A 224786-nucleotide genomic window follows, 5' to 3' on the forward strand; every position below is an offset into this window, starting at 1 on the left:
GTAGCTGTAGACGTGGTCGACGATCTGGTGCTCCAGGAGGGGTACGAGGCCGAACGCGCCGTCCTCCTCCGCCTGGGTGCGGGCGAGCTTGACGGCGTGCCAGGCGTTGCGGCCGATCTCGGTGTGCTCGGGGAGCTGGGCGAGAGCGGCGTCCACGGTCGTGTCGACGTCGGCGCCACCCAGCGCCGCGGCGATCGCCGCGGCCATGGCGCGGGCGCCGTGCACGCCGTCGCCGTCCTGGGTGTAGCGGGCGTCGAACTCGGCGAGGTCGGCGGCCTGTTCGGGATCGCCCGGATGGGCCAGGGCGAGGACGCAGGCGCGTACGCAGCCTGCGTCGTCGAAGAAGTGGGGGTTGTCGTGGCCGGTGGCGGGTGGGCGCAGGCCCGCGGCGAGGTTGCCGAGGCCCGCGCGCACGGAGATGCGGGCGCGCAGGGGCAGTACCGCGGACTCGACCTCGGGGGCGCGGGCCGCTGCCACGGCGATCTCGCTCGCGAGGGTGTTCCAGGCGAGGTCGAGGGCCGCGCGGACCCGGCGGTCCGGGGACAGTCGGGGATCGAGGGTGCCGTCCGTGGCGCGGAGCAGTGACTCGGCGGTGAAGGCGGCCCATTCGGCGTCGTCGGAGGGGCCGAGGCGGAGGGGTTCCGGGGGCTGGTTGAGCGCGATGGGGACGGGCAGTGTGGTGGTGGCGTTCTGCTCGGCGAAGGTGTCCAGCTCGCGGGTGAGCCTGCGGGTCCACTCGGGCATGCGTGCGGCACGATGTCTTGCGGCCGGCCAACCGGCGGCGTCACCTGCGGCGAGGCCTAGAAGGAGCCCCTCGATGTGCGCCCCGGACGCCACGCTCCGGTGGACGCCGCCTACATTCGCACCCGGCATCGTGGGCTGTGCCCACCCGTTCCGCCTTGCGGAACGCCTGCCCACAGTGGGAGCGGCTGTGTCCACAGCAGGGGTGGATGCGGGGTAAACGGGTGGGTGGGCGGGAGACATCCGCCGCGAAGCGGCGGGCTCGTTCTCGGTCACGAGACCCCCCGGTCAGAAACAAGCAGCTCCGCCACATCCAGTACGTGATGCCCCCGCATCGAGGGGAGGCAGCTCCCCCGCGCAGGGCCGATCGCAGCCGCCCACGCCGACGGAATCGCAGAGGCCCCACACGCCGCCCCGGCCAGCGCCCCAGCAACCGCCGCAGTCGTATCCGCGTCCCGCCCCATGTTGACGGCGGTCAGCACCGCGTCCGGGAAATGGCCGGAGGCCGCCGCGTACGCCCCGAAGGCGAGCGCAACCGCCTCGGGAGCGAGGTCGGTCCAGGGATAGCCGCCGATCACCACCGCGGAGCGGACCGCGCGTTCGCCCCGATGCGCCACCGCCACCGCCCGCCGCAGCGATCGGGACGTCCAGCAGTCCATCGGGATGACGGACAGGGCAGCGGCCACCACGGAGGCCACCGGCGCCCCGACCATCGCCGCCGAAACCCCCGCCGCCACCGCCTGCCCGCCGTAGATGCCCTCGCCGTCATGGCTGACCGAGCCGTCGATCGCCACGAGCCGGGCCGCTTCGGCGGGCCGGCCAGCCGCGAAGACCCCGAACGGGGCGGCCCGCATCGCGAGCCCGTCGCTCCACGCGTGCCGGTGCTGCGCCGAGATGGGCGCCGCGAGGCCACGGCGAAGGTTCTCGAGCGTGCCGCGCTCGCTGAAGCCCGCGCCCCGGAAGGGACCCTCGTCCAGGTCCGCGATCCACTCGTGCCAGGCCGCCTCGACATGCGCGACGGTGAGGGCCGAGCCGTGCCGGGCGAGCAGGAGCCCCGAGAAGATCGCGTACTCGGTGTCGTCCGTGCCCGACGGATGTTCGGCGACGTACCCGGTGATACGTCCCCAGCGGCGGCGGATCTCCGAAGGCTTCATGTTCTCGGCGGGCGCGCCGAGCGCGTCGCCGACCGCGAGACCGAGAAGCGCGCCCCGCGCCCGCTCTCTCAGGCCGGTCGCTCCGATCGGCCCGGTCACTCCTGTCACACCGGTCGTCATGCTGTGCCTCCCTGGTGCCGAGACGTGTGCCTGTATCTCTGCCACGCGACACCCCCGACGCGCGCATCCGCACCGCCGACGTCACCCCTCCGCCTCATGCGATCACCGGTTCGAGAGACCCCCGTTCGTGCCCTCGTAAGGGCAGGTAAGTACGGCCTTCCTTGCTGGCGAGAGCGATTTTTCGCGCGTACTTTCGAGATCGTCCAAGCACTGAGGGGGCCCCACGATGGCGATCATCGAGACCGAAGCGACGCTGCACGAAGCGCACCGCGACAACCACACCCACCGCGACGTGAACGGCGGCTGGCTGCGCCCCGCCGTCTTCGGCGCGATGGACGGCCTGGTGTCCAACCTGGCCCTGATGACCGGTGTCGCGGGTGGATCCGTGGCGCAGCAGACCATCGTCGTCACGGGTCTGGTCGGCCTCGCCGCCGGCGCCTTCTCCATGGCGGCAGGCGAGTACACCTCCGTCGCCTCGCAGCGTGAGCTCGTCCAGGCCGAACTCGACGTGGAACGCAGGGAGTTGCGCAAGCACCCGGCGGACGAGGAGAAGGAGCTCGCCGCCCTTTACGAGTCGCGCGGCGTCGAGCCCGGCCTCGCCCGCGAGGTCGCCAAGCAGCTGTCCAAGGACCCCGAGCAGGCCCTGGAGATCCACGCGCGCGAGGAGCTGGGCATCGACCCCGGCGATCTGCCCTCGCCGACCGTCGCCGCGGTCTCCTCCTTCGGCGCTTTCGCGCTCGGCGCCCTGCTCCCCGTGCTGCCGTACCTGCTCGGTGCGAACACGTTCTGGCCCGCGCTGCTTCTCGCGCTGATCGGGCTCTTCGCCTGCGGTGCCGTTGTGGCGAAGGTGACAGCGCGATCCTGGTGGTTCAGCGGTCTGAGGCAGCTGGTGCTCGGTGGGGCGGCGGCGGGTGTGACGTACGCCCTGGGCAGCTTGTTCGGTAGCGCCGTAGGATGAACTCTTGCAGTCCTATGCGGGACCTTGCATAAGTAGTCGTTACTCGGCGGTTTCGAGTCGTTAACCACCGGGCATGAGGTGAAAGCGCTGCGGGCAATGAGGCTCGCACCGCTCTCGGGCCTACGGCCATGGATCTGTCCGCATAGGCCCCTCTTCTGATCGCTCTCCACACTTATGAGCGGTGTCCACATGGTGGAATGAGTTATCCGCTTTTCGAGAAGCGTTCCATCATGTAACCTGCACGAAATTTCGCCTGGGCCAACGTCGTCCCTCGCTTATTGCATATGCCACGACGACGACGGGAGAGCCAATGCGTACGCACGCCTGGTCGCCCATGGACGGTCGCCCCGCCCCTCAGGGCATGTACGACCCCCGTAACGAGCACGACGCCTGTGGTGTCGGGTTCGTGGCCACCCTCACCGGTGTAGCCAGCCATGAGCTGGTCGAACAGGCGCTGACCGTACTGCGCAATCTCGAACACCGTGGTGCCACCGGCTCCGAGCCCGACTCCGGCGACGGCGCGGGAATCCTGCTCCAGGTGCCGGACGCCTTCCTGCGCGAGGTCGCGGGATTCGCGCTCCCCGAGGCCGGCGCTTACGCCGTCGGCATCGCCTTCCTGCCGGTCGACACCGCGGGCACCACCGACGCCGCCGTCTCGCAGATCGAGACGATCGCCTCGGAGGAAGGCCTGACGGTCCTCGGCTGGCGCGACGTTCCCGTCGCCCCCGAGCTGCTCGGTGCCACCGCCCGCTCGACGATGCCGGTCTTTAGGCAGATCTTCGTGGCCGACGGCGAGAGCTCCGGCATCGCGCTCGACCGCAAGGCCTTCGTGCTGCGCAAGCGCGCCGAGCGTGAGGCAGGGACGTACTTCCCCTCGCTCTCCGCCCGGACCATCGTCTACAAGGGCATGCTGACCACAGGCCAGCTGGAGCCGTTCTTCCCCGACCTGTCCGACCGCCGTTTCGCCACGGCCGTCGCGCTCGTCCACTCGCGCTTCTCCACGAACACGTTCCCGAGCTGGCCGCTCGCGCACCCGTACCGCTTCGTCGCGCACAACGGCGAGATCAACACGGTCAAGGGCAACCGGAACTGGATGCGGGCGCGTGAGTCGCAGCTCGCCTCCGGCCTGTTCGCCTCCGCGGCCGAGAACAGCACCGAGAAGCTCGACCGCGTCTTCCCGATCTGTACGCCGGACGCGTCCGACTCGGCGTCCTTCGACGAGGTGCTCGAACTCCTCCACCTCGGTGGACGTTCGCTTCCGCACAGCGTCCTGATGATGATCCCCGAGGCGTGGGAGAACCACGGCTCGATGGACCCGGCCCGCCGCGCCTTCTACCAGTACCACTCCACGCTGATGGAGCCCTGGGACGGCCCGGCCTGTGTCACCTTCACCGACGGCGTCCAGGTCGGCGCGGTTCTCGACCGCAACGGTCTGCGTCCAGGGCGCTACTGGGTCACCGACGACGGCCTCGTCGTCCTCGGCTCCGAGGTCGGCGTCCTCGACATCGACCCCGCGAAGGTCGTCCGCAAGGGCCGCCTGCAGCCCGGCAAGATGTTCCTCGTCGACACCGCCGAGCACCGCATCGTCGAGGACGACGAGATCAAGGCCGCGCTCGCCCTGGAGAAGCCGTACCAGGAGTGGCTGGAGGCCGGCGAGATCGAGCTCTCCGACCTGCCCGAGCGCGAGCACATCGTGCACACGCACGCCTCCGTCACGCGCCGCCAGCAGACCTTCGGCTACACCGAGGAAGAGCTGCGCGTCATCCTCGCGCCGATGGCCAAGACCGGCGGCGAGCCGCTCGGCTCCATGGGCACGGACACTCCGATCGCGGCACTCTCCGAGCGCCCGCGGCTGATCTTCGACTACTTCACGCAGCTGTTCGCGCAGGTCACCAACCCGCCGCTGGACGCCATCCGTGAAGAGCTCGTCACCTCGCTGCACTCCTCGCTCGGCCCGCAGGGCAACATCCTGGAGCCGACCGCCGCGACCTGTCGCAGCGTCACGCTGCCCTTCCCGGTGATCGACAACGACGAGCTCGCCAAGCTCATCCACATCAACGCCGACGGCGACATGCCCGGCATGACGGCCGCGACCCTCTCCGGTCTCTACCGCGTCAGCGGCGGCGGCGACGCGCTGGCCGCCCGTATCGAGGAGATCTGCTCCGAGGCCGACGCCGCCATAGAGGCCGGCGCCCGCCTGATCGTGCTCTCCGACCGGCACTCCGACGCCGAGCACGCGCCGATCCCCTCGCTCCTTCTCACCGCGGCCGTCCACCACCACCTCATCCGTACGAAGCAGCGCACCCAGGTGGGCCTGCTCGTCGAGGCGGGCGATGTCCGCGAGGTCCACCACGTGGCCCTCCTCATCGGCTACGGCGCCGCGGCCGTCAACCCCTACCTCGCGATGGAGTCCGTCGAGGACCTCGTCCGCGCGGGTACGTTCCTTCAGGCCGACGAAGACGGTGGCGCCGAGCAGGCCATCCGGAACCTGATCTACGGGCTCGGCAAGGGCGTCCTGAAGGTCATGTCCAAGATGGGCATCTCGACCGTCGCCTCCTACCGCGGCGCGCAGGTCTTCGAGGCCGTCGGCCTCCAGGAGAACTTCGTCGCGAAGTACTTCGTCGGCACGACGTCCAAGATCGGCGGAGTCGGCATCGACGTCGTCGCCCAGGAGGTCGCCGCCCGGCACGCCAAGGCGTACCCGGTCTCCGGCGTGGCCTCCGCGCACCGCGCGCTCGACATAGGCGGTGAGTACCAGTGGCGCCGCGAGGGCGAGCCGCACCTCTTCGACCCGGAGACGGTCTTCCGCCTGCAGCACTCCACGCGCAACCGCCGCTACGACATCTTCAAGAAGTACACGGACCGCGTGAACGAGCAGTCCGAGCGCCTGATGACGCTGCGCGGCCTGTTCAACCTGAAGTCGGACCGCCCCTCGATCTCGATCGACGAGGTCGAGTCGGCCGCCGACATCGTCAGGCGGTTCTCGACCGGCGCCATGTCGTACGGCTCGATCTCGCAGGAAGCCCACGAGACCATGGCCATCGCCATGAACCAGCTGGGCGGCAAGTCCAACACCGGTGAGGGCGGCGAGGACGCCGAGCGTCTTTACGACCCGGCGCGCCGCTCGTCCATCAAGCAGGTCGCGTCCGGCCGCTTCGGTGTGACCTCCGAGTACCTGGTCAACGCGGACGACATCCAGATCAAGATGGCGCAGGGCGCCAAGCCCGGCGAGGGCGGCCAGCTGCCCGGCCACAAGGTCTACCCGTGGGTCGCCAAGACGCGTCACTCGACGCCGGGCGTGGGCCTGATCTCCCCGCCGCCGCACCACGACATCTACTCCATCGAGGACCTGGCCCAGCTGATCCACGACCTGAAGAACGCGAACCCGCAGGCGCGGATTCACGTGAAGCTGGTCTCCGAGGTCGGTGTCGGCACGGTCGCCGCGGGTGTCTCCAAGGCGCACGCGGACGTCGTCCTGATCTCCGGACACGACGGAGGTACGGGCGCCTCGCCGCTCACCTCGCTCAAGCACGCGGGCGGTCCCTGGGAGCTCGGCCTCGCCGAGACCCAGCAGACGCTGCTCCTCAACGGCCTGCGCGACCGCATCGTGGTCCAGACGGACGGCCAGCTCAAGACCGGCCGTGACGTCGTCATCGCCGCGCTGCTCGGCGCCGAGGAGTTCGGTTTCGCGACCGCGCCGCTCGTCGTCTCCGGCTGCGTCATGATGCGCGTCTGCCACCTGGACACCTGCCCGGTCGGCATCGCCACGCAGAACCCGGCGCTGCGCGAGCGCTTCTCCGGCAAGGCCGAGTACATCGTCAACTTCTTCGAGTTCATCGCCGAAGAGGTCCGCGAGATCCTGGCCGAGCTCGGCTTCCGCACCATCGAGGAGGCCGTCGGCCACGCCGAGTTCCTCGACACCGAGCGGGCCGTCAACCACTGGAAGGCGCAGGGCCTCGACCTTGAGCCGCTCTTCCACGTGCCCTCCCTTCCCGAGGGCGCGGCGCGCCACCAGACCGCGGTCCAGGACCACGCCCTGGAGAAGGCGCTCGACAACGAGCTGATCAAGCTCGCCGCCGACGCGCTCTCCGCCTCCGGCGCGACCGACGCACAGCCGGTCCGCGCACAGGTCGCGATCCGCAACATCAACCGCACGGTCGGCACCATGCTCGGCCACGAGGTGACGAAGAAGTTCGGTGGCGCGGGCCTGCCCGACGACACCATCGACATCACCTTCACCGGCTCGGCGGGCCAGTCGTTCGGCGCGTTCGTGCCGCGCGGCGTGACCCTCCGTCTGGAGGGCGACGCCAACGACTACGTCGGCAAGGGCCTCTCCGGCGGCCGCGTCATCGTCCGCCCGGACCGCGGCGCCGACCACCTCGCCGAGTACTCGACGATCGCGGGCAACACCATCGCGTACGGCGCCACCGGCGGCGAGCTGTTCCTCCGTGGCCGCACGGGCGAGCGGTTCTGCGTCCGCAACTCCGGTGCGACGGTCGTGTCCGAGGGCGTGGGCGACCACGGCTGCGAGTACATGACCGGTGGCCACGCGGTGGTCCTCGGCGAGACGGGCCGCAACTTCGCGGCCGGTATGTCGGGCGGTATCGCGTACGTCATCGACCTCGACCGGGACAACGTCAACCCCGGCAACGTGGAAGCCGTCGAGGCCCTGGACGACTCCGACAAGAAGTGGCTGCACGACGTCGTGCGCCGCCACCAGGAGGAGACGGGCTCGACCGTCGCCGAGAAGCTGCTCGCCGAGTGGTCCGTTTCGGTGGAGCGCTTCAGCAGGATCATCCCCAGCACGTACAAGGCAGTGCTCGCCGCCAAGGACGCCGCCGAGCGAGACGGTCTCTCCGAGAACGAGATCACCGAGAAGATGATGGAGGCGGCGACCAATGGCTGATCCCAAGGGCTTTTTGAACCATGGCCGTGAGGTCGCGCAGACCCGCCCGGTCGGCGAGCGCGTCCAGGACTGGAACGAGGTCTACGTTCCCGGCTCCCTCCTGCCGATCATCTCCAAGCAGGCGTCGCGCTGCATGGACTGCGGTATCCCGTTCTGTCACCAGGGCTGTCCGCTGGGGAACCTGATCCCCGAGTGGAACGACTTCGCGTACCGCGAGGACTGGTCGGCCGCTTCCGAGCGGCTGCACGCCACGAACAACTTCCCGGAGTTCACCGGGCGCCTCTGCCCGGCGCCCTGCGAGTCGGCGTGCGTGCTCGGCATCAACCAGCCCGCCGTCACCATCAAGAACGTCGAAGTCTCGATCATCGACAAGGCGTGGGACGCGAACGACGTGCTGCCCCAGGCGCCCGACCGCCTCTCCGGCAAGACCGTCGCCGTCATCGGCTCGGGCCCGGCGGGCCTCGCCGCGGCGCAGCAGCTGACGCGGGCGGGCCACACGGTCGCCGTCTACGAGCGCGCCGACCGCATCGGCGGCCTGCTCCGCTACGGCATCCCCGAGTTCAAGATGGAGAAGCGCCACATCAACCGCCGCATCGAGCAGATGCGCGCGGAGGGCACCAAGTTCCGTACGGGCGTGGAGATCGGCCGCGACATCGACGCGAAGAAGCTGCGCAAGCGGTACGACGCGGTGGTCATCGCCGCCGGCGCCACGATCTCCCGCGACCTGCCGGTGCCGGGCCGTGAGCTGAACGGCATCCACTTCGCCATGGAGTACCTGCCGCTCGCCAACAAGGTCCAGGAGGGCGACTTCGTGGCGCCCCCGATCACCGCCGAGGGCAAGCACGTCGTGGTCATCGGCGGCGGCGACACCGGCGCGGACTGCGTGGGCACGGCCCACCGCCAGGGCGCGGCTTCGGTCACGCAGCTGGAGATCATGCCGCGCCCGGGCGAGGACCGGAATCCGAACCAGCCGTGGCCGACCTTCCCGATGCTCTACAAGGTCACCTCCGCGCACGAGGAGGGCGGCGAGCGCGTCTACGCCGTCTCGACGACGCACTTCGAGGGCGACGAGGACGGGAACGTCCAGTTCCTGCACCTCGCAGAGGTCGAGTTCATCGACGGCAAGCTGACCCAGAAGCCGGGCACGGAGCGCAAGATCCCCGCCCAGCTGGTGACCCTTGCCATGGGCTTCACGGGCACGGACCGTGAGAACGGCCTGGTGGACCAGTTCTCCCTGGACCTCGACGAGCGCGGGAACGTCGCGCGCGACGCCGAGTTCCAGACCAACGTGCCCGGCGTCTTCGTCGCCGGTGACGCGGGCCGCGGCCAGTCGCTCATCGTCTGGGCGATCGCCGAGGGGCGCTCGGCCGCGCAGGGCGTGGACCGTTTCCTGACCGGGGCGAGCGATTTGCCGTCCCCGATTCGACCTACGGACCGATCTCTGATGGTCTAGTCCTTCAGCACCACCACAACCCCATATTCGTCCCGTACAACGGCGTACGGAACTGAGCGACGCCCGCCTCGTCCCCGACCGGACCTGGGCGGGCGTCGTGGCGTTCCAGGAGGGTTCAGATGAGGGTGGGGTTGCCGTTTGGGAGCTGTGGTGGGCCGGTGTTGGTGAGGGTGCCGGGGCCGTCCGGTTGACCCGAGATTGGCGGTTACGGGCCGGGCGTCAAGGGCGCTCCTGCGTCGCGTCGGCTGCGCCGATGGCCCTTCGGGCCACCCTTGACTCCCGTCCCTCCACCGCGCGAGGGAAGACATCCGGACGGCCCAGGGGCGGGACTCTCGGGACGGCTACCGGCGGTCTTCGGCTTCACTGCCGGGTGCGGACTGGTTCGTCGGGGGCGCCCCGAGCCGTGAGGAGTGCGCGGTCCGTTGGACCGGGGCACCGGTCTCGTCAAGCGGCTGCCGACCGGATCGTGGAGGGGGAGCCGCCAGGGGACGGGGTGCGGGCGGGTCGGCGGTCCGTGGAGACGGGAGAAGACCGGCGACCGACTGCCCGGCGCGGGGAAGAGGGCCCGGCGGCCGATCGCAGAGCGGATTGCAGGGAAGTCCCACGATTTACGTATCTGAGGGCCCGTACGGCGGGACTTTTCTGCAATCCGCGCGGAGGGGCACGGGCGGGGCACCTACTTTGGCAAAGTTGCGTTCGGGGAGAAGGGGGGCGCGCGGAGTGCGCGATGCGCCTTCCCGGGAAAAGGTCCCGGACCCCCTGCCCCACCCCAGCCACTGATCGGCCAGGCGCCTCCCGCCGACACGGGCTGCCGACACCGCCCCTACCCCGCCCGGTCACGCCAGAAGACCCGGTCCGCAGCCGCTCGACGAAACCCTGACCCATCCCCGGAGCGGGTGCGCCCCCATCCCTGGCGGCCGCCCCCGACGATCCGGTCGCCGGACGCTTGACGAGACCGCCGCCCCTCCCCTGAGCAGCCGCGCGCCTCCCTCACTGAGGGCCGCCCCCAACGAACCAGTCCGCACCCGGCGTCAAAACCGCTCGGCCCGACGGGAGTGGTCGAGAGTCCCGCCCCTGGGCCGTCCGGATGTCTTCCCTCGCCCGGCCCGTAACCGCCAATCTCGGGTCAACCGGACGGCCCCGGCAACCTCACCAACACCGGCCCACCACAGCTCCCCAAACGGCAACCCCACACCCGTAACCCCCGCCCGAGCGCAGTCAGAGAGCCTAAAGCCGTTGCGGGCTGCGCAACACGCGTTGTGCATTGCGCAGCCCGCAATGCTCATTACGGTTCGGCAGCGGGCCCAGATGGGTCTAGACCGCCTGGAGTCCATGTGGCCACAATCACTCCACAACAACGGTCGGCGCAGGAAACAGCTCGAACCCATGAGGGGGCCGGTATGAAGCGACGGGTCATCGCGGCAGGTATCGCCATGACGCTCGGACTGACCGCGACGGCATGCGGCAGCGATGACGGGAGCGACGGTGGCGGCAAGGCCACCGACGGCAAGGGCAAGACCCTCACCGTATGGATCATGGAGGGGACCAACCCCGACGCCAGACCCTTCTTCGCCGAGGCCGGCAAGGCCTTCGAGAAGAAGACCGGCGCCAAGATCCACGTCGAGTACCAGCAGTGGGCCACCGCTCAGAAGAAGTTCACCACCGCCATCGAAGGCGGCGAGGACCAGGTCCCCGACGTGGCCGAGGTCGGTACGACCTGGGTGCCGCAGTTCGCCGAGACCGGCGGCCTCGTCGACGTGACCGACAAGGTGAAAGAGTCCGGACTCAATGACGACCTCGTCGAGGGCCTCGCGGACGCGGGCACGCTGGACGGCAAGCAGTACGGCATGCCCTGGTACGCGGGCGTACGCAGCATCGTCTACCGCAAGGACATCTTCGAGAAGCACAAGCTGAAGGCCCCCACCACCTGGAAGGAGCTCCAGTCCGCGGCGAAGACGCTGAAGGACAAGGAGCCCGGGATGATCCCCTTCCCGGTCGCAGGCGGCGCCGAAATGTTCGCCACACCCTTCATCTGGGGCGCCGGAGGCGAACTCGCCACGGAGTCGGGCGGCACGTGGAAGTCCGGGATCAACTCCCCGGAGGCTGTTAAGGGCATCGAGTTCTACACCGACCTCGCCACCAAGGACAAGGTCTCCCCGGCCAAGGTCAACACCTGGACGGAGAAGGAGGTCGGCGACGCCTGGAACAAGGGCCAGATCTCCATGGCCGTCGGCGGCAACTGGACGCCGAAGGCCATCGTCGAGGCGAACCCGGACCTCAAGGGCAAGCTCGCCGCCGTGCCGATCCCCGGCGAGAACGGCGGCATGAGCAAGTCGTTCCTCGGCGGCTCCTACCTGTCCACGTTCGACACGGACAAGAAGGACCTCGCCTGGGAGTTCGTCAAGATGCTGACCACGGGTGACTTCGCTGCCAAGTGGGCCGAGGACACCAACTACTTCCCGGGTCAGAACTCCGAGCTGAAGAAGATCGAGGCCAAGAAGGACCCGCTGGTCGAGCCCTTCGCCAAGCAGATGCTCGAGGCCGGCGCGACCGTCCCCAAGACCAAGGCGTACGGCGAGATCCAGGCCTCGAAGGTCATCCCCGGCATGGTGCAGTCCATCCTGACCGGGAAGTCCTCCGTCCAGGAGGCGGCGGACAAGGCCGCCAAGGACATGGACGCGATCTTCGCCAAGGACAAGTAGGCGAGGGCGAGTCGGCACCGTGAAAGACACGCTCGTCGGCGGCGGACCGGAGGAAGACACCAAGGGCCGCCGCCCCGCCCCCGCCAACCGACCGGAACACGAAGCAGCCCTCCGTAAGAAGAAGCTGGTCGGCCTTGCCCGGCCGTGGCTGCTCCTCGCGCCCTCCCTCCTGGTCCTCGCGGGCCTGCTGCTCTGGCCGCTGATCCAGGTCGTCAAGCTCTCGATGCAGGACTACGTCGTCAAATTCGGCGGCGGAGTGGGCACGTACACCGGATTCGACCACTACACCGACCTGCTCGGCAGCGGACTCCTGTGGAAGACGGTCCTGCCCAACACGGCGTTCTTCGCGATCGCCTGTGTCGGCCTCACCGTCGCCCTCGGCACTCTCGTCGCCCTGCTGCTCAACCGCCTCGGCCCGGTCTGGCGGCTCATCTGCTCCATCGCGATCCTTGCCGCGTGGGCGATGCCCGCCGTCACAGGGACGTACGTCTGGATCTGGCTCTTCCAGCCGCAGGACGGCATGGTCAGTCAGATCGCGGTATCGATGGGGCTCATCGACCCGGAGACCAGCAACTGGTTCACCGAGCGCGGGCCGTTCTACGCGATCGCGACCCTGAACGTCGTCCACCACGGGTTCCCGTTCGTCGCCATCACCGTCCTCGCGGGCCTGATGACGATCCCCAAGGAGCTCTACGAAGCGGGGGAGCTGGACGGCGCCAACGCCTGGCAGCGGTTCTGGAAGATCACGCTGCCGACGATCAAGCCGGTCTTCCTCGTGGTGACCATCCTCTCCACCATCTGGGACTTCAAGGTCTTCACCCAGATCTATCTGATGCCGGGAGGCGACGGCGCCAACGAAGAGGTCTACAACCTGGGCGTCTTCTCGTACATCCAGGCCTTCGCCAAGAACGACTACGGCACCGGCGCGGCAGCCGCCGTCCTCCTCACCCTGCTGCTCCTCGCCATCACGATCGTCTACATCCGCACGCTGTTCCGGCAGGGGGAGGAGGACCTGTGAGCGCCCGTCGCACCACACTCGCCGCACGCATCGGTCTGCCCGTGGCGGTCGCCGCGCTGCTGCTCTTCACACTCTTCCCCGTGTACTGGATGATCTCCACGGCACTCGACCCGAAGGCGGTCACCCGCGGTTCGGACGTGCTGCCGAGCGGCATCAGCTTCGAGCACTTCACCTACGTGTTCGAGAAGGGCAACTTCGGTACGTATCTGCTGAACTCGGCGCTCGTCGGCTTCGGCACGATCCTGGCCGCCGGGGTGCTCTCGCTCTTCGCGGCGATCGCGGTGGCCCGCTTCAAGTTCAAGTTCCGCACCTCCGTGCTGATCATGGTCCTGATAGTGCAGATGGTGCCGCTCGAGGCACTCGTCATCCCGCTCTTCATCCAGATGCGCGACTACGAGATGCTCAACTCGCTGATCGGCCTGACGATCGTCTACATCGCGCTCTCGCTCCCCTTCGCGATCTGGACCCTGCGCGGGTTCGTCCAGACCGTGCCCAAGGAGGTCGAGGAGGCCGCGTACATCGACGGGGCGTCCTGGTTCCGGATGTTCCGCTCGGTGCTGCTTCCGCTGGTGGCGCCCGGACTCGTCGCGACCTCGATCTTCGCCTTCATCACGGCGTGGAACGAGTTCGTCTTCGCGTACACCTTCATGAAGGGCAGCGACAAGTACACGGCCGCCGTGGGCATTTACCAGTTCTTCGGTGAGAACTCCACGGCCTGGGGCCCGGTCATGGCCAGCTCCACGCTTGTCACCGTGCCAGTGATGATCTTCTTCGTGATCGTCCACCGGAAGCTGGGCTCGGGCCTGGCGGCCGGAGCCGTCAAGGGCTGAGCCCGGCGGGGAGCGTTCAGGGCGGACCGTTTACGGGACCCTGAACGTCTCCCCGTACACCTTCCACGTCAGCGGCGTCTTCAGGCCCAGATTGCCGTCGTAGAGGAACTCCCGCTGCGCCGTGTCCACGCGCGTCGTGTCGCGGTGCGCCTTCTCGGACTTCATCGCCGTGCGGCGGATGTCCAGGAAGATGTCGAGGTACGCCTTCTCCTTGCCGCCCTGCGCGGGCGTGTCCGCCTCCTTCAGGGCCGCCTCGCGCAGGCCGTAGAAGCCGCGCGGTCCGGTGCCCGGGCCGTGCAGGACCATCGCGTCGTAGTAGATGAACTGCCCCAGCGTGCCGAGCCCGTCGAGCTTGGCGAGGCGGACGGCGGGGTCGAAGTAGACGCGGTCGCGCGCGCTGTTCTGGGCCTTGCGGAAGGCGGGCTCGTCGGCCTCCGCCTTCCAGGCCTTGGTGAAGCCGGGGTCGAGCCCCTCGTGCGAGTCCGTGCCGTCGACCTTGCGCAGGGCTGGCAGATAGCGGGCGAGGCCGTTGTCCGGGTGGTCCTTCGTGTATCGCTCGACGAGGGCGAGCAGGTCGTGCGTGCCGGTGCAGAAGCCGATGATCCCGGCGGTGTAGCCGTGGTCGTCGTCGATGTCCTCTATGTAGCCGTACTGCCCGCGCCAGTTCAGCGTGGAGTTCTCCGCGCTGGCTATCAGCTGCTGGGCGAGGTCCTTCTTGGCGGGCGCCGCGAGACCCGGGGGCAGGTCGGCGATCAGCTCGTCGTCGGCTTTGATCTCGGCCGCCGACTTGTCGTCGTCGTAGGGCCGGTGCGTGCCGGGCGCCTGCCGGCCGGCCCCGGAGCCGCCCTTGTCCGAGTCCCCGCCCAGGAAGTAGACGGCGACCGTGGCGACCGGGGCGACGGCGAGAAGAAGGAGGCCTGCACGTTTCATTCGCACAAGATTACGTGCGGTTTTGCGGTAGCGCGCCTTCCGGATCTGAGCGGGTCCGACCGTATCCGGCTCTATTGACTAATAGTCAATATCGCATCAGTCTCTGGAGCCGGACCGGCCATGGGAGGCCCTATGAGCACCGAAGCGCGGGAGCAGCTGAGCAAGGAGCTGCGGGACGAACCACCGGAATCCTTCGGGAAGTTGGCGCCCGAGCAGCTTGCTCTGCTCACCGACGCGCTGAGGCGCGAACGGGAGAGCCGGGCGTCGGGCCTGAACGAGGCCGCCGAGGAGGCGCTGAAGCTCGTGCCCGCACTGGCACGGGGTCCCGTACGCCGCATTCTGTTCCGATAGGGAGGGGCAGGGCCATGGACAAGCTGCGGAGCAGGGCGGAGACCCTGAAGATCGCTCGACTCCTCGACGTCGAGCCGGACGAGCTCGCCTTCCTGGGGACGCTTCCCGTCGAGGACGTACGCCGCTTCCGCGAGAGCTGCGTCGCGGAACTCTTCGACCGTACGCCCGAGATGCTCGACCGGATCGCGTCCGCGACGAAGCTGGTGCCGGCCGGGGTCGCCGCCGCGATCTCGCAGAAGGCGCTGGGCCCGCGGCTCGCCGCCGGGGTCGCGGGGCGCCTCGAACCGGCGCGGGCCGCGGACATCATCGAGAAGCTGCCGGTGCCGTTCACGGCTCAGTCGTGCGGGCATCTCGACCCGCGCCGGATCAAGGGCATCGTCGACCGGCTCGACGAGGGCCTGGTGGTGCGGATCGCGGTGGCGCTCGCCGAGCGGGGCGACTACCTGACGATGGGCCGGTTCGTCGGCCACCTGCGGGACTCCGCGCTGAGCCGGATCCTGCCGCAGGTGGACGACGCCGCCGTCCTGCGGACCGGCTTCACGATCGACGTGCCCGAACGGCTCGGCCAGATCATCGAGTTGATGGGCGCGGAGCGGCTCGCGTCGGTCATCGCGTCGGCGTCGGGGGAGGGGCTGTGGCCACAGGCGCTTGCCGTGGCCGGGATGGTGACGGGGGAGCAGCGGTCCCGCATCGCCTCGCTCGCCGCCGCACGGCCGCCGGAGGAGCTGGATTCCCTGGTCGCGACGGTGAGCGAACAGAACCTGTGGGAGTCGCTGCTGCCGCTGGTGGCCTTGCTGGGGGAGAAGGAGCGACGGGCGGTCGCCGTGCTTCCGTCCCTGCGGGACGCGGGGGTGCTCGGCGGGGTCGTGCGGGCGGTCGTGGCGACCGGGCTGTGGGCGGAGTTCTTGCCGCTGGTGGACGCGCTGCCGGAGGAGTCCCGCAAGATCGTCGCCGCTGCGGCGGGGGCGCTGCCTGTGCCTGACCTGGACGCGCTTGCCCTGGAGGTCGACAAGCGGGATCTGTGGGAGCTGGTGATGCCCCTGATCGAGTTGATGGACGACGAGGCGAAGGTGCGGATCTTTGAGTTGCCGGCGTTTCAGGAGCAGGCGGGGTAGGGGCGGCTGGAGATTCAGCCCGTCCGGCTCTCACCCCGCCGTCGACCCCCCATCCACCGCGAACTCCGCCCCCGTGATGTACGACGACGCCTCCGAGGCAAGGAAGAGAATCAGCTCCCCGACCTCCTCCGGCCGCCCCATCCGGCCGAGCGGCAGATGGGACCAGTCCCGTCCGGCGGAGGCCGTGGAGATCATCGGCGTGTCGATCGCCCCCGGATGCACGGAGTTGACCCGCACCCCGTAGCGCGCCAGGTCCAACGCCGAGGACCGGGTCAGGCCCCGGAGGGCGAACTTCGTGGAGCCGTAGGCCGCATGGCCCGGGATCCCCACGAGCCCGGCCGTGGACGAGACGTTCACGATCGATCCCCCGCCCGCCTCCCGCAGCGCGGGCAGCACCGCCTGGATGCCCAGGAACGGGCCGAGCAGATTGACCCGGATCAGAGCCTCGAAGTTCTCGTACGTCTCGTTCTCCACGGACGCCGTCCGCCACAGCGCGGCATTGTTGACGAGCGCGTCCAGGCGGCCGAAGGCCTCCATCCCGGCCGCCACGGCCGATGACCAGCTCTCCGCCTCCGTGACGTCATGACGTACGAACAGGCCTTGACCGCCCAGGGACTTGGCGACGCCCCGCCCCTCCTCCTCCCGTACGTCCGTGATCACGACCCGTGCCCCGGCCTCCGCGAAAAGCCGCGCCTCGGCCGCTCCCTGACCCCGGCCCGCACCGGTGATCAGTACGACCTTGCCATCGAGCCCGTAAGAGATCACTTCACGCCTCCACCAGCATGTCCCGTACCCTCGGCCCACTGGAACGGGGCGGGAGAACGGAGCGGAACGTGGAACCGGCGATCAGCCTGCGCAAGGTGGAAGAGACGGCGCCCGCCCTTGTCAGCCTCTACAAGTCCGCCGGAGTCAGCCTGCGCAAGCACGGTCTCGAGGGCATGCGCGCCGCCGTCTATCTCGTCGTCGACTACTCCGGCTCCATGCGGTCGTACTACAAGAAGGGCAGCGTCCAGGCCCTCGCCGAGCGCGTGCTCGGCCTGTCCGCGCACCTCGACGACGACGGCATCGTGCCCACCGTCTTCTTCTCCACGGAGGTCGACGCCGTCACGGAGATCTCGCTCGACCGCCACCACGGCAGGATCGACGAGATCGTCGAGGGGCTCGGCCGCATGGGCCTGACCAACTACCACGTGGCGATGGACGCCGTGATCGACCACTACATGGACAGCGGATCCACCGCTCCCGCCCTGGTCGTCTTCCAGACCGACGGCGGCCCCACCAGCAAGAGCGCCGCCGAGCGGTACCTCTGCAAGGCGGCGAACCTCCCGCTCTTCTGGCAGTTCATCGGCTTCGGCCACGAGAAGAGCACGCAGTTCGACTACCTCCGCAAACTCGACGAACTCGCCGTCCCCGCCGCCCGCGTCGTCGACAACGCGGGCTTCTTCCACGCGGGGAAGAAGCCCCACAAGGTCCCGGACGACCATCTGTACGACCAGCTCCTCGGCGAGTTCCCGACCTGGCTCGCGGCGGCGCGGGCGCAGGGCATCGTGACCACGTGACCTCCGCGCCCCGGGGAGCGACTCAGTCGACCATCCGCTCCCGCAGCGCGAGAATCGTCCGCGTATCAAGCCCGAGTCCCTTCCTCAGGTAGCCGTCGAGGCTTCCGTACTTCTCCTTCACCTGGGCGAGCGCCGCCTCCAGATAGCCGGTGCGGACCTCCTGGAGCGGGATCAGCAGATCCGGGTTCTGCATCAGGCCGCTCTGCTTCAGGCCCTCACGCACCTTCGCGTCGTACGCGGCCCGGTAGGTGTTGGACGCCAGGAAGTCGCCCACGACGGTGCGCTCGGGGACGCCGACGGCACGCAGCAGTAGGTAACTGGTCCAGCCCGTACGGTCCTTGCCGGCCGTGCAGTGGTAGAGCAGCGGTGATTTCCTGCCGCCGTGAGCGATGTCGCGCAGGGTCGCCGCGAACTGCGCGCGGTTCGCGGCGTCGGTGACGAAGGTGCGGTAGACGTCGCGCATGAAGGCGTCCGCCTTGCCGTTGCCCAGCATCTCCTCCTGCTTGACCGGGTCCTTGGAGCCGATCGCGGTCATCAGCGTCGTGAAGAGACCGTTGTCGCTGATGACCCGGGACGTCGGGGCGAGCCCGGCGGGCAGCCGGTCGGGTCCGTCGTACTGGACCTCGGCAGGCACCCGGAAGTCGACGACCTTCTTCAGGCCGAGCCCGTCGAGGGTGGCCACGTCGGCGTCGGTGAGCTTGGCCAGGGCGTCGGCGCGGAAGACCTGGCCGTAGCGGACGCGTTCGCCGTCGTAGGTGCGATAACCGCCCACGTCTCTTACGTTGACGGCGCCCTGGAGAGGTATCAGGTGTACGCCGTCGGACGCGGGTGCGGATACGGATACGGATACGGATGTGATGGGGTCGGCGTGGGCGGTCCAGGCGGGCAGGGTGCCCAGAGCGAGCGCGCAGACCGCGGCTCCCACCGCCGTACGTGTACGGGTGATGCGCATCGGGCCGCCTTCCTCGGTAGCGGTCGCCATGGCCACGCGTCGTTCAACCAAGCGATTGTTTGGTTGAAGGTAGCGGGGTGCCCCGACAGGAGGAAGGTGCGTGCGGCAGGTATCTCGGCCCGGCGTCCCGGTGTCCCGGCGCCCCTGCCCGGCGGTGCGGCGAGTGGAGTAAGGGCGGCGGCCTTGTCCCGTGCGGTCAGCGGGGACCCCGAAACAAGGGGTCCCTCGTCCGTGTTAGGCTTATGCGTCGCAGTTTTGGTACCCATGAACTTTATGTGCGCCTGACGGGAATGCTCCGAAGGCGCATTATTGTTTTACTCCGGTCTCTCCGGGATGGGGGTCATTGCAGCGCTTGGAATCCACAATTCCGTGGTTTTCCTTACTCTGCCCCTGTTGAGGAGATTGACATGGCAACCGGTACCGTTAAGTGGTTCAACTCGGAAAAGGGCTTCGGCTTCATCGAGCAGGACGGCGGCGGCCCCGACGTCTTCGCCCACTACTCGAACATCGCGTCCTCGGGCTTCCGTGAGCTCCTCGAGGGCCAGAAGGTTTCCTTCGACGTCACGCAGGGCCAGAAGGGCCTGCAGGCCGAGAACATCGTTCCCGCCTGATCGTCGTAGCACGCGAACCTCATAGCCGGGGCCCGCACCGGATAGGTGCGGGTCCCGGCTTGTGCTGTCACCAGGCCCAGGAAGGCATTTCCGTATGAATCGCTCCGATCGCCCCGCACGTCCTGCCCGCGGGCGCTCCACGAACGCACGCGGAAAGGCCCCGGTGGCCGGCGGCGGCCAGGCGAGGGGCGCCGCGAAGAAGCCCGGCCGCCCCAAGGCGAGGCCGGTGGGGGGCGAATTCGCGCTCCCCGAGAGCATCGAGCCCGCGCTGCCCGCAGTCGAGGCGTTCGCCGACCTGGACATGCCGGAGGCGCTGCTGAAGACGCTCGCCGCACAGGGCGTGACCGAGCCCTTCCCGATCCAGGCAGCCACGCTCCCCAACTCCCTCGCCGGCCGCGACATCCTCGGCCGTGGCCGCACCGGCTCCGGCAAGACCCTCGCCTTCGGCCTCGCGCTCCTGGCCCGCACCGCGGGCCGCCGCGCCGAGCCGCGCTCTCCCCTCGCCCTGGTCCTGGTCCCCACGCGTGAGCTGGCCCAGCAGGTGACGGACGCCCTTACGCCGTACGCCACCTCCGTGAACCTGCGCATGTCGACGGTCGTCGGCGGCCTCTCCATCGCCAAGCAGGCGGGCACGCTCCGCCGCGGCGCCGAGATCATGGTCGCGACCCCCGGGCGTCTGAAGGACCTCATCGAGCGCGGCGACGCCGACCTCTCGCAGGTGCGGACGACCGTCCTCGACGAGGCCGACCAGATGGCCGACATGGGGTTCATGCCGCAGGTCACCGCGCTCCTGAAGCAGGTCGAGCAGGGTGGCCAGACCATGCTGTTCTCCGCCACGCTCGACAAGAACATCGACCGTCTGGTCCGGATGTTCCTGGCGGACCCGGTCGTGCACTCGGTCGACCCGTCCGCGGGCGCCGTGACGACGATGGAGCACCACGTTCTGTACGTGGCGGACGAGACCGACAAGAAGGCCGTGGCCCTGCGCATCGCCGCCCGTGAGGGCCGGGTGATCATGTTCCTGGACACCAAGCGCGCGGTGGACCGCTTCACCAAGCGGCTGCTCGCCAACGGTGTACGGGCGTCCGGGCTGCACGGCGGCCGTTCGCAGCCGCAGCGCAACCGGACCCTGGACCAGTTCAAGACCGGGCAGGTCACCGCGCTCGTCGCCACCAATGTGGCGGCCCGCGGCATCCACGTCGACGATCTCGACCTGGTCGTGAACATCGACCCGCCCACCGACCACAAGGACTACCTCCACCGTGGCGGGCGTACCGCGCGGGCGGGGGAGTCGGGCAGTGTCGTCACGCTCGTCCTGCCGGACGAGAAGCGGGAGATGACGCGCCTGATGTCGGACGCGGAGATCAGCCCGAAGACGGCGCGAGTGAAGTCGACGGACGAGGAGCTCGCCCGCATCACCGGTGCGCGGGAGCCCTCCGGGGTGCCGGTGGTCATCGAGGTTCCCCAGCAGCAGGCTTCGCCGCAGCGTGGTCGGCGCGGGCGTCCCGCCGGGCAGGGCGGGGGCGGCGGTGGCCAGGGTCAGCGTCGGGCCCGGTCCCAGGGGCAGTCGCAGGGTGGCCAGGGTGGTCAGGGGCAGTCCAGGTCCCAGTCCCAGTCCCAGGGTGGCGGTCGCTCTTCCGCCGGTGGCGGCACTGGTGGCGGTCGGCCCTCCGCGGGCGGCGGCGCCGGTGGTGGCCGTGCGCGGCGTGGCGGCGGTGGCGGTCGTCCCAGTGGGGGCGGGGCGCGCCGGGCGGCGTAGTAGAGGTGCGGGTGCCCGGCGGTGGGGTGTTGTGCCCTGCTGCCGGGCCTCTCCCGCCCGATCGCCGCACCTGTCAAAGCTCGAGGGAGCCCTGATGTCGGAGAAGCAGCGTCAGTCCCAACTCCAGCCGCGCGAGCGTCAGTTGCTGCCCATGGTTGGCGACGGTGACCGTGACGGTGAGGGTGGCCGTGACGGTGACGGCGATCGGCAGGAACTGCGGGCCGACTGCGGCAGTTGCTTCGGGCTCTGTTGCGTAGCCCTCACCCTCTCCAAGTCCTCGGACTTCCCCGTCAACAAGGCGGCCGGCACTCCCTGCACCAACCTCCAGCAGGACTTCCGCTGCGGCATCCACCAGAACCTGCGCCAGAAGGGCTTCTCGGGCTGCACGGTCTATGACTGCTTCGGCGCCGGGCAGAAGGTCTCGCAGGTCACCTACGGCGGAACCGACTGGCGGCAGGACCCCGACGCCGCCCGCCAGATGTTCGACGTGTTCCCGGTGATGCGCCAACTCCACGAACTGCTCTGGTACTTGACCGAAGCGCTCGCCCTGCCGCAGGCCCGCCCGATCAGAGCCGAGCTCCAGCACGCGCTGGACGCGACCGAGCAGCTCACCCAGGGCGCCCCCGCAACCGTGGCCGAGACGGACGTGGCCGCACACCGTGAGGACGTCAACGTCCTTCTCCTGCGCACCAGCGAACTCGTGCGCACGGGCGTCCACGAGAAGGACCAGAAGAACCAGAAGAGCCATAAGGACCAGAAGAACCGGAAGAAGAAGGACCGCAGGGGAGCCGACCTGTTCGGGGCCCGCCTCAAGGGTGCCGACCTCCGGGGCGTCACCCTCCGCGGTGCCTGTCTCATCGCCGCGGACCTCCGCGGCGCCGACCTCCGCCAGGCCGACCTGATCGGCGCGGACTTCCGGGACACGGACCTGCGCGGCGCTGACCTGACCGGCAGCCTCTTCCTCACCCAGTCGCAGGTCAACGCGGCGAAGGGCGACGCCGATACGAAACTTCCCCCGTCCCTGACGCGCCCCGCGCACTGGAGTCAGGGAAACCAGGGATAGGGCGGGCGGCCCGCACCTTTACGTGTCGCACTCCAGCACCGTCCGGCACAACGCGCACCGCGCCCGCATCCGCCCCCGGGCAGGCAACCTGATCCGCTGCCGGCAAGTGGGGCAGGGGAACGAGACCCGCAGCGGCTCGGCCCCGCCCGACGAGCGGGAGAACGAGTACGCCCCCGCTCCACCGGAGCCGTGCGTCAGCGCATACCGCCGGTCCTTCGCGTACCGCCGCCGTCCCGTCCACCCCGCGGCCGTCAGCGGTGGCTGCTGCTCGTCGAGGCGGGCCTGCGCGAGCCCCTTCGTATAGGCGGTGTACGCCTGCGCGCTGGTGAACCACGTCTCCGGCGCCTCACCGAAGGCGATGGCCCGCTTGGCGAGTACGTACCCGAACTCCTCCGGCGTCAGATACCCGAGCTTCTGCGACGAGGCGCCGTCCTCCCGATAGGCATCCAGGAGGAGCCATCCCGCGCCCAGATAGGTAGTGGCGGTATCTGTGAGGATCTCGTTGTCGCGCGTGCCGGGGAACGTCAGATCAAGCCGGTGCAGATACACGTGCATGACCTCGTGGGCGAGGGCTGCGCCGATGTCCCTGCGGTGCGTACGGAACCGGTCGTTCAGCTCGATGAAGTACTCGGGCCCGGCGGCGAGTTCGACGTACGCCGCGTGTTCCATCTCGCGGAAGCTGACGATCATGCGGGCGTCCGGGAGGCGGAGGTGCCGCACCATCTCGCGGGCCACCCGCTGCACGCCCAGATGCAGATCCTCCTGGTCGGAGAAGGCGACGTCGGCGGGGGCGATGCTGGTGTCGAAGGTGTGGACGCCGTCGTACGAGAGGCGCTTGTAGAGCGCGGTGATCGCGGAGCGCACCGTCTCCAGGTGGGGGTAGCCGTGCACCACCGGGCCGCCGCCGTCCGCCACGTTCGCCCCCCCCAAGAATGAGACGGCTTGTGTCGTCTCAGCTTGTGTCGAGTTGCCGCGATTCGCCTCAACCTGGTTCCACTGTATGACGCATGTTAGGGCGCGCTCCCTTATCCGGAACCAGCCCGCGCGCGGCCCCTTGGCCGAAAACCGCCCCTTGCTCTATGCGGACACTGATCTCCATAATCCGCAACAACGCATTGGCGGGCTCATGCCATCCTCGTGCTTGCGCGGGGAGGGAGTGGGGCCGCGAACGCGTACAACCCCCCACGAACCCCCCACGAAGGGAAGCCCGTTGAACACCAAGCTGCGTGGAGTCAAGAGAGCCGCCACCCTCGGTGCCATCGCCCTCGCATGTGTCAGTCTCCAGCCCGTCGCCGCCTCCGCGGCCCCGCACCCCGGCCCCACCCCGGGTGAGCGTGTGGTCGGCGGCACCCCCGCCGAGCAGGGTGAATTCCCGTTCATGGTCCGTCTGTCGATGGGCTGTGGCGGCGCGCTGTACGCCAAGGACATCGTGCTGACCGCCGCCCACTGTGTGGACGGCTCGGGCGACAACACGAGCATCACCGCCACCGGTGGTGTCGTGGACCTGGAGAGCTCGGACGCGGTCAGCGTCAAGTCCACGAAGGTCCTCCAGGCGCCGGGTTACGACGGCAAGGGCAAGGACTGGGCGCTCATCAAGCTCGCCAAGCCGATCGACCAGCCCACGCTGAAGATAGCCAAGGACGACAAGCTCAACGAGGGCGACTTCACCATCGCCGGTTGGGGAGCCGACAAGGAGGGTGGCGACCAGCAGCGCTACCTGCTCAAGGCGACGGTTCCGTTCGTGAGCGACGCCGACTGCAAGGCCGCGTACGGCGACGACCTCACGCCCGGCGAGGAGCTCTGCGCCGGCAAGCTGGCGGAGGGCGGCACGGACACCTGCCAGGGTGACTCCGGTGGCCCCATGTTCCGTAAGGACGAGGCCGGAGAGTTCGTCCAGGTCGGCATCGTCAGCTGGGGCAACGGGTGCGCGCGCCCCAAGTTCCCCGGGGTCTACACCGAGGTGTCGACGTTCGCCACTGACATAGAGAAGGCGGCGTCGGGTCTCTGACGCCGCTTGGCTGGACGCGGCCCCGCTCCGGTTGTGGGGCGGGGCCGCGCCGGTATGTCCGTCCTCGCCATCCGCTGGTGGGCGCGTGGATGCTTCGGCTGGGGAGTGCTGCGAACCGTGCTCCGGGCGGAAATACCGACACGTCCCCTCACGTCTCGATGCCGGGCAATCGGGCGGGTGGGTGGGAGAGGCTCGTTCGGCAAGGTGAGACGCGGGGTAATCGGGCGGGTGGGTGGGAGAGGCCTGTTCGGCACCTGCAAGGGACCCGCACTGTTCAGCCCCGGCACGGGCCCCTGCTCAAGCCCCCGGCATAGGGAACCCCGTTAGTCCAAGACCTGCCTCCCCTTTGTCCATGGGCGTGCAAGACCCTCCCGGCGCAGGGTGACCGCACCGAGATCCGTTCCACGGAGGGGTGCCATGCAGCCGTCAGACACGTCAGGGCCGAGCCGCAGAGTCGTAGTCGCCACGGGCGCGCTGGCCGGCGTCGGAGCCGCCGTCGGCCTCGGCGGAACCGCCTCCGCCGCGGCAAGGACAGCCGCGCCGGGCGAAGCCGTCCTCCGCTCCGCCGACCTCGACGTGCGCGTCGCCACCGACTTCCCCCGCGTCGTCTCGTACACGGACCGCGCCACCAAAGCGGTTCTGCACGCCCAGCCGGAGACCGTCGCCACGCTCCTGGTGGACGACAAGACGCACACTCCGAAGGTGACGGCGACCACCGGAGCCAGCCGGGTCGAGTACGTCCTCACCCTCGACGGCGGCACCACCATCACCGTCGAGATCGCCCTCAAGGGGCGCCAGGTGCAGTGGCGCGTGACGGAGATCGACGACACCGATGCCCTGCGCGTCGGCACCCTCCGCATCCCCGGCCTCGCCCTCCTTTCCGTACGCAGCGATCAGCCGGGCGCCGCTCTCCTCGCCGCCAAGATCCAGCTCGACAAGGCCAAGAGCGGGGACACCGAGGTCAAGCTGACCTCGGACACCGCCGCGGAGGCGCCCACCGGATGCGCCTACGCCGTCGTCGCGCACGACGCGCTCGGCGGCGCCGTCGAGACCAACACCGTCTACGACAAGCCCACCACCGAGGCCGGAACCACCTGGGACAACGGCCGCCTCTGGCGGGAGACCGTCAGGAAGAGCGGCTACGTGGAGGCCCGCCTGGCCCCCGGCCAGTGGACGCACCGCGCGGCCACCGCCGCCGTCGGCGACACCGAGCCCCTTCCTTACGCCACCGTCGTCATAACCGGCGACCGCAACGCAGACGGCAAGGTCGACTGGCAGGACGCCGCCATCGCGTTCCGCGACATCATGGTGAAGCCGGTCGGCGCGGACGAGCAGCATCTGCGTGTCGTCCCGCACATCCCTTTCAACTTCGCCTCGCAGGCCACGAACCCGTTCCTCGCGACCCTCGACAACGTCAAGCGGATCCACCTGGCCACCGACGGCCTGCGGCAGTACACGCTGCTCAAGGGGTATCAGTCCGAGGGGCACGACTCCGCGCATCCCGACTACGCGGGCAACTACAACACGCGCGCGGGCGGCTTGGGCGACTTGAACACCCTGGTCAGGGAGGGCAAGAAGTGGAACAGCGACTTCAGCGTGCATGTGAACGCCACGGAGTCCTATCCCGTCGCGAACGCCTTCTCCGAAAAGCTCGTCGACAAGGCCGATGAGCAGTGGGACTGGCTTGATCAGAGCTATCGCATCGATCAGCGCCGTGACTTGGTCTCCGGCGACATCATCAAGCGGTTCGCCGATCTGCGGGACGAAGCCGATGGTGCGCTCAATGCTCTCTACATCGATGTATTCCGTGAGTCGGGGTGGACGTCCGACAGGCTGCAGCGAGCCCTGCGCAAGCAGGGCTGGATCGTCACCAGCGAGTGGGGGCACGGCTTCGAGCGCTCGTCCGTCTGGTCGCACTGGGCGACCGAGACGGATTACGGTCCTGATACGTCGAGGGGTATCAACTCCCGTCTGATCCGTTTCATTCGGAATCATCAGAAGGACGTCTTCGCCGACAAGTGGCCGACGCTTCTGGGTATTGCTCGCATGGGCAATTTCGAGGGGTGGGTCGGAAAGACCGACTGGTCTTATTTCTATGACCTGATCTGGAGCGATTCACTGCCCGCCAAATATCTCCAGGCCTATCCCATCAAGTCCTGGGGCGAGCACGAGATCACCTTCTTCGGAGAGGGCGGAGGGGCCGGAGAAGGCGGGACGGCGGTCTCCGACACGGGAGGCGTCCGTCGGATCGTGACGGACGGTCGTGTCGTCTATGACGGGGGGAGCTATCTGCTTCCCTGGGAGCCCCGCAAGGCCTCCGATCCCGGCAAGCTCTACCACTACAACCCCAAGGGTGGGCAAGGGAGTTGGCAGCTGCCGCGCGGGTGGTCCGGGCTCGGCAAGGTCGCGCTGTACCGGCTCACCGACCAAGGGCGGGTCTTCGTCGCCGATGTTCCGGTGCGGGGCGGCAAGGTGACCCTCGACGCCAAGGCCAAGCAGCCCTACGTCCTCTACCGCAGGCGCGCCGCCGCGCTGCCCGACCCCGGCTGGGGGCAGGCGACCCCGCTGCGCGACCCGGGCTTCAACTCCGGCTCCCTGGACGGCTGGAAGGTCTCAGGACCGGCCTCTGTCGCGCTCAGCGAGCTCGGTGACCACGAACTCGTCATCGGCTCGGGCGGCAAGGCCGCCGTCGGCCAGCGGCTGCGCCGCCTGAAGGCAGGAACGTACGTCGCCTCCGTACAGGTCGAGGTCGGGGAGAAGACCGGCGACGAACGGAAGGCGACCCTGGAGGTGCGCACCGCCGACGGTGTCACCGCCGCCAACTGGACGCGGACCTCCACGGCGGGCAACTACGTGGCGGCCGACCGCAAGCACGGCACCCGCTTCCAGCGGATGTCCGTGCCCTTCACCGTCCCCGAGGGCGGTGGCCCGGCCGAGCTGACGCTCCGGGCCGACGCGGGCCACGCGCGCGTGCGCTTCGACAACGTACGCATCGTCCCCACGCGTGGCAGCGCCCCCGGAGGAGGGCGGCTCGTCTCCGAGGACTTCGAGCAGGTGCCGCAGGGCTGGGGGCCGTTCATGAAGGGCGACGCGGGGGACGTCACCGACCCGCGCACGCACATCGCGCAACGGCACGCCCCGTTCACGCAGCGCGGCTGGAACGGCAAGGCGATCGACGACGTCATCGACGGCGCCCAGTCCCTGAAGTCCCGAGGCGAGAACAAGGGGCTCGTGTACCGCACCGTCCCGCACACCGCCCGCTTCGAGGCGGGCAAGCGCTACCGCGTCACCTTCCGGTACGAGAACGAGAAGGCGGGCCAGTACGCGTGGATCACCGCCGTCGATGAGCCCGCGGCCCGCGAGATCGATCGCAAGGAGCTGCCCGTCGCGACCGAACCCACCGTCCTGACCTACGAGTTCACCGCCCCCGCCAAGGGCGAGGCGTGGGTCGGACTGCGCAAGAGCGGGGACGACGGGACCGCGGAGTTCGTGCTCGACGCCTTCGAGGTGCGCGAGGTCTGACGAGACGTGGGGAAGCCGGAGGGGCTGTGGCTGTTCACAGCCCCTCCGGCGCACTTGCTGCCTACAGGCTCTCCGGCGGGACAGGGGACAGTGAGACTGTCCCCGCCCCCGACCCGTCCGACCCGTCCGCCCCCTCCAGCTCAAGGACCCACACCTCGTTGGCCCCCTCCCGCAGCACAGGCCCGGGAACGTACAGCGACGTCTGCGGGCCCGCAGACCAGTAGCGGCCCACATTGAAGCCGTTCACCCACACGAACCCCCGCGTCCAGGAGGGGAGTTCGATGGTGGCGTCACCGGGTTCGCCGACCTCCACCGTGCCCCGGTACAGGCCGGGGCGGCCCGACGCCGCTTCCCCGGACGCCGGAAGCCCCCGTACGGCCTCCGGAGAGGTGAACGCGTCGAGCCGCAGCCCCCTGGCCGCCACCCCGTGCAGATACTGCCGCTCATGCAGGATCCCACCGGTGACGCCCTTCGCCTCGCCGGTCCGCGGCCCGTAGTTGACCCTCCCCAGGGACTCCACCCACAGCTCCACGCGCGCGTGCCCCGCGACAGGCTCGGCGAGGGCGGGCTCCTCCTCGGTGAGGACGCCCGCCCGCACCCCGTCCACGTACACCACGGCCCGGTCCCGCAGCCCCCGTACACGCAGTGGATACGGTCGGCGCGGGCCCGGCACGGTCAGCGCGTAGTGGACCAGGCCGCGGTCCACATCGAGCTCTTCGAAGGTGGGCGGTACGGCGTATTCCGCCAGGGGGCCGCCGAGCGACTCCAAGACGGTGGACAGCGGCGCCCACTCGGTGAGGTCGACCGATGTGTGTTCTCCGAGCGGGGGCAGCGGTGCGGGCGGCTCGGGCAGCGGGCTCTTCGCGTATGCGGCGAGCACCTCGCGAAAGCGCCAGAACTTCTCGGTGGGGCGCCCGAACTCGTCGATGGGCGCGTCGTAGTCGTACGACGTGACGTCCGGCTCAAGGACGCCGTCGTGCAGCGCGCCACCGCTCCGGTTCGCCCCCGCCCACCCGGCGAAGTTCGTGCCGCCGTGCGCCATGTAGAGGTTGACCGAGCCCCCGCACTCCAGGATCTCGCGCAACGCCTCCGCGGCGTCGGCCGCGTCCCGCACGACATGCTCCGCGCCCCAGTGGTCGAACCAGCCGCACCAGAACTCCATGCACATCAGCGGCCCCTGGGGGCGGTGCCTGCGCAGCGTCCCGAAGGCTGCCCCGGCCTGCGAGCCGAAGTTGACCGTGGCCAGAACGCCGGGCACGGACCCGCCGGTGAGCATGTGGTCCTCGGGGCCGTCGGACGTGAACAGCGGTGCGGTGACGCCCTCGGCGCGCAGCAGTTCCGCGAGGTGGCGCAGGTACACCTGGTCCGAGCCGTAGCTGCCGTACTCGTTCTCCACCTGCACCATGATCACGGGACCGCCCCGGTCGTGCTGGCGCGGGACGACCTCCGTAAGGAGGCGGCCGAACCAGCGGTCCACGTGCCCCAGGTACTCCGCGTCACGGGTACGCGCGCGTGCCCCCACCGCGCCCGTCAGCCAGTGCGGAAGGCCGCCGTTCTCCCACTCGGCGCAGATGTAGGGCCCCGGCCGGACGATCGCCCACAGGCCCGCGTCCCGGGCGGCGTCCAGGAAGCGGCCGAGCGCCTCGACGTCGCTGTACTCCCCGGGGTGCGGCTCGTGCAGGTTCCAGGGGACGTACGTCTCCACGCAGTTGAGCCCCATCGCGCGCAGCATCGCGAGGCGGTGGCCCCACTGTTCCTCGTGCACCCGGAAGTAGTGCACCGCACCGGAGAGCAGCCGCACGGGCCGCCCGTCCAGTTCGAAATCGTCCTCGCCCACCCTGAAGCCGTTCATCGTGTCCCTGTGTCCCTCTCGCTCACGGACTGCTCCGCCACGATCACCCCTGGCGGGAGGCAGGGTCCATGGACAAAGATCGAGGTGGGTTGGACGCAGCGAGCGGGCCGCGGCCCGGACGGAAGGGGCACAAGCGGATGTACCACACCTGGATGCGGTATTTCACGCCGAGCCCGGCCCACCACCGCCTCGGCCTCGCCTGCCTCGGGGTCGGCCTGCAGCACGGCCTCCTGCCGACCGTGGGACCGCGCACCCTCGACCACCACGTGGCCGTCGTCGTGAGCGCAGGCGGCGGCTGGTTCCTCGGGTCCGACGGCAGACGTACGACGGTGACGGCGCCCGCGCTGATCTGGCTCACCCCCGGAGTGCGCCACCACTACGGGCCCGACGCGGAGAGCGGCTGGGACGAGTGCTTCGTCGACTTCACCGGGCCCGCCACGACGACGTACACAGAACTCGGCTTCATCGAACCCGACCGGCCCGTGGTGCCGCTCTCCGACGCGACAGGGGCGCGGGCCGCCGTCGGGCGCATCGCGCGTGCGGCACGGCGCGGCAATCCGCTCCTTGAGGTCGAGACGGGCGCCGCCGTCCACGAACTCCTCGTCGCGCTGCGCAGGGCCCGCGCCGACATCGCCCCCGACGGCGACCCCGTCCTCCAGGCCCTCGCCCGCGACGCCTTCCAGCCACTTTCCGTCGCCGAGCACGCGTCGCGGCACGGCATGACTCCCGCGGAGCTGCGTACGGCGGTGCGCAGGGGCGCAGGATGCAGCCCCAAGGACTACCTCCTCGGCATCCGTCTCGGGCGCGCCAAGGAGCTGCTCGCCGCCACGGAGCTCCCGGTCGCGGCCGTCGCGCGCCGCGTCGGTTACGACGATCCCGCGTACTTCTCGCGGCTGTTCACACGCCGTGTGGGGATGGCGCCGGTCCGCTTCCGCGAGCAGCAGGGACGCGCGGTCCCGGGCGGCTGGTCGCAGCAGATTCCCGACCCCGACCACCCGCCGATTTTGCGCTCTTCCGCCGCCGGGGGCGAAGGAACCACCACGTAGGCTCGTCCACCATGACCACCAGCCACACAAGTGACGCGAACGGCGCCGGCGCCACGGACGAGGCCGTGCGCGCCGAGCTGTCCCGCCTGCGCGACAGCATCGACAACATCGACGCGGCCGTCGTCCACATGCTCGCCGAGCGCTTCAAATGCACCCAGCAGGTCGGCTATCTCAAGGCCAACCACCAGCTCCCGCCCGCCGACCCGGCCCGCGAGGCCCGCCAGATCGCCCGCCTGCGCGAACTCGCGGAGAGCGCCAAGCTGGATCCGGCGTTCGCCGAGAAGCTGCTCAACTTCATCATCGCGGAGGTCATCCGCCACCACGAGACCATCGCCAAGTCGTCCTGACGCGGTCCCGCGGCAGCCGTGTCGGCGGCGGCATCGCCCAGGGCTGAGCCCCGATGTCCGGGCACCCCGCACCGTTGTCAGTGTCATCAGGCAGCATGGACCCATGTCCGTACTGACGCGCGACGAAGCGCAGACCCGAGCCCGGCTCATCGACGTCCACCGGTACACGGTGGAGCTGGACCTGACCCAGGGAGCCGAGACCTTCGACTCCCTTACGGTCATCCGGTTCTCGGCGCTCGGCGAACCCACGGCCACGGTGGACACCTTCGTCGAGCTCAAGCCCGTCGAGCTGCGCTCCGTCACCCTCGACGGCCGGCCGCTCGACCCGAAGGACCTCGTCGAGAACAGGCTCCCGCTCACCGGGCTCACCGCGGGCGAGCACGAACTGCGCGTCGACGCCTCCATGCGGTACTCGCACACCGGCGAGGGCATGCACCGCTTCACCGACCCCACGGACGGCGAGGCGTACACGTACACCCAGCTGTTCATGGAGGACGTGCAGCGCGTCTTCGCCGCCTTCGACCAGCCCGACCTGAAGTCCGTCTTCGAGCTGACCGTCACCGCCCCCAAGGGCTGGACCGTCCTCGCGAACGGCGTGACCGAGCACGTCGGCGACGGGACGTGGCGGGCCGCGCCCACGCCGCTGATCTCGACCTACCTCGTCGCCGTCGCCGCGGGCCCCTGGCACTCGGTCCGCACCGAACACCGCGGACTGCCCTTCGGCATCCACTGCCGCCGCTCCCTGGCGCCCTTCCTGGACGCCGACGCCGACGAGATCCTCGACGTCACGCGCGCGTGCTACGACCGGTACCACGAGAAGTTCGAGGAGCCCTACCCCTTCGACTCGTACGACCAGGCGTTCGTCCCGGAGTTCAACGCCGGAGCGATGGAGAACCCCGGACTCGTCACCTTCCGCGACGAGTTCATCTACCGCTCCGCCGTCACCGAGACCGAGCGGCAGACCCGCGCCATGGTCATCGCCCACGAGATGGCCCACATGTGGTTCGGCGACCTCGTCACCCTCCGGTGGTGGGACGACATCTGGCTGAACGAATCCTTCGCCGAGTACATGGGCTTCCAGACCACCGCCGAAGCCACCCGCTTCAAGGACACCTGGACCGACTTCGGCGTCGCCCGCAAGGCCTGGGGGTACGACGCCGATCAGCGCCCCTCCACCCACCCCGTCGCGCCCGACCCGGACGCCGTGCCCGACACCGCGTCCGCGATGCTCAACTTCGACGGCATCTCGTACGCCAAGGGGGCGTCCGCCCTGCGCCAGCTCGTCGCCTGGCTCGGCGAGAAGGACTTCCTCGCCGGTATCAACACCCACATCGCCCGGCACAAGTTCTCCAACGCCACCCTCGCCGACTTCATCGACTCACTCGCCCACAACACCGACCGTGACGTGCACGGATGGGCCGAGTCCTGGCTGCGCACCACCGGCGTCGACACGCTCACCTCGACGGTCACGCACGACGCCCGCGAGTGGACCCTGGCCGTCGACCGCGACGGCAGCCGCCCCCACCGCATCGCCGTCGGGGTGTACGACCGCGACCTCACCGACACCCAGGGCCTCGTCCTGCGCGAGCGGTACGAGACGGACGTCCCCCACTCCGGGCCCGCCGCCCCCGCGCGCGACGGCGGGCGCCCCGCCCTGATCGTGCCGAACGACCAGGACCTCACGTACACCAAGATCCGCCTCGACGAGGTCTCCATGGAGACGGCCCTGCGCAGCCTCTCCCGGGTCCCCGACGCGCTCACCCGCGCCGTCCTGTGGAACAGCCTGCGCGACATGGTCCGCGACGGAGAACTCGAAGGCACCGCCTACCTGGAGACGGCCCGCGCCCATCTCCCCGACGAGAGGGACCTCGCCCTCGTCCAGGGCGTCCTCGCCTTCGCCACCACGCACGTCGCGGGCCGCTTCGTGCCCCCGGCCCAGCGGCCCTTCGCCCTCACCACGCTCACCGAGCTGTGCCGCGACCTGATCCGGCGCACGGAGGACGGCTCCCACCCCGGGCTCCGGCTCACCGCCGTGCGCGGCTTCATCGACGTGGCGACGCGCCCCGACCCCCTCCAGGAGTGGCTCACCGAGGGCACAGTGCCCGGCGGACCCGAGCTCGACCCCGAGCTGCGCTGGCGCGTCCTGACCCGCCTCGCCGTCCTCGGCGCCGCCGACGAGAGCGCGATCGCCGCCGAACTGGAGCGCGACCCCAGCGCCACCGGCCAGGAAGGCGCGGCCCGCTGCCGGGCCGCACTGCCCGACCCGGAGGCCAAGCGCCGCGCGTGGGAGGCGATGTTCACCTCCGACGACCTCTCGAACTACCTCCTCACCGCCACGGCCCAGGGCTTCTGGCAGCCCGAACAGGCCGATCTCGTACGGGAGTACATCCCCCGCTACTACGAGGACGCGGTCGCCCTCGCGGCCCGGCGCGGCCCCGCCATCGCCGACGTAGCGGGGCGGTGGGCCTTCCCCGCCACCTCGGTGGACGCCGAAACACTCCGCCTGGGCGAACAGTGCCTGAGCGACGCCGACCCGATCCCGGCCCTGCGCCGCAAGCTGGCGGACCAGCTGGACGACCTGGCGAGGGCACTGCGGGTGCAGGAGGCGACGGCTTCCTGAACCCGGCGGCGTGAGGACTAGGTCCGCGGACCTACGCGGACCTGGTCCCAGCCGACGATCCCTGCGGCCCCCGCGTCCCCCTAGGGTCGAAGGTCCAGCCCTAGACACTCAGGAGCCCCTCCCGTGATAGTCGCCACCGGTGCCACCGGAAACGTGGGCCGCGCCCTCGTCACTCAGCTCACCGCCGCACGGACGCCCGTTCGCGCCCTGACCCGCGATCCGCAGCGGGCCCAGCTGCCCCAGGGCGCCGAGGTGGCGCGCTTCGACCCCGCCGCCGAACCGGCCGCTCTCGCCCCACTGTTCGACGGCGCGTCCGCGCTGTTCCTGCACAGGGCTGCCGTCGGCGAGCACACCGACGCGATCCTCGCGGCGGCCCGCAAGGGCGGCGTCCAGCGCGTCGTCGTGCTGTCGTCGGGCATCATCCAGGACGGCGCCGACGAGACCCACCCCATCTACGTCGTCCACGCGGACCTCGAGAAGCGGGTGCGTGAGAGCGGCCTCGACTGGACCTCCCTGCGGCCCAACGCCTTCGCCACGAACTCCCTTCAGTGGGCGGACCAGATCCGCGCGGGCGACACCGTCCGCGGCCCCTTCGCGGGAGCCCTGACCGCGCCGATCCACGAGGCCGACATCGCCGCCGTCGCCGTTCGAGCACTTCTGGACGACGGACACCGGGGCGCCGTCCACCACCTCACCGGGCCGACCGCGGTGTCGACCGACGAGCAGATCCACGCCATCGGCCGGGCACTCGGCCGCGACCTCCGGTTCGACGAGCTGCCGCCGGAGGAAGTGACCGAGGAGATGTTCCCGCACGTCCCCGCGGCGATGCTGCCGGCCCTCCTGAAGTCGTTCGCTGCGGCCGTCGGAGCAGCACCGGAGATCACCACCACGGTGGAGTCGGTGACAGGCACCCCGGCGCGAACGTTCGCGGAGTGGGCACGGGACCACAGGGACGATTTCAGGGCCTGAGCCACGAGCGCCCCGACGGGGGCGCGGGGCTGTGACACACGCAGCCCCGCTGCGTGGGCGCAACCAGCCGCGACGCACCCGCGGACAACAACCGCCCCCCCGCGGGAGCGCCTAGCACTACAGCCCACGCCAACACCCTCTCTCCGCACGGCAGTACCACTTTCGGGTTCGGATCGTCGAGGTCCCCGGGCGCGCCGCCTGCTCGCCAGCCAGGCTGGAGTCCCAGTCCGCGCGCACCCGAAGGACGCCGCCCATGTCTGCCATGAGCACCCCGCCGCCCCTCGCCGGAGGCGCCCACGGACCCGACGCCCTGCGGCCGTTGCTCACCGCCACCCTGGAGGCCCTGCGCACCGGGGCGACCGCACGCGGCGGGCCGCTCCCCGCGGGCGGCCCCGCCGCCGTCGCCGCCCGGGTGCGCGAGGCCGCGGGGGAGGTCCTGCCCGCCAGGGGCGAAGGCGCCGAACCGGCCCTGCGCACGCTGGTCCACGCACTGGCCGAGGGCGCCGCCGACCCCGCGGATGCGCTGTGCGCCGCCCACCTCCACTGCCCGCCGCTCGCACTCGCCGTCGCCGCCGACCTGGCCGCGTCCGCGCTCAACCCCTCCATGGACTCCTGGGACCAGGCCCCCGCCGCCTCGGAGATCGAGACCCTGGTCACGCGCGCCGTCGCCGCGCAGGCCTATGGAACCGGCAGGGGAGACGCCCTCGTCACCACCGGCGGCACCGAGTCCAACCAGCTCGCCCTGCTCCTGGCCCGCGAGCGCACCGCCGCGCACGGCCCCGTCCAGCTCATCGTCGGCGAGAACGCCCACCACTCCCTCGGCCGCGCAGCCTGGCTCCTCGGCATGCCGGAACCGGTCGTCGTCCCCGCGCCCACCGGTGTCCTGGACCCCGCCGCACTCGACGAGGCGCTCTGCGAACTCACCGGGCCGCCAGGATCGTTCCTCGTCACCGCCACCGCGGGCACCACCGACGCCGGACTCATCGACCCCCTCGACCAGATCGCCGACCTCTGCGCACGCCACGGCGCCCGCCTGCACGTCGACGCCGCGTACGGCGGCCCGCTCCTCTTCAGCGACGTACGCAGAGTGCGCCTGCACGGCATGGAGCGCGCCGACAGCGTCACGTTCGACCTGCACAAGCTCGGCTGGCAGCCCGTCGCCGCCGGACTTCTCCTGGTCCGCGACCCGAACGACATCGCGGCACTGGGCCACCACGCCGACTACCTCAACGCGGGCGACGACACCGAAGCGGGCCTCCCCGACCTCCTCGGGCGCTCCCTGCGCACCACGCGCAGGCCCGACGTACTCAAGATCGCCGTCACCCTCAAGGCGCTCGGGCGTACGGGGATCGGCGCACTCGTCGACCGGGTCTGCGCACAGGCGGAGGAGTTCGCCGGGCTCATCACCGCGCACCCCGGCTTCGAGCTCCACGACCAGCCCGTCATCAGCACGGTCCTGTTCCGGCCCGTCGGCGCCGACGACGACCACATCGCGTACGTCCGGCGCGAACTGCTCGGCCAGGGCCGTGCCGTGCTCGGGCGCGCCAGGATCGACGGACGCCGCTGGCTCAAAGCCACCCTGCTCAACCCGCACACCCGGCCCGGCGACCTCGCCGAGCTTCTGAAGCTCGTGGAAGGGACCACCCCCCGATGACCGGCCAGAACGACAAGCCCGCCCCGCCGCTCACCACCCCCGAGGAACCCCGGGACCTGGTCGGCATCGGCATCGGCCCCTTCAACCTCTCCCTCGCCGCCCTCGCCCAGCCCCTGGCCGGACTCGACGCCGCCTTCTACGAGCAGCGGCCAGGATTCCACTGGCACCCGGGGCTCCTCATCGACGGCGCAAGCCTCCAGGTGCCGTTCCTCGCCGACCTGGTGACCCTCGCCGACCCGGCGAGCCCCTGGTCCTTCCTCAGCTACCTCAAGTCCCGCGAGCGGCTCTTCCCCTTCTACTTCGCCGAGCGGTTCCACATCCAGCGCGCCGAGTACGACGCGTACTGCCGCTGGGTCAGCGAGAACCTGCCCGCGCTGCACTTCGGACACCAGGTCGACGCGGTGCGCTGGAACCCCGAACGGGACCTCTTCGAAGTCGACTTCACGCAGCTCGACGCCGAGGGGGAGGCCGAGGCGCTCGGCCGGACGTACACGAAGAACATCGTCGTCGGCGTCGGCACCGCGCCCTACATCCCCGAACCCCTCAAGCCCCTCGCGGACGCCCCCGCCGTCCCCGTGATCCACTCCGCGGACTACCTCCTGCACCGCGACCGGCTGCTCGCCGCCGACCACATCACCGTCATCGGCTCCGGCCAGTCCGGCGCCGAGGTCTTCCTCGACCTGCTCAAGCACCGTCCGGCGGGCGCCGAGAAGATCCACTGGCTCGCCCGCACCGAGGCCTTCGCACCCATGGAGTACTCCAAGCTCGGCCTGGAACACTTCACCCCGGACTACACCCGCTACTTCCACTCCCTGCCCGAGAACGTGCGCGACGGCCTCGTCCCCCACCAGTGGCAGCTCCACAAGGGCATCGACGCCGACACCATCGCCGCCATCCACGACGAGCTCTACCAACGCACCCTGCACGGCGGCTGGCCCGACGCCGTCCTCACCCCGGGCGTCTCCGTGCGCACCGCGGGCCGCGTCGCCACCACCCGCGTGGAACTCCACCTGGAACACCTCCAGCAGGGCACCCGCTCCCGCCTCACCACGGACGCGGTCGTCCTCGCCACCGGCTACCGCGAGCGCCCCCTCGACCAGCTCCTCGCGGGCCTCGACCCCTACATGCGCAGGGACTCATCGGAGCGCCCCCGCATCGACGAGCAGTACCGCCTCGTCCTTGACCCCTCCATCACCGGCGGCGGCGGGAACGTCTACGTCCAGAACGCCGAACGCCACACCCACGGCGTCGGCGCCCCCGACCTCGGCCTCGCCGCCTGGCGCAGCGCCACCATCCTCAACAGCCTGACGGGGACGTCCCCCTACCCCCTCCCGGAGCGCACCGCGTTCACCAGCTTCGGCCTCCAGGAACCGCAGTCCCGCGCTGCCACCGGCCTCATCGGCGAGCAGCGCGGCAACCTCGTACCGCTCAAGAGCTGAGGGGCCGGCGAACCTCAGAACACCGGAGTGCCGTCCCGGGTCAGCTTCCAGTCCACCGACGCGAACGCCGACGGGTCGATCGTGCCCTTCGCCTGGACCCACTGGATGATCGTGTTGCGGATCTCGTCCGAGTTCGCCCACAGCTGCTTGGCGGCGGCCACGTGCGGGAAGTTCCCGCCGCCGCTCGCCCGGTAGTTGTTGACGGCGAGCACGAACTCCGCCTTCGGGTCGATGTCCTTGCCGTCGAAGCTCAGCTTCACGATCCGCGAACCCACGGGCTTGGCGATGTCGATCTCGTACGTCACGCCGTACAGCGCGTCGTAGTTGTAGTCCGGGGTGTTGTCCGCGTTCGTCAGCTTCTCCGGGTCCACCGGGCCCCCGGCCGCCGTCTGCACGTAGTAGCGCGCCGAGTACTCCAGGTACTCCTTGAGCTGCGCACCCGTGATGAGCCGCGCCTCAAGGGTGTTCTCGAACGGGTAGAGCCCCGCCGCGTCCTTGATCGTCACCTCGCCCGCAGGGATCCCCGCCGTACGCGAGAAGCACGAAGCCTGCGAAAGGACGGGCAGCGCCGCGTACTGGCCGCCCGCAAGCGCCCCCTTGACCGTCTCCGCCTGGACATGGCTGATCAGATCGATGATCGCGACATCCTTGTACGGGCCTTCGGCCGTGCTCATCGCCTGTGTCGACGTACCGATGACCTGGTTGACGTACGCGACGACCTTCTTGTGCTCGTCGGCCAGGAGCCCGATGATCTTGCGGTCCTCCTTCGCCGTGTTGGAGTTGAGGACCTTCGCGCCGACCTTCTCCACCGTCCAGCGGCCCTTCTCCCACACCAGGTCGAAGTCGAAGAGCGTCAGGCGCTGGCCCCACTTCAGCGGCTCGGACAGGACGACCTTCTTGCCGGTCTTCTTGTTCTCAACGAAGTACTCGGGGATCTCCGTGTGCGCGTGCCCGACCAGGATCGCGTCGATGCCGGGCACCTGCTCGGCCACCAGACCCGCCGCGTTCTCGATGTACGGGAGCTGGTCACCGTACGAGGAAGTGCCGCTGGAGCCCGAGTGCGCCGAGACGATCACGACGTCCGCGCCCATGGACCGCAGCTTGGGCACCCACTTCGCCGCCTGCTCCTCAAGACCCGGGAACGTCATCTTGCCCTGGACGTTCACCTTGTCCCAGATCGCGATGCCGGGATTGGTCAGGCCGAGCACCGCCACCTTCACGTCGCGGCCGTGCGGGGTGCGCACACGCTTCATGAAGTACGGCGGGAAAGCGGGCCTCTGCGTCTTCGCGTCGAGCGCGTTGGCACCGAGGAGCGGGAATTCGCACTGCTCCTCGAATTTCCGCAGGACCGGAATGCCGTAGTTGAATTCGTGGTTGCCGAGAGCTGCCGCGTCATAACCGATGCGGTTCATCGCCTGCGCCATCGGGTGGACCGGGCCGCGCTTCGCGGTGATCGGGTCGATCTTCGCGTAGTAGTACGAGAGCTGGGTGCCCTGAATGGTGTCGCCCGCGTCGATGAGAAGCGTGTTGCGGCGGCCTCTCTCCTCGCGGATCTCGTTCACGAGGGTGGAGATCTTCGCCAGGCCCACGTCGTTGTGGTCCTTGTCGTCGAACTCCTTGTCCGTGAAGTAGTCCCAGTTGAAGACATTGCCGTGCAGGTCCGTCGTGCCCATGACGGTGAACGAGTACCGCTTCTTCCGCTTGGCGGGCTTCTGGGGCGTGTGCGCCGACGCGGAGGGCGCGGCGGCCACGCCGGCCGCGAGCGCCACACCCGTGGCGGCGGCGGACTTGCCCAGGAACTTCCGGCGGTTCAGCGGCATTTCGTAACTCCCTTGGACCCTAAATCGATCGATGTAACGCGCGTAGATTCTGACCCCGACGGACCCACCGGCAACAGACCCCGCAGGTTTCGATCCGATGACTGTCCGGTGCCGCGTCCCGACGACTGTCCGGTGCCGCCCCCCAGTGCGAGAGTGGCCCCATGGACGAGACCACCCCCGCCGCCGCCCCCTACGGCACTCCCGACGCCCCGCGCCTGGCCGTCAAGGGCGAGGCGCACCTCGAAGTCGACCCCGAGATCGCCCGCATCGGCATCACCGTCAGCGCACGCGGCACCGACCGACGCGACGCCCTGAACGACCTCACGCGCCGCAACGCCACGGTCATCGACCTGGTGAAGACGTACGGCGAATCCGTCGAGAAGCTGGAGACCGGCGCCTTCTCCATCAGCCCCGAACTGACCAAACACGGCCGCGGCGAACGCGTCCGCGCCTACCACGGCCGGGTCCACATCACCGCCGAGCTCACCGACTTCACCGCGCTCGGCGAGCTCACCACACGCCTCGCGGACCTCGAACTGACCCGCGTCGACGGCCCCTACTGGGCCCTGCGTCCCGACTCGCCCACCCACCGCGAGGCCCGTCAGCAGGCGGTCAGGGAAGCGGTGCAGCGGGGCCGCGAGTACGCCGAGGCGCTGGGGACGGGCCTGGCCGCCCTCGTCGAGCTCGCCGACATCGGCGCCGAGAACGCCCAGCCGTTCGGCTACGGCGGCCCGTCACCCGCCATGCGCACCGTCGCGTACGGCGGCGCGCCCGACATGGGCGAGGAAGCCGCACCCCTCGACCTCGAACCCCAGCGGCAGCACGTCTACGCACAGGTCAACGCACGCTTCACGATGACACCCCCGCAGCTGTAGCCACAGAATTACAGCGGGTTCACGGAGCGAATTCACACAGCGAGGTGCCCGGTAAATCGCTCATCAGAGCGGCACCTCGCACAATTCAACACTTGTCAATAACCTTTCACGCAACGGTTGTTGAGTAGTCATGCCCAGCCAATTCCCTACCCACCGGTAAGCCCTAGGCTCGAAGCATGCGTCGAGCAAAAATCGTCTGTACCCTGGGCCCCGCCACCGACTCGTACGACCAGATCAAGGCACTGGTCGAAGCCGGAATGGACGTGGCTCGCTTCAACCTCAGTCACGGCACGTACGCCGAACACGAGGAGCGCTATCAGCGCGTTCGCAAGGCCGCCGACGAGACCGGCCGCAGCGTCGGCGTCCTCGCCGACCTTCAAGGCCCGAAGATCCGCCTCGGCCGATTCAGCGAAGGACCTGTACTCCTCGAACGCGGCGACGAGTTCACCATCACCGTCGAAGAAGGCGTCCAGGGCGACCGGCAGACCTGCGGGACGACCTACGAAGGCCTCGCCGATGACGTCACCCCCGGTGAGCGCATCCTCGTCGACGACGGCAAAGTGACCCTCGAGGTCACAGCGGTCGACGGGCCCCGTGTCACCACCACCGTGGTCGAGGGCGGCATGGTCTCCGACCACAAGGGCCTCAACCTCCCCGGTGTCGCCGTCTCCGTCCCCGCGCTCTCCGACAAGGACGTGGCGGACCTGCGCTGGGCCCTGCGTTCAGGGTTCGACGTCATCGCCCTGTCCTTCGTCCGCAGCGGACGCGACATCGAGGACGTACACCGCATCATGGACGAGGAAGGCCGCCGCCTCCCCGTCATCGCCAAGGTGGAGAAGCCGCAGGCCGTCGAGAACATCGACGACATCGTCGCCGCCTTCGACGCGATCATGGTCGCCCGCGGCGACCTCGGCGTCGAGATGCCCCTCGAACAGGTGCCGATCGTCCAGAAGCGCGCCATCAAGCTCGCCAAGCGCAATGCCAAGCCGGTCATCGTCGCGACCCAGATGCTCGACTCGATGATCGACAACTCCCGGCCCACACGCGCCGAGGCCTCGGACGTCGCCAACGCCGTCATCGACGGCACCGACGCGGTGATGCTCTCCGGCGAGACCAGCGTCGGCAAATACCCCATCGAGACGGTCCGCACGATGAGCCGCATCGTCGAGGCCGCCGAGGAGGACATCCTCGCCAAGGGCCTCCCGCCGCTGACCGAGCGCAACAAGCCCCGCACCCAGGGCGGCGCGGTGGCCCGCGCCGCAGCCGAGATGGGGGACTTCCTCGGAGCCAAGTTCCTGGTGGCCTTCACACAGTCCGGCGACACCGTCCGCCGCCTCTCGCGCTACCGCTCACCGATCCCGCTGCTCGCCTTCACCCCGGACAGGGCGACACGCTCGCAGCTCAACCTCACCTGGGGCGTGGAGACCTTCCTCGGCCCGCACGTCGAATCCACCGACGCCATGGTCAACCAGGTCGACGAACTGCTCCTGAAGTACGGCCGCTGCGAGCGGGGCGACGTGGTGGTCATCACCGCGGGCTCCCCGCCCGGAGTCGCGGGCTCCACTAACCTCGTACGCATCCACCACATCGGCGAGGACGACAGCCCGAAGTAGGCGCAACGGGCACGTGGGCCGAGGGGCCGTTTCCGGGGGGAGCGGCCCCTCGGCTTCCTTCGTTCGTGTGTGCCCAGGGCGTTTTGTGTATGCCTAGGGCGTCACGATCGCGAAATTCGGATCCGGCTTCTCCACCACGCCGAGCAACTCGGCCAGAAGCGACGCGTCACCCTCGACCCCGATGTCCCCGAGCCCCTTGCCGCCCAGCATCGCGAGTAGCTGAGGCTTGGTCATCGTCAGCGTGACACCCGCGTCCGGAGCCTTCTTCGTATTGCTGCGATACGTCAACACGCCGTTCCGCAACGTCAGATGCCAGACCTTCCCCAACGCGGGAAGACTCCAGTCCATCCGCAGCTTCAGATCCCACGCCTTCGGACCGTTCACGCGAATCGCCACCGAATCGATGAGCTGATCCACCGAGAGCGCCATCAGCATGTCGGCACTCGTCACGGTCGTCGGCGACGCCGCCACGCCCTCGCGCAACTCCTGAGCGCCCATCAGATAGAAGTTGCGCCACACGGCGTTCTCCGACGACTGACCCAACTCGGTGTACAACTTGGCAAGTTCGGACTTGGCGGCCTTGTGCCCCGGGTCCGCGAACACCACATGATTGAGCAGCGTCACCGCGAACCGCGGATCACCGCCGCGCGCGAACGCCTTGGCCTTCGCGACCGTCGCCGTACGGCCCCCCATGGCCTTCACATACCGCTTGGCCTCCTCGACCGGCGGATGCTCCCACAGGTGCGCGGGATTGCCGTCGAACCAGCCCATGTACCGCTGGTAGACGCCCTTCACGTTATGGCTCAGGGACCCGTAGTACCCGCGATTCGCCCATACGCCGGCGAGCGCGGGCGGCAATTCGATCTCCTCGGCGATCTCACGCCCCGTCATCCCCGCATTGATCATCCGCAACGTCTGATCATGCATGTACGCGTACAGATCCCGCTGCTGTTCGAGCAGCTCCACGATCGTCTCCCCGCCCCACGTCGGCCAGTGGTGCGAGGCGAAGGCGACATCGGCCCGCCCATCGAAGAGCACCACCGACTCACCCAGATAGTGCGCCCACTGCCGGGCATCCCGCACCTGCGCACCGCGCAGCGTGATGATGTTGTGCATCGTGTGCGTCGCGTTCTCCGCCATGCAGACGGCACGCAGCTCGGGAAGCAGGAAGTTCATCTCCGCCGCGGCCTCGGTCCCCGGCGTCATCTGGAACTCGAACCTCACCCCGTCGACGGTCTCGACCTGACCCGTCCTTGTGATGTCCCTGGTCGGCGGAACCAACCCGATCGACCCCACCGAAACGGTCTGCCCGAGCCCACAACCGATCTGCCCCGCAGGCGACTTGGGCAACTGCGCCCCGTACATGTATCCGGAGCGCCGCTGCATCGCAGTCCCCGCGTAGACGTTCTCCGAGACGGCATGCTCCATAAATCCCTCGGGCGCGAGGATCGGTACGTCAGCCTCCTCCGCACCGTCCGGCAGCACACCGCGGCAGCCACCGAAGTGGTCGACGTGCGGATGCGTATAGATGAGCCCGGTGACCTTCTTGTCGCCGCGGTGCGCGCGGAACAGCTTCAGGGCGGCGGCCGCGGTCTCCGCCGAGATCAGAGGGTCGATGACGATGATGCCGGTGTCACCCTCGACGATCGTCATGTTCGACAGATCGAGCCCACGCACCTGATAGACGCGGTCCGTGACCTTGTAGAGCCCCTGCTTCGCCACGAGCCGCGACTGGCGCCACAGGCTCTTGTGCGCGGACTTGGGGGCGTCACCCTCCAGGAAGCCGTACGCGTCGCTGTCCCAGACGACCTGGCCCTCGGCGTTCTTCACGACACCCGGGGTGAGGGCGGCGATGAACCCCTTGTCGGCGTCGGCGAAATCGTCCCCGCCCTTGCTGGTGCCCTCACGGTCGGCCGCGAACGCGGTCCGGGGATTCATGGCCACGGCCGCCGCGGCAGCACCCGCGGCGGCGACGACGAAGCTGCGCCTGTTCAAGGGAGTCATGGGGCTGAAGATCGCAGCGGGGCCCGGGGCGGGGCAAGGGTTCGCCGGGGATTTGGGACAGGTCCCAGGGAGGGTGGGGGAGAGGGGTGACGTGTCCTATTGCGGGAGGGGGCGCCGGGGTCAGTATTTGGGGCCTACGTGGGTGTCCATGAGGGCTACGGATGCCCTTCGGGCGACGGAGATGTTGTACGGGTTGCCATGGCGGGTGCAGTTCTTCCACTCGACGCCCAGCTTGTCGAGGGTGTCGGTGTAGAGCTTCCGGATGTCGTCGGAGGCATTGGTGAACCAGTACCTGGGGTACTCGTAGCGCTTACGTTCCCCGCCGACTATGCGCGTCGTCCAGTTGATGTTCCGGCAGCCGTCCGAGTGGATGAGCCCTCGGACGAAGTCCCATGGACGGGCATCGACGATCTCCTGCTGCCAGGGTTCCAGGGCGATCCGGCGCTCGTGTTTCTTGCCCACGCCATGCTGCGGAAACATGCACCACAGGTGGTTCGAGTAGACCTTGACGTTGCTGCACCCTGTCCTGCGTACTCGGCAGACGGAGTTGTCCGGGAAGACAGCGCTCATGGCCCGCTCGCAGGCGTCCATGAGGCCCGGCCACGACTGAGTACAGGTGATCATGAGGCTAGGGACACGGTGGCCGGAGTGCTGGATGATGTGCCCGTCTCCGAGGTAGAGCCCCAGGAGGTAGGAGTACGCCCCCTCGTCGAGGTCGCGACCGTCGCACCGTGGGCACTGGGGGTTGGGTTTGCCCGGACACTCTCCGCGCTTGGCGCGGTCCATATGCCGCCAGTACGAGATGGTGCCGCTCGGAACATTCAGCCGGCGGGCGACCTCGGCGTTCTTCGTGCCGTCTCGCAGCAGCGTGAGGGCCTTTTGCCGTACCTCTGCGCCGTGGAAGTTCATGCCGCCACCCTGTGTGACCAGCCGTGGCGGCGAGTAGCAAAAAGCGGATGTTCACGAGAATGTGAACATCCGCTTTGCTCGCTGGTGCCGGGTGCGGGACTCGAACCCGCAAGCCCTTTCAGGCAGAGGTGTTTGAGACCTCCGTGTATACCGTTCCACCAACCCGGCAGGCACTGCCGGAACTATACCGGGTCTTCGCCGGACGCTGCAGCTAGGTAGGCTGGCGACGCAGCAGTACCTGCCCGGCCCGCAACAAGGAGCCCCCGTGACTTCCCCCGAGTCGCCCCAGCCCGTAGCCGATGACGACGACAAGTCGCACGTGCCTCCGCTGACGACCCGTGTCGTCATCGCAGAGGACGAGGCTCTTATCCGGCTCGACCTCAAGGAGATGCTCGAGGAAGAGGGCTACACCGTCGTCGGCGAGGCCGGTGACGGTGAGAAAGCCGTCGAGCTGGCCCGCGAGCACAAGCCGGACCTGGTGATCCTGGACGTGAAGATGCCCGTCATGGACGGCATCTCGGCGGCCGAGAAGATCGCCGAGGAGAGCATCGCCCCGGTGCTCATGCTGACCGCGTTCTCGCAGCGCGACCTGGTCGAGCGGGCCAGGGACGCCGGCGCGATGGCGTACCTCGTGAAGCCCTTCAGCAAGACCGACGTGGTGCCCGCCATCGAGATGGCCGTCTCGCGCTACACGGAGCTCAAGACGCTGGAGAACGAGGTCGCGGACCTCACCCTGCGCCTGGAGACGCGCAAGCTGGTGGACCGCGCCAAGTCGATCCTTCAGACGGAGTACGGCCTCACCGAGCCCGCCGCGTTCCGCTGGATCCAGAAGACGTCGATGGACCGGCGCCTTTCGATGCAGCAGGTCGCGGAGGCGGTCATCGAGGACGCCGACGAGAAGAAGGCGGCGAAGGGGCAGTAGTCCCGCAGCAGCCCCCGGCTCGTATAGAAGCTCGCACAGAAGAAGGCCCGCATCCCGAAGCCGGGGTGCGGGCCTTCTCGTATGCCTCAAAGAAGTGCTCAGTCCTCAGTCCTCGCCGAGGTACGCCTTGCGCACGGACTCGTCGTGCAGCAGGTCGTTCCCCGTCCCGGACAGGACGATCTTGCCGACCTCCATGACATGACCGTGGTCGGCGAGCGAGAGTGCCGCCTGGGCATTCTGTTCGACGAGCAGAATGGTCGTGCCCTGGGACTTGAGTTCGGAGATGGTCGCCATGATCTTCTGCATCATGATCGGCGAAAGGCCCATGGAAGGCTCGTCGAGCATGAGCAGTTTCGGCTGGGACATGAGCGCGCGTCCCATGGCGAGCATTTGCTGCTCACCGCCGGAGAGCGTGCCCGCCGCCTGCTTTCTGCGTTCCCCGAGAATGGGGAAGAGCTCGTAGGCGCGCGCTATGTCCTTTTCGATGGCGGCCTTGTCGCTGCGCAGATATGCGCCGAGCCGCAGATTGTTCTCGATCGTCATGCGCGGGAAGATGTGCCGGCCCTCGGGAGAGTGGGCGAGGCCGAGCGCGACGATCTGGTCGGCGCGGTATTTCCGGAGCGCTTTCCCGTCGAATTTGATGGAGCCGCCGACCGGCTTGAGCAGCCCGGACAGCGTGCGCAGCGTAGTGGTCTTGCCTGCGCCGTTCGTGCCGATCAGGGTGACGACCTCGCCGGCCTCGACCTTGAAGGAGATGCCCTTGACGGCCTCGATCTTGCCGTAGGCGACTTTGAGGTCCTCGACTTCGAGCAGTGCGGTCATCAGCTGTTCTCCTCGTTGCCCGTCGCGTCGGCCTCTGTGCTGCCGGGGGCACCTTCGAAGGGCTCGCCCAGGTAGGCGGCGATGACGCGGTCGTCCTGCTGGACGGTTTCACTGTCGCCCTCGACGAGTTTCTCGCCCTGGACGAGTACGGCCACGCGGTCGCAAAGGTTGAAGATGAAGCGCATGTCGTGCTCGATGACGAGGATGGCGATGCCCATGTCCCGGATGGCGAGGACGAGTTCCTCGGTGGCGCGGGTCTCCTGCGGGTTCATGCCCGCGGTCGGCTCGTCCAGGAGGAGCAGGCCGGGCTCGCTCGCGAGTGCCCGGGCGATCTCCAGCTTGCGCTGTTCGCCGTAGGGCAGGTTGCGGGAGAGGTGTTCCGCCTTTTCGGCGAGGCCGACGAATTCGAGCAGTTCCAGGGCGCGTTCCCTGGATTTGGCCTCGGCCTTGTGGAAGCCGGGGCCGCGCAGGAGGGCCGACCAGAGGCCTTCCTTCGTCCGCGTGTGGCGGCCGACGAGGACGTTCTCCAGGACCGTCATGTTGGCGAAGAGACGGATGTTCTGGAAGGTGCGGGCCACGCCGGCCGCGGTGACCTTGAAGGACTTGCTGGGCAGGACCTTGCCCTTGTACCGGACTTCGCCCTCGGTGGGGATGTAGAGGCCGGTGAGGCAGTTGAAGAAGGTGGTCTTGCCCGCGCCGTTGGGGCCGATGAGGCCGACGATCTCGCCGCTGTTGACGGTGAGGTCGACGGAGCGCACGGCGGTGAGGCCGCCGAAGCGCATCGTGACGCCCTTGGCGTCCAGGACGGTCTCTCCGGCCGGTGTCGCGGCCGGGGTGTCCTTGCTGGTGGTGGTGTCGGTGGTCATGGCTCAGGCCCCTGTCTTGCTGAGGACTGTGGGTGGCGGCGTGTCGCCGGGAGCCAGGTCGGCCTCGTGGAACTCGAGCTGGCGGCGGCGGTTGGGGATGAGGCCCTCGGGGCGGAAGCGCATGAGCAGTACGAGCGCGAGGCCGAAGGCGAAGAGCTGGTAGTCGCCCAGGAACGAGAGCTTGCTCGGGATGAGGTAGAGCAGCGCCGCGCCGACGAGGGGTCCGCTGATGGTGCCCATGCCGCCGAGTACGACTGCGGCGAGCAGGAACGCCGAGTTGGGCGGGACCGTGTTGGCGAACTGGTACTGCTCGGGTGTCACGGTGTAGGTGACGTGCGCCTGTACCGTTCCCGCGAGTCCGGCGAGTGTGGCGCCGAGGGCGAAGGCGATGAGCTTCACGCGGAAGCCGTTGATGCCCATGGCGAGCGCCGCGGTCTCGTCCTCGCGGATGGCGACCCAGGCGCGTCCGATGCGGGAGTCGCCGCTGCGCCGGAAGACCAGCACGACGACGAGGGTGATGAGCAGCATCAGGAAGAAGTAGTTCGCGAAGCGGCCGATGGTGACGCCGAGGATGGTGTGCTCGACGCCCAGGTCGAAGCCCAGGATCTTCAGGTTCGGGATCGAGGAGATTCCGTTGGAGCCGTTGGTGATGTCCGGGCCCGATGTGCCGTCGGAGTTCATCGCGACGAGCCGGAAGATCTCTCCGAAGCCGAGGGTGACGATGGCGAGGTAGTCGCCGCGCAGCCGCAGGGTCGGGGCGCCGATGAGCACGCCGAAGATGAGGGATGCTCCCGCGCCGACCAGGATCGCGCCCCAGAACGGCAGGTGGAGGTCGAAGGGCGAGGACGGCGATCCGGAGACCATGGATGCCGCGTAGGCGCCGACGCCGAGGAAGGCGACGTATCCGAGGTCGAGGAGTCCGGCGAGGCCGACGACGATGTTCAGGCCGAGCGCGACGGTGGCGAAGATGAGGATGTAGACGCCGATGGTGGCGTACTGGTCGTCGCTCTGTGTGAACGGGAAGGCCGCGGCGGCGACGAAGGCACCGATGAGGGTGATGTTGCGGTGCCGCGCGGTGTAGGTGGAGACCTGGGCGACGAGTCCGGCTTTGGACAGTGCGGCGAAGCTGAACGCCACGGTGATCAGGAAGCCGATGAAGAGTTCGTCGTACTCGGTGCCGATGCCGTAGGTGAAGACCAGCAGGCCGACGGCGAGGGCGGCGATGATGACGAGGATCTCGAGGTAGCTGGGGAGCTTGCGCGGGGTGGGCGGGGCCTCGGCCGCGAAGGCGCCCTTGAAGATGGTCATCCCGTTGCGCATGCGGTGCTTGAACTGCTCGCTGCCGCTGTCCTCGGGGTCGACCGCGTAGGTGTGCGGCCGGGTGAAGGGCAGGGCGAGTGCGCCGACGAAGGCGGCGAGGGTGGCGAGCGCGGCGACCCAGCCGCCGACTTCCAGGTTGGCGAGGCCGCCGAGCTGGTAGCTGATCGAGAGGATCGTGTACCAGGCGGTGACGAAGGCGGCGAGCGCCGCGTACTTCAGTGCGGCGTCGGCTCCGCCGGGAGTCAGGGCGCGTACGCCCTTGATGCCGTACGAGGCGAGGCCGAAGAGCGTCGTCAGGATGCCGGCGATCAGGACGAGGACCTGGAGGCCGCCGGGGTAGCCGTAGACGGTGAGGTCGCCGGGGAACGCGGAGGTCCAGGTCCAGGCGAGGAACGTGGAGATGACGGTGAGGATGCCGCCGCCGGTGGCCAGTGCGCGGGCGGGGCCCTCGGGGATGGCGATGAGACCGGTGGCGGTGTGGTCCTGCTTGGGGCCCGGCGCGTCGGCCGCGGTGGTCTGTGTGGTCATGGTTGTCACGCCCTGTCCGCGACGCGCTCGCCAAGTAGACCTTGTGGCCTGACGAGGAGTACGACGATGAGGAGTACGAAGGCCCAGACGTCGGCCCAGGACTGCCCGCCGAGCTGGCTCATGCCGGGGATGTCGTTCATGTAGGCGGTGGCCATGGCTTCGGCGACGCCGAGGACGAGGCCGCCGATCATCGCGCCGTAGATGTTGCCGATGCCTCCGAGTACGGCGGCGGTGAAGGCCTTGAGGCCCCAGAGGAAGCCCATGCGGAACTGGACTTCTCCGTAGCGGAAGCCGTAGGCGACGGCGGCGATGCCTGCGAAGGCGGCGCCGATCGCGAAGGCGACGACGATGACGCGGTCGGTGTTGACACCCATGAGCTTGGCGGTGTCGGGGTCCTGCGCGGTGGCCTGCATGCCGCGTCCGACGCGGGTCTTCATCACGAAGTAGCCGAGGGCGAACATGCAGATCGGGGCGGTGATCAGCAGGAAGATGTCGCCGGGCTGGATGGTGATGGAGCCGATGTGGATGGAGCCGCCTGGCAGCTCGGGGAAGGTGCGGGACGACTTCGCGTTGGGGTACCAGGCCCAGACGGCCTGCTGCAGCGCGAGGGAGAGGCCGATGGCGGTGATGAGGGGTGCGAGGCGGGGGGCGCCGCGCAACGGGCGGTAGGCGAAGCGTTCGGCTCCGACCGCGATGAGGGTCGAGACGATGACGGCGCCTATGAGCATCAGTGGCAGGGCGAGCCACATGCTGGTGCCGCCCGGCAGCCAGAGCCAGACGGTGAGGGCGCCGAAACCGCCGACCATGAAGATCTCGCCATGGGCGAAGTTGATGAGCTGGACAATGCCATAGACCATTGTGTAGCCGATGGCGATCAGGCCGTACATGGATCCCAGTAGCAGGCCGTTGACCAGCTGTTGCGGCAGTTCGTGCACCGCAGGTCCTCCGAGTCTTTCGGTGTCGTGCGGCGTGTTTGCGGCGGCGGGGGTGCCTCGCGGGGCCGTACGACTCAGGTGACGGATGCGACGCCGCGCGGGGCGCTGACAGAAGCAGCGCCCCGCGCGGGGGTGTCGTGGGCTGCGGGGTGGATCAGCCGGTGCCGCTGAAGGTGCCGGACTCGACCGGCTTCCAGCCCTTGGTCGGGTCGTCGGTGGACTTCACCTGGTACACGGTGAGTTGCTTGTTGGTGGCGTCGCCGTACTTGTCGAAGGAGACCTTGCCGGTCACGCCGTCGAACGTGACGCCCTGCATGGCCTCGACGATCTTGGCGCGAGCGTCGTCGGGCAGCTTGCCGTCGTTGTCGTCGACGACCTTCTTGACCGCTTCGATGACCGCCCAGGCCGAGTCGTACGAGTAGCCGCCGTAGGCCTCGTAGGCCTCCTTGTAGCCGGCCTTCTTGTAGTTCGCGATGAACTCCTTGGCGGACGGCAGCTGCTCGACGGGCTGGCCGATCGAGGTGGCCATGTCGCCCTTGCCCTCGGCGCCGGCGAGCTTGACGAAGTCGGCGCTGTAGATGCCGTCACCGCCGACGAGCGGGATCTTGGCTCCGGCCTTCTTCATCTGCTTGCTGAGCGGGCCTGCCGCGGGGTACTCGCCGCCGTAGTAGACGACGTCCGCGTCGGAGTTCTTGATCTTCGTGGCGACGGCGCCGAAGTCCTTGGTGTCCGGGTTCACGTGCTCGGTGCCCGCGACCTTGCCGCCGAGCTTGGTGAACTCGCCCTTGAAGGTGGCGGCAAGACCGGCACCGTAGGTCTTCTTGTCGTCGACGACGAAGACCTTCTTCTTCTTCGCCTTGTTGAAGAGGTACTGCGCGGCGAACGGGCCCTGGATGGCGTCCGTGGTGGCCGTACGGAAGTAGGCCTTGTACGGGCGAACCTTCTTGCCGCCGTTCCAGTCCTGGCCCTGGGTCATGGCCGGGTTGGTGTTGGCGGGGGAGACCTGGACGAGCTTCGCGTCGTCGAAGACCTTCTGCATCGACTCGCCGACGGAGGAGTTCAGGGGGCCGACGGCGCCGAGGATTTCCTTGTTCGCGACGAACTTGGTCGCGTTGGTCTGGCCCGACGCGGGCTGTCCCTGGTCGTCGGCGGACTCCACCTTGAAGGTGATGCCGTCGACGTACTTCTTCGAGTTGGCCTGCTTGGCGGCGAGATCCACGGAGTTGCGGATACCGAGGCCCAGCGCGGACAGGTCGCCGGTCAGTGGCGCGTCGACGCCGATGACCACGGTGGTGCCGCCGCCCCCGGAGTCGCCCTTGTCCTTGTCGTCGCGTGAGCCACAGGCGGTGAGGGTGAGTGCCCCCGCGGTGAGTGCAGCGGTGATGGCTATGAGCGAACGTTGACGCACGATCAGTCCTTTCCCCTGGCACGGCCGTCCCCTGTTGGGTGGCCGAGTCGAGCGCAGAAACCGAACTGACAGGAATCCGGTGGGCGCGGTGACTGGCCGTGACTCTAAGGGGCGCTTTGTTCCTGGTGGAGTAGTCCGGGCAAAGGTGTGACGCTCTTGTTATGCCACGGAGTATTCCGCGCTGGAACTCGAGGGGTGGTTGGGGCGGAATGCGCCATCTTCGGCGTATCCCGCATGGTGAGAACTTGCAGGACTGTCAGGGTGTTTCACTCATGACATCAGTGTTCGGGGGGCATGCGGCTGTCAGGGCCCTGGAGAGATCTTTTGCGTACGTCGAGCCGAGGATGAAGCTCTGCATCTGCATTGCGCGCGCATTACGCAGTGTTACGATCAGGAAAGGGAGTCCGGCATTCCGCTGCACATTTCCGCATTCGCGAATGTGCATCGTGATTCGTACGGTACGAGGGCTTCCCCATTTCACTGTGAATGGGGTATGGGGGACGGCGGTGACCGAAAGCGCCGTTGTCGGCTGGGCGATCCGTCTGACGGACACCGGCGGCCCCGAGTACTGGCCGATGCTGACGGCGAAGCTGAACGTGCGGTCACCGGCCTTCGGGTGCGTCATCTCGCCCCTGTACGTCACGGACACGGTCTGCGACGGATAGGGCGGCGGTGGTGGCTCCGGGGGCCGGGGGCGGGTCAGGTAGAGGCTGATTCCGGCCGCCCCGACGACCGCGGCCGTGGCGAGGGCCAGGGCGGTGCGGTGGCGCCGGGTGAGGAGCGGGCGGGGCCGTCGGGCGCGTCCGGCGACCTGGTCCGCGGCGTCGGCGTCGGCTTCGTAGGTGTGGTCGCCGGGCTCGATGGGTCCGATGGCGTTCACACCCACGGCCCGCCGCTCGGCTCACCGTGGCGGTAGCGCTTCTCGCACCGCTCGTGGGCCTCGCGGGCGATCAACTTCCGTCCCGCGTCGGCTCCTTGGCGCTCGCGCTCGGCGCGGGCCAGGTCGAGGGTGTCCCGCAGGATCATGTACTGCCCGTTGGAGAGGCCCATCGACTGGTAGTCGCCGTAGGTCTCCTTGCCCGAGTCGTAGATCTGCCGTCCCCACTTGGTGATCAGGGCCGTGCAGAGGTCTTCGGGGGATGTGGTGGCGGGGGAGGGAGTGGGGGAGTCGGTGGAGGGTGAGCTCCCGCATCCGGTGGCGGCGAGGAGGGTGGCGAAGGCGAGCGCACAGAGCGGTTTCCGGTGCCTCATGCACAGACGCTAGACCGGAGCCGCACGCTCCGACAATGCGTGGGGCGCGCCTGATCCCGTGGGGTAACTCCTGATCCCGTGGGGGCGCGCCGCCTTCAACCGCCTTATCCCGCGCTTCCGTTGGGATCCACGTCACGCAGCAGGCAGGTCAGCCGCGCGGTGCACACCCGCTTGTCCTGCTCGTCGGTGATGACGATCTCGTACGTCGCCGTCGAGCGGCCCCGGTGCACGGGCGTCGCCACGCCGGTGACCAGGCCCGAACGCGCGCCCCGGTGGTGCGTGCAGTTCAGGTCGACGCCGACGGCGAGCTTCCTGCTCCCGCCGTGCAGCATCGAGCCGACCGAACCGAGCGTCTCGGCGAGGACGGCGGAGGCGCCGCCGTGCAGCAGGCCGTACGGCTGGGTGTTGCCCTCGACCGGCATGGTGCCCACGACACGGTCCGCGGAGGCCTCGACGATCTGGACGCCCATGCGGGTGCCGAGGTCGCCCGCGGAGAAGAGGGCGGGCAGGTCGACGCCGAGCGCCGCGTACTCGTCGATGACCTCTTGCGGGAACTTCACGCTGTGCTGCTCGCCCATGGGGCCCTGCTCCGTCCGTCGTCCTCACCTGGCGCTGAGCGAACGCTCAGTCGGTTGCCGATTGTTCCAGGCGGACGACGACGGACTTGCTGGCGGGGGTGTTGCTCGTGTCGGCCGTCGCGTCCAGCGGGATCAGGACGTTCGTCTCCGGGTAGTACGCCGCCGCGCAGCCCCGGGCCGTCGGATAGTGCACGATCCGGAAGCCGGGCGCGCGCCGCTCGACGCCGTCCTTCCACTCGCTCACGAGGTCGGCGTACGACCCTTCGGCGAGGTTCAGCTCGCGGGCGTCGTCGGGGTTGACCAGGACGACACGGCGGCCGTTCTTGATGCCCCGGTAGCGGTCGTCGAGGCCGTAGATCGTGGTGTTGTACTGATCGTGCGAGCGCAGTGTCTGCAGCAGCAACCGTCCCTTGGGCAGGGCGGGGAACTCGACAGGGGCCGCCGTGAAGTTGGCCTTGCCGGTGGCCGTGGGGAAGCGGCGCTCGTCGCGCGGGGCGTGCGGCAGGGCGAAGCCCGCGGGGTCGGCCACCCTGGCGTTGAAGTCCTCGAAGCCGGGGATCACGCGCGCGATGCGGTCGCGCACCGTGGCGTAGTCCTTCTCGAACTCCTCCCAGGGCGTGGCCGATTCGGGACCCAGGACGCGGCGGGCGAGGCGGCACACGATGGCCGGCTCGGAGAGCAGCTGCGGGCTCGCGGGCTCCAGACGGCCGCGCGAGGCGTGCACCATGCCCATGGAGTCCTCGACGGTCACGAACTGCTCGCCGCCACCTTGGAGGTCCCGCTCGGTGCGGCCGAGCGTCGGCAGGATCAGCGCCCGCGCGCCCGTGACGGCGTGCGAGCGGTTCAGCTTCGTCGACACGTGGACGGTCAGGCGGGCCTTGCGCATCGCAGCCTCCGTCACCTCCGTGTCGGGCGACGCCGCCACGAAGTTGCCGCCCATAGCGAAGAAGACCTTCGCGTCGCCGTCCCGCAGCGCCTTGATCGCGCGGACGACGTCCAGGCCGTGCTCGCGCGGCGGCGCGAAGCCGAACTCCTTCTCCAGGGCGTCGAGGAAGGCCGGTGCGGGCCGCTCGAAGATGCCCATCGTGCGGTCGCCCTGCACGTTCGAGTGCCCGCGCACCGGGCACACGCCCGCACCGGGGCGGCCGATGTTGCCGCGCAGCAGAAGGAAGTTGACGACCTCGCGGATGGTCGGCACGGCGTGCTTGTGCTGGGTCAGGCCCATCGCCCAGCACACGACGGTGCGCTTCGAGGCGAGGACCATGGCGAGGGCTTCCTCGATGTGCTCGCGGGGGAGGCCCGTCGCGGCGAGGGTCTCGTCCCAGTCGGCGCGCCGCGCCGCCTCGGTGAACTCCTCGTACCCATGGGTGTGCTCGCGGACGAACTCCTCGTCGACCGCGCCGTCCGTGTCGAGGATGAGCTTGTTCAGGAGACGGAACAGGGCCTGGTCGCCGCCGAGGCGGATCTGCAGGAAGAGGTCGGTGAGGGCGGTGCCCTTGAGCATGCCCACCGGGGTCTGCGGGTTCTTGAAGCGCTCCAGGCCTGCCTCGGGCAGCGGGTTGACCGTGATGATCTTCGCGCCGTTGTTCTTCGCCTTCTCCAGGGCGGAGAGCATGCGCGGATGGTTCGTGCCCGGGTTCTGCCCCGCGACGATGATCAGATCCGACTTGTAGAGGTCCTCGAGGAGGACGCTGCCCTTGCCGATCCCGATGGTCTCGGTGAGGGCGGAGCCGGACGACTCATGGCACATGTTCGAACAGTCGGGCAGATTGTTCGTGCCCAGCTCGCGGGCGAACAGTTGGTACAGGAACGCCGCTTCGTTGCTGGTGCGGCCCGAGGTGTAGTAGACGGACTCGTCCGGGCTGTCCAGGGCGGCCAGTTCCTCGCCGATGATGTCGAAGGCCCGCTCCCAGGAGACGGGTTCGTAGCCCTCGGCGCCCTCCGCCAGGTACATCGGGTGGGTGAGGCGGCCCTGCTGTCCCAGCCAGTACCCACTGCGCGTCGCGAGGTCGGCCACGGGGTGCGCGGCGAAGAAGTCGGGGGTGACGCGGCGCAGGGTGGCTTCCTCGGCGACCGCCTTCGCGCCGTTCTCGCAGAACTCCGCCTTGTGCCGGTGCTCCGGCTCGGGCCAGGCGCAGCCGGGGCAGTCGAAGCCGTCCTTCTGATTGACCCGCAGCAGGGTCAGCGCCGTGCGGCGCACACCCATCTGCTGCTGGGCGATGCGCAGCGTGTGCCCGATGGCGGGAAGACCCGCCGCGGCGTGCTGCACCTCGGCGACCTGCGGTGCGTCCTGGACCGGATCACCCTTGGGCGACTTCCTTGCCATGGTCGGCTCCCCTTCGAGCACGTGCGTGAGGTACGTCTCCGATCCTCCCACGCGGCTGTGACAGCGCGGCCGCGGGTGAGGGTTGGGCCTGAGTGTCAGTGGGGCGTGGCAGGATCGGGGACGTGGCAGAAAAAGCAGCGCAGAAGAAGTCCGAGACCGCGACGAAGCCGAGTGGCGAGCAGCGTCCGCGCCTGCTCCTCATGGACGGGCACTCCCTGGCCTACCGGGCGTTCTTCGCGCTGCCCGCGGAGAACTTCACGACCGCGACGGGCCAGCCGACGAACGCGATCTACGGCTTCGCGTCGATGCTGGCGAACACCCTGCGCGACGAGGCGCCCACGCACTTCGCGGTGGCCTTCGACGTCTCGCGCAAGACGTGGCGCTCCTCGGAGTTCCCCGAGTACAAGGCGAACCGCTCCAAGACCCCTGACGAGTTCAAGGGGCAGGTCGAGCTGATCGGCGAGGTGCTCGACGCGATGCACGCGGTGCGGTTCGCGGTGGACGGCTTCGAGGCGGACGACGTCATCGCCACGCTCGCCACCCAGGCGGAGGCGGCCGGTTTCGACGTCCTGATCGTCACCGGCGACCGCGACTCCTTCCAGCTGATCACCGACCACGTGACGGTGCTGTATCCCACGAAGGGCGTCTCCGAGCTGACGCGCTTCACACCGGACAAGGTCGAGGAGAAGTACGGCCTCACGCCCAGCCAGTATCCCGACTTCGCGGCCCTGCGCGGCGACCCGTCGGACAACCTCCCCGGCATCCCCGGCGTCGGCGAGAAGACCGCCGCGAAGTGGATCAACCAGTTCGGCTCCTTCGCGGAGCTCGTCGAGCGCGCCGAAGAGGTCAAGGGCAAGGCCGGGCAGAACTTCCGCGACCACTTGGACGCGGTGAAGCTGAACCGCCGTCTCACGGAGATGGTGCGCGACGTCGAGCTCCCCAAGGGGGTCACCGACCTGGAGCGCGCTCCGTACGACCGCACGGCCCTCGCCCTCGTCCTTGACACCCTGGAGATCCGCAACCCCTCGCTGCGCGAGCGCCTCCTGGCCGTCGACCCCGGCGCGGAGGAGGCCGAGGAGACCCCGGCCGAGCCGGGTGTGGAGCTGGACGGCTCGGTGCTCGGCGCGGGCGAGCTCGCGCCGTGGCTCGCCGAGCACGGCAAGGCCGTCCTGGGCGTGGCCACGGTCGACACCTGGCAGCTCGGCACGGGCTCGGTCACCGAGGTCGCCCTCGCGGCGGCAGGGGGAGCCGCTGCCTGGTTCGACCCGTCCCGCCTCGACGAGGCCGACGAGAACGCCTTCGCGGCCTGGATCGCCGACCCGAAGAAGCCCAAGGTCCTGCACAACGCCAAGGCCACGATGCGGGTCTTCCCCGAGCACGGCTGGACCGTGGACGGCGTCGGCATGGACACGGCGCTCGCCGCGTACCTGGTCAAGCCGGGCCGCCGCTCCTTCGCCCTGGACGCCCTGTCCCTGGAGTACCTGGGCCGTGAGCTTGCGCCCGCGTCCGCCCCCGAGGGACAGCTCGCCTTCGGTACGGAAGAAGAGGACGACCAGGCGGAGGCCGACGCGCTGATGTCGCAGGCCCGCACGATCCTCGACCTCGGCACGGCCTTCGGCGAGAAGCTGAAGGAGGTCGGCGCGGGCGATCTCCTGACGGACATCGAACTGCCGACGTCCACCCTCCTGGCCCGCCTGGAGCGGCACGGCATCGCGGCGGACCGCGCCCATCTGGAGGAGATGGAGCAGCAGTTCGCGGGCGCGGTGCAGCAGGCGGTGAAGGAGGCGCACGAGGCGGCGGGCCACGAGTTCAACCTCGGCTCGCCCAAGCAGCTCCAGGAAGTCCTCTTCGGCGAGCTGAACCTCCCCAAGACGAAGAAGACCAAGACCGGCTACACCACGGACGCGGACGCCCTGGCCTGGCTCGCGGGCCAGACCGAGAACGAACTGCCGGTCATCATGCTGCGCCACCGCGAGCAGGCGAAGCTGCGCGTCACTGTCGAGGGCCTGATCAAGGCGATCGCCGCGGACGGCCGCATCCACACCACGTTCAACCAGACGGTCGCGGCGACGGGCCGCCTGTCCTCCACCGAACCGAACCTGCAGAACATCCCGGTCCGCACGGACGAGGGCCGGGCGATCCGCCGCGGCTTCGTGGTCGGCGAGGGCTTCGAGTCCCTGATGACCGCGGACTACAGCCAGATCGAACTGCGCGTGATGGCCCACCTCTCCGAGGACGAGGGACTCCTGGAGGCGTTCGCCTCGGGTGAGGACCTGCACACGACCGTGGCGTCCCAGGTGTTCGGCGTGGAGGGCTCCGCCGTCGACGCCGAGATGCGCCGCAAGATCAAGGCCATGTCGTACGGCCTCGCGTACGGCCTCTCCGCGTTCGGTCTCTCCCAGCAGCTGAACATCGACGCGGGCGAGGCCCGTGCCCTGATGGACACGTACTTCGAGCGCTTCGGCGGCGTTCGCGACTATCTGCGCCGAGCCGTCGACGAGGCCCGCGCGACGGGCTACACGGAGACGATGCTGGGCCGCCGCCGGTATCTCCCCGACCTCAACAGCGACAACCGCCAGCGCCGCGAGATGGCAGAGCGGATGGCCCTGAACGCGCCCATCCAGGGCACGGCCGCGGACATCGTCAAGATCGCCATGCTGAACGTGCACCGCGCACTGACGGAGGCGAAGCTCGAATCGCGCATGCTGCTCCAGGTCCATGACGAAATCGTCCTGGAGATCGCGCCGGGCGAGCGCGCCGAGGTGGAGAAGATCGTCCGCCACGAGATGGCGGGCGCGGCGTCGCTGCGGGCTCCGCTGGATGTGTCGGTGGGGGTCGGGGCGGACTGGGAGTCGGCTGCGCACTGACGGCGTCGGGCTTGAGCGACGTTCCTTGGGCGCACCGTTGTCACCGGCTTCGCCGAGTTCGTCCTCAAGTGCCGGACGGGCTGAAATCTTCAGCCCGTCCGGGGGAAAGTCCCTCCGCCCTCACCCACGTGGCCCCCGCCCCCGAGCCGCGACGAGGCGCCCCCGCCACGATGACCGCATGGCTCTTCACCTGCGAAAGCGTCGAATAGCGATAGCCACGGCACTGGTCGCCACCCTCCTCTCCCCGATACCCGCAACAGCCGCCCAGGCGAGCGCGGCGCAACGCGCGGCATCCTGCACGGCCCGCAGCGACCCCGCCCTCGCCGCCCATCTCTCCCGCGACATCCGCGCCGTCCTGGCGGCCCGGCGGGGCACCGTCTCCGTGGCCGTCCACGACCCCGCCACCGGCGTGAGCTGCGCCCTTGGCAGCAGCCACCGCTACGACACCGCCAGCATCGCCAAGGTCATGATCATGGAGGCGACCCTCCGCCGCGCACAGGACTGGGGCCGCGGACTCACCGACTGGGAGCGCCGCAAGATCCGCCCCATGATCACCCGCTCGGACAACACGGCGGCCCGGCGCCTCTTCGACGACCTGGGCCAGCGCTACATCGCCCGCTACCTGGGCCGTGCGGGCACCACCGCCACCACCCTCAACCCGTACGGCCTCTGGGGCCTGACCCGCACCTCCGCGGCCGACCAGCTCCGCCTCCTCGGCGTCCTCACCGGAGCCAGGGCTCGCGCCCTGCTGAGCGCGAGCTCACGCGCGTACGGCCTGAAGCAGCTGAACGAGGTGCGGCGCGACCAGCGCTGGGGCGTGCCCGCCGGAATGCCGCGCGGCACCAAGGCATACCTCAAGAACGGCTGGCTGCCCCGGTCCACGCACGGCTGGCGGGTGCACAGCATCGGAGCGTTCACCGGAACGACGACAAAGACGGCGAAGCCGACAGCGAAGGACCGCAACCGCACCTACCGCATCGTCGTCCTCTCCCACGACAACCCCACGATGAAGTACGGAGTCCGTACGATCGAACGCGTCGCCCAGGCCGTGCACCGCGCGCTCAACAAGGGCCGCTCCGCGGGGCAGGAGCTCACCCCGGAGAGCGAGATCAGCGAAGTGTCCGACGGCTCGGCACCGTACGACGCCTCGCCCGAGGGCTCCGGTGACGCCCCTCCCGAGGCCCCGACCGAACAGGACACGGTCAACCGGTGAAAATCGGGCACGAACGGGTGTCTGGGCGCCGGAAGTTGTCGTAGTGTCGCCTGAGTCGGCCCGCTGGGGAGCACAACGGAAAACACCACAGAGCGGGTGGCGACACGCACAGTCGTCAAGGGGAGGGGTCCACAGTCATGGCGGCGGTATTCGGCAGGCGCATGCGCAGGGGAGCGGTGACCACCGCGGTGGCCGCGGCAGCGGTGGCGGCGCTCGCGGCGTCCCAGGCCCCGGGCGTGACGGACGTCCCTCGCGACGAGCGGGCGGGGGCGTCCGAGGCCACGCAGCCACCCGAGGACTCCGCGACCGGCAACTCCCCCTACTACACCGACCTGCCGCCCCTGAAGACCCCGGTCCCGCCGACCGGAGCGCCCGACGGCGGCGACGGCGACGAGACCGAATCGGAGATCCCGGCCACCGTCCTCGACGCGTACAAGAAGGCCGAGGCGTCCCTTGCCACCTCCAAGCCGGGCTGCAACCTCCCCTGGCAGCTGCTCGCCGCGATAGGCAAGGTCGAGTCGGGCCAGGCGCGTGGCGGTCGCGTGGACGCGAACGGCACGACGATCGCACCGATCCTCGGCCCTGTTCTCAACGGCAACGGCTTCGCGAAGATCACCGACACCGACAACGGCGCGTACGACAACGACAAGACGCACGACCGCGCGGTCGGCCCCATGCAGTTCATCCCCTCGACGTGGGACACCTGGGCCAAGGACGGCAACGCGGACGGCAAGACGGACCCGAACAACATCTACGACGCCGCGCTCGCCGCGGGAAGCTATCTCTGCGCGAGCGACCGCGACCTGTCCGTCGAGGCCGATCTGCACAAGGCGATCCTCAGCTACAACCACTCGACGGACTACCTGAACACGGTCCTGACGTGGCTGGAGCACTACCGCAAGGGCGTCAGCGAGATCCCCGACGGCACGGGCGACCTGCCGGGCGACCGCAGCGACGGCAACAGCCCGGGCGCGAGCCCGAGCCTGTCCCCCACGCCCCCGGCGTCCGGTTCGCCCTCGCCGAAGCCGTCGGGCCCCGGCACGCACAAGCCCGACAAGCCGTCCAAGCCCAACAAGCCCGGCAACGGCGGCGGCAGCCCGTCCAAGCCGCCGAGCAACGGCGGCGGCTCCGGGAGCCCCGATCCCTCCACCCCCAGCCGCCCCTCGCCCACCGACCGGGTCGCTAGCCTGGAGGACGCCGGTACCGGCAAGCTCTCCGCGACGGCGGGCGACGCCTTCGCCGAGCACGTAGCGGTGCGCACGGAGTCCGCGTCGGGCTCGGGCGTGGCCAAGGTCAAGGTGAAGTTCTCGATCGTCGGTGACACCGACGCGCGCTTCCCGGGCGGCGCCACCAGCGCGACCGTCACCACGAGCGCCTCGGGCAAGGCCACAGCGCCGGCGCTCAAGGCGGGCGAGAAGACGGGTGAGTTCACGGTCACGGCCAAGGTCGTCGGCCGCTCGCTGCCCGGCCGCCCCTACACGGCGACGGTCACCGCGCGCCAGGCCGACAAGCTGGCCAGGGCCAGCGACAAGGCGCTGACCTGCGAGCCGGGCAAGGAGTTCGCCGACCAGGTCGAGGTCAAGGCGACGTACAAGGGAGAGGCCGCAGACCGTGTCGCGGCCACCGCCACCATGGTCAAGTCGGCGACCGACGCCACGGCCAACGACAAGGGTCCCTACTTCAAGGACGCGGACGACAAGCCGGTCCGCACCCTCAAGGCCCTGAAGACCGACGCGAACGGCGTGCTCAAGCTCCCCAAGATGTACGCGGACGACGACGCGGGCACGTACCTGCTCCGCATCACCACCGCGGGCGGCGCGACGCTCGAGGTCGAACTGAAGGTGGCGGCGCCCGCGGCCTAGCCGCGCGCACGTCCCCCACGCACGGACCGCGTCCCGCACGCACGTCCCGCACACAACGCCCCTGCGCCCGCCCGGTGCAGGGGCGTTCGTGTGTGTGCAACGTGTTCTCATCTGGCCGCCGCGTTGCTACGGTGCCCCAGCCCTGACGCCCTGTCAGTTAATGCCGGGAGGATCCGCATGCGCGCTCTCGTCGCCGCCGCGACCGGTCTTGCCGTCGCCCTCGCCCTGGTCCTGACGATCACGGCGATGGGGGCCCCGCCCGGCGAGACATCGCCGAAGCCCCTGCTCACCACCGTCCCCAAGCACCCCTGACCGTCAACCGCCCGTCTCCGTAGGGAGGGCCGCCGCGATGCGCCGCAAGGCAAGCCTGATCCTGCTCGCCTTCGCCGTGTTCTTCACGGCGATGTCCCCGCTCATGCGCTGGTACGCCTTCCCGCGCCTCGCCAAGATCCCGCCGAGCCAGTACCAGGAGGCGGTCCTCGAGGCGAAGAACCCGACGCTCATCGACTACGGGAGCATGCGGGCCAAGAAGATCGACAAGGTCACCATCGTGCAGACGCTCAAGGGCAACGTGGAGGCCTCGGAGAAGATCGAGAAGAGCGCGGACCGTGACGTCGTCGTCTGGGACGCCCTCTCCTACGTACAGGACGGGGACGGAAAGATGGTCTCCAAGGTCCCCGAGCGCTACATCTTCGACGCACACAGCCAGGAACCGGTGCACGCGACCGGAGAGATGGTCGACGGGGACCCGGTCAAGCGCGAGGGCATCGAGTTCAAGTGGCCCTTCCTGACCGAGAAGCGGGACTACGAGTACTTCGACGCCCAGGCCCGCGTCACCAAGCCCATCCACTACAAGGGCACGCAGACGTTCCGCGGCGTGGAGGTCTACTACTTCGAGCAGACCATCCCCTGGACCAAGGTGCCCTTCCCCAAGACCATGCCGGTCAAGGGCATCACTCCGGAGTCCCTCGCCAAGACCGGCACCACGCGCTGGTACACCACCGTCCGCAAGTTCTGGGTCGACCCCACCACCGGGGCTCCCGTCTACGGCGAGGAGATCCAGCGGAACGAGCTGCGCGGCGGCACGCTCCTGGGCGGCCGTGACAAGGTCACCGTCTTCGCCGGGCACGTGAAGATGCGCGAGGACTACATCAAGAGCACCGTCGACCTGGTGAAGTCCCAGCGCGTCCTCGTCCTCCTCCTGACGTCCTATCTCCCCTGGGGCTTCCTGGGCCTCGGCCTGCTCCTGCTCGCCCTCTCCCTCTGGCTGGAGGCCCGCAGCCGCAGGCCCGGCGAACCGGAACCCACTCAGGCGCCCGAGCCGGAACCGGTCAACGCCTGAGCCGCGCGTTCGTGAACCGCGTCGCCTGTGCCGCCGCAGGGTCCTCCGGCCACGGATGCTTCGGATACCGCCCGCGCAGCTCGGCCCGCACCGCCCGGTAGCCGTCCCGCCAGAAGGAGGCGAGATCGGCGGTGACGGCGGCCGGGCGTCCGGCGGGGGACAGCAGATGCACGAGGACGGGCACGCCGCCGTCCGCGATGCGCGGGGTCTCGGCGAGCCCGAACATCTCCTGCAACTTCACGGCGAGCACGGGCTGCTGCGGGTCGGAGTAGTCGATCCGGATCCTGGACCCGCTGGGCACCGCCACCCGCTCCGGGGCGAGCGCGTCGAGGCGGGTGGCTTCGCCGGTCGCCCAGGGCAGAAGCCGGTTCAGAGCCTGCCCCGCGTCGATGCGCCGCAGGTCCGACCGGCGCCGCGCCTTCGAGAGCTCGGGCTCCAGCCACTCGTCCACGCGCGCGTGCAGGGCGCTTTCTGACACGTCGGGCCAGGGAGCCCCGAGATGCCGGTGCAGAAAGGCGAGTCGCTCCCTCAGCTCCCGGGCGCCCTGGGACCAGTGCAGCAGCGCGGTCCCTTCTTCCCTGAGCCCCGCAAGAAGGCCTTCTCGTACGAGTCCGGGGGCGGGCTTCTTCAGGGGCCGCACCGCAAGCTCCACGGCGCCCAGGCGCTCGACGTGCCGCGCGACGAGATCCCCGTCGGCCCAGGCGACCTCGTCCCCCTCGCTGTACAGCGACGCGGCCGCGCTCCGGGCGACGTCCCCGTCGATGTGCCCGCCGAGCAGCACGCGCGCGTGCCCGGCGCCGACGGGCCGGTCGCCGACGGCCACGGCGATCCACTCCGCCCCGGTGAGCGCGGACCCCGTCCGTACCTCGGCCCGGGTCCCGTTCACCATGAGGTACGTCCCGTCGCCACGCGCCTGGGCGACCCGCTCGGGGAAGGCGAGCGCGGCGACGAGCCCGGCGGTGTGCTCATCGCTGCCACCGCCGTTCTCAGCTCCCGGCGGCGACGCCCCCGCGGCCGCGGTCAGACGCCGCACCTCCGTGCGCCACCGCGCCGCGTACCCGTCCCCGCCCCGCCGGGCGGTGCGCCACGCCGCCGCGAGGTCGTCCCCGTACTCACGCGGCGGCTCCTCGCTGAGGAGTGCCACCACTTCCGCCGCACGGCGCGTCCCCACGAGGGGAGCCGCGTCGAGCAGGGCCCGCGCCAGGCGGGGGTGAAGGCCGACCCGCGCCATCCGCGAGCCCCGCTCCGTGACCCGCCCCGACTCCGGGGACACCGCCCCCACCGCCGCCAGGACGCCCCGCGCCGCCGCCATCGCACCACCCGGCGGCGGATCGAGCAGGGCGAGCCCGGAGGCGTCAGGATCCCCCCAGCAGGCCGTCTGCAAGGCGAACGCGGCGAGGTCGGCCAGCTTGATCTCCGGCGCCGGAAAGCGCGGCAGACGGGCGTCCTCGGCCTCCGCCCAGCACCGGTACACGGCCCCCGGTGCCTCACGCCCCGCGCGGCCCGCCCGCTGCCGGCCCGACGCCTGCGAAGCCCGTACCGTCGTCAGCGCGCTCAGCCCGCGCGCATGATCGACACGCGGCTCACGCGCGAGCCCCGCGTCGACGACGACCCGCACCCCGGGCACCGTCAGGGACGACTCCGCCACCGACGTCGCCAGGACCACACGCCGCTCGCCCCCTGCCGAGCCCGCGAGCACCGCGTCCTGCACCGCGGCGGGCGCGCGCCCGTGCACCTGAAGGACCTGCGCGGGCGCGTCCCCCAGCTGCCCCGCCACACGCGCGATCTCACCGACCCCGGGCAGAAAACACAGGACGTCCCCGTCCCGCTCGGTCAGCGCCCGCCGCACCACCGCCGCCACATGCGTGAGCAGCGCCGGATCCACCCGCATCCCGTGCGGCGGCCGTACCGGACGTACGGGCGGCGCCCAGACCACCTCGACCGGATACGAGGTGCCGTGCGCCTCCACCACGGGGGCGTCCCCGAGGATCCGCGACCACCCCTGCGCGTCCGTCGTCGCGGACGCGGCCACCAGGCGCAACTCGGGGCGCAGCGCGGCCCGTACGTCGACCAGGAACGCCGCCACGGTGTCGGCGTCGAGATGCCGCTCGTGGCACTCGTCGATGATCACCACATCGACACCGGTCAACTCCTGGTCCCGCTGCAGCCGCTGCAACAGGACACCGGTCGTCACGACCTCCACGCGCGCGTTCCTGCCCACCACGCGCTCACCGCGCACCGTGTACCCGACGCTCTCCCCGACCTTCTCGCCGAGCAGCCACGCCATCCGCCGCGCGGCGGCCCGAGCCGCGATGCGCCGGGGCTCGGCGACCACCACACGGCATGCCGGCGCGTCCCCGAGAAGCCCCGCGAGCGCCAGCGGCACCAGCGTCGTCTTGCCCGTACCGGGAGGCGCGCACAGCACGGCGCTGCCAGGACCCTCCAAGGCGGAGCGCAGCGCGGGCAGCGCGCCGCGTACGGGCAGGTCCAGGGCTTCGTTACGGAGACGGATCACGCACTCAGTCTCGTACGCAGACGAAGATCGCCGACCCCGGGATCAGATTCCCGCGCAACGGGGACCAGCCGCCCCACTCCTGGGTGTTCCACGCGGGCCATTCCGGCTCCACCAGGTCGACGAGCCGGAAACCGCCTGCCACGACGTCCCGCACCCGGTCGCCGATCGTCCGATGGTGCTCCACGTAGACGGCGTTCCCCTCTTCGTCCTGCTCCACATAAGGAGTGCGGTCGAAGTACGAGGCCGCGACCGAGAGACCCTCGGGGCCCGGCTCGTCGGGGAAGGCCCAGCGCATCGGGTGCGTCGCCGAGAACACGAAGCGGCCGCCGGGGCGCAGTACACGGTGTACATCCTTGAGGACCCGTACCGGGTCGGCGATGAAAGGCATCGCTCCGTAGGCCGAGCACGCGAGGTCGAAGCTGCCGTCGGCGAACGGCAGTGCCCCCGCGTCCGCCTCCACCAGCGGCACATCGCCGCCGATCCGCAGCGCGTGCTGCAACTGCCGGTGGGAGAGGTCGAGGGCGACCGGGCGCGCACCCTGCGCGGCGAGCCAGCGCGAGCACTGCGCCGCACCCGCGCCGATCTCCAGGATGTCCTTGCCCTCAAGCTCCTCGGGCGGACCGAGGAGCTCGGCCTCCACCTCGTCGAGTCCTTCGGGACCCCATACGAACCGGTCGTCACCCAGGAAGGTGCCGTGCTCGATCTGGTAGTCGTCCGCGTTCCTGTCCCACCAGCCGCGATTGGCGCGACTGCTCTCCTTGACATCGGCGTCTCGGCGGGTGGCTTCCGGTTCGGGCGTCTCGGGCAACTCGGACTCTTGGATGATCGGCTCCATCGTCGTACTCTTCCGTCTGGCTTGTCACGGATCGTCGCAGCGGGGCAGTGGGCCGGGAGGATCGGAAAGCGTCGCGACAGGGCGCGGTGCGGCCCGTGTGGCCTCATGCGACAGCATTTGTGCCGGGTATGCGGCGATCCGCCCCGGGTGTGCGCCTTCGCGCATTGACCCTGTCCGGCTGCCCCCGTATGCTACAAGTTGCGCTGCGAGCCTGCCGTCCTCAGACCTAGCGGGATGCGCTCGCATCTGTTGTATGTCCCCTCGGTTGTCGAGGCGCCTTTCCGTTTCTTCGGAAACTCAGGAATCGGCGCTTCCAAGGCTGTCCGGCTTCTTCAGAGCGAAATCGGTTCCGGCGCTAGCAGTACCTACGACTCACTGTCCGTACCGGAGCCCTTACCCACATGACGAGCAGCACCGAGACCACCGCTTCCACCACCCCGCAGGTAGCGGTCAACGACATCGGTAACGAGGAAGCCTTCCTCGCCGCGATCGACGAGACGATCAAGTACTTCAACGACGGCGACATCGTCGACGGCGTCATCGTGAAGGTCGACCGGGACGAGGTCCTGCTCGACATCGGTTACAAGACCGAAGGCGTCATCCCGTCTCGCGAGCTTTCCATCAAGCACGACGTCGACCCCAATGAGGTCGTCGCCGTGGGCGATGAGATCGAGGCCCTGGTTCTCCAGAAGGAGGACAAGGAAGGCCGTCTGATCCTGTCCAAGAAGCGCGCTCAGTACGAGCGCGCCTGGGGCACGATCGAGAAGATCAAGGAAGAAGACGGCATCGTCACCGGTACCGTCATCGAGGTCGTCAAGGGTGGTCTCATCCTCGACATCGGCCTCCGTGGCTTCCTGCCGGCTTCCCTCGTCGAGATGCGCCGCGTCCGCGACCTCCAGCCCTACGTGGGCAAGGAGCTCGAGGCCAAGATCATCGAGCTGGACAAGAACCGCAACAACGTGGTCCTGTCCCGCCGTGCCTGGCTCGAGCAGACCCAGAGCGAGGTCCGTCAGACCTTCCTCACGACCCTGCAGAAGGGCCAGGTCCGCTCCGGCGTCGTTTCCTCGATCGTCAACTTCGGTGCGTTCGTGGACCTCGGTGGCGTCGACGGTCTCGTGCACGTCTCCGAGCTTTCCTGGAAGCACATCGACCACCCCTCCGAGGTTGTCGAGGTCGGCCAGGAAGTCACCGTCGAGGTTCTCGACGTGGACATGGACCGCGAGCGCGTGTCCCTGTCGCTCAAGGCGACGCAGGAAGACCCGTGGCAGCAGTTCGCCCGTACGCACCAGATCGGGCAGGTTGTTCCCGGTAAGGTCACCAAGCTCGTTCCGTTCGGTGCGTTCGTGCGCGTCGACGAGGGCATCGAGGGCCTGGTCCACATCTCCGAGCTGGCCGAGCGCCACGTGGAGATCCCGGAGCAGGTCGTCCAGGTCAACGACGAGATCTTCGTCAAGGTCATCGACATCGACCTCGAGCGCCGCCGCATCAGCCTCTCGCTGAAGCAGGCCAACGAGGCCTTCGGCGCCGACCCGTCGGTCGTCGAGTTCGACCCGACCCTGTACGGCATGGCCGCGTCGTACGACGACCAGGGCAACTACATCTACCCCGAGGGCTTCGACCCCGAGACCAACGACTGGCTCGAGGGCTTCGAGTCGCAGCGTGAGGTCTGGGAGACCCAGTACGCCGAGGCGCAGACGCGCTTCGAGCAGCACCAGGCTCAGGTCATCAAGTCCCGCGAGGCGGACGCCCAGGCCGAGGCGGAGGGCGCTGCGGCTCCCGCTTCCTCGACCGGTACGCCTGCTGCCGGTGGCAGCGGCGGTGGCGGCGGCGGTTCGTACTCCTCGGAGTCGGACGACAACTCCGGCGCCCTGGCGTCGGACGAGGCGCTTGCCGCTCTGCGCGAGAAGCTTGCGGGTGGTCAGAGCTGAACAGCTCTGCCCTAGCAGGTAGTGAGAAGCGGGCCCGCACCCCTTGGGTGCGGGCCCGCTTTTTGCGCTTCGCGCGTGGGGTCGTTTGCTGCCCGCGGCCAGGTGGGGGCTGGTCGCGCAGTTCCCCGCGCCCCTTCGGGGCGCTGTTACGGCGTGACCGTGATGTCCGTCAGGCCCTTGCCGCCCGTCACCGTGTTGCTCGCGTACACCGTCGTCTTGCAACTGCCGCTGAAGTTGGTCACGTTGATCGCCAGCTGCTTGTCGCCCGTCGAGCCGCTCAGGTCGGACTCGTTGCCGCGGAAGACCGTGCCGCAGCCCCAGCCCGACTGCTGGCTGTGGGTCTCGTAGCCGCTGTTCGTGGTGTTCTTGCCGGTGTTGTTCTCGATGACGTAGTTGTTGCCCTTCACGTCGATCCACGAGTCGTCGTAGTTGTTGCCGGTCAGGCCCTTGCCGTCGAAGGTGTTGCCGGAGACCTTGCCGCCGGTGGTGCCCTCCTTGAGGTCGACGGCCTCACCGCCCACGTCGGGGCCGATCGTGTTGTTCAGTATCTGTACGTTGTCGCTCTTGTCGGAGAGCGCGTTGGCGCTGCCCACGTAGACGCCCTCTCCCATACCGCGGTCGTCGTTCCCGGTGTCGTAGATCTTCGAGCCCTTGATGACGCCGTCGGTGCTCGACTTCCGGAAGTGCACGCCCTCCATGTCGAGGCCGTGGACGGTGACGGTGTCCACGACGACGCCCTTCGCGGAGTCGATCATGATGCCCTTCTGGCCGCCCGTGACGGTGACGCCCTTCACCGTCCAGTAGGAGGCGCCGTTCAGGTGCAGGCCGTATCCGCCGCCCGCCGTGAGCACGGCCTTCGAAGAGCCGGTCAGGGTGATGCGGGCGCCTGAGCTCGCGGCCGTACTCGTCTTGAAGTTCCCGGTGTACGTGCCGTCGGCGAGGTGGATCGTGTCGCCGGGGGAGGCGCTGGTGAGCGCGGACTTGAGCTCGGCCGCCGTGGAGACCTCGATGGTCGCGGCGGCCGTCGATGCGGGGGAGGCGGCGGCCACGGCGGCCAGGCCTCCGGTGGCGGCCGTCGCGGCGAGCGCGGAGATGAGCAGGGTGCGTCGGGTGCGCATGTGGGGGTGACCCTCCGGTTCTTGTACGTGAACACTGGGTGTGCATATGAACGTAGAGGTGGGTCATGTCCGCGTCAAGGTCTGGACCAGACCGGGTGTGGGTGGGTGCCCGACCGCCGTGAACTCGGTGTCTGTCTACGGGCGTTGTGAGAAGCCGCTGTGAACGGACGCGGGAGGGAATGCCAACGCCGTTGCGGGCGTTCTGCTGTACGAGTCACGACGAAGAGGGCGAGGAGCGGTCACAGTGCTTGATCCGCAGGGTTTGTACGCATGGGAGCCGAAGGGCCTCGCTGTCGTCGACATGGCGCTCGCCCAGGAATCGGCCGGACTGGTCATGCTCTACCACTTCGACGGCTACATCGACGCGGGCGAAACCGGCGACCAGATCGTCGAAAGGCTCACGGAGAGCCTGCCCGGTCAGGTGGTGGCGCGCTTCGACCACGACCGGCTCGTCGACTACCGCGCGCGCCGCCCGCTGCTGACGTTCCGGCGTGACCGCTGGGCCGACTACGAGGTGCCCACGCTCGACGTGCGGCTGCTCCAGGACGCCACGGGAGCGCCCTTCCTGCTGCTCTCCGGGCCCGAGCCTGACATCGAGTGGGAGCGTTTCGCGGCGGCGGTCGAGCAGATCGTGGAGCGGCTCGGCGTACGCCTCGCGGTGAACTTCCACGGCATTCCCATGGGGGTGCCGCACACCCGCCCCGTGGGCCTCACCCCGCACGGCAACCGCACCGACCTGGTGCCGGGGCACCGCAGCCCCTTCGACGAGGCGCAGGTGCCCGGCAGCGCGGCGGCGCTCGCCGAGTACCGCCTCCTTGAAGCGGGCCACGACGTGCTCGGTGTCGCCGCGCACGTCCCGCACTACATCGCGCGCTCCGCGTACCCGGACGCCGCCCTGACCGTCCTGGAGGCGATCACCGCCGCGACGGGCCTTGTGCTGCCGAGCGTCGCGCACGGCCTGCGGACCGAGGCGCACCGCACCCAGACCGAGATCGACCGGCAGATCCAGGAGGGCGACGAGGAGCTGGTCGCCCTCGTGCAGGGGCTCGAGCACCAGTACGACGCCGCTTCCGGCGCCGACGCGCGCGGCAACATGCTCGCGGAGCCCGTGGACATCCCGTCGGCCGACGAGATCGGCAAGGAGTTCGAGCGCTTCCTCGCGGAGCGTGAGGGCGACGCGTAGCCGGGACCGAGAGGGCGGGGTTGAACGTCACCCCCTAAGCTGCCGGTCATGCTGAAGGTGGGCCTGACCGGCGGTATCGGCGCCGGCAAGAGTGAAGTGTCACGTCTCCTCGTCGCGTCCGGAGCCGTACTGATCGACTCCGACAAGATCGCGCGGGAAGTGGTGGAGCCGGGAACTCCCGGCCTTGCGGAGGTTGTTGAGGCCTTCGGCCAGGAGATCCTCGCCCCCGACGGCTCCCTCGACCGGCCGAAACTCGGCTCGATCGTCTTCGCCGACCCGGAGAAGCTGGCCGTACTGAACTCGATCGTGCACCCGCTGGTCGGCGCCCGCTCCGCGGAGCTGGAGGGCGCGGCCCCGCAGGACGCGGTGGTCGTCCACGACGTGCCCCTGCTCGCGGAGAACGGCCTCGCGCCGCTGTACGACCTGGTGGTCGTCGTCGACGCGGGCCCCGAGACCCAGCTGGAGCGTCTCGTGGGGCTGCGCGGCATGAGCGAGGAGGACGCCCGCGCGCGGATGGCCGCCCAGGCGACGCGCGAGAAGCGCCTGGAGATCGCCGACATCGTGATCGACAACGACGGCCCGCTGGAGGGCCTGCAACAGCGGGTCGGCGCCGTGTGGGCGGACCTCGCGGGGCGGGCACGGGCGGTCTAGCGGAGTGTCGGAGCGGCGGGACAGCGGCCCGGCGGCCGGTCTGCCGGAATAGGCGTCGGCGTGACGGGCGTTGAGACGGAGCAGCGAGGGAAGGAGTCACGCGTGCCCGAAATTACCCCGGAGACCCATGTCATCGACTTCCGTGCGGCGGAGCAGCTCCTTGCCGCGCGGGATCCCCGAGGCGCGGTGAAGCTGCTCGACACGGTCATCGCGGCCCACCCCGAGAACACGGCGGCGCGGCTGCTGAGGGCGCGCGCCTTCTTCGCCGCCGCTCAACTGCGTGCTGCCGAGCTTGAGTTCAGCATCGTCCTGGAGCGCGAGCCGGACAACGCGTTCGCTCATTTCGCGCTCGCCCGCACCTACGAACGCGCGGCGCGGCCCGACCAGGCCCGGCGCCACTTCCGCCTCGCCGCGGCGCTGGACCCGCAGCCGCAGTATCTGGCGGCGGCGCGCTTCGACGACGGCGACGGCGACGGCAACGCGGGCGCTGAAAGCTAGCCACTGAGGGCTAGCCCGTCCTCGGGGGTTCGTACGGCGGGATGTCGCGGCCCGGCTGGTAGTGCGGACCCTGGTGGATGTGGCGCAGGATCATCGCCATGTCGGCGGTGACGATCAGCCAGAGCGCGCCGCAGGCCACCGCCCATCCGGGGCGTCCCACGAGGGCGAAGGCGATGGTGCCGAACGTCGCCCAGACCAGGCCCCACACGCTGAACCAGAAGCGCATGCGCAGAGGACTGCGCGCGGTCACCGGTTCACTGCCTGTGCGCATCACGAGAGGTCATCTCCTCCCTCCCCACCTTCCAGGATCCACCCGTGGGTGGTGGACCGGAAGGGCCGGAGGCTGTGGACCGTGCGGCCACGGGGAGGGGGAGGGAACGGACGTCCGGAGCGCTTCGTTGACGGGGCATGACTGCTGAGATGCGTGAGGGACACGAGGGGACGGGCCCTGGAGCGATCACGCCGGACGGCTGCGCGGTGGATCTGTACGCGCGGCTTTCCGTCGGGGACGAGCCGGATGTCATCGCCGGTGCGGTACCGGCAGGGGCGCACATTCTGGAGCTGGGCAGTGGTGCGGGGCGGGTGACGCGTCCACTGCTCGAACGGGGGTTCCGGGTCACGGCGGTGGACGAGTCCGCCGAGATGCTGGAGAAGGTCGCCGCGCTCGAAGGTCGGGTGCGCACCATCCAGAGCCCGATCGAGGAGCTCGACCTGGGCGAGCGGTTCGAGGTGGTGATGCTCGCGTCGTTCCTGGTGCACGAGGGCGACGTGTCGGTGCGGCGCGGAATGCTGCGGGCCTGTCGGAGCCATGTGACGGACGGCGGCTGCGTGCTGATCCAGCGGGAGGGCGCGGATTACCACACGAACCTGCCGAGGGAGCGTGTCGACCCCGGTGGGTACACGGTGCGGATCGTGTCGGCGGAGCCGGTGGGGGACGGGGTGAACGAGGTGCACGCGGAGTACGTCTTCCCGGACACCGTGTGGACCCAGACGTTCCGCGCCCGTCCGCTCACGAAGGAGCAGTTCGAGCAGGCGCTGGGGGAGGCGGGACTGAGGGTCGACAAGTACCTGACGGAGGACGGGATCTGGGTGAGGGCGGTGCCGGTCGGCTGACGCGGCTGCCGGAGGGGGCCGGTGCCCCGGGCGGGCGGGCGGAGAGATGAGATGCCCCGCCGGGCGATGAGTTCCGCGGGGCGGGGCGGTCTATCACGGTGACAGCACAACAGCCCCTGTTCACCGAGGAGATCACCATGACCACGGCCGCCACCGCCCCCAGTGCCACCTCCGTCACCAACGCTTCCACCGGCACCGGCACCGGCACCGGTACTGCATGGGCCGGGCGCCGTCCCGTCCGTATCGCGCTGCGCACGATTCAGGTGGCGCTCGCCCTGTTCTTCGGCCTCGCCAGCGGGGCGCCGAAGCTGATCGCGCACCCCACGGCGGTCGAGGCCTTCGAGAGGCTCGGGTGGGGCGATCCGGGGATGTACGTGATCGGCGCCCTTGAGGTGCTCGGTGGGATCGCGCTGTTGATCCCGGTGCTCAGTTCCGTCGGCGCGACGGCTCTCATCGGGCTGATGATCGGTGCGTTCATCGTGAGCGTGACCGCGCTCGGCGGGGAGAACGCCGCCACGCCGCTCATCCTGATCCTGCCGCTGGCGTGGATCGCCTGGGCACGGCGCGGTCAGACGACGGAGCTGATCCGCCTCCTGCTGCGGCGCGGCGCGTGAAAGCACGGAAGCGCGAAAGACCTTGCAACGGGGCGGAGTTGCCCCGTCCCTCACCACAGGGGCGGGGTCGTGACTAACCCTCGAAGCCGCGCAGTCGTTCCATCTCCCGGCGGTCGCGCTTGGTGGGGCGGCCCGTTCCCCGGTCGCGTACGCCGGCGGGGGCCACGGCCTCGCGGGGTGGTGGGGGAGGGCTGTTGTCGACGTAGCACTCGACTGCCACCGGAGGGCCGACGCGCTTGCGGATGAGGCGTTTGACGATGACGACGTGTTCGCGGCCGTCCGCGTGGCGCAGGCGCACCTCGTCGCCGACGTGCACGCCGTAAGCGGGCTTCACGCGCTCGCCGTTGACCCGTACATGGCCGCCCTTGCAGGCCGCCGCGCCCATGGAGCGGGTCTTCACCAGACGGACGGACCAGATCCAGGCGTCGATCCGCACGGAGCCACCGCCTGCGGCACCGCCCGCACCTGCACCCGCCGCACCCGCGCCTCCGCCTGAAGTCTCCGAAGCCATGCCCCGACTTTAGTGCCTGCCCGGCCGGACAGGCGTGTGCGGCAGCAGTGCGGCATCCCCGCCCGTACGGCGAGCCGTTCGGAAACCGTTCGCCTTGGAGTCTGATAATTCGGGCTAATCATTACAAAGCCTGATGTAGACCCAGGGGTGCCGCCTATGAAGCTCGAAGCCACCGTCGATGACCTGATGGACACGTTGCGCGCCGACCTCGAACGGCTCGCCGCGATTCCCTCGATCGCCTTCCCCGGCTTCCCGGCCGCACCGGTGCTCGAGGCGCACGATCTGCTGGTCGAGCTGTTGCGCGGAGCGGGCGTGCCGACCGTCGAGCGGCTCGACCTGCCGGACACCTCGCCCGTGATCTACGGGGAGATCCCGCCGCCGACCCCCGAGGCGCCGACGGTCCTGCTCTACGGCCACTACGACGTCCAGCCGCCCGGCGACGAGAGCCTGTGGAAGTCGCCGCCCTTCGAGCCGACCCCGATCGAGGGGGGCCTGCGGGCCCGCGGGATCGCGGACGACAAGTCCAACGTCATCGCCCACCTGGGAATGCTGCGGGCCTACGGCGGCAGGCCGCCCGTCGGGATCAAGATCGTCATCGAGGGACAGGAGGAGTACGGCAGCGCCTTCGACGACTATCCGCCCACCGACCCCGAGCGGTTCGCCTGTGATGCCATGGTGGTCGCCGACCTCGGCAACCTCCGCCCCGGCACCCCCACCCTCACCACCGCCCTGCGCGGCGCGTCCGAAGTCGTCGTGGAGGTGCGCACTCTTGACGAGCCGCGCCACAGCGGGGAGTTCGGGGGAGCGGCGCCCGACGCCCTTCTCGTGCTCCTCAAGGCTCTGGCCACACTCCACGACGTACACGGAGACGTGGCCGTGGAGGGGCTGCGGCGCGAGGAGTGGAGCGGTACGAGCTACACCGAGGACGAGTTCCGCTCGCTCGCCGGTGTGCGTGAAGGGGTGCCGCTCATCGGCAGCGGAAGTCTGGGCGAGCGGCTGTGGAGCGGCCCCGCGATCACGGTGATCGGCCTGGACGCGCCCAGCGTGGAGCACGCTGCGTCGGCCGTGGTGCCGTACGCACGCGCCAAGTTGAACCTCCGCTTCCATCCCCGTCAGGACGCGAAGGAGGCGCAGGACAGGCTGGTCAAGCACCTGCGCTCGCTCACACCCTTCGGCGTCCACCTCACCGTCACGCCCGGCGACACTGGACCCGGCTACGAGGCGGCCACCGGCGGCCCCGCCTACCGTGCCGCCCGCGCCGCGCTCAAGGAGGCCTGGGGCGAGGACGCCTCGTTCGTGGCGACCGGCGGCTCCATCCCCCTGGTCAACGGCCTGGCGAAGGCGGCACCCGGCGCCGAGGTGCTGCTCTTCGGCGCCCAGGACAGCATGTGCAACCTGCACGCCCCGAACGAGCGCGTCCTCTTCTCCGAGCTGCGCAACACGGTCCTCGCCATGGCCGCCTTCGTGCGGGAGTACGCCGCCGACTTCAGCGGCCCCGACGCAGGCTCCGACGCCGCCGGGGAGAGCCGCGTATGAGCACCACCGCGACCGACCAACCCGGCACCGAAGAGCCCGAGCACAAACCGAAGTTCACTTTCCCCAGCGCCCTGACCATCCTCGCGATCGTCACCGTGGCCGTCTGGCTGCTCGCCTTCCTCATCCCGTCCGGCGCCTACGACCGCGACGGCAAGGGCGCCCCCGTCGAGGGCAGCTACCACCGCGTCGACTCGGGCCAGACCTTCGTCGACCGGCTCAACGATCTCTTCCTGGCGCCGGTCAACGGTCTCTACGGCATCCAGGACGAGAAGTCGGGCGTCGTCGGGCCCGACATGGCCGGTGAGCTGTACGGAAGCGCGGGCGTGTTCCTGTTCGTGCTCGCCATCGGCGCGTTCATCACCGTCGTCTTCGCCACCGGCGCCCTCGACCGCGGCATCGGCCGCCTCGCCCACCGGCTGCGCGGGCGCGGCGCGATGCTGATCGCGGGCGTGATGGTCGTCTTCTCCGTACTCGGCACGGTCGAGGGGTTCGCGGAGGAGACGCTCGGCTTCTACGGCCTGATCGTGCCCCTGATGCTCGCCCTCGGCTACGACAGGATGGTCGCGGTCGGTGCGATCATCCTGGGGGCCGGGATCGGCGTGCTCTGCTCGACCGTCAACCCCTTCGCGACCGGAGTCGCCTCCTCCGCCGCGGACATCTCGCTCGGCGACGGCATCGTGCTGCGGTTCGTGATGTGGGTCGTCCTGACCGCGGTCACCATCGCCTACGTCGTCCGCTACGCAAAGCGCGTACAGAGGAACCCGGAACGCTCCCTCACCGGTTTCCTGCCCGGCGACCGCGAGCAGACCGCGTCCGACGCGGGCGAGGTGCCGGAGCTGACGCGCCTGCACAAGGCCGTGCTCGTCCTGGTCGCCCTCGTCTTCGCCTTCATGATCTTCTCCGTGGTGCCCTGGTCGAGCGCGCTCACGGGCAAGGCGGACGCGACGCCGTACGGATTCGAACTCGGCTGGTCCTTCCCGCAGTTGGCGGCGCTCTTCCTCGTCGCGGCGGCGCTCGTCGGGTGCGTGGCACGGATGGGCGAGCAGAAGCTCAGCTCGACGATCATCCAGGGTGCGGCCGACTTCATCTCGCCCGCCCTGGTGATCGTGCTCGCGCGCGGTGTCACGGTGATCATGAACAACTCGAAGGTGACGGACACCGTCCTGCACTCCATCGAGGGTGTGGTGAAGGGGACGTCATCCGGCCTCTTCGCGATCATCGTCTTCGTCGTGAACCTGCCGCTCGCCTTCCTGATCCCCTCCACATCCGGCCACGCGACCCTCGCCATGCCGATCCTCGCCCCGCTCGCCGACTTCGCCGGGGTCTCCCGATCGGTCGTCGTCACGGCCTGGCAGGCGGCGAGCGGCTGGATGAACCTCTGGGTGCCGACGACCGCCGTGACCATCGGTGGCGTCGCGCTCGCGAAAGTCGGCTACGACAAGTACCTGCGCTTCGTCTGGCCGTTGCTCGCTATCTTGTTCGTACTCATCTGCGCGTTCGTGGCGCTTGGAGCGGCTCTCACATGACACCTCACACGACACCTCGCACGACAGCGAACTCACCAGCCGCAGCGGCCCGGCCCTCGGCAGCCGCGTACCGCAATCTCGCGGTCGCCACGATCGGATTCACGCTCACCTTCTGGGCCTGGGACCTGATCGCGCCGCTGGGCAGCGATTTCGGGGAGCGGCTCGGCCTCTCCTCGTTCGCGCAGTCCCTGCTGGTCGCCGTGCCGGTCATCGTCGGCTCGCTCGGCCGCGTCCCGGTCGGCGCGCTGACCGACCGCTACGGCGCCAAGCTGATGTTCCCGCTCGTCTCGGCGCTCACCATCGTGCCGGTGCTCCTGATCATTCCGGCCAAGGGCAGTTACGTCGCGATGCTCGCGGTCGGCTTCCTGCTCGGCCTGGGCGGAACGACGTTCGCGATCGGCATCCCGCTGGTCAACTCCTGGTTCCCGCCCGCGCACCGCGGCTTCGCGCTCGGCGTGTTCGGGATGGGAATGGGAGGCGTGGCGCTCTCCGGGTACTTCACGCCGAGGATCGCCAAGCACGGCGACAACCTGCCGTTCCTGGTCGTGGCGATCGCGCTCGCCGCCTTCGCGGTGGTCGGGGCGCTGCTCATCACCGACCACCCCGAGCGGCCGGTGCCGACGAGCCCCCTCACCACGCGTCTCGGCGAGGCCGGTCGGCTGCGGGTGACGTGGGAGCTCTCCGCGCTGTACGCGATCGGCTTCGGCGGCATCGTCGCCTTCGGGGTCTACCTGCCCACCTACCTGAAGACCTGGTACGACCTCTCGCCCACGGACGCGGGTACGAAGGCCGCGGGATTCGCCCTGGTCACGGTCATCTTCCGGCCCATCGGCGGCTGGCTCTCCGACCGGATCCACCCGGCGACGGTCACCTCGTCCGCGCTGGCAGTAGTCGCGCTCCTCGCCATCGCGCAGGCCTTCGAACCGTCGCTGAACCCGGGCGGCACGATCTGCTTCCTGGTCATGGCGGCGGGCCTCGGCACGGCGAGCGGCGCCGTCTTCGCACTCGTCTCCCAGGTGACGCCCCAGGCGCAGGTCGGGTCCGTGACGGGAATCGTGGGGGCGATGGGAGGCCTGGGAGGCTTCGTCCCGCCGCTGGTCATGGGGGCGATCTACAGCGCCAAGGACTCGTACTCGATCGGCTTCATGCTGCTGTCGGATCTGGCGCTTGCGGGGTGTGTGTACGCGTACGGGCGGATGCGGGGGCTGCGGGCCTCGTGACCCGGCGTCATCACCGGCTTCGCCGAGTTCGTCCTCGAACGCCGGACGGGCTGGAAGTCTCCGGCCGGGCTGGATATTTCCGGCCCGGCCGGATTGGGTACTAGCCCTGTTCCTCTTGCTCGCCGAAGAGATGCCGCACCGTAGAGCGGTAGTTGGTCCGCACATGGGCCAGTGCCACGCCCCGCGCCCGCTCCGCATCCCCCGAGGCCACCGCCTCGTACAGCTCCCGGTGCTCCGCGAGCAGGTGCGTCCACTCCTCGTTCCGCCGCGTCATCCACCGCAGCCGTCCGTCCACCGGCTCCATGACCGACGTCAGCAGGCCGTTCCCCGCCATCGCCAGGATGCGGTCGTGGAAGCGCGTGTTGATGTCCGTGATCGCCTCCGCGTCCACCGTGCGCGTCGCCTTCGCGGCGCTGTCGAGCAGGGCGGACAGCTCCGCGAGGCCCTCCTCCGTGGCGCGCTGCGCCGCACGCCCCGCCGCGAACACCTCCAACGCCTCGCGCAGCTCGAAGAGTTCGGTCACGTCGGTACGGGTGAGGCGGCGGACCACGGTTCTGCGCGGGGTCTCGAAGGTGACGAAGCCCTCCGCGACCAGGGCCCGGATCGCCTCGCGGACCGGGACCCTGGACACTCCGAGGCGCTCGGCGAGCTCGCGTTCGACCAGGCGGTCGCCCGGGCCGAGGCGTCCGGCGATGATCTCCTGCCGTAGCCCGGCGAGCACGCGTTCGCGTACGGCGGCCAGCGGCTGCTCCACGGTCGTCATGTGTCCATCATTGCCGAACCCCGCATCGATTTACCGATTCGTAACCGTACGGACATTGCCGGGCGCCTCCGGGAGCGGGAGCATGACGGAATCTGTGGTATACCAAACTTTGGTATACCAAAGGGAAACGCGCCGCACCTCCGTCCCCCTTCGCAGGAGGCCCCGTGTCCCTCACCCAGCGCGCCGACGCCGCCGACTCCCCAGGCGCAGCCGCCGCGACCGACTTCGTGCCAGACCCCCGCCTCACCAACGAAGACCTCGCCCCCTCCGCCGAACGCAAGTGGAAGGTCTTCGACCTCTTCGCCCTGTGGATGTCCGACGTCCACAACCTCGGCAACTACACCTTCGCGGCCGGTCTGTTGGTGCTCGGCCTCAACGTCTGGCAGATCTTCACCTCGCTCCTCGTCGGCTTCCTGCTCATCTACGTCGGGATGAACATGATGGGGCGCATCGGCCAGCGCCACGGCGTGCCGTTCCCCGTCGTCAGCCGCATCAGCTTCGGCGTCTGGGGCGCCAACATCCCCGCCCTGATCAGGGCCGTGATCGCCATCATGTGGTACGGAATCCAGACCTATCTGGCCTCCATCGCGGTCAATGTGATGCTGATTGCCGCCTTCCCGGGGCTCGACGCCTGGACCGAGCACTCCTTCCTCGGCCTGCACGCCCTCGGCTGGTGTTCGTTCGTCGCCCTCTGGCTGGTGCAGGGGCTGATCATGACCCGAGGCATGGAATCCGTACGGAAGTTCCAGGACTTCTGCGGGCCCGCCATCTGGGTCGTGATGATCGCACTCGCCGTCTGGATCCTCTGGAAGGCGGGCTGGACCATCTCGCTCACCAGCACGCCCCACCCCGTCTCCACCGGCGAGCAGGTCCGGCAGTGGTTCGGCGCCATCGGTCTTATCCTCGCCACCTACGGCACGCTGATGCTCAACTTCTGCGACTTCTCGCGCTTCGCCCCCGACTACCGCACCGTCAAGCGCGGCAACTTCTGGGGCCTGCCCATCAACTCCACGGCCTTCGTGATCCTCTCCGTCATCGTCACGGCGGGCAGTCTGGAGGTCTTCGGCAAGGCCATCACCGACCCCGCCGAACTGGTCGCCGAGATCGGCAACACCTGGGTGCTCGTCTTCGGAGCGCTCACCTTCGCCGTCGCCACGATGGGCGTGAACATCGTGGCCAACTTCGTCTCACCGGCGTACGACCTGGCCAATGTCTGGCCGCAGAAGATCACCTTCAAGATCGGCGGGATCATCTCCACGGTCGCCGCGCTGCTCGTCACGCCGTGGAACCTCTACTCCAACCCCACCGTCGTGAACTACTTCCTCGGCGGCCTCGGCGCCTTCCTCGGACCGCTGTTCGGAATCATCGCGGTCGACTACTTCTGGGTGAAGCGCGGGCGCATCGACGCCGAGGCGCTCTTCAAGGCCGAGCCGGGATCGCCGTACTACTACAAGAAGGGCGTCAACCCGAAGGCGCTCGCGGCCTTCGTCCCGACGGCGGGCTTCGCGGCCGTGTGCGCCCTTGTGCCGTTCTTCGACTACGTCGCGCCGTACTCCTGGTTCATCGGTACGGCGACGGCCGCGCTGCTCTACGCGGTCCTGTGCCGCGCCGAGCGGACCGCGGCGCTCACGGACGCGGTGGAGGTGGCGGGCTAGTGCGCATCGTCGTCACCAACTGCAACACCACACAGGCCATGACCGAGGAGATCGTGCGCGGCGCCAGGGACGCGGCAGCCCCCGGCACCACGATCACCGGGCTCACCCCCGCCTGGGGACCGGAGTCCGCCGAGGGGTGGCTCGACAGCTATCTCTCGGCGGCCGCCGTCCTCGACACTCTGCGCGGGTACGAGGAGTCGTACGACGCCGTGGTCATGGCCGGGTTCGGCGAGCACGGACGTGAGGGCGCCCGGGAGCTCCTGGACGTGCCGGTCGTCGACATCACCGAGGCCGCCGCTCATCTGGCCTGCCTGGTGGGGAGGCGGTACGGAGTCGTCACCACCCTCGACCGGGCGCGCGGCCAGATCGAGGACAGCCTGCACGCGGCGGGCGTCGCGCAGAACTGCGCCGCCGTGATCGGCACCGGGCTCGGCGTCCTCGACCTCGGGGACTCCGAGGCCACCGTCCGCGCCTTCCTCGCCGCGGCCGAGCGGGCCCGCGACGCGGGGGCCGAGGTCCTCGTGCTCGGCTGCGCCGGGATGACAGGGCTCCAGGAGAAGGTCGGCGCCGCCCTCGACATGCCCGTGGTCGACGGGGTGGCCGCCGCGGTGAAGCTCGCCGAGTCGCTCGTCGGACTCGGTCTGACCACGAGCCGCGCCGGTGGTTATGCCAAACCCCTGCCGAAGACTCGCACTTGGGCGCCGCCGCCGTCGGAGTGATTCTTCGGGTGATCTGCCGCAGGACCGGCGGTGCAGGAGGCCTTGCGGGGGCCCGGCGACCGCAGACTCCGGGGAATGCGCCGGGCCCGTCCGGTGCCGAGCAACTGGAGGTGCCCGGTGTCGCAGCCGCCCTTCCGATCACCCGGCCGAGCCCGTCCCCGCCCCGACCGAGCCCGTCCCCGCCCCGGTGGCGCCGGTCCCCGCCTCGCCAGGCTTCTCTCCGTCGCGCTCCTGCTGAGCGCGGCGGCGTCCGGTGGCGCGGCGGCGGCAGGGCCCGACCCCCGAGCGGCCGGCGCCCCCGGCGCCGCCTTCTGGGTCGAACCGGGCAGCGCCGCCGCCCGCCAGGCCACCGCGTGGCGGCGCCAGGGCCGGACCGCCGACGCCCGACTCATCGAGCGCATCGCCGGACGCCCCCAAGCCGTGTGGCTGCACAGCCCGGGGCCGGGCCCGGTGGTCCGCGCGGCCACGGCGGCGGCGACCGCCGCGCGCCGGACCGCGGTGCTCGTCACGTACTTCATCCCGCACCGCGACTGCGGTGACTACTCCGGAGGCGGGGCGGGGAGCGCGGGGGAGTACCGGCGGTGGATCGACGAGTTCGCCGCGGGCATCGGGGACCGCGCCGCGTACGTCGTCGTCGAACCGGACGCCGTCGCGCAGAAGATCGCGGGCTGCGCGAAGGCCGACGCCCGCGAGCGGTACGGCCTTCTCGCCTACGCCGTCAACCGCATCAAGGCGCGCCCGCACACCAAGGTCTATCTCGACGCGGGCAACTCGGGCTGGATCCCCGACCACAACCGCCTGGTCGCCCCGCTGCGTCAGTCCGGTATCGCCAGGGCCGACGGCTTCGCCGTCAACGTGTCCAACTACCAGACGAACTACGCGAGTTCGGTGTACGGATACCGCCTCGCAAGGGCGCTCGGCGGCGCCAAGCACTTCGTCGTCGACAGCAGCCGCAACGGCAACGGCCCCTACACCGGCGGAGGCAACGAAGCCTGGTGCAACCCGCCCGGCCGTGCCCTCGGCACCCCGCCCACCACCGCCACCGGCGCCGCCGCGCTCGACGCCTACCTGTGGATCAAGCGGCCCGGCGAGTCCGACGGAACCTGCCGGGGCGGGCCGAGGGCGGGGCAGTGGTGGCCGCAGTACGCCCTCGGTCTCGCGAGCAGGGCGCGGGGCTGACGCGCTCCCCGGTCCCGGAGTACTGGCCTACTCCGGGACCACGGCCGTGACGGTGATCTCCACCAGCTGCCCTGCGTAGCCGAGACACGTGGTGCCGAGCAGGGTCGAGGTGTGCGGCCCCTTCGCGAGCAGGTCGGAGGCCCGCACGACCTCCCACGCCTCGCTCAGCGGTCCTGGCTCGTCGCTCACGACGTACACCGTGCTTGCCACCACCTGCGTCAGGTCGCTGCCGATCGCGCGCAGGGCCTCGTCGAGGTTGGCGATGACCTGCCGGGTCTGGCGCGCCACGTCACCTTCCCCCACGAGGTTCCCCTCGGGATCGAGCGGCACCGAGCCCGCCATGAAAGCGAGCTTGGTGCCCGCATCGACGAGGGCGGCATGGGCGTATCCGGGCGGCGGGAAGAGGGTCGGCACGACGGTGCGGTGAGTGGTGGTCATGGGTCTGATCCTGCGGGCGGTGGGCGGCGGTGCGTATCCGAATTTTTCAGGGGGGGCGGCAGTAGGCCCTCCACTCAGCGCACCGCCGCCGGTGAAGTCCCGCCCCGCACCAGCAGTTTCGGAGCCCCCTTGCCGTCGGCCCGCGTCGTCCAGATGTCCTGCTTCCTGCCCTCGGCGCCGGGCAGGGAGTACGCCAAGGTCTTGTCGTCAAGCCATGCGGCCTGGTCGTCGACGCCACGGGTCTCGGCGAGGGGGTGCTCGCGCAGAGTGCGCAGGTCCAGGACGTACAGGCGCCAGGGGTTCGAACCGCCCTTCCGTACGCGCTTCTTGAACGCCAGGCGCGTGTTGTCGGGCGAGAGCGAGGGGCACTCCACGTTCGTGCGCAGGGTGCGGGCCGCCCACTTCTTCATGTCGCCCTGGACCAAATAGGTCCTGCCCTTCGTCGAGACCGTCGAATAGAAGCGGTTGTCGTCCTTGGCGAAGGTGACGCCCCAGTAGTTGACGTCGGGAGAGTGGTAGCGGCGGCCGTCGAGGGTGAGGGGGATCTCCTCCATGTTCTTGATCAGGTAGCCCGTGCGGGTGTCCAGAATCGATGTGCGGGTGGAGAAGGAAGAGCCCGCGTAGGAGTCGCCCGTCGCGAACATCGTCCAGGACAGCATCCGGCCCGACGCCGAGACCCGGGCCCGGTTGGGGATGCCGGTGAGCGCGATGCGGCGCTTCTCGTGCAGCTGCCGGTCCAGGACGAGTGCGTACGACGTGGGCGGGATCCCCGGGCGGCGCTGGAGGCAGAGCGCGGTGTCCGAGGCGGCGTAGAAGCGCTCGCAGGAGGGGCCGCCTGTGGTGCGGGGGCCCTTGCCGGGTGGAGGGTCGGTGCGGGCCACGCGGCCCGCGTCCGCTTCTTCCGTGCCGCGGAAGTAGAGGTGGTGCGGGTCGAGGGCGAATTCCGATGTGGCGGAGGCCGGTTCGGCGCGGTCGGTCGCGTGCAGGGTGTAGGTGACGGCCACCGTCGCGAGGACCGCGGCGGCTGCGGACACGGCGATGATGCGGGCGCGCAGGGACTTGAGGGTGAGGGTGAGGGTGGGGGGCTTCATGTCTGTTTCTGCCTTTCCCGGCGAGGGAGGAGCGCCGCCGCCCCCGCCAGCGCCGCCGTCAGTGCGAGCGCCGCGCAGGTCAGCGCGGGGCCGATGCCCCACAGCGTCCAAGCCGCGCCGAACCCGGCAGCCGCGACGAGGCGAGCCAGGGCCTGGCCCGTCTGCAGGACCGCCATGCCGCTGGCCCGGCGCCCCTGTGGAAGCACCGGCGTGGCCAGTGCCATCAGGACGCCGTCGGTGGCCGCGTAGAAGATGCCGAGGAGCAGGAGTACGCCGATGAGCAGGGCCCAGCCGTCGGCGGGGGAGAGCAGCAGGACGTATCCGCCGAGCAGCGCCACATGTCCGGCCAGGAAGGGGGTGCGGCGTCCCGCGCGGTCGGCGAGACGCCCGGCGGGCACAGCGAGCAGCAGATAGACGGCGGCGGCGCCCAGCGGCAGGAGCGGGAACCAGCTCACCGCGAAGTCGAGGCGACGCTGGAGGAGCAGATAGAGGAAGGCGTCGCCGATGGTGGCCGCGCCGAGCAGGGACGCGGCGCCGAGTATGCGCCGGAAGGCGGGGAGACGCAGGAGGCCGGACAGGCCGGACACCTTGACCCTGGGGCCTGTCGGCCGTGCCTCCTTCGGTGAGCGGGCCAGATCGTCCCGCCCCGGAACGAACGCGACCAGCATCAGGACTCCGAGCAGCCCGAAGCAGAAACTGACCACGAACACGGCGTCGTACGCGTCCGCCGTCGCCCAGAGCAGCGCGAACGCGGCGAGCGGCCCGAGCAGCGCACCCGTGGTGTCCATCGCGCGGTGCACGCCGAACGCCCGGCCGAGGGCGTCCGGCGGGCTGCTGAGCGAGATCAGCGCGTCGCGCGGCGCGGTCCGTACGCCCTTGCCGATGCGGTCCGCGGCGAGCGCCGCGCCGATCCCGGCCGTGGCGCCGCCCGCGAGGAGCAGGCCGAGCCGGGAGAGGGCGGAGAGGGCGTACCCGCTGCCGGCGACGAGCTTGTGCCGCCCGCCGCGGTCGGCGGCGTACCCGCCGAAGAGCCGCACGAAGGCGGTGACGCCGTTGTAGAGGCCGTCGAGGAATCCGAACTGGATTGGTGAAAGGCCGAGTTGGAGGACGAAGTAGAGCGGAAGGACCGCCGTGACCATCTCGGATGAGATGTCGGTGACCAGGCTGACCGCGCCGAGGGCGATGACGGGCCCGGCGACGCGACCGCGTTTGGCCTTGGTCTCAGCGCCCTCAGCAGTGGTTGCCTTGGTTGCAGTCGTTGCCGTCTCACTCTTGGCCTTGGCGACCGCATCCGTGGATGCCAGATACATCGCAGCAGCTCAGCGGCACTTGTAGGACGGGCTGCTGTCCTTCGTCGCGCCGTCCGTGCCGACGAGGTTCCAGGAGAAGCCGGTGTCGGTGAAGTTCAGCTTCACCACGCCGAAGGTCTTGGTGATCCGCTTCTCGCTGTTGGGCTGGACTTCTTCGATCTTGTACGGGTTGGCGCCGCCCATGCCGCCGAGCAGCTCGACGATGCCGTTGGCGTCGGCCTTTCCGTCCGGGTTCTGCGGGGCGAACCGCTCGTAGTGGTGATCGTGGCCGTTCATGACCAGCTCGGCCTTGTTGGCGTACAGCAGTTTCCAGACGGGCCTGCTGACCGGGTCGTTGCCGTGCTCGCCCGATGAGAAGAGGGGGTGGTGCCAGTAGGCGGCCACGCACTTCTTGGAGTTGGCGGCGAGATCGGCCTTGAGCCAGTCGATCTGCGCCTTGTCGTCGAAGCTGTTGGAGTCGAGGGCGATGAAGTGCCAGTTGTCCTGGTCGTAGCTGTAGTAGCTCTTGCCCTTGGGGTACGCGATGCTGCCGAAGTAGGACTTGTAGCCCTTCAGGGCGCCCGCCGGGTCGTACGTCTCGTGGTTGCCCGGCACCGGGCGCGTCTTGTCCTTGAACGCGCCCCAGCTGGTGTCGTAGTAGTCCTCGAAGTCCCGCAGCCGGGCGTCGTCGTACTGGTTGTCGCCCATCGTGAGGACGAAGGACGGGTCGAGCTGCTGGACGAGAGCGGCGGTCTTGGGGTGTGCGCAGCCGCTGTCGTCCGAGGTGCACTGTTCGGCGATGTCTCCGGCGGCCACCGCGGTGAAGGCGGCCTTCGTGTCCGTGCCGTTCGGTGTGGCGTCGGCCTCACCTGCCGGGGACCAGAGGAGGACCCCGCCGACGAGGGCGAGCGATGCGCCCGCTGCCAGGGGGATGGCCCAACGGGCCTTTACGGTACGGGCCTTTTCGGTACGGGACTTCATGGCGCGGGGGGTGGGCGGCATGTCCGTCTCCTAGATCGGCGTGGGGGGCCGTGAGCGGTGCGGAGGCCATTCGCAGGCATCTTGTCGACATGGCATGAGCGCGTCAATACCTTGGGTGAATTATTGTTAGGAAAGTTTCCTACCAGCGTTCGCTCCGGGACAGCTGGCCTAGGGTGGCGTGCGGGAATGACGTACGAGTGACCGAGGGCGAGCGAGGTGGTGAACGCGATGGCAGCGATTGCCGCGCGCACTGATGCCACCACGGCGCCTCTGCCGCCTGCGGGGCGGCTCGGAGAGCTCGTGCGCTCCTGTGCCGCCGTCTTCCTTCCGGCCGACGTGCCGAGGGAGGGGCGGATCGCGTTCTGGGCGCCGGAGGGAGAGCTGCCTGCCGGGCTTTCCGGAGCTGGGGTCGGGTCTGAGGCCGGGACCGGGGCGGGGGCTGAGCCAGGCGAGGGCAGGGAGGGCAGGGAGGGGCCCCCGGGACTCCCCGGCGCGACGCAGGGCGAGATCGCAGTCGTACGCCCCCACGGCAAGGGCATCCGTACGCGTACCGTCCCCGCGCTGATCCTGCCGGTCGCGGAAGCCGCCCCGCTCCTGCTGCGTACCGGGCCCGCGCACCCCGCGGTGGCCTGCTGGGCCACTGCCGCCCGGCACGCCCTGCACCTGGCCGCGCGGGGCAGGATGCTGCCCGGCCTGACCGGCGGCGACCTGGACGCGTGGCGCGCCGGACCACTGGACGCCGCCGATGTCACGCAGCTGCGGGCGATCGCCGCCGCGCTGCCGGTGGAGGCGCACGCCGTACCGCTGCCCGGCAGCAAGCCCCTCCTGCTCCCCGAGCCGCTCGCCCTCGTCAGGGCCTTCGTCGACGCGGTGGTGGACACCCTGCCGCGCACGCCCGCCGCCGCGCACGCGGTGGGCGCGCCCTTCGCCGCGCGGGAGCCGCAGCGGCTGCCGGGCGCACGGGAGTGGGCCGCGGAGGTGGCGGCCGGGATGGACGCCGGGGTGCGGGTGTCGCTGCGGCTCGATCTGCAGGCGCACGAGGTGTTCGACGGGGCATCGGACGACGTACGCGACGCCACGCCCGGTGACCGGGACGGCGGGCCCGTCGACAGCGTGGCGAGCCCGGCGGCGGCCGTCGTGCAGGTGCACAGCCTCGCCGACCCCACTCTCGTCACGGACGCGGCCCAACTCTGGTCCGGAGCGGACCACTTCGGCCCGCGCGCCCGTGTGGACACGCTGCTCGCGGTGCGGCGGGCGGCCCGCGTATGGCCACCGCTTGCCCGCCTCCTGGAACGGCCGCGCCCCGACGTACTCCCGCTGAGCGAGGGCGAGTTGTACGAACTCCTCGGCGTGGCGGCGACCCGGCTCGGCGCCGCGGGGGTGGCCGTGCACTGGCCCAGGGAACTGATCCGCGGCCTTACCGCGACGGCGGTCGTGCGTCCGGCGCCCGGCACGGCGGCGGACAACTTCGACTTCTTCAAGACCGAGCAACTCCTCGAGTTCCGCTGGCAGTTGGCGCTTGGTCCCGGCGACGGAGCCGAAAGCGACGGCTTCCTCACCGAGGCGGAGATGGACGTCCTCGCGGAGGCGCACCGCCCGGTCGTACGCCTGCGTGACCAATGGGTCCTGGTCGACCCCGACCTCGTACGCAAGGCCCGCAAAAGGGATCTGGGCCTCCTGGACCCGGTGGACGCGCTGTCCGTCGCGCTGACCGGCGCGGCGGAGGTGGACGGCGAGCGGGTCGAGGCGGTCCCGACCGGCGCCCTGGCCCGGCTGCGGGAACGCCTGACCGGCGACCTGCATCCCGTCACCCCGCCGCCCGCGCTCGCCGCGACCCTCCGTGACTACCAACTCCGGGGCCTGGCCTGGCTCGACCGGATGACGTCGCTCGGCCTCGGGGGCTGCCTCGCCGACGACATGGGCCTCGGCAAGACGGTCACCCTGATCGCCCTCCACCTGCACCGGGCGCGCCCCGAACCGACCCTCGTGGTCTGCCCGGCGTCGCTCCTCGGCAACTGGCAGCGGGAGATCGAGCGGTTCGCGCCGGGGGTCCCGGTGCGCCGCTTCCACGGCACGGGCCGCAGCCTGACCGGCGACATCGAGGGCGGCTTCGTCCTGACGACGTACGGAACGATGCGTACGAGTGCACCCGAACTCGCTTCCCAAGCATGGGGGTTGGTGGTCGCGGACGAGGCGCAACACGTAAAGAACCCGCACGCGGCGACGGCGAAGGCGCTGCGCACGATCCCCTCCGCGGCGCGCGTGGCACTCACCGGCACCCCCGTCGAGAACAACCTCTCCGAGCTCTGGGCCTTGCTGGACTGGACGACACCGGGTCTCCTCGGCCCCCTCAAATCGTTCCGCGCACGACACGCCCGCCTGGTGGAGGGCGGTGAGGACGACGAGGCGATGGCGCGCCTTGCACGCCTGGTCCGTCCCTTCCTCCTGCGCCGCAAGAAGTCCGACCCGGGCATCGCCCCGGAACTGCCTCCGAAAACGGAGACGGATCACCCGGTGACGCTCACCCGCGAACAGGCATCGCTCTACGAGGCGGTCGTACGCGAGACACTCGCCCGCATCGAGGCGTCCGAGGGCATCGCGCGCAGGGGCCTCGTCATGAAACTCCTCATGGCGCTGAAGCAGATCTGCAACCACCCGGCGCAGTACTTGAAGGACGGCGAGATCGCGACACGCGGGGGCCGCTCCCGCTCGGGGAAACTGGAACTGCTCGACGAACTCCTGGACACGATCCTGGCGGAGGACGGCGCGGTGCTCGTCTTCACGCAGTACGTGGAGATGGCGCGCCTCTTGGAGTCGCACCTGTCCTCGCGCGGTATCGGCACGCAACTCCTGCACGGGGGCACGCCGGTGCCGCGAAGGGAGGAGATGGTGGATCGCTTCCAGTCGGGCGAGGCCCCGGTGTTCCTGCTGTCTCTGAAGGCGGCGGGAACGGGCTTGAACCTCACCCGGGCGGGCCACGTCATCCACTACGACCGCTGGTGGAACCCGGCCGTCGAGGAACAGGCCACGGACCGCGCCTACCGCATCGGCCAGACCCAGCCGGTCCAGGTCCACCGCCTGATCACGGAGGGCACGGTGGAGGACCGCATCGCCGAACTCCTCGCGGCGAAACAGGCGTTGGCGGACGCGGTCCTCGGCGGTGGCGAGTCGGCACTGACGGAACTCTCGGATGCGCAGCTGGCGGATCTGGTGTCGTTGCGGAGGATGTCGTGAGGGGCGGACGCGGCCGTTCTGGCGCGGACGGTGATGATCGTGCGGGCGGTGCTGGTGACGGCGATCGAGCTGACCGTGGAGGGGCAGGCGGGGCCGGTCGTGACGGACGGTCCGGTGTGCCTCGCGCGGGTCGTGACGGACGGTCCGGCATGACACCCGCCGAGCGTGCCGAGCGAAACGCCAAGACGGCTGCCGAGCGTGCCGCCGTGACCCCCGCCGAGCGTGCCGCCGTGCCCCCCGCAGACCGTGCCGAGCGAAACGCCACAACTCCCTCCGCCCGCCCCTCCGCCCGCCCCGCCGCCCGCACCGGCATGACCGCCGCCCGCCTAGCCAACAACACTGGCCGCATCTTCCCCCCGCTCCCTCGACACCCCGACCCCCAAGCCCCGTTCGCCACCTCCTGGTGGGGCAACGCCTGGATCGGCGCCCTGGAGGGGACGTCGCTCGATGCCGGGCGCCTGGCACGCGGGCGGGCCTACGCCCGTGAGGGGCACGTCGACACGATCACGGTCGCACCGGGCCGCATCGTGGCGTACGTACACGGCAGCCGCCCCCGCCCCTACCGCGCCGAGATCCGCATGCGCACCCTCACACCGGAGGACTGGGACAACTTCCTGGACGCGGTGGCCACCGAACCGGCACACATCGCGGCGCTCCTGGACAAGGACATGCCGCACGCACTGGTGGAGGCGGCGGACCAGTCCGGCATCCAACTCCTCCCAGGCTCTGGCGACTTGGTCCCGTCCTGCACGTGCCCCGACCACGGCCGCCCCTGCAAGCACGCGGCAGCGCTCACGTATCAGACGGCGAGACTCCTTGACGCGGACCCCTTCGTACTCCTCCTCCTGCGAGGCGGAGACGAACAGGTACTGCTCGACGAACTGGCCCGGCGCAACGCGCAGCAGGCGGCCCGCGAGCAAGCCACCACGTCGCCGGGCGCGACCGGCGAAACCCTGCCCGGCACCCTGGCCCGCGACGTCCTGGCAACGGACTACCGCCCGCCGCTCCCACCCCCGCTACCCGCTCCCGCCCACCCGGGCGAACCCCCGCTCCTCCCCTCCCTCCCCGGCGCCCCCAACCCCACATCCCTGGAGTTCCTGGCCACGGACGCGGCATCCCGGGCCCACGCCTACCTCACCACCGGCGCGGACCCCTTCGCCGCTGCCGACCCCTGGCACGACGCGATCCGCCTTGCCGCCTCCCACCCCGGCCTCACGGGCCGCCGCAGCTTCAGCCGCCAGTTCGCCGAACTGGCGAGGTCGGTGGACCACACCCCCGCCGACCTCTCCCGAGCGGCAGCGGCCTGGCGCCAGGGCGGCGAGGAGGGCCTCGCGCTCCTGGAGTCCCCCTGGGACCCCCCGGCGGGCCCCTTCGACCGAGCCCGGGGCGCCCTGATCACGGCAGACCTCCCCCGCATGACGATCCACCGCAACCACCTCACCAACGCCTCCGGCTCCCTCCAACTCCGCTACGGCCGAGACGGCCGCTGGTACCCGTACCGAAGCGAACCGGGCCGGGACGACTGGTGGCCGGAGGGCGAGGCGGACACGGACCCGGTGGGGGCGGTCACGGGAATGATCGCCCCGTGACCGACTGCCGAAGTGTCCCTGATTGCACCCCTTATAGGGATCGGGTATTGCACAAAAGTGCAATATGAAACTTAAAATTCCCGTCAACTCCCGTCAGTGCCTCTTTTGGGTGCGCCGAGTTGCCTTAATGTTTTCGGCGGCACCAAAAACACGGGAGGAAAGAATGAAGAGGATTCTGCGGGGACTCGGCGTCGGCTCGGTCGCGCTCGCCTGCGTATTCGCGGGCAGCGGCGGAGCCCAGGCGGCCACGGGGCACGGAAAGTCCTACCACGGCTGCACGAACTACGTGAAGGTATGGCGCAGCCACGGCAAGGTGTATGCCTACGGCTACCAGAAGTGCAGCAAGAAGCTCCCCATTCAGCGCCCTGACGCAGCCATGAGCTCCTACAAGAGCGGAAAGCTGAAGGACTACTCGGGTGCCAAGCTGGGCGGCTGCCGCAACTCGAAGTCCTGCAAGTCCCCGACGGTATCGCTGAAGGTCCACAAGGGCTACAAGTACCGGGCGACGAATTCGGGAAGCGGCACGATCGGAATTCCCGATGAGGGCGACTTCAACTGGCCGAAGCGTACGCATGCCGTGAAGTGGTACACGGCCCGGTAATAGCCCTGCGGGCTTGAGAGAGGGCTCGAGGGAAGGCTTGAGAGAGCTTTCGGTAAGGGGCTTATAAAAGGCAGGTTAAGGCAGGTTCTCCGTCACGGGGGAGAACCTGCCTACAGCCATGGTCAGGCGCCGCCGACGGAGCGGAGCGTCCGCCGGACCACCCGCGCGGCGTTCACAGAACGCCCACCGAACGTCACATCACGGAAATGCTCCCGTTCCTCCCTCTGCACGAACACCGTTTAGGGTTGATCCCAAGCCAAGGCCGATGTCGTCCGGCGGTACACGTACCCGTTCCGATGACGACAGGAGCACGTGAAACCAGTGATCCCGCTGATCCCGCGCGCTGCCACTTCCCTTCCGCCCTGGCTCGGTCATGCCCTGCGTACGCAGCGTGGGCCCGTGCCGTGGCACTCCGTGGTGCGGGGTGCGCTGGCCGCCGGGCCGTTGCTCTGCGCGGGTGTGGTCGCCGGGCGGGTCTCCATGGGGGTCGTCGCCGCGCTCGGGGCCATGCTGGCCGGGATCAACGACAGGCCGGGGAGCAGGCGCGTCGCCGTCCGGCGGCTCGGGGCGCCCGCGCTGGCGGGCGCGGGCGGGATGCTCCTGGGGGCCTACGTCGCCGATCGCGTCGGAGGGTCGTATCCGCTGCCCCTGCTGTTCGCGGTGCTCGGCCTGCTCGCCGGTGCCTTCAGCGCCGTCGGGCCCGTCGCGTCGGCCGGCGGCACACAACTGCTCGTCGCCGCCGCCATCGGGGCCGGGATGCCGTTGCCCGAGCCCGGGTGGCAGCGCGCGCTGTTCTTCCTCGCCGGAGCCGGGTGGCTGCTCCTGCTGAGGCTCCTGCTGCCTTCGCCCTCGCCCGGCACGGGGTGGGCCGGTGTCGGTGGCGGCGCCGGCGGCGGACTTCCCTATCGGCTTGACGGCGAGCGTGCCGCAGTCTGCGCCGTGTATGAAGCTGTCGCCTCGCTCCTCGACTCCGCGGGCACCCCCGAATCGACCGCCCGCCGCGCCGCCCTCACCGCCGCACTCGACCAGGCACAGGACGCCCTCTCCGGGCCGCGTCTTCGGCGGCGCGCCAGTTCGGCTGCCGAGCGGCGGCTGCACGCGCAGTACCGCGCCGCGCTGCCCCTCGGCGAGGCGGCGACCGCGCTCGCCTGGGCCGACGAGCCGCTCCCCGAACGTGCGGGAGAGGGGCCGCGCCGCCTCGCCGCCGCCATCCGCGACGGCGTTCCCTGCGGGCCGCTGCCCGCGCCCGCCCGCTCCGGCGCCGGGCTCCGCGCCCTCGACGACGCGCTGCTGCACGCCGCCGAGGCCTTCGACGGCGGCACCGCCAGGCCCCCGCACGGGCGCGGGCGCGGCCCCGTCGACGTACTGCGCACGGCGATCGGCCCCGGCGGGCGCGAGTACGGCGTGCGGGTCGCGCTCTGCTTCGGGGCGAGCACCGCGGTCGCGCAGGCCCTGCACCACCCGCACTGGTACTGGCTGCCCGCCACCGCCGTCTTCCTGGTCAAGCCCGACCTCGGGCCGCTCGCCTCGCGCGTCCTGTGCCGCGCCCTCGGCACCGTCCTGGGCGCCGTGCTCTTCGCGGGGCTCGCCGCCCTGCTGCCGCGGCCCGCCGGACTCGTCGCCGTCGTCGCCGTGTGCGGTGCGCTGATCCCCGTCGCCACCCGCCACTTCGCCGCCCAGACCGCCGTCGTCACCGTGCTCGTCCTCGCCCTCGTCATGGTGGGCGGCGAGCCACAGGCCTCCTGGGGGCGTATCGGCGAGACGCTGCTGGCCTGCGGGATCGTCCTGCTCGTCGGGCATCTGCCCTGGCCGGTGCAGCGCGGGGGCCGCGTACAGGACCGGCTTTCGGCCGCCCGTGAGTCCGCGCACGCCTATCTGCGCCACGTCCTGAGCGGCGCCCGCGACGGTGGTTCAGCCGACGCCGAACACCGTGCCGCCCGCTGGGCCCTGCGGCGCGATGCCTACCGGACGCTGGCCGAGGCCCGTGCCGCGATCGACCTCGCGGCCGCCGAGCTCCCCACCCTCGCGCGGCACTCCGCGGGCTCGGAGCAGGTGGCGGTCACCCTCGAACGCCTCGTCGACACCACGACCGCCTGCGCGGTGCACGTCGACGACACGGGTCGCCTGCCGCGGCGGCACGCGGAGCGCATCGACGCGCTGCTCGCAGAGCTCACCGCGGTGGCCTGACAGAACCGGACGGCGCGAGCGCCCCTCAGAAGTCCACGCGCAGCCTGTCGTCGAGCCGCGCCACCGAGTCCTGCGCGTACTCCTTCACGTAGTCCTTGCGGATCTCCTCGATCAGGGCGTCGCTCTTGTGCGCCCGCGACGTCGGATACAGCAGGATCAGCTCGTACGAACGCTCCCGCTCGATCTTGCCGTTCGAGTCCCGCCACTGGCCGCGGCCGTCCTGCACGGTGAGCCCGTCGGGGAACGACGGCGTCACCTCGACGTCGATGAACTTCATGAACTGCTTGTCCGTCACGTCGGGTCCGCCGTCCGGGCGTTCGGTCCCGAAGAGGAGACGGGTCTCCGTATAGGCGTCGCCCCGCGACACCTGGGTCGTGGTGGTCGTGCCGGGCGTCCGCGCGCCCGTGTCGAGCGTGGCGTACGCGGCCGGTGCGCCGACGGCGAGCACCGCGGCGACGGCCGTGGTCACGGCGAGACGGGTGCGGGAGACGCGGGAGAGGGTGAGGGGCATGGGGGCTGATCCCTTTCTGTGGCTGTTCCGTGGGGGCAGATCGGTGGGGGCGGATCAGTTGCTACGGGTTCCGCGAGTTCTGCGGGTTCGTGAGTTCTACGGGTTCGCTAGTTCTACGGGTTCCGTGAGCGGGCGATGCTCTGAGTACGTTGATCCATAACCGGCGCAGACGGTAGCGGACTCGCCGCAACCCCCGCCCTCTCCCTCGTGGCCGCACGGCTGGATATCTCTCCTCTCCCGTAAATCGCCGTCTTCCCATACGCCACTCAACTCCCATACGTTTCATCAGAATTGACCGGAGCGGTGGAGGGAACAGCTGACATGAGGGCACGTACAGGGGCAGGCCTTGCCATGGTGGTCGCGGCGGCCGGCGCGCTGGCGCTCGGAACCGCCGGGTCGGCGAGCGGCTCCGCATCCGCCGCCGACGATCCGGCGCCGCAGTCGCCGTACGCCTCCACCACCGGCGTCGGCGTCCACAACGCCTACGAGAAGTCGAAGTTCCCGTACTTCGCCGACGCGCTGGACTCGGGCGCCGGGATGCTCGAACTCGACGTGTGGACCAATGTGTTCGGCAGCGGCTGGCGGGTCTCGCACAGCAACCCGGTCGGCAACGACAGCAACTGCGAGAACGCCACGAGCCCGGCCGAATTGCGCACCAAAGCGCGTAATCAGAGCTTCGCGGGCTGCCTCTCCGACATGAAGAGCTGGCACGACGCCCACCCCGGCCACCGGCCCATCCTCCTGAAGGTCGAGCTGAAGGACGGCTTCCAGGGGAAGAACGGACGCGGGCCCGCCGACCTCGACGCCCTCCTGACCAGCAAGCTCGGCGACGCCGTCTACCGCCCGGGACAGCTCACCGGAGGGCACGCCAACCTCGACGAGGCCGTACGGAGTGACGGCTGGCCCCAGCGGAGCGCCCTCGCGGGGAAGTTCATCGTCGAGCTCATCCCCGGCACCGTCGAGCAGAGCAACCCGCTCGACACCCTGTGGACCGACCGCGAGTACGCCACGCATCTGCGCGACCTCGCTGCGGCCGGGCGCCTAGGTGAGGCCGCGGCCTTCCCCGCCGTGCTCGGCGCCGAGGCTGGCGATCCGCGCGGGCGGTACACGGACGCGGCGATCCGGCCCTGGTTCGTACTGTTCGACGGGGACGCGTCCAAGTACGCGGGCGGCACCATCGACACGAAGTGGTACGCCGACCGGCGCTATCTGGTCGTCATGTCCGACGCCCACAACGTCGCCCCGGCCATCGACTCCGTGAACCCGACCGAGACCCAGGCCCGGGACCGTGTCGCCCTGCTCGCGCGCGGCAACGCCAGCATCGTGTCGTCGGACTGGTATCCGCTGCCGGGTGTGCTCTCGACGGTGGTCCCGCGCGGCTGAGGCTCAGCCCTCAGCAGCACGGACCTCAGCAGCACGGGCCTCAGCCCGCGGGCAGCACCGTGTGCACCAGCGCCGTCCCCGGCGCCGTCCGCCCGCCGGGGCCCGGCGTGTGCGTCACCGTCCCCGGAGTCAGCTCCCCGCCGCAGTGCGCGCACGTCACGCGGGGCTCGGCGGGGTGGCCGCAGGTGTCGTGGACCGGCAGCAGGGGCGGTCCTTCGCCGCCGGAGCGGTGGCGGTCGCCCCAGGTCATGAGGGTCAGGACGGTGCCGTAGAGCTCCTGGCCCGCGGGTGTCAGTACGTACTCGTGGCGCACTGGGCGGTCCTGATACGCCCGGCGCTCCACGACGCCCTCGGCGGCCAGGTGCTCGAGGCGGTCCGCCAGGATGTTCGTCGCGATGCCCAGGTCGGCACGGAGATCCTCGTAGCGGTTCAGGCCGAGGAACAGGTCGCGCAGGATCAGCACCGTCCACCGGTCGGCCGTCACGGCCGCCGCGCGCGCCACCGAGCAGTGCATGCGGGCAAAGCGTTCGCCTCTCATGGCGCCCACGGTACTCGCTTGTCGTTTGCAAGGAACCGGCTTACGGTGATGTGTGCAGGCCCCTTGTGAATTGCAAGCCACTCTCTCGCCGGAGGTGCCCCCGATGTACCACGCCATCGTCCGCCGCAAGGTCCGAGCCCTCTGGCGCATCGCGGGTGACGGCAGCGGCAACTACCGGCCCGCCGTCGCCATGGCCGCCCCCGATCTGAAGTTCCGCTTCATCGGCGACGGTGTCCTCGGCGCCGAACTGCGCGGCCCCGATGCCTTCGCCGACTGGTTCGAGCGGGCCAACCAGCGCATCCCCGGCATGCGGCTCAGCCTCACCGACGTGGTCGTCAAGGGCTGGCCCTGGAACACCCACGTCGTCGTCCGGCTGCGCATCGAGGCGACCCTCGCGGACGGCAGCCTGTACGAGAACGAGGGCATCCAGTGGGCCAGGATCCGCTGGGGGCGGATGGTCGAGGACACGGTCCTCGAAGACACGCTGCGGCTCCAGCAGGCATGGGAGCGCCAGGAGGCGGCGACGGCGGCAGCGGTCGGGGCGGCGGCGACCAGCCGGAGCTAGGGGCCTAGCCGGAGCCAGGGCCTAGCGCTCGATCCGGATCCACACCGGCGCGTGGTCCGAGCCCCTCGCGTCCCTGCGTACCGCCGGATCCTCGTCGTCCACCGACGGCAGCGCGGTCGCCGTCGAGCCAGGCACGCCCGTGCCCGCCGCCGTGACCAGGCTCAGAAGGCCGCGGCTCACCAGGACGTGGTCGATCAGCTCGCGGCGCCCCGCACGGATACGGGAGTAACGCTGCTCGGCCGGGATGCGCGGGGCCACGTTCCACAGCCGCTGCGCGTCGCCCTTGTCCGGCTGGTCGAATCCCGTGGTGCCGATCTCGGAGCCTGGCGGGCCGAGCAGGATCTGGGTCGTCGCCGCCGACACCTCGTCGTTCAGATCGCCGAGCACCACGACATCGTGCTCGCGGCCGTCACCCTGTAGGAGACGCCCTGCCATCGAACGCACCAGCGTGGCCTCCGCCGCACGCCGGTTCAGCGCGTACGCCCCGAAGCGGGCCCGCTCTCCCTCGTCCCGCGGCGTGAACCGGCCACCGCCGTACGAGAGCAGCTTCGACTTCAGATGGCAGACGGCCGCGTCGAAGAAGAAGGCGCGCGTCGAGACCGTCACCGCGAGCACCCCGCGCCCCGCCCGCGCCACCGGCTTGCCCGCGTCGCTGACCTGCACGGGCCGCAGCGGGGCGGGGAAGCGGTTCTCGTCGGCCACGACCGAGACCGGGAGCGAGCTGAGGAAGCCGACGCGGGTGCCGCGCTCGTCCGCGTGCTCCGAGAGCGTGGTGTGCCAGGTGCCCTCAAGCATCCCGGCCAGGTCCGTGAGGGCCTCCGGGTCGCCGACCTCCTGCACGCCGAGCACACTCGGGTTCAGCGCCCTGATCGTCGCCGCGAGCGAGGCCAGCTTCGCCTCGTAGGCGGCCTTGTCCTTGGGTCCGAACCTGCCGCCGGGCCGGTAGAGGTTCTCCAGGTTCCACGTGCCGAGGAGCATGGCGGGCTCCAACTGTTCTCGCGCGGTGGATAGTTGACGTCAGCGTGCTCGCGAAACGGGCGACGCGACAGGGCACGGGATGCGCACTCCCCGTACCGTGAAGAGATGACGCCGCCTCCCGCGCACGGCCCCGCCGACCTCGTCATCACGGGCTGCACGGCCCTCGCCCACGACGCACAGGGCCAGATCGGTTTTCTCGACGACGCGGCCATCGTCGTGCGCGACGGTCGCATCGAAGCCGTCACCGCCAACCCCGTGGTCGCGGGGCTCCAGGCCGCCGAGCACATCGACGCGCGCGGGAAGGTGGCCCTGCCGGGTCTGATCAACTGCCATACGCACACGCCGATGGTGGCCCTGCGCGGCATCGCCGAGGATCTGCCGGAGCACGAGTGGTTCAACGACTGGATCTGGCCCATCGAGTCGAATCTGACCGAGCGGGTCGTCGGACTCGGCGCGCGGCTCGCCTGCGCCGAGATGATCCGGGGCGGCGTGACGACCTTCGCCGACCACTACTTCGCGATGGACACCGTCGCCGACGCCGTCGCCCGGAGTGGTCTTCGCGCCAATCTCGGCGCGGCCTTCTTCTCCTCGCAGGGGCCCGAGGGCCGCGCCGCATCGCTGGAGTTCGCACTGCGGCAGCGCGGCGCCGCCGACGGCCGCATCACCACCTCGCTCGCCCCGCACGCCCCGTACACCGTCGATGACAAGGACCTCGCCGCGACCGCCGAACTCGCCCGCGAGCACGGCCTCATGGTCCATCTGCACGCGGCGGAGAACCGCGCCCAGACCGACAACAGCCTCGACCGCCACGGCCGCACCCCCATCGAGACCCTGCACCGCACAGGGCTGCTCGACGTCGACGTCCTCATCGCGCACGGCACCGGCATCCTCGACCGCGACCTGCCCTTCCTCCAGGAGGGCACGGGGCGCGTCGCCGTCGCGTCAGCGCCCCGCGGCTACCTCAAGTTCGGCTGGGACACCACGCCGGTGCGCGCCCTTCGCGAGATCGGCATCCCCGTCGGCCTGGCCACGGACGGCGCCGCGTCGAACAACACCCTGGACGTGTGGGAGTCCATGACGCTCACCGCACTCGTGCAGAAGTCCACGCTGCGCGACCCGGCGTGGCTGACCGCGCGCCAGGCCCTCGACCACGCCACGCTGCAGAGCGCGCGGGCCGTCGGCCTGGGGGACGACATCGGCAGCCTCGCGCCGGGCCGCCGCGCCGACATCGTCCTCGTCGACATCGACGGGCCGCACACCCGGCCCGTGCACGACCTCGCGGCCACGCTCGTGCACAGCGCCCGCTCGTCGGACGTCACCACGACGATCGTCGACGGGCGGATCCTGATGCGCGACCGGCGACTCCTCACCCTCGATGTGCCGGAAATCGTGGGGGAGTTGGAGGCCGAGCTGCCCGCCCTGATCGACCGCGGCCACGGGAAACGCATCCAGGAGTACGAGGGCTGAGGAGTACGAGGCCTGAGGAGCACGAGGCCTGAGGGCGAGCGGGGCATTCTCCGAAGTTTCTTCGCGGCGACCGATGAGTTCCGACGATCCCGCAGGTCACCCCTCTCAGAGGTACGGATCCGAGGGGCGGGTCCGCAGGAGGGACTGACGGATCATGGGACTTCCCGACATCGTCACGCGCGAGGAGTGGCTCGCCGCGCGCAAGGAACTGCTCGCCAAGGAGAAGGCGGCGACCAGGGCGCGTGACGCGCTCAACGCCGAGCGGCGCCGGCTTCCGATGGTCGAGATCGAGAAGGAGTACCTGTTCGACGGGTCCGACGGCAAGGCGACACTGTTCGACCTCTTCGCCGGAGACGCCCAACTGATCGTCTACCACTTCATGTTCGCCCCGGAGTGGGACGCGGGATGCCGCAGCTGCTCGGCGTTCATCGACCAGATCGGCCACCTCGCCCATCTGCGGGCCCGCAGCACGAACTTCATCGCCGTCTCCCGCGCGCCGTTCACCAAGATCCTGCCCTTCAAGGCGCGGATGGGCTGGACGGTGCCGTGGTACTCCTCGAACGACAGCGACTTCAACCACGACTTCGACGCCACCGTCGACAAGGGCGAAGGATCCTACGAACAGCCCGGCCTCAGCTGCTTCCTGCGCGACGGGGACCGCGTCTTCCACACGTACTCGACGTACGACCGCGGTCTCGACTGGATGGCCTCGTACTCCAGCTTCCTCGATCTCACCGCCCTCGGCCGGCAGGAGGAGTGGGAGGAGCCGAAAGGCCGCTCGACGGGGCTCGGGGCTCCGGCGGGCAGCAGCCGACTGCGGTATCACGACGAGTACGAGATGTGAGGAACCGGTACAACTCGGTGTCAGGTACGTCACGTTGCGAGTCCTTCAGGCCCCTCGGCGCGTTCTACTTCGAAAGAGTCCTATGAGGACTGCCAACGGGGGAGCAGAAGGACAATGATGAACAGTCGAGTGGTACTGGAACGCTTTCCGGCCGGTGGGTCGCGAGGATCGTGGCCCGCGGAGGAGTTCGCGCGGGCCCGCCGTATGGAGGGGCAGCAGGCGGAGGTCGTGATGGACCTCGCCTCCGACGCCTTCCTGGTGATCGTGCGCGGGCCCGCCCCGACCGGCGTGACCGCGGTGACGGATCTGGCCGATCTGGCCGAGATAGCCGCCGCCGCGTAGGCCCGAGCATGCCCTCAGCGCTCAGCGCTCAGGCCTCAGACCGCAAGCCTCAAGCCTCAGCGCTCGGCGTGCCCGTTCGGTGAGGGGACCTTCGCCGTGAACTGGTCGGCCTGCAAGGCGTACAGCTCCGCATAGACACCACCCGTCCGCAGGAGCTCGTCGGGTGAGCCCGACTCCACCAGACGCCCGCCCTCCAGGACGTGGACCAGGTCCGCTTGGCGCACCGACGCAAGGCGGTGCGTGATGAGGATGACGGTCTGGCCCGTTCCGGCAAGGGCCCGGATCTTCTCGAAGACCTCAAGCTCGGCGCGGGCGTCGAGCGCCGCCGTCGGCTCGTCCACGATGAGGATGCTGCCGCGCCGGTACGCGGCACGCGCGATGCCGAGCCGCTGCCACTGACCGCCCGACAGTTCGTGCCCGCCGGTGAACGCGCGGGCCAGCAGCGTGTCGAGCCCGCGCGGCAGATCGGCCACGACGTCCCCGGCACCGGCCTCCCCGACGGAAGTGCCGATCCGGTCGTCCGTGAGCGGCACCGACGACCGGCCGATCGCGATGTTCACGCGCGCCGTGAACGGCCAGCGCTTGAAGTCCTGCGCCACCATCGCGATACGTTCCGCCAGCTGATGCCGGTCCGCGGTCGCCGCGTCCACGTCGTCCCACAGGATCCGGCCGTCCTTCGGCGCGTACAGGCCCGCGAGCAGCTTGACCAGCGTGGTCTTGCCGGAGCCGTTCTCGCCCACGAGGGCGACGATCTTCCCGGTGGGAAGAGTGAGGGAGATGTCGCTGAGCGCGTCCTTGTCCGAGGCTCCCGGATAGCGGAAGGTGACGTTCTCGAACCGTATCTCCCGTGGATCCGCGGGCAGTTCGGCGCCGCCGACCGGGATCGCGCGCTGCGCCGCCTCCACGAAGAGCCGCTCCAGGTCGCCGACGAACAGGGCGTCCTCGTGCAGGGAGTTGATCTCCACCACGAGGGTGTCGAGATTGGAGGCGCCGGTGCGGATCGCGATGACGGCGGTGCCCGCCACGGAGAGCGCCATCGCCCCGGCGAGCATCAGGCCGCCCAGCGTCGCGTATGTCGCCACGGTGGCGAGCCCCGTCCAGGCCGCCGCGATCAACCCCGTCCGGGCGGCGAGCCGCGCCAGGCGCGCCTGCTCCTCCTCCGCGGCCTCCGCCATGGACCGGAAGTGCCGCAGCAGGAACGGACCCACGCCGTGCACCCTGATCTCCGGGGCCGCCCGCGCCTCCGTGAGCAGACTGCCGATGAGGCGCCCCGCGCGGGCGTGCTGCACCCAGGCGTGGAAGGAGACATAGCGGCGCCGGGCGATCGTCAGGGCGCTCCACGCGCTCGGCAGGGTCATCGTCACCAGGAGCGGGAGCAGCAGCGGGTGCAGGACGGTCAGCACGCTCGCCGCCGCGATCAGCGAGATCATCGCGTTCACCACGCGCGTGGCGATGCCGATCATGCGGCGGGCGGACGCGGCTCCGTACTGCGCGGTGTCGAGCAGCTTGTGGAAGGCGTCGTCCTCGATGGCGGAGAGCTCCACCGACGCCGCCCTCTCCAAGTACTGCTCGGTGGCGACGCGTTCGACCTTCGGTTCGAGTCGGCCCGTCGCGTACGTCGACGCGGCGCGCAGCAGCGCGGCCACGAGCAGCACGCACGCCATCGTCACCAGGGCGGGCGCCGCGCCGCGCAGCCGGTCGGCCACCGGAGCGTCGGTCATCAGACGGCCGAGGACGCTGTTGACCGCGAGGAGGCTCACCGCCTGGGCGAGCCCGCGGCCCACCTCGGAGCCGATGACGATGCGCGCGGCCCGCCGGTCGGCCTGCCGGGCGAGCCGGAAGCTGGCGGCGAGGAGTGCGGGAAGCCGCTTCAGCATGGACCGGAACCCCAGCTGGAGGAAGGCCTCCTCGTACTGGGCCCAGCCGGTGTCGTAGCGCAGGGGGCCGCCGAAGAGCAGCGCCTCGGAATCCGAAGTCCCGCTCTGGGGGCGGCTGTTGTTCTGCTTTTCGTTCTGCTTTTCGTTCGTCTGCTTCTCCCTCTGTGTTGTGCGTACGTCGGATGTGGGCTTGCAACCCCGGGCAACTGTTGCCGGTTCGTCCGGGCCGCAGTGCCATACCCCATGCACGCAGCTCCGCACCCGCGCAGGCGAAGGAGTTCTTCCGTGAGCGACACAGTCCGGACACCTCGAGCGCCCCATGAGCAGGGCCTTGACGGCTCCGCACCGCTTGACGCGTATCGCACGATGCGTACGGTCCGTGACTTCGAGGAATGCCTCGCTTCGTCCACCTCTGCGCAGGTGAGGAGGCATCAGCCACCGGAGTGCGCGCCCATCTCGACGACGACCGCGACGTCATCGCCTCCACGCACCGTGGCCACGGCCACCGCATCGCCGAGCACGCCGACGTGAAGTCGATGATGGCCGAGATCTAGGGGCGCACGACCGGGGCGTGTCATGGCGAGGGGAGGCGAGGGGAGGCGAGGGGAGGCGAGGGGATGGGGGCTCGGGGCGGCTCCGGCGGGAGGGTGCCGCCCCGGCGTACAACGGTGCAGGTGGTTTGGGCCCTACGCCCGTACGGTCCTCGACCATGCCGGAGTGGTCCCCGTCGCCCTGCACCACGCCAGATACAGCGGAATCGGAGGCGTATAGGGAACCTCGCCCCCGGAGGGGCTGTGGATCAGTGAGGGAGCGCGCCGGGCGCCCGGCACCACGGCTCCCGCGGAGTAATAGGCGGGGGACGGCCACTCCAGGGCGACATCGGAGTCGGCCGGCACGATCCACCACCAGCGCGCCGCGTCCACGTCCTCGTACACACACCCGGCGCGAGGCAACCGCGCCATCAGCAGGGGTCCGAACCGGGAAGGCACCGAGACCGCGTCACACCCCAGGGGCTGCGACATCCCGTCCGGGAGGGCGAGCCGTGTCAGGGGCGGTGGGGAGGCGGCGGCAGACCGCCTCCGTTCGAAGCGGACCAGCGTGTCCAGATCCAACAGCCGCCGCACCGTCACCGTGCTCACACGCCCCCTGTCCACGTCGTCCTCACGCCCGCACCCTCACTCACGTCACGCCCGCAGTTCCGCCCATACGGTGAGGCCTGCTCCGGGACCCTCGTCCCGCACACCCCACGCGTTGCTCACCGCTTCGACGAGGAGCAGTCCCCTCCCGTGCTCGTCGTCTGCGTCGGGCCCCTCCTGGGCGGGCCGCGGGACACCTGATCCGTATCCATCGTCACGCACAGCTATGCGCAGTGTCCCGGGCCGTGTGCAGAGCTCGCAGACGATCCGGTGGCTCGCGGTGTGCACGATCGCGTTCGTCACCAGCTCGGACACCACGAGGGCCGCCGCTTCGCGGGCCTCCTCGCCTATGTTCCAGCCCAGGAGCTGGGCTTTAGCCAGCTGTCTGGCCTGCGCGGCGGAGCCCGGCCGTGGCACGAGCGCGAAGCTGACGCAGAGCTCGGAGCCGCTGTCGGCCCACATGTCGGCGGAAACGCCAACAGGGGCTTCGGCGGCAGCTGTGTGTAACGGCGCGGGCGGAGTCACGCCATCCACTATCGCCCCGCCGGGAACACCTTGGCAAGACCCACTCTGAAAAGTGCACAGTGGCGTGTCCCTTCTAGACGGCACATGGCACACTGCTCGCAACGGCTCCAGGTGCGGAGTGAATTGGCATTACATGGAGTACGTGGAGGTAGGACGTGAGCGAACCGCGGTCCGCGCCGACCGTCGGCCAGGTCGTCCTCGGCCGTCGCTTGCAGGACCTGCGTGAGCGCGCGGGCCTCAAGCGAGAGGAGGCGGCGCGGATTCTCCGCGTCGCCCCCGCCACGGTCCGCCGCATGGAGATGGCCGAGGTCGCGCTCAAGATCCCGTATCTCCAGCTCCTCCTGAAGTCCTACGGCGTCGCCGACGACGAGGCCGACGCCTTCGTTACGCTCGCCGAGGAGGCGAACAAACCGGGCTGGTGGCAGCGGTTCCACGACATCCTGCCGGGCTGGTTCAGCATGTACGTCAGCCTGGAGGGGGCGGCCAGCCTCATCAGGTCCTACGAACCGCACTTCGTGCCCGGCCTGCTGCAGACCGAGGAGTACGCGCGTGGTGTGATGCGCTCCGGGGCGATCGGCCAGACCCGTCCCGAGGACGTCGAGCGGTATGTGGCGCTGCGGATGGAGCGCCAGTCGCTGCTCAGCCGTGACGACGCGCCACGGCTCTGGATAGTGATGGACGAGACCGCCCTGCGCAGACCGGTGGGCGGTTCCGATGTGATGCGCGAGCAGATCGACAAGCTGCTCGAAGCCGTCGAACTTCCGCACGTGACGTTGCAGATCGCGCCGTTCGCGGCGGGTCCGCACCCGGGCACGTACGGGCCGTTCGTGCTCTTCCGCTTCGCCATGGCGGAACTGCCGGACATGGTCTACAGCGAGTACCTGACCGGCGCCGTCTATCTGGACGCGCGCACCGAGGTCGCGACCCACCTCGAGGTCATGGACCGCATGGCGGCGCAAGCCGCGACGGCACAACGCACAAAGGAGCTCCTGAGGGACCTCCGCAAGGAGCTGTGAATGGATCGACACCGAGCCGGTACGCGACCCGGGTCCAAGCCCGGAGCCGGGTCACGCCCCGAGTCCCGGGACGACTCCCGGATCTACAACGGCATGCCCGCGCGTGACCTCGGCAGCGAGGGCTGGCACAAGCCGTGGAGCGGTGGCAACGGCGGCAACTGCCTGGAGGCCATGAAGCTGGCCGACGGCCGGGTCGCGGTCCGCCAGTCGGCCGATCCGGACGGTCCTGCGCTGATCTACACGTACGGCGAGATCAACGCGTTCATCCAGGGGGCGAAGGCGGGGGAGGCCGACTTCCTGCTGTCCTGAGCAGGCGGCGGCCCTGACCAGGCAGTTTCATACGGTCATCGGGCGGTCGTACGGCCCGATCGGTGCCGCGAGCTGGGTCGTGCCCGTCAGCCAGCGATCCACGGCGGCCGCTGTCGCGCGGCCCTCGGCGATGGCCCACACGATCAGTGACGCGCCGCGGGCCGCGTCGCCCGTCGCGAAGACGCCCGGCACGTTCGTCGTGAAGTCCGCGTCGCGTGCGAGGGTGCCGCGGTCGTCCACCTTCAGTCCGAGCTGCTCGACCAGGCCGCCCGGTGTCCGCTCGGGCCCGCAGAAGCCGAGCGCGAGCAGCACCAGATCGGCGGGGAGCGTACGGGTGGTGCCGGGCCGCGGGCGCCGATCCGCGTCGACCTCGGTCAGCCGCAGGGAGCGCACCCGGCCCGCCGCGTCGCCGCTGAAGCGGAGGGTGGAGGCGGCGAACAGGCGCGCGTCGGCGTCCGCGGCGGGAGCGGTGCGCAGCTCGCCCGCCTCCTCGTGCGCGCCGGAGAGGCGGTAGACCTTGGGGTACGTCGGCCAGGGCTCGGCCAGTTCGTCGCGCAGGTCACCGGGCCGCTCGTAGATGTCCAACTGCGTGACGGACGTGGCCCCTTCGCGCACCGCCGTACCCAGGCAGTCCGCTCCGGTGTCCCCGCCGCCGATGATCACGACATGCTTGCCTGCGGCGGACAGCGGCGATGTGTCGACGTCGCCCTCGCACACGCGGTTGGCGAGCGGGAGGTACTCCATCGCCTGCTGGATGCCGGCCAGCTCCCGCCCCGGCACGTCCAGGTCGCGCCAGGCGGTGGCGCCGACGGCGAGCACCACCGCGTCGTACCTGGCCCGCAGCTCCGCGGCGCCGATGTCCCGCCCGATCTCGACGGACGTACGGAAGACCGTGCCCTCGTCCCGCATCTGCGCGAGCCGCCGCTCCAGGTGGTGCTTCTCCATCTTGAACGCGGGGATTCCGTACCGCAGGAGCCCGCCCGCGCGGTCCTCGCGCTCGTACACGGCGACGGTGTGACCGGCCCGCGTCAGCTGTTGCGCGGCGGCGAGTCCGGCAGGTCCTGAGCCGACGACGGCGACGGTCTTCCCGGAGTGCCGGTCCGGGGGGCGGGCCGGATTGAGACCGTCCTGCCAGGAGCGGTCGGCGATGGCCACTTCGACGTTCTTGATGGTGACGGCGGGCTGGTTGATCGCGAGGACGCAGCCCGCCTCGCAGGGGGCGGGGCAGAGGCGCCCGGTGAACTCGGGGAAGTTGTTCGTGGCGTGCAGCCGGTCGGCCGCCGCGCGCCAGTCGGAGCGCGAGACGAGCTCGTTCCAGTCGGGGATCAGATTGCCCAGCGGGCACGCGTCGTGGCAGAAGGGGATGCCGCAGTCCATGCAGCGGTCTGCCTGCCGCTCGACGATGGGCAGCAGCGCACCGGGGACGTACACCTCGTCCCAGTCCTTGACCCGTTCGCCGACGGGTCGGCGCGGCCATTCCTGGCGGGTGGTGGTGAGGAAGCCTTTGGGGTCGGCCATGGCCGTCTCCCTCGGGTGCTTTCACAGGCTTCCGGCCACTGTACGACGGGTGGACGGGCCCGGCACGTTCGAAGGGGGACGAGTGTCGGGTCAGGTCAGGTCAGGGCGAGGGTGAAGGCCGCAGCCGCGGCCAGCGATGCGCCGACCCGGACGTGGTTCCACAGGGTCCACTCACGGACGTACGCACGCCAGTGGTCCGCGCTCTGCGGCGCCCGCGCGTCGAGCTTCGCGAGGGCGTCGTTGCGGGGGACGTTCGCGGCGATGGTCACCCCGAACGAGCCGAACAGATACAGCGCGCTGCCGAGGAGCAGCTCGACGGTGTGGTCGTCGGGCCAGAGCACGAAGGTGACGACGGCGACGACCGCGCTGAGTCCGGCGGCGCCCATGAACACGGTCATGAACCCGGCGGTGAGTGCCTTGACGTTGATCGACTGCATCGCCGCGATGCCTTGCTCCGGGGGCAGCGCGGCCAGGCCCTGCATGACGAAGGTCGAGAACGCGACGAACGCCCCGGCGACCAGGCCGCAGGCGAGTGCGCTCAGCACGACGAGCACGAAATACGGTCCCTCGATCATGGCAACTCCCGCGTTGAGTAAGGCAGCCGGCAGGTGAGTGAGCCGCAGTGATCCTCCATGGCGCGGCCCCGCACCACAAGTGAATTGCCCTTGCCGGGGTGGGGTCCATGTGCGGGCCGCGCGGGCGCATGCGCGGGCGTCTGGCCTGGGGGCCCGGGGGGCGCTGTTCCTGGCTTGGGGTGGGCGGGAAAAAATCCGGCGCGAAGCGACGGTCCAGGCCCCGCAACGAGGCAGGCCCCGCCAAGGGTGCACCCCACCTCACACCGCCAAGCCCCTCCGCTCAGGCCCCTGCCAGCCCCGAAGCACCGCCTCCACCGCAGGAGCGATCCGGCGACGGGCCTCCCCCCGGGGGACCCCGCTCATGAGGAGGCGGTCGTACGGAGTCTCCGTGTGCCGGACGGCGGCCACCACCGCCCCCGTCACAGCCCCGGCCGACAGGGCCCGCCCCGCCGCGCTCCTGCCCACCCGCCCACTGCCCCGCACGGACGCGTGCGCGGCGATCGCGCGGGCCCGCTCCTCGGGGCACCCGGGGAAGAGGCGGCGTATCTCGTCGGAGAAGGCCGCGGTGAAGCGGACATCCTGCGCGGCCCGGCGCACCGCGTCCCGCGCCCGACGGCGCGCCCGAGCCTCCGCGTCGGCGAGGCACCGCTCCTCCGCCCGCGCCAGCGCCTCCTCCTCGACGAGGACGCCCTGGCGCTCGTACCGCCCCTGGCGCCGATTGAAGCGGATGACCACCGCGGAGAGCCCGCTCCCCTCGCGGGCCCGACGCGTCAGCGCGGTGTCGCCGCGTGGCAGGAAGACGAGATGGCCCAGGTCGGCGCAGTCCAGACAGCGCGGCTCGGCGTCCGCGATGACCAGGAGGGCGAGCGGCCCGCCACGGCACTCCGCGCAGTGGCGGTGCTTGAGGGGCTGGATGGCGAGAAGTCCGCTTCGGGGGAGGGGAATTGGTGCCATACAGGGTTCATTCCCCGGTCGGCGGACGCGTACCGTCGTGGGGGAGGGGCGGGAGAGCCCGGCGACACCACGGCGGGACGGCCCTGCATCATGGGACGGGTGCGACTCGAAGCGATCACCTGGGACCGGCTCACGGACACCCTCGCCGACCGCCTGCTCGACCTGAAGACGGCGGACGCGAGCCCCTGGCCCCGCATCGCCTTCGACGGGGCCCCGGCGGGCAGGCCCGGCGAACTGGCCCGGAGCGTGGCCGACGCGCTGCGGGTGCGCGGGCGCTCCGCACTCGTCGTCGGCACGGAGGGCTTCCTGCGCCCCGCCTCGCTGCGCCTCGAATACGGGCGCGAGGACGTGGAGTCGTACTACAGCGGCTGGTTCGACACCGGCGCGCTCTGGCGCGAGGTCTTCGGGCCGCTGGATCCGGGCGGTACGGGACGGGTGCTGCCCGACCTGTGGGACCCGGCAGCGGACCGCGCGACACGCAGCCCGTACGTCCAACTCGAGTCCGGCGCAATGCTGTTGCTGCACGGCCCGCTACTGCTCGGCCATTGGTTCCCCTTCGATCTGACGGTCCATACGAGTCTTTCGCCGGGCGCCCTGCGACGACGTACGCCGGAGAGCGAACAATGGACGCTGCCCGCCTTCGAGCGGTACGAGACGGAGGCGGACCCCGGCGCGGTGGCCGACGTGGTCGTACGCGCGGACGATCCACGGCACCCGGCGTGGAGCGGCTGAGGGGTCTGACGCGCAGGAGAGATGAAGGCGAGCACCGAAAGCCCTTTTATGTGCACGTGCATGTAGTTAGAGTCTGGGCATGGCTACGGAAGCGCTCCACTTCAGCGATTCGGTCCGCACCCTCCTCGACGGCAAGAACTTCGCGGGCATCGCGACACTCGGACCCGACGGCGCACCCCAGAACTCGGTGGTGTGGATCAAACGGGAGGGCGACGCCGTGCTGTTCTCCTCCACGGCACGGCGGCAGAAGGTCCGCAATCTCGAACGCGACCCACGCGTCAGTGTCTCGGTCTTCGACCTGGCCGACCCGTACACGTCGGTCGAGATCCGTGGCGTCGCCGAGATACTCCCCGATCCGGAGAAGCGGCTTCCGCACGAGCTCTCGCACAAGTACCTCGGCATCGACCCGCCCGGTGAGAAGGACGAGGAGACCCGGGTGATCATCAGGGTGATCCCGCAGAAGGTCGTCGGCTTCTCCGCCTGAGGGGAACCCGCCCATGCGAGGGGGTGCCCGGCTCCGGCGTGCGGACCTCCGCGGGCCCGGCGAGAATGAGGGGCGCCGGGACTAGCGGCGCCTCCGCGCCGCGCCGGCCGCCCGGCACAGGGAGGTACCTCATGACCACCGCCGGAGACATCATGCACCGCGGCGCCCAGTGGATCCCCGCACACGAGACCCTGGACCGCGCCGCACAACTGATGCGTCAGCTCGACGTGGGCGCGCTGCCCATCAGCGACGCGAACGAGCGGCTCTGCGGCATCCTCACAGACCGCGACATCGTGGTCGGTTGTGTCGCGGTGGGGCACGACCCGTCCCGGGTGACCGCGGGCGACATGGCCAAGGGCACACCGCGCTGGATCGACTCGGGCGCGGGCGTCGACGAGGTCCTCCAGGAGATGAAGAGCAGCCAGATCCGCAGGCTCCCGGTCATCGAGAACAAACGCCTGGTCGGCATGATCAGCGAGGCCGACCTCGCCACGCACCTCACCGACGACCAACTCGCGGGCTGGGTCGAGAGCGTGTACGCGAAGGGCTGACCGCCGGACGCCGCCGGAGCTATTTCTCGGCTGCCGCCCGTGGTTGGCATGGCCCGCGCAGCCTAGAGCCAGCCGTTGCGCCTGAAGCCGCGGTAGAGCGCGAGACAGGTGGTGACGATCACGCCGATCACCAGGCCGTATCCGTACTTCCAGTGCAGTTCGGGCATGTGGTCGAAGTTCATTCCGTACACACCGCAGACCATCGTCGGTACGGCGATCACGGCGGCCCAGGCGGTGATCTTCCGCATGTCCTCGTTCTGCGCGACCGTCACCTGTGCGAGATGGGCCTGAAGGATGGAGTTCAGGAGTTCGTCGAAGGAGGCGATCTGCTCCGTGACCCGCTTGAGGTGGTCGTCGACGTCCCGGAAGTAGGCCTGTATCTCCGGGGCGACCGCCCGCATCGGCTGGGTGGCGAGGATCTGCAGAGGGCGGCCGAGCGGCACCACGGCCCGCTTCAGCTCGAGGAGTTCGCGCTTGAGTTGGTATATGCGGCCGGGGTCGGCGCGCTCCCCGTCCTTGGAGAACACGTCCATCTCCACCTGGTCGATGTCGGCCTGCACCGCGTCCGTCACCACGAGATAGTCGTCCACGACGTGGTCGGCGAGCGCGTGCAGGACCGCCGCGGGTCCCTGCGCGAGCTGCTCGGGCGCCGATTCGAGTTCTTCGCGCAGCGGACCGAGCGAACCATGGCGGCCGTGCCGCACGGTGACCACGAACTCCGCGCCGACGAAGACCATGATCTCGCCGGTGTCCACCACCTCGCTGGTCGCGGTGAGTTCGGCATGTTCGACGTAACAGACGGTCTTGAAGACGGCGAACAGGGTCTCGTCGTACCGCTCCACCTTCGGCCGCTGGTGGGCGTGGACCGCGTCCTCCACGGCGAGCGGGTGCAGGTCGAACAGTTCGGCGATGCCCGCGAACTCCTCCTCCGTCGGCTCGTGCAGCCCGAGCCAGACGAATCCGTCACCGCTCTTGCGGACGCGCTCGACCTCCTCGACGAGGTCGCGGCCGTCCTCCTGGCGCACGCCGTTGCGGTACGTCACGCACTTCACCACCGCCGAGCCCAGCGGGGAGCGGGCGGGGTGGCTCAGGTCGACGCGCTTGTGCTTGCGCACGAACTGGGCGACCCGCGCGACCTTCCGCAGGCCGCCTACCTTGCGGAGGTTCCCTACCTTCCGCAGGTTGCCTGCCATCGACATGCGTGGCTCCTCGTTCTGGTGACTTGGCGTGCCAGTCTGCCAGTACGTCCCGACATCGCGTCCCGAGCCTGTGGGAACGGAACACTCCGCTCCAGGTGTTCGGAGCTGCCTCCCGGGCGTAAGCCGGATAATTGGGATAATCGCCGCATGACGCTCATTGACGGCTATCTGACGGGCAATCGGAATCGGCACGCCGAGGGGGCCGCCGACGGGGCGGGTGCGGGGCAGCGCTCCGAGGCGTTCTCCGCGCTCTTCGACCCCACGACCTTCCGGCACATCGAGCGGCTCGGCATCGGGCCGGGGTGGCGCTGCTGGGAGGTCGGCGCGGGCGGTTTCTCCGTCGTCTCCTGGCTCGCCAAGCGGGTCGGCCCCACCGGACGGATCCTCGCGACCGACACGGACATCTCCTGGCAGACGTCGGCCGCCCGGCCGCCGGTCGAGGTGCGTACGCACGACGTGGGGGCGCAGGCGCCGCCCGGCGGGGGATTCGATCTCGTCCACGCGCGGCTCGTGCTCGCCGGGGTGCCCGACCGGGAACTGGCGCTGCGCTCGATGATCCGGGCGCTGCGCCCCGGGGGCCGCCTGCTGATCGAGGAGGCCGATCCGGCCCTGCAGCCCCTGCCCTGCCCGGACGAGCACGGCCCGGCGCAGCAGCTTGCGAACCGCCTGCGGCACGCCCTGATCACCCAGCGCGGCACCGAACTCGCGTACGGACGTGGTCTGCCCCGTCTGCTCCGCGCGGCGGGCCTGCGCCAGGTGGAGGCCGACGCGTACTTCCCGCTGACCTCGCCCGCCTGCGCGGCCCTGGAGACGGCCACGATCCAGCAGTCCCGCACGGCCCTGACCGCCGCGGGTCTTGCCACGGACGCCGACATCACCGACCACCTCGCGAACATCGCATCGGAGCCGATGGACCTGGCGACCTCCCCCCTGATCTCGGCGTGGGGGAGGAAGGCCTAGAGCAACCGCCCTCCCCGGCGGTCGGTCGGCGGGTCCCGCCCGACCCTTGCGGCGCCGGGGGCGGGGCAGCAGCCTGGGTGCATGACGGACAACACGGCACGTCTCGACCACGTCGTTCTGTGGGTGCGCGACCCCGCGGCGGCAGCCGGCTTCTACGAGAAGGTGCTCGGCCTCGAACCACTGCGCGTCGCCGAGTTCGCCGCGGGCAAGGCCTCGTTCCCCTCCGTGCGGCTCAACGAGGAGACCATCTTCGACCTCGCCCCGCTCACGCTCGCCGAGCGCATGAACGTCGTGCCGGGCGCGGACAAGAGCGCGGGCCACCCGGTCAACCACGTCTGCCTCGCCCTGGCTCGGACCGGCTTCGAGGCGCTGCGTGCCCGCCTGGAGGAACACGGGACGCCGGTGTCGGACATCGCGCACGACGCGTTCGGCGCTCGCGGCAGGGCTCTGCGCAGCTTCTACTTCCGCGACCCGGACGGGAACATCTTCGAGGCGCGGCACTACGGAGAGGCGGAAGAAGCCGGGGAGACCGGAGAGGTCGGAGAGACCGGAGAGGCCGGGGAGGGCTGACCCGACCCACCCGTGCCGGAGTGCCGTGCGGGGCCCGGCTAGGGTGACCGGCCATGACCACGAATGATCAAGCTGTCGCGTCCTTCGCCGTACACATTCCGGATGTCGACCTGGAGGCCGAGCCCCTCGACCCCGAGCAGATCGTCTCCGGCACCCCGGAAGTCACCGGGAAGGTCCTGTGGGAGTCCGCCGACGGCAAGCAGCTGCGCGGGATCTGGCAGATCACGCCCGGCGTCGTCACCGACACCGAGGCCAACGAACTCTTCGTGGTCGTCAGCGGCCGCGCCACGATCGCGGTCGAGGGCGGTGACGTGATCGAGGTCGGCCCCGGCGACGCGGCCGTTCTGCGCGAGGGCGACCGTACGACGTGGACCGTGCACGAGACGCTGCGCAAGGCGTACCACATCACGCTCTCGTGACCACCGAGGTCAGGTGACCACCGGGGTCACCAGACCCCGGATCAGGCCTTCTTGACCGCCCGGCGCAGCGCGAGCGCCGCCAGCGGCAGCAGCACGCAGACGCCGACGAGGTTGAGCCAGCCGTAGCTCGCCCGCGCGACAATGAGGCCGGCGGCCGCGCCCCCGATGCCCGCCGCCGTGTTCATGGTCAGGTCCGACAGGCCCTGCACGGCGGCCCTGGCGGGCTGCGGCACCGAGTCGGTGAGCAGCGCGGAGCCGGAGACCAGGCCCGCGGACCAGCCGAGGCCGAGGACGAAGAGACCGGCGGCGGTCTGGCCGTGGCTCGGCCCCGCCGTGCCGGCGAGCAGCGCGGCGCAGCACAGCAGTCCGACCGCGAGGCCGATCACGGAGAGCCGTCCGAACCGGTCGGAGAGCCAGCCCATCACCGGCGAGAGCGCGTACATGCCCGCGATGTGACCGCTGATGACCAGGCCGACCAGTTGCAGATCCGCGCCGTGGTGCCCCAGGTCGACCGGGGTCATGACCATGATCGACACCATCACCGTGTGCGACACGGCCACCGTCACCAGGGCGAGCCGGGCCATCGGCGACGCGGCCACCGCGGCGACACCGGCCCGCAGCGAACGGCTCCGCGCGGAATCGTCCTCCTGCGGGGCGAGCGCGCGGGCGGTGAGCAGCGGGTCGGGGCGAAGGAGCACCGCCACCACGAGACCGGCGACGGCGAAGATCCCGGCGGCGAAGAGGAAGGGCCCTGCCGACTCGGGGACGGAGGTGCCGGAGAAGGCGCGGCTCGTGGGCGCGGCGATGTTCGGGCCGAGGACAGAGCCGATGGTGGTGGCCCAGATGACGAGGGAGATGGCACGGCCGCGCCGTTCGGGCTCGGCGAGGTCGGCGGCCGCGAAGCGGGCCTGGAGATTGGCCGACGAGCCCGCCCCGAAGCCCGCCATGCCGACCAGCAGCAGGGGGAAGCTCTCGATGACGGCGGCGAGCACCACGAGTCCCGCCCCGAGCGCGCCGATCAGATACGCGAGGACGAGGCCGGGCCGCCGTCCGCGCGACGTCATCAGGGCGGCGAGCGGCAGCGACAGCAGGGCGGTACCGGCCACGGACGCGGTGGGCGCGAGGCCGGACAGCGCCTCCGTCCCGCTCACCTCGGTCGCGAGCACCGGGGCCAGGGCGATGCCGATCGGTACCCCGAGCCCGCCCAGTATCTGACTGGAGACCAGCACCGCGGTGGTGCGGCGGCGCAGGGCCGGCAGCGCCTCCGGCGCGGGTATGTCAGGAGCGTCGAGGGTCGAAGTCACTGACGCAGTGTGCCAGGGCGTTCGTACGCGGGAAACAGAGTTGTCCGGGGTGTGCCGGGAGCGTCAGAACAGCGGCTCCGGCAGCACCCCTTCCAGGGCGAGCAGCCGCCTCTTGGTCTCGACGCCGCCACCGAAGCCGCCGATGCCGCCGTCCCTCTCGACCACCCGGTGGCACGGCACCACGACCGGCAGCGGGTTGGCACCCATCGCCATGCCGACCGCCTGGGCCGCGCCGGGCTGACCGACGCGGCGGGCCAGGTCTCCGTAGCCCACGACAGCGCCGTACGGAACTGTCGTCAGCTCGCGCAGGACCTGGCGGTTGAACCCGGAGATCAGCGACCAGTCGAGCGGCAGCTCGAAGTCGTGCCGCTCGCCCGCGAAGTAGGCCGCGAGCTGGCGTATGGGCTCGGCGAGGAGCTCGGAGCCGGGTGCTTCGAGCGGCTCGGCCCCCAGCCGGGAGCCGAGCCGCTCGAGTGCCTGGTCGCGCACCGCGTCCGTGGCGTGGAAGACGACGGTGACCAGACCGTCGTCGGTCGCGGCGAGCAGCAGTGGGCCGATGTCGCTCGCGACGACGGCCCACACCGCCTGCCGCGGGCCGTCCTGCCCCGGCCCGCCCTGCCCGTGCTGCCCCTTGGCGTTCATGTGGACCACCGTACGACCGGGCACTGACAACGCGGCCCCGCGAGCCCGCCGGTGCTGGTGGGAGCCGGTGCTACTAGGAGATGGCCTTGCGCACGACATCGGGCGTGTTCGTGATGATGCCGTTCACCCCGAAGCCCGCCACCCGCTGAGCGGCGGCCGCGTCGTTCACGGTCCAGGTGAAGATCTCCAGGCGCCCCCGGTGCGGACCCTTGAGCGAGTGGATCGCGGAGACGTACTCCTTGGAGATGGAGGTGTGCGTCGAGTTGATCTGGTCGGAGAACTTGGCGTACTCGGGCAGCTCGGCGACCGTCGGCGTACCGAGGAAGCCGGTCTTTATGTCGGGCCGCAGCTTGTGCACCGTCTTGACGCTGTCCGCGCTGAAGCTCTGGATGACGAGCTTGTTCTTGACGTGGTGCTTGTCCAGCCAGCCCGTCTTGCGCAGGACGTCGAGGCCCTGCTTCTCGATGCCCGGGTACAGCTCGGGCTTCTTGAACTCGAAGACGAGCTTCTGGTGGTTGCGCGAGACCCGGTTCATGTACTGCTTCAGCGTCGGCACCCGCTGTCCCGCGTACTTCGGGCTGAACCAGCTGCCCGCGTCAAGCGTGCGGATCTCCGCCGCGGTGAAGTCCCCGACCTTCCACGGCGCGCGGTCAGGGAAGAGCTCCTCGACGTTCGTCGTCCGCTTCAGGGTGTCGTCGTGCACGATCACGAGCTCGCCGTCCTTGGTGCGCTGGACGTCGTTCTCGACCCAGCGGAACCCCATGTCAGCCGCCTTGTCGATGGCTGCGAAAGTGTTCTCGGGCGCGTAGGCGGACGCGCCCCGGTGCGCGACGACCAGCGGTCTGTCGTGCGAGACGGACGTCCGCGCCGACGGCTTGTCGGCGGCGTGAGCGGTGGCGGAGGGGAGAACGAGTGCACCGGCTCCGAGGAGAGCAGCGGTGGCGGCAGCGGCAAGACGTGCGGACAAGGGTGACTCCTCGCGATGAAATGGTCACGGACCGGTTGAGAGTGACAGTCCACGGCCAACGCGAGACAGGTGCAGGATGGCCACAGGTTGAACGGAGACAGCCGGGTTCATTTCCCGGAAAATCGTTCGCAAGTTCCGGAGTGAGCTTTACTCTCTGCTTCAGTCCATGGCCTGTCAGTAGACGGCCGACTGGGGCCACTTGGGCGCAATCCCGGGCAATTGGACACAATAGGCGGAAGGGCTACCGCTCATGCAGGGCACGGTCGACGGTTTCAGTTATGGACTAGTCACACCGGTGACGGCGTACCTCATGGCGTGCCTCGGTGGAGCGCTCGGTCTGCGCTGCACCACCAGGTCGCTCCTTGTCGCGCACTCCTGGCGGCCCGGCTGGCTCGCGCTCGGCTCGGCGGCGATCGGCTCCGGCATCTGGACGATGCACTTCATCGCGATGATGGGCTTCTCCGTCGAGCAGGCCCCGATCCACTACGACAGGGCGCTGACCTTCGCGAGTCTCGCCGTGGCCATCATCATGGTCGGCGTCGGGATCTTCATCGTGGGCTACCGAGGCGCGACCGGGACAGCGCTGTTCACCGGGGGAACGATCACCGGTCTCGGCGTCGCGTCGATGCACTATCTGGGAATGGCCGGAATGCGTCTGCGCGGGACGCTGGACTACAACACGCTCACCGTTTCGGCGTCCGTCGTGATCGCCGTCGTCGCCGCCACCGCCGCACTATGGGCGGCCGCACAGGTCAGAGGCTTCCTCTGGAGCCTGGGCGCGAGCCTCGTCATGGGCCTGGCCGTGACCGGCATGCACTACACCGGGATGGCCGCCCTCCGGGTCCATCTGCACGAGGGCTCGTCCGCGGCGCCGACCACGGGGGACTCGGCCGCCGAGCTGATCGCGCCCATGATGATCGGCCCGCTCGCCTTCCTGCTCCTCGCGGGTGTCATCGTGATGTTCGACCCGCTGATGGTGATGGGCAAGGCGGACCTGCAGAACGCCGCACAGGGGCAGCGCGCCCCCTACCCCGTTCCCCGCTCGGGCGACCGGCACGACCCGCGAGCGGGCCGCAGGACCCAGCAGCGCTCCGGCCCCAGGACCCCGCAGAGCTGGTGATCCGACCCCGTTGTCAGTGCGGGGTCGTACGGTGGGTTCCATGCGGCCCGTATCCAAGATCGAACGCACGGTGGCACCTTTCGAGGTCGTCAGTGACTACACGCCAAGCGGCGACCAGCCGGCGGCCATCGCCGACCTGGAGCGGCGCGTCAACGCAGGTGAGAAGGACGTAGTCCTGCTCGGCGCGACCGGCACCGGCAAGTCGGCCACCACCGCGTGGATGATCGAGAAGCTCCAGCGCCCCACCCTCGTGATGGCGCCGAACAAGACGCTGGCCGCCCAGCTGGCCAACGAGTTCCGAGAGCTCCTGCCGAACAACGCGGTGGAGTACTTCGTCTCGTACTACGACTACTACCAGCCCGAGGCGTACGTCCCCCAGTCGGACACGTACATCGAGAAGGACTCCTCGATCAACGAGGAGGTCGAGCGCCTGCGCCACTCAGCGACGAACTCGCTGCTCACCCGGCGCGACGTGATCGTGGTCGCCTCCGTCTCCTGCATCTACGGCCTCGGCACCCCGCAGGAGTACGTCGACCGGATGGTGCCGCTCAAGGTCGGCGACGAGATCGACCGCGACCAGCTCCTGCGCCGCTTCGTCGACATCCAGTACACCCGCAACGACGTGGCCTTCGCCCGCGGCACCTTCCGGGTCCGCGGCGACACCATCGAGATCTTCCCGGTCTACGAAGAGCTGGCCGTCCGCATCGAGATGTTCGGCGACGAGATCGAGGCGCTCTCCACGCTGCACCCCCTCACCGGCGAGGTCATCAGCGAAGACGACCACCTGTACGTCTTCCCCGCCTCGCACTACGTGGCGGGCCCGGAGCGCATGGAGAAGGCGGTCAACGGCATCGAGAAAGAGCTCGCCGAGCGCCTCTCCGAGCTGGAGAAGCAGGGCAAGATGCTGGAGGCCCAGCGCCTGCGCATGCGCACGACGTACGACCTGGAGATGCTCCGCCAGATCGGCTCCTGCTCCGGCATCGAGAACTACTCGATGCACTTCGACGACCGCGAGCCCGGCTCGGCGCCGAACACCCTCATCGACTACTTCCCCGAGGACTTCCTCCTCGTCATCGACGAGTCGCACGTCACGGTCCCGCAGATCGGCGCGATGTACGAAGGGGACGCCTCCCGCAAGCGCACCCTGGTTGACCACGGCTTCCGGCTGCCGTCCGCGCTCGACAACCGCCCGCTGAAGTGGGAGGAGTTCCTCGGCCGCATCGGTCAGACCGTCTACCTGTCGGCGACCCCGGGGAAGTACGAACTCTCGCGCGGCGACGGCTTCGTCGAGCAGATCATCCGCCCCACCGGCCTCATCGACCCGGAGGTCGTGGTCAAGCCCACCGAGGGGCAGATCGACGACCTGGTGCACGAGATCCGCACACGCACCGAGAAGGACGAGCGCGTCCTGGTCACCACGCTCACCAAGAAGATGGCCGAGGACCTCACCGACTACTTCCTCGAACTGGGCATCCAGGTCCGCTATCTACACAGCGACGTCGACACCCTGCGCCGCGTCGAGCTCCTGCGTGAACTGCGCGCCGGTGAGTACGACGTCCTGGTCGGCATCAACCTCCTGCGCGAGGGCCTCGACCTGCCCGAGGTCTCCCTGGTGTCGATCCTCGACGCCGACAAGCAGGGCTTCCTGCGCTCCGGCACCTCACTGATCCAGACGATCGGCCGCGCGGCACGCAACGTCTCCGGCCAGGTCCATATGTACGCGGACAAGGTCACCCCGGCGATGGAGCAGGCCATCGACGAGACCAACCGTCGCCGCGAGAAGCAGATCGCGTACAACAAGGAGAAGGGGATCGACCCGCAGCCGCTGCGCAAGAAGATCAACGACATCGTGTCGGCGATCGCGCGCGAGGAGGTCGACACGGAACAGCTGCTCGGCACCGACTACCGCAAGGCGAAGGACGGTAAGGACGCCAAGGCGCCGGTGCCCGCGCTCGGCGGCAAGGCGGAGAGGGCGGCCAAGGGCAAGGCGGCCGAGAAGGTGCCCACCGACCGGCCCGCTGCCGAACTGGCCGAGCAGATCGAGGAGATGACCGCACGGATGCGCGCGGCCGCCGGCGACCTGCAGTTCGAGATCGCCGCACGGCTGCGTGACGAGGTGTCAGAGATGAAGAAGGAGCTGCGGCAGATGAGGGAGGCGGGGCAGGCGTAGGCGTACTGCCTGGTGTGTTGCAAGACCGACACAAAGTGCCGCCCGCACTGCGGCACCGTCAGTGCCTCTGCGTAGGGTGCTGGGCAACCGCGCGGACCGGCGGTTGCCAGGCATTTCGAGAGGGGACAGCGCGTGACGGTCAACATGACCAAGGGTCAGGCCATCAGCCTGCAGAAGGACGACGGGGGCGCCCTGACCGCGGTGCGCATGGGGCTCGGCTGGCAGGCGGCCCCGAGGCGGGGCCTGTTCGGCACGCGCACGCGCGAGGTCGACCTGGACGCGTCGGCGGTTCTGTTCGCCGACAAGCAGCCGGTGGACGTCGTGTTCTTCCGTCACCTCGTCAGCGACGACGGTTCCGTGCGGCACACCGGTGACAACCTCGTCGGCGGTGTCGGCCAGGGCGGGGACGACGAGGCGATCCTCGTCGACCTGGCGCGGATCCCGGTCCACATCGACCAGATCGTCTTCACGGTGAACTCCTTCACGGGTCAGACGTTCCAGGAGGTGCAGAACGCGTTCTGCCGCCTGGTCGACGAGACCAACGGCCAGGAGCTCGCCCGCTACACACTCGACGGCGGCGGTCAGTACACCGCGCAGATCATGGCGAAGGTCCACCGCGCGGGTTCCGGCTGGCAGATGACGGCCATCGGCAACCCCGCCAACGGCCGCACGTTCCAGGACCTGATGCCGTCGATCCTGCCGCACCTTTAGCCGTGCGGCGCCAGTAAGTACAGAGGGCACGAGGGGGACGAAGGCGATGACGGCCGAGCTGGTCCGGGGGCAGAACCACCCGCTTCCCGAGACCCGTCTGGAGATCAGGATCTCGGTCGGCAAGCCGATCGTGGCCGGGATCACGCTCAGCGACGACCAGGGCAAGGTGCGCGGCACGGACTGGGTGGCCCATCCCGGCGCGCCCACGCTGCCGGGCCTCGAGGTGCCGAGGCAGGCCGCCGCCGACCACCGCCTCGCGGTAGACCTCGGCGCGGTGCCGCAGGCGGTGCACCGGGTGAACGTCCTGCTCGCGCTGCCCGTCGGCGTCGGGGGACCGGTCAGCTTCGGCTCCCTCGCCGCCCCCTTCGTGGCCGTCACCGCACTCGACGGCTCCGAGGTCGCCAGCTACACCATCACCGACCTGGACGCCGAGTCCGCAGTCGTCGCCCTGGAGCTCTACCGCAGGCAGGACGCGTGGAAGGTGCGCGCCGTCGGCCAGGGGTACGCGGGCGGCCTCGCCGCCATGCTCACCGACCAGGGCCTTGTGCGGGCGCACGAACTGGCGGGCACGATCAACGAAGCGGTGGCCCAGGGCCTCGCCCGCTCGGTGGCGGCGCCGCCACCCCGCCCTTCGGACGAGGCCCGCGTGCGGGCGACGGGCCAGACCGCCCCCGGCCCCGGAGCGCCGGGTCCGGACGGCGCCGTGACTCCCGAGCCCGCCCCGCCGACGCGCCAGGCGGGCGCCGCGTCCGGCGGTCCCGTCAACTACACCCACCCCAGCCGCCAGACCAGCGCACCGCCTCCGCCCTCGCCGACCGCAGCCCCGGCCGAGCCGGGCAAGGCCGCCCAGCCGGTGGCGGGCGACGCCACCGGCTGGTCCATGGAGGAGCGGCTCTACAACCAGGTGTGGGGCATGTTCGAGGACCTGGCCCGCACCACGGCCGCGTACCGAAGTGCCGTCGACTTCGCCGAGTCGCGCATGGACCAGGAGCTCGACAAGGTCCTCTCCGACCCGCGCAGCCGCATCGGCAACACCGGGGACGCCGCTCGGGAGGCCGCCCGTACCAAGCACGGCCAGCTCGTCGACCGGGCGAGGGACGCCCTCGACCGCGACCTGGGCCAGCTCGCCGCCGAGTCCGAGGTCGTCGAGCCCGCCCTGCCCATGGCGTTCGCCGGCTGGGACAGCCCCGTCTGGCACGCCTACCGCACCCCCATGGAGATCCCCATGGCCCTGCGCCTGGGCGACCTCCACCTGCCCGAGCGCCCCGGCCTGCGCATCCCGATGCTGGTGCGGCTGCCCCTGGAGCGCGGCCTGTGGATCGACAGCGGCCGCTCGTCCGGCACGGACTCCCTGGCCGACGGGGACCAGCTGCGCCGCCTCGCCATGGACAGCGCGGTCGCGCACGCCGCTCGGCTGCTCGCGGTCTATCCGGCGGGCGAGTTCACGGTGCACGTCATCGACGCGGCGGGCGCCGCGGCCGGAGCGCTCTCCCCGCTGGTGACGGCGGGTCTGCTCGACGAGCCCCCGGCCTCCGGCGCCGCGGGCGTCTCCGCGGTCCTCGCCAAGCTCACCCAGCGCGTCGACCTGGTGCAGATGGCGATCCGCGCGGGCGCAGCCGACGCACTGCCGCCGGACCTGGACACCGCCGAGCAGCTCCTGATCGTCAACGACTTCCCGCACGGCTTCGACGACCGCGCCGTGACCCAGCTCCGCTACCTCGCCGACGAGGGCCCCGCGGTCGGCGTGCACCTGATGATGGTCGCCGACCGCGAGGACGCCTCCGAGTACGGCCCGCTGCTCGACCCCCTCTGGCGCGCGCTCCTGCGCCTGACCCCGGTGGCCGACGACCACCTCGCCGACCCCTGGGTGGGCCATGCGTGGACGTACGAACCTCCGATGGCGCCACCCGGCAGCAAGGTGCTCACGCAGGTCCTGAACCAGGTCGCGCACGCCCGGCGCACGGGCGGTCGCTGACGCGTCAAAGGGCCCGACGAGCCCGGGTGACAGCTAATGGCGGCTAACGGTAAAGCGACTTTTGACCCTCGCTGACCTGGCCTTTTGGCTCTTGCTTGCCGTCTTCTTTACTAAGTCTTGGTGTTTCGCGTACTCTTCTTGCAGCGGAGGGGAGTACTCCCGAACGCGACGTACCCGTCAATACGGACCGCCATCGGTCCCGGGGCGTCGGCCCGCGGGGCGGTGAGCCGCCTCGGGTGGAAGAGACCTCCGGCAGCGACGACGCTGATCAGTAGCCGTACGACGCCGGAGGCGCAGTGGACGTTTCAATGACCCTTTGGGTACTGACCATTCTTGGTCTGTGTGCCCTGATCGCGGTCGACTTCTTCATCGGGCGCAAGCCGCATGACGTGTCGATCAAGGAAGCCGGAATCTGGACGGGAGTCTGGATCGCCCTTGCCGGGCTCTTCGGAGTGGGCCTGCTGATCTGGGGCGGTGGCCAGGCGGGCGGTGAGTTCTTCGCGGGCTTCATCACCGAGAAGTCGCTCAGTGTCGACAACCTCTTCGTCTTCATCCTGATCATGGCGAAGTTCTCGGTGCCCAGCCATCTCCAGCAGCGAGTGCTGCTGTTCGGTGTGCTGATCGCACTCGTCCTGCGAGCGATCTTCATCGCCGCGGGCGCCGCGGTCATCGCCAACTTCTCCTGGGTCTTCTACATCTTCGGCGCGTTCCTGATCTACACCGCCTGGAAGCTCATCCAGGAGGCGCGCGCCGGGGACGACGAAGAGGAGTGGGAGGAGAACCGCCTCCTGAAGGCCGCCGAGAAGAAGTTCGGCGTCGCCGACCAGTACCACGGCACCAAGCTGTTCATCCAGAAGAACGGCAAGAAGATCATGACGCCCCTCATGATCGTCATGCTCGCCATCGGCACCACCGATGTGCTCTTCGCGATGGACTCGATCCCCGCGATCTTCGGCCTCACCCAGGACCCGTACATCGTCTTCACGGCGAACGCCTTCGCCCTGATGGGTCTGCGCCAGCTGTACTTCCTCATCGGCGGACTTCTTAAGAAGCTGGTCCACCTCAGCTACGGCCTGTCGGTCATCTTGGGCTTCATCGGCGTGAAGCTGGTGCTGCACGCCTTGCACGAGAACGGCGTGCACGTCCCCGAGATCTCCATCCCGGTCTCGCTCGGCGTCATCTGCGGTGTCCTGGTCATCACCACGATCACCAGCCTCATGGCCAACAAGAAGCAGGCGAAGAAGGAGGCCGCGGAGAAGGCGGCCGACGAGACTCCGAAGGACAGCATCGGCGCCTGACGGCATCCGGCGTAGGAGTTACCAGCACGGGCGGTGGCCCGCGGCTCATTGCCGCGGGCCACCGCCCGTGCTTGCTTGGACGCATGAAGTTCGTCCAGATGATCGAGTTCGAGACCGACCGCATCGACGACATGCGATCCGTGATCGAGCAGGATGACCAGCAGGCGACGGGCCGCGAGGGCGGCCCCACGCACCGCCTCGTCCTTCAGGACCGGGGCAACCCACGCCGCTTCTTCGTCGTGCTCGAGTTCGCATCGGCCGAGGACGCGCGGCGCAACAGCGAAGCTCCGCAGACCGCGAGGACGGCGGAGCGGCTCGCCGCGATGTGCACGAGCGGTCCTTCCTTCACGGACTGCGACGTACGGGAGATGACAGATCTGAAGTAGCGGGGCCCCGGCGCCCGGTGCAGCATCGAAGGCATGATCACTCGGCTCCGGGGACTCGCCACGCAGTGGACGGCGGCCGTGCCGATCCTGGCCGTCGTGCTGCTCGTCCTGACCTGGGGACGCGAGCTGCCGGGCGCGGTCGTGGCCCTGGTGACGCTCGTGCTCGCCGGGGCCGTCCTCGCCGCCGTGCACCACGCCGAGGTGATCGCGCACCGCGTCGGTGAACCCTTCGGCTCGCTCGTCCTCGCGGTCGCCGTGACGATCATCGAGGTCGCGCTGATCGTCACGCTCATGGCCGATGGCGGCGACAAGAGTTCCACGCTGGCCCGTGACACCGTGTTCGCCGCCGTGATGATCACCTGCAACGGCATCATCGGCCTGTGCCTCCTCGTGGGCGCCCTCCGCCACCGCGTCGCCGTCTTCCAGTCCGAGGGCACCGGCGCCGCCCTCGCGACCGTCGCCACGCTCGCCACCCTGAGCCTGGTCCTGCCGACCTTCACCACGAGCAAGCAGGGCCCGGAGTTCTCCACGGCGCAGCTCACCTTCGCCGCCCTCGCCTCGCTCGTCCTGTACGGCCTGTTCGTGACGACCCAGACCGTGCGCCACCGCGAGTACTTCCTGCCGATCACCCGCAAGGGCGAGGTGATCGACTCCGAGGAAGCCACAGGTCCCTCCACCCGCACGGCCCTGATCAGCCTGGGCCTGCTCGCCCTCGCCCTGATCGGCGTGGTCGGCCTCGCCAAGGGGGTCTCACCGACGATCGAGTCCGGCGTGGAGAGCGCCGGCATGCCGCACTCCGTGGTCGGTGTGATCATCGCGCTGCTGGTGCTGCTCCCCGAGACCATCGCGGCCGTGCGCGCCACCCGCCGCGACCGGGTGCAGACCAGCCTCAACCTCGCCCTGGGGTCCGCGATGGCCAGCATCGGCCTGACCATCCCGGCCGTCGCGGTCGCCTCCGTCTGGCTCTCCGGGCCGCTGGTGCTCGGGCTCGGCCCGACCCACATGGTGCTGCTCGCGCTCACCTTGATCGTCGGCACCCTCACGGTCGTGCCGGGGCGCGCCACTCTGCTGCAGGGCGGGGTCCATCTGGTGCTGTTCGCGGCGTACTTGGAACTGGCGGTCACGCCGTGACAGGCGGCCGCAGGGGGCTACGGAGACGCGGTCCGCTCCTCAGTACGCTGACCCCATGACCCGCACCCTTGCCACCGCCCCGATCATGATCCTGAACGGCCCCAACCTGAACCTGCTCGGTCAGCGCCAGCCCGAGATCTACGGCTCGGACACCCTCGCCGACGTCGAGGCGCTGTGCGCCAAGGCCGCCGCAGCGCACGGCGGCACCGTGGACCTGCGGCAGAGCAACCACGAGGGTCAGCTGGTGGACTGGATCCACGAGGCGCGCGAGCACCACGCGGGCATCGTCATCAACCCCGCCGCCTACTCGCACACGTCCGTCGCGATCCTCGACGCGCTCAACACCTGTGACGGCATGCCGGTGGTGGAGGTCCACATCTCCAACATCCATCAGCGTGAGGCGTTCCGGCACCATTCGTACGTCTCCCAGCGCGCCGACGGTGTCATCGCGGGATGCGGTGTGCAGGGGTACGCGTTCGGGGTGGAGCGGGTGGCGGCGCTGGTCGCCGGGGCCTGAACCCCGGCGACGTACGGCTGCTCACCAGCCCCGCTGACGCCACTCCGCCAGGTGCGGGCGCTCGGTGCCGAGCGTCGTGTCGTTCCCGTGGCCGGGATAGACCCAGGTCTCGTCGGGGAGCGTGCCGAAGATCTTCGTCTCGACGTCGTTCAGGAGGCTCGCGAAGGCCCGCGGGTCCTGGTGCGTGTTGCCGATGCCGCCGGGGAAGAGGCAGTCCCCGGTGAAGACGTGCGGGTGGCCGTGCGGGTCGTCGTACACGAGGGCGATCGAGCCCGGCGTGTGGCCCACCAGGTGGCGCGCGGTGAGCGAGACGTGACCGACCTGGACGGTGTCGCCGTCCACGAGCGGGACGTCCGTGGGCACCGGGATGCCCACCGCGTCCTCGCGGCCCGCGTAGGTCCGCGCGCGGGTCGCCCCGACGACCGCGGCGAGGGCCTGCCAGTGGTCGCCGTGCTGGTGGGTGGTGACGACGGACGCGATGCCGTCGTCACCGATCAGCGTGAGCAGCGTCTCGGCGTCGTTCGCCGCGTCGATCAGGAGCTGCTCGTCGGTGGCCCGGCAGCGCAGCAGATAGGCGTTGTTGTCCATCGGGCCGACGGCGACCTTCGAGATCATCAGGTCCTGCAACTCGTGTACGTCCGCACCGCCGCCGACCTTCACTGCTCCGCTGTACGTCATGCGCCTCAGCCTATAGCGGGGGCAGGGCGGGCAGGAGGCCGCCTTCGGCCGTCAGCGCGGAGCCGTCACGACGGCCCGCGAGCCAGCCGAGGAGGTCGGCCTGGCGACCGCTCACGGTGATGTCCACGTGGGTTTCGTAGCCGCTCTTGACCTGCTCCAGCGTGACGCCCTCCACCGCTCCCGTGTAGAGCCCTCGGCCGTCGTCCTGCCTGATGAGCAGCGCGGGCAGACCTGGGGCGTTCCGGAACCGGTTGGTGAGGAAGCTGATCTCTCGCTGCACGAACTCCTCCGGGAGGTCCTCCAGCTCGTAGCCGATGCCCAGGTCGACGTGGTGCAGTTCCGCCTCGCCCCACCGTCGGAACGGCACCCGCGACGCGGAGTCGGTCACCCCGTTGCGCATCGTGATGGTGCGGGACCAGTCAGCGGGGACGGCGGCCTGGGTCTCGAAGCGCTCCGCGGACTCGCGTACGTCAAGGAGCTGCTCGGCCAACGGCCGGGGCGCGTCCCGCTCGATGTCCGCGTCCCGCGCGTCGCCGCTGACGTACATGGGCCGCCCTGCCAGCACATTCACCAGCGCGTCCGCGTTCCGCGCGAGGTGGGCGAGCACGTGACCGCGGGTCCAGCCCGGAAGCCGTGACGGCTCGGCGGTCGAATCGTTGTTCAGTTTCGCGGCTGCGGTGAGCAGCCGATCGGTCGCGTCACGTACAGACGCCAGGTCGCGCACATGATCAATCATGCGCCCGACGATAGCCGCGCCACACGTTCGGGTGAAGGTGTCGGAGCGGCACCGCAAATCGAATGCACGTGCTATATGGTCGGGTGCGGCATCGGGCATTCTTGGCGGTCCGGGTTTGTTATCAACCAGGGCATCCGTCCCGGCGTTGTCAGTGGCTCGCCCTAGTCTGTGAAGGACAGGGGTCCCGCCCCTGTCACTTCTCTCAAGAAAGGTGCGGACCGGCGTGGCCGACCGTCTCATCGTCCGTGGCGCGCGCGAGCACAATCTCAAGAACGTCTCGCTCGACCTCCCGCGTGACTCCCTCATCGTCTTCACCGGGCTCTCCGGGTCGGGCAAGTCCTCGCTCGCGTTCGACACGATCTTCGCCGAGGGCCAGCGGCGGTACGTGGAGTCGCTTTCCTCGTACGCCCGGCAGTTCCTCGGTCAGATGGACAAGCCGGACGTCGACTTCATCGAAGGCCTCTCGCCCGCGGTCTCCATCGACCAGAAGTCGACCTCGCGCAACCCGCGCTCCACGGTCGGCACCATCACCGAGGTCTATGACTACCTCCGCCTGCTCTTCGCGCGCATCGGCAAGCCGCACTGCCCCGAGTGCGGGCGCCCCATCGCCCGGCAGTCGCCGCAGGCCATCGTCGACAAGGTCCTCGAGCTGCCGGAAGGCAGCCGCTTCCAGGTCCTCTCGCCGCTGGTGCGCGAGCGCAAGGGCGAGTTCGTCGACCTCTTCGCCGACCTCCAGACCAAGGGGTACAGCCGCGCGCGGGTCGACGGCGAGACGATCCAGCTCTCCGAGCCGCCCACGCTGAAGAAGCAGGAGAAGCACACCATCGAGGTGGTCATCGACCGCCTCACGGTGAAGGACTCCGCCAAGCGCCGCCTGACCGACTCCGTGGAGACCGCGCTCGGCCTCGCCGGGGGCATGGTCGTGCTGGACTTCGTCGACCTCCCCGAGGACGACCCCGAGCGCGAGCGGATGTACTCGGAGCACCTGTACTGCGCGTACGACGACCTGTCCTTCGAGGAGCTCGAGCCCCGCTCCTTCTCCTTCAACTCGCCCTTCGGCGCCTGCCCGGACTGCTCGGGCATCGGTACGCGCATGGAGGTCGACCCCGAGCTGATCGTCCCGGACGAGGACAAGTCGCTCGACGAAGGCGCCATCCACCCCTGGTCGCACGGCCACACCAAGGATTACTTCGCACGTCTGGTCGGCGCGCTCGCCGACGCCCTCGGCTTCTCCACGGACATGCCCTGGGCCGGACTCCCGCAGCGCGCCAAGAAGGCCCTCCTGAACGGCCACAAGACGCAGATCGAGGTCCGCTACAGGAACAGGTACGGCCGCGAGCGGGTCTACACCACCGCCTTCGAAGGTGCCGTCCCCTTCGTCAAGCGCCGCCACAGCGAGGCCGAGAGCGACTCCAGCCGCGAGCGCTTCGAGGGCTACATGCGCGAGGTGCCCTGCCCCACCTGTGAGGGCACGCGTCTGAAGCCGATCGTCCTCGCCGTCTCGGTCATGGGGAAGTCCATCGCCGAGGTCTCGGCGATGTCCATCAGCGACTGCGCGGACTTCCTCGCCGAGCTGAAGCTGGGCGCCCGCGACAAGAAGATCGCCGAGCGCGTCCTGAAGGAGGTCAACGAACGGCTGAAGTTCCTGGTCGACGTCGGCCTCGACTACCTCTCGCTGAACCGCGCCGCGGGCACCCTCTCCGGAGGCGAGGCCCAGCGCATCCGCCTGGCCACCCAGATCGGCTCGGGCCTCGTCGGTGTGCTCTACGTCCTGGACGAGCCGTCCATCGGCCTGCACCAGCGCGACAACCACCGCCTGATCGAGACCCTCGTGCGCCTGCGCGACATGGGCAACACGCTCATCGTCGTCGAGCACGACGAGGACACCATCAAGGTCGCTGACTGGGTCGTCGACATCGGCCCCGGCGCGGGCGAGCACGGCGGCAAGGTCGTGCACAGCGGCTCCATGAAGGAGCTCCTGGCCAACGACAAGTCGATCACCGGGCAGTACCTCTCCGGCAAGAAGTCCATCCCGATCCCCGACGTGCGCCGCCCCACGGACCCCACCCGTCAGCTGACGGTGCACGGCGCCCGGGAGAACAACCTCCAGGACATCGACGTCTCCTTCCCCCTCGGTGTCCTCACCGCGGTCACCGGCGTCTCGGGCTCCGGCAAGTCGACGCTGGTCAACGACATCCTCTACACCCACCTGGCGCGCGAGCTGAACGGCGCCAAGTCCGTCCCCGGGCGGCACACGCGCGTGGAGGGCGACGACCTGGTCGACAAGGTCGTGCACGTCGACCAGTCGCCCATCGGCCGCACACCCCGGTCGAACCCGGCGACGTACACCGGAGTCTTCGACCACGTCCGCAGGCTGTTCGCGGAGACGATGGAGGCGAAGGTCCGCGGCTATCTGCCCGGCCGCTTCTCCTTCAACGTCAAGGGCGGTCGCTGCGAGAACTGCTCCGGTGACGGCACGATCAAGATCGAGATGAACTTCCTCCCGGATGTGTACGTCCCCTGCGAGGTCTGCCACGGGGCGCGCTACAACCGCGAGACGCTGGACGTCCACTACAAGGGCAAGTCCATCGCCGAGGTCCTGGACATGCCGATCGAGGAGGCGCTCGACTTCTTCGAGGCGGTGCCCGCCATCTCCCGCCACCTGCGCACGCTCAACGACGTGGGTCTGGGATACGTCAGGCTCGGCCAGTCCGCGCCCACGCTCTCCGGCGGTGAGGCCCAGCGCGTGAAGCTGGCCTCCGAGCTGCAGAAGCGCTCGACGGGACGGACCGTCTACGTACTGGACGAGCCGACCACCGGTCTGCACTTCCAGGACATCAGCAAGCTGATCGCGGTCCTGTCCGGCCTGGTCGACAAGGGCAACACGGTCATCGTCATCGAGCACAACCTCGACGTCGTCAAGACCGCGGACTGGGTCGTCGACATGGGCCCCGAAGGCGGCAACGGCGGCGGTCTCGTCGTCGCCGAGGGCACGCCCGAGGAGATCGCGGGGGTCCCGACGAGCCACACGGGCAAGTTCCTGCGGGACATCCTGGAGTCGGACCGGATCAGCGATGCGTTGCCTTCGCAGGGGCGTAAGCGGGTTGTTGCTTCGACGGCAACCAAGAAGGTCGCCGCTAAGAAGGTCGCCGCCAAGAAGGTCGCTGCCAAGACGGCCACCGCCAAGAAGGCTGCTCCGAAGAAGGTGGCCAAGCCGCGTAAGGGCTGACGGTTCGCCGTGTGCCTCTGCGGGTGTGCTGTGGCTGGTCGCGCAGTTCCCCGCGCCCCTTACGGGGCGTGCCGCCGGACAAGGGTTTCCCCCTTGTCCGGCGGCCCGTTCCCGTGGTCGCCTGGGCTGCATGACCGTACGTACGGAACGTGCAGGCCCCGTCACCACCATCGTGCTGTCCCGGCCCGGCGTGCGGAACGCGGTCGACGGGCCCACCGCCCGTGCGCTCGCGGACGCCTTCCGGGACTTTGACGCGGACCCCGACGCGTCCGTCGCCGTGCTGTGGGGCGAGGGCGGCACCTTCTGTGCCGGTGCGGATCTGAAGGCCATCGGGACACCGGCAGGGAACGAGGTGACCGAGAAGGGGGACGGGCCCATGGGGCCGACCCGCATGCGCCTTTCCAAGCCCGTCGTCGCCGCGATCTCCGGACACGCGGTCGCCGGAGGCCTGGAGCTTGCGCTCTGGTGCGATCTGCGTGTGGCCGACGAGGACGCGGTGCTCGGCGTCTTCTGCCGCCGCTGGGGCGTTCCGCTCGTCGACGGCGGGACCGTGCGGCTGCCCCGGCTCATCGGGGAGAGCCGGGCCATGGATCTGGTGCTCACCGGCCGTCCCGTACCCGCCGCCGAGGCGCTGGCGATGGGCCTGGTCAACAGGACCGTACCGCCGGGCACGTCCCGCGCCGCGGCCGAGCGGCTCGCCGCGGAGATCGCCGCGTTCCCTCAGACCTGCCTGCGGAACGACCGGCACTCCGTGCTTGAACAGGGCGGCCTGACCGAGGAGGAGGCGATGGCGGGTGAACTGCGCCACGGCCTGCGGTACCTCGCCGAGGCGGCGGACGGCGCGGCCAGGTTCGCGGCGGGGGAGGGGCGCCACGGGGCCTTCACCGGCGGTGAGTGAAGCGCTCGGCCGCCGTCTGCCGGACTAGCTGTCTGCCGGACTAACCTTCGGCGGGCGCGGTCTCCGGCTCCAGGAACTGCATGTCCAGCTGGATCTTCACCACGTCGCCGAGCAGCCCGGCACCGAAGTCGAGGCCGTATTCCTTGCGGCTGATCTCGCCGGTCGCCTCGAAACCCGCATGGCGTCGGGGGCTGCCCGGGAAGGCCTGGACCCCGCCGAACTCGACGGCGAGGGTGACCGGCTTCGTCACGTCACCGATGGTCAGTTCGCCCTCCAGGGTCCACTCGTCCTCCTTGCCGATGACCCGCGTCGAGCGGAACGCCATCGTGGGGCGGCGCTCGACGTCAAGCAGGTCAGGGGCGCGGACATGGGCGTCGCGGTCCTTGTTGCCGGTGTCGATGGACGCCAGGTCGATGGTCGCCGTCACGGATGAGGTCTCGGCGCTCTCGCCGACGACGAGGCCGGCCGTCACCTCGCTGAAGCGGCCCCGCACCTTCGAGATCCCGAGGTGGCGGATGGTGAAGTTGACGGCGGAGTGGAACGGGTCGATCTCCCAGTTGCCCGCGGGCAGCGGCAGGGCGCCGGAAGCGGTCGTGGCGGTGGCTGTGCTGTCAGAAGTGGTCATGCGCTCCACTCTGCGCGGCGGGACGGAGGCGAGGAAGGCCGAGCTGAGACTGGTAGTGACAGGGCCACGATCCGGTCGGGGGCAGCTGGTACGTTCGGCCGGTGAGCGACAACGAGCTGGGCACCTTCCTGCGCACCTGCCGTGAAGCGGTCACGCCCGCCGAAGTCGGCCTTCCCACCGGCCCCCGTCGCCGCACTCCGGGCCTGCGCCGCTCCGAGGTCGCCACGCTCGCCGGGGTCAGTGTCGAGTACCTCGCCCGGCTCGAACAGGGCCGGGACCGCCATCCTTCGCCGCAGGTGATGGGCGCGCTCGCGGACGCCCTGCGGCTGACGGTGGAGGAACGTTTCCACCTGCGCCGCCTGGAGAAGGAGACGAGCGGCGACCCCTGCTGCCCGACGGCGAGCGTGCCGTCCCAGTCGGTGCGCCCGACCGTGCGGGCGCTCATCGACCGCCTGGAGCCCACGCCCGCCGTGCTCTTCAACCGGCTCAGCGACATCCTCGCGTACACCACGGGCTACGAGCGGATCGTGGGGCCCATCGGTCTCCTGGAAAGCGAACGGCCGAACCTCGTCCGGTTCCTGTTCACCGACGAGCGGGCCCGCACCGCCTACCCCGAGTGGGACGCCGTCGCCGACGAGCAGATCGCCTTGTTCCGGGGCCAGTCCATGCTCGACGACCCGCACGCCGAGGGATTCGCCGACGAGTTGACCGTCATCGCCGGTGCGCCGTTCGCCGACCGTATGACGGTCGTGCCGCGGCTGCCCCGGCACAGTGGCGTAGAACGCATGGCGCACCCCGAGGTCGGCGCGATGCGACTCTCGTACGAGACGCTGTCGCTGCCCGACGCCGACGGTCAGCGACTGATCGTGCACCTGCCTGCCGACGAAGCGTCATCGGCCGCGCTCGACCGCCTCAACGGCCGCAAGCCGGGCGGTCTTCGCGCGGTGACGGGCTGACCTGCCTCAGCCCAACTCCTTCGCGTACGGCGGTTCCGCCCCCGCGCGGGACACGGTGACGGCCGCCGCGCGTGCCGCGAAGTTCAGGACCTCGCCCCAGTGGTCCGCGCCGAGCCCGGCGAGGGACTCCGTGGACAGCGCGTCCCGTGCGGAGAGTCCGTGCAGCAGGGCCGCGTTGACCGTGTCGCCCGCGCCGATGGTGTCCACCACGTCGACCTGCTCGCCCGGCACCGACCACTCCCCGCCGTCCCGTGTGAAGACGGTGAGCCCCTTGCCGCCCCGCGTGACCACCACAGCGCCGGGGCCGGACGCGAGCCACTCCCGCGGAGTCCCGCCGAGCCAGCTCGCGTCGTCCTCCGAGAGCTTGAGCAGCGAGACCGACGGCAGCCAGCTCTTGAACCGGGCACGGTAGGCGTCCGCGTCCGGGATCAGGCCCGCCCGGATGTTGGGGTCGAGCGCCGTGAAGACGCCCCGGGCCGCCTCCCGGCGCATCAGCTCCTCGTAGGCGCTCGCGCCCGGTTCGAGGACGAGCGAGCACGTGCCGAACGACACCGCCGTCACGTCGTCGGACAGCCGCTCCGGGGCCGTGAAGAGCCGGTCCGCCGTGCCCTCGACGTAGAAGGAGTAACCGGCGGAGCCGTCCGCGCCGATCGAGGCGACGGCGAGCGTCGTCGGCTCGGCGCCCCGCTGTACGGACGAAACGTCGACACCTGCGGCCCGCAACCCGCCGACCAGCGCGTCACCGAACGCGTCCGCCGAGATCCGGGAGAGGAAGGCGACGGGGGAGCCGAGGCGGCCGAGTGCCACCGCGGTGTTGTACGGACCGCCGCCGAGCCGCGGGGCGAGGGAGGGCAGCCCGGTACCGGCATCGGCGGAATCCTGCGGGACGAGGTCGATCAGGGCCTCTCCGGCGACGACTATCACGGGTGGTTCCTCTCGGCTCTGCGCTCTCGGCCGGCGGCTCTGCGCTCGTACTCCCCGGCTTTCGCCACAGGCTAGGGCTTGTGGGCGGGCTCGGCCCGACACGGGCGGTACTCGGGCACGGCCGCGCCCAACGCGGGCACGCGGCGCCCCACCGGTATGGTCTGATCCGTAACCGAAGCGCCTGACCTGTGGAGATTCCATGCCCGGTACGCCGCCCCCCGCCCGTCGCACCGTGCTGCGCGCCGCCGCCCTCGTGCCGGCCGCCGGTCTGGGGATCACGGCCTGCTCGTCCGGCGGCGACGGCGGCTCCAACCGTTCGGCGCCGACAGCGCCGACGGACATCGGTGCGGCCGACGAGGTGAAGGTGGGCGCCTCGAAGCTCTACACCGACGAGAACGTGGTCGTGAGCCGCATCTCGGACGACGAGTACAAGGCGTTCAGCACGATCTGCACGCACGCCAAGTGCCCCATCAACAAGCTGGAGGGGCACAAGCTCATCTGCCCCTGCCACGGAAGTCAGTTCGACGCTACGAACGGCAAGGTGCTGCACGACCCGGCCGTCAACCCGCTCTCGGAGCTGCCGGTCAAGGTGGAGAAGGGCAAGATCATCGCAGGCTGACGACCGGCGTGCCCGTCCGCTCCGAGTCCGACGCTCGCTCCCACTCCGATGCTCACTCCCAGTCCCACGCGATCCCCAGGATCCCCGCCCGCACCTGCGGCTCCACGAGGTGCACGGACCGATGGCTGCCGCTCAGCGTCAGCTCCTGGCGCCCGCCGCGCGGTGCGGCGGCCGAATGCTGGGCGAAGCGGTGGCAGCGTACGGGCAGCGCACCTTCGTCGAACCGCACCTGGAGCGCGTACTGCCCGCCCGCGAAGGTGAAGCCCCGGAAGTACTCGGTGGCCGTCCCCGCGGTGCCGTCCTCGAAGCCGTACCGGAACAGATGTGTGTCACCCGCGCGCAGGCGCGAGTCGAAGAGCAGTTCGGCGACGAGCACCCCCGTCTCGTGGTGCCACCGCACGCGACCCGTGCGGCAGTTCTCCAGGGCGTGGACGCCGACGCGTTCCGGTGCGCAGCCGGGGTCGCCGCGGTAGATCGCGAGGTAGCGGTCCACGGCGTCCCGGTGGGCGCGCACGACGTGCTGCGAGTCGCGGCCGAGCAGCTCGCGGCGCCCGCCGATCCGCACCCGCTCGTGGTGGCCGACGGTGTGCAGGCCGCCGTCGAGCGGTGATCCGAGCCCGGTGATCAGGTCCTGGAGGACGTCGGACCCTTCGAGCAGGGAGCGGTAGGAGCGGGCGGCGGGGCGTTCGCAGTCGGGGTGTCCGGAGGACTTGGCGAGGAGCCGGATCAGTGACTCCTCGGGGAGTTCGAGGATTTCCTCCAGGGCGCGCACGGCACGGAGCGACTCGGTGCGCTGCGGGCGCCGCGCACCCTGCTGCCAGTAACTCAGGCTTGTCACACCTACGTTGACGCCCTGGCGCGCGAGATGATGCCGTACGCGTTGCAGGGGAAGGCGCCGTGCGGCGATCGCGGCCCGCAGCGCCACGTGGAAGGGGCCGGTGCGCAGCGCGGCCTCCAGGTCAGCGGGTGCGCCGTCCGCGAGCTGTGTGCCGTGCCGCATCGCAAGGCCCTTCTGTGAACATTCACATCGGCCGTCCGGGCATACGCGCCGGTCGGACCGGGCCACCAGGTGGGCGTACGAGGGGTGTTCACATCCGTACGCCGCCGTTCACGGCCCAAGTAATCCCGCATTGAACCTTGTTGACCTGCACCGGACAACACTCGATGCTCAATCGCAGCGTCCGGACGCGCTCCTCCACCACCCCACACCCCCCGCTCGGGAGGAACGCGATGCGCCATAGAAGCAGTGAGTGCAGTAAGTACAGCGGACGCAGACGGTTGTCCGCACTCGCCGTCGTGGCGGCGGCCCTGGTGGCCGCGCCGGCGGCCACGGCTACGGCCGCCCCCGAAATATCCTCGTCCAGCGCGGTGCGCGCCGTCGACGCGACCGGCCCCTCAGCCCCCGCGGACCCCTCGCTCCTCGCCGCCAAGCGCCTGAACATCACGATGCAGGCCCAGCAGAAGACCAACTGGTGCTGGGCCGCGTCCGGGAACACGATCGCCGCCTTCTACGGCAAGAACTACAGCCAGAACCAGTTCTGCAACGCCGCCTTCGGGCGGGGCCAGAACACCGAGTGCCCCAACTCGCAGGCCACGCTCGGCGACGTGCAGAACGGTCTCGACTGGGCGGGCATCAGCGCCGGTTCGTACGTCAGCGGCTGGCTGCGCTACCCGACCGTGCAGGCCGAGATCAACGCGGGCCGCCCGGTCGAGACCCGCATCCAGTGGTCGAACGGCGGCGGCCACATGCACGTCCTCTACGGGTACGACGACGCGAGCAGCTGGGTCTACTGGGGCGATCCGTGGCCGTCCAACGACCGCTACAACTGGGCCTCGCACAGCTGGTACGTCAACAACAACACCTTCTCCTGGACCCACTCGCTGTACCGGATCGGGGCGTGAGCGCGATGACCCGTCACCTTCCTCTGCCTCCCTCCCGTCGTCTCCCGAGGGCGGCACTCGCCGGGTCGGCCGCCACGCTGCTGCTCGGCCTCGCGGCGCCGTACGCCTCCGCGGACCCCGGGCCGTCCGCCGCTTCCCGGGACGCGGCCCACGAGGCCGCGAGCGCTCCCAGGACCCTCGACACGCTCTCCCGCTTCTTCGCACGTGAGGGGGCCGTCAGCAAGGCGGCGGCGGACCCGCGTGTGCGGGGCGACGCCGTGCCCGTGCGCTATCTCTCCCCGGAGTTCGTCGCCGGAGAGAAGGGCGCGCCGGTCGCCCGCGTGGAGTTCCTCGCCAGCAAGGCGGTCTCATCCGACGGGCAGGAAGCCTCCTTGTGGACGGTGAAACAGGGAGGCTCCTGGAAGGTCGTGAACATCGCCACCGGGGACGACGAGACGCACTACGCGCGCGTGGGCGCCGACAAGCTCCCCGGGGGCACCGTCTTCCACGAGCCGCAGATCAACGCCTGGTACGTGCAGGGGCGGGGGCGGGTCCTTCCGCTGAACGCGGACGCGGTGCGTGCCGTGGGCTCGGACGGGGCCTCGGTCGCCGCCTATCAGAAGCGTGTGCACGCTGCGTACGCCGACAAGCTGCCCGGCTCGGCGTACGCGAAGTCCGGCAAGGCGGGGGGCTTCGCCCCGAAGGAGCGGAAGGAGCCGGTCGCGCAGCCCCCTGCGGCTCCGGTTGAGGCTTCGGCCGAGGGGCCCGTCACGGTTGCCTCCTCCGTGGCCGGAGCGGGGGCCCTGGTCGCCCTCGGCCTCTCCGGGGCGGCCGTCCTGCGACGTCGCGTCAGGCAGCGCGGCTGAGCTGCTCCCCGGCCTGTAGGGCCGGGAGCTTCCCCACCCGACGCCCCCGACGGAGGGTGGGGAAGGCAGGCCCCCTCAAGACCCTGACTGTCAGCCCCCGCCAGTAGGGTGTGGAGCATGGCAGACCCCTCCAGCTACCGCCCCAAGCCGGGACAGATCCCCGACTCGCCGGGGGTCTATCGGTTCCGCGACGAACACCGCCGGGTGATCTACGTGGGCAAGGCCAAGAGCCTGCGCCAGCGCCTGGCCAGTTACTTCCAGGACCTCTCGAATCTGCACCCGCGCACCGCCACGATGGTGACGACGGCAGCCTCCGTCGAGTGGACGGTCGTCTCCACCGAGGTAGAGGCGCTGCAGCTCGAATACTCCTGGATCAAGGAATTCGACCCCCGGTTCAACGTCAAGTACCGCGACGACAAGAGCTATCCGTATCTCGCGGTGACGATGAACGAGGAGTTCCCGCGCGTGCAGGTGATGCGCGGCCAGAAGAAGAAGGGCGTCCGCTACTTCGGCCCTTACGGCCACGCGTGGGCGATCCGCGACACCGTGGACCTCCTCCTGCGTGTCTTCCCGGTCCGCACCTGCTCGGCGGGAGTCTTCAAGAACGCCGAGCGCACCGGCCGCCCCTGCCTCCTCGGCTACATCGGCAAGTGCGCGGCGCCCTGCGTCGAGCGCGTCTCCCCGCAGGAGCACCGCGAACTCGCCGAGGACTTCTGCGAGTTCATGACCGGCCGCACGGGGGCTTACATCCGCCGCGTCGAGCGGCAGATGGCCGAGGCCGCCGAGGACATGGAGTACGAGAAGGCGGCCCGCCTGCGCGACGACGTCGGGGCCCTCAAGAAGGCCATGGAGAAGAGCGCCGTCGTCCTCGCCGACGCCACGGACGCCGACCTCATCGCCCTCGCCGAGGACGAGCTCGAAGCGGCCGTCCAGATCTTCCACGTCCGTGGCGGCCGCGTGCGCGGTCAGCGCGGCTGGGTCACCGACAAGGTCGAGGCGGTCACCAGCGGTGACCTCGTCGAGCACGCCCTCCAGCAGCTCTACGGAGAGGAGAGCGGGGACTCCGTACCGAAGGAAGTCCTCGTCCCCGCGCTGCCCGAGCCCGTAGAGCCCGTCCAGGAGTGGCTCACCGAGCGCCGTGGTTCGAACGTCTCGCTGCGCATCCCGCAGCGCGGCGACAAGAAGGCGCTCATGGAGACCGTGGCGCGCAACGCGCAGCAGTCCCTCGTCCTTCACAAGACCAAGCGCGCCTCCGACCTCACGACCCGCTCGCGCGCCCTGGAGGAGATCGCGGAGGCGCTCGAACTGGACAGCGCCCCGCTGCGCATCGAGTGCTACGACATCTCGCACCTCCAGGGAGACGACGTCGTGGCCTCCATGGTCGTGTTCGAGGACGGCCTCGCACGCAAGAGCGAGTACCGCCGCTTCCAGATCAAGGGCTTCGAGGGCCAGGACGACGTCCGCTCCATGCACGAGGTGCTCACGCGCCGCTTCAAGCGCTACCTCTCCGACAAGCAGCAGACGGGGGAGTGGGACCCCGAAGAGGCCGGCGGGACCGGCGGAGCGGGCCGGTCCGGCGAGATCGACGCGGCGAACGGCGAGGTGACCGCCGAGACGAACAGCCGCACCGAGGAGGACGGCCGTCCCAAGCGCTTCGCCTACCCGCCCCAGCTCGTCGTCGTGGACGGCGGCCAGCCGCAGGTCGCGGCGGCCCAGCGGGCCCTCGACGAGCTCGGCATCGACGACATCGCGGTCTGCGGCCTCGCCAAGCGCCTCGAAGAGGTCTGGGTGCCCGGCGACGACGACCCGGTGATCCTGCCGCGCACCAGCGAAGGCCTGTACCTTCTCCAGCGGGTACGCGACGAGGCGCACCGTTTCGCGATCACGTATCAGCGGGCCAAGCGGGCCAAGCGCTTCAAGGCCGGACCGCTGGACGCCGTGCCGGGCCTCGGTGACGCGCGCAAGCAGACGCTGATCAAGCACTTCGGTTCCGTGAAGAAGCTGCGGTCCGCGACAATCGAGCAGATCTGCGAGGTTCCGGGCATAGGCCGCAAGACGGCCGAGTCGATCGTCGTGGCCCTGGCCGGAGCCGTACCCGCCGGACCCGCCGTGAACACGGCGACCGGAGAGATCATTGAAGAAGAGGAGCCCGCGAGCGCGGGAGCCGCGGGCGACGGCGAGGATCCCGTGACCGCGGGCACCTCAGAGGAACGACGGGGGCAGGAGACATGACCACCGAGCACGACGAAGGCGGCGAGCAAGTGAGTACGGGCACGACCATCACGCCAGGTGAGACCGCCGAAGTGGTTCCCGAGCTGGTGATCATCTCCGGCATGTCGGGAGCCGGACGCAGCACCGCGGCGAAGTGTCTCGAGGACCTCGGCTGGTTCGTCGTCGACAACCTGCCGCCCGCGCTGATCCCCACCATGGTGGAGCTCGGCGCCCGCTCGCAGGGGAACGTCGCCCGCATCGCGGTCGTCGTCGACGTCCGCGGCCGCCGCTTCTTCGACAATCTGCGCCAGTCCCTCGCGGACCTGGAGGCCAAGCACGTCACCCGCCGGATCGTCTTCCTGGAGTCCTCGGACGACGCCCTGGTCCGCCGCTTCGAGTCGGTCCGCCGCCCCCACCCGCTGCAGGGCGACGGCCGCATCGTCGACGGCATCGAGGCCGAGCGCGAGCTCCTGCGCGAGCTGCGCGGCGACGCCGACCTGGTGATCGACACGTCCAGCCTGAACGTGCACGAGCTGCGCGCCAAGATGGACGCCTCGTTCGCGGGCGACGAGGAGCCCGAGCTGCGGGCCACCGTCATGTCCTTCGGCTTCAAGTACGGCCTGCCGGTCGACGCGGACCTCGTCGTGGACATGCGCTTCCTGCCCAACCCCCACTGGGTCCCGGAGCTGCGCCAGTACACCGGGCTCAACGAGGAGGTGGCGGCGTACGTCTTCAACCAGCCGGGCGCCAAGGAGTTCCTCGACCGGTACGCCGAGCTGCTCCAGCTCATCGCCGCGGGCTACCGCCGCGAGGGCAAGCGTTACGTGACGATCGCGGTCGGCTGTACGGGTGGCAAGCACCGCTCCGTCGCCATGTCGGAGAAGCTCGCAGCGCGCCTCGTCTCCGAGGGCGTCGAGACCGTCCTCGTCCATCGGGACATGGGGCGCGAGTGAAGTCCTCCCTGCGGCTGAACCGCCTGGGCCGCAAGCGGGGCGCTCAGCCCAAGGTCGTGGCGCTCGGCGGCGGGATGGGCCTGTCCGCCTCGCTCGCCGGTCTTCGCCGCATCACCGGTGACCTCACCGCCGTGGTCACCGTCGCCGACGACGGCGGCTCCAGCGGGCGGCTCCGCGACGAACTGGGCGTCCTGCCCCCGGGCGACCTGCGCAAGGCGCTCGCCGCCCTGTGCGGCGACGACGACTGGGGCCAGACGTGGAGCCGCGTCATCCAGCACCGCTTCCAGTCCAAGGGCGATCTGCACGAACACGCGGTCGGCAATCTGCTGATCGTCGCCCTGTGGGAGCAGCTCGGCGATCACGTCCAGGCGCTCGACCTGGTCGGCAAGCTGCTCGGCGCGCACGGGCGCGTGCTGCCCATGTCCGCGGTCCCGCTGGAGCTCCAGGCCCTGGTCAAGGGGCACGACCCGGAGCGCCCGGACGACGTGGACACGGTGCGCGGGCAGGCCACGGTGGCGCTCACCCCGGGTGAGGTGCAGTCCGTGCACGTGGTCCCGCGCGACCCGCCGGCCGTCCCCGAAGCGGTCGCCGCCGTGCTCGACGCGGACTGGGTGGTGCTCGGTCCGGGCTCCTGGTTCTCGTCCGTGATCCCGCATCTGCTCGTCCCCGAACTGCTCGACGCGCTCATCCAGACGAAGGCCCGCAGGGTGCTCTCGCTGAACCTCGCGCCACAACCCGGTGAAACAGATGGGTTCTCTCCGCAGCGTCATTTGGAGGTTTTGGCCCGACACGCCCCTAAACTCGCCCTGGACGTGGTGCTGGCCGACGACGCCGCCGTGCCCGACCGTGAGTCACTCACCGATGCCGCCAAGCGGCTCGGCGCCACGGTCGAGCTGGCGCCGGTGGCCAGGCAGGATGGCACTCCGAGGCACGATCCGGAGCTCCTGGCCACCGCGTACGACCGTATTTTTCGGATGCATGGAAGGATCGGCCCATGGCGATGACGGCAGCGGTGAAGGACGAAATCTCCCGGCTTCCCGTCACCCGGACCTGCTGCAGAAAGGCAGAGGTCTCGGCCATCCTGCGCTTCGCGGGCGGCCTTCACTTGGTGAGTGGCCGCATCGTGATCGAGGCGGAGCTGGACACGGCGATGGCCGCACGGCGGCTGAAGCGGGACATTCTTGAGATTTTCGGACACAGCTCGGAGCTGATCGTGATGGCTCCCGGCGGGCTGCGGCGCGGCTCGCGCTATGTCGTACGGGTCGTGGCGGGCGGCGATCAGCTGGCCCGGCAGACGGGCCTCGTGGACGGCCGAGGCCGCCCCATCAGAGGCCTGCCGCCACAGGTGGTCTCGGGGGCCACCTGTGACGCCGAGGCGGCGTGGCGCGGGGCGTTCCTCGCGCACGGCTCACTGACCGAGCCGGGGCGCTCCTCGTCCCTCGAGGTGACCTGCCCGGGTCCTGAGGCGGCCCTCGCGCTCGTCGGCGCCGCGCGCAGGCTGCAGATCGCGGCCAAGGCGCGTGAGGTGCGCGGCGTGGACCGCGTCGTCGTCAGGGACGGGGACGCGATCGGCGCCCTGCTCACCCGGCTCGGCGCCCACGAGTCCGTGCTCGCCTGGGAGGAGCGGCGGATGCGGCGCGAGGTGCGCGCCACCGCCAACCGCCTGGCCAACTTCGACGACGCCAACCTGCGCCGCTCGGCCCGCGCGGCCGTCGCCGCCGGTGCCCGCGTGCAGCGTGCCCTGGAGATCCTCGGCGACGAGGTCCCCGAGCACCTCGCGGCGGCCGGACGGCTGCGCATGGACCACAAGCAGGCCTCCCTGGAGGAGCTCGGCGCGCTCGCCGAGCCCGCGCTGACGAAGGACGCGGTCGCGGGCCGCATCCGCCGCCTTCTCGCCATGGCGGACAAGCGGGCGCAGGACCTCGGGATCGCGGGCACGGAGTCCAATCTGAGCGAGGAGCTCGCCGACAACATGGCGGTCTGACCGTCGTCGTACGGCACGCAAGCCGCCGGGGCCGCCAAGGCCCCGGCGGCTTCTTTGCGTCCCTTTTCGTGTCGCCCTTCACGCCATATTGACATGATCATGAAGTGTCACGAGCCTGGCGTCCGCACACAAATGTGCTGGACAACCGCAAGGGGGGCTCATGAGACGAAGAGTGAGATCCAGAGCCGGTTTCAGATCGGTCGTCGCCGCGGGCGCGCTGCTCGTCGGCGGGCTCGTCGCCGTGCCGCACGCCCAGGCCGACAGCGGGGCGAAGGCCCCGGCCACCGACGATCCGGCGGCCGTGAAGGTCTACGAGGCCCAGGTCAGCAAGAAGCAGATCCCGATCCTCATCGAGGCGGGCCAGGACGCCCACGAGCTCGCGGGACAGGCCCCCGAGCGCGGCACCGCCCGCGTCGAGGTCTATCTGACGAAGGCGCAGGCCAAGGGCGTCGAGCGCGAGGGCGTCGAGCTCACCGAGCAGAAGGTCTCCGCACGTACGGAGCAGAAGCTGAAGGCCGCGGGGGACGGCGTCTTCAGGCCGTACAGCGGCAAGGGGGGCCTGAAGGAGGAGATCGTCAAGACCGGTCAGGCCCACCCCGGGCTCACCAAGGTCGTCTCCATCGGCAAGACGCTCAAGGGCCAGGACATCCTCGCTCTGAAGCTCTCCAAGGGTGCGAACAAGTCCAAGGACGGCTCCAAGCCGTCCACGCTCTACATGTCCAACCAGCACGCGCGCGAGTGGATCACCCCCGAGATGACCCGCCGCCTGATGCACCACTACCTCGACAACTACGGCAAGGACCAGCGCATCACGAAGCTCGTGGACTCCACCGAGCTGTGGTTCGTGCTCTCCGCCAACCCCGACGGCTACGACTTCACGCACGCCGCCGACGGCGACCGCCAGTGGCGCAAGAACCTCCGCGACATCGACGGCGACGGCAAGATCGCGGCGGGCGACGGCGTCGACCTCAACCGCAACTTCGCCTACAAGTGGGGCTACGACAACGAGGGTTCGTCCCCCGAGCCGTCCTCGGAGACCTACCGGGGCGCGGGCCCCATGTCCGAGCCCGAGACCAAGGCGCTCGACCGCTTCGAGAAGCGCATCGGCTTCACGTACGGCATCAACTACCACTCGGCGGCCGAACTGCTCCTCTACGGAATCGGCTGGCAGGTCGCCACGCCGAGCCCGGACGACGTCCTCTACAAGGCGCTGAACGGCACCCCGGAGAAGCCCGCCGTCCCCGGCTACCACCCGCAGGTCTCCTCGGAGCTCTACACCACCAACGGCGAGGCGGACGGCCACGCGGGCAACGTGAACGGCATGTCGATGTTCACGCCGGAGATGTCGACCTGCCAGACGGCCTCGAACATCGACCCGAACGACGCCTGGAAGCCCGAGGACTGCGCCTCCATCTTCACCTTCCCGGACGACGAGAAGCTGATCCAGCAGGAGTTCGCGAAGAACGTGCCGTTCGCGCTCGCCGTCGCCGAGACCGCGCTCCACCCCGACCAGCCGGTCTCCGTACCCGGCATCGAGGCCCCCGACTTCACGCCGGACGCCTTCACCGCCTCGTACGCGCGCGGAGCGGACCAGGAAGTCGCCGTCACCGCCCGCAAGTCGGTGCGCGACAAGGAGCTCAACTACCGCGTCAACGGCGGCCGTACGCACGACGAGAACCTCAAGGCCTGGAAGGGCGGCGAGACGTACGGCGGTGAGGACAACCTCCACTTCGACCAGTACCGCGCCGAGGTCGAGGACGCCCGCGTGGGCGACAAGGTCGAGGTGTGGTTCACCGGCCGCAACAAGAAGGGGCGTACGGAGAGCCCGCACTTCACGTACACCGTGACCGAGCGGGCGAAGGCCAACACCCTCGTCGTGGCCGAAGAGGGTGCCGCCGCGACCCAGGCCCAGAAGTACGTGGACGCCCTCAAGGCCAACGGACGTTCGGCCGTCGTCTGGGACGTCGCCGAGCAGGGCGCTCCGCACCCGCTGGGCGTCCTGTCGCACTTCTCCGCGGTCGTCCACTACACCGGCGACCCGGTACCGGGGGCGGCCACCCAGCTCGCCCTGCGCGCCTACCTCAACGAGGGCGGCAAGCTGATCGAGTCCGGCGAGCGCACCGGCGGAAACGTGGACCTCGGGGGCGCGCTCTCCGACGACTTCGCGCAGTACTACCTCGGTGCGTACGAACGCCTCTCCGCACCCGGCGCCACCAGCTTCGCCGGCAGCGGCGCGCTCGACGGCGTGAAGGCGTCGCTGGGCGCCGCCGACGCCAACCCCCTGGACAAGGCGGGCCGTTTCACCGTCACGTCCGACAGCCTGCCCGCCGACAAGTTCCCGCAGTTCAAGAGCGCGGCGGCAGGCAGCTACCCCGGCCTCACCAACCCCTACGCACCCTTCGAGGGCCAGGGCATGGCATCGGCGACCCACGCCGACCAGGACTGGAAGCGCCTGACCCACACCATCGACCTGACCGGGGTCACGGCCGCGGACAAGCCGGAGCTGCGGTTCGCGCTCAACTGGAACCTCGAGAACGGCTACGACCACGGCGTACTGGAGGCGCACACCACCGGCGCCGACGACTGGACCACGCTCCCGGACACGAACGGCAACTCGTCTGCGGCCGTGCCCGCCGAGTGCGGGGCCGGGTTCTTCATCAACGGCCACCCGTTCCTGCGCCACTACCTGACGCAGTCGGCCACCGGCTGCACGGCGAGCGGCACCAGCGGCGCCTGGAACAGCTTCACGGGATCCTCCGGCGGCTGGAAGCCCGTCTCCTTCGACCTGAGCGCCTACGCGGGCAAGAAGGTCGAGGTGTCGCTCAGCGCCATCACCGACCCCTCCAGCGGGGGCCGCGGACTCTTTGCCGACAACGCGCAGGTTGTGGTAGGGGGCAACGCGACGGAGACGGAGGGATTCGAGGCCTCTCTGGGCACCTGGGCGGTCGCTCCGGCGCCCGCCGGAAGCGCCAACATCACGGGTGACTGGGCCCGTACGGGCGAGCTCTACAAGCCCCATGCGGCCGTCACAGCGCGTGACAGCGTGCTCCTCGGCTTCGGGTTCGAGCATGTACCCAACAGTGCCGAGCGGACTGCTCTTATGGGCGCCTCCCTTGCACATCTGCGCCGCTGACGCTGCGTAGTCGGGAGCGTGATCCCGGTGGCTCGTACTTCCTACTCGGGGGTACGGGCCGCCGTGCTGTTCGGACCCCCTGTCGATGTCACCCAAAGGCCATCAGAGAGGTAGGGTCGGAGGCGGTCGGGGACATCCCATACATCTCGCCGGCGTCTGAAACCGGCGTACCAACGAGGAGATCGGTTCGTGACGATCCGCGTAGGCATCAACGGCTTCGGCCGCATCGGGCGCAATTACTTCCGAGCGCTGCTTGAGCAGGGTGCGGACATCGAGATCGTGGCTGTCAACGACCTGGGTGACACCGCGACTACGGCTCACCTCCTGAAGTACGACACCATCCTGGGCCGCCTCAAGGCCGAGGTGTCGCACACCGAGGACACCATCACGGTCGACGGCCACACCATCAAGGTGCTGTCCGAGCGCAACCCCGCCGACATCCCGTGGGGCAAGCTCGGCGTCGACATCGTGATCGAGTCGACCGGCATCTTCACCAAGAAGGCCGATGCCGAGAAGCACATCGCCGGTGGCGCCAAGAAGGTCCTCATCTCGGCTCCGGCCAAGGATGAAGACATCACCATCGTGATGGGCGTCAACCAGGACAAGTACGACGCGGCCAACCACCACGTCATCTCGAACGCCTCTTGTACCACCAACTGTGTGGCGCCGATGGCGAAGGTTCTCGACGAGAACTTCGGCATCGTCAAGGGCCTGATGACGACGGTGCACGCGTACACCAACGACCAGCGCATCCTGGACTTCCCGCACTCGGACCTGCGTCGCGCCCGCGCCGCCGCCGAGAACATCATTCCGACCACGACCGGTGCCGCCAAGGCCACCGCTCTGGTCCTTCCGCAGCTCAAGGGCAAGCTCGACGGCATCGCGATGCGCGTCCCGGTCCCGACCGGCTCCGCCACCGACCTCGTCGTCGACCTGCAGCGTGACGTCACCAAGGACGAGGTCAACGCCGCGTTCAAGAAGGCCGCCGACGACGGCGACCTCAAGGGCATCCTCTTCTACACCGAGGACCCGATCGTGTCGTCCGACATCGTGAGCGACCCGGCCTCCTGCACCTTCGACTCCTCCCTGACCATGGTCCAGGAGGGCAAGACGGTGAAGATCCTCGGCTGGTATGACAACGAGTGGGGCTACTCCAACCGCCTCGTCGACCTCACGGTCTTCGTCGGCGGTCAGCTCTGATCACCAGAGCAGGCACCTCGATGTAAGCACTGGGTCCGGACCACGCGATACTGCGTGGTCCGGACCCTGTTGCACGTCATCAGCCCTCTTAAGGAGTCCTGGAGTCCAGCCATGAAGACGATCGACGAACTTCTCGCCGAAGGGGTCGAGGGCAAGCGGGTCTTCGTCCGCGCCGACCTCAATGTGCCGCTCGCCGACGGCACCATCACCGACGACGGCCGCATCCGCGCCGTCCTGCCGACCGTCACCAAGCTCGCGGGCGCGGGCGCCAAGGTGATCGTCGCCTCGCACCTCGGCCGCCCCAAGGGCGCCCCGGACCCGGTGTTCTCGCTCCTGCCCGCCGCCGAGCGTCTCGGTGAACTCCTCGGCAAGCCCGTGGCGTTCGCCCAGGACACCGTCGGCCCCGCCGCGCACGACGCGGTGGACGGTCTCGAGCCCGGCCAGGTCGCCGTCATCGAGAACCTCCGCTTCAACGCGGGCGAGACCAGCAAGGACGACACCGAGCGCGGCGAGTTCGCCGACCAGCTCGCCGCCCTCGCCGATGTCTACGTGGGTGACGGCTTCGGTGCCGTGCACCGCAAGCACGCCTCCGTGTACGACCTTCCGGCGCGCCTTCCGCACTACGCGGGCTACCTCATCGCCACCGAGGTCGGCGTCCTGAAGAAGCTCACCGAGGACGTCAAGCGCCCGTACGTCGTCGCGCTGGGCGGCGCCAAGGTCTCCGACAAGCTGGCCGTCATCGACCAACTGCTCGGCAAGGCCGACCGTCTCCTGATTGGTGGCGGCATGGCGTACACCTTCCTCAAGGCCCAGGGCCACGAGGTCGGCTCCTCCCTCCTCCAGGAGGACCAGGTCCCGACCGTCAAGGAGTACATCAAGCGCGCGAAGGAGAGCGGCGTCGAGCTGGTCCTCCCCGTCGACGTGCTGGTCTCCCCCGAGTTCCCGGATCTGAAGACCAAGGCCCCGTCCCACCCCACCACAGTCGCCGCGGACGCCATCCCGGCCGGCCAGGGGGGTCTCGACATCGGCCCCGAGAGCTGCAAGCTCTACGCATCGAAGCTCGCCGACGCGGCCACCGTCTTCTGGAACGGTCCGATGGGTGTCTTCGAGCACCCCGACTACGCCGAGGGCACCAAAGCGGTCGCCCAGGCCCTCCTCGACTCCGAGGCCTTCACGGTCGTCGGCGGTGGCGACTCCGCCGCGGCCGTACGGATCCTCGGCTTCGACGAGAACGCATTCGGCCACATTTCCACCGGCGGCGGCGCCTCCCTCGAATACCTCGAGGGCAAGACGCTCCCCGGCCTCGCCGCACTGGAGAACTGACACCTGATGACTACGCGTACCCCGCTGATGGCGGGCAACTGGAAGATGAACCTCAACCACCTCGAGGCCATCGCACACGTCCAGAAGCTCGCCTTCGCCCTTGCCGACAAGGACTACGACGCCGTCGAGGTCGCCGTCCTGCCCCCCTTCACCGACCTGCGTTCGGTGCAGACCCTGGTCGACGGCGACAAGCTCAAGATCAAGTACGGCGCCCAGGACATCTCGGCGCACGACACCGGTGCGTACACCGGCGAGATCTCGGGCCCGATGCTCGCCAAGCTGAAGTGCACGTACGTGGCCGTGGGCCACTCCGAGCGCCGTCAGTACCACGACGAGACCGACGAGATCTGCAACGGCAAGGTGAAGGCCGCCTACAAGCACGGCCTGACCCCGATCCTCTGCATCGGCGAGGGCCTGGACATCCGCGAGGCCGGCGAGCAGATCCAGTACACCCTCGCCCAGCTCGACGGCGGTCTGAAGGACCTGCCCGCCGAGCAGGCCGAGTCCATCGTCATCGCCTACGAGCCGGTGTGGGCCATCGGCACCGGCAAGGTCGCGACTCCCGAGGACGCCCAGGAGGTGTGCGGCGCGATCCGCGGCCGCCTCGCCGAGCTGTACTCGCAGGAGCTCGCCGACAAGGTGCGCATCCAGTACGGCGGCTCCGTGAAGTCCGGCAACGTGGCCGCGATCATGGCGCAGCCCGACGTCGACGGTGCCCTCATCGGCGGCGCCGCGCTCGACACGGACGAGTTCGTCAAGATCGTCCGGTTCCGCGACCAGTGAGTATGCGGTAGCGCCGATACGTCGTACCCTTGCGGGGGCCGGGCGGCTTCTCACTCAGAGGCACCGGCCCCCGTCGTCGACAGAGAATCGATTCAGATCCGAGGAAGTTGGTCCAGCTGTGGTTATGGGGTTCTCGATCGCCCTCATCGTCTTCAGCCTGCTGATGATGCTGCTGGTGCTGATGCACAAGGGCAAGGGCGGCGGTCTCTCCGACATGTTCGGTGGCGGCATGCAGTCGTCCGTCGGCGGTTCCTCCGTCGCCGAACGCAACCTCGACCGCATCACTGTCGTGGTCGGTCTTTGCTGGTTCGCGTGCATCGTCGTGCTCGGCCTGTTGATGAAGGTGAACAACTGACCGCGAAAGCGGCTTGATTGCCACCTTGCGAAAGCTTCGCTTAAAGCCCCATGTACGGTGCGCGCCGCACGGCGCGGATTATCATGGGGCTTGCGTGTCGGGGTGAGGGTGTAACTCCGAACACTGGACGCGCGTTGGGCCTTACGTAGACTGAGGCGCCCGCAGCAGCACCATCACGCAGGGAGTTACGACCGTGGCAAGTGGCAACGCGATCCGTGGAAGTCGGGTCGGGGCGGGCCCGATGGGCGAGGCCGAGCGCGGTGAGTCCGCGCCGCGACTGCGCATCTCCTTCTGGTGCTCCAACGGACACGAGACGGTGCCCAGCTTCGCCAGCGACGCGCAGGTTCCCGATACTTGGGACTGCCCCCGCTGCGGCTTCCCCGCCGGTCAGGACCGGGACAACCCGCCGGACCCGCCCCGCACCGAGCCGTACAAGACGCACCTGGCGTACGTACGGGAACGGCGCAGCGACGCGGACGGCGAAGCGATTCTCGCGGAGGCGCTTGCCAAACTGCGGGGCGAGATCTAGAGCGTATGAAGGCCGGACATCCGACGATGTCCGGCCGCTGTGCTTTTCGCATGACGTTTCGCATGGCGTTTACCGGCGCGTGTCCGGACAGACAGCTTCAGAGATCTCATATCGGGCCCTGATCAATTAGGTTGGAACGTGCAGCGGGGCAAGGTACGTACACAGGTACGAGAGAAGGCTGAAGTCCGAGATGAACGCAGAAAGCCGCGCCAGGCTCAACCAGACGACTGAATGGGCGGCGCTCAGCAAGCACCGTGAGCAGCTCGGGGATGTGCAGCTTCGTGAGCTGTTCGCCAAGGATCCGGCGCGCGGCACCGGCTACACGCTCCAGGTCGGTGACCTGCACATCGACTACTCCAAGCACCTCGTCACCGACGAGACGCTGACGCTCCTGCGCGAGCTCGCCGCGGCCACCGGCGTCTTCGGCCTGCGGGACGCCATGTTCCGTGGCGAGAAGATCAACACCACCGAGGACCGCGCCGTCCTGCACACCGCGCTGCGCGCCCCGCGCGACGCGGAGGTCGAGGTCGACGGCGAGAACGTGGTGCCCGCCGTGCACGCCGTGCTCGACAAGATGGCCGTCTTCGCGGACAAGGTCCGCTCCGGCGAGTGGACCGGGCACACCGGCAAGCGCATCAAGAACATCGTCAACGTCGGCATCGGCGGCTCGGACCTCGGCCCCGCCATGGCGTACGAGACGCTCCGGTCCTTCACCGACCGCGACCTCACCGTGCGCTTCGTGTCGAACGTCGACGGCGCCGACCTGCACGAGGCCGTGCGGGACCTGGACCCGGCCGAGACGCTGTTCATCATCGCCTCGAAGACGTTCACCACGATCGAGACGATCACGAACGCGACCTCCGCGCGCGACTGGCTCCTGGCGGGCCTGCGCGCCGACCAGAGCGCGGTCGCCAAGCACTTCGTGGCCCTGTCGACGAATGCCGAGAAGGTCTCCGACTTCGGCATCGACACGGCCAACATGTTCGAGTTCTGGGACTGGGTCGGCGGACGCTACTCGTTCGACTCGGCGATCGGTCTCTCGCTGATGATCGCCGTCGGCCCGGACGCCTTCCGCGAGATGCTCGACGGTTTCCACCTCGTCGACGAGCACTTCCGCAACGAGCCCGCCGAGTCCAACGTGCCGCTGCTCCTTGGCCTGTTGGGCATCTGGTACGGCAACTTCCACGACGCCCAGTCGCACGCCGTCCTGCCGTACTCGCACTACCTCTCCAAGTTCACCGCCTACCTCCAGCAGCTGGACATGGAGTCCAACGGCAAGTCCGTCGACCGTGACGGCGAGCCGGTCGACTGGCAGACGGGTCCTGTGGTCTGGGGCACGCCGGGCACCAACGGGCAGCACGCGTACTACCAACTCATCCACCAGGGAACGAAGTTGATCCCGGCCGACTTCATCGGCTTCGCCGAGCCCGTCGCCGATCTGCTGCCCGGCCTCGTCGGCCAGCACGACCTCCTGATGGCCAACTTCTTCGCGCAGACGCAGGCGTTGGCCTTCGGCAAGACGCCCGACGAGGTGCGCGGCGAGGGTGTGGCGGACGAACTCGTCCCGCACAAGACGTTCAAGGGCAACCACCCGACGACGACGATCCTGGCCAAGGAACTGACGCCGTCGGTTCTCGGTCAACTCATCGCGCTCTACGAACACAAGGTGTTCGTGCAGGGCGCCGTGTGGAACATCGACTCCTTCGACCAGTGGGGCGTCGAGCTCGGCAAGGTCCTCGCCAAGCGCATCGAGCCCGCCCTGACCGAGGGCGCGGACGTGCCGGACCTCGACGGTTCGACGACGGCACTCGTCGCCAAGTACCGCACCCTGCGCGGACGTTGATCCGCTGAAAACAGTAGGGCCCGGTCCGCCGAGAGGCGGACCGGGCCCTACTGCTGTGCGAGCCGATCAGGGAGAAGCCGGCGGATACAGATCGCGCGGCAGCTGCGAGGCCGCGGCGGCGTCGAGCAGCCACAGCGTCCGCGCCCTGCCGTACGCGCCCGCAGCGGGGGCCTGTACCTCGCCCGCGCCCGACAGGGCGATCGCCGCGGCGTTCGCCTTGTCCTCGCCCGCGGCGAGCAGCCACACCTCACGTGCCGCCCGGATCGCCGGGAGCGTGAGCGTGATGCGCACGGGCGGCGGCTTGGGCGCGCCGTGCACGCCGACCACCGTCCGCTCGCTCTCGCGGACCGCGGGCAACTCCGGGAAGAGCGAGGCGACATGGGTGTCCGGGCCGACGCCGAGCATCAGCACGTCGAACGTCGGCACCGGGCCGTGGTCCTCGGGCCCCGCAGCAGCGGTGAGCTCGGCCGCGTATATCCCGGCCGCCGCGTCCACCTCGTACGCACCGTCCGACGCGGGCATCGGATGCACCCTGGCCGGGTTCAGGGGCACCGAGTCGAGCAGTGCCTCCTTGGCCTGGGTGTAGTTGCGCTCCGGGTCGCCGTCCGGCAGGAAGCGCTCGTCGCCCCACCACAGGTCGAGGCGCGACCAGTCGATCGCGTCCTTCGCAGGGGACGAACTCAGCGCCGCGAGCAGGCCGTTGCCGTTGCGGCCACCGGTGAGGACCACCGACGCGTAGCCGCGGGCGGCCTGCGCGTCGACGATCTTCGTGATGAGGCGGGCCGCCGCGGCCTGCGCCATCAGCTCCTTGTCGCGGTGGACGACCAGCTGCGGGGCCGCGGTCACTTCGCCGCCGCCTTCTTGGCCGCGGTCTTCTTCGCCGGAGCCTTCTTGGCCGCCTCGGCGGGCTCCTCCACTGCGGGGACCGACGTCTCCTCCGCCGGCTCGCCCAGGCGGTCCACGCCGAACTTCAGCGCGGACGCGTAGGTGTCGTCCGGGTCGAGACGGCGCAGCTCCTCGGCGATCAGCTCGGCCGTCTCGCGGCGCTTGAGCGCCACCGCGCGGTCGGGCTGCCCCTGGATGGAGAGCGTGGCGAGCGAGCCGTCGGCCCGGCCGAGCACGATGGGACCGCAGTCGGTGTCCATGCGCACGCCGGTGAGCCCTGGACCCGCGGAGAGCGAACGCTTCACGGGGACGTGGAGCCGGTCGGCGAGCCACATGGCGAGCAGCTCGCAGCTCGGGTTGAACTCCTCGCCCTCCACCTCGACCGACGTCACCCGGCAGGTGACCTGGTCGAGAGCCGCCGCGAGCATCGAACGCCACGGCGTGATCCGGGTCCAGGACAGGTCCGTGTCGCCGGGGTGGTAGGCCTCGGCGCGCGCGGTCAGCTCGTGGATCGGCTGCTCGGCGGCGTACGTGTCCGTGACGCGGCGCTGGGCGAGCGCGCCGAGCGGGTCCTTGGCCGGGTTGAGCGGCGCGTTGACCGGCCACCACACGACCACGGGGGCGTCGGGGAGCAGCAGCGGCAGGACGACCGACTGGGCGTGGTTGATGACCTCGCCGTACAGCCGAAGGACCACTGTCTCGCCGGTGCCCGCGTCCGCGCCGACCCGTACCTCGGCGTCGAGGCGCGACGTCGTGCGGTCGCGGGGCGAGCGCGCGGCGCGCTTGATGACGACCAGCGTGCGCGAGGGGTGCTCGCGGGACGCTTCGTTGGCCGACTTCAGGGCGTCGTAGGCGTTCTCCTCGTCGGTGACGATGACGAGGGTGAGCACCATGCCGACGGCCGGGGTGCCGATCGCCCTGCGCCCCTTGACGAGGGCCTTGTTGATCTTGCTGGACGTGGAGTCCGTAAGGTCGATCTTCATGGGCGACGCCAGCTCCGTCCGTCTCGTGCGAGCATTTCGTCCGCCTCGGACGGGCCCCAGGTCCCGGACGGGTACTGCGCGGGCTTGCCGTGCTTGTCCCAGTACTCCTCGATCGGGTCGAGGATGTTCCAGGAGAGCTCGACCTCCTCCGTGCGCGGGAAGAGGTTGGCGTCGCCGAGCAGGACGTCCAGGATCAGGCGCTCGTACGCCTCCGGGCTGGACTCGGTGAAGGACTCGCCGTACGCGAAGTCCATCGACACGTCGCGGATCTCCATCGAGGTGCCGGGCACCTTGGAGCCGAACCGGACCGTGATGCCCTCGTCGGGCTGGACGCGGATGACGATCGCGTTCTGGCCCAGTTCCTCCGTCGCCGTGTGGTCGAAGGGGGAGTGGGGCGCGCGCTGGAAGACGACCGCGATCTCCGTGACGCGTCGGCCCAGGCGCTTGCCGGTGCGCAGGTAGAACGGGACGCCCGCCCAGCGGCGGTTGTCGACGCCCAGCTTGATGGCCGCGTAGGTGTCGGTCTTCGACTTGGGGTCGATGCCCTCTTCCTGGAGGTAGCCGACGGCCTTCTCGCCGCCCTGCCACCCCGCGGCGTACTGTCCGCGGACCGTGCTCTCGCCGAGGTCCTTGGGCAGCCGAACGGCGCCGAGCACCTTCGCCTTCTCGGCCACGAGCGCGTTCGCGTCGAAGGAGGCGGGCTCCTCCATCGCGGTCAGCGCCATCAGCTGGAGCAGGTGGTTCTGGATGACGTCACGGGCGGCGCCGATGCCGTCGTAGTAACCGGCGCGACCACCGATGCCGATGTCCTCGGCCATCGTGATCTGGACGTGGTCCACGTACGACCGGTTCCAGATCGGCTCGAACATCTGGTTGGCGAAGCGGAGCGCCAGGATGTTCTGGACGGTCTCCTTGCCGAGGTAGTGGTCGATCCGGAACACCTGGTCCGGGGCGAACACCTCGTGCACGATCGAGTTGAGGTCCTTGGCGGACGCCAGGTCGTGCCCGAAGGGCTTCTCGATGACCGCACGGCGCCAGGAGCCCTGCGGGGCGTCGGCGAGCTCGTGCTTCTTGAGCTGCTGGACGACCTGCGGGAAGAACTTCGGCGGCACGGAGAGGTAGAAGGCGAAGTTGCCGCCCGTGCCCTGTGCCTTGTCGAGGTCCTGGATGGTGGCCTTGAGCTGCTCGAACGCGGCGTCATCGTCGAAGTTGCCCTGGACGAAGCGCATCCCCTGGATGAGCTGCTGCCAGACCTCTTCACGGAACGGCGTACGCGAGTGCTGCTTGACCGCGTCGTGGACGACCTGGGCGAAGTCCTCGTCCTCCCAGTCGCGGCGGGCGAAGCCGATGAGCGAGAAGCCCGGCGGCAACAGGCCTCGGTTGGCGAGGTCGTAGACAGCGGGCATCAACTTTTTACGGGACAAATCGCCCGTGACGCCAAAGATGACCAGGCCCGACGGCCCCGCGATACGCGGGAGCCGTCGGTCTGCGGCGTCACGCAGCGGATTGCTGCTTGACAAAGTGGTCAGCCCTTCGAGGGAGCGAGGCGCTTGAGCTCGGCCTCGGTCGACTTGAGCAGGTCGTTCCAGGAGGCCTCGAACTTCTCGACGCCTTCGTCCTCCAGCAGCTGTACGACCTCGTCGTACGAGATGCCGAGCTTCTCGACGGCCTCGATCTCGCCGCGCGCGGCGTCGTACGTGCCGGCGACGGTGTTGCCGGTGATCTGGCCGTGGTCGGCGGCGGCCTCGAGGGTCGCCTCCGGCATGGTGTTCACCGTGTTCGGCGCGACCAGGTCGTCGACGTACAGGGTGTCCTTGTACGCCGGGTCCTTGACGCCGGTGGAGGCCCACAGCGGACGCTGCTTGTTGGCCTGCGCCTTGTCGAGCGCGGCCCAGCGGTCCGAGGAGAAGACCTCCTCGTACGCCTCGTACGCGAGACGGGCGTTGGCGAGGGCGGCCTTGCCCTTGGCGGCCTTGGCCTCGTCCGTGCCGATGCCGTCGAGGCGCTTGTCGATCTCGGTGTCCACGCGGGACACGAAGAAGGACGCCACCGAGTGGATCGTGGAGAGGTCGAGGCCCGCGGCCTTCGCCTTCTCCAGGCCCGCCACGAACGCGTCCATGACCTCGCGGTAGCGCTCGAGCGAGAAGATCAGCGTCACGTTCACGCTGATGCCCTTGGCGATGACCTCGGTGATCGCGGGCAGGCCCGCCTTCGTCGCCGGGATCTTGATGAGCGTGTTCGGGCGGTCCACCAGCCACGCGAGCTGCTTGGCCTCGGCGATCGTCGCCTGGGTGTTGTGGGCCAGGCGCGGGTCGACCTCGATCGACACGCGGCCGTCCTGGCCGCCCGTCGCGTCGAAGACCGGGCGCAGGATGTCGGCGGCGTCACGGACGTCCGCCGTCGTGATCATGCGGATGGCCTCTTCGACGGTGACCCCGCGGGCGGCGAGGTCGGTGAGCTGCTGCTCGTAACCGTCACCGCTGCTGATGGCCTTCTGGAAGATCGAGGGGTTCGTCGTGACGCCCACGACATGGCTCTGGTCGATCAGCTCGGCGAGGTTGCCGGACGTGATCCGCTTGCGCGACAGGTCGTCCAGCCAGATCGCGACGCCTTCGTCGGAAAGGCGCTTGAGTGCGTCTGTCATGAGGATTGCATCTCCTACTAGGTCGTATGTCGGCGTCAGCGCTGAGCGGCGTCGATCGATTCCCGGGCGGCGGATGCCACGTGATCGGCGGTGAAGCCGAACTCACGGAAGAGCACCTTGCCGTCCGCCGAAGCACCGAAGTGCTCGAGCGACACGATGCGCCCGGCGTCACCCACGAAGCGGTGCCAGGTCAGGCCGATGCCCGCCTCGACCGCCACGCGCGCCTTCACGGACGGGGGAAGGACGCTGTCGCGGTACCCCTGGTCCTGCGCCTCGAACCACTCGACGCACGGCATCGAGACGACACGCGTGGGAACACCCGCGGCCTGGAGCTGCTCGCGCGCCTCGACGGCGAGCTGCACCTCTGAGCCGGTGCCGATGAGGACGACCTCGGGCTTGCCGCCGTCGGCCTCGAACAGGACGTAACCGCCCTTGACGGCGCCCTCGGTGACCTCGCGGTCGTACGTCGGCACGCCCTGACGGGTCAGCGCGAGGCCGTGCGGGGCGCCCTTGCCGAACTCCTTCGTGTAGCGCTTGAGGATCTCGCGCCACACGATCGCGGTCTCGTTCGCGTCCGCCGGGCGGACCACGTTCAGGCCCGGGATGGCGCGCAGCGAGGCCAGGTGCTCGACCGGCTGGTGCGTCGGGCCGTCCTCGCCGAGACCGACGGAGTCGTGCGTCCACACGTACGTCACCGGGAGGTGCATCAGCGCGGAGAGGCGGACGGCGTTGCGCATGTAGTCGGAGAACACCAGGAAGGTGCCGCCGAAGATGCGGGTGTTGCCGTGCAGCGCGATGCCGTTCATCTCCGCGGCCATGGCGTGCTCGCGGATGCCGAAGTGGATCGTTCGGCCGTACGGGTCGGCCTCCGGCAGCGGGTTGCCCGCGGGGAGGAACGACGACGTCTTGTCGATCGTGGTGTTGTTCGAGCCCGCGAGGTCGGCGGAGCCGCCCCACAGCTCGGGGACCACGGCGCCGAGGGCCTGGAGGACCTTGCCGGACGCGGCACGCGTCGCGACGCCCTTGCCCGTCTCGAAGACCGGGAGCTTCTCCTCCCAGCCCTGGGGGAGCTCGCCCGCGGCGATGCGGTCGAACTCGGCGGCGCGCTCGGCCTCGGCGGTGCGCCAGGACGCGAAGCCCTTGGCCCACTCGGTCTTGGCGTCGCTGCCGCGGTCCAGGGCCGCACGGGTGTGCGCGAGGACCTCGTCCGAAACCTCGAAGGTCTGCTCCGGGTCGAAGCCGAGGACCCGCTTGGTGGCCGCGACCTCTTCGTCGCCGAGCGCCGAGCCGTGCGCGGCCTCGGTGTTCTGCGCGTTCGGTGCGGGCCAGGCGATGATCGAGCGCATGGCGATGAAGGAGGGACGCTCGGTCTCCGCCTTCGCGGCCTGGATCGCGCGGTAGAGGGCGGCCGGGTCGAGGTCGCCGTCCTCCTTGGGCTCCACGCGCTGGACGTGCCAGCCGTAGGCCTCGTACCGCTTCATGGTGTCTTCGGAGACCGCGGTCTCCGTGTCGCCCTCGATGGAGATGTGGTTGTCGTCCCACAGCAGTACGAGGTTGCCGAGCTTCTGGTGCCCGGCCAGGGACGACGCCTCGCTGGAGATGCCCTCCTGGAGACAGCCGTCGCCCGCGATCGCGAAGATGTGGTGGTCGAACGGCGAATCGCCCGCGGGGGTCTCGGGGTCGAAGAGGCCACGCTCGTAACGAGCGGCCATCGCCATGCCCACGGCGTTCGCGACGCCCTGGCCGAGGGGGCCCGTCGTCGTCTCGACGCCAGTGGTGTGCCCGTACTCCGGGTGGCCGGGGGTCTTGGAACCCCAGGTGCGGAACGCCTTCAGATCATCGAGCTCCAGGCCGAAACCGGCCAGGTAGAGCTGGATGTAGAGGGTCAGTGACGAGTGGCCCGCGGAGAGAACGAACCGGTCGCGTCCGGTCCACTCGGCGTCAGCGGGGTCGTGCCGCATCACCTTCTGGAAAAGGGTGTACGCGGCAGGCGCGAGGCTCATGGCCGTACCAGGATGGCCGTTGCCGACCTTCTGTACGGAGTCCATGGCCAGGACGCGGGCAGTATCAACAGCCCGCTGGTCCAGTTCGGTCCACTCGAGGTCTGTGGTGGTCGGCTTGGTGCTCACCCTGAGTCAGGGCTCCTCTCCACATGTCGAATGCCGGCGATGTAGATCCCACCGGCCGATGTCGAGCCTACCGCTGTAAAGACGTGCATTTTTTCGAGTGATTCCAGACTGCCGGGGTGCGCCGGGATCCGCCTCCCGAAAGGGATCCATGGTGTTCACCATGTGATCCCCGAGCCGCTCATCTGGACCTTCAGAACGAGTGCCGGACCGCTCATCTGAATGGGTGTCGGGCCGAGATTCGGGCGGCTCAACACGCCGCTCAACACGACCCCACCCCCGCGAAGGGCAAGGTATGGGCAACGTCTACAGTGGCGTGGTACGCGTGAGCCTTTACCGGATCTTCATTTCTGAACGTCCGACGCGGCTTGCTGGGAAGTCTCTGTCAGGGGTGTGCGTGACGGCCGTTGAATCCCGTCCAGCGGGAGCGATTGGGACGAGCTCTAGCCCAAGCCACCGGCCGCTCGGGGCCCGTGTCATGGCGTTCGTGGCGCTGACCAAGCCGCGAATCATCGAACTCCTTCTGATCACCACCGTTCCGGTGATGTTCCTCGCCGAGCAGGGGGTGCCCGACCTGTGGCTGGTCTTCGTGACCTGCCTCGGCGGCTACCTGTCGGCGGGTGGCGCCAACGCGCTCAACATGTACATCGACCGTGACATCGACGCCCTCATGGACCGTACGTCCCAGAGGCCCCTGGTCACGGGAATGGTCAGCCCCCGCGAGTGCCTCGCCTTCGGCATCGCGCTCGCGATCGCCTCGACGCTGCTCTTCGGACTCGTCGTCAACTGGCTGTCCGCGTGGCTCGCCCTCGGTGCCCTGCTCTTCTACGTGGTCGTCTACACGATGATCCTCAAGCGCCGCACCTCGCAGAACATCGTCTGGGGCGGCATCGCGGGCTGCATGCCGGTGCTCATCGGCTGGTCCTCGGTCACGAACTCACTCTCGTGGGCGCCGGTCATCCTCTTCCTCGTCATGTTCTTCTGGACGCCGCCGCACTACTGGCCGCTGTCCATGAAGGTCAAGGAGGACTACGCCCGCGTGGGCGTGCCGATGCTGCCGGTCGTCGCGTCGAACAAGGTGGTCGCGCGTCAGATCGTCCTCTACAGCTGGGTGATGGTCGCCGTCTCGCTGCTGCTCCAGCCGCTCGGCTACACCGGCTGGTTCTACACGATCGTCGCCTTCGTGACCGGCGGCTGGTGGCTGTGGGAGGCACACGGCCTGCAGAACCGCGCCAAGGCGGAGGTCACGGGCGGCAAGCTCAAGGAGATGCGGCTCTTCCACTGGTCGATCACGTACGTCTCGCTGCTGTTCGTGGCGGTCGCGGTGGACCCCTTCCTGCGCTAGGCCTCCGGCCCGGTGGACGGACTTCGCAGCCCCCTGCCGCCCTTGCGGGCGGCAGGGGGCTGTTTGTTTTGAGAACGTCGAATGCTTCGCCCGCGAACGCGCAGGCGCTCCGCGCAGCGCGAAGTGCCCGCGCTGGGGTGCGGTCTGCGCCGATGTGCGGCAGCCGCGTGGCCGACGCCACGTCACCCGGCCGTCGCCAGATGATCTACCCGTCGGTAGCATCCCTCCCATGGCAGAGACGCAGCAGGGTGAGGACAGCAAGCAGGTCGCCAAGGCCGAGCGCCGAGCGGCAAAGCTCGCCAAGGAGATCGGCGCCTTCGTGAAGGCGCACGGCGGTGCCGAGGCGCAGGTCGCGTACATCGGGCACGAGGGCACCCGCATCGTCCTGGTCGGCGAGGACGGCGGCTGGGGCGACCTGGTGGCGCCCACCTACGCGATCGCGCAGAGCGCCGTCGAGAAGGCCGGGATCACGGTCCACGAGGACTTCGACGGTGACTTCGCCGCCAAGGTCAAGACCGGTCCGTACGAGTGGTCTCGCATGGCGGGCATTCAGCTCGGCGGTCCCAGCAACGGCTGAGGACCCGCTATTCGCGGCACTCTTTTCGGCACTGTTTCCGAGCGCGTCCGAGGGCAACACCTGACGCCCGTTCACCCGTTAGACCGTAGGAGCACGGTCCGCCTACGGAGAGCCCGGATGATCGAAACGCCGTCCCTGGTGGACCAGTACTGCCACGGTGTGCTGCGTACGGAGCTGGGCCTCGGCACCTTCGAGGCCCACCTCGGCAGGGGCGAGGGACCACCCGCGCCCGGCACCACCTTCTTCGACACCCAGACGGGCTTCGCCGTACGCCGCTGGTGCCCCCCGCTCCTCGGCCTCGAACCGCACTGTCCGCCGGCCCGCTACCTCGCCCGCCGCCGCGAACTGGGCGTCCTCGAGGTGGGGCGACGGCTGCTGCGGGGGAGCGGCATCACGACCTACCTCGTCGACACGGGGCTGCCCGGCGATCTGACAGGGCCCGGCGAGATGGCCTCCACGGGCTGCGCCGACGCCCACGAGATCGTCCGCCTGGAGCTGCTCGCCGAACAGGTGGCCGACACCTCCGGCACTGTCGACTCGTTCCTCGCCAATCTCGCCGAGTCCGTGCACGCCGCCGCCGCGCACGCCGTCGCCTTCACCTCCGTCGCGGGCGTCCGGCGCAGTCTCGCCCTCGCACCCGAACCGCCGGGGCCCGGCGAGGTGCGGGGCGCGGCGGGCCGCTGGCTGGCCCGGCGGCAGGTGGGCGGTGCGCTCGAGGACCCCGTACTGCTCAGGCATCTGCTGTGGATCGCCGTCGCGTCGGGACGGCCGCTGCAACTGCACGCGGGGGCGGGGGACCCGCAGGGGTACTTCGGCGGCTTCGCGCGGGCGACCGCGGGGCTCGGCACCGACCTGGTCCTGCTGCACGGCTATCCGTACCACCGCAATGCCGCGGACCTCGCTGGCCTCTTCCCGCACGTGTACGCCGACTTGGGGCCCGCCCTGGTGCGTACCGGCGCCCGCGCGGCGGCCGTGCTCGCGGAGATCCTGGAGCTGGCGCCCTTCGGCAAGCTGCTGTTCTCCAGCGGCGCGCACGGCCTGCCCGAGCTGCACGTGGTGGGCGCACGGCTCTTCGGGGAGGCGCTCGGGCGCGTGTTCGGCGGGTGGGTCACCGAGGGAGCGTGGTCGCTGCCGGACGCCCAGCGCGTGGCGGGCCTCATCGCGGCGGGCAACGCCCGCCGCGTGTACGGGCTCGCGGAGGGCTGACCCCCGAAGGGGGGAGGACTCAGACGGCCGACAGTCGGGAGTCGCCGCTCTGGGACGGGACCTCCGCCGTGCCGTACGGGCGTTCGCGCAGCGACAGCAGGACGCGCATCACGCCGATCCAGACCACGCACGAGCCGAACATGTGCAGGCCGACCAGGACCTCCGGCAGGTCCGTGAAGTACTGGACGTAGCCGATCGCGCCCTGGGCGAGCAGGATCAGGAACAGGTCGCGGGTGCGGTGCAGCGGGCCCTTGGGGGCGTCGACCGCCTTGAGGACGAACCACAGGGCGAACGTCAGCGTCACCACGATCCACGCGAGCACCGCGTGCAGCTTGCTGACGGTCTCCCAGTCGAAGCCCATGCGCGGCACCTCGCTGGAGTCACCGGCGTGCGGCCCGGAACCCGTCACGACCGTGCCGACCGCGATGAGCAGCACGGTTGCCGCGACCAGGAACCACACCAGCTGCGCCACGGCCTTGCCGACCAGCGGGCGTACCTCGCCGTCGCCCTCGCGGGTGCGCTGCCACATCGTGACGGCGACCGCGATCAACGCGGTGGAGAGCAGGAAGTGCGCCGCGACCGTGTACGGGTTCAGACCGACGAGTACCACGATGCCGCCGAGCACGGCATTGCCCATGACCAGCCAGAACTGGGTCCAGCCGAGACGGGTGAGGCTGCGCCGCATCGGCTTCTGGGAGCGTGCCGTGATGATCGCCCAGCCGACGGCCGCGCACAGCACGTACGTCAGCATGCGGTTGCCGAACTCGATGTAGCCGTGGAAGCCCATCTCGTGGGTGGCGGTGAGCGACTCGTCCGTGCACTTGGGCCAGGTCGGGCAGCCGAGGCCGGACCCCGTAAGACGGACGGCGCCGCCGGTGACCACGATGCACACCGTCATCGCCAGCGAGATGAGGGCAGCTTGCTGGACGGTCCGCTGCTGCGGGGTCCAGCGTTCGGCGATGAAAGCGAGCGGATTGCGCACGGCAGAAACGGCGTCGGCTCGGGTCACGTTTGGCACGGGCCCATCGTAGGGGGCCGCTTGTGCACGGCTTCACGAGGGGGACGTATCCGGTGCTTCTGTGACGCGAGTTACGCCCATTCCGCCTCAATTCACTCCCAGCGGAAGAACTTCCCGGCCGCCCCGAGCCCCAGCACCGCCCAGACCGCCAGGATCCCGAGGTCGCGCCACGGCATCCCCGCGCCGTCCTGGAGCACGTCCCGCAGGCCGTCGGAGAGCGCCGAGATGGGAAGGAGGCCGAGCACCGACTGGGCCGCGTCCGGGAACTTGTCGAGCGGCACGATGACCCCGCCGCCCACGAGCAGGAGCAGGAAGACCAGGTTCGCGGCGGCGAGCGTCGCCTCCGCCTTCAGGGTTCCCGCCATCAGCAGGCCGAGCCCGGAGAAGGCCGCCGTGCCGAGGACCAGGAGCAGGAGTACGGCGAAGGGGTTGCCGTGCGGTGACCAGCCGAGCGCGAACGCGATCACCGTGAGCAGGACGATCTGGAGGACCTCGGTGACCAGGACCGAAAGGGTCTTCGCCGCCATCAGGGCCCAGCGGGGCAGCGGCGAGGCACCGAGCCGCTTCAGGACGCCGTAGCGCCGCTCGAAGCCCGTGGCGATGGCCTGGCCGGTGAACGCCGTCGACATCACGGCGAGGGCGAGGATGCCGGGGGTGAGGAAGTCCACGGCCTTGCCGTCGCCCGTGTCGACGATGTCGACCGCGCTGAAGAGGACCAGCAGCAGCGTGGGGATGACGACCGTGAGCAGCAGCTGTTCGCCGTTGCGAAGCAGCATCTTCGTCTCTAGCGCCGCTTGCGCGCCGATCATGCGGGGGAGCGGGGCGGCGCCCGGCTTCGGTGTGTACGTACCGGCGGCGCTCATCCGCGCAGCTCCTTGCCTGTGAGCTCCAGGAAGACGTCTTCCAGGGTGTGTCGTTCGACGGCGATCTTCTCCGGCATGACGCCGTGCTGGGCGCACCAGGAGGTCACCGTGGCGAGCAGTTGCGGGTCGATCGTGCCGCTCACGCGGTAGGCGCCCGGCGTGAGTTCGGCCGCCGCGGAGTCCGGCGGGAGGGCCTTGAGGAGGGAGCCGACGTCGAGCCCGGGGCGCCCGGAAAAACGCAGGGTGTTCTCGGCGCCGCCGCGGCACAGCGCCTCCAGGGTGCCCTCGGCGATGACCTTGCCCGCGTCGATGATCGCGACCTCGTCGGAGAGCTGCTCGGCCTCGTCCATGTGGTGCGTGGTCAGGATGACGCTGACGCCGTCGGTGCGCAGATCGCGTACGAGGTCCCAGGTGGCCCGGCGTGCCTGCGGGTCCAGGCCCGCGGTCGGCTCGTCGAGGAAGACGAGCTCGGGCCGTCCCACCACGGCCATCGCGAGCGCCAGGCGCTGCTGCTGACCGCCGGACAGCCGCCGGTAGGTGGTGCGGCCGCAGCTCTCCAGGCCCAGGCGCTCGATCAGCGCGCCCACGTCGAGCGGGTGCGCGTGCAGTTTCGCCATGTGGCGCAGCATCTCGTCGGCGCGGGCGCCGGAGTAGACGCCGCCGGACTGGAGCATCACGCCGATGCGGGGGCGCAGCGCGCCGGCCTCGCGGACCGGGTCGAGGCCGAGGACGCGGACGGTACCCTCGTCCGGCCTGCGGTAGCCCTCGCAGGTCTCGATCGTGGTGGTCTTCCCCGCGCCGTTCGGGCCGAGGACCGCGGTGACGGTGCCCGCGCGGACCCGGAGGTCGAGGCCGTCCACCGCGGTCTTCTTGCCGTACCGCTTGACCAGTCCTGTGACCTGGACGACGGACTCATTTCCCATGGCGGGAAGTCTAGAGAGGGTGAGGCGGGCCGCTGGCAGGGGGATGTCAGCCCGCCCACTCGGCCCGTGAGCGGTGGGTGTCAAGCCACTTCTGCGCGTAGGCGACCGCGTCGGCCACCGGGAAGATCCTGGCCGTCGCCGCGCCCACAGTGCCCCGCACCACGGGGCGGTCCCGCTCGAAGTCCGCGCCGAGTTCGTCGAAGCGCTCCTCGGAGATCGAGGTCTCGCGCACCGTGGTCCAGCGGCGCCCCTCCGGTGTCATGACCGCGAAGGAGTTCTCGACCTCCGGGGCGGGGATCCGGTACTCGGCCAGGTGGAAGGAGGTGCAGGAGTCGAATCCCGCGCCGAGGAGCAGCACCCGGGCGCCCGATTCCTCCAGGCGGGCCAGCGGGCTGCGCTCGCCGAGCCGGCAGTCGAGCGCGTGCCCCTGAAGGAGCACCGCCGCGCGGGGGCCGATCGCGGCGAAGGAGGTCTGCGGGTGGGCGCTGCGCAGGGCGCCGGGCCAGGTCCGTACGGTCTCGGCGATCACGCCCATGGCGCGGGTGGGGGAGGTGCGCGGGTCGTAGGCGGGGATGGACGCGCGGATCTCGGGCCACCAGGACTCGGGCACGGGCGGGTTTCCCCACTCGGCGGGGTCGGAGTTGTCGCTGGACTGCGCGGGGACCACGAGAGTGCCCGTCTGGCCCAGTACGTCGAGAAGTGCCTGGACGGCGGCTACAGGGCCGCCGCTGACCCACCCGAGCGCGCTCAGCGAGGAGTGCACGAGGAGGGTCTCTCCGGGGCTCACGCCGAGCTCGCGGAGGTCGGCCGCGAGGGACGCGCGCGTACACAAAGGGCCGGTCGGAGGGGGTGTCGACATGGTCGGAGAGTGTCCTCGCCCCGACCTGCCCGCGCCACTGATTTGATCGATCAATGATCATTTCCGCAGGTCAGCTTAGGTATGCCTAAGTGATGCAGCGCACCGGGTCTTGATCCGGACGCGGGTTGTCAGGCTCTGAGGAATTACGCAACAATGGCGTTGTGAAAAACGTTGGCGAGGCTCCGCAGGAGGAACTCGCGGCTGGGATGCGCTCGGACCACTCGACGCGCAACCGGGTCGCGCGATCCATCCTGGACCACGGCCCCTCCACCGTCGCCGATCTCGCGAAGCGCCTCGGTCTCACTCAGGCCGCCGTCCGCCGCCACCTCGACACACTCGCCCATGAGAACGTCGTCGAGCCTCGTGAGCAGCGGATCTACGGCGCTCGTACGCGCGGGCGCCCCGCCAAGGTGTTCGCGCTGACCGACTGCGGCAGGGACGCCTTCGACCAGTCGTACGACAAGCTCGCCGCCGACGCCCTGCGCTGGATCAGCGAGCGGCACGGCGAAGGAGCGGTCGTCGAATTCGCCCGCGAGCGGATGGCCGCCCAGGCGGTGGCCTACCGCGAGGCGGTCGACGCGGCGCCCCCGGAGCAGCGCGCGGAGGCTCTCGCGAAGGCGTTGACCGCCGACGGGTACGCTGCTACGGCCCGCACGGCGCCAGTAGGCGAGCAGCTGTGCCAGCACCACTGCCCGGTCGCCCACGTCGCCGAGCAGTACCCACAGCTTTGCGAGGCGGAGACGGAGATCTTCTCCGCCCTCCTTGGGACGCACGTCCAGCGGCTCGCCACCATCGCCCACGGCGACGGCGTCTGCACGACGTTCATCCCCCGCAACACCCCTCAGTCTTCACAGACCACTGATCACGTATCCGCAAGCACGGCCGGGAGGAACCCCGCATGACGCTCCCCACGGAGACTGCCCACCCCGAACTCGATGGTCTGGGCACGTACGAATACGGCTGGGCCGACTCCGACGTGGCCGGGGCGTCCGCCAAGCGCGGCATCAACGAGGACGTCGTCAAGGACATCTCGCAGAAGAAGTCCGAGCCCGAGTGGATGACGAAGCTGCGCCTCAAGGGCCTGCGGCTCTTCGACAAGAAGCCCATGCCCAACTGGGGCTCGGACCTGTCGGGCATCGACTTCGACAACATCAAGTACTTCGTGCGGTCCACGGAGAAGCAGGCCCAGTCATGGGAGGACCTGCCCGAGGACATCAAGAGCACGTACGACAAGCTCGGCATCCCCGAGGCGGAGAAGCAGCGCCTCGTCGCCGGTGTCGCGGCCCAGTACGAGTCCGAGGTCGTCTACCACCAGATCAACGAGGAGCTCGAGGCGCAGGGTGTCATCTTCATGGACACCGACACGGCGCTCAAGGAGCACCCTGAGCTCTTCAAGGAGTACTTCGGCACCGTCATCCCGGTCGGCGACAACAAGTTCGCGTCGCTGAACTCCGCGGTGTGGTCCGGCGGCTCGTTCATCTACGTCCCCAAGGGCGTGCACGTCGAGATCCCGCTCCAGGCCTACTTCCGTATCAACACGGAGAACATGGGCCAGTTCGAGCGCACGCTGATCATCGTCGACGAGGACGCCTACGTTCACTACGTCGAGGGCTGCACGGCGCCGATCTACAAGTCGGACTCCCTGCACTCCGCGGTCGTCGAGATCGTCGTGAAGAAGGGCGGCCGCTGCCGCTACACGACGATCCAGAACTGGTCGAACAACGTCTACAACCTGGTCACCAAGCGCGCCGTGGCGTACGAGGGCGCGACCATGGAGTGGATCGACGGCAACATCGGCTCCAAGGTGACGATGAAGTACCCCGCCGTCTACCTCATGGGCGAGCACGCCAAGGGCGAGACACTGTCCATCGCCTTCGCGGGCGAGGGCCAGCACCAGGACGCCGGTTCCAAGATGGTCCACATGGCGCCCAACACGTCCTCCAACATCGTCTCGAAGTCCGTGGCCCGCGGCGGTGGCCGCACCTCCTACCGCGGTCTCGTCGAGATCGGCGAGGGCGCTGCCGGATCGAAGTCGAACGTGCTCTGCGACGCACTGCTCGTCGACACGATCTCCCGCTCGGACACGTACCCCTACGTGGACGTCCGCGAGGACGACGTGTCCATGGGCCACGAGGCGACCGTCTCCAAGGTCTCCGACGACCAGCTCTTCTACCTGATGAGCCGTGGTCTGACGGAGTTCGAGGCCATGGCGATGATCGTGCGCGGCTTCGTCGAGCCGATCGCCAAGGAGCTGCCCATGGAGTACGCCCTGGAGCTGAACCGGCTGATCGAGCTGCAGATGGAGGGCTCGGTCGGTTAATTCCGCCGACCGTCCCCGCAGCGACCGACTTCTTTACCCAGAGAGAGAGCACGACGACAGCCATGGCTGAGGCTCAGAACATCCCGGTGGGCTCCACCACCGCCGGATCGATCGCGGTGGCCGCCGAGTCGACCGTCGCCACCCGCATGAGCGCTCCCCCGTCCTTCGACGTCGCGGACTTCCCGGTCCCGCACGGTCGCGAGGAGGAGTGGCGGTTCACGCCGCTGGAGCGTCTGCGCGGGCTGCACGACGGCACGGCGGTCGCCACCGGCGGCATCCGCGTCGAGGTGAACGCCCCGGCGGGCGTGACCCAGGAGACCGTCGGCCGTGACGACCCGCGCGTGGGCAAGGCGGGCAAGCCCGTCGACCGCGTCGCCGCGCAGGCGTACTCGTCCTTCGAGAAGGCCTCGGTCGTGACCGTCCCCAAGGAGACGGTCCTGACGGAGCCGATCCGCATCGCCGTGCACGGCGAGGGCGGCACCGCCTTCGCCCACCAGGTCATCGAGGTGGGCGCGTTCGCCGAGGCCCTCGTCGTCATCGACCACACCGGTGACGCCGTGCTCGCCGCCAACGTCGACTACCTCCTGGGCGACGGCGCCAAGCTCACCGTCGTCTCCGTCCAGGACTGGGACGACACGGCCGTCCACGTCGCCCAGCACAACGCGCTCGTCGGCCGCGACGCCACCCTCAAGTCGGTCGTCGTGACCTTCGGCGGCGACCTCGTCCGCCTCCACCCGCGCGTCACCTACGCGGGCACGGGCGGCGAGGCCGAGTTCTTCGGCCTGTACGTCACCGACGCGGGCCAGCACCAGGAGCACCGCCTCCTGGTCGACCACAACCAGCCGCACTGCAAGTCGAACGTCGTCTACAAGGGCGCGCTCCAGGGCGACGACGCCCACGCGGTGTGGATCGGCGACGTCCTCATCGAGGCCGCAGCCGAGGGCACCGACACGTACGAGATGAACCGCAACCTGGTTCTGACCGACGGTGCCCGTGTCGACTCCGTACCGAACCTCGAGATCGAGACCGGCGAGATCGTCGGCGCGGGCCACGCTTCGGCGACCGGCCGCTTCGACGACGAGCAGCTCTTCTACCTGCAGTCGCGCGGCATCCCGCAGGACGAGGCGCGCCGCCTCGTCGTCCGCGGGTTCTTCGCCGAGCTGATCCAGCAGATCGGCCTGCCCGACATCGAAGAGCGCCTCCTCGCCAAGATCGAAGAGGAGCTGGAGGCGTCGGCCGCATGACCTACGTACGCGCCTGTGGCCTGAGCGAGCTGTCGGAGGACACCCCGAAGCGGGTGGAACTCGACGGCACGCCGGTCTCGGTCGTCCACACCGAGGGCGAGGTGTTCGCGATCAACGACATCTGCTCGCACGCGAACGTCTCCCTCTCCGAGGGCGAGGTGGAGGACTGTCAGATCGAATGCTGGCTGCACGGCTCCGCCTTCGACCTCCGCACCGGTAAGCCGTCCGGTCTCCCCGCGACGCGCCCCGTCCCCGTATACCCCGTAAAGATCGAAGGGGACGATGTGCTCGTCTCCCTCACCCAGGAGTCCTGAGGCACATGGCAACGCTTGAAATCCACGACCTGCACGTCACCGTCGAGGCCGACAACGCCACGAAGGAGATCCTCAAGGGCGTAGACCTCACCGTGAAGCAGGGCGAGACGCACGCCATCATGGGCCCGAACGGCTCCGGCAAGTCGACGCTCGCCTACTCCGTCGCGGGTCACCCCAAGTACACGATCACGCAGGGCACCGTCACCCTCGACGGCGAGGACGTCCTGGAGATGTCCGTCGACGAGCGCGCCCGCGCCGGCCTGTTCCTGGCCATGCAGTACCCGGTCGAGGTCCCCGGCGTCTCGGTCTCCAACTTCCTGCGTACGTCGGCCACGGCGATCCGCGGCGAGGCCCCCAAGCTGCGCACCTGGGTGAAGGAGGTCAAGGGCGCGATGGAGCAGCTCCAGATGGACCCGGCCTTCTCCGAGCGCAACGTGAACGAGGGCTTCTCCGGCGGTGAGAAGAAGCGCCACGAGATCCTGCAGATGGAGCTCCTCAAGCCGAAGATCGCGATCCTCGACGAGACGGACTCCGGCCTGGACGTCGACGCCCTTCGCCAGGTCTCGGACGGCGTCAACCGCGTCCGCGAGACCGGCGAGGTCGGCACCCTGCTGATCACGCACTACACGCGCATCCTGCGCTACATCAAGCCCGACTTCGTGCACGTCTTCGCGAACGGCCGCATCGCCGAGTCCGGCGGCGCCGAGCTCGCCGACAAGCTGGAGGCCGAGGGCTACGAGGCTTACACGAAGGGTGGCGCATCCGCGTGACAGTGGCCCACCAGGGGCTCTCCGGCCTCCTCGACACCGAGGCGATCCGCAAGGACTTCCCGATCCTGGATCGCAGGATCCACGACGGCAAGAAGCTCGTCTACCTGGACAACGCGGCGACCTCGCAGACGCCGCGCCAGGTGCTCGACGTACTCAACGAGTACTACGAGAAGCACAACGCCAACGTCCACCGCGGCGTGCACGTCCTCGCCGAGGAGGCCACGGCGCTGTACGAGGGCGCCCGTGACAAGGTCGCCGCGTTCATCAACGCGCCGAGCCGCGACGAGGTGATCTTCACCAAGAACGCCTCGGAGTCGCTCAACCTCGTGGCCAACATGCTGGGCTGGGCCGACGAGCCCTACCGCGTGGACCACGAGACCGAGATCGTCATCACGGAGATGGAGCACCACTCCAACATCGTGCCGTGGCAGCTGCTCTCGCAGCGCACGGGCGCGAAGCTGAAGTGGTTCGGCCTCACGGACGACGGCCGGCTCGACCTGTCCAACATCGACGAGGTCATCACGGAGAAGACGAAGATCGTCTCCTTCGTCCTGGTCTCGAACATCCTGGGCACGCAGAACCCCGTCGAGGCGATCGTCCGCCGTGCGCAGGAGGTCGGCGCGCTGGTCTGCATCGACGCCTCGCAGGCCGCCCCGCACCAGGTGCTCGACGTGCAGGCCCTTCAGGCCGACTTCGTGGCCTTCACCGGCCACAAGATGCTGGCCACGACGGGCATCGGCGTCCTGTGGGGACGCCAGGAGCTCCTCGAGGACCTGCCGCCGTTCCTCGGCGGCGGCGAGATGATCGAGACGGTTTCGATGAACTCGTCGACGTACGCTCCCGCGCCGCACAAGTTCGAGGCGGGTACGCCCCCGGTCTCCCAGGCCGTCGGCCTGGGCGCGGCCGTGGACTACCTCTCCGCGATCGGCATGGACAAGATCGCCGCTCATGAGCACGCGATCACCGAGTACGCGGTCAAGCGCCTCCTGGAGGTCCCCGACCTGCGGATCATCGGCCCGGCATCGGCCGAGGACCGCGGCGCCGCGATCTCCTTCACGCTCGGCGACATCCACCCGCACGACGTGGGCCAGGTCCTTGACGAGGAAGGCATCGCGGTCCGCGTGGGTCACCACTGCGCCCGCCCCGTCTGCCTCCGTTACGGAATTCCTGCGACCACGCGAGCGTCGTTCTATCTGTACTCCACGCCCGGCGAGATCGACGCGCTGATCGACGGCCTGGAGCACGTACGGAACTTCTTCGGCTGAGGGGCTGGCTGGGATCGTGAAGCTTGATTCGATGTACCAGGAAGTCATCCTGGACCACTACAAACACCCTCACGGGCGCGGTCTGCGCGACGGTGACGCCGAGGTGCACCACGTCAACCCGACGTGCGGCGACGAGATCACGCTGCGCGTGAAGTACGACGGGTCGACGATCGCCGACGTGTCGTACGAGGGCCAGGGCTGCTCCATCAGCCAGGCCAGCGCGTCCGTCCTGAACGATCTCCTGGTCGGCAAGGAGCTCGCCGAGGCGCAGAAGATCCAGGAAGTGTTCCTGGAGCTGATGCAGTCCAAGGGCAAGCTGGAGCCGGACGACGCGATGGAGGAGGTCCTTGAGGACGCCGTCGCGTTCGCCGGGGTCTCGAAGTACCCGGCGCGTGTGAAGTGTGCTCTGCTGAGCTGGATGGCGTGGAAGGACGCGACGGCGCAGGCACTCGGTACCGACGACGTCGCTGAGAGGAAGACCGCATGAGCGAGAACGAGACCCTGACCAAACCGGCCTCCGAAGAAGAGGTCCGCGAGGCGCTGTACGACGTGGTCGACCCCGAGCTGGGCATCGACGTCGTCAACCTCGGCCTGATCTACGGCATCCACGTCGACGACGCGAACATCGCGACGATCGACATGACGCTCACCTCGGCGGCCTGCCCGCTGACGGACGTCATCGAGGACCAGGCGAAGTCCGCCACCGACGGCATCGTCAACGAGCTCCGGATCAACTGGGTCTGGATGCCGCCGTGGGGCCCGGACAAGATCACGGACGACGGCCGGGAGCAGCTTCGCGCGCTCGGGTTCAACGTCTGAGGTGTGACAGTAAGTACTGCTGGTTCGGCCCCCCGCGCTCACCGCGCGGGGGGCCGAACTGTTTTTACGGGGCGGGCTGCTGCTCGACCGACGAGGCTTCCGTCAGTGTCTGCGCCAGGCCCTCCTTGCGGATGCGCTGGTCGATGTAGAGCAGGGCGGTCACCAAGGGCAGGAACACGCTGGCCACCAGTTGCGTGACGAACGTGCCGACCAGGCTGAACAGGGCGTACAGGCCGAACTGGGAGCGCAACTGGTCGAACATGACCGTGGACGCGGAGGTGTCAGGGTCCACCCGGGGCGGGGCCGGCGTGGCGAACTGCAGCGGGAGGCGCACCGCGAGCGACACGACGACCACGATGATCCCGGCGAGCAGTGAGATGCCGAACGTGCGCCACCAGGCGCCGCGGACCAGGCGTGCGGAGCGGCGCAGCGCTTCGAGCGGGCCCGCGCTCTCCAGGGCCGCGGCCGCGGGGGCGAAGGCGAAAAGAACGTACAGCCAGGCGGCCAGCGGGGTCACGACCAGGAGCAGCAGGAAGATCAGGCCGAAGGGGGCGGCTGAGCTGGTCAGGACCGAGACGAAGAACGAGACGAAGAGCAGCACGCACGCGGCCATCGGCAGCATCAGGATGAAGGCGAGCAGCAGGGTCACGCCCATCACGGACGGCGTCCGCGACCACGCCCTGCGCCAGACCGCCGAGAACGCCGCCGGGCGGCCGAGCACCGCCTCGTGCAGCGTGGCCGCGCACGAGGCCTGGACGAACGAGTTGACCGCGAGCGTGGCGAGCATTCCCACCAGCCACACCGCGCCGAACGCGATGAGCAGCGGCCTTCCGTGGTCCCAGGAGAACGTCGCGTCCGTCTCGGACAGCGCCTGGAAGTGCTCACGCACACTGACGTAGGCGAGGACGCCCGCCGCGATCATGACCGCGGCGAGCAGGCCGTACGCCGCCGCCGCGGTGCCGAACAGCGGCTTCGCGTACCGCCGCATCGTGGCGAACGTGCCGCCGAGTATGTGGTCGACGCCCAGCGGGGCGAGCGGTATGACGCCGGGCTTGGGCGGCGGGGGTGGCGGCGGCGCCCAGCCGCCGTGCCGGCCCCAGCCGGGCGGTGGCCCGCCATAGGGCCCGTACGGCCCCTGTGGTCCCTGCGGCCCGCCATAGGGCGCTTGTGGCCCCCACCCCGACGTGTCTGACATCGCTCTTGCGCTCCGTTGTTCCGTGCGGTGTCCCGCGTGCGCTCTCTGTGGCCCCCCACAGCGATCGCGTCACCCTATCCGGTTTGATCAGCGTCGTTATGTACGACTGTACGCAACGTTGTGTACAGTCGTACGCATGGGATATGGACTGCTGGCCGGGGCGATCCTGGCGGAGGTGGCCGGGACGACGGCCATGAAGTACAGCGAAGGGTTCAGCAGGCTCTGGCCCTCGCTGATCACGGTCGCGGGGTATCTGATCGCTTTCACGCTGCTCGCGCAGACGCTGAAGACGCTGTCGATGGGGACCGCCTACGCGATCTGGGCGGGCATCGGGACCGCCGCCGTCGCCGCCATCGGGATGCTGTTCATGGGGGAGTCCGCCAGCCTCGTTAAGATCTCCGGGGTCGTCCTCGTGATCGCGGGCGTCATCGTGCTCAATCTGGGAGGTGCCCACTGATGGTTCGCCGTTACGACCCCGAGCGGCGGCAGCGGATCATCGACGCGGCGATCCGGGTGGTCGGCGAGAAGGGGATCAAGGGGCTCAGTCACCGGTCCGTCGCCGCCGAGGCCGATGTGCCGCTCGGGTCGACCACCTACCACTTCAAGACACTGGACGAGCTGATGGTGGCCGCGATGCGGCAGGCCAACGAGGGGTTCGCCAAGGCGGTCACCGCGAGCGGCGCGTTCGAGGATCCGCGGGTCGGCATCGCCGATGAGCTCGCCGGGCTGCTCGGCCAGTGGCTGGCCGGGGACCGTACGGAGCTCGAGCTGGAGTACGAGCTGTATCTGGCCGCCCTGCGAAAGCCCGCGCTGCGACCCGTCGCAGCGGAGTGCGGCGAGGGGCTCGCCGAGGTGCTGCGGCGGCGCATCGATCCCGTCACCGCGCGGGCGCTCATCGCGCTCGTGGACGGAATCTGCCTTCAGGTGCTGCTCACGGACGTGCCGTACGACGAGGCGTACGCGCGCGAGGTGTTCGGCCGGCTGGTTCCGTCGGACCGGTGACTTCCGGGGCCCGGTCCCTGAGACCGGTTCGCCCGCGCGCCGCACCGCCGGTTAGGTTTTCCCCATGACCGACACGAACGCTTCCCGCACCACCGGCGCCGTCGCCGCAGGCCTCGCCACCGTCACCGCCGACGGCACCGTTCTCGACACCTGGTTCCCCGCGCCCGAGCTCGTCGCCGAAGCGGGCCCCGCAGGCACCGAGCGGCTCACCGCCGAGCGCGCCGTGCAGCTGCTCGGCGACGGCGCGGCCAAGGCGATCGGCCCGGACGCCCGCCGTGGCGTGGAGATCGTCGCCGTACGTACGGTCATCGCGTCCCTCGACGAGAAGCCGGTAGACGCCCACGACGTCTACCTGCGGCTGCACCTGCTCTCGCACCGCCTGGTCAAGCCGCACGGCGTGAACCTCGAAGGACAGTTCGCCTTCCTCGCCAACATCGCCTGGACCTCGCTCGGCCCGGTCGCCGTCGACGACGTCGAGAAGGTCCGGCTCAACGCCCGCGCCGAGGGCCTGCACCTCTCCGTGACCTCCATCGACAAGTTCCCGCGCATGACGGACTACGTCGCACCGAAGGGCGTCCGCATCGCCGACGCCGACCGCGTCCGGCTCGGCGCGCACCTCGCCGAGGGCACGACCGTCATGCACGAGGGCTTCGTGAACTTCAACGCGGGCACGCTCGGCACCTCCATGGTCGAGGGCCGTATCTCCGCAGGTGTCGTCGTCGGCGACGGCTCCGACATCGGCGGCGGCGCCTCCACGATGGGCACCCTCTCCGGCGGCGGCAACGTCCGCATCGTCATCGGTGAGCGCTGCCTGATCGGCGCCGAGGCGGGCGTGGGTATCGCGCTCGGCGACGAGTGCGTCGTCGAGGCCGGTCTCTACGTCACCGCGGGGACCCGGGTGACCATGCCCGACGGGCAGATCGTCAAGGCCCGCGAGCTCTCCGGCGCCTCGAACATCCTCTTCCGCCGCAACTCGGTCACCGGCGCCGTCGAGGCCCGCCCGAACAACGCGGTGTGGGGCGGCCTGAACGACGTGCTGCACAGCCACAACTGATCACCGCCGCACGACAGAGCGCCCTTCGGTGTCCCGGAGGGCGCTCTTCGCGTCCCGCCGTGCGTAAGCTGCCCTGCCACGTGTGCGTGTGCCGCGTGGGACGTGGGACGACAGGAGAGCGACATGCAGCGAGCGGGTATCCGGGCCCTGGCCCTGAGCGGAGTGGCGGTACTCGGTCTTGTCGCCGCGTGCGGTGAGAGCGCCGGGCAGAGTCAGGACATCGGCGCGGGGGCGGCGCAGCAGGTGAGCCGGGCCTCCACCGGCGACCACCGCTATCCGCTGGAGAAGAGCGACATCCACTGGAGCGGCAGCCCGAGCCCGTTCAACGCGCAGGTCAAGCTCGCCGACGGGCGTCGCGTGGCCATGCACTACATGAAGGGCAAGGGGCTCCTCGTGCAGGACTACAGCCCCAAGGCCAAGGGCTGGTCCAAGTCGGCCCTCGTGTACAAGACGAAGACCGACGCCTGTCAGGGGATCACGCTCAAGGCCAAGGACGGCACCGTCGCCGCCTTCGGGGACTTCGGCGTGTACTGCGCGGATGGTGAGCCGCCGACCGAGTCGGTCGCCGCGGTCGCCACGGGCCCGCTGACGAAGTGGGCCACGCACCTCACGAAGAACTTCGACGGCTGGGAGAAGATCGCCGTCGCCACCGGGGGGAAGAAGGTCACGTTCAGCAGCGGCGCCGACAAGCTCACCTGGACCAAGGCCGGGGGCTTCCCCGCCGCGAGCTGACACCTGTCGCCGCAGCTAAACCGGCTGCCGCGACGTCTCGTACGCGGCAAGCAGCCCGTCGGTCGCCTCGCGGCCGGCGGGGCGCAGCGGTGCGCGGACGGGGCCGCCGGGCAGACCGAGCGCGCCGAGCAGTGCCTTGGTGGTGACCGTGCCCGGAAGGCCCGCGCTCATCATCAACTCGATGAGCGCGATGACCTGTTGCTGAAGTCGCCGTGCCTCGGCCGTGTCGCCCGCGTCGAACGCGTCGATGATCGAGCGGAGGTGACGCGGCACGACGTTGGACACGGTGCTGATGTATCCGACGCCGCCCACCGCGTACAGCGCCAGAATGAGCTCGTCGCAGCCCGTGTAGTACGCCAAATCGGTTTGGGACAGCACCCTTTGAGTGCCCATCAGGTCGTACGCGCAGTCCTTCACGGCGACGATCCGCGGATGCTCCGCGAGCCGCATCATCGTCTCCGGTTCGATGCGGGTCCCCGTGCGCCCCGGGATGTCGTACAGCGCGATCGGGAGCCCCGACGCTTCGGCGACCTCCAGGAAGTGCGCCTCGACGGCGTCCTGCGGCGGCTTGCTGTAGTAGGGCGTGACCACCAACAGGGCGTCCGCGCCCGCCTTTTCGGCCCGCAGCGCCATCTCGACGGTGTGCCGCGTCGCGAAGCTGCCGACGCCCGCGACGATCGTGGCCCGGTCGCCCGCCGCCTCGGCGACCGCCCGTACGAGCGTGGCCTTCTCGTCGTCGGACGTGGTGGGGGACTCGCCGGTGGTGCCGGAGAGCACGATCCCGTCGCAGCCTTCGGCCACCAGGCGCTCGGCGAGCAACTGGGCGCCGTCGAGGTCGAGCAGGCCGTCGTCCGTGAAGGGCGTGACCATCGCGCAGAGGGCGCGGCCGAGAGGGGGAGGCGCCGGGGAGAGGGAAGTCGTGGGAGAGGTCATGGAGGAGGTCATAGAGGCAGTGTCGGTACGCCGACACTGAAGCTCCACTTAATTCTGCTACGAGGTGGGCGACAGGAACGCTACGAAGTGGCCGCGAGCAGGCCGCACCCTGGTGTCAACTCGCCCCCGTATGCGCCACCATGGGGGGATCGGTAGTCGACGGATGGCCGCACGGCACCGCGGCCGGTTCACAGGAGGCGTCATGAGGCTGGGCAAAGCACTCGCCACCGGGATCGCCGAGGAAGCCCCGCGGGATCGGCCGCGGCAGGGACAGCTCGAGCGGCACGCGGAGCCGGAGCCCGAACGGGCGGTGGCGGCCGTGGAGCAGACGGCCGCCGAGCAGCCGACGCCCGAGGTCCCGGCAGTCCGATGAGGCTGCGGCTCCCCGCGGAACGCCCGAAGGAGCCGCCGACCGGATACAAGATCGCCCGCCTGGCGCTGTCCCAGGACGGAGCCAGGGCCGGGTTCACCGGCGTCTCCCTGGGCGCGGCCCTGCCCTACGGCGCGCTCGACGCGGCCCGCTGTGTCTACGGCCGACGGCACACGGCCCCGCACCGCCGCTGCGACTGCGGCTTCCACTGCGTCCACGAGCGCCGCGCGGCGGAGGCTCTCCTGTGCAGCGGCGAGCACCGAGGGGCCGCGCTCCTCGAAGTGACGGTGCTCGGCGCGTACATCCGCTTCGAGCGCGGCTTCCGGTACGCGCGGCAGCGGGTGCGCGCGGTGACGGTGCTGCCGTGCGGATGCGGCGCGCGGGCCTCGGTCCTCGCGGACGCCGGGTGGGGCAGGCCGGGGTGGCGCGTGATCGAGGGGGTGTGCGGTTTCTGCGTAGGCAGGCGCATGTCGCTGCGGCTCACGGAGTTCGCCCGCCTCGCGGGTGAGGGGCTCACGGTCACCGCGGCGCGCCCCGATTCCGTGCCGGGGTCTCCCGCCGAGGCCATGGGGGTGCCGGAGCTGGTCGCCGAGGCGGCGCTGCTGCAAGCGCGACTCGACCTGTTCCAGGGCGAGTTGGCCCGCCTTGCGGGCGAGCAGAGTAGCTGACGGAGGCTGTTCCTCCGGGGATGCTTGGAGGGCTGGCTCGAAACCGTGGAGGGCTGGCCCGAATCCGCCGTGGCTGCGCGAGAGGCACAGCGCGCAGCACAGTGCGGCGCAGCACCCCTGAGGAGTCGCCATGGCCACCGGCAAGGAGTTTGAGATCGAGCGGGAGTTCGAGGTCGACGCCTCTCCTGCCGAGGTCTGGGAGGCGCTCACCACCGGCACGGGCGGCTGGCTGTGGCCCATGGAGTACGAACCCCGCGAGGGCGGTGCCGCCCCCTTCGGCGGCACGGTCACCCACTGGGAACCACCCCACCGCCTCACCGGCCGCGTCGAGAACCCCGAAGGCCTCCCGCCGGGCCACATCCGCAATCAGCTCGACCTCGCCGTCGAGCCCCGTGACGGAGGCCGCCGCTCCTGGATCCGCTACGTACACAGCGGCGTCCTCACCGGCGACTGGGACAACCAGTACGACGGAGCCAGCAAGCACACCGACTTCTACCTGCACACCCTGTGCCAGTACCTGACGTACTTCCCGGGCCTCGCCGTCACCTTCACCGCCCTCGAAGGACCCGCCCCCTCCGCCGCCCCGGGCGCCTTCGCCAAACTGGGCCGCCGCCTGGGCCTGCCCGACGACGCGTCCGAGGGCGCCCGCGTACGCGTGGACGCCCCCGGCGAACCCCTCGACGCGATGATCGACTTCCGTAGCCGGCACTTCATAGGCCTGCGTACGGACACCGCGCTCTACCGCTTCCTCGGCCGCAACCACTTCGGTGCCTCCGTGGGCATCAGCATCCACGACTTCGCCCCGCAGGCGGACGCCAAGGGCACCGAACTGGCCTGGCGGGACTGGCTGCTCAGGCTCTACGCGTGACGTTCCACGCGCATTCGAGGGAACACTACGGCCGGAACCGCAGCACCTGCGGATCATGGTCGCTGTTCTGCTCCGCGAACTCGGCGTTGATGTGCACGCTGTCGTACGAGAAGCCGCCCTTGCCCGCGCCGCCCACCCCGGGGCTGGTCAGGATCTGGTCGAGGACCTGGGTGTTCCCCTGGTAGACGTACGAGTAACGCTCCGACCGGGGAAGGGACTTGACGGCGGACTTCAGTGCGCCCCCCGCCTCGAGGGCGGCGGTCGTCGCCGAGAACTCGAAGTCGTTCACGTCCCCCACGACCACCACGTCCGCGTTCTTCTGCACCTTGCGGACGTCCCGCACGAAGGAGTTCACCGCCTGCGCCTGCCGCACCCGCTTCTCCTCCGACGACCGCACCGGCGGCTGGTGCCGCGAGACGAGACTCTCGTCGCCGCCCTTCGACCCGAAGTGGTTGGCGACGACGATCACGGGACGCCCTCGGAAGCTGAACTCACCGGCCAGCGGCTTGCGGCTGTCCGCCCACGCGGTGTTCGTGGGGTCGACGCGACCGGGGGAGAGGGTCAGTGCCGCGCGCCCGCCGGAGGAACGTACGACGCCCGTGCCCGTCGTCGCGTCCCCGTGGCCGCGGTCCGTGAAGGAGACCCGCTCGGGGTTGAAGAGGAACACCTGGCGGATGTTGCCGCCCGGCTCCCCGCCGTCCTTGTTGTTCTGCGGGTCGATGGACCGCCACGCGTACTGGGGGCCGCCCGCGGCGACGATCGCGTCCGTGAACTTCTTCAGGGTCGCCTCCGCCGAGACGGTCCCGTCGTTCTTCGCGCCGTTGTCGTCCTGGATCTCCTCGAGGGCGAGGATGTCGGGCGAGGCGAGATTCGAGACGACGGCCCCCGCGAGCGCGTCGAACTTCGTCTGCGGGTCGGTGGGGTCGAGGTTCTCCACGTTGTACGTCGCCACAGCGAGCTCGCTCTTGGCCTGCCGCCGCGTCTTCTCGCGCTCCAGGCCCTTGTCCGTGACCTTGCCGAGCGTCCGCGCGACCAGCGTGTAGCCGCCGAACTGGTTGAAGTCCAGGGGCCCTTCGGCGCCGCCGGACAGGGAGTCGCCGACGTTCGCCTTCGGGAAGGGCTGCTCGGAGAGCGGAGCGAGCTGCTGGATCTGGAGGCGCCCGGTGTTCTGGTCGTCGTAGGACTTGTACACCGTGCCGCCGCGCCGGTTCGGGTTCTCGTGCGGCTTCACGGTGATCCACAGCTCCGCGTAGGGATCCGTGGCGCCGACCACGCGCGAGGTGCCGACGCGTACGTTCATGCCCTCCAGGGACTCGTAGAGGTCGAGGGCGTACGAGCGGGGCTTGAGGCGCAGCGCGTTGATGCTGCCGCCGTTCGCGGGGTCGCCCTCGGGCGCGTACGCGGAAGGCACCGTCTTGGCGTTCACCGTGACGGGCGCGGGCAGCGCGTTGCCGGACGACTCGACCGTCACCGTCGGCTTGGTGAGCTGGGTCAGGGACTGGTTGCCGGACGCCTCGCCGCCCGGCACGTACTCGCCGACGGTCCCGGAGACGCGGACCGCGTCACCGGCCTTCACCGTCAGAGCGGCAGAGCCGGTGTAGACGAAGATCCCCTCGCTCGTCGCGGGGTCCCCGTCGCCCTTCGGGTCCTGGATCCAGAAGCCCTTCGAGCCGTACGCGCGGACGCCGGTCACGATGCCCGTCACGTCCGTGACCTGCTGACCCGCCAGCGGCGAGAGGCGGGTGCTGCCCTGGATGTCGTGGATGCGCACATCGGCGGCGGACGCGGACGAGGAGCCCGCGGCGAGGAGACCGGCCGCGAGGGCGGTGGCCACGACGGTGGAGACGGCGGCGGATCTCACGGCGGGCCGGGTGGTACGGGATATGTACGGCATGGAGAGACTCCGGATGAGGGTGAGTACGTATATGAGGGGTGAGCACGTGTGGAGCGGGTGAGGCGGACCGGCGGGTGCCCGGCGTTCTACGCGCGTCAATCTCTTGCGTGGCCAGGGGAGTTGTCAAGGTTCGGCGGGTGTTCTCACCGTGTATGTCTTCTGACAGGGACATGAACCGGGCGGCATGGGTCCAAATCCGTCTAGGCTTCAGCCCAGCGCACCCTTCCTCGGGCTCGTGACTCAGCTCGGGCAGGGGAGACCCCATCCTTCGGAGGAGAACCAGCCGATGTCCGTAAGTCCCGCCACCCTGCCGCCGGTGCGGCTGCACTCCGAAGCGGAACTCGCGCGGGCCGCGCTCGCCACACCGCTGCTCTCCCGCGCCGCGCGGCTCGCCCGCTGGGCGGGGCCCGACACGCGGGTCGGGGCGGGCGGCGAGCTCGTCGAGGAACAGCTGCCGGCCGCCGTCGCGGAGCTGGGCCTCGAAGCGGACGACCCGGACTCCGTCGCGTACGCGAGCGAGGCCTGGCGCGTGGCCGTCGACACCGGTCTGGTCGACGTCACGGACGCCGACGAGACGGAGGGCGAGGACGCGCCGGGCACGGTGAGCGCGGGCGAGGACCTCGCCGCGCTCACGTCCGGCAGCCCGCAGGACATCCTCGGCGTCTGGCTCGGCGCCCTGGACACCGTGTACGGGGACGCGACCGTGCCCGACATGGACAACCTCCTCGACGTCCTGGAGGAGAACGGCGAGATCGACTTCGAGGAGCTCGGCTGGGACCCGCAGGCGGAGGCGGACTTCCTGGACGGCGTGCTCGGCAACCTGTACCTGCTCACCGCCGGGGACGCCGGGGCGGACGAGAGCCCCGTGCCGCTGCCCGCGCTCGCCGCGTCGATGATCGTGCCCGACGACATGGGGGAGCCGACGGACGACGTCCTGGAGCAGGTGTCGGACGCGATGATGAAGCTCGACGACCAGTTCCGGCTCTTCGAGCCGCTGGGGCTCGTCGAGTACCAGCCGGTCGACGAGGCCCTCATGGTGGACATCGACGAGGCCGAGGCGCCGCTGCCGGACGAGGACGAGGACGTCACGCGGTACGGGATGGTCCGCCTCACGCCGCTCGGTGTGTACGGCATCCGGGCGCGGATGCTGGAGGCGGGCGTGGACGCTCCCGCGGTCGGCGATCTCGCGGACAAGGGCGCCGACGCGCTGCTCGAAGGCACGGCGGGCTTCCCGCAGGCCGCCGCGCAGGCCGAGATCGAGCAGTGGCTCGCCGCCCGGCACGAACCGCTGGCCGCGGCGCGGGAGCTCCTGTCCGCCGCACGGGGCGGGGACGAGGGGGCGCCGCTGCGGCGGCTCCGGTGCCAGCAGGCGCTCTCGCTGGTGGGCAGGGCCGCGGAGCCCGCCCTGAGGGAGGTGCTCGACGACGCCGAGCTCGGTGGGCTCGCCCGGGTGTGGCTGGCCGAGCACGGGGCGGCCGACGTGCCCGCGCCCTCCGAGGCCCTTGTCTTCTGGCTGACCATCGACACGATCGCGGCCCAGCTCGCCGCCGAGGGCAACTCGGACGAGCTGCAGGGGCTCGTGGAGGGGCTCTCCGAGCAGCACAGCGGGTTCTTCGCAGCGGCCTGGCGGGTCGAGCACCCCGCCACCGCGGATGTCCTGGAGGCGATGGGGCGGCTTCACCCCGACAAGAAGGTGGCCAAGGAAGCCCGGAAGGCGGCCTTCAAGGCGCGCTCGCAGCAAGGCGTCTGACGCTCGCTCGTTCGACGCCGAGAGCCGGCCGGGGCGGACGATCCGACCCGGCCGGCTCCCCGGTTCAGCTCAGCACTTGTACAGCGTCGTGTGCTTGAACGACGACGTCGCGCCGTCGAACCCGTACGTTCCCCGGTACGCCGGAGGGTTCTGGAACTCGCCGACGATCGTGATCGTGTTGGCGCAGGAACCCTGGCCGGTGCGCTTGGCGTCCAGGCGGATGGTGTCGCCGATGAAGCCGCCCGTGATGTCCCACGGAGCGCCGCAGATGCCGGAGGTGATCTGCCCGCCCACCACCACGTGCGGGTAGGTGTTCGGGTTGAACTTGACCTCCATCGCGAAGGTGATCGCGCCGTTGTGCAGCTCCAGCTTGGAGGTGGTGGCGACCGCCTCGGCGGAGACCTCCTGGGGCGCGGCGAACGCCTCGTCGCGCGTCTTGACCTCGGCGCCCTGCGGATTGTGGAAGCGGTGCTCCCCGCGGGCCTGGCCCTTCTGCTTGCGTGCCTGAGTGGTCATGAAACCCTCCTCTCGTGGTGCGACCGGTCAGGCCAGCTGTTCGGAGACCTCGACCCGCAGCAGCGCGCGGACGTTCTCGATGTGGTTGAGCACGGTGACGGTCGAGGAACCGGCGAACAGCAGGCCGAGCGCGACGGTGTCGAGCGAGGTCACCAGGGACCCCGAGTCGCCGCCCGCCGAGATGTTCGTCGTCAGGATCTGGTCCTTGAAGCGGGCCGTGCCCGCCGTGCCGTAGTTGACGTCGATGGTCGCGTCGACGGCGATGATCCGGCCGAAGGAGATGTTGGTCGTACGGCCGGTCTTCTTCACCAGGTCGCCGACCGCGACGTTCGCCTTGCGGCGCCAGGCGCGCGGCGCACCGCTGAAGTACGTCTCACGGGTCGCGTCCTGGAACTCGACGGTGCCGAGCGCCGCGTCGACGACGTTGTTGTGCCGCTCCAGCGGGATCTGCGGCGCGAACTGGATCGTGATGAAGCGCTCCAGGGTCGCGATGCGGTCGGCCGGGTCCTGACCGCCGTCGAAGACACCCGGCTGCACGATCGGGCTGCCCAGCTGCGCCCGGTTGGAGTCGGCGAGCACGTGGTTGTTGGACAGGATGTAGAACTTCGCCGGTGTGCCGAGGCCGGGGCCCGGCGGGTCGACGGAGGCGCCGGGCAGGAAGTCGTAGACCACGCTGCCGAGCGTGCCGGCCGTCACGCGTACGTTGCCGACCGAGAATCCCGCGGGGCACGGACGCATCCGGCGCTTGAGGAGCTGCGGCTCGAACGTGCCGAGCCCGCTGAGCTCTTCCAGCATGGGCTGCGAGAGGCCCCCGAGCTGATCGCTCACGCCGCCGTCGGGGCCGTACGTCACCGAGCGCTCGTCGGGGCGGCTCATCCTGCGCTGCTGCCGCTGTGCGGCGACGTGGCCGACGGCGATGACGTCGGTGGGGGTGCCGTCGTCCATCTGGGAGGGGATGACGTCCCGCTCCGGGAGCATGGACTCCGGCAGCTTCTGGGTCACGAACACGACGACCGCGGGTTCGCCGGTGGGCTCTCCGTCGGTCCACTTCACGCCGTGGCCGAAGCCCACGACATTGGCCAGCGACGTCTGGGGGCCCAGGAAGTCCCCTTTCGCCTGCTGACGCGAGCTGTCGCTGAGCTGACCGCCGGTGGGTCCTCGCATCAATTCGGGCTGGCTCACCACGCCAGACCACCTCTTCCCCTTGATCGAAGGGTGGAGTTCCGGTTCGCTCGTGCAGATCGTCCTACTGCTGGGCCTCGCCCTGCTGCGCCATGGGCTCGCCGATGGCGAGGACGCGCACGGGGACGCCTTCGAGCACTTCCGGAACCATGTCTTCGTCCCGGAGCCGGTCACGGGGCACTTTGCGGGTGACGAACACGACGATCACGTCTGCCCCCGAGCGCTCGTCCTTGCCGATGCCGACTCCGGTGACGTTTGCCAGCTTCATCAGCCGGTCCTCATGGAGGCTGCGTGCCTGGGACGCATCCACGCGGCTCGCCTCCCCTACGGGTGATGCAGGTAGGGGATGTCTATTGCCGTGTGGGTGGCGGGTCAAGGCGTTCTGCACGAAATCTTGGCTTTACTGGTGATCCGCGCCTGTTGACCTTGTTTACGAAGTCTCTTCCCTCCTGCGGCTCATGTGCGCACATGCCTGTGGCTCATGTACGCAGATGGGAAGCGCCGTTGAGGTCCAGAACCGTGCCCGAGGCCCACTCCGCGACCGGCGAGGCAAGCCAGAGCACCGCCGCCGCGATCTCGTCCGCCGTGCCCGCGCGCCCGAACGGGCTCTGCGCGCGGATCGCCGCGCCCTCGTCCCCGCTCAGGCGGTGCGCGACCCGCTCGGTCGCGAAGAACCCGGGCGCCACCGACGCCACCGCGATCCCGTACGGCGCGAGCGACACCGCGAGGGACTGGCCGAGCGCGTGGACGGCCGCCTTGGTCGCCCCGTACGCCGGGTGGTCGGGCTCCCCGCGGAACGCCCCGCGCGATCCGATGTTCACGATCCGGCCGCCCGTGCCCTGGTCGATCATGCGACGGGCCGCCAGGTGGCTGAGGTTCGCCGTGGCGAGGAGGTTCACCGACACGTGCCGCTGCCAGAGCGCCGCCCAGTCCTCGTACGACGTGTCGGCGAGGGGATGCGGCAGGTTCACGGCGGCGTTGTTGACCAGGACGTCCAGGCCACCGAGGCCACCGGAGCCACCGAGGCCGTCCGAGCCGCCGAGCCCGGTGGCGGCCCGCTCCGCGACGTCCGCGGCGCCCGCCGGATCCGACAGGTCGCCGCCCACCAGGACATGGCCCTCGCCCTTGAGCGAGGAGAGCGTCGCACGTGCCTCGTCCGCACGTGAGCCGTAGTGCACCGCGACGCGGTCGCCATTCTCCGCGAAGGCCTGCGCGAGCGCTCTCCCCAGGCCTCGGGAGGCCCCGCTGATCAGTACACGGCGGCCGGTGGCAGGCAGATTCATGGAAGGAGGCCCCTTGATGTCGGACGGCGTTCAACCGCCGTTTATACGCGAGCGGGAACGTGACGCCGACAGCAGCCCGGCCCGAAGCCCGACCGGCAGCCCGGCCCGGAAATGCCCAGCACGTACACAGTCAGCCAGCCCGTAGCCCGCTCGTACGCGCCCCAGGAGACATCATGCCGCTCACCCGCAGGGACTTCACCAGACGCTCCGCGATCACCGGAGCGGGGGTCGCGCTGGCCGGCAGCGTCGGCGCGCTCGCCACCGCGCCGGGCGCGCTCGCGGCCGATGAGACGACGGCGGACGGCATTGACGGGGCCGAAGCGCTCGGCGGCGCCCCCGGCTACGGCCCCCTCGTCCCCGACCCGGAGGGCCTGCTCGCGCTGCCCGCCGGATTCTCGTACCGCGTGCTCACCCACAGCGGAAAGACGAAGCTGGAGAGCGGCGAGTTCACGCCGTCCAACCACGACGGCACGGCCACCTTCGAGGGGCCGCGCGGCGCGACCCTGCTCGTCAACAACCACGAGCTGAGCGGCGCCCGCTCCAAGTGGCCGCACCCGGTCCCGCTCACCGAAGGACTCGTCTACGATCCTGCTGCCTCCGGCGGCTGCACCGTCGTGGAGGTCCGCCGCGACGGACACGTCGCCGAGTGGGTCGGCATCGCGGGCACCGCCACCAACTGCGCGGGCGGCAGCACCCCGTGGAGCACCTGGCTGACCTGCGAGGAGACCGAGGACCGGGTCGGCCAGAACGGCATGACCAAGGACCACGGCTACGTCTTCGAGGTCGACCCGCACGACCGGCGTGCCAACCGCGCCCCCAAGCCCATCAAGGCGCTCGGCCGCTACGCCCACGAAGCCGTTGTCGTCGACCCCAAGCGCGGCCACCTCTACCTCACCGAGGACGCGTCGGGGCCCAACGGCCTGCTCTACCGCTGGACCCCGCCGCACGGCTTCAAGCACGGTCGCGGCAAGCTGCGCACCCTCGCCGACGACGCGGGCGTCCTGAAGGCGCCCAAGTGCTACGACTCCGGCGGCCGTTTCGTGGACGACCTCTCCCGCGCCACCAAGATCGGCACCGTCTACGGCGTGGACTGGGTCGAGGTCCCGGACCGCGACGCCCGTACGGTCTCGGTGCGCAAGCAGTTCGGCGACGGTGACATCACCCGCGCCCGCAAGCTCGAAGGCATGTGGTGGGGTGACGGCGGCGTCTACATCGTCGCCTCGTTCGCCCGCGACGAGAGCCCCGTCCAGCACGACGGGCAGGTGTGGTTCTACCACCCCTCGCGCCGCACCCTCACCCTGAAGGTGCTCCTGGGCGTCAACCCGGACCCCACCAAGGACGGCGCCTTCGACGGCCCCGACAACATCACCGTCTCCCCGTACGGCGGCCTCGTCATAGCCGAGGACGGCGAAGGCATCCAGTACCTCTTCGGGGCGACCGAGCGCGGCCGTACGTACCCGATCGCGCGCAACGAACTCAACGCGGGCACGCCCGAGGATCCCTCCTACAGCGAGTTCACCGGCGTCACGTTCTCGCCCGACGGCAAGACGCTCTACGCCAACATCCAGACCCCCGGCATCATGCTGGCGATCACCGGCCCCTGGCGGCGCCAGCGCCACTGATGTCCGTGCGAAGGGCGCGCGGAGGGGCAGGGTCCGCCGTGTATGCCTCCCCGCGCCCCTTCCCGCCGTTTTCCGTTCGCTCAAGCCCCTTGCCCACGGCGGAAATTGGTATCTAACATTTCAGTGCATGGGAGCCATGCAACCCGTGCGCCGCACCCTCCTGCGGGACCAGGCGTACGCATCGATCCGTGACGCGATCGTCGGCGGGGACATCCCGCCGGGCAGCATCGTGCGGGACGCCGACCTCGCCGCGTCGCTCGGCCTTTCCCGCGCGCCCGTCCGCGAGGCGTTCTCGCGCCTCGTCGACGAGGGCCTCCTGGAGACCAAACCGCAGAGCCACACCCGTGTGACGCCGCTCGACGCCGCCGACGTCAGGGACGCGGCGGCCGTGGTGCGCGCCATGCACGAGCTCACCGCCCGCAGCGCGGTGCCCCGCCTCGAGCCCGCGCACCTCTACGCGATGCGCGAGGCCAACCGCCGGTTCGCGGCGGCCGTCGCGTCCGGCGACGTGGAGGGTGCCCTGCGGGCCGACGACGACCTGCACGGCGTCCTCGTCGCCGCCTGCGGCAACAGCGCGGCAGCGGCCACCATCAGCCGCTACACCCCCCTCATCCGCCGCCTGGAGAGACAGCGCTTCGGCGAGGGCCTGACCTGCGGCTCCGCCGCACTGCACGAGCGGCTCATCGACGCGTGCGCGGACGGCGACCCGGACGCGGCGGCGGCCGTCACCACCGAGATCTGGCGCGCCCTGGAAGAACTCGCACACCCCTGAACCGCCCGGGAGGCCCCCCGTGACCACACAGTCCACGCCCCTCGACTCCTACGCCCGCTACCCCCTCCTCTTCGGCCCCTCGCCCGTCCACCCCCTGGACCGCCTCACCCATCACCTGGGCGGTGCCGCGCTCTGGGCCAAGCGGGAGGACTGCAACTCCGGCATCGCGTACGGCGGCAACAAGACGCGGAAGCTGGAGTTCCTGGTCGCCGACGCGCTCGCCCAGGGCTGCGACACCCTCGTGTCGATCGGCGGCGTCCAGTCCAACCACACCCGCCAGGTCGCGGCCGTCGCCGCCCGCGCCGGGCTCAAGTGCGTCCTTGTCCAGGAAAGTTGGGTCGACTGGCCCGACTCCGTCTACGACAAGGTCGGCAACATCCTGATCAGCAGGCTCGCGGGCGCCGACGTACGCCTCGTACGCGCCGGATTCGGCATCGGCATCAAGGACAGCTGGGAGCAGGCGGTGCGCGAGGTCGAGGAGGCGGGCGGCACGCCGTACGCCATCCCGGCGGGCGCCTCCGAGCACCGGCTCGGCGGTCTGGGCTTCGCGCGCTGGGCGTACGAAGTGGCCGAGCAGGAGGAAGAGTTGGGGGTCTTCTTCGACACCGTCGTGGTCTGCTCGGTGACCGGGTCGACGCAGGCGGGGATGGTCGCCGGGTTCGCCGCGCTCGCGGAGGAGGGCGCCCGTCCCCGCCGGGTTCTGGGCATAGACGCCTCCGCCGACCCCGACCGTACCCGCGAGCAGATAGCCCGGATCACGCGCGGGACGGCGGAACTCATCGGCGTACAGGCAGAAGTGAAGGATTCCGAGATCGAGCTGGACGCGCGCTATCACGCGGGCACCTACGGGCTCCCCGACGAGGCGACCCTCGACGCGATGCGGCTCGCGGCCCGCACGGAGGGCATGCTGACCGACCCGGTCTACGAGGGGAAGTCGATGGCCGGGATGATCGACCTGGTCGACAGGGGAGAGATCGCACGCGACGCGACCGTCCTGTACGCCCACCTCGGCGGGCAGCCCGCCCTGAACGCCTACAGCGCCTTGTTCTGATTCTCCTGGCGGCGGGGAGCTGACGGAGGCCCCTGGGGCACACATGTGCGCGCGGTGCCACGGAGCAACTACGTACCGCTACGAGGAAACCGGGATTGTGTGTCGGTTTGATGCCGATGTGAGGACCGTGTGAGCTCGGAGCATGGTGCGCCGGGGTCCGGAGGGCGCATACTCAGAACATGACGAGGCCCCCCGGTACCCGACGCCACCTGCCGAACAGTCCTTTCAACGTTCCGCCGCCCCCCGCACCGCCCATCGAGCAGTTCGCCGTGGGCGACCGGGTGTCACACGACCAATACGGACTCGGACGGATCGTCGGAGTCGAAGGCGAAGAAGCAGTGGTCATCGACTTCGCAGGCCGCCAGGGAAGGTTCCTGAGCCCTTACGCGAAGCTGGCCAAGCTCTGACCTGACGCAGGCCTCCGGGCGCGTCCACACGCACGACAAAGGGCGGTCGGCGGGAAGGTTCATCCCCTTCCCGCCGACCGCCCCTGCATGTCGCCCAGCGCCGCCGCGCGGGCCCGTAGGCACTCGCGCGGCGGTCGCTGCGGGCTACAGCGCCTGCGCTGCGGGCTTCACCATTCCGCGCACGGTCCGTGACTTAACGAAGTCGCCGATGGCGGTCATTTCCCACTCGCCGCTGAACTGCTTGATCATCTTGGCCATCATCACGCCCGTCTGCGCCTCGGCGTTCGTGAGGTCGAAGCGGACGAGCTCCTCGCCCGTCGCCGCGTCGAGCAGGCGGCAGTACGCCTTGGCGACCTGCGTGAACTTCTGGCCCGAGAACGAGTTCACCGTGAAGACGAGACCCGTCACGTCCTGCGGCAGACGCCCCAGGTCCACGACGATCACCTCGTCGTCCCCGCCGCCCTCACCCGTGAGGTTGTCGCCGGAGTGCTTGATCGCGCCGTTCACGATCGACAGCTTGCCGAAGTAGCAGCTGTCCACGTGGTTGCGCTGCGGGCCGTACGCGATGACGGAGGCGTCCAGGTCGATGTCCTTGCCGCCGTACGCGGGCTCCCAGCCGAGGCCCATCTTGACCTGCGAGAGCAGCGGCTTGCCGCCCTTGACCAGGGACACGGTCTGGTTCTTCTGGAGGCTGACCCGGCCCTTGTCCAGGTTGATCTTCCCGGCACCGGGCGCGGGGGCCGCGGGCGCCGGAGGAGCGGCGGGGGCCGCCGGCGCCGCGAGGCGGGGGTCGGCGACCGGCGGGGGCGGGCCCTGGACCGGGGAGCCGGTCGGGGGCGCCATCGGGGCGGCGGGGGCGGCCGGGGCCGCGGGCTCCTCGACCGAGACGCCGAAGTCCGTGGCGATGCCTGCCAGGCCGTTCGAGTACCCCTGACCGACGGCGCGCGCCTTCCACGCGCCGTTGCGCAGATAGACCTCGACGATCACCAGGGCCGTCTCGCCGCCGAGCTGCGGGGGCGTGAACGTGGCAAGCACGGAACCGTCGTCCGCGTTGCGGATGGTGGCGGTGGGCTCGACGCCCTGGAAGGTCTGTCCCGCCGCGTCCGGGCTCGCGGTGACGACGATCTTCTCGATGCCTGCGGGCACGGCGCTGGTGTCCACCGTGATCTTGTCGGGGGTCGTGCCGCCACCCGACTGGTAGGTCACGCCGGGGCCTGCCGGCTGGTTGAAGAAGATGAAGTCGTCGTCGGAGCGCACCTTGCCGTCGGCGGTGAGCAGCAGGCCCGATACGTCGAGCCGCACCGGTGCGGCGACGTCCACCGCTACGCGAGAGGCGGTGAGAGGGATGTTCGAGCCGGGTGTCATAGCGGTCATGTCCGGGGTAACGAACGTCCCGGCTTTGCCGTTCCCTTACCTACACAGATTTCTTTCCCGCGTGCCCCGAACGCCGGACGGGCTGCGATTTTGCCCGTCCGGCGTCTGTGGCCGCTCTACGGCACCACCACGATCTTCCGGCCCACTCCCGACGCGAACCGGTCGAGCGCGTCGGGGTAGGAGTCCAGCGGCATCCGGTCGCTGATGAACACATCCGGATCGAGGACGCCCGCGGCGAACAGCTCCGCCGCCCGCTCATAGCTGTGCAGGACCGCCATCGACCCGGTGATGGTGATCTCCTGGTTGTAGATCTTGTACGGGTCGATGCTGACCCGTGTCGCGTAGTCGGCCACCCCGAACTGCAGGAACGTACCCGCTTTGGCGACCCGGCCGAGGCCGTCCTGGATCGCCGCCGCGTTGCCCGTGGCGTCGACGACGATGTCCCACCCCTGCGGCCGCTCCAACTCGTCCGCACCGGCGGCCGACCCCGAGACGCCCAACTGCCGGGCCGTGGCCAGGCGGTCCGCGTTGAGGTCCACGATGTCCACGCTCGCCGCGCCCGTCCGCTTGGCGAGCTCCAGCATCATCAGGCCCATCGTCCCGGAGCCGTAGATCAGGACGTGCGCGCCGAGCTGGGCGCGCAGGACGTCGTAGCCGCGCACCGCGCAGGACAGCGGCTCGATGAGGGCCGCGTCCTGGGTGCGTACGTTCTCGGGGAGCCGCACGCAGTTGGCGACGGGCGCGACGGCGTACTGGGCCGCGCCGCCCGCCGTGGTGACGCCGATCGCGTTCCAGCGCTCGCAGAGGTTGTTGTGGCCGGTACGGCAGTAGCGGCACTCGTAACAGTAGAGGGAGGGGTCGACGCCGACCCGGTCGCCGACAGCGAGCTCCGTGACGTCGCGGCCGAGGCCCACCACCTCCCCGGCGAACTCGTGCCCCGGGACCACCGGCAGCGTGGGTGCGAACTCGCCCTGAAGGATGTGCAGGTCGGTTCCGCACAGACCGCAGGCGGCGACCTCGACGACGACGTCGCGCGGCCCCGGGGTGGGGTCGGGCACCTCGCCGACGACGGCTTTGCCAACGGACTCGATGATGGCGGCCTTCACTTGACTGCTCCCAACGACAGGCCCTGGACCAGCTTGTCCTGGGCGGCGAACCCTGCGGCGAGCACCGGCAGGGAGACTACGAGGGACGCGGCGCACACCTTCGCCAGGAACAGGCCCTGGCTGGTGATGAAGCCGGTCAGGAACACGGGTGCGGTCTGGGCGACGACGCCCGTGAGCACCCGTGCGAAGAGGAGTTCGTTCCAGCTGAAGATGAAGCAGATCAGGGACGTCGCCGCGATCCCGGGCAGCGCGATGGGGGCCACCACGCGCGTGAGGATGGTGGGCAGGCGAGCCCCGTCGATCTGCGCGGCCTCGATGATCGCGACCGGCACCTCGGCGAGGAAGGACTGCATCATCCACACCGCGATCGGCAGGTTCATCGACGTGTAGAGGATGACGAGCAGCCAGATGTTGTCGAGCATCTCGGTGTTCTTGGCGAAGAGATAGATCGGCAGGAGGCCCGCCACGATCGGCAGCATCTTCGTCGAAAGGAAGAAGAACAGGACGTCCGTCCACTTCTTCACCGGCCTGATGGAGAGCGCGTACGCGGCGGGCAGCGCGAGGACGAGCACGAACAGGGTCGAGGCGACCGACGCCACCGTCGAGTTGATGAGCGAGGGCCAGGGGCTCGCGCCGCCGCCCGTGCCGAAGAAGTCGCGGTAGCCGTCCAGGGTGAGCGAGGCGGCGAGCGAGGGCGGATTGGTCGCCGCGTCCGACTCCGAGTGGAAGGACGTCAGCGTCATCCAGGCGATGGGCAGGAAGAACAGGATTCCGGCCAGCCAGGCGGCGAGACCGAGTCCTGCGGAGCCCCGGATGCGGAAGCGGCTCCCGGGCTGCTGTGTACGTACACGCGTCACGTCGGTGCTCATGCGCGGGACGCCTCCTCACGGAACAGGGACGAGACGACCCGCAGCGCGAAGGTCGCGATGATGATGGAACCGATGACGACGAGGACACCGGCGGCGGACGCGAGGCCGTTCTCGTGGGCCTGGTAGAAGCTCTGGTAGACGGTGTAGGGCAGGTTGGCTGTGCCGAGACCGCCCGAGGTGATCGTGAAGACGGCGTCGAAGTTCTGCACGATGTAGATCGAGCCGAGCAGCGAGCCGAGCTCCAGATAGCGGCGCAGATGCGGCAGCGTCAGATAGCGGAACACCTGCCAGTTGCCCGCGCCGTCCATGCGGGCCGCCTCGATGAGCTCGCTGTCGCGGCTCTGCAGTCCCGCGAGCAGGATCAGCATCATGAAGGGCGTCCACTGCCAGATCAGGGAGGCCTCGATGGCGATCAGCGGGGTGTTGGAGACCCAGTCGGGCTGGGCCGCGCCGTCACCGCCTATCCAGTTGAGCAGGCCGTTGAAGAGGCCGTACTCGGGGTTGTAGAGCACGTGCTTCCACAGCAGCGCCGCGGCCACCGGCACGAGCAGGAACGGCGCGATGAGCAACGTACGCACGAATCCGCGGCCCCGGAACTTCCGGTCGAGGAGCAGGGCGAGGCCGAGGCCGATGACGAGGCTGGCTATCACGACGGTGGCCGTGAGCACGATGGTCGTCAGGACGGACTTGCGCAGGTCCGGGTCGGTGAGGACCTCGGAGTAGTTGCCGAATCCGGTGAAGCTGCGGGCGTCGGGGTAGAGGGCGTTCCAGTCGAAGAAGGAGATCACCAGCGTGGCCACGAACGGCAGCTGGGTCACGACGACCATGAAGATCAGGGCGGGCAGGAGCGGGGCCCTGGTGGCCCAGGCGCGCAGTCTTCCCGGCGCCTTGGGTCCTGGGGTGCGCGCGGTCTTGGGCGCGACATCGGTGGTACTCGCGGTGGCGGTCATCGTCCCTCGTACTCCTCGGCGATCTTCTCGGCGAGCTTCTGTGACTTCTTGAGGGCCGAATCGACGGACTGGCGCCCGGCGATGGCCGCGCTGATCTCCTGGGAGACCTTCGTGCCGAGGTCGGTGAACTCGGGGATGCCGACGAACTGGATGCCGGGCGCGGGACGCGGCTGCACGCCCGGGTCGGTCGGCCGCGCGCCTTCGATGGCGTCATGGGTGACGTCCTGGAACGCGGCGGCTTCCTTGCGGTACTCGGGGATCTCGTACGTCGACGCGCGCTTGCCCGCCGGGACGTTGGACCAGCCGATCTTCTCGCCGACCAGCTGCTCGTACTCCTTGCTGGACGCCCAGGAGACGAACTTCCACGCCTTGTCCGGGTTGCGCGAGGCCTTCTGCAGGCCCCATGCCCAGGTGTAGAGCCAGCCGGAGCTCTTGGTCTTCTCCACGGGCGCCGGTACGTAGCCGATCTTGCCCTTGACCGGGGACTTGGCGGCCTCCAGCGAACCGGCGGCGGCCGTGGCGTCGTACCACATGGCGGTCTTGCCCTGGGTGAGGTTGTTCAGGCACTCGGCATAGCCGGACTGAGCGGCTCCGGACTCGCCGTGCTTGCGGACGAGGTCCACGTAGAACTGCGTCGCCTTCTTGAACTCGGGGGAGTCGAGGCGGGCCGTCCAGTCCTTGTCGAACCAGGTCCCTCCGAAGGTGTTCACCACGCTCGTCAGGGGCGCGATCAACTCGCCCCAGCCGGGGAGCCCGCGCAGACAGATGCCCTTCATGCCGGACTCGGCGCCGTCCACGTCGGCCGAGAGCTTCGCCACCTGCTGCCAGGTGGGGTTCTTCGGCATGGTGAGCCCGGCCTTCTTGAACACGTCCTTCCGGTACATCAGGAAGGACGACTCTCCGTAGAAGGGCTGTCCGTAGAGCTTGCCGTCGTCGCCGGTGAGGGACTGGCGCATGGACGGCAGTACGTCCTTCTCGTCGTACGCCTTGTCCTTCTTGGTGTACGAGCCCAGTTCGTGCAGCCAGTCGTTCTTGGCGTAGATCGGGATCTCGTAGTTGGAGAGCGTGGCGACGTCGTACTGCCCCGCCTGGTTGGCGAAGTCCTGACTGATCTTGTCGCGGACGTCGTTCTCGGGCAGGACGGTGAAGTTCACCTTGATGCCCGTTTCCTTGGTGAAGTGGGCGGCGGTGAGCTTCTGCAGTTCGACCATCTGCGGGTTGTTCACCATCAGTACGTTGATGGAGTCGCCGGAACCGGTCCCGCCCGCCCCGGCCCAGCAGCCGGAGAGCAGCGGGGCAAGCAGCGTCCCTGCGGCTGCCGCGGCAAGTGCGCGCGACCTCCGTCGGCTCTGGGTTCGCATGAATGCTCCTGGACGTATGGGGACTTATGGGATGTGTGGGGGTGCGTCTGGGTAAATATGGGCGTGCGGAATCACGAGAGGTGGGCGGGGGAGTGGGAGGAAGGGGAAATTGAGGGAGGCGAGCGGGTGGGGTGGTGGTGTCAGACGCGGATTACCTGGGGGCCCTGGAGCGAGTAGCGGTGCGCCTCGGACGCGGGCAACTGCGTGCTCGTGACGATCGACTCCAACTCGCCGACGTGCGCGAACCTGCAGAAGCTCGTCGCTCCGAACTTGGTGTGCACGCCCGTGAACACGGTGCGCCGTGACGCGCGGATGGCCTGCGTCTTCACCTCGCTGACCGCCGGGTCGGGCGTGGTCAGGCCGTGTTCGCGGGAGATGCCGTTGGCCCCGATGTACGCGAGGTCGATCACGAATCCGGCCAGCATGCGCGTCGTCCAGTGGTCGACGGTCGCGAGGGTGCCCGGACGGACACGGCCGCCGAGGAGGAGGACGGACATGTTGTCGGCCTCTGCGAGGACGCCCGCGGTGGCCAGGGACGCGGTGACGACGGTCAGGGGGCGGCCCTTGGCCGCTTCGGGGAGAGCCTCGGCGATGAGCTGCGGGGTGAAGCCCTCGTCGACGAAGACCGTTTCGGCGTCGCCGAGGAGGTCGGCGGCCGCGGTGGCGATCCGCCTCTTCTCGGGGACGTGCATGGTGGTGCGGAACGCGAGGGTCGTCTCGAAGCCCGCGCTCTCCACGGGATAGGCGCCGCCGTGGGTGCGGCGGACCAGGCCGTGGTCCTCCAGGGCACGCAGGTCACGGCGGACGGTCTCTTTGGCGACACCCAGTTTGGTGGCGAGTGCGGTGACGTCCACGGAGCCGGAGTTCCGTGCTGCCTTGACGATCTCCCGCTGGCGCTCTTCCGCGGTCATGGGTGCCGCCGCCTTTCCTCGCTGTGCCCGTTCGGGCCCTGTGGGGAAGTTCTACAGCGGGGGACGGTGTGTGAACAGGCTCGGAGTGGAGACGATGGTGCCCGGATGTGCCCGCTTGGCAGGGCTGCGGCCTCTGCTTCGGGCGGGAGCGGTGCCCGTTCGGGGGGTTCGGGGTGCCCGTTTGATGCCCGGGTGGGGTTCGGACAGCTGTTCTTCCCTCACCGGAAGGGCTGGTTTCGGTCTGTCCGGGCGCCGGTACGGCCGAGTGCTCAGTACGGCCAGACTGGAGGGTTCGTGCAGAAGTGACCCCCCAGGTTCGCGTGGTCCGGATTCGCGGGGTCCAGCTCTCCCTGCTCGGCGACCAGCTTCTCCGCGTACTGCTCGGAGTCGTCCTGCGGCGCGTAGCCGAGCGCGCGCGCCGACGAGAGGTCCCACCAAAGACGCGTGTTCGCGGACGATCCGTAGACCACCGTGTGTCCCACGGCGGGCGCGGTCAGTGCCGCGTCGAAGAGCCGGGCGCCGTCCCCGGGGCTCATCCAGACCGACAGCATCCGCACGCTCGACGGCTCCAGGAAGCACGAACCGATCCGCACCGAGACGGTCTCCACCCCGTGCTTGTCCCAGTAGAACTGGGCGAGATCCTCACCGAAGGACTTCGAAAGGCCGTAGAAGGTGTCGGGGCGGCGCGGCGCGTCCACCGCGATCAGCGGATCGTCCCCGACGGGCCGCGGCGTGAACCCGATGGCGTGGTTCGACGACGCGAAGACGACCCGGCGGACGCCTTCCTCGCGGGCCGCTTCGTAGAGGTTGTACGTCCCCTCGATGTTGGCCCGCAGGATCTTGTCGAAGGACGCCTCCAGGGAGATGCCCGCGAGGTGGATGACCGCGTCGACGCCCCGCACGGCCTCCCGCAGCGCCTTCTTGTCGGCCAGGTCCGCCGTGATCGCGTCGGGCTCGCCGTCGATGGGCAGTACGTCGAGCAGCCGCAGTTCGTAGCCGTAGGCCGGAAGCAGCCCCCGCATCAAGGTGCCGAGGCCGCCCGCGGCGCCGGTGAGCAGGATGGTGCGGGGAGCGGGCATGAGGGGGTCTCCTCGGATCAGGGGCCGATCAGGGGCTGCTGCTGTTCAACGGCTGCTGTTCAACGGTCGTGTTCGCGTGCGCGTACAGCATTCACATCTGTGGACAAGCTAGGGATCAATGCCTCTTCGAGTCAAGTGTCGTACGGAGGTGGCGGATCCGCTCCTGAATCACGCTTCTCTTGCCGATCTCTTGTTGATCCCCGGCCGGCCTCGGAGCTTGACCGGGGCTCAGACGGCGGCTTAGCGTGGGTGCGTTCAGAAATATGGACGTGGATCAGAAACGTGCACGCTTAGGGAGAGCCCGTGACGTCAGCAACCCTCGCCGATCGACTCAATGTCCCCAGCGGGCCGCTGTTCTTCCCGGTCACCGCCTACGGTCCTGACGGGTCCGTCGACCTCGACGTCTACCGCGCGCACGTGCGCGCGGGCATCGACGCGGGCGCGGCTGCCGTGTTCGCCTGCTGCGGCACCGGAGAGTTCCACGCCCTGACGCCCGAGGAGTTCGGGGCCTGCGTCGCCGCGGCCGCCGAGGAGTCGGCGGGCCGGGTGCCGGTCGTCGCGGGCGCCGGGTACGGCACGGCGCTCGCCGTACGGTACGCCAAGCTCGCCGAGGAAGCCGGTGCCGACGGGCTGCTCGCGATGCCGCCCTACCTCGTCGTCGCCGGGCAGGAGGGACTGCTCGCGCACTACGCCGAACTGGCCGCGGCGACCTCGCTCGACATCATCGTCTACCAGCGGGACAACGCCGTGTTCACCCCGGAGACGGTGGTCGAACTCGCCCGGACCGAGGGCGTCATCGGCTTCAAGGACGGCCTCGGCGACATGGACCTGATGCAGCGCATCGTCAGCGCCGTGCGCGCGGAAGGCCCCGAGGAATTCCTCTACTTCAACGGGCTGCCCACCGCGGAGCTGACAGGGCTCGCCTACCGGGGCATCGGCGTCACGCTCTACTCGTCGGCGGTCTTCTGCTTCGCGCCCGACATCGCGCTCGCCTTCCACCGCGCCTTCAACGCAGGGACCGCCGAGGGCGACGCCCTCGTGAACCGGCTCATCGACGGCTTCTACCGGCCCTTCGTGGAACTGCGCGCCGAGGGGCGCGGATACGCCGTCTCCCTCGTCAAGGCGGGCGTACGCATGGCAGGGCTCGACGTCGGCGGGGTGCGGACGCCGCTGCACGAGCCCGCCGACGAACACATCAAGCGCCTGGCCGAACTGACCGAGCGCGGGCGCGCCCTGGTGCGGGAGGAGAGCGCGTGAGGACCTCCGCCTTCCTGTACCCCTGGGACGTCGTCGGCGACCCCGAGGCGCCCGCCCGCGTCGCCGACCTCGGCGTCCAGCAGGTCACCCTCGCCTCCGCCTACCACTCCACGCGCGCGCTGACCCCCCGCCACCCCCGCCACCGCATCGTCACCGCCGAACACGCGGTGGTCCTCTACGAGCCCGGTGGCCGGTGGCAGGGCCGCGACCTGCGTCCGTACGCGGCCGGAAGCTGGGCCCCTGGTGACGCCTACGGGGAGGCCGCCGACGCACTGGCGGCCGCCGGGCTCGACGTGCACACCTGGGTTGTCCTCGCCCACAACTCCCGTATGGGCGCCGACCATCCGGACACCTCCGTCGTCAACGCCTACGGAGACCGCTACCCCTGGGCCCCCTGCATCGCACAGCCCGCCACGCGCGCGTACCTCGTCGATCTCGCGGCGGAGGCCGCCGTACGCCCCGGCGCGCGCGGCACCGAGCTGGAGTCCCTCGGCTGGTACGGCCTCGCGCATCTGCACGCCCACGACAAGATCGCGGGAGTGCCGCTCGGCGAGGCCGCGCAGTACCTGATGTCGCTGTGTTTCTGCGCGGACTGCCGTGCGGGGTACGCCGGACAAGGGCTCGCCCCCGACGAGCTCGCGGCCGGGGTCCGTCGCGCCCTGGAGCCCGTCTGGCGGGGCGACGAGCCGCCCGGCGGCTGGGAGGGCGTGGAGAAGCTCATCGGCGCCGAGACGGCGACCGCCACGCGCGCGTGGCGCGAGGAAGCCGCCCGCACGCTCCAGGAGGCGGCGATCGCCGCCGTGCGCGCCGCGGCGCCGGACGGCTTCCAGGTGCTGCTGCACGCCGACCCGGTGGCCTACCACTGCGGCGCCAACGCCGGAGTCGACCCGGAGCACATCCTCTCCGTGGCCGACGGCGTGGTCGTGCCCTGCACGGGCGGCGCCCAGGCCCTGACCCCCTTCGACGCGCACCGCACGGCCCGCACCACCCTCGCCGCGAACCTCACCGTGGTCTCCGGCATGGGCGGAAGGCCCGCGACCCTCGCCGCCGACGCGGCGCAGGCGCTCACCCTGGGCGCCGATGAACTGCGGCTCTACCACGCCGGGTTGGCGTCGGACGCGGATCTCGCGCAGGTGAGGACCGCTCTGGCGCAGCTGGACTAGCCCGGCACGCGCTCCCCAACCTCCCTCTGTCGCCCGCGAAGTGGAAGCGGTTACCATCCGCCCAACATTTCGCTCCAGTACGAGGAGACGAGGAGACAAGGTGCGCAACAAGGGGATAGCGGCGCTGGTCTGCGCCGGGGTCATGGCGGGCGCGGCGGTACTCGGCGGGGCCGTGCCCGCCGCCGCGCGGACCGGTGACGGACAGACCGCCGCCGCAGCCGACATCCGGGAGCAGTTGGAGAAGATCCCCGGCATGAAGGTCGTCTCCGTGGCCGACAGGGAGGGCTACCCCTTCTACACCCTCACGTACGCCCAGCCGGTCGACCATCACAACCCCGGCGCCGGCACGTTCACCCAGCGTGCCACGCTCTGGCACAAGGCCACCGACAAGCCGACCGTCCTCTACACCGGCGGCTACACCCTGGCGTCCAACACCACCGCCCTCACCAAGCTGATCGACGCCAACCAGGTCAGCGTCGAGCACCGCTACTTCGAGCAGTCGCGCCCCTCGGGCCCGGCGGCGTCGGACTGGTCCAAGCTCACGGTCCAGCAGGAGGCCGCCGACGAGCACCGCCTGACCCGGGCGCTGCGCGGCATCGAGAAGGGCAAGTGGCTCGGCACGGGCGCCAGCAAGGGCGGGATGACGGCCACCTACCACGAGCGCTTCTACCCCGACGATCTGGACGCGGTCGTCGCGTTCGTGGCGCCGAACGACGCGAACAACAGGGACGACAGCGGCTACGAGCGGTTCTTCAAGACCGTCGGCACGGCCGAGTGCCGGACCGCGCTGAACGCCGTGCAGCGCGAGATGCTCGTACGGCGTGAGGCGCTGCTGCCCAAGTTCGAGGCGGACGCCAAGGCCGCCGGAGACACCTTCGAGGAGACCCTCGGCACCACCGACCGTGCCTACGAGTTCGCGGTGCTCGACCAGGTGTGGAACTTCTGGCAGAGCGGCACCGTCGACAACTGCCCGACCGTGCCCGACGCCAAGAAAGCCACTGACGACGAGCTCTACGACTGGTCGAAGAAGCACGGCTTCAGCGTCTACCAGGACGAGACCCTCGGCACGAACGGCACAGGGCCCTACTACCGGCAGGCCGCCACCCAGCTCGGCTGGGCCGACCTGAAGTTCAAGCACCTCAAGGACATCCGCCACTACCCCGACATCTACCAGCCCAACTCGGTCCTTCCCGAGTCGATGCGCGGCTCGTACGACAACAGGACCACCGCCGACGTCGACCGCTGGGTCAAGACCCGGGGTCAGCGGATGATGTTCGTCTACGGCCAGAACGACCCGTGGAGCGCGGAGAAGTTCACGCCGAGCCACCGCGACTCCTACCGCTACGAGGTCCCGGGCTCCAACCACGGCGCCTCCATCGCCAAACTGCCCGCCGCCGAACAGGCCGAGGCCGTCGCGACCATCAAGCGCTGGGCGAACGTGAAGTAGCCGCCACCGAAGAGTTCTTGAGCAGGGGTACGGCGATCAGCAGCCGCGCCCCTGCCAGGACCGGCAGCAGGACGCGGTGGTCGACGCTCTCCACGAGGCCCGCGCCCAGGGCGATGCCGAGCGCGGTCGGCGTGAACATCAGGGTGCTCGCGGTCGCCGCCGCGCGGCCGAGCAGCACCCGCGGTGTCTCGCGCTGCACCGCCGTCATGCCCGCGATCAGCACGCAGGGCAGCCCGAGCCCGTTGGCGAAGCTGCCCGCCAGGGCCGTGGCGTCGTACGGCAGCGCGTGCAGGACCACGGCGAGCGCGGTGAGCGCGATGCCCGCCCCGCCGAACCTGCGTCCTCCGAAGCGCCGCATCAGCGCCCCCGAAGAGACGCCGACCGCGACGGAACCGGCGCCCTGCACGACGTACAGCACGCCGGTGTACGCGGGGGAGTGGCCAAGGCCCTCCACGACCGCGTAGACGGCCGCTCCGCTGATCCCCGAGGTCAGCATGGTCAGGCCGCCCGCGAGGACCAGGGGGCGCAGCTGCAGACTGCCCCACAAGTAGCGTGCGCCTTCCACCGTTTGGGCCCGCCAGCCCGACCCGTCGCGCGCGGGTGCGTCCTCGCGCACGCGCAGCAGCGTGAACATCCCGGCCGCGAGTACGAAGGTGGCAGCGTCGAGGAGCGCCACCCGGGCGCCTCCGCAGGCGGCGAAGAGGCCCGCTCCGGCGAGTGGCGCGATCAGTTTCATGCCCTCGTTCGCGGACATCCGCAGGCCGTTGAAGTCCCCCGTCAGGTCCTTGCCGACGGCCGCCGTCACAAGGGCCGCCTCCGCCGCGTCGGTGACGGCGCCGCACGCCCCGTACAGGAAGAGGACCGCGTAGAGGATCCACAGCGTGCTCGTGGAGCCGACGAAGAGGAGGGAGGTCAGCAGGGCGCCCAGGGCCAGGTTCGTGCCGATGAGCAGGGGTCTGCGGCGGGTGCGGTCGGCGATCGTGCCCAGGAGGGGGCCGGCCAGGGACGGGGCCCAGAGGGCGAACGTGCAGAGGGCCGCGAGGCCGTCCGAGCCGGTCAGCTGCTTCACCCAGATCCCGGCCACCAGCCACATCGCGGAGCTCCCGAAGCCGGAGACCACCACCGCGCCCAGACAGAGGCTCGCGTCGCGGTTGCGCAGGATCCGCGTGATCGTCGATGTCATGGCAGGTGATGGTGGTTCTAAGGACCCGGGCTCGGCATAGGGCAGGTGCGGTAGATCCGTGCGCCGGGTCGGCGATGAGTTGCGGGGCGCGGGCCGGTCTACAAGGCAGGACCGCTGAGATTCTGGAGGACTCATGACGGAGACGGTCGATTTCGCGCCGCAGGCCCGGCTGGTGGTGGGCATCGCGGAAGGCATCAGCGACGAGCAGCTCGCGGGGCCCACGCCCTGTCCGGAGTACCGGGTGCGCCATCTGCTCGGCCATGTGATCCAGCTGACCGGCGCGTTCCGGGACGCCGCGCGCAAGGACTTCGGGCCCCACCTCGACCAGAACCCGGGAAGCGCCGTGCCGGACATCGGCCCCGAGTGGCGTGCCGCCCTGCCGAAGCTGCTCGACGAGCTGGCGGAGGCGTGGCGCGACCCCGCCGCGTGGGAGGGCATGACCCGGGCGGGCGGCCTCGATCTGCCGGGTGGCGTCGCGGGCGCCGTCGCCATGGACGAACTCGTCGTGCACGGCTGGGACCTGGCCCGCGCGACGGGACAGGCGTACGCCCCTGACGAGGCGAGCCTCGGGGTGGCCAAGGGGCTGCTCACGCCCCAGGAGGGCGACAGTTCGGGGAACAGCCTGTTCGGGGCCGTGTTCCCGGTACCGGACGACGCCCCGCTCCTCGACCGGGTGATCGGCCTCAGCGGCCGTGACCCGGGGTGGACGCCGGGCGCGTAGTACTGAGGCTTCTGTGGACCGGGTTTTCTCCGGATCAGGTATCGATCGGGCAAAGAGTCTCGCGGTGCACCGTGTGATGCGCGTAGACAGTGCGCGTAGATGGGCATTGACCTGCTCGAACTTGTTGCCCCTGCGCACACTCTGACCCTGATCCGGAGATATCGACCTATGCGGAAGTCCCTACGGGTGGCGGGCATCGCCACCGCCTGTGCCGTCGCCGGAGCCGCGCTGTACGGCACCGGCGCCGCCACCGCCGACAACGCCTCTGCGCGGCACACCGCCGAACCCCAGAACATCGGCGTGCTCGTCGGCGAGATCGACGACTACTACGGCGCGTACCAGGACGCCGACGGCGTCTGGCGCTCCTCGCCCGACAGCCCGTACGCCAAGGACCTGGCGCGCGTCCAGGCGAAGGCGAAGAAGGACATCAGGAAGGCCGCCGCGCACGGCGCGAAGAGCGGCGGTCACGGCGGGAAGGGCGGCGCTCACGGCAAGAAGCCCGCGATCGTCCTCGACGTGGACGACACCGCGCTGCTCAGCTTCGACTACGAGAAGTCGACCAACTACACGTACAACGGCGCCACCTGGGACGCCTACGTGAAGGAGGCCAAGCGCCCCGCCGTCTTCGGCATGCCCGAACTCGTCGAGTACGCCAAGGGCAAGGGCGTCGAGGTCTTCTTCCTGACCGGTCTGAGCGAGACACAGCGCGAGGGCGCGGTCACCAACCTCGCTAAGGCGGGGTACGACACGAAGCTCGACACCACGCACGTGTTCACCAAGAACAAGACCGCACCGCCGGCCTACCTGAGTCACTGCGCCACGCCCGCCAAGTGGGAGTGCACCACCGTGCAGTTCAAGGAAGGCACCCGCAAGCACATCGAGTCGACCGGCTACAACATCGTCGGCAGCTTCGGCGACCAGGTCTCCGACCTCGCGGGCGGGTACGCGGACAAGACGTACAAGCTCCCGAACCCGACGTACTTCGTGGAGTAGTCCGGCCGCTAGTTCAGGGCCGCCGACATCATCGCCTTCGCGATGGGCGCGGCGAGGCCGTTGCCGCTGACCTCCGACCTCGCCGCGCTCGACGACTCGACGATGACCGCCACCGCGACCTCCTTGCCGTCGCTGCCCTTGGCGTACGAGGTGAACCAGGCGTACGGCGTCTTGCTGTTGTTCTCGCCGTGCTGCGCCGTGCCCGTCTTGCCGCCCACGTCCGCGCCGCTGATCCGCGCGTTCGTACCCGTGCCCTTCTCGACGACCGTCTCCATCGCCGACTGCAGCTGACTCGCCGTGTCCTCGCTCATCACACGCTGCGAGTCGGCGTCGTCGTACGACTCCAGGACATCGCCGCCCGAGTCGGTGATCTGGGAGACCATGTGCGGCGCGACCAGCTCGCCGCCGTTCGCGATCGCCCCCGAGACCATCGACATCTGGAGCGGCGTCGCCGTCACGTCGAACTGGCCGATGCCGGTCAGGGCCGTCTGGGCCTTGTCCATGTCCGAGGGGTACGAGCTCTCGGACGCGCGCACCGGCACGTCGAGCTTCGCGGTGTTGAAGCCCATCTTCTCGGCCATCGCCTTGACCTTGTCCTGGCCCAGGTCGACGGCCATCTTCGCGAAGACGTTGTTGCACGAGTACTGCAGGCCCGTACGGATCGAGGCGTCCTCGCAGGGCGCGCTCGCGTTCTCGTTCTTCAGGTCGGTGGTCGTGCCGGGCAGCCTGTACGGATTCGGGCTGTCCGTCTTCGTGTCCGCCGAACCGTAGAGCCCGTCCTCCAGGGCCGCCGCCGCGACGACCAGCTTGAACGTCGAACCCGGCGGAAGGGGCTGCCGCAGCGCGCGGTTGACCATCGGCTTCTCCTCGTCCTTCAGGAGTGAGCTCCACTCCTTGGAGTCGGTGGAACCGCTGATGTCCGAGGGGTCGTACGAGGGAGTCGACACCATGCCGAGGATCTTGCCCGTCTTCGGGTCGACGGCGACGGCCGCGCCCTTCGTGTCACCGAGCGACTTGTACGCGGCCTTCTGTACCGCCGGGTCGATCGTCGTGACCACGTCACCCGGATCGGCGCGCTTGTCGGTGACCGTGTCCAGGGGGTTCTTCAGCCGGTTGTCGGTGCCGTCGAGGATGTCCTTGTAGATGCCCTCGAGCTGCGTCGCTCCGTACACCTGTGAGCTGTAGCCCGTGACGGACGAGTACAGATCGCCGTCCTTGTAGGTGCGCTTGTACGCGAGGTCGCTGCCTTTCGTCCGCGCGGAGCCGGTGATGGACTCACCGCCCACGATGATGTTCCCCAGCGGGTTCGCGTACTGCTCGATCGCGTTGCGCCGGTTCAGCTTGTCGTCCGCGAGCGCCTTCGAGTCGTAGAACTGCACCCAGGTCGCCCGTACAAGGAGGGCGACCACGAGCAGCAGCGTGAAGACCGCGGCGCGCCTGATCGTCTTGTTCATCCCGTGAAAAGACGAGCGGCGCGGGCGTATTCGTTCCGTTCTGAGGGGTTTCTTAGACATTCCTCATACTGCGGGAGCTCCGACCGGCGTACCGCGGGCGCCGCGATCACTACGCCAGCACCAGCACCGTCTCATCGATCTCCTCGCCCCGCGCGTGCGCGAAGCCCCGTGCGGCGGCGGTGACGCGGAACCCGCACTTCTCAAGGACCCGCAGGGACCCCGCGTTGTCCGACGCGGCCCGCGCGTAGAGGGGGCGCTCCGGCACCTCCACAAGGAGCGCACCCAAAGCCGCCGTGGCCAGACCACGACCCCAGTACGCCCGGTCGATCCAGTACGTGACCTCGCGCTCCCCCGGCTCCCCGTACACCGCCGCGTTCCCCACGACGTCGCCGTCCGCGAGGACCGTGCGGACGACGACGTCGGCCGACTCCCGAAGCCCCTTCCAGTGGGCCTCGAAAAGCGTCCGGTCCGCCGCCTTCGGCGAGGTGAACGCGGCGAGGTGGTTCGACTCGGGATCGTTCATCTGCCGGTAGAAGACCGGGAGATCGCTGTTGTGCACCGGGCGCAGAGTGACATCCATACCGACCATGGTCAGAGCCTACGAGTTGCCAGTGACAATCGGTCCCGTGCGTCGAACAAGGCGTCCTTCACCATCTGCTCGTGCGCGGGCGTGAGGCGTGCCACCGGCACGGAGCAGCTGATGGCGTCCCGCGCGGGCGTGCGGTACGGGATGGCGACGCCGAAGCAGCGCAGGCCGAGCGTGTTCTCCTCGCGGTCCACCGCGATGCCCTGCTCGCGGACCGTGCGCAGCTCATCGATCAGCTTCTCGCGGTCGGTGATCGTGTGCTCGGTCAGCGCGGGCAGCGTCTCCGGGAGCATCTTGCGGACCTGCTCGTCGGTGTGGGTGGCGAGCAGCGCCTTGCCCAGGGACGTCGAGTGCGCCGGGAGGCGGCGGCCCACGCGCGTGAAGGGGCGCAGGTAGTGCTGCGACTGGCGCGTGGCGAGGTAGACGACGTTCGTGCCGTCGAGGCGCGCCAGGTGGATCGTCTCCGTGGTGTCGTCCGAGAGGCGGTCGAGCGTCGGACGCGCCGCCGCGACCACCTCGTCGCCGTCGATGTACGAGGTGCCGACAAGGAGGGCCCGCACCCCGATCCCGTACCGCGTGCCCGTCGCGTCCGTCTCCACCCAGCCGAGCTCCACCAACGTACGAAGGAGCATGTAGAGGCTGGACTTGGGGTACCCGACGGCTTCCTGGACGGCGGCCAAAGAGTGCATTCCGGGGCGCCCCGCGAAGTATTCGAGCAACTCCACGGTCCGCACCGCGGACTTGACCTGTGCCCCGCCAGTCTCGCCAGCCGACATCGCCCTTGACCCCTTAGTTCGACGAGAAATAGTCTCCGAAGTCTCCGCTATTCATCACCGGAGACAGCGTTCAGTATATCGAACAGCCCAGGTGGGTGGCAGCACATCTGTGGCATCACCCTTGGAAGGACCCCGCGGTGGCAGCAGCACCAGTCTGGAGTGTCGACCCCCGAACCGGGAAGCAGCGCGAACAGGTCGCGGTCGAAGCCTCGCCCCAAGAGGTGGATCAGGCGGTACGTTCCGCACTGGCCGCCAAGGACGCCCTCGCCGACCGCGCCGTACGCGCCGCGTTCCTGCGCTCCGCGGCCGAACTGCTCGACGGGGCCAAGGACCACCTGGTGGAGGCCGCGGACGCGGAGACCGCGCTCGGTCCCGTCCGGCTCACGGGTGAGCTCGCGCGCACCTGCTTCCAGCTGCGGGCCTTCGCCGACGTGGTCGACGAGGGCGGCTTCCTCGGCGTCGTCATCGACCACCCCGACAGCAGCGCGACCCCGCCCATCCCGGACCTGCGGCGCTACAAGATCCCGCTGGGCGTCGTGGCCGTCTACTCCGCCTCCAACTTCCCGTTCGCCTTCTCCGTGCCCGGCGGCGACACCGCGAGCGCGCTCGCCGCGGGCTGCCCCGTGGTCGTCAAGGCGCACCCGGACCACCCGGCCACCTCCGAGCTGGTGGCGGCGACGCTGCGCCGGGCCGCGGCCCGGCACGACATCCCCGAGGGCGTCATCGGCCTCGTGCACGGCTTCGACGCGGGAGTCGAGCTGGTCAGGCACCCGCTCGTCTCCGGTGCGGGCTTCACCGGATCGATCCGCGGCGGCCGTGCCCTCTTCGACGCGGCGGCTGCCCGACCGGTGCCGATCCCCTTCCACGGCGAGCTCGGCTCCCTCAACCCGGTCGTCGTGACCGAGGCCGCGGCGGTGGAGCGTGCGGAGGAGATCGGAGCGGGTCTCGCGGGCTCCATGACGCTCGGCGTCGGCCAGTTCTGCGTCAAGCCGGGCCTGGTCTTCGCGCCGACCGGCGCGGGCGGCGACCGGTTCGTGAAGTCCCTGACGGAGGCGGTCAGCGACACCGAGGCCGGGGTGCTCCTCGACCACCGGATGCGGGACAACTTCGTCGCGGGCGTGCGCGAGCGCGGCGAACTGCCGGACGTGGACGCGCCGGTGACACCGGGCGCGGGCAGTGAGCACACGGTGAGCGCGGGCTTCCTGACGGTCCCGGCGGCGAAGCTCGCCACCGAGGGCGAGCACGATCTGCTCCTGGAGGAGTGCTTCGGCCCGGTGACGGTCGTCGCGCGCTACGAGGACGAGGCGGAGATCACCTCCGTGCTCACCCGGCTCCCCGGCAACCTCACGGCGACGGTTCAGCTGTCCGCCGAGGAGGCCGCGGGCGAGGGACGCGGCGTGGATCTGCTCGCCGAACTCACGCCGCTGGCCGGGCGCGTGCTGGTCAACGGGTGGCCGACGGGGGTCGCGGTGGCGCCCGCGCAGCACCACGGCGGTCCCTACCCCGCGACGACGTCCACCTCCACCTCCGTGGGCGGTACGGCGATCGAGCGCTGGCTGCGTCCTGTCGCGTACCAGAACACGCCCGAGGCGCTGCTCCCGGCCGAGCTGCGGGACGACAATCCGCTGGGGCTGCCGCGTCGCTACGACGGGCGCCTGCAACACTGACGCCCATGGACGTCGACATCCCCCAACTGCCCTTTTCCCTGCGCACGTACGGCCCGGACGGCAACTGGTCGTACGAGAAGGGGGCGCTCACCGGCTGGGCGGGCGCCCGGCAGGACCGTTTCGTGCCGCCGACGGGCGAGGCCCTGGACCCCGCAGCGGACGCGCCGCGTCTTCTCGGCGCGCCCGAGGGGGACTTCCAGCTGATCGCGCGGGTGACGGTCGGGTTCGCGGCGGCGTTCGACGCGGGTGTGCTGTACCTCCACGTCGGCGACCGGGAGTGGGCCAAGCTCTGCCTCGAGCGGTCACCGGACAAGGCGACGGTCTGCACGGTCGTCACCCGCGGCCACTCCGACGACTCGAACGCGTTCGTGGTGGACGGCAACAGCGTCTGGCTCCGGATCAGCCGCACGGGTTCGGCGTTCGCCTTCCACGCGTCGTTGGACGGGGAGGAGTGGACGTTCGTCCGGATCTTCTCCCTCGGCGAGGAGAAGACGGCGGGAGCCGCACTGGTCGGCTTCATGGCGCAGTCGCCGGTGGGGGAGGGGTGCGTGGTGACGTACGAGGAGATCGAGTTCCGTCCGAACTGGCCGAGGGGTCTGAGGGACGGTTCCTGACACTGCTCGCCAGACGCCGGCCGGGCTGGAACTATCCAGCCCGGCCGAGAGCATTCAGCCCGTCCGGCGTTTGAGGACGAACTCGGCGAAGCCGGTGATGACGGCAACCACAAGGCACTGGGCCCCCGCGCCGAGTGGGTCTTCGGGAAGGGGCGGGGTTGGGGAATTCAACGCCCCCGCCGCAACCCCAGCGTCGCCACCCCGGAAGCCGCAAGCAGTCCCGCCGAAATCAGCAGACTCACCCGCATCCCAGAGACGAAGTCCCCGGCCACAAGCCCCCCGAAGGCCGCGATCCCCAAGCCCCCGGACACCTGCCGGGCCGAGTTGAGGACCCCTGCGGCAAGACCCGCCCGGTCAGCAGGCACCGCCTCCATCATCGCCGCGGTGAGCGGCGGAATCGTCAGCGCGCATCCCAGGGCCAGCGGCACCATGAGGAACGCGAGACCGACCGCGGGCGTCGACGCGTCGGCGAAGAGCAGGGCAAGCAGCCCAAGGACGGCCAGCGACTGACCCGCCAGCATCGGGACGCGCGGCCCCACCCGCGCCGCCAGCTTCCCGGCGAAGACGTTCGTCACCGCGATGAGCCCCGTCATCGGCAGGAACATCAGACCGGCCCACAGCGCCGAACGCCCCTGCACCTCCTGGAAGAAGAGGCTGAAGACGAAGACGAGACCGTAGAAGGCGACACTGCACGCGGCCCCGGCCGCGACGGTGATCGCGACCGTCCGGTCGCGGAAGAGGGCCAACGGCACCACCGGATGCGGCTGCCGCGCCTCCGTCCGCAGGAACACAAGGCCCGCCGCCACCGCGACGGCCAGGGCGATCAGCCCCGTCGTACCGCCCTCGATGACGGCGAAGGTCAAGGCCGTCAGCGTCAGGACGGCGAGCAACTGACCCGGCACGTCCAGCGGCGCGGGCCGCCGCTCCGAGCGCGGGGCGCGAAGGAGCAGGACCAGCGCCACCGCCCCCAGCGGAACGTTGATGAAGAAGATGCCGCTCCAGTCCCACGCGGTGGTCAGCGCGCCGCCCGCGACCGGACCGAGCGCCACCGCCACCGAACCGCCCGCCGCCCACATCGCCACGGCACGGGCCCGCTTGGCCGCGTCCGCGTAGGCCTGGCGCACGAGGGAGAGCGAGGCGGGCAGGACCACCGCGGCGGCCACGCCCTGCACCACCCGCGCGCCGATCAGCACGGGCAGCGACGGAGCGAGCCCGCACGCCACCGAGGCGGCGGTGAACACCGTGATGCCGATCGCGTACGCCCGCGTCGCGCCGATCCGGTCGGAGAGCGCGCCGGTGGAGAGCATCAGAGCGGCAAAAGCGAGGGTGTAGGCGTCCACGACCCACTGGAGCCCGGACATGCCGCCGCCCAGGGAGTCGCCGATGGCGGGCAGCGCGACGTTCACCACGGAGGCGTCGAGCGTGATCAGGGCGAAGCCGAGCATGGCGGCGGTGAGCGTGAGGCCGGGGGAGGTGCGGCGCTTGCCGGGTGACGGAACGGGTGCCGGTTCCGTCAGGTCTTGCCCCGCCGTGCGGGAGCCCTCGGTGAGGGAGTTCGTTGCCATGTCCATGAGTCTGCTGACGGCGGCGCGGCTACAGTAGTGGCCTGAATGCCATACCTCCGGAGGTTCTGGCCATGCCCCGTCCGAAGCCCGCCCGTCGGCCGGACCGATCGGACCGACCGGACCGGCCGCGCCAGCCCCACCGGCCCCACCGCGTCGCCGTCATCGCGCCCTCACCCGTGTCGATGTTCAACCTCGCGATCCCCGAGCTGCTCTTCGGGAAGGTCGAGGTGGCGGGCGGACCCGGCTACGAGGTCGTCGTCTGCACCCCGGAGCCCGGCCCCGTCGCCACCACCGGCGGGCTCAGCCTCCACGTGGAGCACGGGCTCGACGCCCTGCGCGAGGCCGACACCCTCCTCGTCGCGGGCACCGGACACCGCTACGAACCCGACCCGCGGACCGTCGCCGCCGTCCGCGAGGCCGCCGAAGCGGGCCGGCGCATCGCGTCCATCTGCAGCGGCGCCTTCGTGCTCGCGGAGGCGGGACTGCTCGACGGGCGCAGCGCGACCACGTACTGGGAGCTCGCCGAGGAGCTGCGCAGCCGCTACCCCGCGCTCGACCTCAAGGGAGACGTCCTCTACGTGGAGGACGGGCAGGTCATGACGTCCTCCGGGTACGCCGCCGGGATCGATCTCTGCCTGCACATCATCCGCACCGACTACGGGGCGGCCGTCGCCAACGAGGTGGCCAGAGCCGCGCTCGTCGCCCCCGTACGGCCCGGCGGCCAGACCCAGTTCACCCAGACCCCGCTGCCGCCCGAGCGCGGCAACGCCTGTGCCGACACCCGGGGCTGGGCCATGCGCCACCTCGACGAACCGCTCACGCTCACCGACCTCGCCCGGCAGGCGGGCGTCAGCGTGCGCACCCTCTCCCGGCGCTTCCACGCGGAGAGCGGGGTGAGCCCGCTGCAGTGGCTGCTCCACCAGCGCATCGAGCGGGCCAAGGAGCTTCTGGAGACGACGTCGCTCTCCATGGACCAGGTGGCACAGGCCTGTGGGCTCGGCACCGCCGACTCGCTCCGCGGCCATCTGGTGCGCCGCACCGGGCTCACGCCGAGCGCCTACCGGACCCAGTTCAGCCGCCTCGGAACCCAGGGCCCCCGGAACACGTCTGTCGCAGCGTGATCCACTCAGCACTCCCCACGACGATGCGGACCGTGATGCCGACCGTCATACGCACCGCCGTCAGCGCCGACGCCCCGGCTCTCGCGGCCCTGCACGCCCGTGCCCGCGCCACGTACTACCCCGAGGGGCTGCCGGAGAAGCGCGTCGACGCGCTCATGATGTGGCGGGAAGCCGTCGAGCGCCGTGGCGGGCATGTGCTCTGCGCGGTCCGCGAGGGCCGGATCGTGGGCCTCGCGTCCTTCCGCACGCCCGAGGGCGAGGCGGCGGACACCATGGCGCTCTTCCAGTTCCACGTCGACCCCGACCACTGGCGCGCGGGGGTGGGCGCGGCCCTGCACGCCGCGTGCGTGGAGGAGTGGCGGGCCGACGGCATCCGGGTGGCCACTCTGGACGTCCACCGGGAGAACCGGCGCGCCCAGGCCTTCTACACCCGCCACGGCTGGCAGCCGGCGGAGCCGGGCGAGGGCGCGGGCACGCACCTGCGGATGCGGCTGTCCGTGACGGTCGGGGGTCCCGGGGAAGCCGGGGAATGACCGGACCAAATCGTACGTTCTTCAACTGACCGGAGGGATCCTCCGCACCACCGTCACCGTTCGATCTGAAGAGAGCTGGACACATGCGCGTCGAGATCTGGAGCGACATCGCCTGCCCCTGGTGCTACGTGGGCAAGGCCCGCTTCGAGAAGGCGCTCGCCGCTTTCCCGCACCGCGACGACGTCGAGGTGGTGCACCGCTCCTTCGAGCTCGACCCCTCGCGCACCAAGGGCGACAGCGGGCTCGTGATCCCGATGCTCGCCAAGAAGTACGGCATGAGCGAGGAGCAGGCCCAGGAGGCCGAGCGGAACCTCGGCGTCAACGCGTCGTCCGAGGGCCTGGCCTACCTCACCGAGGGCCGCGATCATGGCAGCACCTTCGACATGCACCGCCTCCTGCACTTCGCCAAGGAGCAGGGCAGGCAGGACGAGCTGCTCGGGCTCCTCTACCGCGCCAACTTCGCCGATGAGCGCTCCGTCTTCGACGACGACGAGCGGCTCGTGGAGCTCGCGGCCGAGGCCGGTCTCGACGCGGACGCCGCCCGCGCGGTCCTCGCCGACTCCTCCCGCTACGCCGACGACGTACGCACCGACGAGCGCGAGGCCGCCGAACTCGGTGCGAACGGCGTGCCGTTCTTCGTCCTCGACCGCAAGTACGGCGTCTCCGGAGCCCAGCCCGCCGATGTCTTCGCCCAGGCCCTGGAACAGGCGTGGGACAGCCGCTCGCCGCTCACCACCCTCGCGGACGGCGACGCCTGCGGCCCCGACGGCTGCGCGGTTCCGCAGGCCACCGGCAAGGACGCTTAAGCACCGCTGACCGGTTGTCTCCACATACGCGTGATGGACGTGGGCGTGAACGGGCGCGAGAGTTGATCCCATGGGGATCATCAATGGCGCCGAGTTCGCGCCCACGTCGACGTATCTGGACACTGCGAAAGGCGGCCTGCTGCCCGCCCGCGCGGTCGAGGCGATCCAACGCCTCGCGGCCGAGAACAGCACGGGCGCGGGCGGCTCGGGCGACTTCGGGATCGTGAACGCCGCCCGTGAGGCTTTCGCGCGCCTTGTCGGAGTGGACCGCTCGCGGGTGGCCACCGGCGGCTCGGTCGCCGTCCACTGCGGAGTGATCGCCGCGGCGCAGCGGCCAGGATCCGAAATCCTGCTCCCCGAGGGGGAGTTCAGCTCGATCATCAACCCGTTCGTGGTGCGTGGCGACCTCAAGATCCGCTACGTACCCCTTGAGGACCTCGCAGAGGCGGTCCGCCCCACCACGGCCCTCGTCGTGTACTCCGCCGTGCAGTCGGCCGACGGCCGTCTCGCCGACGACACGGCGGTACGTGCGGCCGCAGCCGCCCACGGCGCCCGCATCCTCAACGACGCCACGCAGGCCGCGGGCTGGCTGCCCTTCGACGCGAGCCCGTACGACTACACCGTCACCGGCGCCTTCAAATGGCTGCTCTGCCCGCGCGGCACGTCGTTCCTGACGGTGAGCGAGGAGGCGCAGGAGTCCCTCGTGCCGCTGCACGCGGGCTGGATGGCGGCGGCGGACACCTGGAACTCCACGTACGGACCGCTCTCGGAGCTGGCCCCCGACGCCCGCCGTTTCGACGAGCCCCCCGCCTTCCTCGCGTACCACGGCGCGGCACAGTCCCTCGCGTACCTGGAGGAGACCGGAATCGAAGCGGTGCACGCCCACGACACGGCGCTCGCGGCCCGCTACCGCGCGGGACTCGCGGACCTGGGCCACGAGCCGGTGCCCGGTGCGTCCCCCATCGTCTCCGTCCCCGGCCTCGCCGACAGGGAGCCCGAGCTGAGGCGGGCCGGGATCATCACGGCGGCACGGGCGGGACACCTGCGCGCCTCGTTCCACCTGTACAACACGGAGGCGGACGTGGACCGGATCCTCGACGTGCTCTCCGGCTGAACCCTGGCGCGCCGGGCCGCGGGGCACTAGGAAGGCAGGACGGGGCGGCCTCACGAGGCGGTGGTGTCAGTGTCAGCGGCTCATCAGCCATACGGGGACGTCGACCTGCACCAGCGCCTGGTGTACGGCGACGAGACGGCTCTCGCCGAGATCTACGACACGTACGGCACCCTCGTCCACCGCATCGCGGGACGCGTCACCCGCAGCCCCGGCGGCGCGGAGGACGTCGCCCAGGAGGTCTTCGCCCATCTCTGGTCCAGGCCCTACGCGTTCGACGCGCGGCGGGGCAGCCTGCGCACCTGGCTGAGCATGCTGGCGCATCGGCGGGCGGTGGACTGGGTACGCGGTGAGGAGCGCCACCGCAAGGCGGCCCATGCCGACGACACGACCCTGCACACGATCCCCACCCCGGATCCGCCCCCGGAAGACGTGGTCATGGCACGAGAACGCTCCCTGCTCCTGCACTCCGCGCTGGCCAGGCTCCCGCTCCCGCAGCGCCAGGTGGTGCACCTGGCGTACTTCGCGGGCTGCACCTACCGCCAGGCCGCGGTCGAACTCGGCATCCCCGAGGGCACGGCGAAGACCCGATTGCGTACGGCCCTGCGCGCACTGGCCGAAGCACTCACCGACCCACCCGATGCGGCACTTGCCGACGCTCCAGGCGAAAGAGGCGCGTGATGACCACGGATCACGAAGCCGTACGTGAACTTCTCGGGGCCTGGGCCGTCGGCGCGCTCATGCCGGGCGACGAGCGGACGGTCGCTCCGCATCTGGCCGCCTGCGATCCGTGCGCGGCGGAGGCATCGCGACTGCGCGCCGCGGTACGGCACTTGGACGGGCCGCCCGTCACCGATGGACCCGCCCCTGCTGCGGACCGGGGCCTCGCGCTGGCCCTGCGCGCCCGCCCGGCTGTTCCCCCTACGGCCGCGCACGCGGCGCCGTACGCCGCTGCCGTTTCCGGACTCCGGGCGCTCCTGGGGGAGTTGGACGAGCAGGGCTCCTGGGGAACTCCCGTCGTGCACGACTGGAACGTCCATGACACGGTCGCGCATCTGCTGGCCGCCGATGAGCCGCTGGCCGTGCGCCTCGGCCTGCGGGCGGCAGGGCCGTGGGACGGCGTGGACGGGACTCCGTGGCGTACGGCCTGGGCGGGGCGTACGGAGGAGGTCCTTCGCCGTGAGCGCGGACGCACTCCGGCCGAGACGGTCGCGTCCTGGCAGGATCAGGCGACCGCGCTTCTCTCCGCCCCCGAGGCGCACGACCCGGAACGGGCAGGGCAGGCCACGACGCTGATGGGCGCGCGCCTTCCGCTCGCGGATCACTTCCTGGTCAGGGCCTTCGAGGCGTGGGTGCACACGGACGACATCGGCAGGGCCCTGGACAGGCCGGTCCCGCCGCCCCTCTCCCGTCACCTCTGGCAGCTGGTGCGTCTTGCCGTACGGATCCTTGACCTGGCCCTCGGCTCCAAGGCGCCGGCCGTCGCGCTGACCGTCGCGGAGAAGGACGACGAGGTGTCGTGGGTCCTGGGGAGCGGGGCGGAGCCGGTGAGCGCGGAGCTGGTGCTCGGGCCGGTGGACTTCTGCCTGCTCATGGGCGGGCGGGTCGACCCCGCTGGAGTCCCCAGGGGGGTCTCGGGCAGTGCGTCCGCCGCGGACCAGGTCCTGGCCCGAGCGGCGTCGCTGGCCTGGCTCTAACCCTCACCGCACCCTGTCGTCTCCGCTGTCTCCGTCGTCGTCTCCGTGCACAGGTTCGTCTCCACCAGGCCGAGGAGCCGCGTCAGCTCCGCCCGATCGGTCTCGTCCAGGCCCGCCAGCGTCTGGTCCTCGAGGTCGCCCCAGGCGACCTCCACCTCCGTCAGCAACCCGCAGCTCGACTCCGTGGCCGCCACGAGGACCCCGCGACGGTCCTCCGGGTCCGGGCGGCGCTGTACGTGTCCGGCCTGCTCGAGGCGCTGCAGCATCTTCGTGACCGTCGACGGATCGAGGCCGACCGCCTTGATGATGTCCGACTGCCGCGCGGGCCCCGAGTCCCACAGGTACATCATCACGAACTCCTGGCCGGGGTAGAGCCCGACCTTCCTCAGCGCCCTGCCCGCCGCGTTCCGGTGCAGTCGGGCCACCCGGCTGATGATGTGGCTGACGGGTCCCCGCCGCTTGGCGGTGGGGAGCTCGGTACAGGCGGGTTCGGCCGAGGCCTTCATCGGTACTCCTGAGGGGCGGTAGTGAGGGGCGGTAGTGACGGGTGGTGGTGGTCGCGGTCCGGCCCCACCAGATTAGCTTGGCCGACCAAGGAATGAGTTAGGGTGGCGCTCGGTTCAATTAATTGGCCGACCAACTATGCCTGCCAGTAATCCGCAGCACCCCCCTGGGAGCCCCCGATGACCACCGCTTTCGATTCGATCGACCTCTCCGGCACACCGCTCAGCAACCGCATCGCCATGGCCCCGATGACCCGAAGCCGCGCGGGCGCGGGCGGCACCGCCACGGAGCTCACCGCCGAGTACTACGCCCAGCGCGCCTCGGCCGGGCTGATCATCACGGAGGGCATCCAGCCCTCGGTCATAGGCCAGGGCTACCCGGCCACCCCCGGTCTGCACTCCGACGAGCAGATCGAGTCCTGGCGCAAGGTCACGTCCGCCGTCCACGCCGCCGGTGGCCGGATCTTCGCCCAGCTCATGCACGCGGGCCGCGTCGGCCACCCCATGCTGTTCCCCGACGGCCTGGTGAACGTCGCTCCCTCGGCCGTCGCGGCCGAGGGTCAGGTGTACACGGCCGAGGGTCTCAAGGACTTCGTCACGCCCCGCGAGCTGACCGGTGACGAGATCCGCGCCACCATCGCCGACTTCGCGGCGGCGGCCCGCAACGCGATCGACGCGGGCTTCGACGGAGTCGAACTGCACGGTGCCAGCGGTTACTTGATCCAGCAGTTCCTGGCTCCCGGCTCGAACCTGCGCACCGACGAATGGGGCGGCACCCCGGAGAACCGCATCCGATTCGCGGTCGAGACCGCGAGGGCCGTCTCCGCCGAGATCGGCGCCGCCCGCACCGGCCTGCGCGTCTCGCCCGGCAACCCGTTCAACAGCATCTCCGAGCCCGATGACGGGCTCGAGGCGACGTACACCGCCCTGGTGAAGGAGCTCAGCGCCCTGGACCTGGCGTACCTGCACGTCGTGGAGGTGGGCCCGATCCGCGATCTGACGACCACCCTGCGCGGGATCTTCGGCGGAACCTTCATCCTGAACCCCGCCACCGAGGGCCCCACAGGACCCGACGCTCTCGCCCTCGTCGAGGACGGCACGGCGGACATCGTGGCGTACGGCGTGATGTTCCTGGCCAACCCCGACCTGCCGGCCCGCCTCAAGGCCTCGGGTCCGTACAACACGCCTGACGCGGCGACGTACTTCGGCGGTACGGAGAAGGGCTACACGGACTACCCCGCGCTGTAACCGCGCCCCGGGCGTCACAACCAAGCTTGGCCCGGCACTCCAAGGTGCCGGGCCAACTCTCATACGAGACTGCTTACTTCACCGGAGTGAAGTCCCGAGCCCCGATGTAATCCGGCCGCCGGATCGGCGCTGCGAACGGCTCCACCGCCGTGTTGTCCACACTGTTGAACACGATGAAGACGTTGCTGCGCGGGAACGGCGTGATGTTGTCCCCCGAGCCGTGCATGGCATTGCAGTCGAACCAGGTCGCGGAACCCGCCTCACCGGTGAAGAGCCGGATACCGTGCTCCGAGGCGAAGTCCGTGAGCGTCTCGTCCGAGGGAATGCCCGCGTCCTGCATCTGCAGGGATCGCTTGTAGTTGTCCTTCGGCGTCGCGCCTTCACAGCCGAGGAACGTCTTGTGCGACCCCGGCATGATCATGAGGCCGCCGTTGGTGTCGTGATTTTTGGTGAGCGCGATCGAGACCGAGACAGTCCGCATGTTCGCGAGGCCGTCCTCGGCGTGCCAGGTCTCGAAGTCCGAGTGCCAGTAGAACCCCGAGGCCCCGAAGCCAGGCTTGACGTTGATCCGGGACTGGTGGACGTAGACGTCGGAACCCAGGATCTGCCGGGCCCGCCCCACCACCCTCGGGTCTGCGGCGAGCTTCGCGAACAGCTCGCTGAGCTTGTGCACCTCAAAGATTGTCCGGATCTCCTGGGAACGCGGCTCCACGATGGAGCGCTCGTCCGCCCGCATCGTGGGGTCATCGATCAACCGCGTGAGCTCGGCGTGGTAGACGCTCACCTCGTCCGGGGTGATGAGCTGGTCGATCGCCAGGAATCCGTCCCGTTCGAACCCCGCCAGTTCGTCGGCCACGATGGGCCCCGGTGTACCCGGCTCGGACCACACGACGGGGTCCTTGCGTTCGATGAGGACCTCTTCGGCGCCTCGGGTGGGGTACAGATCGGCGGTGCGTTCGGGTGCGGTGGTCATGGTGTTGCCTGCCTCTCCTCTCGTACGGCCCTTTCCGGGATGTACACCCCCGCCGCCCAGAGGAAGAGGGCGGCGGGGGAGATTCAGGGGGCGTGTTGCTTCAGCCCTGCGGCACGGAGCCGGGGCAGGAGCTGCCCCGGCTCCGGCACTTCAGTTTTTCAGGCGGGCTCAGGCTCCGTCAGGAGCGGGTACACGCCGTTTTCGTCGTGGTCCTCACGACCGGTGACGGGCGGGTTGAAGACACAGATGCAGTGGAAGTCCTCCTTGATCCGCATCGTGTGCTTCTCGTTCCCGTCGAGCAGGTACATGGTCCCCGGCGTGATCGTGTACTTCTTGCCGGTCGTGTCGTCGGTCAGCTCGGCCTGGCCCTTGGTGCACACGACGGCCTCGATGTGGTTCGCGTACCACATCGACGTCTCCGTACCCGCGTACAGGATGGTCTCGTGGACCGAGAAGCCCACCCGCTCCTTGGCGAGGACGATGCGCTTGCTCTCCCAGGTGCCCGACGCGGACTTGACGTGCCGGTCGGTGCCTTCAATGTCCTTGAACGAACGGACGATCACGGTGAATCGGTTCCTTTTCTCTTACGGGGATGACGAAGCGGCGCGGGGGCCGCTCAGGCGGTCTCGCGCACCGCACGGGCCAGCGTGCGAAGCCCTTCGTCCAGCTCGTCGGCGGTGATCGTCAGCGCCGGAAGGAGCTTGACGACCTCGCTCTCGGGGCCGGAGGTCTCGATGAGGAGACCGAGTTCGAAGGCGCGCTTGGCGATGGCGCCCGCGCGAGGCTTGTCGATGAACTCCATGCCCCAGACGAGTCCGCGGCCGCGGTACTCCTTGATGGCGCCGGGGTTCTCGTCGACGATGGCGGCGAAGGCCTCTTCGACCTGCTCGCCACGGGCACGGGTCTGCTTCTCCATGGCCGGGCCGTCGGACCAGTAGGTCTCCAGGGCGGCGGCGGCCGTGACGAACGCCGGGTTGTTGCCGCGGAAGGTGCCGTTGTGCTCGCCCGGCTCCCAGATGTCCAGCTCGGGCTTGAACAGGGTCAGCGCCATCGGCATGCCGTAGCCGCTGATGGACTTGGACACCGTCACGATGTCCGGCGTGATGCCCGCCTCCTCGAAGGAGAAGAACGCGCCGGTGCGGCCGCAGCCCATCTGGATGTCGTCGACGATGAGCAGCATGTCCCAGCGCTCGCACACGTCGGCGAGCTTGCGCAGCCACTCGGCGCGGGCGACGTTGATGCCGCCCTCGCCCTGGACCGTCTCGACGATCACGGCGGCGGGCTGGTTGAGGCCGGAGCCCTGGTCCTCGAGCAAACGCTCGAACCAGATGAAGTCGGGCGTCTGGCCGTCGAAGTAGCGGTCGAACGGCATCGGCGTGCCGTGCACCAGCGGGATGCCGGCGCCGGCGCGCTTGAAGGCGTTGCCGGTCACCGCGAGCGAGCCGAGCGACATGCCGTGGAAGGCGTTCGTGAACGACACGATGGACTCGCGGCCCTTGACCTTGCGCGCCAGCTTCAGCGCGGACTCGACGGCGTTGGTGCCCGTCGGGCCCGGGAACATGACCTTGTACGGCAGGTCACGCGGGCGCAGGATGATGTTCTGGAACGACTCGAGGAACGCGCGCTTGGCGACCGTGGACATGTCCAGGCCGTGGACGACGCTGTCGCGCTCCAGGTAGTCGATCAGGGCGCGTTTGAGGACCGGGTTGTTGTGGCCGTAGTTGAGCGAGCCGGCCCCGGCGAAGAAGTCGAGGTACGAGTGGCCGTCCTCGTCGAACATGCGGCTGCCCTGCGCACGGTCGAAGACAGTGGGCCAACCGCGGCAGTAGCTGCGCACCTCCGACTCCAGGGTCTCGAAGACGCTCAGGTCGGGCTGGGTGATGGTCACAGCAGATCTCCTGGGAGATGGAAAGACTTGGGAGGTGGGGGTGACAGGTGGTGCGTGGGGGGAAGAGCGGCGTAGCTCAGCCGACTGGCTCGACCGGCTTGTTCCGCGCGGCTTTCCCGGACTCGGTGACAGGCTCTATGAGGAACAGGACCTCGGGCTCGTGCCCCTCTTCGGGGAAGAGCCCCGCGTCGAAGAGCACGGTGCGCTCGACCGACGCGCCATGGCGCTGTGCGTACGAGGTGAACAGCCGCTCGGACGGCTTGTTGTCCGGCGTGATCGTCGTCTCGACCGAGACCAGCTCCCGGTCGGCGGCGACCTTCGAGGTCAGTCCGTCGAGCAGCGCACCGGCGAGGCCGCGGCCTCGGTGCGCCTGATCGACGGCCACCTGCCAGACCACCAGGGTGCGTGGCCGCTCGGGCCGGATGTAGCCGGTGATGAACCCGGCGGGCTCACCGTTCGCGTCCCGGGCCACCACTGAGGTCGCCGCGAAGTCGCGACACCACAGCAGATAGCTGTACGAGGAGTTGAGGTCCAACACCTTCGAGTCGCGCGCGATCCGCCAGATTGCGGCGCCGTCGGCGACGTCAGGGGTGTCGAGGCGTAGCCCCTCGGGCATTTTCAGGGAATTCGCTTCCAGGTCGGTCGGTACATCGGCTTGTGCAGCGGTCATGCGGATTGAATTTACCGAGCAATTTCTTTAATTGCATCGCCGGGAGGGGTTACGTAAGAGAGCCCTATGTGTTATCACGCGGGGGTGCGCGCCCGCAGGAATCCCCGGCGAAATGGCCTGATTTGCTGGGGTCATAGAGTGCATAACGGACGTCATGTGGAGTACGTCACAGAACCGTAACTCCCTCGAAGCGTGTCCGAATTGTGAGACTTACCGTTGTCGAAACCTTAGTGTTTAGGTCTCCGAAAAGCGGGAAGAAGAATACGGAAAGCTGTGCGGATAAAGTGGATAATGAAGCGGTGAGAATGCGTCCGTGAATTTACGTAGACCATTTAAGGCCCCGTCACCCCGTCGATTCCCTCCCTGAGGAGATCGGCGTGGCCGTTGTGCCGCGCGTACTCCTCGATGAGGTGGACCAGGATCCAGCGCAGGCTGACCTCGCCGCTGCCCGTCACGGCCGCCTCCCGCGCGCTCAGCCGCCCCACCCCGTCGAGCGACCGTCCCTCGCAGAGCTTCCGGCTCACCGCCACCTCGCGCCGCCACACGGCCAGGGCCTGGGCGTACGTCCGCTCCGGGGCCAGAGCGAAGCCTCCGGCCCCGTCCTCGTACACCGGTGGGACGTCCTGTCCGGCCAGCACCCGCTGGAACCAGTTCCGCTCCACCTCGGCCAGATGCTGCACGAGGCCGAGCAGGGTCAGCGACGAGGACCGGACCGAGGCGACACGGGTCTGTGCGTCATCGAGCCCCGAGCACTTCACCGCGAGCGTCTCGCGATGGAAATCGAGCCAGCCCATCAGCATCGCGGGCTCGCCGGCGGTCGGGTCGGGCACGAGGCGGCCGTCCGGGAGCGTGGTCATGGCGCTCACGCTGCCACTCCCGCCGCTTGGGGCGCTCGCTGTTCGCTGTGAGCTTGGTGCGGCCGCTGTGTGCATGACGGGCCGTGCGGCGGGTAGGAGCCGGCGGCTGTATACCGCTCGCCTGCCGTCGGCTCGTCTGCCGCCCGCCTACTGCCAGGCGGCCGTCACCGCACGCCGTGCCGCTTCGAGGTCCACCGCGAGTCCGGCCTCGCCCATCGCGGCGCCCAGAGCGGCGAGCGAGGCGTGCACGACGCCACGGGTCGCGTCAGGGCCGTAGTGGTTCACCCGGATCATCTCCTTGGCCAGCGCGCCCCCACCGGCGACCAGCGGAAGCACCGGGTCGGCGGCGAGCGCCTTGGCGACGAGCACCGAGGCGTCGACACCCTCGGGGGCGCGCAGCGTCGTGGCGACCGGAGCGGCGTCCCGCGCCTCGTGGACGTACGGCGCGAGGCCACCACCCAGGGCGATCGCACCCGCGCGGGTCGCCGCGGCGGCGGTGGCGTGCCGCGCCGTCAGCGCGTCGAGACCCTCCGCCTCGATGCGCTCCACGCACGCTTCGAGGGCGAGCATCTCCAGCTGCGCCGGGGCGTGGAGGAGCGCCTTGCGCCCGCCGTCGATCCACCGCTCCTTCCAGTCCAGGAGGGAGAGGTACGAGCGGCGCGGTGCCTGCGGATTGGCGGCGAGCCGCGTCCAGGCCCGCTCGCTCACGGAGACGGCCGAGACGCCCGCGGGGCCGCCCATCGCCTTCTGGGCGCCGATCACGCACAGGTCCACGCCCCACGCGTCCGGGAGCAGCGGCTCGGCGGCCACCGAGGCGACGGCGTCGAGCATGAACAGGGCGCCGTGCTCGCGTACGACCTCACCGATCTCGGCGACGGGATTGGTGTTGCCGGTCGCGGCCTCGGCGTGGACGAGCGAGACGAAGTCGATCTCGGGGTGCGCGGCGAGTGCCTCGCGGACCTGCTCGGCGGTCACGGCGGTGTGGAAGGGAACGGCGAGGTCGACGACGGTCGCCCCGCAGTCGCGCAGCCAGTTGCCGAAGGTCTGCCCGTAGGGCCCGGTGATGACGTTCAGGGCGGTCGTGCCGGGTCGCGCCGCACCCCGGATACACCCCTCCAGGGGAAGCAGCGCCTCGCCCTGCATGATCACGACGTCCTGCGAGGTGGAGAGCAGCCCGGCGACGCGCTCCTCGATGGAGGCGAAGTGCTGGGCACTGAGGGGTGCCAGGTCGAGAAAGGGGTGCGTCACGGTGCTGCTCACTTCGCTCACGAGTTCGTTCGGGCTGCCGGACAGAGCGTACCGACAGGCTCCTAAGCTTCTGCACATGAGCGATCACAGCGATCACGCGGTGCTGCACGTGAAGGGGCGGGTGCTCGTCGGCCCGGACGAGGTCCGGGACGAATTGTGGTTGGTCGCAGGCAGAGTCACCTACGACCGCCCGTCGGCGGCGCCGGACGTCACGATCGACGGCTGGACACTCCCCGGCCTGGTCGACGCGCACTGCCACGTGGGCCTGGACACGCACGGCCCGGTGGAGCCGGACGTGGCGGAGAAGCAGGCGCTGACCGACCGCGAGATCGGCACCCTCCTGATCCGCGACGCGGGCTCCCCGTCCGACACGCGCTGGATCGACGACCGCGAGGACCTCCCGAAGATCATTCGCGCGGGCCGCCACATCGCGCGCACGCGCCGCTACATCCGCAACTACGCCCACGAGATCGAGCCGTCCGACCTCGTCGCGTACGTCGCCCAGGAGGCCCGGCGCGGCGACGGCTGGGTCAAGCTTGTCGGCGACTGGATCGACCGCGACGCGGGGGACCTGACGGCGTGCTGGCCGCGTGCCGAGGTGGAGGCGGCGATCGCCGAGGCGCACCGCCTGGGCGCGCGGGTGACGGCGCACTGCTTCGCCGAGGACTCGCTGCGCGACCTGGTGGAGGCGGGCATCGACTGCATCGAGCACGCCACGGGCCTGACCGAGGACACCATCCCGCTCTTCGCCGAACGGGGCGTGGCGATCGTCCCGACCCTGGTGAACATCGCGACGTTCCCGCAGCTGGCCGACGGCGGCGAAGCGAAGTTCCCCAAGTGGTCACGGCACATGCGGCGCCTGTACGAGCGCCGCTACGACACGGTTCGGGCCGCGTACGACGCCGGAGTGCCCGTGTACGCGGGCACCGACGCGGGCGGCTCACTGGCCCACGGCCTGGTCGCGGCCGAGGTCGCCGAACTGAGGCACGCGGGGATCCCGGCGGTGGACGCGCTCTCGGCGACGACGTGGGGAGCGAGGTCCTGGCTTGGTCGCCCCGGCCTTGTGGAGGGAGCACCGGCGGACCTGGTGGTGTACGGGGCCGATCCCCGCGAGGACGTGGGGGTGTTGGCGGCGCCTCGCAGGGTGGTCCTGAACGGGCGGGTCGTGGGGTAGACGGGGCGGGTTCCGCAGAGGACCGGCGTTGACGGAGCGTTACGTGTAGGGCCCTTGGTTCGTTGTACATGATTCGGCCACGGCAGCCGCGTCAACCGACGTGTTCGAGCCAGGGAGTTGCTCGGGTGACTGCGGGGAACGTACGTGCCGGAAGATTCGAAAGCAGGGGCGGAAACCTCCCTTTGGAGTGAACTCACGCTTCGTTGCTGGCTATTCACTCTCAGTGCGTAAAGATTCCCCCTGTCGATGTTGCCGGTGTCGCGCTCAAGCGATGTCCCCATCCAGCGAAGCGCGAGGCTTCCGGCGGCTCCGTAACTCTTGTGGGGGTTCCACCACCTTGAACAGCAATGCCTTCCGCCTGCCCGCACGCCGCCTCGGTGTGATCGCCACCGCCACGGTTCTCGCCGCCGGTCCCGCGGCGCTCGCCACCGCGGGATCCGCCTCGGCAACGGGCGGCGACAAGGGCCGCGCGAACGCCGTCGTGCTGCGCACCGGGCTCGACGTGTCCCTGCTCAACAAGACCCTGAACGTCCCGCTCAAGGTCGCGCTCAACGAAGTACAGGCACCGGCAAGCGCCGACAAGACCGCGCTCACCGCCGAACTGAACGGGGTTAACGGAGGGCAGCCGTTCAGCGTGCTGAAGGCGGACGTCGCCACCGCGAAGGCGACCGTCGAGGACGGGAAGGCGGAGGGCTACAGCAACATCGCGCGGGCGAAGGTGCACGTGCCGGGACTTCCGCTGCTCTCCCTGATCGAGGTCGAGCAGGTGACCTCCAAGGCGGTCTGCGCGGCGGGCAAGCGTCCTGTCGCCGAGGCGAACCTGCTGGGCGGCGTGACGGTGCTCGGCAAGAAGGTCACGCTGTCGGCGGGCGGCACGACCCATGTGGAGGTGCCGGGCGTCGGAGAG

Annotated in this window: 204 protein-coding genes and 1 tRNA gene (2 of these 205 cut by a window edge); 123 read left to right on the top strand and 82 right to left on the bottom strand. The window is 69.9% G+C overall.

Going from position 1 to position 224786, the window contains the following annotated elements; genetic code table 11:
* A protein-coding gene (locus ACWFRJ_RS24940) for an ADP-ribosylglycohydrolase family protein (protein ID WP_453534958.1) crosses the window boundary here: on the bottom strand, window positions 1-873 show its 5' portion. Its footprint begins 342 nt before the window's first position; the window shows 873 of its 1215 coding nt (coding positions 1-873); its start codon is at window positions 871-873; the stop codon falls past the left edge of the window.
* A 140-nt stretch (window positions 874-1013) separates the two neighbouring features.
* Window positions 1014-2015 carry an ADP-ribosylglycohydrolase family protein gene (locus ACWFRJ_RS24945; RefSeq protein ID WP_453534961.1) on the bottom strand — a complete coding sequence of 334 codons (1002 nt, stop codon included), beginning with the start codon at window positions 2013-2015 and terminating at the stop codon, window positions 1014-1016.
* A 226-nt stretch (window positions 2016-2241) separates the two neighbouring features.
* On the opposite strand from ACWFRJ_RS24945, the gene ACWFRJ_RS24950 reads away from it, so the two are divergent.
* From ACWFRJ_RS24950 to ACWFRJ_RS24975, 6 genes are all read left to right on the top strand, one after another.
* Window positions 2242-2973, top strand: coding sequence for a VIT1/CCC1 transporter family protein (locus ACWFRJ_RS24950; RefSeq protein WP_453534964.1), 732 nt, complete (start codon window positions 2242-2244; stop codon window positions 2971-2973).
* Window positions 2974-3283: 310 nt separating this feature from the next.
* The gene (gltB, locus tag ACWFRJ_RS24955) at window positions 3284-7879 is read left to right on the top strand and encodes a glutamate synthase large subunit (RefSeq protein ID WP_453534966.1); all 4596 of its coding nucleotides are present in this window, start codon (window positions 3284-3286) and stop codon (window positions 7877-7879) included.
* Window positions 7872-9332 (top strand): glutamate synthase subunit beta, encoded by a 1461-nt coding sequence (locus ACWFRJ_RS24960; protein WP_453534969.1) that lies wholly within the window; start codon window positions 7872-7874, stop codon window positions 9330-9332. Before gltB ends, ACWFRJ_RS24960 begins: the two co-directional genes overlap by 8 nt.
* Window positions 9333-10732: 1400 nt before the next feature.
* Complete coding sequence (locus tag ACWFRJ_RS24965) at window positions 10733-12034, top strand: sugar ABC transporter substrate-binding protein (protein WP_453534971.1); 1302 nt, start codon at window positions 10733-10735, stop codon at window positions 12032-12034.
* A 19-nt stretch (window positions 12035-12053) separates the two neighbouring features.
* On the top strand, window positions 12054-13052 hold the full coding sequence (locus ACWFRJ_RS24970; protein WP_453534974.1) for a carbohydrate ABC transporter permease: 999 nt from the start codon (window positions 12054-12056) through the stop codon (window positions 13050-13052).
* Window positions 13049-13882, top strand: a complete 834-nt coding sequence (locus ACWFRJ_RS24975; protein WP_453534977.1) for a carbohydrate ABC transporter permease — start codon at window positions 13049-13051, stop codon at window positions 13880-13882. Before ACWFRJ_RS24970 ends, ACWFRJ_RS24975 begins: the two co-directional genes overlap by 4 nt.
* Window positions 13883-13912: 30 nt before the next feature.
* Here the strand turns inward: ACWFRJ_RS24975 and ACWFRJ_RS24980 are convergent, their stop codons facing one another.
* Complete coding sequence (locus tag ACWFRJ_RS24980) at window positions 13913-14812, bottom strand: chitosanase (RefSeq protein ID WP_453534980.1); 900 nt, start codon at window positions 14810-14812, stop codon at window positions 13913-13915.
* Window positions 14813-14944: 132 nt separating this feature from the next.
* On the opposite strand from ACWFRJ_RS24980, the gene ACWFRJ_RS24985 reads away from it, so the two are divergent.
* A complete protein-coding gene (locus ACWFRJ_RS24985; RefSeq protein ID WP_453534982.1) occupies window positions 14945-15163 on the top strand; it encodes a hypothetical protein in 219 nt (72 codons plus the stop codon).
* Window positions 15164-15177: 14 nt separating this feature from the next.
* Window positions 15178-16278, top strand: coding sequence for a hypothetical protein (locus tag ACWFRJ_RS24990; RefSeq protein ID WP_453534985.1), 1101 nt, complete (start codon window positions 15178-15180; stop codon window positions 16276-16278).
* 30 nt (window positions 16279-16308) lie between these two features.
* Here the strand turns inward: ACWFRJ_RS24990 and ACWFRJ_RS24995 are convergent, their stop codons facing one another.
* The gene (locus ACWFRJ_RS24995) at window positions 16309-17040 is read right to left on the bottom strand and encodes an SDR family NAD(P)-dependent oxidoreductase (protein ID WP_453535714.1); all 732 of its coding nucleotides are present in this window, start codon (window positions 17038-17040) and stop codon (window positions 16309-16311) included.
* A gap of 71 nt (window positions 17041-17111) precedes the next feature.
* Between ACWFRJ_RS24995 and ACWFRJ_RS25000 the strand changes: the two genes are divergently transcribed.
* Complete coding sequence (locus ACWFRJ_RS25000; RefSeq protein WP_453534988.1) at window positions 17112-17837, top strand: vWA domain-containing protein; 726 nt, start codon at window positions 17112-17114, stop codon at window positions 17835-17837.
* Between the two features lie 22 nt (window positions 17838-17859).
* Here the strand turns inward: ACWFRJ_RS25000 and ACWFRJ_RS25005 are convergent, their stop codons facing one another.
* Window positions 17860-18819, bottom strand: coding sequence for a tyrosine-protein phosphatase (locus ACWFRJ_RS25005; RefSeq protein WP_453534991.1), 960 nt, complete (start codon window positions 18817-18819; stop codon window positions 17860-17862).
* A 377-nt stretch (window positions 18820-19196) separates the two neighbouring features.
* On the opposite strand from ACWFRJ_RS25005, the gene ACWFRJ_RS25010 reads away from it, so the two are divergent.
* The 3 genes from ACWFRJ_RS25010 (at window position 19197) to ACWFRJ_RS25020 (ending at window position 22222) form a co-directional block, all read left to right on the top strand.
* Window positions 19197-19400 carry a cold-shock protein gene (locus tag ACWFRJ_RS25010; protein WP_037661310.1) on the top strand — a complete coding sequence of 68 codons (204 nt, stop codon included), beginning with the start codon at window positions 19197-19199 and terminating at the stop codon, window positions 19398-19400.
* Between the two features lie 94 nt (window positions 19401-19494).
* On the top strand, window positions 19495-21159 hold the full coding sequence (locus tag ACWFRJ_RS25015) for a DEAD/DEAH box helicase (protein ID WP_453534994.1): 1665 nt from the start codon (window positions 19495-19497) through the stop codon (window positions 21157-21159).
* 151 nt (window positions 21160-21310) lie between these two features.
* Window positions 21311-22222, top strand: a complete 912-nt coding sequence (locus tag ACWFRJ_RS25020) for a pentapeptide repeat-containing protein (protein WP_453535717.1) — start codon at window positions 21311-21313, stop codon at window positions 22220-22222.
* 18 nt (window positions 22223-22240) lie between these two features.
* Here the strand turns inward: ACWFRJ_RS25020 and ACWFRJ_RS25025 are convergent, their stop codons facing one another.
* Window positions 22241-23137, bottom strand: a complete 897-nt coding sequence (locus ACWFRJ_RS25025) for a hypothetical protein (protein WP_453534997.1) — start codon at window positions 23135-23137, stop codon at window positions 22241-22243.
* Between the two features lie 211 nt (window positions 23138-23348).
* Here ACWFRJ_RS25025 and ACWFRJ_RS25030 point away from each other — a divergent pair, with 211 nt between their 5' ends.
* Window positions 23349-24230 (top strand): S1 family peptidase, encoded by an 882-nt coding sequence (locus tag ACWFRJ_RS25030; protein ID WP_453535000.1) that lies wholly within the window; start codon window positions 23349-23351, stop codon window positions 24228-24230.
* Between the two features lie 417 nt (window positions 24231-24647).
* Entirely contained in the window at window positions 24648-27752 is a 3105-nt protein-coding gene (locus ACWFRJ_RS25035; RefSeq protein ID WP_453535003.1) for an endo-alpha-N-acetylgalactosaminidase family protein, read from the top strand.
* Between the two features lie 61 nt (window positions 27753-27813).
* Here ACWFRJ_RS25035 and ACWFRJ_RS25040 read toward each other — a convergent pair whose 3' ends face one another.
* Entirely contained in the window at window positions 27814-29604 is a 1791-nt protein-coding gene (locus ACWFRJ_RS25040; RefSeq protein ID WP_453535006.1) for a glycoside hydrolase family 35 protein, read from the bottom strand.
* Between the two features lie 137 nt (window positions 29605-29741).
* Between ACWFRJ_RS25040 and ACWFRJ_RS25045 the strand changes: the two genes are divergently transcribed.
* The 6 genes from ACWFRJ_RS25045 to ACWFRJ_RS25070 all read left to right on the top strand — a co-directional run bounded on the left by ACWFRJ_RS25045 (window position 29742) and on the right by ACWFRJ_RS25070 (window position 37679).
* Entirely contained in the window at window positions 29742-30650 is a 909-nt protein-coding gene (locus ACWFRJ_RS25045) for an AraC family transcriptional regulator (RefSeq protein ID WP_453535008.1), read from the top strand.
* An 11-nt stretch (window positions 30651-30661) separates the two neighbouring features.
* Complete coding sequence (locus ACWFRJ_RS25050; protein WP_383281780.1) at window positions 30662-30997, top strand: chorismate mutase; 336 nt, start codon at window positions 30662-30664, stop codon at window positions 30995-30997.
* A 103-nt stretch (window positions 30998-31100) separates the two neighbouring features.
* A complete protein-coding gene (gene pepN / locus ACWFRJ_RS25055; RefSeq protein WP_453535011.1) occupies window positions 31101-33617 on the top strand; it encodes an aminopeptidase N in 2517 nt (838 codons plus the stop codon).
* Between the two features lie 123 nt (window positions 33618-33740).
* Window positions 33741-34586, top strand: a complete 846-nt coding sequence (locus tag ACWFRJ_RS25060; protein ID WP_453535014.1) for an NAD(P)H-binding protein — start codon at window positions 33741-33743, stop codon at window positions 34584-34586.
* A gap of 262 nt (window positions 34587-34848) precedes the next feature.
* A complete protein-coding gene (locus tag ACWFRJ_RS25065) occupies window positions 34849-36240 on the top strand; it encodes a pyridoxal phosphate-dependent decarboxylase family protein (RefSeq protein WP_453535720.1) in 1392 nt (463 codons plus the stop codon).
* The gene (locus ACWFRJ_RS25070; protein ID WP_453535017.1) at window positions 36237-37679 is read left to right on the top strand and encodes a lysine N(6)-hydroxylase/L-ornithine N(5)-oxygenase family protein; all 1443 of its coding nucleotides are present in this window, start codon (window positions 36237-36239) and stop codon (window positions 37677-37679) included. Before ACWFRJ_RS25065 ends, ACWFRJ_RS25070 begins: the two co-directional genes overlap by 4 nt.
* Before the next feature lie 14 nt (window positions 37680-37693).
* On the opposite strand, the gene ACWFRJ_RS25075 is transcribed toward ACWFRJ_RS25070, so the two are convergent.
* Complete coding sequence (locus tag ACWFRJ_RS25075; protein WP_453535020.1) at window positions 37694-39499, bottom strand: bifunctional metallophosphatase/5'-nucleotidase; 1806 nt, start codon at window positions 39497-39499, stop codon at window positions 37694-37696.
* Window positions 39500-39660: 161 nt separating this feature from the next.
* On the opposite strand from ACWFRJ_RS25075, the gene ACWFRJ_RS25080 reads away from it, so the two are divergent.
* Together ACWFRJ_RS25080 and pyk are read left to right on the top strand one after the other, a co-directional pair.
* Window positions 39661-40374 carry an SIMPL domain-containing protein gene (locus tag ACWFRJ_RS25080; protein WP_453535022.1) on the top strand — a complete coding sequence of 238 codons (714 nt, stop codon included), beginning with the start codon at window positions 39661-39663 and terminating at the stop codon, window positions 40372-40374.
* 176 nt (window positions 40375-40550) lie between these two features.
* Complete coding sequence (gene pyk / locus ACWFRJ_RS25085) at window positions 40551-41987, top strand: pyruvate kinase (protein WP_453535025.1); 1437 nt, start codon at window positions 40551-40553, stop codon at window positions 41985-41987.
* A gap of 93 nt (window positions 41988-42080) precedes the next feature.
* Here pyk and ACWFRJ_RS25090 read toward each other — a convergent pair whose 3' ends face one another.
* The 3 genes from ACWFRJ_RS25090 to ACWFRJ_RS25100 form a co-directional block, all read right to left on the bottom strand.
* Window positions 42081-43991, bottom strand: a complete 1911-nt coding sequence (locus tag ACWFRJ_RS25090; RefSeq protein ID WP_453535028.1) for an alkyl/aryl-sulfatase — start codon at window positions 43989-43991, stop codon at window positions 42081-42083.
* Window positions 43992-44111: 120 nt separating this feature from the next.
* The gene (locus ACWFRJ_RS25095; RefSeq protein WP_453535031.1) at window positions 44112-44900 is read right to left on the bottom strand and encodes a helix-turn-helix domain-containing protein; all 789 of its coding nucleotides are present in this window, start codon (window positions 44898-44900) and stop codon (window positions 44112-44114) included.
* Between the two features lie 82 nt (window positions 44901-44982).
* Window positions 44983-45068 (bottom strand) — tRNA-Leu (locus ACWFRJ_RS25100).
* A gap of 97 nt (window positions 45069-45165) precedes the next feature.
* Here ACWFRJ_RS25100 and ACWFRJ_RS25105 point away from each other — a divergent pair.
* Complete coding sequence (locus tag ACWFRJ_RS25105; protein ID WP_361045253.1) at window positions 45166-45822, top strand: ANTAR domain-containing response regulator; 657 nt, start codon at window positions 45166-45168, stop codon at window positions 45820-45822.
* Window positions 45823-45927: 105 nt separating this feature from the next.
* Here ACWFRJ_RS25105 and ACWFRJ_RS25110 read toward each other — a convergent pair whose 3' ends face one another.
* The 5 genes from ACWFRJ_RS25110 to ACWFRJ_RS25130 form a co-directional block, all read right to left on the bottom strand.
* On the bottom strand, window positions 45928-46644 hold the full coding sequence (locus tag ACWFRJ_RS25110) for an ABC transporter ATP-binding protein (RefSeq protein WP_453535036.1): 717 nt from the start codon (window positions 46642-46644) through the stop codon (window positions 45928-45930).
* The gene (locus ACWFRJ_RS25115; RefSeq protein WP_453535039.1) at window positions 46644-47510 is read right to left on the bottom strand and encodes an ABC transporter ATP-binding protein; all 867 of its coding nucleotides are present in this window, start codon (window positions 47508-47510) and stop codon (window positions 46644-46646) included. Before ACWFRJ_RS25115 ends, ACWFRJ_RS25110 begins: the two co-directional genes overlap by 1 nt.
* Before the next feature lie 3 nt (window positions 47511-47513).
* Complete coding sequence (locus tag ACWFRJ_RS25120; protein ID WP_453535042.1) at window positions 47514-49358, bottom strand: branched-chain amino acid ABC transporter permease; 1845 nt, start codon at window positions 49356-49358, stop codon at window positions 47514-47516.
* Window positions 49359-49363: 5 nt separating this feature from the next.
* The gene (locus tag ACWFRJ_RS25125) at window positions 49364-50293 is read right to left on the bottom strand and encodes a branched-chain amino acid ABC transporter permease (protein ID WP_453535045.1); all 930 of its coding nucleotides are present in this window, start codon (window positions 50291-50293) and stop codon (window positions 49364-49366) included.
* Between the two features lie 154 nt (window positions 50294-50447).
* Window positions 50448-51701 carry a branched-chain amino acid ABC transporter substrate-binding protein gene (locus ACWFRJ_RS25130; protein WP_453535048.1) on the bottom strand — a complete coding sequence of 418 codons (1254 nt, stop codon included), beginning with the start codon at window positions 51699-51701 and terminating at the stop codon, window positions 50448-50450.
* Between the two features lie 506 nt (window positions 51702-52207).
* On the opposite strand from ACWFRJ_RS25130, the gene ACWFRJ_RS25135 reads away from it, so the two are divergent.
* Window positions 52208-52366, top strand: coding sequence for a hypothetical protein (locus ACWFRJ_RS25135; RefSeq protein WP_453535051.1), 159 nt, complete (start codon window positions 52208-52210; stop codon window positions 52364-52366).
* A 211-nt stretch (window positions 52367-52577) separates the two neighbouring features.
* On the opposite strand, the gene ACWFRJ_RS25140 is transcribed toward ACWFRJ_RS25135, so the two are convergent.
* From ACWFRJ_RS25140 to ACWFRJ_RS25150, 3 genes are all read right to left on the bottom strand, one after another.
* Window positions 52578-52952 carry a hypothetical protein gene (locus tag ACWFRJ_RS25140; protein ID WP_453535054.1) on the bottom strand — a complete coding sequence of 125 codons (375 nt, stop codon included), beginning with the start codon at window positions 52950-52952 and terminating at the stop codon, window positions 52578-52580.
* A gap of 104 nt (window positions 52953-53056) precedes the next feature.
* A complete protein-coding gene (locus ACWFRJ_RS25145) occupies window positions 53057-53530 on the bottom strand; it encodes a PaaI family thioesterase (protein ID WP_453535057.1) in 474 nt (157 codons plus the stop codon).
* A gap of 46 nt (window positions 53531-53576) precedes the next feature.
* On the bottom strand, window positions 53577-55856 hold the full coding sequence (locus ACWFRJ_RS25150) for an FdhF/YdeP family oxidoreductase (protein ID WP_453535060.1): 2280 nt from the start codon (window positions 55854-55856) through the stop codon (window positions 53577-53579).
* A 200-nt stretch (window positions 55857-56056) separates the two neighbouring features.
* Between ACWFRJ_RS25150 and polA the strand changes: the two genes are divergently transcribed.
* The 5 genes from polA to ACWFRJ_RS25175 all read left to right on the top strand — a co-directional run bounded on the left by polA (window position 56057) and on the right by ACWFRJ_RS25175 (window position 63140).
* Complete coding sequence (gene polA, locus ACWFRJ_RS25155; RefSeq protein ID WP_453535723.1) at window positions 56057-58723, top strand: DNA polymerase I; 2667 nt, start codon at window positions 56057-56059, stop codon at window positions 58721-58723.
* A 178-nt stretch (window positions 58724-58901) separates the two neighbouring features.
* Window positions 58902-59936: a serine hydrolase gene (locus ACWFRJ_RS25160; RefSeq protein WP_453535063.1), complete on the top strand. Its 1035-nt coding sequence runs from the start codon at window positions 58902-58904 to the stop codon at window positions 59934-59936.
* A gap of 137 nt (window positions 59937-60073) precedes the next feature.
* On the top strand, window positions 60074-61798 hold the full coding sequence (locus tag ACWFRJ_RS25165; RefSeq protein WP_453535066.1) for a lytic transglycosylase: 1725 nt from the start codon (window positions 60074-60076) through the stop codon (window positions 61796-61798).
* A 177-nt stretch (window positions 61799-61975) separates the two neighbouring features.
* A complete protein-coding gene (locus ACWFRJ_RS25170) occupies window positions 61976-62110 on the top strand; it encodes an SPW_0924 family protein (RefSeq protein WP_453535069.1) in 135 nt (44 codons plus the stop codon).
* 37 nt (window positions 62111-62147) lie between these two features.
* Complete coding sequence (locus ACWFRJ_RS25175) at window positions 62148-63140, top strand: DUF3068 domain-containing protein (RefSeq protein ID WP_453535072.1); 993 nt, start codon at window positions 62148-62150, stop codon at window positions 63138-63140.
* Here the strand turns inward: ACWFRJ_RS25175 and hrpB are convergent.
* Both hrpB and ACWFRJ_RS25185 read right to left on the bottom strand, forming a co-directional pair.
* The gene (hrpB, locus tag ACWFRJ_RS25180; RefSeq protein WP_453535075.1) at window positions 63130-65655 is read right to left on the bottom strand and encodes an ATP-dependent helicase HrpB; all 2526 of its coding nucleotides are present in this window, start codon (window positions 65653-65655) and stop codon (window positions 63130-63132) included. The two genes, ACWFRJ_RS25175 and hrpB, sit on opposite strands and share 11 nt — an antisense overlap.
* Window positions 65656-65659: 4 nt before the next feature.
* The gene (locus ACWFRJ_RS25185; RefSeq protein ID WP_453535078.1) at window positions 65660-66490 is read right to left on the bottom strand and encodes a class I SAM-dependent methyltransferase; all 831 of its coding nucleotides are present in this window, start codon (window positions 66488-66490) and stop codon (window positions 65660-65662) included.
* 401 nt (window positions 66491-66891) lie between these two features.
* Between ACWFRJ_RS25185 and rpsA the strand changes: the two genes are divergently transcribed.
* A complete protein-coding gene (gene rpsA, locus ACWFRJ_RS25190; RefSeq protein WP_453535081.1) occupies window positions 66892-68418 on the top strand; it encodes a 30S ribosomal protein S1 in 1527 nt (508 codons plus the stop codon).
* A 146-nt stretch (window positions 68419-68564) separates the two neighbouring features.
* Here the strand turns inward: rpsA and ACWFRJ_RS25195 are convergent, their stop codons facing one another.
* The gene (locus ACWFRJ_RS25195) at window positions 68565-69536 is read right to left on the bottom strand and encodes a right-handed parallel beta-helix repeat-containing protein (RefSeq protein WP_453535084.1); all 972 of its coding nucleotides are present in this window, start codon (window positions 69534-69536) and stop codon (window positions 68565-68567) included.
* Between the two features lie 244 nt (window positions 69537-69780).
* Here ACWFRJ_RS25195 and ACWFRJ_RS25200 point away from each other — a divergent pair, with 244 nt between their 5' ends.
* The 3 genes from ACWFRJ_RS25200 (at window position 69781) to ACWFRJ_RS25210 (ending at window position 71868) form a co-directional block, all read left to right on the top strand.
* Entirely contained in the window at window positions 69781-70719 is a 939-nt protein-coding gene (locus ACWFRJ_RS25200; RefSeq protein ID WP_453535087.1) for a PAC2 family protein, read from the top strand.
* A gap of 48 nt (window positions 70720-70767) precedes the next feature.
* On the top strand, window positions 70768-71370 hold the full coding sequence (coaE, locus tag ACWFRJ_RS25205) for a dephospho-CoA kinase (RefSeq protein WP_453535090.1): 603 nt from the start codon (window positions 70768-70770) through the stop codon (window positions 71368-71370).
* A 102-nt stretch (window positions 71371-71472) separates the two neighbouring features.
* Window positions 71473-71868 (top strand): tetratricopeptide repeat protein, encoded by a 396-nt coding sequence (locus tag ACWFRJ_RS25210; protein ID WP_453535093.1) that lies wholly within the window; start codon window positions 71473-71475, stop codon window positions 71866-71868.
* Window positions 71869-71878: 10 nt separating this feature from the next.
* Here ACWFRJ_RS25210 and ACWFRJ_RS25215 read toward each other — a convergent pair whose 3' ends face one another.
* Window positions 71879-72139, bottom strand: a complete 261-nt coding sequence (locus ACWFRJ_RS25215) for a DUF6343 family protein (RefSeq protein WP_453535096.1) — start codon at window positions 72137-72139, stop codon at window positions 71879-71881.
* Between the two features lie 137 nt (window positions 72140-72276).
* Between ACWFRJ_RS25215 and ACWFRJ_RS25220 the strand changes: the two genes are divergently transcribed.
* Together ACWFRJ_RS25220 and ACWFRJ_RS25225 are read left to right on the top strand one after the other, a co-directional pair.
* Window positions 72277-72981 (top strand): class I SAM-dependent methyltransferase, encoded by a 705-nt coding sequence (locus tag ACWFRJ_RS25220; protein WP_453535103.1) that lies wholly within the window; start codon window positions 72277-72279, stop codon window positions 72979-72981.
* Between the two features lie 137 nt (window positions 72982-73118).
* Window positions 73119-73595 carry a DoxX family protein gene (locus ACWFRJ_RS25225; protein WP_453535106.1) on the top strand — a complete coding sequence of 159 codons (477 nt, stop codon included), beginning with the start codon at window positions 73119-73121 and terminating at the stop codon, window positions 73593-73595.
* Between the two features lie 73 nt (window positions 73596-73668).
* Here ACWFRJ_RS25225 and ACWFRJ_RS25230 read toward each other — a convergent pair whose 3' ends face one another.
* On the bottom strand, window positions 73669-74106 hold the full coding sequence (locus tag ACWFRJ_RS25230; protein WP_453535109.1) for an RNA-binding S4 domain-containing protein: 438 nt from the start codon (window positions 74104-74106) through the stop codon (window positions 73669-73671).
* 156 nt (window positions 74107-74262) lie between these two features.
* Between ACWFRJ_RS25230 and ACWFRJ_RS25235 the strand changes: the two genes are divergently transcribed.
* From ACWFRJ_RS25235 to ACWFRJ_RS25245, 3 genes are read left to right on the top strand one after another with little or no spacing between them, the layout of a single operon-like run.
* The gene (locus tag ACWFRJ_RS25235; RefSeq protein ID WP_453535112.1) at window positions 74263-75642 is read left to right on the top strand and encodes a M20/M25/M40 family metallo-hydrolase; all 1380 of its coding nucleotides are present in this window, start codon (window positions 74263-74265) and stop codon (window positions 75640-75642) included.
* A complete protein-coding gene (locus ACWFRJ_RS25240) occupies window positions 75639-77168 on the top strand; it encodes a YfcC family protein (RefSeq protein ID WP_453535115.1) in 1530 nt (509 codons plus the stop codon). Before ACWFRJ_RS25235 ends, ACWFRJ_RS25240 begins: the two co-directional genes overlap by 4 nt.
* Complete coding sequence (locus ACWFRJ_RS25245; protein WP_453535118.1) at window positions 77165-78388, top strand: MFS transporter; 1224 nt, start codon at window positions 77165-77167, stop codon at window positions 78386-78388. Before ACWFRJ_RS25240 ends, ACWFRJ_RS25245 begins: the two co-directional genes overlap by 4 nt.
* Before the next feature lie 100 nt (window positions 78389-78488).
* Here ACWFRJ_RS25245 and ACWFRJ_RS25250 read toward each other — a convergent pair whose 3' ends face one another.
* On the bottom strand, window positions 78489-79151 hold the full coding sequence (locus ACWFRJ_RS25250; RefSeq protein WP_453535121.1) for a GntR family transcriptional regulator: 663 nt from the start codon (window positions 79149-79151) through the stop codon (window positions 78489-78491).
* A 164-nt stretch (window positions 79152-79315) separates the two neighbouring features.
* Here ACWFRJ_RS25250 and ACWFRJ_RS25255 point away from each other — a divergent pair, with 164 nt between their 5' ends.
* From ACWFRJ_RS25255 to ACWFRJ_RS25265, 3 genes are all read left to right on the top strand, one after another.
* Window positions 79316-80806 carry an NCS1 family nucleobase:cation symporter-1 gene (locus ACWFRJ_RS25255; protein ID WP_453535124.1) on the top strand — a complete coding sequence of 497 codons (1491 nt, stop codon included), beginning with the start codon at window positions 79316-79318 and terminating at the stop codon, window positions 80804-80806.
* Window positions 80806-81525, top strand: coding sequence for an aspartate/glutamate racemase family protein (locus ACWFRJ_RS25260; protein WP_453535127.1), 720 nt, complete (start codon window positions 80806-80808; stop codon window positions 81523-81525). Before ACWFRJ_RS25255 ends, ACWFRJ_RS25260 begins: the two co-directional genes overlap by 1 nt.
* A gap of 117 nt (window positions 81526-81642) precedes the next feature.
* Window positions 81643-82704, top strand: a complete 1062-nt coding sequence (locus ACWFRJ_RS25265; protein WP_453535130.1) for a glycoside hydrolase family 6 protein — start codon at window positions 81643-81645, stop codon at window positions 82702-82704.
* Window positions 82705-82731: 27 nt separating this feature from the next.
* On the opposite strand, the gene ACWFRJ_RS25270 is transcribed toward ACWFRJ_RS25265, so the two are convergent.
* The 4 genes from ACWFRJ_RS25270 to ACWFRJ_RS25285 all read right to left on the bottom strand — a co-directional run bounded on the left by ACWFRJ_RS25270 (window position 82732) and on the right by ACWFRJ_RS25285 (window position 86524).
* The gene (locus ACWFRJ_RS25270) at window positions 82732-83142 is read right to left on the bottom strand and encodes a RidA family protein (protein WP_453535133.1); all 411 of its coding nucleotides are present in this window, start codon (window positions 83140-83142) and stop codon (window positions 82732-82734) included.
* 74 nt (window positions 83143-83216) lie between these two features.
* Complete coding sequence (locus ACWFRJ_RS25275; protein ID WP_453535135.1) at window positions 83217-84233, bottom strand: TolB family protein; 1017 nt, start codon at window positions 84231-84233, stop codon at window positions 83217-83219.
* A complete protein-coding gene (locus ACWFRJ_RS25280) occupies window positions 84230-85543 on the bottom strand; it encodes an MFS transporter (RefSeq protein ID WP_453535138.1) in 1314 nt (437 codons plus the stop codon). The genes ACWFRJ_RS25275 and ACWFRJ_RS25280 overlap by 4 nt, the downstream gene beginning before the upstream one ends.
* A 9-nt stretch (window positions 85544-85552) precedes the next feature.
* Entirely contained in the window at window positions 85553-86524 is a 972-nt protein-coding gene (locus tag ACWFRJ_RS25285; RefSeq protein WP_453535141.1) for a metallophosphoesterase family protein, read from the bottom strand.
* 207 nt (window positions 86525-86731) lie between these two features.
* Between ACWFRJ_RS25285 and ACWFRJ_RS25290 the strand changes: the two genes are divergently transcribed.
* The 4 genes from ACWFRJ_RS25290 to ACWFRJ_RS25305 all read left to right on the top strand — a co-directional run bounded on the left by ACWFRJ_RS25290 (window position 86732) and on the right by ACWFRJ_RS25305 (window position 94114).
* Entirely contained in the window at window positions 86732-89737 is a 3006-nt protein-coding gene (locus ACWFRJ_RS25290; protein ID WP_453535144.1) for a DEAD/DEAH box helicase, read from the top strand.
* A gap of 149 nt (window positions 89738-89886) precedes the next feature.
* Window positions 89887-91326 (top strand): SWIM zinc finger family protein, encoded by a 1440-nt coding sequence (locus ACWFRJ_RS25295; RefSeq protein ID WP_453535147.1) that lies wholly within the window; start codon window positions 89887-89889, stop codon window positions 91324-91326.
* A 163-nt stretch (window positions 91327-91489) separates the two neighbouring features.
* On the top strand, window positions 91490-91927 hold the full coding sequence (locus tag ACWFRJ_RS25300; RefSeq protein WP_453535150.1) for a hypothetical protein: 438 nt from the start codon (window positions 91490-91492) through the stop codon (window positions 91925-91927).
* Between the two features lie 330 nt (window positions 91928-92257).
* Window positions 92258-94114, top strand: a complete 1857-nt coding sequence (locus ACWFRJ_RS25305) for an FUSC family protein (RefSeq protein WP_453535726.1) — start codon at window positions 92258-92260, stop codon at window positions 94112-94114.
* Between the two features lie 25 nt (window positions 94115-94139).
* On the opposite strand, the gene ACWFRJ_RS25310 is transcribed toward ACWFRJ_RS25305, so the two are convergent.
* On the bottom strand, window positions 94140-94625 hold the full coding sequence (locus tag ACWFRJ_RS25310; protein ID WP_453535153.1) for a DUF3574 domain-containing protein: 486 nt from the start codon (window positions 94623-94625) through the stop codon (window positions 94140-94142).
* A gap of 321 nt (window positions 94626-94946) precedes the next feature.
* Here ACWFRJ_RS25310 and ACWFRJ_RS25315 point away from each other — a divergent pair, with 321 nt between their 5' ends.
* Window positions 94947-96008, top strand: coding sequence for a phosphatidylinositol-specific phospholipase C domain-containing protein (locus ACWFRJ_RS25315; protein ID WP_453535156.1), 1062 nt, complete (start codon window positions 94947-94949; stop codon window positions 96006-96008).
* A 40-nt stretch (window positions 96009-96048) separates the two neighbouring features.
* On the opposite strand, the gene ACWFRJ_RS25320 is transcribed toward ACWFRJ_RS25315, so the two are convergent.
* Window positions 96049-96546, bottom strand: coding sequence for a winged helix-turn-helix transcriptional regulator (locus ACWFRJ_RS25320; RefSeq protein ID WP_453535159.1), 498 nt, complete (start codon window positions 96544-96546; stop codon window positions 96049-96051).
* A gap of 103 nt (window positions 96547-96649) precedes the next feature.
* Between ACWFRJ_RS25320 and ACWFRJ_RS25325 the strand changes: the two genes are divergently transcribed.
* The gene (locus tag ACWFRJ_RS25325) at window positions 96650-97111 is read left to right on the top strand and encodes a nuclear transport factor 2 family protein (RefSeq protein WP_453535162.1); all 462 of its coding nucleotides are present in this window, start codon (window positions 96650-96652) and stop codon (window positions 97109-97111) included.
* Window positions 97112-97132: 21 nt separating this feature from the next.
* Here the strand turns inward: ACWFRJ_RS25325 and ACWFRJ_RS25330 are convergent, their stop codons facing one another.
* Window positions 97133-98089 (bottom strand): endonuclease/exonuclease/phosphatase family protein, encoded by a 957-nt coding sequence (locus ACWFRJ_RS25330; RefSeq protein WP_453535165.1) that lies wholly within the window; start codon window positions 98087-98089, stop codon window positions 97133-97135.
* A gap of 105 nt (window positions 98090-98194) precedes the next feature.
* Here ACWFRJ_RS25330 and ACWFRJ_RS25335 point away from each other — a divergent pair, with 105 nt between their 5' ends.
* The 3 genes from ACWFRJ_RS25335 (at window position 98195) to ACWFRJ_RS25345 (ending at window position 100742) form a co-directional block, all read left to right on the top strand.
* Entirely contained in the window at window positions 98195-99556 is a 1362-nt protein-coding gene (locus ACWFRJ_RS25335; RefSeq protein WP_453535168.1) for an amidohydrolase, read from the top strand.
* A gap of 154 nt (window positions 99557-99710) precedes the next feature.
* Entirely contained in the window at window positions 99711-100400 is a 690-nt protein-coding gene (locus tag ACWFRJ_RS25340; RefSeq protein ID WP_453535171.1) for a DUF899 domain-containing protein, read from the top strand.
* 114 nt (window positions 100401-100514) lie between these two features.
* Window positions 100515-100742, top strand: coding sequence for a hypothetical protein (locus ACWFRJ_RS25345; RefSeq protein WP_453535174.1), 228 nt, complete (start codon window positions 100515-100517; stop codon window positions 100740-100742).
* Window positions 100743-100798: 56 nt separating this feature from the next.
* Here ACWFRJ_RS25345 and ACWFRJ_RS25350 read toward each other — a convergent pair whose 3' ends face one another.
* Window positions 100799-102700, bottom strand: coding sequence for an ABC transporter ATP-binding protein (locus ACWFRJ_RS25350; RefSeq protein ID WP_453535729.1), 1902 nt, complete (start codon window positions 102698-102700; stop codon window positions 100799-100801).
* 311 nt (window positions 102701-103011) lie between these two features.
* Here ACWFRJ_RS25350 and ACWFRJ_RS25355 point away from each other — a divergent pair, with 311 nt between their 5' ends.
* On the top strand, window positions 103012-103173 hold the full coding sequence (locus tag ACWFRJ_RS25355; protein WP_453535177.1) for a thiamine pyrophosphate-dependent enzyme: 162 nt from the start codon (window positions 103012-103014) through the stop codon (window positions 103171-103173).
* 132 nt (window positions 103174-103305) lie between these two features.
* On the opposite strand, the gene ACWFRJ_RS25360 is transcribed toward ACWFRJ_RS25355, so the two are convergent.
* Window positions 103306-103758 carry a hypothetical protein gene (locus ACWFRJ_RS25360; protein WP_453535180.1) on the bottom strand — a complete coding sequence of 151 codons (453 nt, stop codon included), beginning with the start codon at window positions 103756-103758 and terminating at the stop codon, window positions 103306-103308.
* Between the two features lie 45 nt (window positions 103759-103803).
* Window positions 103804-104280: an ATP-binding protein gene (locus ACWFRJ_RS25365; protein WP_453535183.1), complete on the bottom strand. Its 477-nt coding sequence runs from the start codon at window positions 104278-104280 to the stop codon at window positions 103804-103806.
* 155 nt (window positions 104281-104435) lie between these two features.
* On the opposite strand from ACWFRJ_RS25365, the gene ACWFRJ_RS25370 reads away from it, so the two are divergent.
* Complete coding sequence (locus tag ACWFRJ_RS25370; protein WP_453535186.1) at window positions 104436-105296, top strand: helix-turn-helix domain-containing protein; 861 nt, start codon at window positions 104436-104438, stop codon at window positions 105294-105296.
* Between the two features lie 93 nt (window positions 105297-105389).
* The gene (locus ACWFRJ_RS25375) at window positions 105390-105605 is read left to right on the top strand and encodes a DUF397 domain-containing protein (protein ID WP_383272964.1); all 216 of its coding nucleotides are present in this window, start codon (window positions 105390-105392) and stop codon (window positions 105603-105605) included.
* 27 nt (window positions 105606-105632) lie between these two features.
* On the opposite strand, the gene ACWFRJ_RS25380 is transcribed toward ACWFRJ_RS25375, so the two are convergent.
* The 3 genes from ACWFRJ_RS25380 to ACWFRJ_RS25390 all read right to left on the bottom strand — a co-directional run bounded on the left by ACWFRJ_RS25380 (window position 105633) and on the right by ACWFRJ_RS25390 (window position 108652).
* Window positions 105633-107123, bottom strand: a complete 1491-nt coding sequence (locus ACWFRJ_RS25380; protein ID WP_453535189.1) for a glutamate synthase subunit beta — start codon at window positions 107121-107123, stop codon at window positions 105633-105635.
* 95 nt (window positions 107124-107218) lie between these two features.
* Window positions 107219-107698: an anthrone oxygenase family protein gene (locus tag ACWFRJ_RS25385; protein WP_453535192.1), complete on the bottom strand. Its 480-nt coding sequence runs from the start codon at window positions 107696-107698 to the stop codon at window positions 107219-107221.
* 258 nt (window positions 107699-107956) lie between these two features.
* Window positions 107957-108652: a DUF2293 domain-containing protein gene (locus ACWFRJ_RS25390; protein WP_453535195.1), complete on the bottom strand. Its 696-nt coding sequence runs from the start codon at window positions 108650-108652 to the stop codon at window positions 107957-107959.
* Window positions 108653-108742: 90 nt separating this feature from the next.
* Here ACWFRJ_RS25390 and ACWFRJ_RS25395 point away from each other — a divergent pair, with 90 nt between their 5' ends.
* From ACWFRJ_RS25395 to ACWFRJ_RS25405, 3 genes are all read left to right on the top strand, one after another.
* Window positions 108743-109384 carry a uridine kinase gene (locus ACWFRJ_RS25395; RefSeq protein ID WP_453535198.1) on the top strand — a complete coding sequence of 214 codons (642 nt, stop codon included), beginning with the start codon at window positions 108743-108745 and terminating at the stop codon, window positions 109382-109384.
* A 79-nt stretch (window positions 109385-109463) separates the two neighbouring features.
* Window positions 109464-109868 carry a PPOX class F420-dependent oxidoreductase gene (locus ACWFRJ_RS25400; RefSeq protein WP_453535201.1) on the top strand — a complete coding sequence of 135 codons (405 nt, stop codon included), beginning with the start codon at window positions 109464-109466 and terminating at the stop codon, window positions 109866-109868.
* Window positions 109869-109999: 131 nt separating this feature from the next.
* Window positions 110000-110419, top strand: coding sequence for a CBS domain-containing protein (locus ACWFRJ_RS25405; protein WP_453535204.1), 420 nt, complete (start codon window positions 110000-110002; stop codon window positions 110417-110419).
* A gap of 62 nt (window positions 110420-110481) precedes the next feature.
* Here the strand turns inward: ACWFRJ_RS25405 and corA are convergent, their stop codons facing one another.
* Window positions 110482-111618: a magnesium/cobalt transporter CorA gene (gene corA, locus ACWFRJ_RS25410; protein ID WP_453535206.1), complete on the bottom strand. Its 1137-nt coding sequence runs from the start codon at window positions 111616-111618 to the stop codon at window positions 110482-110484.
* A 147-nt stretch (window positions 111619-111765) separates the two neighbouring features.
* Between corA and ACWFRJ_RS25415 the strand changes: the two genes are divergently transcribed.
* The 3 genes from ACWFRJ_RS25415 (at window position 111766) to ACWFRJ_RS25425 (ending at window position 113567) form a co-directional block, all read left to right on the top strand.
* Window positions 111766-112578, top strand: a complete 813-nt coding sequence (locus tag ACWFRJ_RS25415; protein ID WP_453535209.1) for a class I SAM-dependent methyltransferase — start codon at window positions 111766-111768, stop codon at window positions 112576-112578.
* Between the two features lie 81 nt (window positions 112579-112659).
* Window positions 112660-113148, top strand: a complete 489-nt coding sequence (locus ACWFRJ_RS25420) for a VOC family protein (protein ID WP_453535212.1) — start codon at window positions 112660-112662, stop codon at window positions 113146-113148.
* 53 nt (window positions 113149-113201) lie between these two features.
* The gene (locus ACWFRJ_RS25425; protein ID WP_453535215.1) at window positions 113202-113567 is read left to right on the top strand and encodes a cupin domain-containing protein; all 366 of its coding nucleotides are present in this window, start codon (window positions 113202-113204) and stop codon (window positions 113565-113567) included.
* A 41-nt stretch (window positions 113568-113608) separates the two neighbouring features.
* On the opposite strand, the gene ACWFRJ_RS25430 is transcribed toward ACWFRJ_RS25425, so the two are convergent.
* The 3 genes from ACWFRJ_RS25430 to ACWFRJ_RS25440 form a co-directional block, all read right to left on the bottom strand.
* Complete coding sequence (locus tag ACWFRJ_RS25430; protein WP_453535218.1) at window positions 113609-114871, bottom strand: MFS transporter; 1263 nt, start codon at window positions 114869-114871, stop codon at window positions 113609-113611.
* Window positions 114872-114934: 63 nt separating this feature from the next.
* Window positions 114935-115513, bottom strand: a complete 579-nt coding sequence (locus tag ACWFRJ_RS25435) for a methylated-DNA--[protein]-cysteine S-methyltransferase (RefSeq protein ID WP_453535221.1) — start codon at window positions 115511-115513, stop codon at window positions 114935-114937.
* 73 nt (window positions 115514-115586) lie between these two features.
* On the bottom strand, window positions 115587-116480 hold the full coding sequence (locus tag ACWFRJ_RS25440; protein WP_453535224.1) for a glycerophosphodiester phosphodiesterase: 894 nt from the start codon (window positions 116478-116480) through the stop codon (window positions 115587-115589).
* Window positions 116481-116730: 250 nt separating this feature from the next.
* Here ACWFRJ_RS25440 and ACWFRJ_RS25445 point away from each other — a divergent pair, with 250 nt between their 5' ends.
* The 8 genes from ACWFRJ_RS25445 (at window position 116731) to aroQ (ending at window position 125788) form a co-directional block, all read left to right on the top strand.
* Window positions 116731-117600, top strand: a complete 870-nt coding sequence (locus tag ACWFRJ_RS25445) for an MHYT domain-containing protein (RefSeq protein WP_453535227.1) — start codon at window positions 116731-116733, stop codon at window positions 117598-117600.
* 40 nt (window positions 117601-117640) lie between these two features.
* Window positions 117641-119770: an excinuclease ABC subunit UvrB gene (gene uvrB, locus ACWFRJ_RS25450; protein ID WP_453535230.1), complete on the top strand. Its 2130-nt coding sequence runs from the start codon at window positions 117641-117643 to the stop codon at window positions 119768-119770.
* 132 nt (window positions 119771-119902) lie between these two features.
* Window positions 119903-120481 carry a TerD family protein gene (locus ACWFRJ_RS25455; RefSeq protein ID WP_389910165.1) on the top strand — a complete coding sequence of 193 codons (579 nt, stop codon included), beginning with the start codon at window positions 119903-119905 and terminating at the stop codon, window positions 120479-120481.
* A gap of 46 nt (window positions 120482-120527) precedes the next feature.
* Window positions 120528-122456, top strand: a complete 1929-nt coding sequence (locus tag ACWFRJ_RS25460; RefSeq protein WP_453535234.1) for a TerD family protein — start codon at window positions 120528-120530, stop codon at window positions 122454-122456.
* A gap of 296 nt (window positions 122457-122752) precedes the next feature.
* Window positions 122753-123754, top strand: coding sequence for a TerC family protein (locus ACWFRJ_RS25465; RefSeq protein ID WP_453535237.1), 1002 nt, complete (start codon window positions 122753-122755; stop codon window positions 123752-123754).
* Window positions 123755-123837: 83 nt separating this feature from the next.
* A complete protein-coding gene (locus ACWFRJ_RS25470; RefSeq protein WP_453535239.1) occupies window positions 123838-124140 on the top strand; it encodes a hypothetical protein in 303 nt (100 codons plus the stop codon).
* A 33-nt stretch (window positions 124141-124173) separates the two neighbouring features.
* The gene (locus ACWFRJ_RS25475) at window positions 124174-125271 is read left to right on the top strand and encodes a calcium:proton antiporter (RefSeq protein WP_453535242.1); all 1098 of its coding nucleotides are present in this window, start codon (window positions 124174-124176) and stop codon (window positions 125269-125271) included.
* A 55-nt stretch (window positions 125272-125326) separates the two neighbouring features.
* Window positions 125327-125788 carry a type II 3-dehydroquinate dehydratase gene (gene aroQ / locus ACWFRJ_RS25480; protein ID WP_453535245.1) on the top strand — a complete coding sequence of 154 codons (462 nt, stop codon included), beginning with the start codon at window positions 125327-125329 and terminating at the stop codon, window positions 125786-125788.
* Between the two features lie 21 nt (window positions 125789-125809).
* On the opposite strand, the gene ACWFRJ_RS25485 is transcribed toward aroQ, so the two are convergent.
* The gene (locus ACWFRJ_RS25485; protein WP_453535248.1) at window positions 125810-126466 is read right to left on the bottom strand and encodes an MBL fold metallo-hydrolase; all 657 of its coding nucleotides are present in this window, start codon (window positions 126464-126466) and stop codon (window positions 125810-125812) included.
* A gap of 10 nt (window positions 126467-126476) precedes the next feature.
* Complete coding sequence (locus ACWFRJ_RS25490; protein ID WP_453535251.1) at window positions 126477-127202, bottom strand: maleylpyruvate isomerase family mycothiol-dependent enzyme; 726 nt, start codon at window positions 127200-127202, stop codon at window positions 126477-126479.
* Between the two features lie 223 nt (window positions 127203-127425).
* On the opposite strand from ACWFRJ_RS25490, the gene uvrA reads away from it, so the two are divergent.
* Together uvrA and ACWFRJ_RS25500 are read left to right on the top strand one after the other, a co-directional pair.
* On the top strand, window positions 127426-130431 hold the full coding sequence (gene uvrA / locus ACWFRJ_RS25495; protein WP_453535253.1) for an excinuclease ABC subunit UvrA: 3006 nt from the start codon (window positions 127426-127428) through the stop codon (window positions 130429-130431).
* 130 nt (window positions 130432-130561) lie between these two features.
* Window positions 130562-131329 (top strand): crotonase/enoyl-CoA hydratase family protein, encoded by a 768-nt coding sequence (locus ACWFRJ_RS25500; protein WP_453535256.1) that lies wholly within the window; start codon window positions 130562-130564, stop codon window positions 131327-131329.
* A 40-nt stretch (window positions 131330-131369) separates the two neighbouring features.
* Here the strand turns inward: ACWFRJ_RS25500 and ACWFRJ_RS25505 are convergent, their stop codons facing one another.
* On the bottom strand, window positions 131370-131954 hold the full coding sequence (locus ACWFRJ_RS25505) for a YceI family protein (protein ID WP_453535259.1): 585 nt from the start codon (window positions 131952-131954) through the stop codon (window positions 131370-131372).
* 101 nt (window positions 131955-132055) lie between these two features.
* Here ACWFRJ_RS25505 and ACWFRJ_RS25510 point away from each other — a divergent pair, with 101 nt between their 5' ends.
* A complete protein-coding gene (locus ACWFRJ_RS25510; RefSeq protein ID WP_453535262.1) occupies window positions 132056-132910 on the top strand; it encodes a helix-turn-helix transcriptional regulator in 855 nt (284 codons plus the stop codon).
* A 6-nt stretch (window positions 132911-132916) separates the two neighbouring features.
* On the opposite strand, the gene ACWFRJ_RS25515 is transcribed toward ACWFRJ_RS25510, so the two are convergent.
* Complete coding sequence (locus ACWFRJ_RS25515) at window positions 132917-133834, bottom strand: carbohydrate kinase family protein (RefSeq protein ID WP_453535265.1); 918 nt, start codon at window positions 133832-133834, stop codon at window positions 132917-132919.
* A gap of 199 nt (window positions 133835-134033) precedes the next feature.
* On the opposite strand from ACWFRJ_RS25515, the gene ACWFRJ_RS25520 reads away from it, so the two are divergent.
* Window positions 134034-134453, top strand: coding sequence for a Rieske (2Fe-2S) protein (locus tag ACWFRJ_RS25520; protein ID WP_453535268.1), 420 nt, complete (start codon window positions 134034-134036; stop codon window positions 134451-134453).
* Between the two features lie 52 nt (window positions 134454-134505).
* On the opposite strand, the gene ACWFRJ_RS25525 is transcribed toward ACWFRJ_RS25520, so the two are convergent.
* Window positions 134506-135453, bottom strand: a complete 948-nt coding sequence (locus ACWFRJ_RS25525; protein WP_453535270.1) for a hypothetical protein — start codon at window positions 135451-135453, stop codon at window positions 134506-134508.
* A gap of 230 nt (window positions 135454-135683) precedes the next feature.
* On the opposite strand from ACWFRJ_RS25525, the gene ACWFRJ_RS25530 reads away from it, so the two are divergent.
* The 13 genes from ACWFRJ_RS25530 (at window position 135684) to pgi (ending at window position 151514) form a co-directional block, all read left to right on the top strand.
* Window positions 135684-136355, top strand: coding sequence for a papain-like cysteine protease family protein (locus ACWFRJ_RS25530; RefSeq protein WP_453535273.1), 672 nt, complete (start codon window positions 135684-135686; stop codon window positions 136353-136355).
* Between the two features lie 5 nt (window positions 136356-136360).
* On the top strand, window positions 136361-137200 hold the full coding sequence (locus ACWFRJ_RS25535; protein WP_453535733.1) for a hypothetical protein: 840 nt from the start codon (window positions 136361-136363) through the stop codon (window positions 137198-137200).
* A 117-nt stretch (window positions 137201-137317) separates the two neighbouring features.
* Window positions 137318-139432, top strand: a complete 2115-nt coding sequence (gene uvrC, locus ACWFRJ_RS25540) for an excinuclease ABC subunit UvrC (RefSeq protein ID WP_453535276.1) — start codon at window positions 137318-137320, stop codon at window positions 139430-139432.
* Window positions 139429-140364, top strand: a complete 936-nt coding sequence (rapZ, locus tag ACWFRJ_RS25545) for an RNase adapter RapZ (protein WP_453535278.1) — start codon at window positions 139429-139431, stop codon at window positions 140362-140364. Before uvrC ends, rapZ begins: the two co-directional genes overlap by 4 nt.
* The gene (locus ACWFRJ_RS25550; protein WP_453535281.1) at window positions 140361-141368 is read left to right on the top strand and encodes a gluconeogenesis factor YvcK family protein; all 1008 of its coding nucleotides are present in this window, start codon (window positions 140361-140363) and stop codon (window positions 141366-141368) included. Before rapZ ends, ACWFRJ_RS25550 begins: the two co-directional genes overlap by 4 nt.
* On the top strand, window positions 141359-142348 hold the full coding sequence (gene whiA / locus ACWFRJ_RS25555; RefSeq protein ID WP_383282218.1) for a DNA-binding protein WhiA: 990 nt from the start codon (window positions 141359-141361) through the stop codon (window positions 142346-142348). Before ACWFRJ_RS25550 ends, whiA begins: the two co-directional genes overlap by 10 nt.
* A 160-nt stretch (window positions 142349-142508) precedes the next feature.
* Window positions 142509-145481, top strand: a complete 2973-nt coding sequence (locus tag ACWFRJ_RS25560; RefSeq protein WP_453535286.1) for a M14 family zinc carboxypeptidase — start codon at window positions 142509-142511, stop codon at window positions 145479-145481.
* A gap of 189 nt (window positions 145482-145670) precedes the next feature.
* A complete protein-coding gene (gene gap / locus ACWFRJ_RS25565) occupies window positions 145671-146681 on the top strand; it encodes a type I glyceraldehyde-3-phosphate dehydrogenase (protein WP_453535289.1) in 1011 nt (336 codons plus the stop codon).
* Window positions 146682-146792: 111 nt separating this feature from the next.
* On the top strand, window positions 146793-148004 hold the full coding sequence (locus ACWFRJ_RS25570) for a phosphoglycerate kinase (protein WP_453535293.1): 1212 nt from the start codon (window positions 146793-146795) through the stop codon (window positions 148002-148004).
* Between the two features lie 6 nt (window positions 148005-148010).
* Window positions 148011-148787, top strand: coding sequence for a triose-phosphate isomerase (gene tpiA, locus ACWFRJ_RS25575; RefSeq protein ID WP_453535296.1), 777 nt, complete (start codon window positions 148011-148013; stop codon window positions 148785-148787).
* A 124-nt stretch (window positions 148788-148911) separates the two neighbouring features.
* The gene (secG, locus tag ACWFRJ_RS25580) at window positions 148912-149142 is read left to right on the top strand and encodes a preprotein translocase subunit SecG (RefSeq protein WP_383283369.1); all 231 of its coding nucleotides are present in this window, start codon (window positions 148912-148914) and stop codon (window positions 149140-149142) included.
* Window positions 149143-149335: 193 nt separating this feature from the next.
* Window positions 149336-149671: an RNA polymerase-binding protein RbpA gene (locus ACWFRJ_RS25585; protein ID WP_078077905.1), complete on the top strand. Its 336-nt coding sequence runs from the start codon at window positions 149336-149338 to the stop codon at window positions 149669-149671.
* Between the two features lie 190 nt (window positions 149672-149861).
* Window positions 149862-151514: a glucose-6-phosphate isomerase gene (pgi, locus tag ACWFRJ_RS25590; protein ID WP_453535301.1), complete on the top strand. Its 1653-nt coding sequence runs from the start codon at window positions 149862-149864 to the stop codon at window positions 151512-151514.
* 66 nt (window positions 151515-151580) lie between these two features.
* Here the strand turns inward: pgi and pgl are convergent, their stop codons facing one another.
* The 5 genes from pgl to tkt are packed head-to-tail and all read right to left on the bottom strand — an operon-like array spanning window position 151581 to window position 158155.
* Window positions 151581-152360, bottom strand: coding sequence for a 6-phosphogluconolactonase (gene pgl / locus ACWFRJ_RS25595; RefSeq protein WP_453535304.1), 780 nt, complete (start codon window positions 152358-152360; stop codon window positions 151581-151583).
* The gene (gene opcA, locus ACWFRJ_RS25600; protein WP_453535307.1) at window positions 152357-153382 is read right to left on the bottom strand and encodes a glucose-6-phosphate dehydrogenase assembly protein OpcA; all 1026 of its coding nucleotides are present in this window, start codon (window positions 153380-153382) and stop codon (window positions 152357-152359) included. Before opcA ends, pgl begins: the two co-directional genes overlap by 4 nt.
* Window positions 153379-154902 (bottom strand): glucose-6-phosphate dehydrogenase, encoded by a 1524-nt coding sequence (gene zwf, locus ACWFRJ_RS25605; protein WP_453535310.1) that lies wholly within the window; start codon window positions 154900-154902, stop codon window positions 153379-153381. The genes opcA and zwf overlap by 4 nt, the downstream gene beginning before the upstream one ends.
* A 5-nt stretch (window positions 154903-154907) precedes the next feature.
* Entirely contained in the window at window positions 154908-156026 is a 1119-nt protein-coding gene (gene tal / locus ACWFRJ_RS25610) for a transaldolase (protein WP_453535313.1), read from the bottom strand.
* A gap of 35 nt (window positions 156027-156061) precedes the next feature.
* Window positions 156062-158155, bottom strand: a complete 2094-nt coding sequence (tkt, locus tag ACWFRJ_RS25615) for a transketolase (protein ID WP_453535316.1) — start codon at window positions 158153-158155, stop codon at window positions 156062-156064.
* A 388-nt stretch (window positions 158156-158543) separates the two neighbouring features.
* On the opposite strand from tkt, the gene ACWFRJ_RS25620 reads away from it, so the two are divergent.
* From ACWFRJ_RS25620 to ACWFRJ_RS25630, 3 genes are all read left to right on the top strand, one after another.
* Window positions 158544-159497 (top strand): heme o synthase, encoded by a 954-nt coding sequence (locus ACWFRJ_RS25620; RefSeq protein WP_453535319.1) that lies wholly within the window; start codon window positions 158544-158546, stop codon window positions 159495-159497.
* 229 nt (window positions 159498-159726) lie between these two features.
* Window positions 159727-160074 carry a hypothetical protein gene (locus ACWFRJ_RS25625; protein ID WP_453535322.1) on the top strand — a complete coding sequence of 116 codons (348 nt, stop codon included), beginning with the start codon at window positions 159727-159729 and terminating at the stop codon, window positions 160072-160074.
* A gap of 117 nt (window positions 160075-160191) precedes the next feature.
* Window positions 160192-161280: an amidohydrolase family protein gene (locus tag ACWFRJ_RS25630; protein WP_453535325.1), complete on the top strand. Its 1089-nt coding sequence runs from the start codon at window positions 160192-160194 to the stop codon at window positions 161278-161280.
* Between the two features lie 19 nt (window positions 161281-161299).
* On the opposite strand, the gene ACWFRJ_RS25635 is transcribed toward ACWFRJ_RS25630, so the two are convergent.
* From ACWFRJ_RS25635 to ACWFRJ_RS25650, 4 genes are all read right to left on the bottom strand, one after another.
* Window positions 161300-162289, bottom strand: coding sequence for a COX15/CtaA family protein (locus ACWFRJ_RS25635; protein ID WP_453535736.1), 990 nt, complete (start codon window positions 162287-162289; stop codon window positions 161300-161302).
* 101 nt (window positions 162290-162390) lie between these two features.
* The gene (locus tag ACWFRJ_RS25640; protein WP_453535327.1) at window positions 162391-163161 is read right to left on the bottom strand and encodes an ABC transporter permease; all 771 of its coding nucleotides are present in this window, start codon (window positions 163159-163161) and stop codon (window positions 162391-162393) included.
* Window positions 163158-164084 (bottom strand): ABC transporter ATP-binding protein, encoded by a 927-nt coding sequence (locus ACWFRJ_RS25645; RefSeq protein WP_453535329.1) that lies wholly within the window; start codon window positions 164082-164084, stop codon window positions 163158-163160. The genes ACWFRJ_RS25640 and ACWFRJ_RS25645 overlap by 4 nt, the downstream gene beginning before the upstream one ends.
* Before the next feature lie 46 nt (window positions 164085-164130).
* Entirely contained in the window at window positions 164131-164943 is an 813-nt protein-coding gene (locus ACWFRJ_RS25650) for an aminoglycoside N(3)-acetyltransferase (RefSeq protein WP_453535333.1), read from the bottom strand.
* A gap of 161 nt (window positions 164944-165104) precedes the next feature.
* Between ACWFRJ_RS25650 and ACWFRJ_RS25655 the strand changes: the two genes are divergently transcribed.
* The 8 genes from ACWFRJ_RS25655 (at window position 165105) to ACWFRJ_RS25690 (ending at window position 171675) form a co-directional block, all read left to right on the top strand.
* On the top strand, window positions 165105-165845 hold the full coding sequence (locus tag ACWFRJ_RS25655; protein WP_453535336.1) for a helix-turn-helix transcriptional regulator: 741 nt from the start codon (window positions 165105-165107) through the stop codon (window positions 165843-165845).
* On the top strand, window positions 165842-167263 hold the full coding sequence (sufB, locus tag ACWFRJ_RS25660; protein WP_383335022.1) for a Fe-S cluster assembly protein SufB: 1422 nt from the start codon (window positions 165842-165844) through the stop codon (window positions 167261-167263). The genes ACWFRJ_RS25655 and sufB overlap by 4 nt, the downstream gene beginning before the upstream one ends.
* Before the next feature lie 62 nt (window positions 167264-167325).
* Complete coding sequence (gene sufD, locus ACWFRJ_RS25665) at window positions 167326-168507, top strand: Fe-S cluster assembly protein SufD (RefSeq protein ID WP_453535341.1); 1182 nt, start codon at window positions 167326-167328, stop codon at window positions 168505-168507.
* Entirely contained in the window at window positions 168504-168821 is a 318-nt protein-coding gene (locus tag ACWFRJ_RS25670) for a bifunctional 3-phenylpropionate/cinnamic acid dioxygenase ferredoxin subunit (RefSeq protein WP_399385937.1), read from the top strand. Before sufD ends, ACWFRJ_RS25670 begins: the two co-directional genes overlap by 4 nt.
* Before the next feature lie 5 nt (window positions 168822-168826).
* On the top strand, window positions 168827-169591 hold the full coding sequence (gene sufC / locus ACWFRJ_RS25675) for a Fe-S cluster assembly ATPase SufC (protein WP_453535345.1): 765 nt from the start codon (window positions 168827-168829) through the stop codon (window positions 169589-169591).
* Window positions 169588-170856: a cysteine desulfurase gene (locus ACWFRJ_RS25680; protein WP_453535348.1), complete on the top strand. Its 1269-nt coding sequence runs from the start codon at window positions 169588-169590 to the stop codon at window positions 170854-170856. The genes sufC and ACWFRJ_RS25680 overlap by 4 nt, the downstream gene beginning before the upstream one ends.
* A gap of 16 nt (window positions 170857-170872) precedes the next feature.
* The gene (sufU, locus tag ACWFRJ_RS25685; protein ID WP_223773964.1) at window positions 170873-171343 is read left to right on the top strand and encodes a Fe-S cluster assembly sulfur transfer protein SufU; all 471 of its coding nucleotides are present in this window, start codon (window positions 170873-170875) and stop codon (window positions 171341-171343) included.
* Window positions 171340-171675 carry a metal-sulfur cluster assembly factor gene (locus ACWFRJ_RS25690; RefSeq protein WP_160504340.1) on the top strand — a complete coding sequence of 112 codons (336 nt, stop codon included), beginning with the start codon at window positions 171340-171342 and terminating at the stop codon, window positions 171673-171675. Before sufU ends, ACWFRJ_RS25690 begins: the two co-directional genes overlap by 4 nt.
* Window positions 171676-171739: 64 nt before the next feature.
* On the opposite strand, the gene ACWFRJ_RS25695 is transcribed toward ACWFRJ_RS25690, so the two are convergent.
* A complete protein-coding gene (locus tag ACWFRJ_RS25695; protein ID WP_453535352.1) occupies window positions 171740-172870 on the bottom strand; it encodes a DUF7847 domain-containing protein in 1131 nt (376 codons plus the stop codon).
* Between the two features lie 136 nt (window positions 172871-173006).
* Here ACWFRJ_RS25695 and ACWFRJ_RS25700 point away from each other — a divergent pair, with 136 nt between their 5' ends.
* The 4 genes from ACWFRJ_RS25700 to ACWFRJ_RS25715 all read left to right on the top strand — a co-directional run bounded on the left by ACWFRJ_RS25700 (window position 173007) and on the right by ACWFRJ_RS25715 (window position 175658).
* Window positions 173007-173327: a DMT family transporter gene (locus tag ACWFRJ_RS25700; RefSeq protein WP_383277776.1), complete on the top strand. Its 321-nt coding sequence runs from the start codon at window positions 173007-173009 to the stop codon at window positions 173325-173327.
* The gene (locus ACWFRJ_RS25705; protein WP_453535355.1) at window positions 173327-173872 is read left to right on the top strand and encodes a TetR/AcrR family transcriptional regulator; all 546 of its coding nucleotides are present in this window, start codon (window positions 173327-173329) and stop codon (window positions 173870-173872) included. The genes ACWFRJ_RS25700 and ACWFRJ_RS25705 overlap by 1 nt, the downstream gene beginning before the upstream one ends.
* Before the next feature lie 64 nt (window positions 173873-173936).
* Complete coding sequence (gene dapD / locus ACWFRJ_RS25710) at window positions 173937-174926, top strand: 2,3,4,5-tetrahydropyridine-2,6-dicarboxylate N-succinyltransferase (RefSeq protein ID WP_453535358.1); 990 nt, start codon at window positions 173937-173939, stop codon at window positions 174924-174926.
* A 123-nt stretch (window positions 174927-175049) separates the two neighbouring features.
* Window positions 175050-175658: a hypothetical protein gene (locus ACWFRJ_RS25715; RefSeq protein WP_453535361.1), complete on the top strand. Its 609-nt coding sequence runs from the start codon at window positions 175050-175052 to the stop codon at window positions 175656-175658.
* A 15-nt stretch (window positions 175659-175673) separates the two neighbouring features.
* Here ACWFRJ_RS25715 and dapA read toward each other — a convergent pair whose 3' ends face one another.
* A complete protein-coding gene (dapA, locus tag ACWFRJ_RS25720; RefSeq protein ID WP_453535364.1) occupies window positions 175674-176591 on the bottom strand; it encodes a 4-hydroxy-tetrahydrodipicolinate synthase in 918 nt (305 codons plus the stop codon).
* A gap of 202 nt (window positions 176592-176793) precedes the next feature.
* Between dapA and ACWFRJ_RS25725 the strand changes: the two genes are divergently transcribed.
* The 3 genes from ACWFRJ_RS25725 (at window position 176794) to ACWFRJ_RS25735 (ending at window position 178497) form a co-directional block, all read left to right on the top strand.
* Window positions 176794-176964, top strand: coding sequence for a hypothetical protein (locus ACWFRJ_RS25725; RefSeq protein ID WP_453535367.1), 171 nt, complete (start codon window positions 176794-176796; stop codon window positions 176962-176964).
* On the top strand, window positions 176961-177629 hold the full coding sequence (locus ACWFRJ_RS25730; RefSeq protein ID WP_453535370.1) for a hypothetical protein: 669 nt from the start codon (window positions 176961-176963) through the stop codon (window positions 177627-177629). Before ACWFRJ_RS25725 ends, ACWFRJ_RS25730 begins: the two co-directional genes overlap by 4 nt.
* A 130-nt stretch (window positions 177630-177759) precedes the next feature.
* On the top strand, window positions 177760-178497 hold the full coding sequence (locus ACWFRJ_RS25735) for an SRPBCC family protein (protein WP_453535373.1): 738 nt from the start codon (window positions 177760-177762) through the stop codon (window positions 178495-178497).
* A gap of 25 nt (window positions 178498-178522) precedes the next feature.
* Here ACWFRJ_RS25735 and ACWFRJ_RS25740 read toward each other — a convergent pair whose 3' ends face one another.
* Window positions 178523-180391 (bottom strand): endonuclease/exonuclease/phosphatase family protein, encoded by a 1869-nt coding sequence (locus ACWFRJ_RS25740; RefSeq protein WP_453535376.1) that lies wholly within the window; start codon window positions 180389-180391, stop codon window positions 178523-178525.
* 286 nt (window positions 180392-180677) lie between these two features.
* Here ACWFRJ_RS25740 and ACWFRJ_RS25745 point away from each other — a divergent pair, with 286 nt between their 5' ends.
* Window positions 180678-182141, top strand: a complete 1464-nt coding sequence (locus tag ACWFRJ_RS25745) for a hypothetical protein (protein ID WP_453535378.1) — start codon at window positions 180678-180680, stop codon at window positions 182139-182141.
* Window positions 182142-182210: 69 nt separating this feature from the next.
* On the opposite strand, the gene ACWFRJ_RS25750 is transcribed toward ACWFRJ_RS25745, so the two are convergent.
* The 4 genes from ACWFRJ_RS25750 to ACWFRJ_RS25765 form a co-directional block, all read right to left on the bottom strand.
* Window positions 182211-182657, bottom strand: coding sequence for a hypothetical protein (locus ACWFRJ_RS25750; RefSeq protein ID WP_453535381.1), 447 nt, complete (start codon window positions 182655-182657; stop codon window positions 182211-182213).
* A gap of 27 nt (window positions 182658-182684) precedes the next feature.
* Entirely contained in the window at window positions 182685-183839 is a 1155-nt protein-coding gene (locus ACWFRJ_RS25755; protein WP_453535384.1) for a hypothetical protein, read from the bottom strand.
* Window positions 183840-183903: 64 nt separating this feature from the next.
* Complete coding sequence (locus tag ACWFRJ_RS25760; protein ID WP_453535386.1) at window positions 183904-184107, bottom strand: hypothetical protein; 204 nt, start codon at window positions 184105-184107, stop codon at window positions 183904-183906.
* A gap of 211 nt (window positions 184108-184318) precedes the next feature.
* Window positions 184319-185122 (bottom strand): SDR family NAD(P)-dependent oxidoreductase, encoded by an 804-nt coding sequence (locus tag ACWFRJ_RS25765; protein ID WP_453535389.1) that lies wholly within the window; start codon window positions 185120-185122, stop codon window positions 184319-184321.
* Window positions 185123-185295: 173 nt separating this feature from the next.
* Between ACWFRJ_RS25765 and ACWFRJ_RS25770 the strand changes: the two genes are divergently transcribed.
* The 4 genes from ACWFRJ_RS25770 (at window position 185296) to ACWFRJ_RS25785 (ending at window position 188974) form a co-directional block, all read left to right on the top strand.
* Window positions 185296-186744 carry an alkaline phosphatase PhoX gene (locus ACWFRJ_RS25770; protein WP_453535392.1) on the top strand — a complete coding sequence of 483 codons (1449 nt, stop codon included), beginning with the start codon at window positions 185296-185298 and terminating at the stop codon, window positions 186742-186744.
* Between the two features lie 127 nt (window positions 186745-186871).
* A complete protein-coding gene (locus tag ACWFRJ_RS25775) occupies window positions 186872-187516 on the top strand; it encodes a GntR family transcriptional regulator (protein WP_453535395.1) in 645 nt (214 codons plus the stop codon).
* Window positions 187517-187535: 19 nt separating this feature from the next.
* Window positions 187536-188567 (top strand): 1-aminocyclopropane-1-carboxylate deaminase, encoded by a 1032-nt coding sequence (locus tag ACWFRJ_RS25780; RefSeq protein WP_453535398.1) that lies wholly within the window; start codon window positions 187536-187538, stop codon window positions 188565-188567.
* Between the two features lie 179 nt (window positions 188568-188746).
* Window positions 188747-188974, top strand: a complete 228-nt coding sequence (locus ACWFRJ_RS25785; protein ID WP_383277723.1) for a CarD family transcriptional regulator — start codon at window positions 188747-188749, stop codon at window positions 188972-188974.
* Between the two features lie 144 nt (window positions 188975-189118).
* Here ACWFRJ_RS25785 and ACWFRJ_RS25790 read toward each other — a convergent pair whose 3' ends face one another.
* From ACWFRJ_RS25790 to ACWFRJ_RS25820, 7 genes are all read right to left on the bottom strand, one after another.
* Window positions 189119-190339, bottom strand: a complete 1221-nt coding sequence (locus tag ACWFRJ_RS25790; RefSeq protein ID WP_453535739.1) for a TerD family protein — start codon at window positions 190337-190339, stop codon at window positions 189119-189121.
* Window positions 190340-190464: 125 nt separating this feature from the next.
* Complete coding sequence (locus ACWFRJ_RS25795; RefSeq protein ID WP_453535403.1) at window positions 190465-191454, bottom strand: zinc-dependent alcohol dehydrogenase family protein; 990 nt, start codon at window positions 191452-191454, stop codon at window positions 190465-190467.
* Window positions 191451-192323, bottom strand: coding sequence for a carbohydrate ABC transporter permease (locus tag ACWFRJ_RS25800; RefSeq protein ID WP_453535406.1), 873 nt, complete (start codon window positions 192321-192323; stop codon window positions 191451-191453). Before ACWFRJ_RS25800 ends, ACWFRJ_RS25795 begins: the two co-directional genes overlap by 4 nt.
* Window positions 192320-193273 carry a carbohydrate ABC transporter permease gene (locus tag ACWFRJ_RS25805; protein WP_453535409.1) on the bottom strand — a complete coding sequence of 318 codons (954 nt, stop codon included), beginning with the start codon at window positions 193271-193273 and terminating at the stop codon, window positions 192320-192322. Before ACWFRJ_RS25805 ends, ACWFRJ_RS25800 begins: the two co-directional genes overlap by 4 nt.
* Complete coding sequence (locus ACWFRJ_RS25810; protein WP_453535412.1) at window positions 193270-194634, bottom strand: ABC transporter substrate-binding protein; 1365 nt, start codon at window positions 194632-194634, stop codon at window positions 193270-193272. The genes ACWFRJ_RS25805 and ACWFRJ_RS25810 overlap by 4 nt, the downstream gene beginning before the upstream one ends.
* Window positions 194635-194774: 140 nt before the next feature.
* Window positions 194775-195545, bottom strand: coding sequence for a DeoR/GlpR family DNA-binding transcription regulator (locus ACWFRJ_RS25815; protein ID WP_453535415.1), 771 nt, complete (start codon window positions 195543-195545; stop codon window positions 194775-194777).
* Window positions 195546-195814: 269 nt separating this feature from the next.
* Entirely contained in the window at window positions 195815-196624 is an 810-nt protein-coding gene (locus ACWFRJ_RS25820) for an NAD-dependent epimerase/dehydratase family protein (protein WP_453535418.1), read from the bottom strand.
* 303 nt (window positions 196625-196927) lie between these two features.
* Between ACWFRJ_RS25820 and ACWFRJ_RS25825 the strand changes: the two genes are divergently transcribed.
* The 3 genes from ACWFRJ_RS25825 to ACWFRJ_RS25835 all read left to right on the top strand — a co-directional run bounded on the left by ACWFRJ_RS25825 (window position 196928) and on the right by ACWFRJ_RS25835 (window position 200491).
* A complete protein-coding gene (locus ACWFRJ_RS25825; RefSeq protein ID WP_453535421.1) occupies window positions 196928-197881 on the top strand; it encodes a 5-dehydro-4-deoxyglucarate dehydratase in 954 nt (317 codons plus the stop codon).
* Complete coding sequence (locus tag ACWFRJ_RS25830; protein ID WP_453535424.1) at window positions 197878-199044, top strand: hypothetical protein; 1167 nt, start codon at window positions 197878-197880, stop codon at window positions 199042-199044. Before ACWFRJ_RS25825 ends, ACWFRJ_RS25830 begins: the two co-directional genes overlap by 4 nt.
* A gap of 100 nt (window positions 199045-199144) precedes the next feature.
* Window positions 199145-200491 carry a S28 family serine protease gene (locus ACWFRJ_RS25835; RefSeq protein ID WP_453535427.1) on the top strand — a complete coding sequence of 449 codons (1347 nt, stop codon included), beginning with the start codon at window positions 199145-199147 and terminating at the stop codon, window positions 200489-200491.
* Here ACWFRJ_RS25835 and ACWFRJ_RS25840 read toward each other — a convergent pair.
* Window positions 200466-201674 carry an MFS transporter gene (locus ACWFRJ_RS25840; RefSeq protein ID WP_453535430.1) on the bottom strand — a complete coding sequence of 403 codons (1209 nt, stop codon included), beginning with the start codon at window positions 201672-201674 and terminating at the stop codon, window positions 200466-200468. The two genes, ACWFRJ_RS25835 and ACWFRJ_RS25840, sit on opposite strands and share 26 nt — an antisense overlap.
* Window positions 201675-201807: 133 nt before the next feature.
* Between ACWFRJ_RS25840 and ACWFRJ_RS25845 the strand changes: the two genes are divergently transcribed.
* Both ACWFRJ_RS25845 and ACWFRJ_RS25850 read left to right on the top strand, forming a co-directional pair.
* Window positions 201808-202395: a TIGR03086 family metal-binding protein gene (locus tag ACWFRJ_RS25845; protein WP_453535433.1), complete on the top strand. Its 588-nt coding sequence runs from the start codon at window positions 201808-201810 to the stop codon at window positions 202393-202395.
* Between the two features lie 168 nt (window positions 202396-202563).
* Complete coding sequence (locus ACWFRJ_RS25850; protein ID WP_453535436.1) at window positions 202564-203388, top strand: HAD family acid phosphatase; 825 nt, start codon at window positions 202564-202566, stop codon at window positions 203386-203388.
* A gap of 8 nt (window positions 203389-203396) precedes the next feature.
* On the opposite strand, the gene ACWFRJ_RS25855 is transcribed toward ACWFRJ_RS25850, so the two are convergent.
* The 3 genes from ACWFRJ_RS25855 to ACWFRJ_RS25865 form a co-directional block, all read right to left on the bottom strand.
* Window positions 203397-204842: a peptidoglycan D,D-transpeptidase FtsI family protein gene (locus tag ACWFRJ_RS25855; RefSeq protein WP_453535439.1), complete on the bottom strand. Its 1446-nt coding sequence runs from the start codon at window positions 204840-204842 to the stop codon at window positions 203397-203399.
* Window positions 204843-204951: 109 nt separating this feature from the next.
* Window positions 204952-205422 (bottom strand): GNAT family N-acetyltransferase, encoded by a 471-nt coding sequence (locus tag ACWFRJ_RS25860; protein ID WP_453535442.1) that lies wholly within the window; start codon window positions 205420-205422, stop codon window positions 204952-204954.
* 11 nt (window positions 205423-205433) lie between these two features.
* A complete protein-coding gene (locus ACWFRJ_RS25865; protein ID WP_453535445.1) occupies window positions 205434-206204 on the bottom strand; it encodes an IclR family transcriptional regulator in 771 nt (256 codons plus the stop codon).
* Window positions 206205-206341: 137 nt separating this feature from the next.
* Here ACWFRJ_RS25865 and ACWFRJ_RS25870 point away from each other — a divergent pair, with 137 nt between their 5' ends.
* Together ACWFRJ_RS25870 and ACWFRJ_RS25875 are read left to right on the top strand one after the other, a co-directional pair.
* Window positions 206342-207871 carry an aldehyde dehydrogenase (NADP(+)) gene (locus tag ACWFRJ_RS25870; protein ID WP_453535448.1) on the top strand — a complete coding sequence of 510 codons (1530 nt, stop codon included), beginning with the start codon at window positions 206342-206344 and terminating at the stop codon, window positions 207869-207871.
* 5 nt (window positions 207872-207876) lie between these two features.
* Window positions 207877-208485 carry a DUF1349 domain-containing protein gene (locus ACWFRJ_RS25875; RefSeq protein ID WP_453535451.1) on the top strand — a complete coding sequence of 203 codons (609 nt, stop codon included), beginning with the start codon at window positions 207877-207879 and terminating at the stop codon, window positions 208483-208485.
* A gap of 167 nt (window positions 208486-208652) precedes the next feature.
* Here the strand turns inward: ACWFRJ_RS25875 and ACWFRJ_RS25880 are convergent, their stop codons facing one another.
* Entirely contained in the window at window positions 208653-210050 is a 1398-nt protein-coding gene (locus ACWFRJ_RS25880) for an MFS transporter (RefSeq protein ID WP_453535454.1), read from the bottom strand.
* 182 nt (window positions 210051-210232) lie between these two features.
* On the opposite strand from ACWFRJ_RS25880, the gene ACWFRJ_RS25885 reads away from it, so the two are divergent.
* The 6 genes from ACWFRJ_RS25885 to ACWFRJ_RS25910 all read left to right on the top strand — a co-directional run bounded on the left by ACWFRJ_RS25885 (window position 210233) and on the right by ACWFRJ_RS25910 (window position 215318).
* Window positions 210233-211171, top strand: a complete 939-nt coding sequence (locus tag ACWFRJ_RS25885; protein WP_453535742.1) for a GlxA family transcriptional regulator — start codon at window positions 210233-210235, stop codon at window positions 211169-211171.
* Window positions 211172-211206: 35 nt separating this feature from the next.
* Window positions 211207-211704 carry an N-acetyltransferase family protein gene (locus ACWFRJ_RS25890; protein WP_453535457.1) on the top strand — a complete coding sequence of 166 codons (498 nt, stop codon included), beginning with the start codon at window positions 211207-211209 and terminating at the stop codon, window positions 211702-211704.
* An 83-nt stretch (window positions 211705-211787) separates the two neighbouring features.
* Window positions 211788-212510, top strand: coding sequence for a DsbA family oxidoreductase (locus ACWFRJ_RS25895; RefSeq protein WP_453535460.1), 723 nt, complete (start codon window positions 211788-211790; stop codon window positions 212508-212510).
* A 70-nt stretch (window positions 212511-212580) separates the two neighbouring features.
* On the top strand, window positions 212581-213624 hold the full coding sequence (locus ACWFRJ_RS25900; RefSeq protein ID WP_453535463.1) for an aminotransferase class V-fold PLP-dependent enzyme: 1044 nt from the start codon (window positions 212581-212583) through the stop codon (window positions 213622-213624).
* Between the two features lie 69 nt (window positions 213625-213693).
* Complete coding sequence (locus ACWFRJ_RS25905; protein ID WP_453535466.1) at window positions 213694-214302, top strand: sigma-70 family RNA polymerase sigma factor; 609 nt, start codon at window positions 213694-213696, stop codon at window positions 214300-214302.
* On the top strand, window positions 214302-215318 hold the full coding sequence (locus ACWFRJ_RS25910; RefSeq protein ID WP_453535469.1) for a maleylpyruvate isomerase family mycothiol-dependent enzyme: 1017 nt from the start codon (window positions 214302-214304) through the stop codon (window positions 215316-215318). Before ACWFRJ_RS25905 ends, ACWFRJ_RS25910 begins: the two co-directional genes overlap by 1 nt.
* On the opposite strand, the gene ACWFRJ_RS25915 is transcribed toward ACWFRJ_RS25910, so the two are convergent.
* Entirely contained in the window at window positions 215315-215824 is a 510-nt protein-coding gene (locus ACWFRJ_RS25915) for a MarR family winged helix-turn-helix transcriptional regulator (RefSeq protein ID WP_453535472.1), read from the bottom strand. The genes ACWFRJ_RS25910 and ACWFRJ_RS25915 overlap by 4 nt on opposite strands.
* Before the next feature lie 177 nt (window positions 215825-216001).
* Here ACWFRJ_RS25915 and ACWFRJ_RS25920 point away from each other — a divergent pair, with 177 nt between their 5' ends.
* Window positions 216002-217069 carry an alkene reductase gene (locus ACWFRJ_RS25920; RefSeq protein WP_453535475.1) on the top strand — a complete coding sequence of 356 codons (1068 nt, stop codon included), beginning with the start codon at window positions 216002-216004 and terminating at the stop codon, window positions 217067-217069.
* 73 nt (window positions 217070-217142) lie between these two features.
* Here ACWFRJ_RS25920 and thpD read toward each other — a convergent pair whose 3' ends face one another.
* From thpD to ACWFRJ_RS25950, 6 genes are all read right to left on the bottom strand, one after another.
* Entirely contained in the window at window positions 217143-218042 is a 900-nt protein-coding gene (gene thpD / locus ACWFRJ_RS25925; RefSeq protein ID WP_453535478.1) for an ectoine hydroxylase, read from the bottom strand.
* A 158-nt stretch (window positions 218043-218200) separates the two neighbouring features.
* Complete coding sequence (locus tag ACWFRJ_RS25930) at window positions 218201-218605, bottom strand: ectoine synthase (protein WP_453535481.1); 405 nt, start codon at window positions 218603-218605, stop codon at window positions 218201-218203.
* 53 nt (window positions 218606-218658) lie between these two features.
* Window positions 218659-219930, bottom strand: coding sequence for a diaminobutyrate--2-oxoglutarate transaminase (gene ectB, locus ACWFRJ_RS25935; protein WP_453535484.1), 1272 nt, complete (start codon window positions 219928-219930; stop codon window positions 218659-218661).
* 76 nt (window positions 219931-220006) lie between these two features.
* The gene (gene ectA / locus ACWFRJ_RS25940; RefSeq protein WP_453535487.1) at window positions 220007-220600 is read right to left on the bottom strand and encodes a diaminobutyrate acetyltransferase; all 594 of its coding nucleotides are present in this window, start codon (window positions 220598-220600) and stop codon (window positions 220007-220009) included.
* A gap of 332 nt (window positions 220601-220932) precedes the next feature.
* The gene (locus ACWFRJ_RS25945; protein ID WP_453535745.1) at window positions 220933-221400 is read right to left on the bottom strand and encodes a DinB family protein; all 468 of its coding nucleotides are present in this window, start codon (window positions 221398-221400) and stop codon (window positions 220933-220935) included.
* Window positions 221401-221604: 204 nt separating this feature from the next.
* Complete coding sequence (locus ACWFRJ_RS25950; RefSeq protein WP_453535748.1) at window positions 221605-222705, bottom strand: pyridoxal-phosphate-dependent aminotransferase family protein; 1101 nt, start codon at window positions 222703-222705, stop codon at window positions 221605-221607.
* Window positions 222706-222781: 76 nt separating this feature from the next.
* On the opposite strand from ACWFRJ_RS25950, the gene ACWFRJ_RS25955 reads away from it, so the two are divergent.
* Entirely contained in the window at window positions 222782-223879 is a 1098-nt protein-coding gene (locus ACWFRJ_RS25955) for an amidohydrolase family protein (protein ID WP_453535490.1), read from the top strand.
* Window positions 223880-224216: 337 nt separating this feature from the next.
* A protein-coding gene (locus tag ACWFRJ_RS25960) for an SCO1860 family LAETG-anchored protein (protein ID WP_453535493.1) crosses the window boundary here: on the top strand, window positions 224217-224786 show its 5' portion. It continues 354 nt past the right edge of the window; 570 of the gene's 924 nt are visible here — the first part of the coding sequence; it begins with the start codon at window positions 224217-224219; its stop codon lies off the right edge, out of view.

It is taken from the genome of Streptomyces sp. NPDC055239 (assembly GCF_053606205.1).

Excerpts from the sequence above, each read along its gene's own strand:
- ACWFRJ_RS24945 (WP_453534961.1), bottom strand. The coding sequence starts at position 2,015 with ATGACGACCGGTGTGACAGGAGTGACCGGGCCGATCGGAGCGACCGGC.
- ACWFRJ_RS24950 (WP_453534964.1), top strand. The coding sequence starts at position 2,242 with ATGGCGATCATCGAGACCGAAGCGACGCTGCACGAAGCGCACCGCGAC.
- gltB (WP_453534966.1), top strand. The coding sequence starts at position 3,284 with ATGCGTACGCACGCCTGGTCGCCCATGGACGGTCGCCCCGCCCCTCAG.
- ACWFRJ_RS24960 (WP_453534969.1), top strand. The coding sequence starts at position 7,872 with ATGGCTGATCCCAAGGGCTTTTTGAACCATGGCCGTGAGGTCGCGCAG.
- ACWFRJ_RS24965 (WP_453534971.1), top strand. The coding sequence starts at position 10,733 with ATGAAGCGACGGGTCATCGCGGCAGGTATCGCCATGACGCTCGGACTG.
- ACWFRJ_RS24980 (WP_453534980.1), bottom strand. The coding sequence starts at position 14,812 with ATGAAACGTGCAGGCCTCCTTCTTCTCGCCGTCGCCCCGGTCGCCACG.
- ACWFRJ_RS24985 (WP_453534982.1), top strand. The coding sequence starts at position 14,945 with ATGAGCACCGAAGCGCGGGAGCAGCTGAGCAAGGAGCTGCGGGACGAA.
- ACWFRJ_RS24990 (WP_453534985.1), top strand. The coding sequence starts at position 15,178 with ATGGACAAGCTGCGGAGCAGGGCGGAGACCCTGAAGATCGCTCGACTC.
- ACWFRJ_RS25005 (WP_453534991.1), bottom strand. The coding sequence starts at position 18,819 with ATGGCGACCGCTACCGAGGAAGGCGGCCCGATGCGCATCACCCGTACA.
- ACWFRJ_RS25010 (WP_037661310.1), top strand. The coding sequence starts at position 19,197 with ATGGCAACCGGTACCGTTAAGTGGTTCAACTCGGAAAAGGGCTTCGGC.
- ACWFRJ_RS25015 (WP_453534994.1), top strand. The coding sequence starts at position 19,495 with ATGAATCGCTCCGATCGCCCCGCACGTCCTGCCCGCGGGCGCTCCACG.
- ACWFRJ_RS25020 (WP_453535717.1), top strand. The coding sequence starts at position 21,311 with ATGGTTGGCGACGGTGACCGTGACGGTGAGGGTGGCCGTGACGGTGAC.
- ACWFRJ_RS25030 (WP_453535000.1), top strand. The coding sequence starts at position 23,349 with ATGCCATCCTCGTGCTTGCGCGGGGAGGGAGTGGGGCCGCGAACGCGT.
- ACWFRJ_RS25035 (WP_453535003.1), top strand. The coding sequence starts at position 24,648 with ATGCAGCCGTCAGACACGTCAGGGCCGAGCCGCAGAGTCGTAGTCGCC.
- ACWFRJ_RS25040 (WP_453535006.1), bottom strand. The coding sequence starts at position 29,604 with ATGAACGGCTTCAGGGTGGGCGAGGACGATTTCGAACTGGACGGGCGG.
- ACWFRJ_RS25045 (WP_453535008.1), top strand. The coding sequence starts at position 29,742 with ATGTACCACACCTGGATGCGGTATTTCACGCCGAGCCCGGCCCACCAC.
- ACWFRJ_RS25050 (WP_383281780.1), top strand. The coding sequence starts at position 30,662 with ATGACCACCAGCCACACAAGTGACGCGAACGGCGCCGGCGCCACGGAC.
- pepN (WP_453535011.1), top strand. The coding sequence starts at position 31,101 with ATGTCCGTACTGACGCGCGACGAAGCGCAGACCCGAGCCCGGCTCATC.
- ACWFRJ_RS25065 (WP_453535720.1), top strand. The coding sequence starts at position 34,849 with ATGAGCACCCCGCCGCCCCTCGCCGGAGGCGCCCACGGACCCGACGCC.
- ACWFRJ_RS25070 (WP_453535017.1), top strand. The coding sequence starts at position 36,237 with ATGACCGGCCAGAACGACAAGCCCGCCCCGCCGCTCACCACCCCCGAG.
- ACWFRJ_RS25075 (WP_453535020.1), bottom strand. The coding sequence starts at position 39,499 with ATGCCGCTGAACCGCCGGAAGTTCCTGGGCAAGTCCGCCGCCGCCACG.
- ACWFRJ_RS25080 (WP_453535022.1), top strand. The coding sequence starts at position 39,661 with ATGGACGAGACCACCCCCGCCGCCGCCCCCTACGGCACTCCCGACGCC.
- pyk (WP_453535025.1), top strand. The coding sequence starts at position 40,551 with ATGCGTCGAGCAAAAATCGTCTGTACCCTGGGCCCCGCCACCGACTCG.
- ACWFRJ_RS25090 (WP_453535028.1), bottom strand. The coding sequence starts at position 43,991 with ATGACTCCCTTGAACAGGCGCAGCTTCGTCGTCGCCGCCGCGGGTGCT.
- ACWFRJ_RS25095 (WP_453535031.1), bottom strand. The coding sequence starts at position 44,900 with ATGAACTTCCACGGCGCAGAGGTACGGCAAAAGGCCCTCACGCTGCTG.
- ACWFRJ_RS25110 (WP_453535036.1), bottom strand. The coding sequence starts at position 46,644 with ATGACCGCACTGCTCGAAGTCGAGGACCTCAAAGTCGCCTACGGCAAG.
- ACWFRJ_RS25115 (WP_453535039.1), bottom strand. The coding sequence starts at position 47,510 with ATGACCACCGACACCACCACCAGCAAGGACACCCCGGCCGCGACACCG.
- ACWFRJ_RS25120 (WP_453535042.1), bottom strand. The coding sequence starts at position 49,358 with ATGACCACACAGACCACCGCGGCCGACGCGCCGGGCCCCAAGCAGGAC.
- ACWFRJ_RS25140 (WP_453535054.1), bottom strand. The coding sequence starts at position 52,952 with ATGAGGCACCGGAAACCGCTCTGTGCGCTCGCCTTCGCCACCCTCCTC.
- ACWFRJ_RS25145 (WP_453535057.1), bottom strand. The coding sequence starts at position 53,530 with ATGGGCGAGCAGCACAGCGTGAAGTTCCCGCAAGAGGTCATCGACGAG.
- ACWFRJ_RS25150 (WP_453535060.1), bottom strand. The coding sequence starts at position 55,856 with ATGGCAAGGAAGTCGCCCAAGGGTGATCCGGTCCAGGACGCACCGCAG.
- polA (WP_453535723.1), top strand. The coding sequence starts at position 56,057 with ATGGACGGGCACTCCCTGGCCTACCGGGCGTTCTTCGCGCTGCCCGCG.
- ACWFRJ_RS25160 (WP_453535063.1), top strand. The coding sequence starts at position 58,902 with ATGGCTCTTCACCTGCGAAAGCGTCGAATAGCGATAGCCACGGCACTG.
- ACWFRJ_RS25165 (WP_453535066.1), top strand. The coding sequence starts at position 60,074 with ATGGCGGCGGTATTCGGCAGGCGCATGCGCAGGGGAGCGGTGACCACC.
- ACWFRJ_RS25170 (WP_453535069.1), top strand. The coding sequence starts at position 61,976 with ATGCGCGCTCTCGTCGCCGCCGCGACCGGTCTTGCCGTCGCCCTCGCC.
- ACWFRJ_RS25175 (WP_453535072.1), top strand. The coding sequence starts at position 62,148 with ATGCGCCGCAAGGCAAGCCTGATCCTGCTCGCCTTCGCCGTGTTCTTC.
- ACWFRJ_RS25185 (WP_453535078.1), bottom strand. The coding sequence starts at position 66,490 with ATGGAGCCGATCATCCAAGAGTCCGAGTTGCCCGAGACGCCCGAACCG.
- rpsA (WP_453535081.1), top strand. The coding sequence starts at position 66,892 with ATGACGAGCAGCACCGAGACCACCGCTTCCACCACCCCGCAGGTAGCG.
- ACWFRJ_RS25195 (WP_453535084.1), bottom strand. The coding sequence starts at position 69,536 with ATGCGCACCCGACGCACCCTGCTCATCTCCGCGCTCGCCGCGACGGCC.
- coaE (WP_453535090.1), top strand. The coding sequence starts at position 70,768 with ATGCTGAAGGTGGGCCTGACCGGCGGTATCGGCGCCGGCAAGAGTGAA.
- ACWFRJ_RS25215 (WP_453535096.1), bottom strand. The coding sequence starts at position 72,139 with ATGCGCACAGGCAGTGAACCGGTGACCGCGCGCAGTCCTCTGCGCATG.
- ACWFRJ_RS25220 (WP_453535103.1), top strand. The coding sequence starts at position 72,277 with ATGACTGCTGAGATGCGTGAGGGACACGAGGGGACGGGCCCTGGAGCG.
- ACWFRJ_RS25225 (WP_453535106.1), top strand. The coding sequence starts at position 73,119 with ATGACCACGGCCGCCACCGCCCCCAGTGCCACCTCCGTCACCAACGCT.
- ACWFRJ_RS25230 (WP_453535109.1), bottom strand. The coding sequence starts at position 74,106 with ATGGCTTCGGAGACTTCAGGCGGAGGCGCGGGTGCGGCGGGTGCAGGT.
- ACWFRJ_RS25235 (WP_453535112.1), top strand. The coding sequence starts at position 74,263 with ATGAAGCTCGAAGCCACCGTCGATGACCTGATGGACACGTTGCGCGCC.
- ACWFRJ_RS25240 (WP_453535115.1), top strand. The coding sequence starts at position 75,639 with ATGAGCACCACCGCGACCGACCAACCCGGCACCGAAGAGCCCGAGCAC.
- ACWFRJ_RS25245 (WP_453535118.1), top strand. The coding sequence starts at position 77,165 with ATGACACCTCACACGACACCTCGCACGACAGCGAACTCACCAGCCGCA.
- ACWFRJ_RS25250 (WP_453535121.1), bottom strand. The coding sequence starts at position 79,151 with ATGACGACCGTGGAGCAGCCGCTGGCCGCCGTACGCGAACGCGTGCTC.
- ACWFRJ_RS25270 (WP_453535133.1), bottom strand. The coding sequence starts at position 83,142 with ATGACCACCACTCACCGCACCGTCGTGCCGACCCTCTTCCCGCCGCCC.
- ACWFRJ_RS25275 (WP_453535135.1), bottom strand. The coding sequence starts at position 84,233 with ATGAAGCCCCCCACCCTCACCCTCACCCTCAAGTCCCTGCGCGCCCGC.
- ACWFRJ_RS25280 (WP_453535138.1), bottom strand. The coding sequence starts at position 85,543 with ATGTATCTGGCATCCACGGATGCGGTCGCCAAGGCCAAGAGTGAGACG.
- ACWFRJ_RS25285 (WP_453535141.1), bottom strand. The coding sequence starts at position 86,524 with ATGCCGCCCACCCCCCGCGCCATGAAGTCCCGTACCGAAAAGGCCCGT.
- ACWFRJ_RS25290 (WP_453535144.1), top strand. The coding sequence starts at position 86,732 with ATGGCAGCGATTGCCGCGCGCACTGATGCCACCACGGCGCCTCTGCCG.
- ACWFRJ_RS25295 (WP_453535147.1), top strand. The coding sequence starts at position 89,887 with ATGACACCCGCCGAGCGTGCCGAGCGAAACGCCAAGACGGCTGCCGAG.
- ACWFRJ_RS25300 (WP_453535150.1), top strand. The coding sequence starts at position 91,490 with ATGAAGAGGATTCTGCGGGGACTCGGCGTCGGCTCGGTCGCGCTCGCC.
- ACWFRJ_RS25310 (WP_453535153.1), bottom strand. The coding sequence starts at position 94,625 with ATGCCCCTCACCCTCTCCCGCGTCTCCCGCACCCGTCTCGCCGTGACC.
- ACWFRJ_RS25315 (WP_453535156.1), top strand. The coding sequence starts at position 94,947 with ATGAGGGCACGTACAGGGGCAGGCCTTGCCATGGTGGTCGCGGCGGCC.
- ACWFRJ_RS25320 (WP_453535159.1), bottom strand. The coding sequence starts at position 96,546 with ATGAGAGGCGAACGCTTTGCCCGCATGCACTGCTCGGTGGCGCGCGCG.
- ACWFRJ_RS25325 (WP_453535162.1), top strand. The coding sequence starts at position 96,650 with ATGTACCACGCCATCGTCCGCCGCAAGGTCCGAGCCCTCTGGCGCATC.
- ACWFRJ_RS25330 (WP_453535165.1), bottom strand. The coding sequence starts at position 98,089 with ATGCTCCTCGGCACGTGGAACCTGGAGAACCTCTACCGGCCCGGCGGC.
- ACWFRJ_RS25335 (WP_453535168.1), top strand. The coding sequence starts at position 98,195 with ATGACGCCGCCTCCCGCGCACGGCCCCGCCGACCTCGTCATCACGGGC.
- ACWFRJ_RS25340 (WP_453535171.1), top strand. The coding sequence starts at position 99,711 with ATGGGACTTCCCGACATCGTCACGCGCGAGGAGTGGCTCGCCGCGCGC.
- ACWFRJ_RS25345 (WP_453535174.1), top strand. The coding sequence starts at position 100,515 with ATGATGAACAGTCGAGTGGTACTGGAACGCTTTCCGGCCGGTGGGTCG.
- ACWFRJ_RS25355 (WP_453535177.1), top strand. The coding sequence starts at position 103,012 with ATGCCTCGCTTCGTCCACCTCTGCGCAGGTGAGGAGGCATCAGCCACC.
- ACWFRJ_RS25375 (WP_383272964.1), top strand. The coding sequence starts at position 105,390 with ATGCCCGCGCGTGACCTCGGCAGCGAGGGCTGGCACAAGCCGTGGAGC.
- ACWFRJ_RS25380 (WP_453535189.1), bottom strand. The coding sequence starts at position 107,123 with ATGGCCGACCCCAAAGGCTTCCTCACCACCACCCGCCAGGAATGGCCG.
- ACWFRJ_RS25385 (WP_453535192.1), bottom strand. The coding sequence starts at position 107,698 with ATGATCGAGGGACCGTATTTCGTGCTCGTCGTGCTGAGCGCACTCGCC.
- ACWFRJ_RS25390 (WP_453535195.1), bottom strand. The coding sequence starts at position 108,652 with ATGGCACCAATTCCCCTCCCCCGAAGCGGACTTCTCGCCATCCAGCCC.
- ACWFRJ_RS25395 (WP_453535198.1), top strand. The coding sequence starts at position 108,743 with ATGGGACGGGTGCGACTCGAAGCGATCACCTGGGACCGGCTCACGGAC.
- ACWFRJ_RS25400 (WP_453535201.1), top strand. The coding sequence starts at position 109,464 with ATGGCTACGGAAGCGCTCCACTTCAGCGATTCGGTCCGCACCCTCCTC.
- ACWFRJ_RS25405 (WP_453535204.1), top strand. The coding sequence starts at position 110,000 with ATGACCACCGCCGGAGACATCATGCACCGCGGCGCCCAGTGGATCCCC.
- corA (WP_453535206.1), bottom strand. The coding sequence starts at position 111,618 with ATGTCGATGGCAGGCAACCTGCGGAAGGTAGGGAACCTCCGCAAGGTA.
- ACWFRJ_RS25415 (WP_453535209.1), top strand. The coding sequence starts at position 111,766 with ATGACGCTCATTGACGGCTATCTGACGGGCAATCGGAATCGGCACGCC.
- ACWFRJ_RS25420 (WP_453535212.1), top strand. The coding sequence starts at position 112,660 with ATGACGGACAACACGGCACGTCTCGACCACGTCGTTCTGTGGGTGCGC.
- ACWFRJ_RS25425 (WP_453535215.1), top strand. The coding sequence starts at position 113,202 with ATGACCACGAATGATCAAGCTGTCGCGTCCTTCGCCGTACACATTCCG.
- ACWFRJ_RS25435 (WP_453535221.1), bottom strand. The coding sequence starts at position 115,513 with ATGAACGCCAAGGGGCAGCACGGGCAGGGCGGGCCGGGGCAGGACGGC.
- ACWFRJ_RS25445 (WP_453535227.1), top strand. The coding sequence starts at position 116,731 with ATGCAGGGCACGGTCGACGGTTTCAGTTATGGACTAGTCACACCGGTG.
- uvrB (WP_453535230.1), top strand. The coding sequence starts at position 117,641 with ATGCGGCCCGTATCCAAGATCGAACGCACGGTGGCACCTTTCGAGGTC.
- ACWFRJ_RS25460 (WP_453535234.1), top strand. The coding sequence starts at position 120,528 with ATGACGGCCGAGCTGGTCCGGGGGCAGAACCACCCGCTTCCCGAGACC.
- ACWFRJ_RS25470 (WP_453535239.1), top strand. The coding sequence starts at position 123,838 with ATGAAGTTCGTCCAGATGATCGAGTTCGAGACCGACCGCATCGACGAC.
- ACWFRJ_RS25475 (WP_453535242.1), top strand. The coding sequence starts at position 124,174 with ATGATCACTCGGCTCCGGGGACTCGCCACGCAGTGGACGGCGGCCGTG.
- aroQ (WP_453535245.1), top strand. The coding sequence starts at position 125,327 with ATGACCCGCACCCTTGCCACCGCCCCGATCATGATCCTGAACGGCCCC.
- ACWFRJ_RS25485 (WP_453535248.1), bottom strand. The coding sequence starts at position 126,466 with ATGACGTACAGCGGAGCAGTGAAGGTCGGCGGCGGTGCGGACGTACAC.
- ACWFRJ_RS25490 (WP_453535251.1), bottom strand. The coding sequence starts at position 127,202 with ATGATTGATCATGTGCGCGACCTGGCGTCTGTACGTGACGCGACCGAT.
- ACWFRJ_RS25500 (WP_453535256.1), top strand. The coding sequence starts at position 130,562 with ATGACCGTACGTACGGAACGTGCAGGCCCCGTCACCACCATCGTGCTG.
- ACWFRJ_RS25505 (WP_453535259.1), bottom strand. The coding sequence starts at position 131,954 with ATGACCACTTCTGACAGCACAGCCACCGCCACGACCGCTTCCGGCGCC.
- ACWFRJ_RS25520 (WP_453535268.1), top strand. The coding sequence starts at position 134,034 with ATGCCCGGTACGCCGCCCCCCGCCCGTCGCACCGTGCTGCGCGCCGCC.
- ACWFRJ_RS25525 (WP_453535270.1), bottom strand. The coding sequence starts at position 135,453 with ATGCGGCACGGCACACAGCTCGCGGACGGCGCACCCGCTGACCTGGAG.
- ACWFRJ_RS25530 (WP_453535273.1), top strand. The coding sequence starts at position 135,684 with ATGCGCCATAGAAGCAGTGAGTGCAGTAAGTACAGCGGACGCAGACGG.
- ACWFRJ_RS25535 (WP_453535733.1), top strand. The coding sequence starts at position 136,361 with ATGACCCGTCACCTTCCTCTGCCTCCCTCCCGTCGTCTCCCGAGGGCG.
- uvrC (WP_453535276.1), top strand. The coding sequence starts at position 137,318 with ATGGCAGACCCCTCCAGCTACCGCCCCAAGCCGGGACAGATCCCCGAC.
- rapZ (WP_453535278.1), top strand. The coding sequence starts at position 139,429 with ATGACCACCGAGCACGACGAAGGCGGCGAGCAAGTGAGTACGGGCACG.
- whiA (WP_383282218.1), top strand. The coding sequence starts at position 141,359 with ATGGCGATGACGGCAGCGGTGAAGGACGAAATCTCCCGGCTTCCCGTC.
- ACWFRJ_RS25560 (WP_453535286.1), top strand. The coding sequence starts at position 142,509 with ATGAGACGAAGAGTGAGATCCAGAGCCGGTTTCAGATCGGTCGTCGCC.
- ACWFRJ_RS25570 (WP_453535293.1), top strand. The coding sequence starts at position 146,793 with ATGAAGACGATCGACGAACTTCTCGCCGAAGGGGTCGAGGGCAAGCGG.
- tpiA (WP_453535296.1), top strand. The coding sequence starts at position 148,011 with ATGACTACGCGTACCCCGCTGATGGCGGGCAACTGGAAGATGAACCTC.
- secG (WP_383283369.1), top strand. The coding sequence starts at position 148,912 with ATGGGGTTCTCGATCGCCCTCATCGTCTTCAGCCTGCTGATGATGCTG.
- pgi (WP_453535301.1), top strand. The coding sequence starts at position 149,862 with ATGAACGCAGAAAGCCGCGCCAGGCTCAACCAGACGACTGAATGGGCG.
- opcA (WP_453535307.1), bottom strand. The coding sequence starts at position 153,382 with ATGAAGATCGACCTTACGGACTCCACGTCCAGCAAGATCAACAAGGCC.
- tal (WP_453535313.1), bottom strand. The coding sequence starts at position 156,026 with ATGACAGACGCACTCAAGCGCCTTTCCGACGAAGGCGTCGCGATCTGG.
- ACWFRJ_RS25625 (WP_453535322.1), top strand. The coding sequence starts at position 159,727 with ATGGCAGAGACGCAGCAGGGTGAGGACAGCAAGCAGGTCGCCAAGGCC.
- ACWFRJ_RS25630 (WP_453535325.1), top strand. The coding sequence starts at position 160,192 with ATGATCGAAACGCCGTCCCTGGTGGACCAGTACTGCCACGGTGTGCTG.
- ACWFRJ_RS25640 (WP_453535327.1), bottom strand. The coding sequence starts at position 163,161 with ATGAGCGCCGCCGGTACGTACACACCGAAGCCGGGCGCCGCCCCGCTC.
- ACWFRJ_RS25645 (WP_453535329.1), bottom strand. The coding sequence starts at position 164,084 with ATGGGAAATGAGTCCGTCGTCCAGGTCACAGGACTGGTCAAGCGGTAC.
- ACWFRJ_RS25650 (WP_453535333.1), bottom strand. The coding sequence starts at position 164,943 with ATGTCGACACCCCCTCCGACCGGCCCTTTGTGTACGCGCGCGTCCCTC.
- sufB (WP_383335022.1), top strand. The coding sequence starts at position 165,842 with ATGACGCTCCCCACGGAGACTGCCCACCCCGAACTCGATGGTCTGGGC.
- sufD (WP_453535341.1), top strand. The coding sequence starts at position 167,326 with ATGGCTGAGGCTCAGAACATCCCGGTGGGCTCCACCACCGCCGGATCG.
- ACWFRJ_RS25670 (WP_399385937.1), top strand. The coding sequence starts at position 168,504 with ATGACCTACGTACGCGCCTGTGGCCTGAGCGAGCTGTCGGAGGACACC.
- sufC (WP_453535345.1), top strand. The coding sequence starts at position 168,827 with ATGGCAACGCTTGAAATCCACGACCTGCACGTCACCGTCGAGGCCGAC.
- ACWFRJ_RS25690 (WP_160504340.1), top strand. The coding sequence starts at position 171,340 with ATGAGCGAGAACGAGACCCTGACCAAACCGGCCTCCGAAGAAGAGGTC.
- ACWFRJ_RS25695 (WP_453535352.1), bottom strand. The coding sequence starts at position 172,870 with ATGTCAGACACGTCGGGGTGGGGGCCACAAGCGCCCTATGGCGGGCCG.
- ACWFRJ_RS25700 (WP_383277776.1), top strand. The coding sequence starts at position 173,007 with ATGGGATATGGACTGCTGGCCGGGGCGATCCTGGCGGAGGTGGCCGGG.
- ACWFRJ_RS25705 (WP_453535355.1), top strand. The coding sequence starts at position 173,327 with ATGGTTCGCCGTTACGACCCCGAGCGGCGGCAGCGGATCATCGACGCG.
- dapD (WP_453535358.1), top strand. The coding sequence starts at position 173,937 with ATGACCGACACGAACGCTTCCCGCACCACCGGCGCCGTCGCCGCAGGC.
- ACWFRJ_RS25715 (WP_453535361.1), top strand. The coding sequence starts at position 175,050 with ATGCAGCGAGCGGGTATCCGGGCCCTGGCCCTGAGCGGAGTGGCGGTA.
- dapA (WP_453535364.1), bottom strand. The coding sequence starts at position 176,591 with ATGACCTCTCCCACGACTTCCCTCTCCCCGGCGCCTCCCCCTCTCGGC.
- ACWFRJ_RS25725 (WP_453535367.1), top strand. The coding sequence starts at position 176,794 with ATGAGGCTGGGCAAAGCACTCGCCACCGGGATCGCCGAGGAAGCCCCG.
- ACWFRJ_RS25730 (WP_453535370.1), top strand. The coding sequence starts at position 176,961 with ATGAGGCTGCGGCTCCCCGCGGAACGCCCGAAGGAGCCGCCGACCGGA.
- ACWFRJ_RS25735 (WP_453535373.1), top strand. The coding sequence starts at position 177,760 with ATGGCCACCGGCAAGGAGTTTGAGATCGAGCGGGAGTTCGAGGTCGAC.
- ACWFRJ_RS25740 (WP_453535376.1), bottom strand. The coding sequence starts at position 180,391 with ATGCCGTACATATCCCGTACCACCCGGCCCGCCGTGAGATCCGCCGCC.
- ACWFRJ_RS25745 (WP_453535378.1), top strand. The coding sequence starts at position 180,678 with ATGTCCGTAAGTCCCGCCACCCTGCCGCCGGTGCGGCTGCACTCCGAA.
- ACWFRJ_RS25750 (WP_453535381.1), bottom strand. The coding sequence starts at position 182,657 with ATGACCACTCAGGCACGCAAGCAGAAGGGCCAGGCCCGCGGGGAGCAC.
- ACWFRJ_RS25760 (WP_453535386.1), bottom strand. The coding sequence starts at position 184,107 with ATGAAGCTGGCAAACGTCACCGGAGTCGGCATCGGCAAGGACGAGCGC.
- ACWFRJ_RS25765 (WP_453535389.1), bottom strand. The coding sequence starts at position 185,122 with ATGAATCTGCCTGCCACCGGCCGCCGTGTACTGATCAGCGGGGCCTCC.
- ACWFRJ_RS25770 (WP_453535392.1), top strand. The coding sequence starts at position 185,296 with ATGCCGCTCACCCGCAGGGACTTCACCAGACGCTCCGCGATCACCGGA.
- ACWFRJ_RS25775 (WP_453535395.1), top strand. The coding sequence starts at position 186,872 with ATGGGAGCCATGCAACCCGTGCGCCGCACCCTCCTGCGGGACCAGGCG.
- ACWFRJ_RS25785 (WP_383277723.1), top strand. The coding sequence starts at position 188,747 with ATGACGAGGCCCCCCGGTACCCGACGCCACCTGCCGAACAGTCCTTTC.
- ACWFRJ_RS25790 (WP_453535739.1), bottom strand. The coding sequence starts at position 190,339 with ATGACACCCGGCTCGAACATCCCTCTCACCGCCTCTCGCGTAGCGGTG.
- ACWFRJ_RS25800 (WP_453535406.1), bottom strand. The coding sequence starts at position 192,323 with ATGAGCACCGACGTGACGCGTGTACGTACACAGCAGCCCGGGAGCCGC.
- ACWFRJ_RS25805 (WP_453535409.1), bottom strand. The coding sequence starts at position 193,273 with ATGACCGCCACCGCGAGTACCACCGATGTCGCGCCCAAGACCGCGCGC.
- ACWFRJ_RS25810 (WP_453535412.1), bottom strand. The coding sequence starts at position 194,634 with ATGCGAACCCAGAGCCGACGGAGGTCGCGCGCACTTGCCGCGGCAGCC.
- ACWFRJ_RS25815 (WP_453535415.1), bottom strand. The coding sequence starts at position 195,545 with ATGACCGCGGAAGAGCGCCAGCGGGAGATCGTCAAGGCAGCACGGAAC.
- ACWFRJ_RS25820 (WP_453535418.1), bottom strand. The coding sequence starts at position 196,624 with ATGCCCGCTCCCCGCACCATCCTGCTCACCGGCGCCGCGGGCGGCCTC.
- ACWFRJ_RS25840 (WP_453535430.1), bottom strand. The coding sequence starts at position 201,674 with ATGACATCGACGATCACGCGGATCCTGCGCAACCGCGACGCGAGCCTC.
- ACWFRJ_RS25845 (WP_453535433.1), top strand. The coding sequence starts at position 201,808 with ATGACGGAGACGGTCGATTTCGCGCCGCAGGCCCGGCTGGTGGTGGGC.
- ACWFRJ_RS25850 (WP_453535436.1), top strand. The coding sequence starts at position 202,564 with ATGCGGAAGTCCCTACGGGTGGCGGGCATCGCCACCGCCTGTGCCGTC.
- ACWFRJ_RS25855 (WP_453535439.1), bottom strand. The coding sequence starts at position 204,842 with ATGAACAAGACGATCAGGCGCGCCGCGGTCTTCACGCTGCTGCTCGTG.
- ACWFRJ_RS25860 (WP_453535442.1), bottom strand. The coding sequence starts at position 205,422 with ATGGATGTCACTCTGCGCCCGGTGCACAACAGCGATCTCCCGGTCTTC.
- ACWFRJ_RS25865 (WP_453535445.1), bottom strand. The coding sequence starts at position 206,204 with ATGTCGGCTGGCGAGACTGGCGGGGCACAGGTCAAGTCCGCGGTGCGG.
- ACWFRJ_RS25875 (WP_453535451.1), top strand. The coding sequence starts at position 207,877 with ATGGACGTCGACATCCCCCAACTGCCCTTTTCCCTGCGCACGTACGGC.
- ACWFRJ_RS25880 (WP_453535454.1), bottom strand. The coding sequence starts at position 210,050 with ATGGCAACGAACTCCCTCACCGAGGGCTCCCGCACGGCGGGGCAAGAC.
- ACWFRJ_RS25885 (WP_453535742.1), top strand. The coding sequence starts at position 210,233 with ATGTTCAACCTCGCGATCCCCGAGCTGCTCTTCGGGAAGGTCGAGGTG.
- ACWFRJ_RS25890 (WP_453535457.1), top strand. The coding sequence starts at position 211,207 with ATGCCGACCGTCATACGCACCGCCGTCAGCGCCGACGCCCCGGCTCTC.
- ACWFRJ_RS25895 (WP_453535460.1), top strand. The coding sequence starts at position 211,788 with ATGCGCGTCGAGATCTGGAGCGACATCGCCTGCCCCTGGTGCTACGTG.
- ACWFRJ_RS25900 (WP_453535463.1), top strand. The coding sequence starts at position 212,581 with ATGGGGATCATCAATGGCGCCGAGTTCGCGCCCACGTCGACGTATCTG.
- ACWFRJ_RS25910 (WP_453535469.1), top strand. The coding sequence starts at position 214,302 with ATGACCACGGATCACGAAGCCGTACGTGAACTTCTCGGGGCCTGGGCC.
- ACWFRJ_RS25915 (WP_453535472.1), bottom strand. The coding sequence starts at position 215,824 with ATGAAGGCCTCGGCCGAACCCGCCTGTACCGAGCTCCCCACCGCCAAG.
- ACWFRJ_RS25920 (WP_453535475.1), top strand. The coding sequence starts at position 216,002 with ATGACCACCGCTTTCGATTCGATCGACCTCTCCGGCACACCGCTCAGC.
- thpD (WP_453535478.1), bottom strand. The coding sequence starts at position 218,042 with ATGACCACCGCACCCGAACGCACCGCCGATCTGTACCCCACCCGAGGC.
- ectA (WP_453535487.1), bottom strand. The coding sequence starts at position 220,600 with ATGACCGCTGCACAAGCCGATGTACCGACCGACCTGGAAGCGAATTCC.
- ACWFRJ_RS25945 (WP_453535745.1), bottom strand. The coding sequence starts at position 221,400 with ATGCTGATGGGCTGGCTCGATTTCCATCGCGAGACGCTCGCGGTGAAG.
- ACWFRJ_RS25955 (WP_453535490.1), top strand. The coding sequence starts at position 222,782 with ATGAGCGATCACAGCGATCACGCGGTGCTGCACGTGAAGGGGCGGGTG.